The organism is Mycobacterium sp. 050272 (assembly GCF_039023525.1).
GTDB lineage: Bacteria > Actinomycetota > Actinomycetes > Mycobacteriales > Mycobacteriaceae > Mycobacterium.
This window is the reverse complement of record NZ_JBCHKV010000004.1, coordinates 1-230,165: the sequence shown is the minus strand read 5'-3', so window position 1 is coordinate 230,165 and position 230,165 is coordinate 1. Positions and strand designations below refer to the sequence as shown.

Below are 230,165 nucleotides of genomic sequence, written 5' to 3'. Positions count from 1 at the left end.
GCGGCGCCTTCGGCACGTTCAACGGTATCGACAGTTGCTGCGGCGGCTTGAGCGGTCCGTCCGGAATGTCCCAGGTCAGTGCCGCCACCGGGTCGACGACACCATAACCGAGCTGGTTGTCGACGCCGCGGGCCGGTGCACGCGCGGAGCGCTCCAGCCGGTTGATCACCTGATACGCCGACAGCTGCGGGTACTTGGCGCGCACCAGGGCGGCCACGCCGGACACGATCGCGGCCGAGAAGCTGGTGCCGCTGGGGACCAGCAGCGAGTTGTCCGGTCCGTCGATCGCGTTGATCAGGCCGTCGTCGCGCGGCGAGAGCCCGATGACGTCGCTTCCGGGCGCGGCGATTCCGACCCACGGTCCAGCTACGCTCGACGGGCCCTGCCCATTGCTGCCCTGGGTCTGCGGATGACCCTCGGAATCCACCGCACCGACGGTCAAGACGTAGTCGCTGAACCAGGATGGCGTCACGACGGTGGTGACGGCGTTCCAGTCGCGCGGGTCTTTGGGCTTCAGCGGATCGAAGATCGGATTCTGCTTGCAGTCCTTTTTGCTGGTGTCGCCGGCTGCGGCCACGATGACGGCATTGCGGTCGACCGCCGCGTAGCGAACCGCCGCTCCCAGCGCCCGCTGGTCGATGATGTTGCGCGCACTCATGCAGGTCACGTCGGAGATGTTGATCACCGAGGCGCCCATGTTGGCGGCGTGCACGATGGCCCGTGCCATTGTCTCGACCCCGGAGATCTTCGCCGAGGTCTGCGGGTCCTCGTCGCCGGTGTAGGCGTCCTTGAGGCCGAAGGCCTGGCTGGACTGGCGGATCGAGATGATGTCGACATCGGGGGCAATGCCGCTATAGGCGTCAGGCCCCCCGGACGCGGGCGGTGCCGGTGGTGGCGGAGGCGGCGGCGGGGGCGCCAGCGGGTGCGGGTTGCCGACATGGATCGTCTGCCCACCACCTGAGTAGGCGGGAATCGTCACCGTGCCGCCGACGTGGTTGGCGGCTCCGGGAGCCGCCGGCGCGGGTGGCGGCCCCGGCGGTGCCCCCTGCGGAGCCTGCGACGGCGAGGCCGGCGCAGGCGCGGCGGGCGGGGCCTCCGACGGCGGTGGTTGCGGCATCCACGGTGGTGGCGGCGGGCCGTCGGATGGCGGCGTGGCCGGGACCATGGTCACGGTCTGCGGTAACGGAGACAGGGTCACCGTCTGCGGCGGTGGCGCTTTCGGCGGCGCCTCGGTGGTCGGAATCGTCACCGGCTTGCGCGGTCCCGCCACCGGCGGCGGTGCCGCGCCGTTTGCCTGTGCCGCACCGATCATCGACGCCACGATGGTGCCGTGCGCGTCACAGTCGGAGAGCCCGTCGCCGCCCATGATGTAGTCCCCGCCGGGGATCAGGTGCGGGAACCTGGGGTGCGGTGTCACGCCCGTGTCGATGACGGCGACCTTGATCCCGGCGCCGCGGCCGAACTGCCACGCCTCCTGCATGTTCAGCATGTCCATGTACTTCGGCTGCAACTTGAAATCGGTGCCGGGCAACACCCCGACCTCGGTGCAGTACGAGTTCTGCTTCATCGGCGCCGGCGGCCCGGGCGGACCGTCCGGCGGCACCGCCGCCGGGTCGATCGTCGGCGGCGATATCGCATAGGCGGGCGGTAACCCGGCTAGTGAACCCGATGTGAGCAGGAGTGCGGCGATCGCCGCACGGGATGCGCGCCTACGCCACACCTTGCCGTTACCGGTACCGGATCGCTGCATAGACATTCATCAACCACAACGCCAGCGGGAAGATCGGCATCAGGCAGACGTATTCAATCCATTCCACAAACTTGCGGAACAGCGGGCTGTAAATGCTGTTCGGGACGACCGCCGCGGACACCAGTCCCGCCGCGGGCAGCAGCACCAGGATCCCCACGCAGACAGACACCGACAGCGGCGACTGCAGTTCCAGCGCGTACCGCACCACGACCGTCGCGACGATCATCACCGACGTGCCGGCCAGGGTGATCGCCTGCAAGCGATCCACGTAGGAGCGGCCGCGCAGCATCAGGAAGCCGGCGCTGAAACCGGCCAGCAGCAGCGGGAGCCACCGTTCCCCGGTGTGCGGGTCCGACAGCCCCGCCAGCGAGACCACCATCAGCACGCCGAAGCCAAGCAGCAGACCGGACAGGAACGACCGGGCCCGTTCGGCTTGCAGCAGCACGTCGCGCACCGACGCGGGTCCCTCGAGGACCGGCGGGCCGCCGCCGGTGCGGGTCACGGTGGTGGGCAGATCGGGCCGTGCCTCGAAGACCCAGCGGCTGGTGGCCGACGGGAACACCGGCAACCGGATGCCGGACAGCCGTCGCGCCATGGCGGGCGCGCACTGGTAGCCGATCACCGAGACCAGCACGATGGTCGTCAGCATCGTCACGGCGCTGGTCATGGCGACCATCCGAGCCAGGGCCGCGATCGTGGTCAGCGAGCTGACGGTGATGATCGCGGTGTACAACCCCAGCCTGCGTCCGGTGAACCGGAGAGCCAGTATCGCGGCAATGGTGAGGACGCCGAAGCCCAGCACCGCGTGCGGCGATCCGACACCGCCCGGTGGCGCCCCGGCCGCGGCGATCGAAAGCGGGGCCAGGCTGCTGACCAGCATGATGTCGGCGATGCGCCGATCGGCCTGCGTCTGGGCGCGCATCAGCAACATCATCGACACGCCCAGGACGACCGCGGCGATGACCGCGGCGTAGATCGTGGTCAGCCACGAGTTGTGGTGCCAGCGCCACCAGCCCAGCAGGGCCGCGGCGAGGAGAACGCCGCCGGACACCATCGCGGCGCCGACCTGCACGGCGACGACCGGGTCGATCGCGGCGAACCGCTTGCTCAGGTTCTGCGAGACGGCAGTTGAGATGTGCTCGATGACCTGCGAGCGCTTTTCGGTGTCGGGGACGAACCGGATCCACAACCGGTCGCCGTCTAGAACGTCCTGCTCGGACAGCGACTGAGTGGCGCGCAACGGCGAGCCGTCAACCAGGCACAGCGCCCACTTGCCGCGACCCGTCGCCTCCAGCGGAGTCTCGCCGAGCTCGCGCAAGCGGCTGTTGACCACCTTCAACAGTGGGTCGGTCATCACCGACACCGGGGCGTTGGCGTCCAACAGGACGCCGATCTGGACGCCCTCGCCGGCCATGATGCCGACTACGACTGCCCGTGGCTGTGAGATCCCCTCAATATCAGCCTGTGGCGCATCAGCTACCGCAGTCATCGGGCTGCACCCCCTGTCGTGGTGAACGTGTGGCTCTGGATCGCCAGTCGCGTGAAGGGCTCTGTCGACCTACTTGCCGAGGCTCCGGAAAGTAGTGGTTCGACCTTTTCCAATTCCATTTACCCCGCCTCGCGATTGGTGAATCCGCTGACTCTGACATTCTTTATTTGCTGCTTATTCATAGAGCAGTATGACGTGTTCGTGGCCTGGCCGCACCCTGAGTTCAAAAGCGTTACAAGCCTTAACATTTGATACTTCTTGTTACACCCTGCTGTGGGTCTTCCACTCGCCGTACGGAAGTGTGTCCAGCACGGTCTTGACCCCGACTTGCACCAGTTGCGGAGTCGCCGGACAGATGGCCAGCCAGGCCTCCCCCGAACCCGCGGTCCGCGCCTGTTGGTAAAGCGCGATACGGCCGCCCGAACCGTCCTTTAGTGACAACACCGAGGCGCTGGGCCCCTTGGCGTCGTCGCGGTATTGGCGCGCATACACAGCAACCTCGGCTGCCGGATCCGAAAGCGCCTGGCCCAGCGCGGCGACGGTAGCGGCGCTGATGCCCATCCGGCGCAGGTCGCCGCCGGAGAACACGTTGAAGCCGGACTCTTGCCACGACTTGGTGGCTTCCAGCATGTCGTCGAGCGGCACGTTGACCGCGTTGATCGCGGCGGGCTCGGCGTGGTGAATCGACTCCAGGCCGTCCAATACGAGGGCGGCGATCGACGCGCTGTCCGCGACGGCGACGTCGTCGACGGTGATGTCGGCGCCAACGCGAACCGCCGAGACCCAGTGCTGGCCGCGCCGGGCCAGGACCACCCGGAACTCGTTGTCCGGGATGTCGCGTGAGCCCGGGGGCTGGTTTTCGTCATCGACGACGCCGTAGAGCAGCTTGCCCCGCGACAGCAGTGCGATGACCTCAAGATCTGGCGCGGCGAGCACCCGCATCCGCGCCGCTACTTCTTCATTGACATCGTCGCCGACGACAATGCCCTGCTCCCGCATCACCTTCATACCGGGGTGATCGTTGAGCCAGTCACTGCTGTCGGTGGATACATAGGGCCGGCACCGCAGCTCCGGAGCGACGTGGCGGATGTCCAGTAACGCCTGGAGCATCCAGAAGCCGTCGACGTTGACGGTGATGTCGGTGCGAGTGCTCTGTTGGTCCATTAGTACCCCGGATAGTTGTTGTGCACGGTAACCGCAGGACGCGGCAGCACACCGAACCGATGGTGTGCTGCCGCGCCTGGAGTTTCGGGTGTCAGGCCCAGCTGGACCCGACGGCGCTGTCGGTGCTGGCCATGTTGTTGCCCGCGGTCTGCACCTTCTGCCCGTGCTGGTTGGCCTGCTCGTAGATGACCTGGAAGTTGCGACCCAACTGGGTGATGAACTCCTGGCACGCCACCGAACCGGCGCCACCCCAGAAGTCGCCGGCAGCCAGCACATCGCGAACGATGGCCTGGTGCTCGGCCTCCAACGAAGCGGCCTGCGCGCGGATGAGGGCGCCGTGGGCGTCCACATCTCCGAACTGGTAGTTAATGCTCATAGCGTTTTTCTCCTAATGTCTGAAGGTTACGCAGCCGTAGTTGTTACGACTAGTGGCCGAGGGCCTGCTGCGAGGCCTGCTCTTGCGTCTCGTAGTTGTTGGCGTCACGGATCAGTCCGTCACGCACGCCGTGCAGCATGTTGACAATGTTGTTGAACGCCTGGTTCATCTGACCCATCGTGTCGTACGACGTGGCCTGAGCCTGACCGCTCCAGCCCGCACCGGCGATGTTCATCGACGACGCCCACATCTTGCGAGCCTCATCCGACACCGTCTGCGCGTGCATCTCAAAACGGCCCGCCATCGCACGCATCGCGTGCGGGTCGGTCATAAAACGTGTTGCCATGTTGCCTTTCTCCTTAATTACTTGCGACTCGAGATTTTGTTGTGTTGGACAGTGGCTGGGTCCGGTCAGTTACAACCGTGACGTAATGGCCGGACCGAACACCTAAGGATGATCCCCCTCCTGACCAGCACCCACCGGACCGTCTACTCGTAGACGGCTTGCCCGACCGCTGGGTGGCTGGCGTGACCCACTCCGATGTGGGTGTCCTTAGCCTCAAATGAAGAAACCAGTTAGCCGGCAGCGGCTGCGTTGGCTGCTTCAGTAGCGGCGTACGAGCCCGAACTCATCGACAGCGTGTTCACGAACTGCTCGTGAATCGCCGTGGCCTGGGCGCTGACGGCCTGGTACATCTGCGCGTGCGCGGCAAACTGAGCCGCGGTGAGCGCTGAAACTTCGTCGGCAGCCGCCGGCACCACCCCGGTCGTCGGGGCCGCCGCAGCCGCGTTTTGGGCGCTAAGAGCAGATCCGATACCCTGCAGGGTCCCGGCTGCCGCGGCCAAAGCCTCCGGCTGTGTCGTCACGAACGACATGATTTTTCCTCCTCCATAATCCCCAAACTCTCTGATGAGAGTAGATGACCGTGATCCGTAAAGCCTGATCCGTGGACCGCCCGTTCGCAATTGTTCACGGAACGGTACGGCGAATTCACTTTTAGTAACGACACAGTAACAGCGTAAGGCCTAGTTTGGGGCCCCTGAGCAGCGAAATCACCATACTGACACTGTCTGACCTCCCTCGTTGTCGATAGCCTGCAGGCAGGGGCGTGGCCGGCGGGCCGCGCGGGCAACCGCAGGGATGAAATCCCGTCGCCGGTAACGCGCCCTGCCCGCATCGACTTAGCTAACTGCTTCTCGCGGTCCGAGCTGCGGCGTTTTCTCAACCAGCGAACGGTGGACGGGCCATCACGGTAGGGCGGAAACCGTAGCGGGGGCCCGACGCGCCGAGGCCTTGGCTGCCGCCCATGCCGGCCAGGGGCATGCCACCGAGCAGGTTGCCCGAGCCGGCGGCTTCGGGAACCGCGCTGATCGCGCTGACCGGCACCGCAGCGGCGTGGCTGACCGCCGGCGCGGCTCCAGACCAGACGGCCGGGACCGACAGGCGCCCGACCGAGCCCGCGTTGCCCAGACCCGCGGCGACTGCCGGCGCCGCGTGGGCGCCGCCGCCGAGCATGCCGCCCAGACCGGCCAGACCCTTGGGCGCCGCGGACGCCGCGCTGGCGACCGCCCCTCCCAGGGAGCCGGTACTTTTGGCGATCTGCACACCACTGTTACCCATACCGACCGAGAAGTACGGCAGACCCTCGGTGTTATACGCGAAACCGACGAACGGGCTCAGACCGTTCACGAACGTGGCGAAACTGCTCGGCAGAATGGTCTGCCCGGTCAGCAGGAACCACGCCTGGGTGAACGGATCCGTGGTGGTGGCGGCGGCTGCGGCCGCGGCGGGTGTTGCCGCGGCTTGCAGGGTGCTGGGCGTCTGAGTGATCGCGTTGGCCGTCGTCTGCGCGGCGTTGCCAGCCGCGGAGCTCGAGGCCGACGAGGTCGCCGCGGCCTGCTTGGCCCCGGCGTCCTGAGTGGACACCTCGGGCGCCGACTTGAACGGGGTCACTTTGGTCGCCGACGACGACTGCCCGGCGTAGTTGTACATCGTGCTGGCGTCCTGGGCCCAGAACTGACTGTATTGGGCTTCGAGTTGCGCGATCACGCCGGTGTTTTGTCCGAGCACGTTGGTCTGTAACGCCTGGGTCAGCAGCGCCCGGTTCTGCGCGATCAGCGGCGGCGGCACCACCGAGGCGAACGCCGTCTCGAACGCCGCCGAGGCTGAGGACAGCTGCTGGGCGGCCTCTTCGGCTTGGACCGCAGTGGTTTTCACCCACGTCACATAGGGCGTCAGCGCTTGGACCGCGGCGGCCGAAGCCGGCCCCAGCCACTCCTCGCTGGACAATTGGGAAATCACGCTCTCATAACCCAACGCAGCCGAATTCAGCTCGGCAGCAAGGGAATTCCATGCCGAGGCTGCCGCAACCAACGACGTCGAGCCGGCGCCCGCGTATAGACGCGCAGAGTTGACCTCTGGCGGCAACGCTCCAAAATCAATCGACATAGCTGAGCCTCCTGGATGCTGAGCGGACTGCACGGTGGTGTGAATCGCTGACGGGTGAGTGCACGAGGGTGGATCGAGTGGGCACGGGTCATCCAGCCGATGGTGGTCGGATAAGGACGTTGCGTTTGAAGCCGTATTTGTGGGTAAAGCCGGTCGCGGCGCGTCGCCCCGCGCCGGTCATCGGCATGCCTTGCAGGACACCGTTGTTGGCGGGGCCGGTCGCGCTGGTGGCGTAGTTGACGGTGGTGGCCTGAATGGCTTGCTCTTCGAGCGCGGCGGGTGCGGCGTTGCCCCACGCGTTGGGGACCGAGAGTCCGCCGACCTTGGCCGAGGAGGCCAGGTGCGCGGTGGCCGCGATGCCACCGGGATGGCCACCGCCCAGCGCGGCCAGGCCGGAAAACTGCGGCGTCGGATACCACGCGCCACTGGCGCCGGCCGTCGACCCCAAGCCGAACGTCGTCTGCTGCTGGATGGAATAACCGAAGGCGCCCAAACCCGTCCCGAAGTAGGGAAGGCCGCTGAGCTGTTTGAAGATAGTCTGCGGGACGCTGGGACCCCATCCCATCGGGTTGTCCGGAGTGGGGATGGTGAACCAATTGGACCACCACGGCGGATCGGTCGCCGCAGCCGCATTGGTCGAAAGTTGTTGCGCTGCTTGCGGAACGGCATTGGTGGCGGCCGCTTGCGTGGTGGCGTTGGCTGCGGTCTGCCCGGATTGACCGGCCGGCTCGGAGACCGCTTTTGCCACTGCTTGCGCCTGGTTCGTCGTCCCCTCCGGGTCGGTGGTTCGGGGGGAGGGCGTGAACGGGGTCAGTTCCGTCGCGAGCGCCGATGCGCCCGCATAGCCGAACATGGCGGCGGCGTCCTGGGCCCACATCTCCATGTACTGGGCCTCGGTCGCCGCGATCGCCGGGGTGTTTTGGCCGAAGAAGTTCGTCGCGATCAGGGTGGCCAACAACACGCGGTTGGCCGCGATCACCGGCGGTGGCACCGTCGCCATGAACGCCACCTCGAACGCGGCCGCGGCGGCCCGGGCCTGTGTGGCTGTCTCCTCGGCCTGGGCGCCTGCCGCACCGAGCCAACTCACGAATGGTGACACCGCTGAAATCATCGACGCCGACGCCGGCCCGATCCATGGTCCGCTGCTCAGTTCGGAAATCACCGAGCTGTAGCCGCTGGCCGCGGTTGCCAGCTCGGTTGCCAGCCCATCCCACCCGGCGGCCGCGGCCATCAGCGGCCCCGACCCCGGACCCGTGTACATCAGGGCCGAGGTGATTTCTGGCGGTACCGCACCGTAGTCCATCTACGCAGCGCCCGGTTCGAACGGCATGTGTTCCTCGCAACTGGAATTTGTCGACGACCTTGACCGAAATGGTTGGTTGCGAGGCTAAGGCGCGGGACCCGGCGGCTGCGGCCGTGTGAGTCCGCGGATCAGGCGGCGACCGCGCAGACGCGTGGCGCTATCCGACAGGAGTACAAGATCCCGCCGGTGGCGTACCGCGTCGCGAACGCGGGCTGTCACCTGGGCGAATGCGAGATGCCGTCGCGTCACAGCGGTCGCCGCGAGCGGAGGCTACGGGTGACACGGACGGGGCGAGAAGGTGACCGGCGGATAAAAATCCGCTCGCGGATAAAAGCCGTGGAGCACCGCAGTGCTGCTGCGCTCCACGGGCCGCAAACGTGCAGTTTGCAGCGGACTCCCCCGCGTCTGGGCTACCCGGACGCGCGGGTAGCTCTGAGCGCTAGCCGGCGAATGGCGGGCGGGCCATCACGGTGGGTTTGAAGCCGTAGCGGGGGCCCGCGCCGCCGACGCCATGGGCGCCGCCCATGCCGGCCAGGGGCATGCCACCGAGCAGGTTGCCCGAGCCGGCGGCTTCGGGCGCTGCGGTGATCGCGCTGACCGGCACCGCCGTGGCGTGGCTGATCGCCGGCGCCGCGCCGGTCCAGACGGCCGGGACCGACAGGCGCCCGACCGAGGCCGCGTTGCCCAGACCCGCGGCGACTGCCGGCGCCGCGTGGGCGCCGCCGCCGAGCATGCCGCCCAGACCGGCCAGGCCCTTGGGCGCCGCGGACGCCGCGCTGGCGACCGCCCCTCCCAGGGAGCCGGTACTTTTGGCGATCTGCACACCACTGTTACCCATACCGACCGAGAAGTACGGCAGACCCTCGGTGTTATACGCGAAACCGGCGAACGGGCTCAGACCGTTGACGAACGTGGCGAAGCTGGTGGGCAACGTCGTCTGCCCGGTCAGCAGGAACCACAGTTCGGTGATCGGGTCGGTGGGCGCGGCGGCCGCGGCAGCGGCCGCCGCGGGCGTCGCCGCGGACTGCAGCGTGCTGGGTGTCTGAGTGATCGCGTTGGCCGTCGAACTCGCGGCATTGCCGGCTCCGGTGGACGCCGCCGACGAGGTCGCCGCGCCCTGCTTGGCCTGGCCGGAGGGGTCGGTGACCTCTGGGGCCGAGGTGAACGGTGTCACCTTGGTCGCGGAGGCCGACGCAGCGGCGTAGCGGTACATGGTGGTGGCGTCCTGCGCCCACATCTGGGCGTATTGCGACTCGAGCTGCGCGATCAGCCCGCTGTTTTGGCCCAGCGTGTTGGTTGCCATGGCCTGGGCCAGCAGGGCACGATTTTGCGCGACAACCGGCGGCGGCACCGCCGAGGAAAACGCGGTCTCAAATGCCGCCGAGGCCGCAGACAGCTGCTGGGCCGCGTGCTCGGCCTGGGCCGCAGTGTTTTTCACCCACGTCACATACGGAGTCAGGGCCCCGACGGCCTTCGCCGAGGCCGGTCCCAGCCACTCCTGACTCGATAGCTCGGTGATTACGCTTTCGTACCCCATCGCCGCCGAATTCAGTTCGGCGGCAAGGGAATTCCACGCTGAGGATGCCGTGATCAACGACGTCGCACCAGCGCCCCCATACAGGCGCGCAGAGTTGACCTCTGGCGGCAACGCCCCAAAATCAATCGACATGACTAAGCCTCCCGGATCCTGGTCAGATTGCGCGTGTTGATTCCATCGCGAATAGCCCAGCGGGTCTACGAGTTTCGGCTTGTGACGACGCGCGTTGTCGGACGGCCAGATCCATTGCCGCCGCGCGCGATGCGCGGGCAGTCTGGGACCTGTGACTCGGAACGCGAGAGGGCTAGGGCCCGTGAAACCCGCTCGACTGCAGCGGGTTTCGGTCGATCACGCCGAGTCGGGCCAAACAAAATGCACGCATGACGGCCATGCGGCCGTCATGCGTGCATTAGCAATGAATCGAGTGGCTACCCGGCGAATGGCGGGCGGGCCATCACGGTGGGGCGGAAACCGTAGCGGGGGCCCGAGGCACCGAAGCCTTGGCCGCCGCCCATGCCGGCCAGGGGCATGCCACCGAGCAGGTTGCCCGAGCCGGCGGCTTCGGGCGCTGCGGTGATCGCGCTGACGGGGACCGCAGCGGCGTGGCTGACCGCCGGCGCGGCTCCAGACCAGACGGCCGGGACCGACAGGCGGCCGACCGAGCCCGCGTTGCCCAGACCCGCGGCGACTGCCGGCGCCGCGTGGGCGCCGCCGCCGAGCATGCCGCCCAGACCGGCCAGACCCTTGGGAGCCGCGGACGCCGCACTGGCGGCCGCGCCTCCGAGGGCGCCGGTACTTTTGGCGATCTGCACACCACTGTTACCCATACCGACCGAGAAGTACGGCAGACCCTCGGTGTTATACGCGAACCCGACGAACGGGCTCAGACCGTTCACGAAGGTGGCGAAACTGCTCGGCAGCACCGTCTGCCCGGTCAGCAGGAACCAGCCCTGAGTAAGCAGGTCCGAGCTACCGGTGGCTGCCGCCGGTGCCGCCGCGGCCTGCAGCGCTTGCGGTGTCTGGGTGATCGCCTGGGCCGTGGTGTTGGCGGCGTTGCCCGCACCGGTGCTCGCCGCCGACGAGGTCGCCGCGGCCTGCTTGGCCCCGGCGTCCTGAGTGGACACCTCGGGGGCCGCAGCAAACGGGGTTACCTTGGTCGCCGACGACGACTGCCCCGCGTAGCTGTACATCGTGGTGGCGTCCTGGGCCCACATCTGGCCGTACTGCGACTCGAGCTGGGCGATGACTCCGGTGTTCTGCCCCAGCACGTTGGTTTGCAAAGCTTGGGTCAGCAGCGCCCGGTTCTGCGCGATCAGCGGCGGCGGCACCACCGAGGCGAACGCCGTCTCGAAGGCCACGGCGGCCGAGTCGAGCTGCTGGGCAGCCTCTTCGGCCTGGGTCGCGGTGGTCTTCATCCAGGTCACGTACGGCGTCAGCGCCTGGACCGCGGCGGTCGAGGCCGGCCCCAGCCACTGCTCGCTGGACAACTGGGTGATCACGTTCTCGTAGCCCAGTGCGGCCGAATTCAGCTCGGCGGCAAGCGAACGCCATGCCGAGGCCGCCGTCGTCATCGACGTCGAACCCGCACCCGAATACATGCGCGCGGAGTTCACTTCCGGAGGTAGCGCTCCAAAATCAATCATTGTGATCTCCTTAGCCCGCCGCGGCCGCGTTGGCCGCCTCTGTCAGCGCATATGACCCCGAGCTCATGCTCAAGGTGTTGACGAACTGCTCGTGGATGGCGGTGGCCTGTGCACTGACCGCCTGGTACATCTGTGCGTGTGCAGCGAACTGTGCCGCGGTCAGCGCCGACACCTCGTCGGCCGCGGCCGGTACCACACCCGTTGTCGGAGCAGCAGCCGCGGCATTCTGGGCGGTCAGCGCCGAACCGATCCCCTGCAACGTGCTCGCCGCCGCCGCCAACGCTTCTGGCTGCGTTGTCACAAACGACATGTGATTCCCTCCTCAGTAACCGTCCGGTGCACGCACCGGCGGGTTTTCCCGATAATGACGTTAGTTCGCCCGCTGTTGGACTTGCCCTGTCCATGCGAACTGTTCAGACCCGGACAATCTCTGTTCATCTGGCCGTCACTTCTGTTCCTCGAGATTCCAATTCCTCATGGCCGTTATCCCGCGGACGGTGGCCGGACAAGCACGTTGCGCTTGAACCCGTACTTGTGGGTGAAGCCGGTGGCGGCGCGTCGTCCGGTACCGGTCATCGGCATGCCTTGCAGGATGCCGTTGTTGGCGGGTCCGGTGGCGCTGGTGGCGTAGTTGACGGTGGTGGCATGGATGGCGGGTTCCTCGATGGCGGTGGGTGCCGCACCGGCCCAGGCATTGGGGACCGAGAGTCCGCCGACCTTGACCGAGGTAGCCAGGTGCGCGGTGGCCGCGAGGCCGCCGGGGTGACCACCGCCCAGCGCGGCCAGACCGGCGAACTGCGGCGTCGGGTACCACGCACCACTACCACCGGCCGTGGCACCGAGACCGAAGGTCAACTGCTGCTGCATCTGGTAACCGAAGGCTCCAAGACCGACGCCGAAGTAGGCCTGCAGGCCTTGGCGCAGCGTGTTGAAGAAGCCCGGGGTCCAGCCATTGGGGTTGTCCGGTGTCGGGATCGTGAACCATCCCTGCCACCAGGGCGGATCCGTCGCTGCGGCGGCCTGCTGGGGCGCTGCCGCCGGGGCGTTTACCGAAGCTTGCTGCAGCATCTGCGGGACTGTGCTGTTGGAGGCCATCTGCGTGCCGGCGTTGGCCGCCGTCTGACCCGACTGGCTCGCCGGCTCGGAAGCGGCCTTCGCCACTGCTTGCGCCTGGTTGTTTGTCCCGTCGGGGGTGGTGGTCTGCGGCGACGACGTGATCGGAGGCACCTGCGCCTCGAGCGCCGATGCCGCGGCGTAGCTGTACATGGTGACGGCGTCCTGGGCCCACATCTCCATGTATTGCGCTTCGGTCACCGCGATCGCCGGGGTGTTTTGGCCGAAGAAGTTCGTCGCGATCAGGGTGGCCAACAACACGCGGTTGGCCGCGATCACCGGCGGTGGCACCGTCGCCATGAATGCCGCCTCGAACGCGGCGGCCGCCCCCCGGGCTTGCATCGCGGTCTGCTCTGTATCGGCTGCCATGGAGCTGAGCCAGGTCATGTACGGCAGCACCGCCGCGAGCATCCGCTGCGATACGGGCCCCATCCAGGGTCCGCTGGTCAGCTCGGAAATCACCGAGTTGTATCCACTGGCCGCTATGGCCAGTTCGGCCGAAAGCGCGTCCCAGCCAGCGGCAGCGGCCATCATTGGCCCCGATCCCGGGCCCGCATACATGCGACCGGAATTGATTTCGGGCGGTAAGGCTCCGAAGTCCAACACCGTGTCCTCCTCAATTGGCCGGGATTGCGGTGGCAATCTCGGCTATCGCGTAAGAACCTGTACAAACCACTAGGGGCTGCCTGCGCACCTGCTATCCCCGGACCGCCGACCCGTTGAAAGCCAGTCGAATCCATGCGTTAGCAAACCCGTTGAGCACGCAATCCGGTAGGTCCTGGTGCATCCGCCCGCCATCCCCGGCACGGTGTTCTATCACCGTGTTTCCCGGACAGTTGGTCAGCAACGTCATGCCCATCCTGCCTCGATTACCCCCCACTACCAGCAACCAAGCGACAGCTCGTTTGGGCTGAACTGCCGCTCGTGAAAGACATTAATGGCTTATACCCCGGCCACCGACTGGCGATGCCAACTATTCACACCAGGCCAACCATTGTTCACTCCCGGCCAACTGGCGTTCATTTACAGCGCCTAGCCGTTCACCCGGCGTTCGGCTACCTGTTTAGGACCGGACGCCGCCGGTGCCGTTGGTCCTCGTCAATCCTCGTCGAGGATGAGTGCCATCTCCGGGCAGGAGGCCACCCCGTCGCGAGTCAGCTCCGCTTCCTCCGGCGGCACCTCGTGTTCTTCGAGGATCGAATAGCCCGACTCGTCGATGGGGAACAGATCCGGATCGACGGCGTAGCACTGGGCGTGGCCAACGCATTTCGACTTCTCGAGACGAACCCTCACGAGGTCCCCTCCCCCGCCGCGTCCACGGATCGCGTCAGATCGGATTTGACGGATCGATAGGTAAATCGATCGCTTTCGAATTCTAGAAGATGTTGACACGCTCGCGGTCGGCCAGTTCCGCGGCCCACCAGCCGGATTGGAGCATGTGCGACACACGTGCGATATTGATGTGCCACCGAAAATCCGGCGACGGCGTCGTTCCAAACGCGGCCTGGCCGAGTCGGGCACCAGGAACGAAATAGCCGACAACAGGCGGAGATAGAGCGCATGAGCATCTCTGGCGATTACCAGCCAGGCGACTTCTACCTACCGCGGCTCGAATACGCCAAATTGCCCATGGCCGTCGACCGTGGTGTCGGATGGAAGGTGCTCCGGGACGCGGGCCCGGTCGTCTTCATGAATGGCTTCTACTACATAACGCGGCGCGACGACGTGCTGGCCGCGCTGCGAAATCCCAAGGTCTTCTCGTCGCGGCTGGCGCTGCAGCCTCCCGGCTACCCATTGCCGGTGGTGCCGTTGGCATTCGACCCGCCCGAGCACACCCGCTACCGCAAGATCCTGCAGCCCTACTTCAGCCCGCACGCCCTGAGCAAGTCGCGCCCGGTGCTCGAGCGACACGCCGCCGAGATGATCGCGGAGTTCGCCGGCCGCGGCAACTGCGAGGTGATGGCGGATTTCGCGAACCTGTATCCGTTTCAGGTGTTCCTTGACCTCTATGGTCTTCCGCTGGAAGACCGTGACCTGCTGATCGGCTGGAAAGACGCCCTGATCGCGGACAACCCCTACCTGAGCCAGGAGGACCTCAACAAAGGCCACCTGCTGCTGAACTACCTCACCGACGTGATTGCCCAACGCCGGCAGAACCCGGGCACCGACATGCTGTCCCAAGTCATGACAGGCGACGGCGACTTCAGCGATCTCGAACTGCTGGGGATGAGCCATCTGTTGATCCTGGCCGGCCTGGACACGGTAACCGCGGCGATCGGATATGCCATCTACGAACTCGCGCGCAGACCGCAGCTACGCGACATGCTTCGCGACAACCCAAGGCAGACCAGGGTTTTCATCGAAGAGATCGTCAGGCTTGAGCCGTCGGCGCCGGTCGCTCCCCGAGTCACCACGGAGTTCGTCGAAATCGGCGGCATGACGCTTCCCCCCGGCACCTCGGTGCGGTTGTGCATGGCGGCGATCAATCGCGATGGCACCGACTCGGTGTCGACCGACGACATTGTGATGGACGGAAAGGTGCACCGGCACTGGGGATTCGGCGGTGGACCACACCGCTGCCTGGGTTCTCATCTGGCGCGTATCGAGCTGACTGTGATCGTCGCCGAGTGGCTCAAACAGATCCCCGACTTCGACGTGCCGCCTGACTACACGCCCGAAATCAGGTTTCCGTCAAAGACATTCGCTCTCAAAGCATTGCCGCTGAGTTGGGACTGACCGCGGTCGACCCGCGGCAAGCCCAACTCAGCGGCTGCTGCTCTACTTGTTGACCTCGGTTGCCGCCACCTGGACGAACACACCGGTGTCCTCGGCCATCAGCAGGCCTCGACCACGGGGCAGCGGGCCACCCTTCATCTTGCCGCGAATGAAGCCTTCGTCCGGGTCGGCGTCCATCACCAGCAGCGGAGTATTGGCCTGGTGCAGGGCCCGCAGAATCGGGTCGCTGCCCGCCGACGACCAACCACCGAACGTCCGGGTGACGAAGACGTGCAGGCCGACGTCGGCGGCCCGGGTCACCCACGGAGCGATCTGGTGCAGCGGCGAATCGAAGCCCGGCGGCAGTTGCTGGACGTCGTCGACGATCAGGAAGATCTCCGGACCGCTCCACCACGACCGCGACAGCAACTCCTGGGCGGATAGTCCCGGCGGAGGCTGGCGAGCGGCCAGGACCGCGGCCAGCTCGCCCACCAGCGCCTGGACACCGTCGAGGTTGTAGGCGAACTTCTCCACATACTCGGTGCCCAGGACCGTCAGCAGCTGACGACGCGGGTCGACCAGCCAGACCTGCGCCGAGGGCTTGCCCTCCGGGGGCGTCGGCGCGGTGCTCGAGCCCGGGGCATACAGCCGGCCGATCTCGGACATGATCGTGGCCAGCGTCGTGGTACGCCCACATTCGCGTCGGCCCGTCACCATCAAGTGCGCGTTCTCGTTGAAGTTCAGGTAGACCGGCGCCAGGTCCAATTCGGAGATGGCCCAGGCGATTCCGCCGACGCCAACACCCTGGCGGTGGTCGCGGGCAGCCAGCTCCCGCACCTGCTCCACACCGAACCGTGCCGGCAGACGGCGCACCGGTGGCGCCTGCCCGCTCGCGAGCCTGCTGACGGCCGCGACCACACTGTCGGACTCGAAGATCTTGTCGGGGGTATTGGCCAGCGCGGGCCGGGCCACCAACGTGTGCAGGCCCGCCTGCGGGTCGCTGTCGAGTCGGACGTAGTTGACGGCCACCATGCCGCGCCCGGGCTTGACCGGGACATCTTTGGCGAACCGGGATCGCACCAGCTTGGCATCTTCGACGGCGGCCAGGCGCAGCTCGACGCGGGACCCGAACCCGCTACGGACCGGTGGCCGCAGCTCGGATTCGCGATCGGCGGTGACCACCACGTGCACCCCGAACGAGGGGCCCTGGTTGATGATCTGGTTCACCTGCTCGATCAGGACCTCGTTTTCCTCGGCCAGTGCCCGGTAGTTGTCGATCACCAGGTAGACGTCGCCGAAGCCGTCGTTGGGCACCGGACCGGCCTCGCCACCGAACTTGCGGCGCCGGAACACGTCCATCGACGCGATCCCGTACTCGAGGAAGCTGCGCTTGCGCTCGCGCACCAGCGCCAGCAGTTCGGCCACCGTCCGGCGCACGCCGTAAGGATCGGTCGGGCCGGCCACCTCACCCACGTGCGGCAGACGCGCGACCGTGGTCAACGCGGTACTGCTGTAGGCCAGGCAGTAGAACTGGATCTGCTCGGGGGTGTGGGTCAGCGCGGCCGAGCAGATCAGCGTCTGCAGGGCCGTGGTCTTGCCTGCACCACCGGCACCCAGGATCAGCACGTTGGCGCCCGGCCCGGAGGTGTCCACCGTCCACGGCGGCTGGTCGTGCTTGAACGGCCGGTCGATGATCCCGATCGGGAACACCAGGTCCTTTGACGAGCCGTAGTCCTGGTCCCAGGGGTGGCCAAGGAACCGGTTGACCAATTCATCGATCGCGACGGGCTGGGTCAGCGGCGGCTGCCACAACCGGTACGGCTCAAAGTCGATCTTGCGGAGCTGGTTGATGATCTCCGTGCCGACCTTCGGCGTCCTGATGCCTTCGTTGTCTTCGTCTTCGCTCTCGGCGCCGTCGACCTCGTGCACCTGGCCGTTGCCCAGGATCGGCGACGGCTCGATGTCCGGCCCGGCCTCGGTGACCTCCAGCGGGGTGAACGAGTTGGTGAACAGCTGCGGGCGAATGTAATCGATACTGTGCACCAGCACGGGCGCGTCGTCGCCGTCGATGGTGATCCCGCGGGAGTAGTAGTCACGCCACAGGAACTCCGCCTGGAAGCGGACGATGTCCTCGAGGCTGCGACGGAAGTAACCCAGACCGGCTTGCGCGGGCAGGTTTACGGCGTTGGGCACACCAGCGGCCTGCGCCGCTCCGGCGGTACGCGCTTTCAGCACCAACCGGTAACCCATGTTCTCCATGAGCTTTTCGGCGCGGCTCTCGATGGTCTGTGACGCCATCATCAGGTGGATCCAGTAAGCGCGTCCCTGCCGGCCGATCGAGTCGAGGACGTCGACCGCGGTGGGCATGATGCGGAACCACTCGTAGAACTCGTCGATAACCACCACGAGCATCGGCAGCGGCGGCATGTCCTGTCCGCGGGCGCGCATCCGCGAGCGCACCGAGTTGTATTCCTTGGCGTCGTCGACCCCGGCGTTGTCGCAAACCGCCTTGCGGCGGGCGATCTCGCCCCACAACGCGTCGAGGAAGCGCTCCATCAACGCCTGGTCTTCCTCCAGGTCGGTGATGATCCGCGAAACGTGTGGCACCCCGGCGAATGGCTTAACCGCCGATCCACCCTTGAGGTCGGCCAAGACGAACTGAAGCTCCTCGGGCGGGTGGGCGAGCATCAGCGACTCGATCACGGTGCGCACCAGCGTCGACTTACCGGAACCGGTCGTTCCGGACATGACACCGTGGGGGCCGTCGCCGCCTTCGTCCAGTGATTTCATGTCCAGGAACAGCAGCTCGCCGTTATCGGAGCGGTTACCGAACGGCACCCGCAACCGCGAGCGGCCCATCGTGTCGGTGCGGGCACCCCACAACGCGTCGAAGTCGATGTCACCGGGATCGTCAACCCCGTAGTAGGCCAAGATGTCCCGCGCGCCGATGTGCGCGACCCGTTGGCCGATCTCCTCGTAGGCCTCCGCAAGGCGCCAGTGCGCCAGCTTCTGGCTGAATTCCTCAGCCTCGGCGGAGCTGATCTGGTCGGTCAGGGCGAAGAACCACGGCTTGTCGTCGATCACCATCCAGGTGTCGCGGTCTCGAGGCAATGCCTCGATCACGCCCTTGTCGTCGAACCGCAGCGTCCGCTCCGGGACCGACGTCCACATCGAAGAACCGGTCAGGTCGAAGAAGGTGACGCCGTCGACACCTTCCGCGCTGATCACGTATTCCCATTGTGGGTCAACGACATCGGCGATAATCACCGTGTGCGGCGTCGGCGTCTGGGCCGACGAGCTGGCGTGGCGAGGCGTGAACGAGCCACGGCCGGCGAACAATTCGGCTTGCTCGGCGGCGAACTCGCGCACCGAGCTGTAGACCATCCGGGCATTACCCGCCGCGTCCTGGCGCCGCGAATCACCGAAGTGCGGCAACCACTTGACCCAATCCCATTCATCCAGGTCCGAACTGACCACGACCATCTGCACATGGTCGGGGCCATGGGAGAACGCGAGCTGACAGATGATCGCACGCATCAACCCCAATACCTGCGGGCGCTCACCGATCAGCGCGTACCACGGTTCCACGAGCAGCGAAACCATCTTGGGCAGGTTGTATACGACGCTTTGATAGCGACCGAATTCCTGAAGCGCCTTACCGGTTACGGGCTCCAGCTCGATATCGGTCGGCATGTTCTGGGGCTCACCCCAGGTCACCTCGGGACGCGTCATACCCACGCCGACGCGGACCACACCGAAGTTGAGGTCCTTACCGTCAGGCTTGCGCTCCCACATCCGCGGGGATCCCACCGCCGCGCTGAGCGTGTCGGGAGCCGGGTGGAACCAGCGGTAGTTGGCGTCCATGCTGTCGGCCGACTCGTGGGCGGTCTCCCGCAGCATGTCCAGCATCAGCATGAACTGGGCGCGCATCGAGTCGAGCTTCGGGCGGCTCATCTGCTGCTGGCCACCGAACCGGCCGCCGAACATCATCATCGCGACACCGCCGATCATGAAGATCGGGAAAATCGCGCCGGCACCGCCGAACACGCGAGAGCCGCTGCTGAACACCATGGCGACCATGCCGATCATCAGGCCGATCACCAGAACGCCGACTACGACCAACCACACCGGCTTGCCCTCTGGCGGCGGAATGCTCAGCGGTGTCGGCAGGACGATATTTTCCGGCTTGATGACCGGAGGCTTCTCCGGCGTCGGCCGGGCGAATCCACGCTTCACTTCGGTACCACCAACTCTGCAGGGGACATATCCATCGGGAGGGTGTCGTGCTCCACCAGCGCATCAGCCCGCGACAGCGTCGGGCCCTGCGGAAGGAGCCGGAGCGCGACCCACGGCGCCAGGCTCGGGTTGGTTTGCAAACCCAACGCCTCACGCACTTCGCGGGTGTCGTCGACACCGAATCGGGCGCCGGCATCCGTCACCCACCATAGCGATTCGGTGGTTTTAGCGCCGGGATCGTTGCCGGTGACGGCCACGAAGTTGGCGAAGTTAGGACCGAAGTAGACCTGGTCGGCGGTGCGGCCGGTGGTGTCCGACTTCACCAGCGAGACAATCTTTTTCGACTCGGACTGCGACACCGGGATGGTCGGTCCGGAGATGACCTGGATGCGGGCCCGATTCTCTCCGCTGGTCTTCTCCCACCACCAGCAGGTGGCCGGATTCTCGCGCAAATCCGTGACATTCAACGGGTTGTCCGGGTACGACGACAGGTCCAGCTTGTTGACCACCGGCATCTTGGCCAACGCCGCCGGCTCCACGGTCACCGGCTTGCTGTTGTTGGCACCGCCGGCATTCTGCATGATCTGCGCGACCAACGGCGGCAGCGTCTGCACACCTTCGGGCAAGACCAGCGAATACTGTTGGGGCCCACTGATTTGCGGCGTGACCAGGATCGTTCCCACCGGACCGGGCGCGTTGGGGAAGGTCGCCGCGCTGCCCGCGTTCTGTACCTCGGGAACCGTCAGCTCGGGGCCCACCGGCAACGCGTCGTACAAGGCGCGGCTCATCGGCTTTGCCATGCTGATTTGTTCCGGAGTCAAGCCGAGCGGCAACAGCACGGAGCGGTTGGCCGCGTCGATCCGCGATCGGCGTCCTTCCCGGATTACCCAGGTGTCGCCGCTGTAGCTCAACACCACGGCGTCGGAGCCGTTCAATACGTGGCGGCGGTTACTGAGGTCCGGCGTGCCGTCGATCACCGTCACGGTCACACCCGAGGGCGCGCCGACGCCGGTCGAGCCGGCGACTGTGTCGCAGATCAGCCACGACGACTGGGACGGGGTCTTGGGGCCGAAGGTCGACGGCGCGCCGGGGATGCCCACCATCGGGCCACGCGGGACGTTGGCGATCTGACTGGAGCGCACCAGGTGCGGGTTGTCGGGGCGTCCGGTGATCAATCTGGCCGAGGCCAGGTTCAGCGCCGGGTACAGCTTGTCGCCCACCCGGACGTAAAGCGCACCGGAGTCGCGGTCGGCGATGATCGGCGAATCCCCCACCTGACCGGCCGGGCTGATGAAGGAGTACAGCAGGGCGCCCAGGCAGATCACCACCGCTGCGGAGACCGACGCCACGATGGCCAAGGTCTGGCGCCGTCCCGGCTCGACCTCCATCCGGACCCGCCAGCGGGTCAGTGCCATCGAGGTTCGCCGAGCAAGGAACTGATAGCCGGTCACCTGGGTGCGCGTCGATAGCCCGAGGCCGTACCCCGAGCCGCGCTGCCCGCGACTCTCTTCCGCCACTAATTCACCATCCGGTCTGTTAGAACGCCTGGACAACGTCCAGCACGCGAATCACATCGATAACCGTAAGCCACCCGCAATGACCTCGCCATGTAGCGCAATGTGGCGTTCACTTCAAAGCCTCGTCACGTCCATCAATCCGGCCGGCGTCAAACGGCATCGCCAACTCGCCCAGCGCCGGCAAACGTCGCTGAGCTGGCAGTTTCCCTGTTCCCCACTGGATCCCCCGGCTGGACTACTCATCTCTTCACTGGGATCGTAGCCGCGCACGGCCAACCCGTCCTGTCGAGCAAGCGAGACCCCGACGCTCCGCTGACCTGCTGACTAGTCGGCGCCAGCAACATCGGCGGCGCTAGTCGCCCGGCTCGCGTCGTGCCGGGCGACGTTTGGCAGCAAGATGAGCGGCATGACTGAGCTCGCACCTTCGTTGGTCGAACTGGCCGGCCGATTCGGCATTTCCACGTGGTACGAGGACTGGGCGGGCCGCCAGGCTCAGATATCGGAGAGCACGCTGATCGCCGTGCTCGCCGCTCTCGGCGTCGAGGCAGGCACCGAGCAGGATCGCAACGAGGCCCTGGCCAAGCAGCTGCGCACCTATTGGTCGCGTCAACTGCCGGCGACAATCGTCGCCCGCACCGGCGCCCCGACGCGGTTCTGGGTGCACGTAACCCACGGCGATCCCGCCGAAGTCTTGTTGCGGCTCGAGGACGGGACCGTGCACGGCGGCGTGCAGCAGGTCGACAACTTCACGCCGCCGTTCAATCTGGACGGGCGATGGGTCGGCGAAGCGAGCTTTGTGCTGCCGACGGATCTGCCACTGGGCTACCACCGTTTGCATCTGCGATCCAGAGGTATCGAAACCAGCGCCGCGCTGATCGTGACACCCGACTGGCTCGGACTGCCCGAGCAACTCGGCGCGCGTCGGGCCTGGGGCTTGGCCACCCAGCTCTACAGCGTGCGATCTGAGCAGTCGTGGGGCATCGGCGACCTGACCGACCTGACCGACCTGGCCGTCTGGTCGGCGTCGCGGCACGGGGCCGACTACCTGTTGGTCAACCCGCTGCACGCGGCCACCCCGACGATCCCGATGGAACCTTCGCCCTATCTTCCGACGTCACGCCGCTTCTTCAACCCGCTTTACATACGCGTCGAGTCCATCCCCGAATTCGCCGACCTGGCCAAGCGTGGCCGGTTGCGGCGGCTTCGCGACGAGGTCCAACAGCACGCCGCACGGCTCGATGCCATCGACCGCGACAAGGCGTGGAAGGCCAAGCGGGAGGCGCTGAAGCTGATTTACCGGATACCGCGGTCCGCGGGCCGGGAGCTGGCCTATGCCGCCTTCTGCGAGCGTGAAGGCAGCGCGCTCGACGACTTCGCCGTCTGGTGCGCGCTGGCCGAAAAATACGGCGGCGACTGGCATTGCTGGCCGGAATTCCTACAGCATCCGACCGCGATCGGCGTCGCCCGGTTCGCCGAAAAGCACGCGGAGGCGGTCGATTTCCACCGCTGGTTGCAATGGCAGATCGACGAACAACTCGCCGCGGCACAGTCGCAGGCGGTGCGGGCCGGCATGTCGTTGGGCATCATGCACGACCTGGCGGTCGGCGTGCATCCGAACGGGGCCGACGCCTGGGCTCTGCAAGATGTGCTGGCCCTGGGGGTGACAGCGGGCGCGCCGCCCGACGAGTTCAATCAGCTCGGCCAGGATTGGTCACAGCCGCCATGGCGCCCCGACCGACTGGAGGAACAGGAGTACCGGCCGTTCCGCGCGCTGATTCAGGCGGTGTTGCGGCATGCCGGTGGGGTACGGATCGACCACATCATTGGGTTGTTCCGGCTGTGGTGGATCCCCGCGGGCGCACCGCCGGACGAAGGTACCTATGTGCGCTACGACCACGAGGCAATGGTCGGCATCGTCGCACTGGAGGCGCATCGCGCCGGTGCCCTGGTCGTCGGCGAGGACCTCGGCACCGTCGAACCGTGGGTCCGCGACTACCTCTTACTCCGGGGACTGCTGGGCACCTCGATTCTCTGGTTCGAGCTCGACCGCGACGGGACCGGCGGTCCGCTGCCCGCCGAACGCTGGCGCGAGTACTGCCTGTCGTCGGTCACCACCCACGATCTGCCACCGACCGCCGGTTACCTGGCCGGCGACCATGTCCGGCTGCGCGAGTCGCTGGGATTGCTGACCCGGCCCGTCAGCGAAGAGCTCGAGTCCGACCGGGCGGAATTGGCGGCCTGGATGGCCGAGCTGCGCCGAGTGGGGTTGCTCGGCGAGCACGACCCCGACGCTGACCCCGAACAGATCGTCCTCGCCCTCTACCGCTACCTGGGCCGCACGCCGTCCCGGTTATTGGGCGTGGCGCTGACCGACGCGGTCGGCGATCGCCGAACCCAGAATCAGCCCGGTACCACCGACGAGTATCCCAACTGGCGGGTTCCGTTGACCGGGCCCGACGGTAAGCCGGTGATGCTCGAGGACGTATTTACCAGTCGCCGGGTCGCCACGCTGGCCGACGCGGTACGCGCCGCGCTGGCACCGCCAACCATCTGACCGCGCTCGGTGTTAGCTTCAGGTGCCATGACGCTCTCCGCGAACGATCGATCCGCACTCAGCGACGTGGTGCACCGCTATGCGGCCGGGGTCGACAACCGTCAATTCGATGCCGTGGCAACACTTTTCGCGACCGATGCCGAGCTGGTCGTGCCTGAGCCGCCGGCCGCGTTGACGCCGCTTCATGTGCATCGGGGCCGGTCGGCCATCACGCAGGCGGTGGCCGCGGTGGCCGCAGTGGCCCGCACCGAACACGCGATCGTCGGCGAGGTGTACGACGACGGGCCGCGTCCTGGCACTGCGCGCGGCCGGATCGCGTGCGTCGCCCATCATTGGACTCGGCGCGACAATGAGGTATTCGACGCGGCTTGGCATTTGCGCTACGACGACGAGTACGAGTCCACGGACTCGGGGTGGTGCATCAGGCGCCGACTGCTGACCGTTAATGCCATCGAGACGCGGCCGGTGCGTCGATTGTTGTCGTGGGATTCGGAATGAACGCTCTCACCCCGGATCGACGGTCCGGGCGCCGAAGTCGTTTGGCCACTCGGCGTTTCGGGTAGCCGCGTCTGCATGGACCACAACAGCCACAGCTCGATCGACGAGGTTCGGTCTGGACTGCCGCAGCAATCCGTGCGAACGCCCGGCACACTCGTGGTCGGGGCGGCGGTGATCGCGCTGGTGGTATCCGTCACCGGATTTGCGCTGGGCGAGATCGGCATTGGGCTCTCGGCCGCAATTGTCGGACTGATGGCGTTGGGCGTCGGCCTGGATTGGCTTGCCACGGACGGCAGGCGAATCCGCCAGGCGGAACGGGAATGGCTCGCAAGCCACCCCGCGCGGTGAGGCCCGCGCCTACTGCAGAGCGGCCAGATTTTCTACCGACGTGCGCACATCGGTACGCAGCACGCGCGCCACAACCTTGCCGACCGGCCCGCTGAGCACCCCGCCACCGATGTCGGCGTTCAAATGAAAGATGGATCCCGGCGCGGTGTCGGTCACGTCCATCGCCACGGTGATCCGAATCCCACCCCGACCGCGGCCTTGCAGCTCGATCGATTTGGGTTCGTCGTAGCGAGTCACCGTCCAGTGCACGACGTTGCGGAATCCTTTGACCTTGATGCACGACGAGACTTTGGTGCCCTGCTCGATCGTCGACGGCATTTCGCCGCGCCAGCCGGCGAAGATCGTCATCCACTCCTCGAATCGACCCAGATCGGACGCCAGTTTCCAGGCGGCCCCGGGGTCCAGATCCGACGTCGTCGAAACATCTACTTGCGCCAAAGTTTGTCGCTCCTCTTGAGCCGTCCTGAGCGTTCAGTCGAGGTTCTACATACCCGCGCCCGGGGAACCGCAAAACGCGCGCTGTGTCACCGCGTCGGCCGGCCGGCACGCTTTCGGGGCCGCGGTGGGCCCCGGAAGCAATTTGCCCGTGCTGAGCTGATTCCGGTCGTTACGTCGGGCAGACGCCTTTTACCCAGTCGCTGACGAGTTTGTTGTTTTTCGTGTAGTCCGGGTCATCGAAGTGAGCACCGCCGGTGGTGACGAAATGTTCGATGGCGTCCTTGACCTTGGCCGGCGGGTTGTACTTCTCGAGGGTGTCGGCGGCTTTGCGAGCGGCAGCGTTGTCTGACGCGGTCAGCAAGTCGGCGTTCGCGCCGGTGACATCGACGCACTGGCTGGTGTCCAGCGTGGTTGATGGTGCCGCCTCGGTGGTTTCACTCGTCGAGGAGCTCGATGTGGCGGACGCTGAGGTGGAACTCTTCGTCGACGAACCGGACGGACTCGTCGTTTTGCTGCCGGACGAACAGCCCGAGATCGCCAATCCCGCGATCAGCGTTGCCGCAAGTAACCACCGATGGGCCATGTGAACCTCCTATGTAACCGGACTATCAGGCTGAAATGGGTATCGCACGGCCGTAGACTAACCCACCGCTCTTTGCGGTGTGACTAATTCGCCGGTCCGCTTTTAACGGTTCATTTCGTTTGCCCGAGTTGCGGGTCGGCCACTGGTGACAGCTGATCGGTGCGCACCGGCGCCGGTGCGTCGACTACGGCCAGGCCTCGTTCAACTTCTCTTCGACGTCGATGACCTGTGCGGCCTGCGAATGGGGCGCATCGATTTCGTCGGCGACGTATTGGGCGATGAATCGGCGAATCTCTCCGTCGACACCGGCCAGGATGCGCAGTATCTCGCCGCGGAACGACTTCGACGACACATTGACGGTGATATCGGAGGGCCGCGGTTTCGCGACGTCGACGATCAGGATCAGCGGCTCGGCCGCCCGTGCGGTCGCGCGCAACGCGATGTCACCGGAGACCTGGAAACGCTGCTTGTCGAGCCGCAGATCCAGCAGCAGATCAATCGAGAGCGGAATGTGAACGACGAATGTGATGCTGTCACCCAAGCGTCGCGTGACCCGCGGGTCTTGGATCTTGACGTTCGCACTGACCTTGGCAATCCCGCCGGGTCCCTGGGCAATCGGCTCCATCGCGAATTCGTTGCCGGCGATATCGGCGAACGCGGCGGCGACGCGCTCGGGGGTGACGGCGACCTCGAAGAATCTGCGTCCGAATTCTTCGTAGGTGACGTAGTCGTGGTTTTGCATAGGCTTATACCGTCTCACGGCATTTGCCGGAAGCTTCGCTGATCTGTCCGCGTCGCAGGAATTTGACCCTTATCCGCCGCTGCGGGATCGCTTTGTGAACAACGCCACACGTCGGCGCTTCGATTCGGTGTGTCGGCCGACGGCCTGGGACGCTTGACGACGGAGGTGTTGGAGTCTGATGGGCGCCCACGAATCGATTGAGCCGCGCTCAGCCGTCTCCCGGGTCGAGGGGGTACTCGCCTGGCTTGGTGGCGGGCACTGGCGCGAGTTGAGTGAACGTCACGAGCGGTCCACCCACGCCGTCGCGGGTGCAGTGGTGCTGTTCGGAGCCGTGCTGGCCTGGCTGGTCGCGGCGTTGGCGGTTAACGCGTCGGCACGCTGGCCACTGATCGCGATCGTCGCGCTGACCCTCGTCTTCGGCCTGCTGGTTGGGGCGGTGACGCGCGGCGTCGCCAGCGGCCCGCGCCGCGGCTGGCCCGGCATCGCGGGACGGGTGGTCGTTGCGGCGACGGTCGGCGTTGTCGTCGGCGATCTCGCCGCGCTCGTGGTGTTTTCCCGCTCGATCGATCACCATCTCGAGGACCGGGCGCTGCATAGCGCCGACTCGGCGCCGGCCGTCGCGCAGGCGTCGGCAGCCCTGCAACGCACCCGTGCGGCGCGCAGCGGGCTCGACGACGCGGTCACCCAGGCCCGCAACGGCCAGGACAACGCCCTGGTAATCGCGCGCTGCGAATACCACCCGAGCCCGGCGTGCCCACAGACCCGCATCACCGGCGATCCCGGTGCCGGGCCCGAAACCCGAACGGCCAACCAGGTTCTCGCCGACGCGCAGCGTGAGTTGGACAACGCGTTGGCGGCCCGCCAGGCCCAAGCACCCACGTTGGACGCCTCGATTTCCCGCGAGGAGCAGGCCGTCAACGATGCCCGCGAACGGGTGCTTGCCGATGCTGGCCCGGGCGGTCTCGGCGCGCGCTGGATCGCGATGAACGAGCTCACCTTCGGCAGCGCCGGGGCGATGGTGTTGCGCTTGCTGACCATCGCGTTTTTCGTGTTGGTGTATTTGCTTCCCCTGATTCTGCGGGTGTGGCGCGGTGAGACCACACACGATCGCCACGCGACCGCTCGGGCGGAACGTGAGCGCGCCGAACTCGACGCGGATACCGCAATCGCGATCAAGCGCGCCCAGGTTCGCCGCGAAGCCGAAATCCTTTGGGCCGAGCACCAACTCACTCAGGCTCGGCTGGCCATCGAGGCACAAACCGAGATCGACCGGGAGCAGCAGCGCCGTCGAGTCACCGAAGCCGTCGAGGGCCCGCGCCCCGCGCCGCCGGTGCGGGCCTTCGAACCGGTGCAGGAAGACATTTACCTGCCGATCGCCGCCGAGGCGGAAGCCGCCAGTCGGGCTACCGCTGAATTACCCTCCGGCACAACGGCTTCCCATGCCGATGTAACGCCGACGGTGAAAAATCTACCGGCGGAGGTCGAACCGGCCGGCGCGGTTGAAGTCCCGGACGAGCCCACCACTTCAGCCATCCCGTCGATCCCAGGCGCCACCAGGGCCGCGGCGCGCTGGATTCGTCCTCTGGTGCCGTCCTTCGTCGCGCGGGCCATCGACAACACCACCGCACCGCTGCGCACCGCGCGCCAGGTGTTCGAAGAGGTCGAGGAGATCACGTTCGCGCTCAGGCGCTCTCGCAAAGTCACGTTCGACGCGCAGAGCTCTGGCCCGGGCGAGCCGCGCTCGTCGACAACCGATGCGCAGCGCCCCGAACGGATCGCCTCCGCGCGCGAGCACCACGACACGCACGACCACCCAGCCCAGCGCGTGGGTCAGCACCGCGCTGCGGAACTGCGCGTCGAGGGCGCCGACGGCCGTCCGCTGGCGCCCGCGGACAGCGATCGCACACCGGAGTTGTCGCACCGGGAGGGCCCGCGCCAGCTTCGCCCACCCGAAGGGCCACGCCAACTTCCGCCCGGTAAATAGCGGCGAATCAGCCGACGGCCAGCTCCAGTCGTTCGAGACGACGCACGAGAAGACTGGGCAGCCAACGTCCGACGTCGGCCTGCGCGATCGTCGAGGTCCGATCCAACAACATTCGCAATACGATGGTGGCTTCCAGGCGCGCCAGCGCGGCCCCGACGCAGAAGTGTGCGCCTTTGCCAAAACTGATGTGCCCCTTGGTTTCGGCGCGATTCAGCAGGAACTCCCCCGGCCTGTCGAAGTGGGCCGGATCCCGGTTGGCCGCACCCCACAAGAGCAACAGATGCGAATCGGCGGGCAGCTCGGTGCCGGCCAGCACGGTGTCGTTTCGCACATGTCGGTAATGGCCCCGAAACGGCGGCTCGTAGCGCAGTGTCTCCTCGATGAATGCCGTTAGCAGCGCTGGGTTTTCGCGCACCTGTTGCTGGATGTCGGGGCGGTTCGCGAGAATCCAGGCCGCACTGCCCAACAACGACGCCGTGGACTCTCCCCCCGCGGCGAACAAGATCACCATCATGGCCTGTGCGGCGAAGGCCTCCACCTCGCCGGAGGCGCAGGCGACGGCAAGCTCGCCCAACAGATTGTCCCGGGGATCGGCGGCGGCGAGGTCGAATTGCTGGTTGATGTATTGGCTGAGTTCCATGACGCCGACTCCCGCGGCGGCCAGCTGTTCGTCGCTGACCAGCCCTTCGACCATTTGGGTCGCCGCGTACCCCCACTTCATCAGCTGCGCGGCATCGGTCGTGGGGACCCCGATCAGCTCTGCAACCACCATCATCGGCAGCCGGTTGGCCATGGCATCCATCCATTCGACGCGCCCGTCGCTCAGCGCCTCGTTCCACAACCGCTCCGCCGTGTCGGACGCGAATCGCTCGATCGCGCGGATCCGTCGGGCCGCCAACTGGCGCACCACCAGCTTGCGGTGCACGGCGTGGGCGGGATCGTCGGCGGTCGCGAGCACGTGCGTCGGGCCGCCGAGCGGATCCATCTCGAAGGCCTTGATGCCACTGTCGGTGGTGTAGGTCAGCGTGGCGGTCAGGTTGGCTGAAAAATCCTCGGGGCGGGCGAGCACGTCGTGGACGGCATCCCAATCGCACACGGCGTAGAAGTTGGAGCCGGCGATTCGATGCACCGACCCCTCGGCGCGCATGCGCTCGTACAGCGGGTAAGGATCTTGCAGAGATTCGGTGCCGAAGAACGTGTCCGCCTGGGCTATGACTGTCACAGATTCAGCCTGCGAACACCGATATCGCCACGTCAACGTCATGCCGAAAGTTGAAAGCCGCCACGCGGCGCTCCCCTATCGGACTGTCTCAACGGTGAACCCGAACCTGCGATTATGGTGAGATTAAGGCCTTCATTTGTCTCAGCGTGCGATGAAGGCATTCTCGCTTCTCGCGACGAAGGTGGTGATCGGTGGCACGAGACGACTGGCTGGTCGGGGGCGACCGCCGCAAAATCGCGACCGAGCGCATCTATGCGGCCGCCACCGAGATGATCATTCGAGAGGGGCGGGACGGCTTCGACATCGAGGAGTTGGCCAAGCGTGTCCATTGTTCGCGGGCCACCATCTACCGCTACGCCGGCGGCAAGGCCGAAATCCGCGATGCGGTCATCACCCGCGCCGCATCGCGCATCGTCGAGACCGTGCGCCAGACCGTCGAGTCCATGAGTGGTCCGGAGCGCGTCGTCACCGCCATCACCGTGGCGCTCAAGCTGATCCGCGCCGACCCGCTGTATCAGCTGATGATCAGTCCGCTGCGAGCCGGCGATATGGCCTGGCTCACGGGATCACCGCTATTGGCCGGGTTCGCCACCGAGCTGACCGGCCTCACCCACGGCGATGCGCAGGGCGCGCAATGGGTAGTCCGCGTGGTGCTGTCGTTGATGTACTGGCCCGTCGGCGACGACGAGGCCGAGCGCCAGCTGGTCGAGCGTTTCGTCGCGCCCGCCTACGCCGGCTGAACGCGAGTTACTCGTCGCCGAACGCCCCGTGGAGCTCGGGCAGGAATCCGGCCAGGTGGTTCATCTCCTGCGCGCAATGCACGAGCAGATTCCGGGCGTTGGCTTCCGGGTTGCCGAGTATACGAGATGCGATGGGGCGCAGCGCTATTGAGGCAACTCCGGGAGCGTTGCGCACCGCGATGTGCGGCCCGCCCATCCAGAACCGGGACCGCATTTCGGATCCGGCCCGCGTGGACCGGACGTGATGGATGAACCATCCGACGTCCACCGGAGCGTCACTGGCGCCCAGCCGTGCGCAGATCGCCACCGCATCCTCGCTGTCAGGCGGACAGTCCATCTCCGCGGGATCGACGAATTGGATTGCGCCATTGAGCATCGTCGAGCCGATGTACTCGCTGATCAACGACCAGCGACCGATGTAGCGCTGGGCACCTCGACGGGCGTCCGCATCTTTCGAGCCGTCCTTCCAGGCCGCGGACAGGTGTGCCCGTGGATGCCACAGCTTGTACCGGCGGGTGTCACTGCCATGCCAGCCGAACCACCAGGTCCACATCGCCGGAGTGACGCCGGGCATATCGGTGCGTACCGACACCTGATAGCTGCCGTCGTCGAGGACGCCGTAGCCGTTCTCGGTTTGCTGGTAGCCCACCTCGGCGACGCTCGCGGCGTCTTCGAACGCCGGCATTGCCATCCCGCCTTGTGGACCATGCTGTAGCGCCTCAACGACATGTGTTGGCAGCGGGGCCATTTCGGGATTGAAGAATTTGCCGAACGGTGTGTTCGCGTCGTCGTTGCGATAACCGAGGTAAAGGTCGCCGGCCATCAGAGTCGTCCCATCCACGCATGGAACAGACCATCCGGGTCGTAGGCCGCTCGTATCTTATCGAGGCGGGCCATCGCTTCGTCACTGGCGAATCGGGCCGGACGCTGGCCGAGATTCTCGTCGGCCAGCTGAATGCCAGTGGCCAGATGCGACATCGCGGCCATGTTGGAGCGCGCCCAGTCGCCGTACTTCGCGTCGTCGGATTCGTTCTTCCAGGCGCCGTACAAGGCGAGGTAAACCTCGTCTTCGATGCTGTAGGCCATGTCGGGGCGGGCCGGCGACGGCCCCCAGTTCAGCCACAGGAAGTGCGACGGGTGGTCGGGAATCGTGTCGATGATGTTGTGAATGCCGGGCAGCAGATCCTCGGCGGAGGCCGACGTCCACATGTTGTCGGCGGCGTAGCGGTGGTCGGACAGGTAGTTGCTCATCACGGCGGTGTACCAGGTGGGCATGTCGGTTGGCAGGTAAGGAATTGCGACCAGCGCCTTGTCGACAACGGGCACCGTACCGAAGATGGACAGTGCTTCCTGGGCCTGTTTCTCGGTGTCGGCGAATGCCGGCGACGCGAAGGTGATGGCCGGCGTTTCGATGTTCATGTTCGGCACGCTTCTGCTTGCCACGATCTGCATTTCGACGCGGCGGTCCACCTCGGCGCTGACGTTGCGCGCCCACGTGAAGATCTCGTCGGCGAGCTCGATCGGATAGACGTACACACTGGTGCCGCAGGCGCCGGGGCGTGGGTACAGCTTCAGGTAGAACGAGGTGACCACGCCGAAAAAGCCCGGGCCGGCGCCGCGCGCGGCCCAGTACAGGTCGGCGTGATTGTCTGCGTCGCAATGGATTTGCTCGCCCTCGGCAGTGATCACATCCAGACCGATGACGTTCTCGCACGCCAGGCCCCAGACCCGGCTGTTCCAGCCGTATCCCCCCTGGAGTAGGTAACCGCCGACGCACACACCCTTGCAGTGCCCGGCGGGAAAGAAGAGATTCTGCGCTTCCAGCTCGGCCATCAGGATGCTGCCGCCCTTGCCGGGGCCGACGACCGCGACGCCCTTTTCGGCATCGATACTCGCGTGATTGATCCGGTTGACGTCGAGCAGCACGGCGCCATCGCGCAAGTGATTGGCTGCCCAGCTATGGCCGCCCGAGCGGATGTTCACCTTGAGGCCGTTGGCCTTGGCATAGCGCAGCGCGCTGACGATGTCGTCGGTATCGACGGCCGCAACGATCAGCTCCGGGTAGCGGGCGGGGACTCGTTGATTCCATACCGTGCCGCGGCGAGCATCTTCGTATCCGTCGTCGCCGCGAAAGAAGTGCCGCCCTGCCGGTAGCGAACTCATCTGACGCTCCTTAGATCCATATTGCGGGTCTTGGTAGTCCGCATTGCGGAACACTATAGTGGAAGTGTGGCACCCACGGAACCCGCTTCGCCCACGAATCGCGACGAAGGCATCCAGGTGCTGCGCCGTGCCGCGGCCGCGTTGGACGAGATCGCCGCCGAGCCGGGACGGCTCCGGCTGGTCGACCTCGGTGAGCGGCTCGGACTGGCCAAATCGACGGCGCGGCGCCTTCTGGTCGGCCTGGTGGAAGTCGGGTTGGCCGGGGTGGATTCACAAGGCCACTTCTCGCTGGGCGAGCGCTTGCTGGGTTTCGGCAGCGCCGCGGGACCGCACGTCTCGGCGATGTTCCGGCCGACCATCGAACGGGTAGCGCGGGCGACCGACGGTGAAACCGTCGATTTGTCCTTGTTGCGCGGCCAGCGGATGTGGTTCGTCGACCAGATCGAGTCCTCACACCGGCTCCGCGCGGTCTCTGCCGTCGGTGTTCGATTCCCGCTGGAAGTGACCGCGAATGGCAAGGCGGCGCTGGCGGCGCTGGACGACACCGAGGCGGAGGCGATGATCTGTCGGTTCAGTTCCGGCGTGGCAGAGCGGCTTCGCCGCGAGATCACCGAGATCCGGCGTAGCGGGATCGCGTTCGACCGGGGCGAACACACCCCGGGTATTTCGGCGGCCGCCATCGCCCGACGGACGTTGGGCGACAACGTCGTCGCCATCTCGGTGCCGGCTCCCACCGAGCGCTTCCTGGAAAAGGAGCAGCGCATCATCGCAGCATTGCGCACGGCGGCCGACTCGCCGGCCTGGAGTCGTTGACGACGCGTGAAGGGGCGGTGAAGACTCGCCGACGGACCGCCGCTAGTGCCTGATCGTCGGCGTCAGCCCGGTGGATTCTTGACGTGGGTTGGCACGGCCGTGGTACCCCCCAGGGACCCCGGCCGCGCCAAGATCGTGGTCACGTCTCAACAGCTCAGTGCTGCTGCTCCGCTGAACAGTTGACCCCACTCGTGGCGCGCGGCCGACTGTGCCTCGATGAAGCTCGATGTTTTTTCGCCTTCGCCGGCCAGGTGCACAAGCGCCCATGCCATCGCGAATACCGGAACCTTGTGACGCAGTGCCGCAGTGTGCAATTCGTCGAACGCCGTCTCCGAACGGCACCGGCGAAGTCCGATGATGATCCCCCGCGCGGTGTCGAGAATGCGGCTGGAGTTCGGTCCGCACGAGGAAGGTGCGGGAACCCAGTTCGCCATGCTCTTCATACCTCCTGTCGCCCCCAACGAAAATTCGCTACTCGGCATAGCGAACAAGAATCCGTGCCAGAACGCATGACTCGCGATCGGGATTCTCAAAGGCGCACTGTGCCATGATTTGTCGAATGGCGCCGTTATGCCATACCGCCGCCGATACTGATATGTGCTTGTGATCGTGTCGGTATGCGCCGGTAGTTCCGCCGGTGGAGATTGCGCACCGAATTAGGTTGCGAGCGAACTTAACTCGTCAAACCCCGCGACGATGGCGTCGTAGAAGACGTCGTAGTCGGGTATTGCGACGGTATCGACGTTGATGCCGATCGCGCAGGTGTCGATGTAGGTCAGCAACGTGACATTGACCGAAGCCCCGATCGTTGGACCGAATGCGTATTGGGCGCGTACCGCCGCGCCGCCCAGGAAGACCGGCACCGGCACTCCCGGCACGTCGCTGGCCACGAAGTCGACGTGGCGCAGTACCGAACCGATGTACCAGCGCGGCATCAGGTTCAGCGCGCCGGCGATCAACTGCGTATAGGGCAACGACCTCTCATCGCGCACCGCGCCGGTGCGCTGGTGTATCGCCTTGATTCGTGCGGCCGGGTCGGCCTCGCTCACCGGCACGTCAAAGCGCATCAGCGTGATCCGGTTTCCTCCCATCTCGTCGGCGGCGGTACGCAGACTGATCGGCATGGAAAGGTGCAGATCGCCGATCTCGACCCCGTGTTTCTCGTGGTATTGCCGTAACCCACCGGCTACGCCGGCGACGAACGCGTCGTTCAGCGCGCCCCCGCATCGGTGCGCAGCTTCTCGAAGCAGCGACTTCGGCACCTCATGGACACCGAGTCGCCGGATCAGGCCACGCTCGGTAATCAGCGGTGACCCGGTCCGGGCTATCGGCCGCACCGTCCGGTAGACCGATGCCGTGGTCGCCGCCACGGATCGGGCCGTCGTAATAGGCCGCCGAACACTGTCGATCAGCAGCCGTGGGGCCGTCTTGACGACACCGATCAACGCCTTGCCCATCAGGTCGGCGTCGTAGCGCCAGGAGTCGCGGTAATCCCCCAGCAACGACGGGTCGTATCCCTGCGGCTCGGGCGGCAGGGACTCGTGCGGATAGATCTCTTCGGACAGGTTGAACAGGTTCATCGCGATCTGGACGCCCCCGACTCCATCGGTGAGCGCATGGTGGAACTTGCAGACCATCGCGGCGCCACCGTCTTTGAGGCCATCGATCAGCGTTATCTCCCAAAGCGCCCGCGCCCGGTCGAAGTCCTGCATCTCGGCCAATCGGGCCACCTCGAGTACGTCCTCGATCTCACCGGACCCGGGGCAGGCGGTTCGGCGAATGTGGTAGCCGAGGTCGAAGTCCCGCACGTACTCCCACCGGGGTGGGGCCGGCGGTGGTGACGCCACCACCCGCTGCCGAAACATCGGTAGTTTCCTGCTGATCAGGTCGAGTCGGTCACGCACCTGCGCCCAGTCCGGGGACCGGTCCAGCAACACGATGCTGACCACGGTTGACCGCAGCCGTGGATCGGCTTCCATTGCCCACGTGAAGGCATCGCTATTGCGCATGAAGGTGGCCATGATGTACCTCGGCACAAACCTACGACTCGTAGCGGCAGTCGTCATCAGTTTGTTGGCAGACAATGACTTTGGTCCCTCGGATAGGAGCCGTTTGTCAACTGCCCGCCCCTTGGCGTGGTCCGCCGGTATCAGAGGATCGAGTTGAGGTCCTTCGCCTTAGCGATGTCGTCCCACTCGACGCCGAGTTCGAGCAGAATTTCCTCGGTGTGCTGACCATGTTCTGGAGCCCGTGCCGGACGTGGTGGCGTTTCGTTGAATTGGACCGGCGCGGCAACGATTCGATATTCCTCCCCGTAATCGTCGACGTTTGTCACCACGTAACCGTTGGGTTCCACCTGCGGGTCGTTGAGTGTCTCCCTCGGTGTAGCCAGTGCGCCCCACACGCCTGGTTCGCTTTGGAGCACCTGCTGCCAGTGTGCGAGGTCCTGGCCGGCAAAAGTGTTCGCGACGATCTCGGTCGCCGCGGCCGCGTTCGCGATCAGATTGCTCGACGGCACGAAGCGCTCGTCGTTGGCCAACTCCGAAAGCCCGATGCGCTCACAGAAGCCGGCCCAGAACTTGTCGGGTTGCAGGAAGACAAGCTGAATCCATCTGCCGTCCTTGGTCTGGTACCGGTTCACCAGCGGATTGATTGCCAATCCCGGTGGGGCGCCGGGAATTCCGTCGATATCAAAGAAATCGGCGGCACAGATTGACGGCGCGATGGACCACATCGCCTGGGCCAGTAGGGAGGAGTCGACGATCGTCGGCTCGCCGGTGCGTTCGCGGTGGAACAGCGCCGCGCACACGCCACCGGCCAGGGTGGCCCCGCCTTGCAGGTCACCGAAGCCGGGGCCCTGCACGGCCGGTGTATCGGTGCCGAACGGGGTCAGGGTGTAGGCGACCCCGCCGCGCGCCAGGTAGGTGGCCGCGTCGAAGCCGCCGCGATCGCGGTCCGGCCCGCGGACCCCGAGGCCGGTGCCGCGCGCAATGATGATGTTCGGGTTGAACGCGCGAATGTCGTCGACGGTGAGCCGCGCACGCTCCATTGCGCCGGGCAGCCAGTTGGTCAGGAATACATCCGCCGTGGCCAACAGGCGGCCGAACAATTCGCGGCCCGTCTCGGATTTGATGTCGATCCCGATGCTGCGCTTGCCACGGTTACCCAACTCGAGGATGAAGTCGGCATCCGGGCGGGCCGCTTCGCGGGTGAAGCCGCCGACGACCAGGGCGCGGCCGGGATCGCCGAACGCCACGCCCTCGACCTTGATGACGTCCGCGCCCCAGTCGGCCAGCGCCGCTCCGGCCGAGGGGACGTATGTCCATGATGCCAACTCGACGACTCGCACCCCTTGCAGAACGCCTGGCATCGCCAACCCCCTCGTCCGGTCTGTTCTTGCTATTTTAGATATTCTAGTTACTCTAAGGGATATTGATAGCCCGGCCACTGCCACGTGCAGGTTTACGTGGAAGAGATGCGATGGAGCCGATCGTTGGTAACGAGCCCGCACGTGCGTCGTCGGAAGTAGCCACCGGGACAGAGGATCAGCGATGGGCAGGGTAACGGGCAAGGTCGCCGTGATCAGCGGCGCCGCGCGGGGTCAGGGACGATCGCATGCGCGGATGCTGGCCGCCGAAGGTGCCGACATCATCGCGATCGATCTGTGCGCGGACATCGACACGAACGAGTACCCGCTGGCCCGGCCGGAGGATTTGGACGAGACGGCACGGCTGGTCGAAAAGGAGGGACAGCGCGCGTTCACAGCGATCGCCGACGTCCGCGATCGGGTGGCCCTGTCCGCTGCGATCGATGAGGGTGTCGCCGAACTCGGGCACCTCGACATCGTGGTCGCCAACGCGGGGATCTGCCCGCTCACCGCGGGTCTGCCCCCGAAGGCGTTCGCCGATGCCGTCGACGTGGACCTGGTCGGCGTACTCAATCTCGTACACGCGAGTCTCAAACACCTACAGGCCGGCGCGTCGATCATCGTGATCGGTTCCAACGCGGCATTCATGTCATCGATGAATACCACCGGCATTGACGGCGGTCCCGGCGGAGCGGGCTATGCTTTCGCGAAACTGGCTGCAGCGCACTATGTTAACGACTTTGCCCGGTCGCTGGCACCGTTCTTCATCCGGATGAACGCGGTACATCCGACCAACGTCAACACCGATATGTTGCACAGCCCGCCGATGTATCGCGCCTTCCGGCCCGACTTGAAAGAGCCGACGCGCGAGGACGCCGAACCGATTTTCCCGTTCGTCCAGGCGATGCCTATCCCCTACGTCGAACCCGAGGACATCAGCGAGGCGGTGCTGTTCCTCGCCTCCGACGCCGCACGCTATATCACCGGACAGCAGCTACGCGTCGACGGCGGCGGCTTCCTCAAGGTCAAACCATGGTCAGGCGCATGACGGCGGTCGCACCAATCAGACTGCACCACAACGGAACAACGCGATGACCGGCACCGAATCCCCCGACGCAAAACGCCTCTACGCCCTGATGGTGCTGATGAAGGCGGCCGACGACCGGCTGTCCAAGGGTATCGGCACCGGCGAGTTCATGTGCGTGTACTGGCCGTCGCGTGGCCAGGAGGCGATCGCCGCCGCGATGGGTACCGCGCTACGGCCCGACGATCAGCTGGTGACCACCTACCGCGGGCTGCACGATCTGATCGGCAAAGGTGTCCCGCTCGAGGAGATCTACGGCGAGATGATGGGACGCACCGTCGGTGCTGGTCGCGGCAAGGGCGGAACCATGCACATCGCCAAACCCGAGGTGGGCGTGATGCTTTCGACCGGGATCGTCGGCGCGGGACCGCCGGTGGCCGCGGGGCTTGCGATGGCCGCCAAACGCAAGAAGCTCGATCGCGTCACCGTGGTCAGCTTTGGCGACGGCGCCACCAATACCGGGTCCTTCCACGAGGCAGCCAACATGGCCGCGCTCTGGGATCTGCCGTTGGTGTTCGTCTGCCAGAACAACCAGTACGCCGAAATGACGCCGACGCACGACACGATGAAGCTCGAGCGGGTCGCCGACCGGGCCGCCGGATACGGAATGCCGGGCGTTCGGGTCGACGGCAACGACCCGCTGGCGGTGCGGGCCGCGCTGGACGAGGCACTGCGGCGGGCGCGCGGCGGCGAGGGCCCCACCTTCATCGAGTGCGTGACATTCCGCTTCCGGGGCCACTATTTCGGCGACCGGATGCCCTACATCCCGAAGGAACAACTCGAAGCGGCGATGGCCGCCGATCCGGTGCCGCGCTTCCGGCGACATCTCGCCGACGCCGGCATCGCCGACGAGCAGGAGCTCGCCCGCATTGACAACGAAGCACTGGTTGCAGTGGAAGCCGCCCTGCAGACGGTGATGAGCGCGGAGTCCCCCACGGCCGACGAACTCGACCGCGACGTGTACGCAACTGCGATCAAGTTTCCGGTGTAAAGACATGGATGAAAAAGAGATGACGATGCGCGAGGCGCTGAACCTCGCTCTGGATCAGGCGCTGCAGGCCGACGACCGGGTGTTCCTGCTGGGTGAGGACATTGCGGATCCCGGTGCGTCCGGACCGACGGCGGGGTTGTCGACGAAATACGGTCACGACCGGGTGCTGGACACGCCGATCTCGGAGGCCGCGATCGTCGGTGCGGCGATCGGCGCCGCGATCGACGGACTGTTGCCGGTGGCCGAGATCATGATCATGGACTTCATCGGCATCGCCGCCGACCAGCTGATCAACAACGCCGCCAAGCTGCGGTTCATGACCGCCGGCCGCACTACGGCGCCGATCACGATTCGCACCCAGGTCTATGCGGGGCTGGCCACCGGCGCCACGCATTCGCAGAGCCTGGAGGCGTGGTTCATGCACATCCCGGGGATGAAGGTGATCGTGCCGTCCACCCCGCGAGACGGCAAAGGCCTGCTGGCCTCCGCGATCTTCGACCCCGACCCGTGCCTGTTCGTCGAAACGATCCGGCTGCAAGGCAAGAAGGGGCCGGTTCCCCTTGATCCCGGGTTCTCAATTCCCCTGGGCCAGGCCGACATCAAGCGGCCGGGCACCGATGTGAGTCTGATCAGCTACGGACGCAGCGTGCACGAGTGCCTCGCGGCAGCGGCCACCCTCGACAGCCACGACGTCAGCGCCGAGGTCGTCGATCTGCGCACCCTGGTGCCGCTCGACGTCGAGACCATCGTCGAGTCCGTACGGCGTACCCGCAGGGCCGTAATCGCCCACGACGCGGTGCAATTCGCCGGCCCCGGGGCAGAGATCGCCGCGATCCTGCAATCGGAGTTGTTCGGCGAGCTCGCCGCCCCCGTCGAGCGGGTAGCCGCGCGGTTCGTGCCCAACCCGGCCGCCGCCGCGCTCGAGGCGCAGGTGTACCCGTCGGCGACCGGAATCGCCGAAGCGGCCCAGCGCACGGTTGCGAAGGCGAATGCGCGTGGCTGACTTCGTTATTCGCATCCCCCGCGTATCGGTCGCGGTGTCCGAAGCCGAACTCACCGGGCTGCTGGTCGGCGCCGGCGAACACGTCGAGGCGGGCACACCGATCTATGTGATCGCCACCGAGAAGGTGGAACAGGAAATCGAAGCGGGAGCATCCGGCACCGTCGAGTGGACGGGCCAGGTCGGGACCATCTACGACATCGGCGCCGAAATCGGCGTCATCACGTCATAACGGAAGGCAAAGCATATGGACCTCAACGAGACTCGCGAGCGCATCATCTACCAGAAGGATGGACCGATCGCGAAGATCATCCTCAACTGGCCGGAGAAGGCCAATGCGCAAGACCAGAAGCTCGCCGAAGAGGTTGACGCCGCACTACTGGACGCCGACCGCGACTATGACATCAAGGTGCTGGTGCTCAAGGCCAACGGCAAGGGCTTCTGCTCCGGGCATGCGATCGGCAACAATGCCGTCGACTACCCGTCGTTCGTGGAGAACGCGATGGTGACGGGCCACCCGTGGAAGGCGCAGTCGGATCTGTTCGTCAAGCCGACGCTGAACCTGTGGGAGTTCTCCAAGCCCACCATCGCGCAGGTCCACGGCTACTGCGTGGGCGGCGGGACGCACATGGGCCTGACCACCGACATCGTCATCGCCGCCGACGACGCCTACTTCTCTTACCCACCGCTGCAGGGGTTCGGCATGCCGTCGGGTGAATGCTCGATCGAGCCATGGGTGTTCATGAACTGGCGCCGCGCGGCCTACTATCTGTTCACCGCCGAGGTGATCGACGCCAAGAAGGCGCTGGAGGTTGGCCTGGTCAACGAGGTGGTCAAGAAGGAAGACCTGGATGCCCGCGTCGACGCGATCGCCCGCCACATTGCCCAGGCACCGTTGACCACGCTGATGCTCACCAAGGCCAACCTCAAGCGGGCCTGGGAGCTGATGGGCATGCGGGTGCACTGGCAGAGCTCCAACGATCTCGTCGCTCTCGCCTCGATCAGCAAGGACGTGCAGCAGCTGATCCAGACCGTCTTCAAGGACAAGGTGCTGCCGTCGGAGCACGCGCGGCGTCAGGCCGCGGCCGCCGCCCAGACCGACGGCGCCGCAGCGACGTAGGCCCGCAGGTGAACATCGCCGATCACGCGATCGCGCTCGCAGAGTCGCCGGCTTTGATCGCCGACGGCGGCGCGATCTCGTTCGGCGAACTCTACGAACGCAGCCAACGGGTTGCCTCAGCGCTGCATGATGCGGGGTTGCGCCGCGGCGCCGGGGTGGCCCTGGTGTTGCCGAATCGACCGGAGTTCTTCGAAATCACCTGGGGGTGCCAGCTTTCCGGGCTCTACTACACCGCCGTCAACACCCATTTCACGCCCGAGGAGGTTGCCTACGTGATCGGCGACTCGGATGCCAAGGCGGTGTTCGTCGACGCGTCGATGCCCGAAATCGCAGCCCACATAGGCGATGTCAACACGGCGGTCGAGGTCCACATCGGCGTCGGCGGCGAGCTGCCCGGGTGGACCCGATACGAGGACGCGCTGGCGGCGGCGGGTGCCGCCCCACCGTTGTCGGACGGATCCGAGATGCTCTACTCGTCGGGCACCACGGGCCGGCCCAAGGCGGTCCGCCGGCCGCTGCCGGTCGACGGCAACGGCTCCTGGGCGCAGTCGGTGCTCGAGCTGGCACTGATCCACAAGTACGGCATGGACCAATCGAGTGTGTACCTGTCCCCGGCGCCGCTGTACCACGCCGCCGGTGTGAACTACACCATGGCGGCCAGCCGGGTGGGTGCGGCGTCGATCATCATGAAAAAGTTCGACCCCGAGGCCGTCTTGCGACTGATCGAGACACACCGGGTCACTCACGCCCAGTTCGTTCCGACGATGTTCGTCCGGATGCTCAAACTGCCCGAGGCGGTGCGGCGCGGCTACGACGTCTCCAGCCTGCGCTGCGTCATCCATGCGGCGGCCCCCTGCCCGGTGGACGTCAAGCACCAGATGATGGATTGGCTTGGACCGATCATTCACGAATACTACGGCGGCACTGAAGGATTCGCGGGCACCGTGATCGGTCCGCAGGAGTGGCTGGCCCACCCCGGCTCGGTCGGGATCCCGATGGCCCCGGTGCATGTGGTCGGCGACGACGGACAAGAGCTTCCCATCGGCCAGGCTGGAGAGCTTTACTTCGAAGGTGGACCCGAATTCGAGTACTTCAAGGATCCCGCCAAGACCGCGTCGGTGTACAACGACCGCGGCTGGCGTTCCTTGGGGGACATGGGATACGTCGATGAGGACGGGTACATGTACTTGACCGATCGGTCGACGTTCACGATTGTCTCCGGCGGGGTGAACATCTACCCGCAGGAGGCGGAGAACCTTCTGGTCATGCATCCCAAGCTGGTCGATGCCGCGGTCTTCGGCGTTCCCAACGACGAGTTCGGCGAAGAGGTCAAGGCCGTGGTGCAGCCCGTCACCGACGTCGACGCCGGGCCTGACCTGGAGGCAGAGCTGATCGCGTATTGCCGGGCCCACCTGGCCGGCTACAAGTGCCCGCGCACAGTCGAATTCGACCCGGAATTGCCTCGCGATCCGAACGGAAAGCTCTACAAGAGGCGCATTCGCGAGCGTTACTGGCAGGGGCGGGCATCACGAATCGTGTGACGCTGACACAAGGGATGACGAGATGGCTGTAGAAACGGATTCGAGACACGCGAACTGGACGGCGTTACCGGTGCCATGGGCGGTGGCGGCCGCCGATCGAATTCCCAAGCAGCGCTACTATGACGCGGAGTTCTACGCGCTGGAGGCCGAGATGTTGTGGCCCCGAGTGTGGCAGATGGCCTGCCGGCTCGAGGAGATACCCAAACCCGGCGACTACGTCGAGTACGAGATTCTCGACGAGTCGATCATCGTGGTCCGGGTCGACGGCGAGACGGTGCGGGCATATCACAACGCCTGTCGCCATCGCGGGGTAAAGCTGGTGCAAGGCACCGGGAATCGGCGTACCTTCGTGTGTCCGTTCCACGGCTGGTGCTGGGGCCTAGACGGCCGCAACACCAACGTGGCGCGGCCCGAGGCGTTCGCCGCGGACAACCTGCGCCCGGATGACCTCGAACTCGTGTCGGTCCGCTGTGAGCTCTGGGGTGGTTGCGCGTGGATCAACCTCGACAACGGTGCGCCGACGCTACGGGAGTGCATCGAACCGTTCGCGTCGATCTATGACGCATGGCAGGTGGAAACGCTGCGCACCGAGTGGTGGCAATCCTGTCGTCTTCCGGTGAACTGGAAATTGGCGACGGCGGCATTCATGGAGGGCTACCACGTTCCGCAGACGCACCCGCAACTGCTGCCGTCGAGCATGCCCGCCACCACCGCGAAGCCCGGCCTGGCGCAGACCAACCTGTATTTCATGCGCACGCTCGGCGAAGGCATGGCGGGCATGACGCATGAGAACGACGTCCGGGTCGCCGAGGGCTTGCAGAACATCGAGCTGCCGGCCGATCCCGCCGAGGCCATGGTTACCTGGCGCAGGACGCTCAACGACGCCATCGTCGGCTGGCATCGGGCGCGGGGCTGCGATATGCCCGATCTCAACGAGTTGGAGCGGCGCGGCATCACCGAGGCGATCAATTTCGCTTTCCCCCATTACTTTTTGCTGCCGCAATACAGCAGCGCCTCGTCGTACCGGATCCGGCCGCTGGGGCCCGAGGAGACCCTGTTCGAGATCTGGTCACTGACGCGGATCCCGCCGGACCAGGTCACCGGCAAGCCCACCCCACCGGAACCCATGGCACCCGACGATCCGCGCTGGCCGCCGATTCCCGCCCAGGACTTCTCCAACTTGCCGCGCCAGCAAAAAGGCCTGCATTCCAAAGGGTTTGAGTTCATGCGGCTGTCCGACCAGATCGAAGGGTTGATCTCGAACTTCGAGCGGGTTATCGACGGGTTCCTCGCCGGCCTGCCCTATGACGCGCTGGTTCCCGCGATCCAGAAGACCAACACCACGATCGACGTCCCAATCGCCGACCTCGGGTTCAGCTCATGACCACGCAGTGGGACCGCTCGGTGGACCTGCTGATCGCGGGCAGCGGCGGGGGCGGCATGGTGGCGGGCCTGGCGGCGCTGGACAGCGGATTGGAACCCCTGATCGTCGAAAAGCAGGCCCTGGTCGGCGGATCGACCGGGCTTTCCGGCGGGATCGTCTGGCTGCCCAACAATCCGTTGATGCGTGCCGACGGCATCGCCGATTCGCACGAAGACGGCCTGGCCTATCTGGCCGACGTGGTCGGGGATATCGGTCCGGCTTCCTCGCCGGCGCGCCGGGAGATGTTCCTGACCGCGGGCTACGAAATGATCAATTTTCTCGTCCGCAAAGGCGTTCGATTGATCCGCTGTTCCGGCTGGAGCGACTACTACCCGAATCACAAGGGCGGCAACGAGTCCGGGCGCGCCGTCGAGGGAATCCCGTTCGACGCCGCCGAGCTCGGCAGCTGGCGCGACAAGGTCCAGCCGCCGCTGGCCAAGAATTACGGGTACGTGGTACTCACCAACGAGCTTCGTTCGGTTCAGTACTTCAACCGTGCGCCCCGCGCATTCGCGGTCGCCACCAAGGTGTTCCTGCGCACCGCCGCGGCGCGTGCACGGCGCGCGCAGATCCTCACCAACGGCGCCTCGCTGATCGCGCAGATGCTCAAGGCGCTGATCGACCTGGGTGGTAATCAACTGCCACTGTGGACGAGCACCGCGATGGAAGACCTGATCGTCGAGGACGGCCGGGTTGTCGGCGCTCGCGTCGACCGGGACGGCGTCGCCCTGAATATCGAGGCGCGCAAGGGAGTTCTACTGGCAGCCGGCGGCTTCGGCCACAACAAGGAGATGCGCCGCCGATACAGCGGCGACCAACCCAATGAAGGCCAGTGGTCGATCGCCAACGCCGGTGACACCGGCGAAGTGCTGGAAACGGCAATGCGCCTGGGCGCCAAGACCGATCTGCTCGACGAAGCATGGTGGCTGCCTTCGGTTTTCATCGCAAACGGAGGAGCAGTCGCCGCATCTCTGGGCTCGGGACGGCAGCGGCCCGGCGCCATCTACGTCGATTCGACCGGCCGTCGGTTCTGCAACGAATCGAACTCCTACGTCGAAGTGGGCAAGGCGATGTACGCCAACAAGGCGGTCCCCTGCTGGATGATCTTCGACGACGGATACGTGCGCCGATACGTCACCAGCTCCAATCCGCTCAAACGCAGCCAGCACCTGCCGCCCGAGCTGATCGAGAAAGGCGCCGTCAAACGCGGCGTCACGATCGCCGACCTGGCCCGCCAGATCGACCTGCCGGCCGATGAGCTGGCGCGCACCATCGAACGGTTCAACCGTTTCTCCGCCAAGGGATTGGACCCCGACTTCGGACGTGGGCAGTCCGCCTACAACGACTGTCTCGGTGATCCGGGATATCGACCGAACGCCGCGATCGGGCCGCTCGACCGTGCGCCGTACTACGCGACCCGTGTTCTGCCGTCCGATGTCGGAACATGTGGCGGTGTGATCACCAACGAGCATGCCCAAGTGCTGGATCAGCAGGACCAGGTGATCGACGGCCTCTACGCGACGGGCAACACCACCGCGACGGTAATGGGCCGCACGTATCCGGGTGCGGGCGCGAGCATTGCCAGCTCGATGGTGTTCGGTTACGTCGCGGCACGGCATGCGGCCGGGCGTAAAATCGCCGGCGAGAAAAGCCGCTAGGAATTCTTTTCGTCGCGGTCGATGAAATCGCGTGGCTTCATGCCTGATTGCATCAGTTCGGCTCGGCGTGCCTGGACGTCGGTCGCCGCGCCGACCATGTTGGTCAGGATGTGGCTGACCTGAAGGTGCACCCGCATGCCCATCAGTTCCCATGCGCGCTTGACGTTGTTCTTCACCGCCATCAGTGTGGTCAAAGGGATTTGGGCGATTTTGCGCGCCATCTCCTCGACCGTGTCCTCGAGGTCTTCGCGCGGCACCACCCTGTTCAGCAGCCCCCACTCGAGAGCCTGCTGGGCGGACAGCGTCGGCGCCAGCAACAGCCAGTCCATGGTGCGATGCCAGTTCATCAGCAACCACGGCTCAATCATGGTGTGGCCGCCGGGTTCTCCGAGGCTTTGGGCAAGCGGCATCTGGAAATACGCGTCATCGGACGCCACGCAGAAGTCGGTCAACAGCCCGAGGTAGATTCCGCCGCCCATGCAATAGCCGTGAATCTGCGAGATCGTCGGCTTCGGGAATTCCCACAAATACAGCGTGGGCCACAGAAATAGATCGGCGGTCCCTTTGTACAGGTCCTCGAACGTGTTTCCGAAATCCGGATAAGGGTTTTCGTCCGGCCCCCAGCGGGCGACATGGCCGCCGCAGAACCCCTTGCCGTTGGCTTTGAGGATGACGACCTTGATCTCGCTGTCGCGGTCCGCCTCGTGCAGGCAATTGTCGACTTCGGTGACGAGCGCGGCATCCTTGGTATTGGCCTTGTCGACCCGATTCAGAATGATCCGCGCGATCGGCGGCTCGCGTTCGTAGATGATCGCTTCGAGGACGCGACGCTCCATCGGTTTGACATTACCGGACACTTGAAATTCCGAAACCCCAAACGCGCATTGCAATTTCCGCGTCGGCGCCAAGTCGCGAAGTCGGTGGCGCGCGGGGTTGGAACGCTGACCACACGTACAGCGACGAACATCACACCCCCTCCGGCGTCGTCTTTTTCGTCGCGTGCGCTAGGCTGTGAACAACGTTGGTCTCTTCTACCTCGAATACCGACGACGTCGTGGAACGCTTCCTCATCCTCCGGTGCCAGCCCAAAGTCTGAGCTCAACACCGCATCCAGATGACGTGCATGCGCACTAGCTTGTCTCGCGGCGATCGATTTTGCCGACCGGCAATCTCGCCACCCTAGTGCTGATGGCCGCACGATGTACTCGTCGCCGGCTCGGCACCGATGCCTGAAAGGCACCGAAAAGTGACTACCGACAAAACATTTGCCGATCTCGGCGTGCCACGACCGATCGTCGGCGCGCTCGCCAAGCGCGGCATCGAACATCCATTTCCAATTCAGGTCGAAAGCCTTCCGGACACGCTGGCCGGCAGGGACGTACTGGGCCGCGGGAAGACCGGCAGCGGCAAGACGCTTGCCTTCTCGATCCCGTTGGTCAGCCGACTCTCCGACGGAAACCGGCGCCCCTCGCGGCCATCTGGTTTGGTGCTCGCACCGACCCGTGAGCTGGCGAGCCAGATCACCGCGACGCTGGAACCGCTGGCAACCGCGTGCGGTCTGCGCGTCACGACGATCTTCGGTGGCGTTTCGCAATCTCGTCAAGTGAGCGCGCTGAGGGCCGGCGCCGACATCGTGGTGGCCTGCCCGGGCCGGCTAGAGGATCTGATGAAGCAACGGCTGATCAGCCTCGAGGCGGTCGAGATCACCGTGATCGACGAAGCCGATCACATGGCCGATCTGGGCTTCCTGCCCGGCGTCACCCGAATTCTGGCCGCGACGCCCAACGGCGGCCAGCGGATGCTGTTTTCGGCGACCCTGGACAACGGCGTGGACAAGCTCGTCAAGCGGTTCCTCCGCGATGAGGTGTCACACGCCGTCGACAGTGCCGACTCGCCGGTATCCGCGATGACCCATCACGTGTTCCACGTCGCCAACGCCGAAGCCAAGAAGGAAGTCGTGCACCGGCTCGCGTCCGGCACCGGGCGCCGGATTCTGTTCATGCGCACCAAGCATCAGGCCCGCAAGCTCGCCAAGCAGCTCACCGAATCGGGAGTTCCGTCAGTCGACTTGCACGGCAACCTGTCTCAGCCCGCCCGCGAGCGCAACCTGGCGATGTTCGCCTCCGGTGGCGCCCGGGTGCTGGTAGCAACCGATATCGCCGCCCGCGGCGTGCACGTCGACGAGGTCGAACTCGTCGTGCACATCGACCCGCCCGCCGAGCACAAGTCCTATCTGCACCGCTCCGGGCGCACGGCACGGGCCGGCAGCGCCGGTGACGTCGTCACCGTGGTGTTGCCCGAGCAGCGACATGACACGCAGACATTGATGCGCAAGGCCGGTATCAAAGTCGCCCCTCAGCAGGTGACCGCGACATCGGAGGCGGTGCAAGCGCTCGTCGGGGAGGTCGCGCCCTACCAGGCGCCGGCGCCCGCCGCTGCGCCATCGCGCCCGCCCCGGCAGCACCGACCGAACGCGGGCGGCCACCGCCGCCGTCAGGGTGGCACTCGATCCGCGAAAGCCAATACCGCGCGGACCGAATCGGGGGCGCCGCACCGCACCGCGACACCGACCCGGCGGGTCGAACATCGCCGCCGATCCAGCCGCGCGCAGGGGTGATTCGCGGGCCTCAAGCCCGGGCCAGCAGCCAGGCTAGGCCCTGGCTTTCGCCTGCGGCGATGACGTCCAGTGCGCCGAAGGCCGCCGCAAGCTCGCCGGGAGCCGCGCGAAACGGACCCGGTTCGGCCCCGACTTCGCTGAGCGCCGCCGTTGCCAGCAGGCCGCCCGGCGCCAGGCGATCGATGAGCGCCTGGTCGAGGCGCCCGTCGCGGAATCTGTGGCAGACGATAACGTCGACGGGTGGGCCGTCCGGCAGCCCGTCGTCGAGATCCACGACATCGAAACTGCAGCGGGCGTCAATTCCGTTGTGCCGGGCCAGTTCCCGGGCTTGACCAATGGCGACCGCGGAGACATCGAACCCGACGACCTGTAGGCCCCGCAACGCCAGCCAGACGCTGGCGAGCCCCCGGCCGCAGGCGACGTCGAGCGCCCGCCCGATTGTCGGGAAGATGTCCGCATAGGCGGCGAAGGCGGCAGGAGGCCCGACCGCCGCGCCGGACGCCGGTTCCTTACTCGCGTACCGCTCGTCCCAACGGCACTGGTCCTCCCGGGTCACAGCCGTCACCTTACGACTCCAACGGCACGCGAAACGCAGAGTCGAAAGTTCTGGACAGCTGTCTGCGTTTGACGCGACGGGTCGGCGCTCGCGTATCCACCGATCGAGGCGAAACAGACGCTGTCGACGCAGTACCGGCACGTTTAACCGTCGCGGGACGCGGTGGTGGTGGGCCGCGCTTGTCGTTTTCTACACTGGACGGGTGTCTAGAGAAGTGGCGCCTGCTGCCCGGTCGGTGGACGGTGCCGCAGGTGCGCGCCGCTCGGATCGTCGGCCCGGACAGACGATCCGCAAGGTCCTCGACGCCGGCCTGGCCGAACTGCGCGAATCGTCGTACGCCACCCTGACGATGCGGGCCGTCGCGGCGCGCGCCGGGGTATCGCCGGCCAGCGCCTACACCTACTTCCCCTCCAAGAGCGCTCTGGTGGCCGCCGTCTATCTGCGCTTCCTGCGCGCGCTGCCGCTGCACACCGACGTCAACACCACCACCAAGACCAGAGTGAGCGCGACGCTGCGGGACATGGCGGTGGCCGTGGCCGACGAGCCCGAGTTGAGTGCTGCCTGCGGAACGGCGTTGATGGCCGACGATCCGGCCGTTGCGCCGCTGCGCGAACAGATCGGCGAAGAAGTGTCCAAGCGGATCGCCGCCGCGCTGGGCCCGGGCTGGCCGCGCGCCGTGAAAACCACCCTGCAGATGACGTTCGCCGGCGCGCTGATGACGGCGCGATTCGTCAGCTACGAGGAGATCGCCGGGCAACTCGACGAGGCAGTCAACCTCATCTTGGGGGCCTCGGTTGCCTGATGAGCTTGCCGCACAAGTGATTCGACTGTTCATGCCCGCCGGGGAACTGCCAAAAATCATCTGTACGGCCCACCCACATCCAGCGCTCACCGGCCGGCAAGGCCGACTATCGGTGGGCCAAGCAGGTCGCCACCGAAAGCGGCTAACCGCAACAGGATCCGGCTAGACCGCCGGGGTAAGCGTCCGGGCCGGCTCGCCGGCCCGCAAGAACTGGCCGAACCGCTGCTTGCCCAGCACCGGCGAGGCCTGTCCCGCGTTGAACACGGATTGCCCGGACACGAACACGTGCGTGACTGTGTCATCGTTGCGGTTCACCATGCGCGACAGCCCGCCGTAGGACTCGACCGGGTGCTCGGCATACGCATCGAGGGATTCGTCGAGCTTGTCCGGGTCGATCACAACGATGTCCGCCCGGTCGCCTTGACGCAGGGTGCCCGCGTCGATCCCGTACCAGGCTCCGAGCTCACCGGTGAGTCGGTGCACTGCCCGCTCGATCGACAGGAACGGTGTGCCGCGATTGGCGGCGTCGTTCACGTGCCGCAACAGCCGCAGGCCGGAGTTGTAGAACGCCATGTTGCGCAGGTGCGCACCCGCGTCGGAGAAGCCCATCTGCACGCATGCGCTTTGTGCCAGCTTCTTGAGCAACTCGGGCCGGTGGTTAGAGATCGTGGTCCGCCAGCGCAGCGCCTCGCCGTGCTCGAGCACCAGATCGAGGAACGCGTCGACCGGATGCAGCCCGCCGCGATCGAGCCCGACCTGCCCAAAAGACTTGCCCACCACCGATTCGTCGGGGCACGCCACGATCTCGGCGTCGAAGAAGTCACGGTGCCACACTCGCGGCCCGTATTTCTGGTCGTAGTCCTTGCGGAACTGGCGCCGGTAGTCCTCGTCGCGGATCAGCTCGTTGCGGGCAAGCTCGTCCTGCAGATGCAGGGCGGCGGCGCCGGCGCCGAATTCTTCGAAGATCACCAGCGAAATCCCATCGGCATACACTTCGAACGGCACCGGCAGATGTTGCCAGCGAAAGTCACCGCCAAGTCGATTGACGACCCGCGCCGCGGCCTCCATCAGGTAGATGACCGGTGGCAAGGCCTTCACATCGGCGGCCGACAGCAGACTGGTTTTGAGGCGACGGCGGCCCACCCCGAGCGAGGTCGCCAGCTGGGACAAGATCGACAGTGGATTCTTGATGTCGGGACCCGACTGCAGGATTTTGTTGCGCCGCCGCAGAATAGCGTTGAGCCGACGCAGTTCGCGTGACCTGGCGTAGGTCGACGGCAGCGTGCGCGACCTGCACACCTCGCCGTCGAGCTTGTCGAAGAGCAATTGCTGCGAGGACATCCCGACGAAACCCTCGTCGAGCGCTTCGGTCAACATCGACTCCATGCGCGCCAGTTCCCCTGCGGACGGCCGGATGTCCTTGCGGGTCGCCCGGTCGAGTCCCATCGTCGCGGCCCGCATATCGGAATGGCCGATGAACGCGGCCACGTTGGGACCCAGGTTCAGCTCCTCGAGGGCGGCCACATACTCCTTCGGGCTGCGCCACGACCGGGCCTTGTCGAGCTGCTCGATGACGTAGCGCCGCGGAATCGCCTCGACACGGCCGAAGATGTCGCCCGCGTCGACGTTCTCCAGGTACACCGTGGACAGCGAGCAGGAGCCCAGCAGCACGGTCGTGACTCCGTGTCTCAGCGACTCGGAAAGCGCTGGTTCACAGAGTGTTTCGATGTCGTAGTGGGTATGGATGTCGATGATCCCGGGGATCACCCACTGTCCTGTTGCGTCGATGACATCGGCGCCGGTCGTGTCCAGCTCCTCGTCGGTGATGGTGGCGACGCGGCCGTCGCGCACCCCGATGTTGCGGACAGCCGACGGCGCGCCAGTTCCGTCGAACCAGCGTCCATTCATGATCACGGTGTCGTACTGCATGTTTCGGGCCTCCTGATTAGCAGTGAGCATACACAGCTCAGATAGTGTCTCGTCATTGATTCATCGGGCCGCGGGTCGGCTGAGCGCGTCAGCAACGATCGTCTAGCTGCGACGATATGATCTAGCGGTGATGAGCACCGACGACATGTTTGCCAACCGCTAGCTATGCGCAGTCACGGTTGGGCCGGGAACACGCCCGCCTCCGATGAGGAAGCGATCGAGCGGATCCTGGCAGCGGCGGACAAGATCATCGACGAGCGCGGCTCGGCCATGCGGATCGCCGATGTCGCCCGCACTCTGGGCGTGACCCGCCAGACCGTGTACCGGTACTTTCCCGGCACGCAGGCATTGCTGGTGGCGAGCGCGATGCGATCGGCCGACGGCTTCCTCGATCATCTGGCGGCCCACCTCAAAGGCATCACCGATCCCGTCCTGGCGGTGACAGAGAGCTTTGCGTTCTGCGTCGAGCAGCTGGCCTCCGACAATCAGCTGGAGTTGGTGCTGAATCAGCGCCACCGCGGAGGTCAGACGATCTCCATCGTGTCCGATACCGCGCTGGCCTTCGGGCGATCAATGCTGCACCGCTTCGATATCGATTGGGAGCAGCACGGTTTCGACGACGCGGGCCTGGATGAGTTGAACGAGTTCACCCTTCGGCTGCTGCACTCGTTCCTCGCAGACCCCGGCCGGCCCGCCCGCAGCGGCGCGGATCTTCGGCGCTACCTGATCCGCTGGCTCGGGCCGGCGATCGCCTATCCGCAAATCGCCCAGGCGATGGACCCGCTGCGGACTCCCGAGCCGCGAGCGCGGCGGCGGCCCTCGGCGGCGTCCTGATCTGGGATCAGCCGCTCAAGGAGGAGTGACCATGGTCGGACTTGGACAGCTCGCGTTGGACAGCGCACCCGCATTCGGCGGTGTCTTGCTGGCGCTGGCGGCCGTGCAATTCCGGGGTCCCGACTATCGGCAATTGATCCAGCAGGACATGGATCTGCTGGATCGACTGCCACCCGAGGCCAGCGAGAGACGCGATGCGCTGCGCCGCTCGATCGATGCCAGGGTCGACGACTTGGTCGACGCAGCGAACCGGAGCCGTGCACTGCGCCGGGCCGCGATGTCGTATCAGGGCAACTGGCGCGATGTGGTGGTGATGTTGTGCGCGGTGCTCTTCACGATCGTCTGGTGGGGCGTCGACCACAGCCGAGGCAACTGGTTGCCGATGTTCATCCTGCTGATCCTGCTGTGCGTGGTGGCGGCCGGCTACGCGTTTCGTGGCGTGCTGCGTGCAGGCAGCGCATTTCTGCACCGGCGGCATACCGGCGATCAGGAAGCACCAAAGTAGCTGCGCGACAACGGTTTCAGTGATATTCGAGCTGCCGCGGGTGACTCACCAGTAGGCGCGAAAATGCAGCAGGCGCGGGCGTCGAAAATGTGACAAAATCAACGCGTGAAGGCGTACGCCCTCCCTGTTTTGCTTTGTGCCGCTACAACGTCCACGTGGGCGGCGCTGCTTACTGCCCCCATTCCCGCTGTGTCCGCCGAAACGTGCCCCGATGTCGAGGTCGTGTTCGCCCGGGGAACCGACGAGGCGCCCGGACTGGGCGATGTCGGGGAGAATTTCGTCGAGGCGCTGCGGGCTCGACTTGGCTCGAAGTCGCTTGCGGTGTACCCGGTCGATTACCCCGCGAGCCTGAGCTTCCCCAGAGCCGTCGACGGAATCAGCGACGCGGGCGCACACATCGAACAGACGGCGGCGGCGTGTCCGAAAACCCAAATGGTGCTTGGCGGATACTCCCAAGGCGCGGCCGTGATGGGCTTTGTCACCGCTAACCAGGTGCCCGAAGGTGCCGGCATCGGGCGGGACCTGCAGCCGATGCCGGCCGAGGTCGCCAACCACGTTGCCGCCGTAGCGCTGTTCGGAAAGCCGGCCGGCCAATTCATGAGCATGATCAATCAGCCCCCGGTCACCATCGGCCCCCTGTATGCGTCCAAGGCGATCGAGATGTGCGTCCCGAACGATCCCATCTGCGCGGGCTCGGGCGACTTCTCGGCGCACAGGCAGTACCAGCAGATCGGGATGATCGACCAGGCAGCGGATTTCAGCGCGAACCGCATTGCGGCGGCCACTCCCCCGACTCCGCCTCCGGCGCCGGGACCGGCACCGGGGCCGGGACACTCACCGACGGCGACACCGGCACCGGTGCATTCGACTGCACCGTCGGCCTCACCGACGCCCACGCCCGCGGCATCGCATCACCCCGGCCCGCCCCCGGGGCCGGCAGCGGATTTATTCACTCAGTAGCGGGGTGCCGCCTCGAGAACCTCGACGGCCGCATCGATGTTGGGAATGATGGTCGGACCGTAGTGGCCTACCAGCTGCCCCAGCGCGCGGGCGATATGCGGGCCGACGATGCCGGCAGCCAGGACCTCCTCGGCCAACACGATGCCATTGACGACATGACCGGCGCTCAGTCGGCCATCCGCGGTGAGTTCGTAGCGCCAGTCGCCGATCTGCACTCGCTCCGGCGCGGACCGGAAAAGGCCGCGCCGCGCCGGCGTCAGAATGACGCCGGGTACGCCGCAAAACACCCTGATCACTTGTCCTACTCCGCCGGGGCCGGCCAGGGCTGCTCCGATCGCGCGGCTGGCGCGCTCCGGGTCGTAACTCGTCATCAATCACTCATCGGCAGCACGAACGAGGGCGTGATGGTCTGCGGCTCGCTGGTGCGCCGCACGGCGGTGCCGGCCACGTAGAACTCGACGGTGTGATGCCCCCAGGCGTAGTTCGAGATCGCGAAATGCACTCCCACGACGCCGTTTGCACCATCGCGCTCGGCCTCGCTCTGCATGCGCGACATGGCCAGCTCCCGGGCCTGATAGCTGCCCTGCGTCCACTGCGGCATCTCGGCGTTGCGCCCGACCTGGCTCAGCGTCCGCAGAAAGCCTTGTACGGCGATGTGAAACACACAGTTGCCCATCACGAATGCGACCGGTGCGAACCCGGAGCGCAGCAAGGTGGTCAGATCCTGGCCGGACAGGTGGCTGCTGAAGGCCTGTCCGTTGGGTCTGCGAAACGCTCCCGGCTTGGCGGCATATCGCACGGCGGTTCCGACCGCGATGAATTCGAGGTGTTCGCCTTCGCCTTGATGACGCCAATCGAGCCGGACGCCCACCACTCCATCGGCGCCCAGCGCATCGGCTTCGGCCTGCATGCGCGACATCGCATTCCAGCGCGCCCGGTAGGTCGCGTCGGTCAGCACAGGCAACTCCGACTGCTGCCGGATGCCGGTGAACTGATAGCCGACGTGATAGACGGAAACCCCCATCACGAGCTCCATCGGCTCGAATCCGGCGCCATGCAGCAGTGCGAATTCGTTGATCGAAAGATCGGAAGTCCATAACTTACCGGCATGCGACAGACGTTCGCTGGCGACGGGGTCGAGCTGATTCGGTTCCATTGTCAATGACCCTCCTGCGGTTCGCAGCCAGCGTAGCCCGGCGACGGCGAGCGCTGGCACGGCACGAGTAAGGAGCCGGGCAATCCAGCGCCGGCCGCAGTGCCTCAAGACACCCACATAACGTGCGACATTGCCGACCGAGTGGGTGTGACGACGCCCCGCCCGCCGCTAGTCGGCTACCGACGGTGCGTTCGCGGCCTCACGCATCCGGCGAGTAGCTGTCGTCGGCCTGGCACTCCAGCAGCTCTTTGAGCGCATCGGGAAACGCGTCGGCCATGCCCCACAGGTCGGGCAACAGATCGGGGCAGCCGATCAGGCCGATGCCGAGTTCCCCGTTGAGCGACATCACGGTGATGTTGAGTCCGGCGTCGCCGATGATCGGCCCGAGCGGGTACATCGTGGCGACGCGGCACCCCAGGAAATACAGCTGGTCGCGCGGGCCCGGCACATTCGACAGCACAAGATTGAACGCGCTGCGGTTGATCGGAATGCGCGGCAGCAGGCGCATCGCCGCACCGAACATTGTCGGGCCACCGAACTGCGTCCAATCGTGCAACAGGGTCGGACCCAGCGCCGCGGTGTGCTCTTTGGCGGCCTTGTTTCCGGCGGCGATCGCGCGGATACGTTCGGCGGGATCGCTGATTTGGCTCTCCACCCGGCAGAACATCCAGGTGGTCTGGTTGCGCCCGGGACGATCGGACTTGCCGTGCACCGACACCGGCACGGTGGCCACCAGCGGATTATCGGGCAGCTCACCGCGCTCGAGCAGGAAACGCCGCAACACCCCGGCACACAACGCCACAACCACGTCGTTGACGGTCACCCCGAAGCGTTCCTTGACTCGTTTGACGTCGCGCATGTCCAGCTGGGTGTAGGCGATGTTGCGGTAACGCGTGACGGAGCCGTTGAGCGGGGACGACGGGGCCGAGAACGGCGCGGCCATCGTGCGACCCTCGCGCGCCCGCAGCACGGTCTGCGCCACCGTCAGCATTGTCGCGGGCACCACGGTCGCCAACCGCAAGGGCCGGCGGGCAAAGCCCATCAGTCCACTCACCGCGATCTGCAAGGCGTTGCCGCCGCCCGCGCCGGTGACCGCCGTCGGGGCCGGCGCATCGGGCTCCGCGCTGCACAGGTGGCCCAGCAAGTTGGCGCCTGCGACCCCGTCGACGAGCGCGTGATGAACCTTCAGCATCACCACGACCGCGTCACTGTCGGCCCCGCCCTGCAACACCCACATCTCCCAGAGCGGTCGGTCCCGGTCCAGCGGCAGCCCCGCGATATACCCGCAGATCTCGGCCAGCTCTCGGCGCCCACCGGGTGCCGGCACACCGACGTGCTGCACATGGTGCTCCAGCTGGAAATTGTCGTCGTCCACCCACACCGGGTGATCGAAATTCAGCTGGTTGTCGGCGAGTTTCATCCGGAATTCCGGCACTGCCGCGATGCTCTTGGCTAGCGCGGCGCGCAGCGCGCCGTAGGTGTAACCCCCCGGCATTGTCGACGTGTCCAACTCCAACACGCAGCACACATTCAATGGCTGGGTCGGCGTCTCCATGTAGAGAAAAAACGCGTCCAGCCCGCTCAGTCGTTCCATAGCCGCCTGCTCGACTAGTGACCTCAGAAACCCCCCGAACCCCTAGGAGTTTAGGTAGCTGACCAGTGGTCGGCTACCTCTCACCCACGCGCACTCCGTTAAATCTTGAAGACATACCGCCGCGGTATTCAACGCCGCGACGGACGATATGTCCGCAGGCCTGACCGCCGGATGAACTCATCACGACCGGGTGTCGTTAACCGGGTACCAGCGCCTTGGGCGCCGTGCGGTTAGCGGCAGATGCGCGCTGATTACGTGCGGAGGCGCGGGAGGATCATGTTCAGACGAGTCGATACCTGCGATGGACCCAAGCACAAACTGCTGACCATCGAATTGCGTGATGTGGTGCGCGAATACCGGATTGGCGGACAAACGGTTCGCGCACTCGACGAGATTAGCCTGCGGTTAGAGGGCGGCCAATTCGTCTCGATGGTCGGGCCGTCCGGTGCCGGCAAGAGCACGTTGCTGCATTTGCTCGGCGCGCTGGACTCCCCCGATTCCGGGTCGATCGAATTCGACGGCGACGAGATCGGGCGCCTCAATGACCAACAGCAGTCCCAGTTTCGCCATCATCGCGTCGGATTCATCTTCCAGTTTTTCAATCTCTTGCCGACGTTGTCGGCGTGGGAGAACGTCGCCGTCCCGAAGCTGCTCGACGGCGTGCGGCTGGGCAAAGCCAAACCGGATGCGATTCGTCTGCTGGAGCGGGTGGGCCTCGGCCACCGGACCGAGCACCGGCCCGCCGAACTCTCGGGTGGCCAGATGCAGCGGGTCGCGGTGGCGCGCGCGCTGATGATGGATCCACCGTTGATCCTGGCCGACGAACCCACCGGAAATCTCGACTCCGCCACGGGCGCTTCGATACTGACACTGCTCGGCGACGTCGCGCACGAAGCCGGACGCGGCCGGATGGTCGTGATGGTGACCCACAACCCAGAAGCGGCGCAGGCGACCGACCGGGTGATCATGCTGCAAGACGGTCGGGTCGTTTCCAACGAGCGATCGGCGGTTTTGGTGTGAGACCAGCTTCGGCGATCGGTGCCACGGCGAGCCGGCTGCGTGTGTTCAGCCTGCGCGAGCTGGCCGTGCACCGGCGTCGCACCATCGCGTCGATCGCGGTAATGGCGGTTTCCGCAATGTATTTGGTAGCGGTATTCGGCATCTTCGGGTCGATCACCGGATCGGTCAATCGACTCAGCGACGGGATCGCCGGCATCGCCTCGCTGGAGGTCTCCGGGATCACCGACGCGGGCTTTCCCGACGCGCTCGCCGCCGACGTCGCCGCGGTGCCCGGCGTGGCGACCGCCGCTCCCATGATCCGCACGACGGTGTCCACTTCGTCGGGACCGGTGCTGCTGTTCGGCGCCGACGATCGCCTGGCGGCACTGGGCGGCGCACTGAAGGACGCATTGAAACGTGCTGCGCCGCAGCAACAATCTAATCCACCCGAGCCTGCGAACGGGGTCCGCATCGGTCCGGGAATCGGCCGGGCCAAAGGTGAGACATTCGAACTCGGTTCGGGTTCGGTCACGGCGACCGAGGTGCTCACCGGCAAAGAGGTCGCGGCGCTCAACGGTGGGCATTACGTCTTGGCGCCACTTGCGCTGGCGCAGAACATCACCGGGCGTCAGGGCCAGCTCGACTCGATCCTGATCACAATCAAGCCGGGAGCTGATCTGAGCCGGGTACGCGCGGGCGTCAGTGCGGCGGTGAACGGTCGGGCGATCGTCGCCGTCCCGAGTATGCGGGCCAGCCGGGCGGGCGACGGTGTCAAGCTGATGAACTACATGGCCCTGATGGGTGCGATGGTGGCGTTGATGGTCGGCGCCTTCTTGATCTACACCACGATGACCATGGCGATCACCCAGCGCCGGCCGGTCATCTCGATGTTGCGCGCGATCGGCGGCCGGCGCACGGTCATCGTGCGCGACATGCTCGCGGAAGCGGCAATACTCGGCGTGATCGGCGGTGGGATCGGGTCGGCCGTCGGAATCCTGATGGGCCGCATCGCGATTGGCCGCCTGCCACCGGCGATGACGCAGGGACTCGAAGCCCGCGTCGAATACTGGCTACCCGGGTACGCGATACCGATCGCCGTCGTGACGACCGCGCTCACCAGCGTGGTGGCCTCAGCGATGGCCGCGCGGCAGGTGTACAAGGTCGCGCCGATCGAAGCATTGGCGCCGGTCGGAGTGTCAGCGGCCGACCGCGTACCGCACTGGCTGCGGGTCGTGTGCGGTGTCGGGGCGACGGCCGTATTTGCCGTGTCAATCGCGGTCGTCATCACTGAGCGTGGCGTGTTGGCGTTCATCGCGATGTCGGCCGTGTTCTCTGCCGAAATCGCACTCGGTTTCGCACTCACCATGCCGATCGTCAACGTCGCGGCCGCCACCGCGCGAATATTCGGCACCGTGGGCGCCCTTGCCGCGGCCACCATCGAGCGCGCGCCGCGACGGGTGTGGGCGACGGTGATGACGGTGGTGATCGCGGTCATCACGACCGTCACGATCACCGGCACGAACAACGACATGATCCGATCCGCGCGGGGCATCTTCGCACCGGTGGCGCAGATCCCGGTGTGGGTGACCGCGAATCCTCCGGACAGCTACCCCACTGATCCACTGCCGCAAGGACTTTCCGAGAAGCTGGCTGCCGTGCCGGGCGTCGCGCACGTGATCGAGGGCTCGTACGGTTTCGCCGAGGTCGGGGGCACCCGGGTAATGCTTGACGGATTCTCCGCCGGGACCGCTGATCCGCTGTACCGGGCACTGGACCGGCAGGTGCGCGACGACGTGCTGACCGGTCGCGGGGTGGTGCTCTCGCAGAATCTGGGTACAACCCTGCACGTACGGGTCGGCGACCAACTCCGCATGCAAACACCGCACGGTGTCCAGCAGGCGACGGTGCTGGCCCTGGTGCCCTATTTCTCGACGGTCATCGGCACCGTGGGCTTGAGTCTGGATCGGATGCGGGCGTGGTTCGACCGTCCTATTGCGACGACGCTGCAGATCGCGGCGTCCCCGGGCGTGGATTCGCGTCGCCTGTTGACCGATGTTCGTGCCGCGGTACCGGCGCCGAACTACGTCTATGACGGCGACGCCGAGCTGGCGGGGCTGGAAGCACCGATGCACCAGAGCATGTTCATCGCCAACGCCGTCTGGATCATCGTCGTGCTGGTCGCCGCCGTCGCGCTGCTCAACACGCTGACGCTTTCCGTGCTCGAGCGCCGACGCGAAATCGGGGTACTGCGCGCTATGGGATCCAGCCGACGCTTCACGCTGCGGATGGTGCTCTCCGAGGCCGCCGGAATCGGGGTTGTGGGCGGCGTTTTGGGGCTGGTGTTCGGCTGCGCGGACCAGTGGCTGTTCAGTCTGGTCAGCGGCGACATGATGAATTTCCGCGTGCGGTTCCACCCCAGTTGGATGGCCCTTGCCTTCACCCTCGGTGCGCTGGCGATCAGCCTGCTTGGTTCGGTGCCGCCGGCCCGTCGCGCGGCGCGTCTGAACATCATCGAAGCCCTCGGCGTCGACTAAGCGCTATTCGATAAGCGTGGCGAATCCCTGCAGATGGGGTTTGCACGGAAACGGCACCGGGGTGCGCAGGCTGCGCAGGCCCGCGGTATCGAATCCGGCGGCCGCGATCGAGTCGATGGTTCGCCGGTTCGGTTGGCACCCCGCAGCCAACCAGGACCATGGCTTGGCGATCAGATCCTGGAATCGGCCCATCGCGCCCTCGCCGCGCACGTGCTCGAGGACGACCAGCCGGCCGCCCGGCACCAGGACCCGGCGGATCTCGGTCAGCGTCGCGGTGACGTCGGCGACCGAGCACAACACCAAGCCGATATGCACCGAATCGAAACTGTTGTCAGGGAAGGGTATTGACTCACCTGTACCTTCCACGATGTCGGCCGCGATGCCGTTGCGCATGGCGAGACGAAAAGCCATCTGCCGAAACGTGGCCACAGGCTCGACCGCCGAGATCGAAGTCACCGCGGCCGGGACGAACTTCAGGTCGGTTCCCGGCCCCAGCCCCACCATCAGCAGGCGGCCGGTCGCGTGCGCGATCGCGGCTCGGCGATACCGGTTGTAAAAGAGGCGATCGAAAACCGGCTGACCGAACCGATATATGTAGGGAAACAACGGATTACCGGACGTCAGCTGCTACCTAAGTCCATTCGAAAAGGCGGATACTCGTCACGCATCAACGATACATACACCGCGACCCGGTAACGCCATCGCACAATGCCCAGCAACAGATCGAACATGCCCTGCGGGATCGTCCCGGTGCACAACAACGCCACCGCGGACATCACGCACAGCACCTGAAGCAGCGGCTCCATCGCCCAGCACAGCAGTACCTGCGGGGCGCCCAACAACCACGTTTTCACCAGAACAGCCCAATTCGTCAGGCGCGGAGGGTATTCGACATCGAGTTCGCCCGGATAGTCGGGCCGCGCCGCCAGGGTGAAGGGCGGATATTTATCGGTGCTGTTCATCGGGAACCGGTAGTTCATGACTCGCCACGACCAGCGCAGCACACCGACGTTGAAGTTGAAGATCGACCGCGGATAACGCCCGGTGAACAGGATCGCGACGCCGGCAACGATCGTCAGGATCGGATATACCAGATAGAGAGAAATCAGGATGGGATAGTGCGGCACGGCCAGCACACACCACTTCACGAGCCATAGCCAGCGCGACGGGGAATCGAAATCGCCTCGCACGCAGACGGTCTCGGCCCTTGCGCCGACTGGTTCGATCTCGATGACGTCCGGCGCCCTCATCATTGGTATCGCCTAACCGGAGTTGCCGCCGCGAGATCGCGATCGATCGCGGCGGCGATACGCGGGTGGCTGGTCATTCGCACGAAATTGGTCAATGCCCAGGTGTGGAATCGATCCGAGAGCAAGGCCGCCGGTCTCAACACGGATTCGCGATGCGAGACTTGCAGCGACGCCATCTGTGACACCGCACTGACCTGGTGTCGCCGGATCTTTTCGTACGAGCGCAGCGCGCGTGATAGCTCGGCCCGGCAGCTGCCCGCGTCCAGACCCGAAATTGCCTTGCACAACACCATGGTGTCGAGCAGTGCCTGATTTGTCCCCTGCGCGAAGGTGGGTGGCATCGTGTGCGCGGCATCGCCGAGCAACGTCACCGGGCCGGCGCTCAGCGGCGCGGTCATCGGATGGCGGAAATGCGGGTAGGGCGACTGGGCCAAGTCCTCGTCGGTCAGTTTCGCCAGGACCAGATCCACCGGATCAGACCAGCCGGCGAAGGTCGATCGGATCGCCTCGATCGGGCGATGTGGCCGAATGAAGTCGTGGGACCACGGCAAGTCGAACCACCACTGCACGCAGGAGTCGCCGGCCGGCCAGACACCGGTGTTCCCGGTAGCGCCGATGACGAGATAAGCGGTCTCCCTGTCGACGATCTCGGGCACACTGGCCAGCCCCTGCCAGCTGCACCAGCCGGTGGGCTCGGCGGCCGGCGCGCCCACCACGTCCCGGATCACCGAATGCAGACCGTCGGCGCCGATCAGCAGGTCGCCTTCGGCGACGCGTCCGTCCTCGAACCCGACCGCGACGCCGTCGGGCATCGTGATAACCCGGGCGGCGCGCGAGTTAGGGCGGATGCGATCGGCCGGAAAGTCCGTCAGCAGCCGTTCCAGCAAGACCCGGCGCGGAACCATCCGAACGGCCGCACCTAATCGCTGCACCATCGCGTTCACATCCAGCGTGGCCACTCGGTGGCCCCTCGACGTCAGCAAACGCACGCTGGATAGCCGTTGACCCGCCCCGTCCATGTCGACGCCCAGCTGCCGCAATACCGTCGCACCGTTGGACCAGATGGTGATCGCACCCCCGCCTGCGCGGGTATCCGTGCGCTGATCGAAGACCGTGACGTCGTGGCCGTCCCGGAGCAATCCCCGCGCAACCGAAATACCGCTCACCCCCGCGCCGACCACCAGGACCCTCAGTGGTCGTCCGGACGGCGCTTTCGAGGACGGCAGCCAGCTGACATGGCTGCCGGGGTTTGCGCGACCACGCTGTTGTTTGCGCCCGCTGGTCCTGCGTGCCAGTGGGTGCTCAGCTATCCTGCTGTGGCTCGTCACTCTCCTGGACACGTACATGCGCGCGAATCGGTTCACGGGAATTGGGCACTGGCTAGCCGCGCGCACCGATCATCTTGTGCAGGTCCTCAATCCCCCACGGCGCGGCGTCGTGGTGGTCGCGATAGCCCAGCAGGGACGGCGTTGGGCGATCAAACCGCCCGACGAATCCGCCTGCGGCAACAAGGATCTGGCCTGTCACGTCGTGCGACAGGTCGCTGGCGAGGTACGCGTAGAGGGGTGCCACGAACGCGGGCGGGGCACTGTCCAGCGAGGCCTGCATCGTCACGTCGTCCAGCAATCCGCGGCGGTGCAAATCCGCGATGTGGTTTTCATAGTCGTCTCCGGTGGAAAGGCGTGTGCGTGCGCCGGGGCACACCACGTTGGCCCGCACACCGTTGGCTTTGAGCTCGGCGGCAATGGCCACCGTCAAGCCGTTGACCGCGCCCTTGCCCGCGGGGTAGCCGGTGCCCCCGTAGTCGCCGAGAAAGGCCACTGAGCTGGTGTTGACGATCGTCCCGTGCCCCTGCGCGACCATCGCGCGAGCCGCGACCCGGCAGGTGTGAAAGACCGTGCCGAGGTGGGCGCTCAACAAGCGATTGAAGTCGTCGGGCGAGATGTCCAGGATCGAGGAGCCGGGCGGCTCGGCAATACCGGCGCAATTGATCAGGATGTCGAACCGTCCGAACGTGTCGCGGCAGGTGTCCACCAGCGCGGTGGCGACGGCCTCGTCGTCGGCGGGTCCGATCACCGCGGTGGCTCGGCCGCCCTTCGCCGTGACCGCCGTGACGGTTTCGCTTACGGCATCGGCATCGCGGCCATTGACCACGACCGCGGCGCCCAAGTCGGCCAGCAGTTCGACGACCGCGCGGCCAATGCCGCGGCTTCCGCCGGACACCACCGCGCCGCGTCCGGCCAGCAAATCCGCGTTGCTCATGGGCACCGCCTCCAACCAGCGTGTTCCCGATAATGCCCAGAGGTGCCGCGGGTGGCGCAGGACACCGACTGTTGCCGAACAGTACGCGTCCGCTTTTGACCTCCGTCGACGGTGCCGGTTCGGGCCAGACGAGGTTGCTCAGCGCCCGGTAGCGGGTGGACAATCGCCGATTCGGGCTTAGGGGGCGTAGGATCGCAGTTGAGTCCGTTCTGGACACGTCGCCGTTTAGCTAAAAGCGGTCAGCAAGCCGCACGGCTGCTGGGCTCTGGCTCCGGCGATCAACATCTTCCGGTTCCCTTACTTCGGTGCCCCGTGCGCTGCGAACAACCGATCGTGTCCAACGGACGGTTGCGGCGGGGCGTCGGCATATGCCGGCGAATCCTCACTGCACGCGACTTCGTAAGGAAGTACCGCAATGCACATCCGGTTATGCACGGCTGTTTTCACACGTGTAGTTGCGAGGGGTCGGTTGACCAGATGACCGAAGTCCTTGCCGCACCCAGGCCGACCCGGCCGGCCAGCACTCGTAACGACGATTCCTACGACGACGTCATCGACATGTTTCTGGTGTTGCGCACCCTGCCGGCCGAGTCGCACGAGTACCACCGTCAGCGCGAGTGCATCGTGAGCAGGTGTCTTCCGCTGGCTGACCACGTCGCTCGGCACTTCGGACGACGCGGTGAGAGTCTCGACGACCTGACCCAAGTCGCGCGGCTGGGCCTGATGAACGCCATCAACCGGTTCGACCCCGACAAGGGACCCAGTTTCATCGGCTTCGCGATTCCCACCATGATGGGCGAGGTTCGGCGCCACTTCCGCGACTACAGCTGGGGAATGCGGGTGCCGCGCCGGCTGCGTGAGCTTCATGTCCAAATCAGCAGAGCGACAGCAGATTTGGTCCAGAGGCTGGGTCGAGCACCGACGGCCCGCGAGCTGTCGGAAGAGCTCGGGGTCTCGCACGACGAGATCGTCGAATGCCTCGTTGCCGGTGATGCCTACCAGCTGGAGTCCCTGGACGCACCGGTCGGCGCCGACGAATCCGGGCGGAGTCGTCTGGTCGCCGACGCGGTGGGTGCAGTTGACCCGCAGATCGACCACATCACCAACCGTGAAGCGGTCCGCTCCCTGATCGCCGCGCTCCCCGAGCGCGAACAAGACGTGCTGCACATGCGGTTCTTCGAATCGATGACGCAGAGCCAGATTGCGAAGCGAATCGGGGTTTCACAGATGCAGGTGTCGCGCATTCTGGCGAACACCTTGGCGTCCCTGCGCGACCAGCTGGAATAGCCCGCGACATCGGTGCCCAGCCGATCTGACGACACGCGCACTGTACTGTGCCGGTGGGGTGAAATCGACTCCGTTGCCAGATCGAGCCTGGAAGGAGCACGGTGCGATGAGGCTTTCACAACCGGTAGTCGCGGGGATCGTTGCGGCGACAACGCTGGCGTTGACCGTGGCCGGTTGCGGCGGCAATCAGAAGCCTTCGCCGTCAACATCGGGATCGGCTACCTCGTCGACCAGCAAGAGCAGCGCGGCGCCGACCTCCTCGGCGCCCGCGGCTCCTGCGGCCGATTACACCGGTTGGTTGATCCAGGTGTCCGATATCGACGCGCCAGTGCCCTTCACGGGCACGCCGCCGACGAACAACCCGGACGGCCAGCCCGGCGCCGCGACGACCTTCAACACTCAGGACAACAGCCACACCATCAAAGTCACCATCCAGGTGCTGGCGGACCCCGGTGCGGCAACCAGCGCACTGAACGCCGCGAAATCGGCACAGGGCGGCGCGATCAAGCATCCGACCACGGACGCGGTCAAGATCGGCACCGACGGAACCGTGGTGTCGGGCAATTCGCCCGACAACTCCAAGGGCATCGCGGTATTGCTGTTCACCGAGGGCAAGGCCTTTGTCACGCTGGAATTCGACGGTCCGCCTGACACGCTGCCGCCACCGGACTTCATCAACGACATCGGCCAAAAGCAGGATGCCGCGGTGAAGAAGGGGCTCGGCGGCTAGCCAAGGTTGCCGGCTATCCGACGGTTCCACGCGCAGCAATGCACATGCCAACGATCAGAGCGATAACGACACCGGTCGTTGCGGCATGTGCAGCACTGCTCTTCACGGTCGGGTGTGGTGGATCCAAAAGCCAGCAGGCCGAATCCAATCCGCCGGCCGTCCAGACGTCGACCGAGTCTCCGAAGCCGAAGCAACCGAGTGAGCCGACGCCTCCCGGGGCAGGGACGGTGAAGATCCGCTACGAAGACGCCACGACACCGCAGGCGCAGCGTGGCCGCCAGCTCATGCAGGATGCGAAGGTGCTGGAGGACCTCGCCCGCCACATCGAGGACACCTTGGTGCTGCCGTCCGACTTGGGTGTGGTCGGAAAGCAATGCGATGCGGACAACGATTTCTACCTTCCCGACGCCAACGAGATACAGCTCTGCTACGAGGCCAGGGAGCACGCCGAAAAACTCGCCGCGGGCAGCTCAATGCCCGACCCGGTAACCCCCGCGATCGACGAGACGATCTCTGCGGCCTACCACGAGCTCGGGCACGCCACCCTGGCCATCTATCAGCTCGCGTTCACCGGGCGCGAGGAGGACGTGGCCGATCAGCTCTCCGCGTTTATGCTTCTCAACCCCGGCGCGGACGGAAAACCCTATCCGGACGGGGTGCGGATCGCCACGAACACCGCCACCGAATGGAAACTGAGCGCGAAGGAAGCCGGCGACGCCAACGAGCTCCCGTTCTGGGATGGGCATTCCATGGACATCACCCGCATGTACAACTGGGAGTGCTGGATCTACGGCTCCGATCCACAGGCCAATGCCGGCATCGTCTCCTCCGGAGACCTGCCGGAGAGTCGAGCAGGTAACTGCGAGGAGGAGTTTCAGAACATGCAGCGCGGCTGGCAGTCGCTGCTGGGGCCGCATCTCAGGAAGCCCAGCTAGCACCCACTCCCGCACGGGATCACGACGGACAGCATGGCTTGCCGCCGGTGACACGCTCTAAATAAACTGCTTGATTTAATCCGTCACGCGGTGTTCACTGAGGCGGTGAAAGCCGAGCGGACGGCGCGTTCTGACCGGTCGATGGGTACGCGCGAGGCGATCTTGTCGGCCGCCGAATGGTTGTTCGCCGAGCGCGGAATGTATGCCGTGTCCAATCGGCAGATCAGCGAAGCGGCCGGGCAGGGCAACAATGCCGCGGCGTGCTATCACTTCGGGACCCGGACCGAACTGTTGCGCGCGATCGAAAGCAAGCACCGCGAGCCGATCGAACAACTCCGCGCCCAGATGCTGGACGACATCGGCGATTCCACCGAGCTGCGCGACTGGGTCAGCGCCCTGGTGCGGCCACTCACCGATCATTTGGCCGCACTGGGCACCCCCAGCTGGTATGCGCGGTTTGCCGCTCAGGCGATGGCCGACCCGACCTATCGCCACGTCGTCACCAAGGACGCCCTGATGTCGCCGAGGCTGGTGCAGACCATTGACGGCCTCACCCGCTGCCTGCCCGACCTGCCCAAGCGAGTCCGATCGGAACGGATCGTCATGGTCCGAAATCTGTTGATGCACACCTGCGCCGAGCACGAAGGCGCGCTGGCCGAGCACGGGCCGCGATCGCGTTCCAGCTGGACGGTCGCCGGCGAGGGACTGATCGACGCGATCGTCGGGTTGTGGCGCGCACCGGTTCATGTGAACGCGGCGGGCGAGTGACCACCGGAATACGAGGAGCACGATGACCGACATCTCGGCAGATGCAGGCACCGACATCCCGGACTTCCCGATGACGCGGGCCGCGGGCTGCCCGTTCGCCCCTCCCCCGGAGTCGTTGGCGCTCAACGCAACCAAGCAGCTCAGCCGAGTGCGAATCTGGGACGGTAGCACTCCGTGGCTGATCCACGGCTACGACGCGATCCGGTCGCTGTTCACCGATTCGCGCACCAGCGTCGACGACCGGCTGCCGGGCTATCCGCATTGGAACGAGGGAATGCTGGCGACGGTGTACAAGCGGCCGCGCTCGGTGTTCACTTCCGACGCCGAGGAGCACACGCGCTATCGCAGGATGCTGTCGAAACCCTTTACCTTCAAGCGAGTCGAGGGGTTGCGTCCCGCGGTACAGAAGATCGCCGACGAGCGCGTCGACGCGTTGCTGGCTGGCCCCAACCCCGGCGACATCGTGAGCACGCTGGCGCTGCCCGTCCCGACGCTGGTTATCAGCGAGATGTTGGGCGTGCCCTACGAGGACGCCGATTTCTTCCAGGAACAGGCTCAACGCGGCACCGGGCGCTACGCGACCGAAGAGGACACGGCCCAGGGCGCTGCGTCGTTGGCGAAATACCTCGCCAAGCTGATTCGGGTCAAGATGGAAAGCCCGTCGGAGGATCTGGTGTCCGATCTGGCGGAGCGGGTCAACGCCGACGAGATCAGCGTGCGCGAAGCCACTCAACTGGCGGTCGGCGTGCTGATCGCGGGCCACGAGACCACCGCGAACATGATCAGTCTGAGTATCGCGGCCTTGCTCGAGCATCCCGATCAGCGGCAGTTCTTGGTCGAAACCGACGATCCGAAGGCGATCGCCAATGCGGTCGAGGAGCTGATGCGGTATCTGAGCATCATCCAAACGGGTCAACGCCGCATCGCCATCGAGGACATCGACGTTGGTGGTGAGACGATCCGCGCGGGCGAAGGCATCATTCTCGATGTCGCACCGGCGAATTGGGACGACCGCCAATTTCCCGATGCCGACCGGCTGGACCTGACCCGCGACCAGGGTGCGCACGTCGGATTCGGTTATGGCCGTCATCAGTGCGTGGGACAGCAGTTGGCCCGCATGGAATTACAGATCACGCTGCCCACGCTGCTGCGCCGGGTACCGACCCTGCGGCTGGCCGTTCCGGTCGAGGAGCTGCCGTTCAAGCACGACACGTTGGCCTACGGCGTCTACGAGCTTCCCGTGACATGGTGAAGCCGGATCTCGCGCTGGCCGTGCCGGATCTGGCGGGCAAACGCGCGATCGTCACCGGGGCCAACAGCGGCCTGGGCTTCGGCCTGGCCAAGCGACTGGCGGCCGCGGACGCCGACGTTGTGATGGCCATTCGCAACAACGCCAAGGGTGAGGCCGCGATCGCGCAGATACGCCGTGACGTCCCCGCCGCGAAGCTCAGCATCAAGCAGCTGGACCTGGCATCACTGGAAAGTGTTGCGGCCCTGGGAGAAGAGCTGACGGCCGAAGGCCGGACTGACTGGGAGATGGTTTCGACACATGGAGACGTCTACCGTGAACCCATGATCGCTATCGCGCCTGGTCACCCGGGATGGGCATGCTCACCCGGTGATCCGCAACGAGAACTGATCCCAACGAAGGGACGATGATGTCCAGCCCAGCCCACACGCTCTACCCCGAAGGCATGATCGGCGCGCCCAAGCACCGGCACGGCAGGGCCGCGGAATTCAGCACCGGCCTGCCGGCCGGCACCGAGGTATTCTCCGCCGACAACCACATCTCGGTGGCCGACGACATCTTCTACGAGCAATTTCCCGACGACCTCAAGGACCAGGCGCCACGGATCTGGTACGAGGACGGCGCGTATCTGCTTGGCCAGCCGGGACAATCAATGGTGGTCGGCGATTTCAGCGCGGTGCTGATGCAATACGACGATCTGGCCGGCGCGGCCACCAACAACGTCGAGGCAAGGATTCGCGAGCTCGCCGAGGACGGCGTCGACAAGGAACTGGCCTTCCCCAACGCGGTGCTGGCGCTGTTCCACCACCCCAACCACGAGATTCGCGAACGCATCTTCCGCGTCTACAACGAACACATCGCCGCGGTTCAGGAAAGCTCTCACGGCCATTGCTACGGCGTCGGTCTGATCAACTGGTGGGATCCGCGCGGCGCCCGTCGCACGCTCACCGAGCTGAAGTCGTTGGGGCTCAAGACGTTTCTGATGCCGATCAGCCCCGGCAATGACGTAAGCGGCCAGCCCATCGATTACTCCAGCACGGCGATGAGCGCGGTATGGGACGAGATCGAAGAGGCCGGCCTGCCCATCACCCACCACATCGGCGAGAGCCAGCCGAAGTTCCCCAGCGAGGTCAACAGCGTCGCCGTGGCCATGATGGTCAACATCGACTCGTTCCGGGAGATGTTCTCCAAGTACATCTTCGGCGGGATCCTGGACCGGCACCGGCGGCTTCGGGTCGGCTGGTTCGAGGGCGGAATCGCCTGGGTGCCCACGGCTCTGCAAGACGCCGAGCATGTGCTTGCGTCCTATGAGCACATGCTGCGGCATCAGCCCGAGCATGACATCCGCTACTACTGGGACACGCACATGTGCGCCTCGTTCATGGTGGACGGTCTGGGCCTGAAGCAGATCGACGAGATAGGTATCGACAAGGTGATGTGGTCGTCCGACTATCCGCACAACGAAAGTACTTTCGGCTATTCGGAGCGGTCACTGGCCGCGGTGGTCGACGCGGTCGGTCCCGAGGACGCGGTGCGGGTCGTCGGCGGCAACATCAGAAAGTTCTTGGGGATCTGAGCATGACGAACACACTGTCCGCGCGCCGCTCTGTCCTGGATGCGCCCGACGAGCCGGACTTCGCGCGGATGCGCACTGAGGTCGGAGCCCGGTTGCGCTCCGCGATGGCCGAACATGGTGTCGACGCGCTGATCCTGCTGATGAACGGCTACGTCGGCTACGCGACGGGGGCCAGCTGGCCGCTCCTGGACGCCGGTCTGTCGCATGTGGAGCGCCCGGTCGCGGTGGTGCTGGCCGACGACGAGTATCCGCACCTGTTCATGCCGTTGCGCAGTGGATCGTCGGCGGAGTCGCCGGTGCCCGCTGACCATCTGCACGGTCCCGCCTACCTCGAATTCGAGCACGGCGTCGAGGATTTCGCGCGGCAGCTGGCTGGTCTGATCCCGCCGGGAGCGCGCATCGCCGTCGACGAGCTCACCGGGGCGATGCGACGGGCCGCACCGAAACTCTTTCCCGCGGGTCCGCCGGCGGATGCCGCGATCGTGCTGGGCACTTCGCAATTGGTGAAAACCCGCGACGAGCTGTCCTGTCTGCGCAAGGCTGCCCGCATCACCGAAGATGCCATTGTCGACGTGCAGAAGGCACTGGTGCCGGGCGTGCGGCAGATCGATCTCTCGGCCACCTTCGTGCGCCGCGCATTCGAGCTCGGGGCCACCACCAATATGCTCGAGGCCATCTGGCAGGTGATGCCGAACTCACGGGAAGCCGGTGTCTGGACCACACACGGCGATCTGGCGCTGCCGCTACTGCCGACCGACCGCGAACTGGCCGCCGGCGATGTGTTGTGGACCGATATCAGCATCACCTACCACGGCTACTGCTCCGACTTCGGCCGCACGTGGGTGGTCGGTCATGAACCAACCCGTGCGCAGCAGGATCAGTTCCGGCAATGGCGAGCCGTCCTTGACGCGGTGCTCGCGGTGACCAAAGCCGGTGCGACCTCAGGAGATTTGGCGCGCGCGGCGATCGCGGCCAACGGGGGCCGCAAACCGTGGCTGCCGCATTTCTATCTGGGCCATGGCATCGGCACCTACCCGGCCGAAGCGCCGATGATCGGAACGGATCTGGGCCAGGAATTCGACGACAACTTCGTCTTTCCGCCGGGCATGGTTCTGGTGTTGGAACCGGTCATGTGGGAGGACGGAACGGGAGGCTATCGCAGTGAGGAGATCGTGGTGATCACCGAGGACGGCTACGCGCCGATTACCGACTACCCCTACACGCCCTATGGCGATTGACGTTTTGCCCGACAGCCGGGCACTGCGCATCGGTCGCCGGGACCGGGCCCTGGCCGAGATGGACAAACACGGTCTCGACATTCTGGTGCTGGGCCGGCAGGCCAACATCCGCTATGTGACTGGCGCGCCCCAGCTTTGGATCGCCGGAACGCGGCCGTTCGGTCCGATGTGCGTATTGGTGCGCTCCACCGGAGATATCTACCTCAACAGCACCGATGATGAGGGGGTACCTGAGGAGATCGACCACGATCACCTGTACGGGCTCGCCTGGAACCCCATGACGCTCATCGACGTGCTCAAGAAGGTCGACGGGGCCGATGCCGCGCGGCGGGTCGGAACCGACGCGATCACACCGACTTTCGCCGCCTTGCTGCCCGACGCCTTCCCGAACGCGGAACTCGTCGATGCCGAGCCCGCGATGCGCGCGGCGCGGCGCATCAAGACAGCCGGTGAGATCGCGGCGATGGATAGCGCACTGCGGATCGCGGAGCACGGACTCGCTACTGCCGTAAGCCATATGGCGCCGGGTGTCTCGGAACGGACTCTGGCCGGGGTCATGATGGAGGCGATGGCCGCGGGCGGGGTCTCCACGCCGGCTACCCAGGACGCCGCATGGGTGACCTCGCCGGAACAGCCGTGGCATCGCGGCCAGGCTTCGGCGCGGCCGGGTGACCTCGTCGCGTTCTCCGCCGGTGCGCTGGCCAACGGCTATGTCGCCGAGGTAGGCCGCACCTGGCCGGTGGGCGATGCGGTTTCCAGCGAGGCCCGCAGGCTGTTCGGGCGGTCGAATACCTTGTACGACAAGATGCTTGCCGCCTGTCGGCCGGGTGTGTCCATCCGCGAGCTGCTGGCCGCTTACCAGGCGGCCGGTGAGCCGATACCGCCGATGCCGATCGCGCACGGGTTGGGTCTGGGTTTCGATCCCCCCGTGGTATCCGAGACGCTGGTGGCCGCCGGCGAAGACGACCAACTCGAGGCCGGCATGGTGCTGGCGATCACCGGCTACGTTTGGGAGCAGGGTGTCGGCGCGGTGTTCCGTCGCGACAGCGTCCACATCACCGAGGGCGGTGTCGACGTGCTGACGAACAGCCCGTCGTGGCTTGAGAGTTAGGTCTGCTTTTTCGTAATCCTCTGTGCCACTGTGGTTTCACGGGTAACAATATGCCGATTTCTGTCGGTGGTCATCCATAACATTTGAGTTGTGAGTATCGATCGGGAAGCCTTGTCGGCGGCGTTCGACACCATCAACGGCGCCTTCGACGAACTGATCGAACAGGACTACGACGCGCTGGTCGCCCGTGAGCAATTGGCACTGCTTAGGCAGTGTGAGACGATTCGCCGTCGGCTGCCGGCCGTCGAACATCCACTGATCAATGGCCTGGCCCGCCAGGCTACTGGCGAAGAGCTCGGCGGCAAGCTATCTCACGCCATAGCGGAAGCTACTCTGATCAGCCGCGCCGAGGCTTCCCGGCGCGTCCGTGAGGCCGCGGATCTGGGGCCGCGGTGCGGAATAACCGGCGAACCAGTGCCTCCGGTATTGGCGGCCACTGCGGCCAAGCAACGTGACGGCACCTTGGGCCCGGGGCAGGTGGCCGCGATCCGCAAGTTCTATCATCAGCTACCCGGCTGGATCGATGCCGGCACCCGCGAACAGGCGGAGGCCAAATTGGCCTTCGAAGGCACGCACTTTCGGCCCGAACAAGTTGCGGAACTGGCCGCGATCCTGGCCGACTGCCTCAATCCCGATGGGATCTACAGCGACGAGGACCGGTCGCGTCGCCGCGGACTGAAGCTGGGCAATCAGGGTTCTGACGGTATGTCGGAGTTGCACGGCTGGCTCACCCCGGAAGCCCGTGCATCCTTGGAGGCGGTATGGGCGAAGCTGGGCGCCCCGGGCATGTGCAACCCCGAGGACGAAACCCCTTGCCTGGACGGAAGCCCCAGCGAACAGACGATCGAGCGCGATTCCCGCAGCGCCGCACAACGCCAGCACGATGCGTTGAATGCGGCGCTCCGAGGCGTACTCGCCTCGGGGGATTTAGGCCAGCACAATGGGCTGCCGGCCTCGATCATCGTCACCACGACGCTGGCCGAGATGGAGGCAGCCGCCGGGCGCGGGCTTACCGGCGGCGGCACCATCCTGCCGATGAGCGACGTGATCCGGTTGGCGCGGCATGCGCGTCATTACTTGGCGATCTTCGACAAGGGCAAAGCCTTGGCGTTGTACAGCACCAAACGACTGGCGTCGCCGGCACAGCGAATTGTCCTGTACGCCAAGGATCGCGGATGCTCGGCGCCGGGCTGCGCCGTCCCCGGGTACTACTGCGAAGTACACCATGTCACCGATTGGTCGAAGTGCCATACCACCGATGTCGACGACTTGACCTTCGCATGCGGGGCCCAGCACCGCCTGCTGCGACCCGGCGGCTGGACCACCCGCAAAAACGCCCGGGGCGACACCGAATGGCTTCCGCCGCCGCATCTGGATCGAGGTCAGCCGCGCGTCAACACGTTCCACCATCCGGAGAAACTGCTCCTGGACCGAGACGACGATGCGCCTTAGCGCCCGTGAGCGGCAGGTGACTACCGGCTGCCGCTCAATCGCCATAAACTTCGCGCGTGAAGAAGGAACGGCCCCTCTACAGCCCACTGTTTTACACAGTGCTGGCCGTGCTCTTCCTCGCGCTGTTAGTGCTGAATGCCTGCACCCACGGCACGATGCTGGGCCTGATTAGTACCGGAGGCCTCGCCGTGCTGATGACCTACATCGCCTACCGAGCGTGGTCCCGGGAGTGCCGCGCGACCGATCCGTAGTGCCCCTCAGATCGATGCTGCGGGCCATCCATCGAGCAACTCCCCCACCCGATACCGCTCCCAGGCGCTCAGCAGGTTGCACAGCATCTGCAATGGAGCCCGCACGCTTTCATCGTCCCTGATCCGCGGATCCTTCCGGTTGTTGGGCGCGTCGGATCCGAATCGCTTGCATATCAAGGCCGGAACGTCCAGTAACCACACAATTCCCATCGACGCCGCATAGAGCAAGGTGTACCGGCGAAGCCGTTCCGGATCCAGCTCGGGACCGCCGCAACGAGCGACCTCGGTCACGAACAGCCGCAGCAGTTCGTCCAGATGGTGGTTCCACAGCTCGGTCTCCGTTGCGGACAAGGCCCCCCAGATCGCCATGCCCAGGTTCATCTGGCCGACGCATCCCCAGTCCATCAGACCGCAGCGCAGCGTGCCGTCGGTGTCACGCCAAAACCACGCATTGTCGATGTTGGCGTTCCAATGGCACAGCGCAACATAGTCGGCATCATCGGCCAACTGGCCGGAGACCGCCTGTTCGAGACGGGCGACCCGGGCCACGTCGTGGCGTAGCCGTGCCAGGAATTCCGGGGTGCGGACATTCGCGGGCAACAGCCCGGGATGAGTGGCAGCGAATTCGCCCAGCTGGTCCAGCCGCCGTTCCAGCTTGTCAATGGACAGCGGCGCTCGCTCGCCCACCGTCGCGGCCGGCACATCAAGTGGAAACTCCGCGGCGGGTAGTCGGCCGGACCGGTGGGCGCCAGCCAGCCGGGCCAGCGCGGTGAGCAGGGCCCGGTAATGCTCCACCGGGTCGGGCATTTCGTAGTCGAGGCACTTATGGTACTGGCGCTCGATTCCGTTGTCGCCGAATCGGATTCGCTCGGTGAGCAGTATGCCGGTTCCACTGTCGCGGTGATAGTCCCCGAAGAGCGCGCTGGGCACCGCGATCGGAAAACCTGGTGTTCGCGAGAGTGAGGCGAATCGCACCTCCGGCTCCATCTGCGTCTTGGCGCGATCGCGGATCGGATTGTCGAAGTCGCGCGAAAATTTCACGAAGAGATCGGTGGGCAAACCGGCTGTCTCATCCGCATATTCGACCGACAGCATCGCCTTGCGGCCCGTGCTGCCCCCGCCTATCTCGGTGAATGCCGTGACATCGGCGACCACATTGCCGTCAGTGAGCACACCGGAAGCCCGGAACGCGGCGGTGAGAAACCCGGCTCCGCCTTCGCGCAACGCCGCGGGGTCGGCGGGAAACGTTAGCCCGGACTGGTCACCGACGATCCACCGCGAATCCATTCGATTACCAGGTCTGTTCGGCGGCACGAACCAGTATCTGGTTGACCGCCACCCGGCGGTCGCGCGTCACCATGAACAGCACCGCGTCGGCGATGTCCGCTGGCCGCATCTTGACCATGCCGGCGGTTTGGCGTTCGAACGCCGCCCGCGAGTTTTCGGCCAGATGGCTGAAGATCTCGGTATCGACCGTGCCGGGACCCACCACCCCGACCCGGACGCGCTTGCCGAGTACCTCTTGGCGCAGCCCCTCGCTGAAGGCATTGACGCCGAACTTGGTCAACGAATAGACGGCGGTGTTGGGACGGGCAACCCACCCCGCGGTCGAACTGATGGTGACCAGATCGGCCACGCCGCGTGGCGAATCGGCGGCCGCCTCGATCAGGTGTGGCAAAGCCGCTTTGGTGGCGTAAAGGACGCCCTGAATGTTGACCGACACCATCTGGTCCCAGTCCTGCAACTGCGCCTCGGTTGCGGGTGCCGACTGCATCAAACCGGCATTGTTCACCAGGATGTCCAGCCGTCCCAACTCGGCGACGGTTTGCCGCACGGCGGCGGTCACTTGCTCGGCATCGGTGACGTCCGCCGGCACGACCAGCGCTCTACCGCCGCACGATTCGATCTCGGCTTTCAGGTCGGCCAGCCGGTCGGCCCGGCGTGCGAGCAGCGCCACTGCGGCGCCCTCGGCCGCCAACGCTTTAGCGGTCGCTTCGCCGATGCCGCTGCTGGCACCGGTAACCAGTGCCGCAGTGTGTGTCAAGGGTCCAGTCATAACCCGCCCAACGTCGCTGCTCCAGCGAGTATTTCGTGGAGAACGTACTCGGTGTCCTCGCCCAGGTCGGGTGCGCCTCGCTCGATGCGCGCCGGATCGCGCGCCATCCGCCATGCCGGTCCTAGGATCGGGCGCTGGCCTTCGCGGTGATCGGAAACGAAACGATACAACTCGCGATCCCAGAGTTGCTGATCGCCGATCACGTCAATTGCGTTGGCGCTCTTGGTGGCCGGCACTCCCGCGGCCCGCAGTCGATGCGCGAGGTCGTCGGCATCGAGGTCGCGGGTCAGCTCCGCAATGTCGCGATCGAGCGCGTCGACGTGTCCGCGTCGGCCATCCGATGTTGCGTAGCGGGGATCGTCGGCCAGCGCGCGGGCCTCGAGGACGTCGCACATCCGGCGCCAATCGTCGTCGCCTGTCACGGCCACGCTGACCCAGGCGCCATCCGCGCAGGGATAACACCCATGCGGACACATATCGGGGTGATAATTACCATCCGGTCCGAGGCGGCGTCCGGTGAGGCTTTGTTCGAGCAGGCAGTCCCCGATCATCGAGGAGAGGGTTTCGACCGCCGAGATGTCGACGAATTGCCCTGTGCCACTGAGCTCGCGATGCAGCAGGGCAACGACAGCGGCGTAGGCGGCTGCGGCGCCGACCGTGGAATCTCCGTACCGCATACTCGTTCCGAGCGGGGGCCCACCGGGGTAGCCGACCAGCGGTGCGAGTCCGGCCAGGGCGGCGAAGCATGGCGCGTAGCCGGTCTGGTGACCGAGGGGCCCGTCGTTGCCCCACATTTTGATCGACACCGAGATGATGTCCGGTTTGATCTCGGTGAGCTCCGGATAGCCAAGGCCCTGGCGCTCCATCGCGCCCGGGCGCAGGTTGTTGATCACGATGTCACTGCGCGCGATCAGTTCACGCAGTCGCGCCATGCCCTCGGCCGACTTGATATCGAGATCCACGCTGAGGATCTCGGGGTTGATGCTCAGGAAGAATGGTGCGTGGTTGATGTCGGTGCCGCCGTAGGCGCGCATCTCCTCGGGCATGCTCGACGTTTCCACCTTGATGACCTCGGCGCCCAACATCGCCAGCAGCTTGCCGGCGTAGGGACCCGCCCATACCTTGGTGAGCTCGACGACGCGCACCCCCTCCAATGGCCCACCCCGCGGGGTCTTCGGCGGCTTCAGCTGAGGTACTCGCACCGTGGGCGGTGTGCGCGTCCTATCCAGGTGGCTCAAGATCGCGGCCGTGTGCTGACCGAGAGTCGGTGCGGCAGCGGTGAGTTCAGCCGGTGATGCGCTCAGCACGTAGGGCACCGTGGGGTAGGCGGCGTCGCCCAGGACGGGATGGCTGACGTTGCGAAAGAAACCGCGGTGCCGGTACTGCGGCGACGCGTGCAGATCGGCGGCGTCGTTGACCGCAACGAGTGGCACACCCATGCGCTGAGCTTCGTCGGCCGCCGACTCCTTGGGCAGATCGCGGACCCACTCCGCGAAGCCGCGTTGGAATGCCTTGACCTTTTCGGTGGTGACCGCGAACTCGAGCCAGTCGTCGTCGAATTCGTTGAGCCAGTCCGGTTGCCCCATCAGCTTTTTGACACCGAGCCAGTGCGCGCCGCTGGTCATGTACAGGTAGACGAAGCCATCGGCGCAGGCAAAGAACGACGCCGGGCCCTGCTGGTCGTAGTCGTCGCGGGTGCCCACGGCGGGGACTTCGCCGGTGATCAGGCGGCCCAGAATGCAATCGGCGCGCGAGACCAGCACGGCATGTTGGGAGATGTCGATGGCCTCACCCCGGCCGTGGTGCAGCCGCCCGAACAGCGTTGCGGCCACGCAGAGTGCCGCCTCGAGTCCGGCTTCGTAGTCGACCATGAACCGGCCTGGCCCGTGCAGCGGCGGCCTGCTGGCGTCCGGATGGCTGGGCGTGTGATATCCCCACCCGCTGGCATGGAAGACGTTGATGCTCTTCGCATTTGCATACTCGGGTGCGGCGTTCCGGCCGAACGGCGTGATCGAGCAGAAAATCACATTCGGGTGCCGAGAGGCCACGGTGGTCGCGCCGTCGTCGATCACCGCGTCGGCGCCGGCGATCAATGCGTGCAGCCGCGGGTCGCGAGCATCAAGCTCGACGGAGTTCTTGTTCGTGTTGAGGTATGCGAACAGTGCACTGCCATCGGGCCCGTCGCCCAGGATGGGAGAAAACGCCCGGGTGGAGCTGCCACACCCGGGCGCCTCGACCTTGATCACCTCGGCCCCGAAGTCGGCCAGGAGTTTTCCGCAGTACTCCACTGCGACCGACCCCGCCAGCTCGACGACTCTGAAACCCGTCAGCGCCGACATGCGAGCTCTCCCAAGGCGGTCAGGGCTTCGCGCGGCCCGAGCGGCTGAGGCGCCACTCCGGGGGGAAGTTCATGTCGTTGTCCTTGACCACGTTGTTGAGGCCCTTTTCGAAGGTGCCACCGGTGAGGTCGACTTCTTCCGCGTCGTTCTTGATCATCGGCAACATGCCCTCGACCATGCCAGTCAGCAGGCTGCCGAAGTATTCGCCCTTGTGTTGCTTGTAGAGCTCGAGGAATGTCTTCTGCACCGCGACCGTGTCGGTTGGACGCGACCGCGAACATGCCATTGCGTACTTGAGGGTCTCGGCCTCCAGCTTCTCGCGCGGCACCACGCTGTTGACGAAGCCGCATTCGTACATTTCCTTCGCGCTGAAAGGCCGTCCGGTGAAAAGCATCTCGGAGAACTTACGCAGTCCCATCGTCTCGGCCCACCACCACAGCCGGGGCCCCCAGCCCACATACCGGAACGCTGGGTGGCCGAACAGGGCATCGTCGGAGGAGATCACCAGGTCGGCGTCACCGGCCTGGTAGAAGTGCCAGCCGTAGCAGTAGCCCTTGGCCTCGATGATGCTGATCTTCCGAAGCTCCTGCAGCGGGCGGTTACCGGCACGCGCCTTGGCGTAGAAGTCGGTCACAGTAGACAGGTAACGGTACGACCCACCTGGCGGGTACTTGACGTCGTCATCGTTGATCGCGAGCTCGTGGTGCAGCGGCAGGCCGGGATTCTCCAGCATCGGCCGTTGCTCGGGCAGGTCGCCACCACTACCGAAATCCTGCCCCTTACCACGGATTACGACGACCTTGACGTCGTCGTCGACATTGCACTTATGGATCAGGTCGGCGTAGTTCTGCCGCATGCCCAGGCTGGTGGCATTCTGTGCGTCCGGACGGTCAAAGGTGATGTAGGCGATCCGGTTCTTCTTGTCCTTCTCGAACTTGATGTACTGCTCGGCTTCTTTCTTCAGCTTTTCGTAGTCGAATTCCGGCATGAGATTTCTCCACTTCGTCGTGCTTAATTGAATAGTGCTTACTTGAGTAATGCGCCCGCGTCAATGGGCAGCGAAACGCCTGTGACATAACGTGATTCGTCAGAAGCGAGGAACAGGACGGCATTGCTGACGTCGCGGGCATCCACCCAGGGCACCGGCATCGTGTGCATCATCTGAGAGAACGGTGCGAAGTCGTCCGGTCCCGGATTCTCCAGGTCCGGCCGGAACAGCTTGTAGGTCACCTCGTTCATCGTCATCGGCGTGTTGACCTGGCTGGGGTGTACCGAGTTGACCCGGATGTTGTGCTGGCCCAACTCGACGGCGAAGGCCCGCATCAGACCGATGACGCCGTGCTTGGCGGCGATGTAATGGCCGGTGTGGGCCAACGCCTTGTGGGATCCGACCGAGCCGGTCAGCACGATCGAGCCGCCGCGTTCGCCGGCCAGGATATGCGGCACACCAGCTTTCACGGTGTGCCACACGCCGGACAAGTTGACATCGATCATGTCGCGCCAGATCTCTTCGCGGATCTTGTGCAACTTGTTGCCGAAGGTCCCGATACCCGCGTTGGCGACGACGATGTCGAGCCGACCGAGTTGTTCGACGCCGCTGTCCACTGCGGCCTTGAGGCCCTCGTAGTCGCGGACATCGACCCGAGTGGTCACGATGCGCCGGTCGAGGTTCTTGACCAGATCGGCGGTTTCGGCGAGATCCTCAGGAGTCGAATGCGGGTAGGCGAGGTTGTCGATCGGCCCGCATATGTCGATCGCGATGATGTCAGCGCCCTCTTCTGCCAGGCGCACCGCGTGGCTACGGCCCTGCCCGCGGGCTGCGCCGCTGATGAAGGCAACTTTGCCCTCGACGCGACCGGCCATCATGGCACCAGTGTCGGCAGGGTTTCCCAGCCCCGCACCGACGACGTCGGGCTGAGCGTGGCGTTGGCCATATCGGGCTCCCACTCCGGGAAGCGTTTGAGGATTTCTTCCAGGGCGACCCGGCCTTCCAGTCGGGCCAGTGCCGAGCCCAGGCAGAAGTGCGCACCGACGCTGAACGTGAGGTGAGGTCGGGGGGCGCGATGGATGTTGAATTCTCCTGCATCGGGGCCGAACTGGCGCTCGTCGCGGCAGGCGGCACCGATCAGCATCAGCATCACGCTGCCTTCCGGCACCGTCCGGTCGTAAAGGCTGACGTCGCGCGTCACATACCGGGCCATGTGCGGCGCCGGCGGCTCGAAGCGAAGCAGCTCCTCTATCGCCTGCGGGATCAGCGCGGGATTCTCGACTAGTTCGCGGCGCTGGTCTGGGTGCTCCGCGAGAACCTTTCCGGCCCAACCGATCAGACGAGTTGTCGTCTCGTTGCCGGCTCCAGCGACCACGTTGAGATAAACGAGAATCTCCTCGCGGCGCAGCCGCCGCGTGGTCCCGGTCTCGTCGACGAATTCGACATTGAGCAGCTCGGTCATGATGTCGTCGGACGGGTTCTCGGCACGCCAGTCGATGTAAGCCTCGAACTGCTCGCCCACCGACAAGCCATGCTCGGCGGCACTCATCGGCTTGCCTGGCTCGGTGCGCAGTTGCGCGTTTCCGCGATCGCGGATGTACTCCTGATCCTCTTCGGGAATCCCGAGCAAGGCACTGATGACCTTCATCGGCATGATCGCGCCCAGGTCGGTGACGAAATCGAATCGGCCCGAACCCACCAACGGATCCAGCGATTGCGCGCAGAAGTCACGGATCATCGGCTCCAGCGCGGCGATCTTGCGCGGGGTGAACATCCGCGACAGCAACTTGCGGTGCACGTCGTGGATCGGCGGGTCTTCGAAGATCAACATCCCCGATGGAATCTCGAGGTTGGCCTTGATCAACTCCATGATCACGCCCCGCGCAGAGCTGTACGTGCCGTGATCGATGATGCCCTTGTTGACATCGGCGAATCGGCTCAGCGCGTAAAAGTCGTATTCGGAGTTGTAGTAGAGCGGCGCCTCGTCACGCAAGCGCTTAAACATCGGATATGGGTCGGCAATCAGCTCGACATCGTACGGATCAAAGCTGACATGGCTCTCGGTGCTCGCCGTCACGAAATCCCTCCTAGCGCTTACGATTCCGGGGAGTGACACGCTGCAGCCGGCCGTGGGTCAGCGCCGGATCCGGGTCGGGCAATTTGTACACTCCGCTTAAATGCGCTTGTTTCAACAAACGCACGGGCTTGGTTGATAGCTGGATCACCGACGGCCCGTGAACGCCGGGTCACTCTATTCTCGTAGAGAACCATATAGCGGATGCTGTGGCAAGACCCAAAACGCACGGACCCGGCGCGTCGTGCTTTGGCCGGCGGTCAACCGGAGGCCGGCGGTCAGCCGGAGGCGGTCGTCAACCGGAGGCGGCGGCCCCGCGGCCGGGTCCCGGGTGCACATCGGCGGCCTCGGTGAGGGCGCCCCGGTGCGGACTCTTCAGGATTCCGGTCGCGATGGCCGTCAGGATCGCGTCGAGCTGCTCGGGGGTGTCGACAATCCGGTCACCGTGCGCGGCGCGCATCAACAGACCATTGATGAACGTCAGCGTGACGTTGCTCAGATCCTCGACCACCGCCGATTCCAGTTCGGCCCCATGGGGCATCAGCTGCACGAGGATCTCGCGGTGCAGCTTGGTGAAGGCGTCGGTGGCCCGCTGCAGGATCGCGGCCATCGCGGGATCCCGGGCGGCTTGCATTGTCAGCTCGTAGCGGGCCTTGGTCCACGACAGCTGCGGCTCGGCGCCGGCCTGAATCACCACCTGCGACAACAGCGAGGGCGTGGGATTGTCTCCCGTGCTACCGGCGCTGTCCGCGATCGACTGCAGCCGTTCCAGATCGAGCTCGGCCAGCCGCTCGGCTACCGCGCGCAGCAGTGCCGACCGGGTCCGGAAGTAGAAGGAGGTGGTGCCATCGGGAACAGCGGCCTTGCGGTCGACTTTGAGATGGCTCAGGCCCTTGGCCCCGTCGGCGGCCAACAACTCAATCGCCGCATCGCACAGGTCGCGGCGGCGCTCCGCGGGGTTGGGCTTTCGTCTTGTTGCCGCCGCAGACGGGTATCGAGCCATGAACGCAGGCTTTCGTGGCAAGGATCTAAAGTGAACTTTCGCTGACGTGCAGCACGACCATACTCTATGTTCGTAGTGTGCGTAAAGCGCACGTCGCTAGTGCAACGGTGTCATCACGATTCACCCGAATTTTGTCGTAGCGGGCGACAACGGGCGCTCGACCTACTTTGCTTGAGTTCGATGCCCGCTACGACGACCGTTCGGCTGACCAGCGCCATTCTGATCGGCGCGCTGGCGTGCGGCTGCCATTCGGCGCAGCATGCGGCCACACCCGCCACGTCGACCAGCACCGCGGCGTCGGCGCCCCCGCCGGTGCCGCCGGTGGCACGGATTGCGCCGTTGCCGGTCCGGCCGGTCGAGAAATCGCAGCCGACCTCGCCCGACAAGTGCCCCGCGACCAATCCGGCGGCCCCGGCACCGCCGGACAGCGTCCTGGTCACCTGCGACCTCGCCCGGACCACGCGCTATACGTTGGGACCGGAAACGATGCGACTCGGGCTGACTCACGTGGATGCACCCAAACCACTGACAGCGGACTTCTTTCAAGTAATTCTGACGATGGACCCGGCATCGGCGAGGACATGGGCGGCATTCACCGCGGCGCATCTGCACGCCCACATCGCCTTCATCCGCGACGATCTGGTCCTGGAGGCGCCGATGATCGAGGATCAGGTCAGCTCCGGGCAGATCGCGCTGACAACCCAAACGGCTCCGGCTGCCGCCCAGTTGGCGCAATTGGCGGGCCGTCCGGCGTGACCGAACTGGCTATCGGATTTCTCAATGGATTTGGCCTTCCGCCAATAGAGTTCGTCGATCTGGCCGCGGATCTCGGCTGCCGCTACATCTCCGCGGTGGTGCGGGGCGCACCCTTGGTGCCGCTCGGCTATCCGCCCTTTTCCCTCAAGGACGACCCGGCGCTGCGACGCGACCTGCTGGCAAGGATGCGGCAACGGGGCGTGGCCGCCTCGCTGGGCGATGGGTTCCTGGTGTTGCCGGACACCGAAACCCGATTGTTCAGTGCAGATCTCGATGTGTTGGCCGAACTGGGCGTGCCCAGAATCAACGTCGTCAGTCTGGATCCGGATCTCGACCGCACCTTCGACCAGTTCGCGGCTCTGACCGAGCTCGCCGCCGAGCGCAGCATCCAGACCCTCGTCGAGCCGGTTCCCGGGCTGACCGTGGGTGATCTGCCCACCGCGCTGGCAGCACGAGAATACGTCGGCCGACCGGACTTTCGATTGCTGATCGACACGATGCATCTAGTGCGCTCCGGGTCCGGCGCCGCCGACCTGGCGGCCGTCGACCCCGAATACATCGGTTACGCCCAACTCAACGACACGACGCTGCAGCCGCGCTTGGACAACTACATGGAGGAAGCCATGTTCGAGCGCATGGTCCCTGGCGAAGGCGAACTCCCGCTGTCCGACCTTCTGTCCGTGCTTCCTACCGATATCGTGCTCGAAATCGAAGTGCCCAGACGGTCATTGGCGTTGGCCGGGGTCAGCCCTATCGACCGGGTCCGCCCATGCGTCGAGGCAGCGCACCGGTTGCTGGCCGAAATCGGCCGCAAGCCTTGACTTTCAGCTAGGTTCGCGAAGCGGCAGACCCGCCGCACGATAGATGTTGTCGATGACGGTCATGTTCTCGATCGCGTCCTGCGCGGTGGTTTTCACGGGCTCACCGCGAAGCACCGCCGCGGCGAACGCATCGAGCTGATAGGCGTAGGAGGCGCGGCGCGGAAAGCTTTCCACCCGGTTGTCGTTCGCGGTTCGAACCGAGAGCCGATGGAACATCTGCGGCATGGCGGGATTGAGCAAATGGAGCTGGCCGCGTTCGCCGATCACTTTGGCACTGATATCGAACAGGCGCCGCGACCACATCGAGCACCGGACCCGGCCGGTGTGTCCGCCGGCGAACCGCAGCTCGGCGGTCATCGCCCGGTCGATCTGAGGATTATGCAGCTTCGCCTGTGCCGAAACGACTTCCGGAGTGCCACCACCGAACGTGCGAACCATGTGGACCGGGTAGCAGCCAGCATCCATCGTCGCACCGCCGGCCAGGCTGTAGTTGTACCGGATGTCGGAGAACTTCGGCAGCGGGAAACAGAGCGTGGCCTCCACGTGCGTGAGCTTGCCCAGTTCTCCCGAAGCGATCACCTCCTCGGCGCGCAGGGTCTGCGGATGGTAGCGATAGTGGAAGGCTTCCATCACCACTCGATCCGACTGCGCGGCCAATCCGGCGATCTCGCGGGCCTCGGCGGCGTTGGCGGTGAACGGTTTTTCACACAGCACGTGTTTACCGGCGGCCAGTGCGGCTCGGGTCCACTTGCCGTGCAACCCGTTTGGCAGCGGATTGTAGATCGCATCGAGATCCGGATCAGCGATCAGCAACGCGTAGTCATCGTGCACCCGGGCGATGCCGTGCTTGGCGGCAAACGCCCGAGCACGAGCGCCGTCGCGTGCGGCCACCGCGGCGACCACGACCTCAGGGTTGTCCTTGGCGGGATTGATCAGCGCCATCGGCGCGATCCGGGCAGCCCCCAAGATGCCGATCCGTAGGTGTTCAGCCATGGGCCCGACGCTACCGCCGGGCGAAGGCCGGGGCGCGCTCGGGCCTGACCCCGACACCGATGAAATAGGCGGGGATGAAGGACAGCCACGGCAGTCGCTGGAGCACGGCCAGGACGGCCGCCGGCGGCGTCGGGTCCGCGCCACGCAGCAGCGGCCCGAGTCCACGCTGCAGGAACCGTTGCACGCCTTGGGTGACCGCGGTGGGAAACAGCCGGCGACGGCGCACGGCCGCCAGGTCCCGATCGGTGACCCGGTGCCGGCGTAGCGGCTCGGCCAAGATGGTCGCGGCCGCCACGGCATCCTGGACCGCCAGGTTGATGCCGACACCGCCAAGCGGTGACATCGCGTGTGCGGCGTCGCCGATGCACAACAGTCCATCGGTGTGCCAGCGGAGCAGGCGATCGACGCGGACATCGAGATGCTTGATCTCGTCCATCGACTTCAGCGTCGCCACCGCGGCGGCCGATTCCGGCAACAGCGCGCCGACGTCGCCGCGAAACGCCTCGATGCCCTTCGCCCGTAGCTGCGCATCGCTGCCCTTGGCCCCGATGTACGCGATCTGGTTGTAACCCTCCCGTGGAATCACACCGAGAACCTTGCCCGGGCCCACCCGCGGCAAAAACGAGAACTCCTGATCGCCGTCGCGCGGCAACTTGAACCACCACACGTCGAAATTCACCGGGTACTCGCGGCTGGGCAGGCCGGCCGCACGGCGAGCCATCGACCACCGGCCGTCGCAGGCGATGGTCAACTCCGCCTTCAACTCACCGGGCCCGTCCGGGCCTTCGTAGCGCACGCCGGTAACCCTGGCGCCCTGGCGCAGCAGGTCGGTCGCCTCCGTATTCATCCGCAGCGTGAAGGTCGGTTCCTCCTGCGCGACGTCGGCGAGCAGGTTGAGCAGATCCCACTGCGGCACCATCGCGACAAAAGGGTGGGGTTGGCGCAGCCGGCTGAAGTCGACGTACGTCACCGATCGCCCTTCGGATTCAAACTTCGCACTGTGCACCTCGCTGTGTGGTATGGCGGCGAAGCGTTCCCACAGGCCCAGTTCGTCCAGCAGGCGCAATGTGGTCGGGTGCACCGTGTCCCCGCGAAAGTCGCGGAGAAAGTCACCGTGCTTTTCCAGCAGCGTGACCTCGACACCAGCCCGGGCCAGCAGCAGCCCGAGTACCAAACCGGCCGGCCCACCGCCGATCACCGCGCAGGTCGTCGTTTCAGTCATCGGCGCCCCCAGATCCGTTGCCGCACAACGCCGTTAGCCAAGCAATTGCGGGTCGACGTCGTACACCGAAACCGGCTCCGTGAGCACCCCGTTCTCCTCGACATAGCGATCCCACAAGGCCAGCAACTCGGTGAGCTTGTCGGGATGGGTGGCCGCGAGGTCGTGGATCTCCCCGCGGTCGCAGGAAAGGTCATAGAGCTGCCAGGCGCCCGGCCCGTATGGCGGGGGCAGATAGAGGGCTTTCCAGTCGCCTTGACGGATCGCGCGGCGGCCGAACAATTCCCAGCCGGTGCCGGTCTCGCCCGGATGGACCGTCTCGGCGTCGCACGACAGGTACGGGACCAGCGAGCGGCCGAGCATCGGCTCGACGTCGCGGCCGCGGTAGGAGGTGCCCGGATGGTCAACGCCGGCCAGTTCCAGCACGGTGGGCGTGATGTCCATGACGGTCGCGAACGCGGTACCGATCGCGTCCTGGCGCGCGAAACCCGGCCAGGTGACGAAACCCACCACCCGGATACCGCCCTCGGTGGTGAAGGCCTTGTGCAACCGCGACGGCGCCGTGGCCGCCTGTGCCCAGCGGGGTCCGTACCAGATGAACGACGTCGGCCGGCCCAGGTTCTCCAGGCTGTTGTCGCAGTTCTTTTCGATCTGCGCGACGATCTGGGGTCCGCGCAGAGGCATCGCCTCGACGATCGCGCCCTCGGCCCCGTTGTCGGACATGAACATCACGACGGTGTTGTCCAGCTCGCCGGTCTCGGCCAGGTAGTCGATCACCCGGCCGATGTTCCAGTCCATTCGGTCCACCATGCCGGCGTAGACCTCCATGGCGCGAGCCGAAATCGCGCGCTCCTCGTCGGTCATGTCGGCCCACTCCGGTGCGCCGTCGGCGACGACCGGGTGCGGCTCGACGTCGGGCGCACACAGGCCGAGGCGCTTGAGCGCCGCCAATCGCTCCTCGCGCAACGCATCCGGGCCCGCGTCGTAACGGCCGCGGTATTTGGCAACGGACTCGTCGGGCGCCTGCAGCGGCCAGTGCGGCGCCTGAAACGGCAGGTACGCGAAGAACGGCCGATCGTCATCGGGCGCGCGGTCGCGGAAGTAGCCGAGCAAGGTGTCGGTGTAGGAGTCCGACGAGTAGAAGTCTTCGCCTACCGTGACGAACTGGTCGTCTTCGGTGTAAAGCGTTGGTACCGGCGAGAATCCGCGGCCGGCCGCGCCGCCGTAGTGACTGGCACCCGCTGGTAGGAGCGCAAACGAACGCTCGAAACCCCGCGCCCACGGCGATCTTTCAATCGTGTGGCCCAGATGCCATTTGCCCGACATCAGGGTGAAATATCCGGCGTCGCGCAACAGTTCCGGCAGCGCGACGACGCGGTCGTTGAGGTAGCCCTCGTAGCCGGGCGCGCCCTGAAATCCGGGGATCGCGACTTCCAGCATCGTGCCGATACCGGCGACGTGGTGGTCCGTTCCGGTCATCAGCATCGCTCGGGTCGGCGAGCAGGCCGGCGCCGAATGGAAATCGGTGAGCCTGATGCCCGCGTGCGCGAGACGGTCGAGGTTGGGGGTTTCGATTTCGCTGCCGAACGCACCGATGTCGGAAAAGCCGAGGTCGTCTGCCAGGATCACCAAAAAGTTAGGCCGCTTCACGGTGAAGCATCCTGTCAGGTCCGGCACCCGAATGGAACGTTCGAGAACTGACTAGGCTCGATTCGGGACAACACTGACACCGGAGGGGCGCCCCATGTTGGCACAATTTGAGATGTCGATTCCTCTGGTTGCCGCCCCGATGTCGGGCGGCCCGACCACGCCGGCGATGGTGTCGGCGGCCACCGGGGCAGGTGGGCTGGGCATGCTCGCCGCGGGCTATAAGACGGTCCAGGCCGTCGAGGCCGAGCTCAAGAGCGTGCGTGCCGAGGGAATCCCGTTCGGCATCAACCTGTTTGCACCCAATCCGGTGCCGGTCGACCCGGACCGCTATCGGGCTTACGCAGCGATCATCCAGAAGGAGGCCGAGCAGTTCGGCCTGGCTCTGCCTGCCGAGCCTATCGAGGACACCGATCGGTTCGACGAGAAGATCGCGCTGCTGCTCGATGACCCGGTGCCGATGGTGTCGTTCACGTTCGGCATCCCGCCGCGCAGCGTGATCGCAGCGCTGCAGCAGGCCAAAACCGTGGTGGTCCAAACGGTGACGACGGCGCAGGAGGCGCTGCAAGCCCGGGATGCCGGCGTGGACATGCTGGCCGTACAGGCTGCCGTCGCCGGCGGGCATTCCGGCACCCTGACACCTCTGCGGCCAGTGCAGCCGGTCCCGATCGTCGACCTGGTCGAACAGGTCACCGCGACGGTGCCGCTGCCGGTGCTGGCCGCCGGTGGGCTGGCAACACCCGAAGCGGTGGCCGACGTGATCCGCGCCGGTGCCGCCGCGGCCGTCGTCGGCACTGTTCTGCTCCGTGCCACCGAAAGCGGTGCGTCGGCAACCCACCAGGCGGCCCTCACCGATCCCGCTCGAACCGAAACGGTGCTGACTCACGCCTTCACCGGACGACCCGCCCGCGGACTGCGCAACACGTTCATCGACAACCACGAGGAGCAAGCACCGTTCGGCTACCCCGCGATCCACCACCTGACGAGTCCGCTGCGCAAAGCCGCCGCGGCGGCGGGCAAGCCCGACTACGTCCACCTGTGGGCGGGGACGGGGTACCGGCACGCCACCGCCGAACCCACCGCGGACATTCTGCGGCGGCTCGCCACCGATCTGTGAGAGCCGGCGGCGGCCGGACTCAGTTGCTCAGGTACAGATACCAAAGACCGTCGGAATGCTGGACACAGGAAAAGTGTGTCCAGGTGCCGGGGTGGACGACCTCGACATGCGGGCCGTCCGCCATACACCCAGCCTCCGTCGCATAGTTGCCTTCGACGAGGATCTCATCCGCGTTGCTGACCCCCACCCCGGTGGTCATCGTTGCCGAAAACGCCAAGATACCTGCAGCGATCAATTTCTTCACAGAATGCCTCCTGCTCGCGCCCACCCCCTGGATCCCGACGCCAGAGTTTGCTGAGCACCGACGTTACCGATTGGCAATCGTCGACGCAATGCCGAGGTTGATGCGGACTTCGCGATTGTGCAGCAAAGAACTCGCATTGGCTCTGGCCGGTTGCTCGCCTCGCTCATCAGCCCTAGAAGGTGAACCGGTTCAGCGTGTCATAGGGGCCGAACGGCGAGGCATTGAAGAATCGGTATATCCACCGCACGACGGTGCTGTCGATCTTCTCGTAGCCGGCCTGTGCCGGTGTCTGTTCGACCAATCGCAACCGTGGATCCCAGGTTTCGATGTCACGGGCGTTACCGATGCCCCACTTGATGATGCCCCGGGTGAGCACTTTCGAGAGCAACGGCGCCAGCGCCGAGAGGGTGTCGAATTGCAGCTCTCCACCAGCGAATCGGTCCAACACACGTGCGAACAGCGCGCGGACGGCACTCTCGTCCACGTACATCAGCAGGCCCTCGGCGACGACGAGTGTCGGGTGGCCGGTGGGGATCTGATCAAGCCAACTCAACTCGGTGACCGACGAGCCGATCATCTTGTAACGCTCGGTTTCGTCGTAGAGCCGCCGGCGAAGCCCGATGACGCTCGGCTGGTCGAGGTCGAACCACAGCACGGCCGGCGGGACGTCGAGGCGCAAGAACCGGCCGTCGAGTCCACAGCCCAGGTGCAAGACGACCGCGTCGGGGTGGTGTGACAGGAAATCGGCACACCACACGTCGAGCTGCTTGGCGCGCAGCGCGACCAGGTACTGATTGGACGCCGGCAACGAGTTCCGGTGTATGCGTTTGAAGTCGTAGTCGATCCGGTCGACGGCCTCCGCCGCGGTGTGGTCGCCCAGAATCGGATGCCGGGAACGGCTTTCGTGAGCACGCAGATACAGCGTCACGAGGTTCGTCCACTCCACCGAGCCCCAGCGGACCGAACTGAAATCAATCTTGCCCGTCGTCACAGTCCCCTCCTGGTTAGCGGCCTACCGATAGCGAAGCGCATCCGGGCCATGATGGCCACCCCCAGAAGTACCGGCAGACAAACTGGTCACGGTCGCCTAGTGGCCTCGGAGCCACGAGTAGACCATCCGATCGCCGCTGTGCTCCGAAGAACTGTCGAGCAACGGTTGTGGCGGGCGACACCGCCAGGCCGAGAAAGGGGCCTTCGATGCGACAGGTGACGTTCAAAATGGTTGCCGCTGGCGACGGTTCACCACCGACCTCGACCGGATACTGCTACTACCTGGTGGCCCACGCGGTCGCGACGGTCCTGCTGCTGCTGACCCTGGTCGCCGCGGTCTGGCAATTCATGGACTGGGTCGTCACGCCGTCGTGCCTGGAAGCCAGTTCAGGATCGTCGTCAGCGGTGGCGGTGGCTGCGGGGACCACCGCACCGCTGACGGACAAGCCGGTACCCACCGCCGCGCCGGTCTGGATCCGCACCGCGGCACACACCGAAACCGCGGCCGCTTTCAAGGCCGACTCCGGTGACTGCCCCTGCCCGAAGAGTGGCAAGTGAGCCGTCAGAAAGCCTCGGGATCCTGCTGGACGGCTGTCGGCACCGGATGCTGGTACAAGCGCGACGCGTTCTCCCAGGTGAACTTGCGAATCGCGCCCGGGGGCAGATCACCGATCTCCTCGTGAATCGTTTGTTGCGTGTGCGGCCAAGTGGAGTCGCAGTGCGGATAGTCGGATTCGAGCATGATGTTGTCCACACCGATTCGGTCGCGCTGTACGAACGAGGACTTGTCCTCCACCGCGCAGAACCAGAAGTTGCGGGTGAAAACCTCTGCGGGAGTGAGCTTCTCCCCCAGCGCCTGCCAAGTGCCGTACATAGCGTGGTAGCTGAGCATGTGGTCGAGACGATCGAGCAGGCCTGCCACCCAGCCGATTCCGCCTTCGGACAGACAGATTTTGAGATCCGGGAACCTGCTCGGCAATCCGGAGTACAGCCAGTCCACGGCCGCCGAGATGGCGTAGGCGAAGAACAGCACACCCGCTACGTCCGGCGGAGCGTCCTGTGTGGTCGACGGGGAGGAACCCGACGATCCGATGTGCAGATTCACCACCGTTTCGGTCTCGGCGCATGCGGCCATGATCGGATCCCAGTGTCCTGAATGGATACTCGGCAACCCGAGCATGGCAGGGTTCTCACTGAACGTCACCGCGTGAAAGCCGCGCGCGGCGTTCTCGCGGATCATCTCCGCACCCAGTTGGGGGTCCAGCAGCCAGGGCAACTGGCAGGGAATGATCCGTTCGGGATACGACCCGGCCCACACCTCGAGGTGCCAATCGTTCCAGGCCCGCACCGCGGCCAGGGCCAGGTCGCGATCCTTGGTCACCTGCTGCAACCGCTGGCCGGCAAAGCCAGGCAGGAATGACGGAAAATTCAGCGACGCGTAGATGCCGTTGAGGTCCATGTCCTTGACACGCTCATGAATATCCCATGCGCCCCTGCGCATTTCGTCGAATCGGACCGGCTCGAAGCCGTACTCGGCAACAGGGCGCCCGACTACGGCGTTGAACCCGACGTTGGGCAGTTCCTGATTGTCGTAAACCCAGGTTTGCCCGCCGCTGTCGGTGTCGACGACCCGCGGCGCGCGGTCGGCGAATTTTCGGGGCAGCCGGCCGGTGAAGGTGTCCGGGGGTTCCACGATGTGGTCGTCGACCGAGATCACCGTGTAGCGGCGTGGTGAACGCGGCGGATCCGGCAGAAACGTGACCGACCGCTCGTCGCCGGTCTTGGCGGTCGTGAAACTCAGATCGGCGGCCAGCTCGTCAATTGATTTCATGGCGCAATCTCCTTCCACGTCGGCCGGCGGTGATATTTGCCGAGCTCAGCTGAGTACATCGGGATCCGCTTTGATCGCCATCCGTGCCGCGCCAGCCCAATACACGGCAGCGGCGCGCTCGATCAGGGACCGCTGCATGCCCGCCATGTCGGACCAGTTCATCGCGACCGGCTCCTTGCCGGTGAGCATGACGTCGTAGGCCAGCTTGCACACGCGTTCGATTGACGCCGCCCGGTATACCGCCTCGGGCAGGTTCCGACCCGTCGCTATGACGCCGTGGTTGGCCAGAATCGTGAGGTTGGCACGGCCGATGCGCGCCGCGAGGTCGGCTGCCCGGTCGGGGCTGTCGATCTCACCGTCGTATTCGCCGACCAGGCACAAGTCGTCCAGGAACAACGCGCCGGTCTGGTGCACCAGCTCGGGCAGCCTGCCCAACGCCGCGAGCACGCAGACGTAGTACGGGTGATTGTGAATGACCACCCGGGCGTCCTCGCGCACCCGGTGCAGCTCGGTATGAATGTGGATGGCCGGGGTGACGTCCCACCGACCGCTGACCACTCGAGCTTCGCTGTCTACCAGGCAGATATCGGATGCGGTGAGTTCCTGCCACCACAGTCCCCACGGATTGACTAACATGTCGGATTGCCCGTCGAGCTGCCAGGTGATGTGTCCGGCCATGTTCTCGGCGAACCCGATGCCGGCCAGATGCCGGAAGGCAACGGCGAGCGCCTGTTCGTTGGACAACTCGACCCCGATCGGGGGCACCACCGACGGCGCCCACACCTGCAGGCCACCTCGTCGTGGATCATGCGTGTTCATGGCCGGCCTCCATCTTTGCTCGAATATCTTGGCGGAGTACGCCTTTGGCGATCTTTCCACCGGACGACCGGGGTATTTCGTCGATGACGATGAGGCGTTCGGGCAGCAATTCCTTGGAAACCCCCAGCGCCAGCAGATGGTCGACGAGTGCGGGCAGGTCGAGGGTCGCGGAATCGGCGAGTTCGGCATAAAGACAGACCTTTTCGCCGAAGACCGGATCCGGCATCGCCACCGCCGCGGCCAGCGCGATTGCGGGGTGAGTCATCACGGCGTCCTCGACCTGTGATGCGCTGATGTTCTTGCCGGCCCGCAGGATGAAGTCGGAGGTTCGGCCGGTGACGGTCAGATAGCCGTCGGCGTCGAGCTCGCAGATATCGCCCATCAGCATCCAGCCGTCGCGAGTGAACAGCTTGTCGTGGTCGGTACCCCCGAGATAGCCGAGGCTGGTCGCCGGGCCTCGGCACGCGGGCTGACCCCGTCCCGTCGCGGTGACGTCTTGATCCCCGTCGAAGAGCCGGACCGCCATTTCGGGAACGATCCGGCCGCCGGTGCGCAGGCGACGATCCAGCGGATCGTCCACGGTTGTCGCACTGAGCAGACCGGTTTCGTTCGAGCCGTAGAACTGCAGGATCTTCGCGCCGGTGAGCTTTTCGAATTCGACCGCAGGCCGGTAGGGAATCGCCTCACCGCCGGTGAAAACGACACGCAGCGAGCTCAGGTCGTAATCCCTGGACGCGCGGTCAGCCATCAGCATCGTCAATTGCGAACTCACACAACATAGTACGGTTACTTTGTGCCGGGCTATCGCTTCACACGCCGCGCGCGCAGTGAAGCGCTGCAGAATCACCGCGGTGGCACCGAGGTAGATCGGGGTGGTGTGGCTGGTCCATATTCCGAAGCCGAAGGGCATCGGGATAACCGGCAGAAACACGTCGTCGGACGTCAATTGCCCGTTGGCGACGGCCTTCTGGTGAAAGTAATGCCACCGATTCTGCGTATGCACGACACACTTGGGTAGGCCGGTGGTCCCCGACGTCGAGTTGATCAGGAAGACGTCGTCGGGGCCGAGTCGAGATCCGGCGGGGAGCGCCTTCGGGGGCACTTCACTGTTCAGGCGCGGCGCCCCGGCTTCCTGTGCCAAGACCAGTAAGGACACCGATGACTCTGTGGTGGCCCGCGCCGCATCATCGCTGCGCTTGGGGTCGCTGATCAGGATCTTCGGTGCCGCGTTGCGCAGCAGTGCGCCGACCTCACGGGTACCGGCGCGCGCACCGATGCCGACGACGACGCCGCCACAGCGCTCGATCGCGACGAACAGCACGTGTATCGCGCTGGAGTCCCCGTGCCACACCGCAATTCGGTCACCGCGCGTAACGCCGATACCGGCCAGTTGGCCTGCCAAATTATCTGCCGCAGAGTCGAATTCGTGCCATGTCAGCGAGGTGCCGGGTTCGTCGGAATAAGCGAAGCGCTCCGGTGATCGTTCGGCGTTGCGCCGCACCGCGTCCGACAGTGTCGAATCGGACCACCATCCGGCCGCGCGGAACCGGGCCGGGTCGTCGTCGGTGAATGCCGGCGAGCCCTCGGTATTCAGCTCACCGGCGCTCATGACCAAATGATAGGAAACCTATGCGGGGTCCGGATGGCGGGCTGGCCAGCTATGGGTTCCGCGGCAATGGAAGAGGATCTCCCGGACCGTGCACAAGACGCGGCGGGCGCTTCGGGGGCGGCGGCCGGTCGGGATTGATGGGCCCACAATTCAGGCCGCTGATGCAACCGCCACCGCCACCGACGGGTTTGACCCGCAGGACGCCCCCAGTATCCCCGGCAGGCGCGGGAACCACGCTCGACGACGGAACGGCAGTGCTGTTTGGCGACTCGTCAACCGAACCAATCCCACCGACCGCCACCGCAAGTACCGCCGCGGCGCCGCACAATGCGGCCAGCGTCTTGCCCATGTGATTTCCCACAACGGCCATTCTAGGCGCGGGTGCGCCGTTACTACGGAAGACGCGGAGGATTGGTTACCGGTGGAGGCCGGTTCGGGAATGTGTAGGGCCGTAATGCGGCCCACAACGCGCCTATCATTGCCGGGGTGTGGTCGGCACTGCAAGGCAAACAACTGGGGCCGGGCCTGCTGTGCGGCGCGGCCGCCGGCGCGGCGGGCACCACCACCTTGAATGTCATCACGTACCTCGACATCGCGGTGCGCGGCCGTCCGACGAGTAGCACCCCCGAACGGACCGTCGAAGCCATGGCGAGGTTGGTCGGCCTCACCGTTCCCGGTAGCGGCGACGTGCTCGCCAACCGAATCTCGGGTCTCGCGGCGCTCACCGGATATGCCGCGGGGATTGGGATGGGCATCGTGCTCGGGCTGGCGTATGCGTTGGGCTGGCGACCCGGCCTCGTGGTCGCCACGCTCGTCGCGTCGGTCATCGCTCTGGTCGGCACGAACGGACCGATGACCGTTCTCGGGGTTACCAACCCGCTCACCTGGAGTGCGGTCGACTGGATCAGCGACCTGATTCCACATCTGGGCTATGGCGTGGTCACGGCCCTGGTGTTGCACTACCTCGCACCGCTTTGCCGGCCCGCGGGCCGCTAGCCCTGGACCGTGGGCCGGATAGTGATGTCCCCGACCTCCACTTCGTAGGGCTGCTCGACGGCGAACGCGACGGCGCGTGCGACGGCGTCCGGCGCAATACCGACCTCGCTCATCGCGCGCCGGATCTGCTCGCGCAACGCGACGTCGTCGATCGACCTGTCGAGTTCAGTGTCGACGAAGCCCGGCGAAATCGATGTCGTGCGGACCACGCCATCGGTCGACTCTTGGCGCAGACCTTCCATCACCGTGCGCACCGCGTTCTTGGTCGCCGCGTACACCGCCATGGTCGGCACGATCTTCAGCCTGGCCGTCGAGACCGTCGTCACGAAGTGCCCGCCGCCCTGCCGGCGAAACACCGGCAGTGCCGCGGCGAAGCCGTGCAGCACCCCGCGAAGGTTGACGTCGATCATTGCCGCCCAGCCGTCGACGTCCAGGTCGGAGATCGGCCCGATCTTGCTGATTCCGGCGTTGCTCACCAACACGTCGAGGCGACCGAACCGGTCGACGGCGGTACCGACGAGCCGCTCGAGATCCTCCCGACGGGCGACGTCGACCCGGCAGCTGACGGCCTGTCCCCCGTGATCGCCTATCTCGCCTGCGATCTCGTCAAGACGTTCCACGCGACGCGCACCCAGGACCACGCGTGCGCCGCGTCCGGCGAGCAGACGCGCGGTCGCCTCGCCGATCCCGCTGCTCGCCCCGGTGACGGCCACGACCTTGCCTTCGATACCCGTCATCGCTATCCCTTCCCGCCGCTGAACGCACCACTGCGCCATTGTGGCCCCGGCTGCGCGCGCCCTGCCCGAAGACGCCCGCTCGGCTACTGTCGGCCAATGCTGATCGGGTTCCTCCTCGCTCTGGGCTGCTCGGTGTGTTACGGCACCGCCTCGGTACTGCAGGCTGTCGCGGCGAGGTCGGTGGAATCCGGCGGCAAATCCGGGGTCGACGCGAAGTTGCTGCTGCGTGCTCTGCGTCAGTGGCGCTACATCGCGGGCATTGGCCTGGACGGCGTCGGCTTCCTGTTGCAGGTCGCGGCGCTTCGCCTGGTGCCCATTTACGTCGTCGCCGCAGCGCTGGCCGCCTCGATCGCGGTCACCGGCATCGTGTCGGTGTGGGTGCTCTCGGCACGTCTGTCCAGGGCTGAGTGGACCGCCGTGGGTGTGGTATGCGTGAGCCTCTTCGCGCTCGCTTGCGCTGCCGGCCCTGGCCACTTCCGGCATGGCCCGGCCGGGCTCGGCTGGGCGTTGATCGTCGTCGTCGCCGCCATCTTCCTCGTCGGCACCATCGCCGGCCGGTTGCCCGACCGCGAACGTGCACTCGTCCTGGGCCTCGGCGCCGGAAGCGGGTTCGGTGTCGTCGAAATCGGAGTGCGCCTGGTCGACGAGATCGATCCGACGAAGGCCGCGTTCTACACCAACCCAGCGCTGTACGCCGCGGCCGCAGGCGGCGCCGCGGGGTTCCTGTTGTTCACCTCCGCCCTGCAACGCGGATCGGTCACTACCACGGTGGCCGCGATGGTCGTCGGCGAAACCATCGCGCCCGCACTGGTCGGCGTGCTGTGGCTGGGTGACACCGCGCGGCCCGGTTGGGGGTGGGTGGTCGTCCTGGGATTCGTTGTGGCCGTGGGTGCCACGCTGGTCCTGGCCCGATTCGGCGAGGCGCCCAGCTCCGCGGAGTGAGCTAGGACGCCGTTCCTTCTGAAACCTGTTGTGGCGCAATGGTAAATGTCGTGCCGCGCGGTTCCCGGGTCAGCAGCACTCCACCCTCGGCGTCGGTGCCGGCGGCGATCAGTTCGCGCTTGAGGATCTTGTTGGTGGCGGTCGCCGGGAGGTCGTCGTTGATGCGCACGTAGCGTGGCCAGGCCTTCGGGGAGAGATCGCTCTGGCTGGCCAGAAATTTCTCGAGATCGGTTGGCCGCAAATCCATCCCGCGACGAAGCACCAGCGCCGCCATCACCTGGTCGCCGACCCGCTCGTCGGGTACGGCGTACACCGCGACCTGGCTGACCTGCGGCAGTCGTTCCAGGATCCGCTCAATCGGTGCCGCCGCGAGGTTCTCGCCGTCCACCCGCATCCAGTCGGCGGTCCGGCCAGCGAGGTAGATGAAGCCGTCGGCATCGCGATACGCCAAGTCGCCAGCCCAGTACATGCCGTGTCGCATCCGCTCGGCGGTGGCGTCCGGATCGTTGTAATAGCCGACGAACGGACCCGCTCCGGTGGTGTTGACAAGCTCGCCGACGGCGTCGTCGAAGTTGATCAGCGCACCGTGTTCATCGAACTGGGCGACGGCACACTCCGTCAGAGTTGTGGGGTTGTAGATGCTGACGCCGGGATAGGGCTTGCCGATCGAGCCGGGTGGGGTGCCGTCCTCGCGCACCACGATCACCGCGAACTCGCTGGACCCGAAGCTGTCCACCACGCGGCAGCCGAAACGCCTTGCGAATTCGGTGATATCGCGATCGGTTGCCTCGTTGCCGAACGCCATGCGCAGTGTCGTGTCGGCGTCGTCGGGACGCTCGGGCGTGGACAGGATCAGAGCAAGCGGCTTGCCGACGTAATTCAGGTAGGTCACGCCGTAGCGACGGACGTCCTCGATGAACCGCGACGGCGAAAACTTGGCGGGTACCATCAGCGCCCCGCTGCCGATGGCGACGGCCCAGCCGGCGGCAATGCCGTTGGAGTGGAACAGCGGCATCGCCAGATAGCAGACATCGGCGGAGGTGACGTCGTACTGAAAGACCAGGCTGGCGCCACACATGATCGCCATGCCGTGTGCGAACCGCACGGCCTTGGGATTGCCGCTGGTTCCGGAGGTGAAGATCATCATGAACGTGTCGGCGGCGGTGACCTCGCGGTGCGCGGTCAGGGGTGGCGCCGCGGCCACCGCGTCGGCGTAGCGCTCCGATCCCACATTCAGAACCTGAATTCCCTTGAGATCCAAGCCTTCCAACAAGGGTAGGTGCTCGTTGTCGATCAGAAGAATCTGGCAATCGGCGCGCTGGATATCGGAAAGCAGCGCGGCCCCGCGGCGGGTGGTGTTGAGCCCGCACAGCACGTAGCCGCCCAACGCGGCGGCGGCCATCGCGCGCAGCATCGCCGGCGAATTACCCAGTGCGGCACCGACATGCAGCGGGCGATCCGGTTCGGCGAGGGTAATGACCGCCGCCGCCTCGGCCTCTGCCTCGGCAAGGTGCTCGCGCCACGTCCAGGTCACCTCGCCGTGGGCGATCGCAGGCGTGTCGTCATGCCTGCGCAGCCGCAACAGCTGCTGAACCGTCTCCGGCACGGTCTCACTTCCCCTTTGATCTCGTCGTCAACACCAACCCGGCGTAATCGCGTTGGGCCACATCGTCGCAGTGGCGCCGATAGGTACCGAAACCGCCGATGTACGGCATGAAGGTGCGCTTCTTGCCTTCGATGTTGGCACCCAGGTACCACGACGACGCGGCCCTGGGAAACAGCGTCCGCTCGGCGGCCTCGGCCACCTGATCGGTCCACGCCCGGGCCGCGTCCAGGCGCGGCTCGATCTCGCTCACCCCCTGTTGTCGCGCGGCTCGAACCAAGTCGATGACCCAGTCGACTTGAACCTCGGCGTGCAGTACCATATTCGCCAGCACCGACGGACTCCCCGGCCCGCTGATCGTGAACAGATTCGGCAGACCAGGCACCATCAGGCCGAGGAAGGTCAGCGGTCCGTCACGCCAGATGTCCCGGAGTCGCTCGCCCCCGGGTCCGCACGGGTTGATTCGAGTCAACGCCCCCGTCATGGCGTCGAACCCGGTGGCGAAGATCAGCACATCGAGCGGATAGGTCGCCGCGCTGGTGCGTACCCCATGCGGCGTGATCTCCCGGATGGGTTCGCGGCGCAGGTTCACCAGCTGCACGTTGTCGCGGTTGAAAATGGCGTAGTACCCGTTGTCCGTGCAGATCCGTTTGGTTCCGATCGGATGGTCGACCGGGATGAGATCGGTTGCGACGGCGGGGTCGGTCACGATTTCCCGGATCCGCGCCTCGGCGAACCGCCGGGCGACGTCGTTGGCGGCCAAATCACTGGTCTGGTCGGGGAAGGTTTTGGCGAACAGAACGCCACCTTCGCGCCAGCGCTTCCACAACGCCTCTGCTTGCTCCGCGGGTTCGGTATCGACGGCGTTCTTGGGGTAGGTGCCGTGCGGTGTGCCGGCCGATGCATACGCCGAGGCCCGGCGACGCTCGGGATACTGCTCCTGGATCTCTCGTTGTTCCTCGATTGACCACGGCCGGTTGGGCATTGGGATCGTGTAGTTCGCCGATCGCTGAAACACGACGAGTTGCTGGGCTTGGTCGGCGACGATCGGCGCCACCTGGATTCCGGATGATCCGGTGCCGATTAGGCCGACCAGCTTGCCGCGCAGATCGGGATCGTCGCGCGGCCACGCGGCCGTGAAATACACCTCGCCCGAAAAGGCTTCAACGCCAGTGATATTGGGCCGATTCACCGCCGATAAGCAGCCGGTCGCGCACAACAGAAACTGTGCCGCATAGGTTTGTCCGGTCGCGGTCTGGACGTGCCAACGACCTTGATCGAAGGCGGCACCGACCACGTCGACACCGAATCGATAATGGCGACGCAGCTCGAAGCGGTCGGCGACGTGCCGCAGGTAGGCCAGGATCTCAGGCTGCGCCGCGAAGCGCTCGCTCCACTGCCAGCTCCTCTGCAACTCGTCATCGAAAGAGTAGGAATAGTCCACACTTTCGACATCGCATCGCGCTCCCGGATAGCGATTCCAATACCAGGTGCCGCCCACATCGGGAGCCGCCTCGACGCCGATCACCGACAGGCCCGACGTCGCGAGCCGGTGCACGGCATAGAGCCCGGCGAACCCGGCGCCGATCACGATGACGTCGCTTACCTCGGTCATAGCGAGCCGCCTCGGGGGGCCGGGTGCAAGAGTTGGCGCAGGTCGGCGAAGAGCAGGTCCTGCGCCGAGGTCGCGGGCCCGAAGGATGGAATGGTCATGAAGCCGTGGAACAATCCGGGAAAGTCGCGGTGCACGATCGATACTCCCGCATCGCGCAGCCGGCGAGCGTAGGCGCACCCCTCGTCGTGCAGGGGATCCAGTCCCGCGGTGACGATCACCGCGGGTGCCAGGCCCGCGTGCGAGTCCGCCCGTGCGGGGGCCACCAGGTGGGGCGGGTCCACGACCCGTTCGGCACCGACGTATTGATGCCAGTACCACTGCATCGCCGCCCGGGTGTTGAAGTATCCGGTGCGATAGCGGTGGTAACTGTCGGTGTCGAAGCTCGGATCCATCACCGGGTAGATCAGCACCTGCGCGGCAGGTTGGGTGACGCGCTGGTCTCGGCACAGGATCGCGGTGACCGCGGCGAGATTCCCGCCGGCGCTGTCACCGGCGACGGCAGTGCGCGCGGGATCGATGCCGAGTTCGGCGGCGTGCTCGATCACCCAGCAGAACCCCGCGAAGGCATCGTGCACCGCCGCGGGCGCGGGATGCTCGGGGGCCAAACGGTAGTCGACGGACACCACAACGGCCTGACTGCCGCGAACCAGGGCCCGGCAGAAGCCATCGTGGGATTCGATGTCGCAGAAGACGAATCCGCCCCCGTGGTAGAACACGATTCCGGCACGGTCCGTGGCGGGCACGCCGCGCGGGCAGTAGATGCGCACGCCGATGGGCCCCTCGGGGCCGGGTACTGCGCGGTCGGTGGTGCTCTCGACGTCATCGATGTTGCTGACCGGCGTCCGGCGGGCGGCCACCGCGGCGCGCGCCTGCGCACCGGTCATGGTCTCGACGCGCGGGAACCCCACGTTCAACTGGTCGAGCATCGCCTGCACGACATCGTCCATCTGCACCTCCGACCTCACCGTTGAGGTCACCCGGGCCGATATCGCAACAGGGTGATGCCGGCCTCGGGCAGATCGTAGAACACCGGCTGGACCCGCATGCCGATCCGGATGTCGCTGGGGTCGATGTCGACCAATTCGGTGCTGATCCGCGGTCCGGCATCCCATTGCACCACGGCGAGCAATTGCGGCACAGCATCCGCCCAGGGCGGGGCGGTGGGCCTGCGGGCAACCGTGAAGGTGTACAGCGTTCCCGCACCGTCGATTTCGCGCCATTCCAGATCATCGGCCAGAGTTCCGGGGGCGAGCGTGCGCGGATAGAACACGTAGCGGTCCAGGGAGGGCGAGTACTGCACCACGATTCGATGCTGGGCCAAGCCGTCCCAGAAGGGCTTCGACACCGGCGTGGGCTCGGGAACCGGACGGGGTTCGGTACTCAAGGCGTCAGTCCCCCCGCATGATCAGCGCGACCTGCTCGCTCATGATGCCGCCGTTGCCGGTGACGAACGCGGTGTGACAGTCCGGCACCTGGGCGTCGCCGGCTCGTCCCATGACCTGGCGCGCCCCGTCGACGACGTGATGCATGCCACCGGCCATACCGGCCTGACCGAACGACAGCTGGCCCCCGGCAGTGTTCAGCGGAAAGTCACCGCGGTAGGTCAGGTCATGCCCGGCGACCCACGACATGCCGTCGCCCTTGGCGCAGAAGCCGGCATCCTCCAGGCTCATCAGCACCGTAATCGTGTAGCAGTCATAGATGGAGGCGATATCGACATCGGACCGATCCAGCCCGGACATCGCAAATGCCTTCTCGGCGGCGCGTGCGATCGGGGTGTGCAGCAAGTCCTCGGCATAGGTGGGCGTCTTGAACGCGATGTGCTCGCCAAAACCCTTGATCCACACCGGGCGGTGACGGCTGCGGCGGGCGATGTCAGCATTGGCAAGCAGAACGCCCACTCCCCCGTGAACGCGCATCACCGTTTCGAGCATGTGGATCGGATCGGCGATCATCGGGCTGGCGAGGACGTCGTCGACGGTGATCGGGGTGCCGTGGAAAACCGCGCCGGGATGCGCACAGGCGTTGGTGCGCTGGTCGACCGCGATCTTGGCGACCGCCGCGGGGTCATAACCGAATTCCGCGGCGTAGCGCTGCGCGATCTGCGCGTATGGTGCGTTCTGGCCCAGGTTGCCGTATGGGATTTCGAACTCGGCCTGCGGCGACCCATAGTTATTCGACGATGCCCCAAACCAATTCGGCGCCGGCGCTGGGCGTTTGTCGGATTGGGGCACCGATGCGGACCCAGGTACCACGGCGAGCACGGCGTCGCAGATGCCCAGTTCGATCGCGGCGGCAGACCGCCAGATCATTCCGGCGGAGCTCGCACCGCCCAGATCGACACGTTCGCCGAAATCCAGGGGCAAGCCCAGGTACTCGCACAGCGTCGCCGGGGCGAACATCGTCGATTCCGCCACGCCATGGGTCAGCAGACCGTTGATGTGGGACGGATCGACGCCGGCATCCTCGACGGCCATCTTCGCCAGCAGCGCGTACTGGTCGAGGGTGAACAGCGGCGGACCTGCCGCACGACGCTGCGCCGGCAACTCCGCGATGCCGACGATCGCCGCCTCGCCCCGCAGTCCGGTCACGACGGCGTTGCGCGCAGCGGCAGTTCGACCGTCGCGGTTCCGGGCATCAGGACAGTGTCGCCGCGGCGGCCACTGATCTCGAGATCCACCAGGCCGGCACCGTCCGTCAAGCGTTTGCCGGTGACCATGGCACCGAACGTCAGCGATTGGCCGGGCGACGCGGTGGCCCGGTTTTGCACCGAGAAGCAGACCAGACGACCGCGCCCGCCGATCCAGTCGCCGAGCGCGCGGGCCAGCAGTGCCGCCTGAAGCGGGCCGTGCACCAACACGTCGTCGTAGCCCTCCACATCGCGGGCCCACTGTTTGTCGTAGTGGATGCGGTGACCGTTGTACGTGGCGGCGCTGAAGAAGAACAGCTGAGTCTCGTCTGTGGTGACGGTCAGCGTGGGAATACGCTCGCCGACGCCGACGTCCTCGTAAAACACCTGTCCAGTCATCACGTTCCTAGGGTCGGGCGATCATCGACGTCGAGGCCTCGGCGACCAGTTCACGGTGCTGGTTGTGGTACACGGTGTGCCAGGTGACCAGAACGAAGGTGCCGGAGCGGCCTTGCTTTTCGACGATGGACTCGATAGTGCGCACCATTTCGACCTCGTCGCGGTGATAGGCCGGCAGATGAAAGGTGAAGCTTTCGCCACCGGCCATCCGTTTGGGCGCACGCGAAAAGGCCAGACTTCCCGAAACCGCACCCGAGGAGCCGTCGGGCCGTAACGAATCAAGCCGTGCGACGCCGAGTACCGCGTACTGCAGATACAGCGGCGGGCAGACGATGTCGCGAAAGCCGTTGGCGCGGGCATAGTCCGGATCGAAGTACAGCGGATTGTGGTCACCGACCGCGGCCGCCCACCGCTGCCAATCGCGTCGATTCACTTCGCCCGTCGCGGTCGCGGCGACGGTACCCACGCGCGAGGCCGACTCAGCGTCGATCAGGGTGTCCTCACTCACCGATTTCCTCCAACGTTTCCTCCAGCCAGGCCGCGGCGACGTCTGCCCCGCCGCCGAGAGTTGAACCGAGCCTTGCCCGTTCGGTCCACAAGTGCAGATCGGTTTCGGTCACATAACCAATCCCGCCGTGCAGTTGATGCGCGTCCAGCGTGACCAGCCGGGCCGCCGTCGCGGCATGCATGCGCGCAATGGCGGTCTGGCGGGTCGCCAGCTGTCCTCGCGCGATCCAGAAGACGGCGGAATGTGCGGCCAATCGCGCGGCGGCCACGGCGATGTGCATGTTGGCGATCAGATGCTGCGCCGCCTGGAAGGAGGCGATCGGACGGCCGAACTGATGGCGCAGCTTGGTGTACTCGACGGTGCGGTCCAGCACCGCGCGACCGACCCCGACCAGGTCAAGTGATCCCAGCGACACCGCCGCATTGGCCAAGCGGCGCAACGCCGTTCGATCCGGTGGGTCGCGATTCAGCAGCTCGTCGGTGCCGACCGGCACATCGTCGAACCGGACCGCGAACGCCCGGTACCCACCCGCCATGGCCAGTGGATCCAGCTTCACCCCGGCCGCGCGGGCGTCCACGGCGAACACCAGTGTGTGTTCACCAGCCGAGGCTGACACCACGATCAGGTCGGCGACGTCGGCGTCGGCGACATAGTCGGCTATCCCGTTCAGCCGCCATCCGGATGAGTCCGAATGCGCATACAGCACCGGCGAAACATCCGCGGCGTCACGGACATTCCACAGTGCCGTAGTGGCGCGGGCGGTCCCGCCTACCAGTGGCGGCAACCACGTGGTCTTGGCGTCCGGCGAGCCGAGTTGGTCGATCGCGAGCACCGCCGCGATGTTGCTGTGCACCACCGAAGGACACAGCGCGCGTCCGGTCTCGGTATAGAACACGGCGAGGTCGTCGAGCGAGCCACCCGACCCGCCGTGCTCCTCGGCGACGGCGAGCCCGAACACACCCGCGTCCGCCAACGCCTTCCACAGCGCCGGGATACTGCTACCGGCACCGGGTTCAGCGAGCGCGCGCACCAGACTCACCGGGCACTGCGCGGCCAGCAGGGCCCGCACCGACGCGGCGAACTCGCGCTGTTCAGTGGTGGGGATCGCTTTCACGCCTCACCGCCCATAGGAAGGCATTCCATGGCCACGCTGGGCGATCACATCACGGAGCACCTCGTTGGTGCCGCCACCGAAGCGCATCAGCGGAGCGGCCCGGTAGAGCCGCTCGAATTTGCCTGCCAGCGGCGCGCTTTCGCTGCGGTGGGCCAGCAATCCGTCCGGGCCCAGCAGATCGAGCGCCAGATCGGCGATGCGCTGCCGCAGTTCACTGGTGAAGATCTTCTCGACGCTGACCTCCACCGTGGGGATCACGCCGCTGTCCAGGATCGAGGAGGCCTCGTAACCCATCAACGTCGCGACCTCCACGTCTGCCTCGGCCTGCGCCAGCCGGCGCCGCAGGACCGCATCGTCGGCGGGCACCGAGCCGTCACGTCGCGGGCTGCGGGCCAGGTCGCGTAACTCGTCCACCGCGCGACGCAGATCGCCCGCGTTGGTCAGCGCACCGCGCTCCAGATCGAGCGCGCCGGTGATGTAGGTCCAGCCACGGTTGATTTCGCCGATCAGATTCGTGACGGGAACCCGCACGTCGTCGAAGTGGATTTCGTTGGTTCGGTAACCCGACCACGCGTAGAGCGGGCGGATCGAAATCCCCGGGCTGTCGATCGGCACGATGATTACCGAAATCCCCCGATGGCGCGCGGCGGCCGGATCGGTGCGCACACAGAGCCACTCGTGGGTGGCGCGTTGCGCGCCGCTGTTCCAGATCTTGCTGCCGCTGATCACCCAATGCTGGCCATCGCGCGTCGCGCGGGTCCGCAGGCTCGCCAGGTCCGTGCCAGCCTCAGCCTCCGAATAGCCTACGGCGCAAATCATTTCGCCCTTGGCGATCAGCGGAAGCCATTCGGTCTTGTTCTGCTCGGTGCCGTGCCGCATGATCATCGGGGCCACTGAAGTGACGGTGAGGTCCGGCCCGGGCACGCCGGCGTACTCGAATTCGCTCATCAGCAAGTGTTGATACACCGCCCCGAACCCAAGGCCGCCGTACTCACGCGGCCAGTTCAGTCCGAACCAACCCTTCTCACCGATCTTGCGGCGAAAACGGGCGACCTCGCCATTGGGGAATTCGAGATCGTGCTCGCTCAGTTCGGCCCGTAATTCCGGGGTGACGTTCTCGGAAATGAATTCACGAACCTCGGTCAGCCAGGCGTATTGCCCGGCGTCGAGTTCGAAATCCATTCCGGCCCCTTTCCTGTGGCCGCGCCAGCGTAACGCCGCTACGGGATTTCGCCCGCCATTTCGCACAGACGTTACGCCCGGCCACGTCCGGGCCTGGCCGGCCCCGGCAGACCGCGTCACCTCCGCTGACGCCGGTCCTCGACGAGTCTCAGCCGTTCCGAACGAGACACCCGTCGCCGCACAACCTGTGATCGCCCGTTCACCGAGACGGCTGTTCTGTAAATACGCTGTCAAACTCCCGTTAAAACCCATCGGCCGCATCGCAGAAACAGGGCCGGGCTGCGATGATCTTGAAATTGGCGGATCGAAGACCGGGAGAAGTCATGCCGACTATTGAGACGCGCCTCCGCCAGGAGTTGCGCGACTATGCCGTTGAGTTGCGTCGGCTGGCATACACCCTGCCCCAGGGAATAGGCGAGCACGATCTGCTTCGGCTGTCGGATCGGATGCACGCCGCGTCCGAGCAGACAGTCCGCAAGGGGGCCTAGCCAGTCACCGGCATCGCCGGCCCCGCGTGGGTCACCGCCCACCCTTGAGGCGAATCTTCCAGCGCACGAAGCCCAGATAGAAAATGCTGATGGCGATCAGCATGCCGAAGTTGAACCACCACGTGCCGGCATTGTGATGCCAGAGCGCGTCCTTCGGGACCTGAGGTCCGGGTTCCAGTTTGGTCAGGTCGATGGTGGACGCCGATGCCGCAAAACCCCAACGGGCCGGGGTGGCCCACGACATCTGGTCGAGGCCGATACGGCCGGTTACCGGGATCATGCCGCCGGAGAACACCAGCTGCGACATCACCGCGACCACCAACAACGGCATGATCTGGTCGTTGGATTTTGCCAGCGACGACAACATCAGCCCGAGCATCGCCGAGGCGACGGTGGTCGCCGCGACATCGACGAAAAGCTCCAGCGGCGCCACACCCAGGGCCGCGGCGCCGCGGGTCGGTCCGCCTTTGCCCAGCAGCGTGATGATGGTGACGATGCCCGACTGCACGATCGCGAAGACGGTGTAGACGCACACTTTCGCCAATAAGTAGGCGCTGGTGGAAAGACCGACCGCCTGTTCGCGGAGGAAGATGGCGCGCTCGCCGATCAGATCTCGGATCGTCAGCGCGGTTCCCATGAATACCGCGCCGACGTTCAGCAGCACCAGGATCTGGCCCGGCTCGGTGGGCGCGTCGCCCATCGGGTTCGGGATGCCGAAGCCGACATTGCCCGGCACCGACATCGACAGCGAACCCATGATGAACGGCAACAGCGCGAGGAAGAGGAAGTAACCCCGGTCCGAGACGATCAGCCGGATCTGGCGGCGCGCGATCGTGGAGAACTGCCGCATCAGACTCGTGTGGGACGGATCGCCGATCTCGGCCGGTTTCTCCGCCGGCGGCGGTGGCGGCGGCGGCCCGGTGCGCGCCAGGTAGTTCGCCTTGGCCGCGTCGGGGTCACCGGCAACCGAACTGAAGATGTCGGCCCAGTTCGTCGTCCCCATGGCCGGACCTATCTGAGACGGCGGCCCGCAGAACGCCGTCTTGCCGCCGGGAGCCAGCAGCAGCACCTGATCGCAGACGTCCAGGTAGGTCAGCGAGTGCGTGACGACCAGCACCACGCGGCCGGCGTCGGCCAACTGCCGCAGCATCGTCATGACCTGACGGTCCAGCGCCGGGTCCAGACCGGACGTCGGCTCGTCGAGGATCAGCAGCGACGGCCCGGTTAGCAGCTCGAGGGCCACCGAGGCGCGCTTGCGCTGACCGCCGGACAGCTTGTCGACGCGGGTGTGCAGGTGCTGGGTCATCTCCAGCTCCTCGAGCACCCGGGCGACCACCTGCTCGCGGTCGGCCTTGGTGGTGTCGGGTGGCAGCCGGAGTTCGGCGGCATAGCCCAGCGCCTGTTCGACGGTCAGTTGGCCGTGCACCACATCGTCCTGCGGCACCATCCCGATCCTGCTGCGCAGGGAGGCGTATTCGGCGTGAACGTTGTGGCCCTCGAACGCGACCGTGCCGTTGGTGGGGTGGGTGTAGCCGGCCACCAGCCGGGCGAAGGTCGACTTGCCCGCGCCGGACGGACCGATCACCGCGGTGAGCGTTCCGGGACTGGCGCCCAGCGAGATGTCGTCGAGCAGTGTCTTGTTGTTTTCGATCGTCCAAGTCACCCCGCGCACGTCCAGACCGCCGAGGCGGGTCTGCGCCGCGGTGTCGGCGTCCCGGCGGGCCAGCGTGCCGCCGGCGAACACCAGGTCGATGTTGCCGATCGTGACGACGTCGCCGTCCTTGAGCACCGCCGAGTCGACACGCTGGCCGTTGACGAAGGTGCCGTTGATGCTGCGGTTGTCATGGATCTCGGTCCCGCTCGGCGTCGGGATCAACGTCGCGTGGTGGCGCGAGGCCAGGACCTCGGGAATGACGATGTCGTTGTCGTTGGCACGGCCGATCTTGATCGCGCCGGGCGCGTCCGCGCCCGCCTTGCCCGGCCGCAGAATCTTCATCATCGACGTCGCCAGATTCGAGCCGTCGCCGCCACCGGCGCGGCTCGTCAGAGCGGTCGGAGCGTCGACCGGCGCGGCCGGCGGAGACTGGGCCGGCTGTGGCCGGTAGATGTGCGGCGACGACATTTGTCCGCTGGCCGGGCCCGCCGGCTGGGTGCCGGTCGGGTGATGCTGCTGCAGAGGTCCGCTGGGGTGCGCGCCGGTCGGGTAGGTCGGAAGAGGCCCCGACGGTGGCCCGGACTGCGGCGGCGGGGTCGGATATGTCGGCATCGGCCGTGACGGGCTCGCCGGTGGCTGCGGCGGCAGACCCTGCGACATCGAGCCGGTCGGTGGACGTCCTTGGGCCAGCCGCGGATCCGCCGGCCCGGTTACCGGGTTGACGATCGGGATCGACGTCGTCAGCGGCGGCGTCCCCGCCAGACCCTGATGGCGTCCGACCTCGAAGGTCACCGTCGGCCCATCCGGGTTGCCGATGTTGACCCGCTGGCCGTCCTGAATGTCGACCGCCGGGACCCGGCGATTATTGACGTACAAACCATTGAGGCTGCCGTTGTCGATGGCGATCCACCGGCCCTGATCGAAGCGCAGCACCAGGTGTATCCGGGAAATCAACGGATGCGCAACGCGGACGTCCGCCCGCAAATCACGCCCGATGACCACATCGTTGCCGGGTGCAAAGGTCCGCTCGGATCCCTCGTACCGCACGGTCAGCACAGGTGGGGCTGCTCGGCTCACGAGCCCCACTGTATCGGCGTCGGGGCCGAATCGGGGACTGGTCGCCGATACGCGTTGCCCCTCGGTGTCCGGTTTGCGGCCCTGGCGCGGCGAGAATGCCACCGGGTTCGGGTGGTTGCGGCTCGGGTAACCTGAGGCGCATGCACGACAACGGTGAGTTCCCCGACGACGTGCCCATCGCCGACGCTGTCGAACAACAACGCACGACCGACGAGTCTTCGTCGACCGCGGCCCGGCCCGACGACGCCGACGTGCCCTTGGAGGCAACGGATTCCGACTGGCTCGAGCAGCAGCAGACAGTCCTCGACGACTCGGACTTCGACCAATCCGACGACGAAACCGACTAGCCCTGCGGCACCGCTGATTGCGGGGCGAACCGCACTATCCCGCGACGGCGCTGACGTGTCCGCTCCCGCGACGCCAAGATCCCGCAGTGACTTCCTTGACGAAGTCCCCGAGGTAGCGGATGGCCCGCCTACCCTCGGGCAGCACATCGGCCGCCAGCGGAAAATCGTGGATCTGGCCGTGCCAGACGTGCAGATCGCAGCGAATTCCGTTGGCTTCCAAGCGTTCCGCCATGAGCTCGGCGTCGGCAAGCAGCAGTTCGTCGGCGCCCGCGTGAATGGCCACCGGCGGCAGTGCCGACAAATCGGCGTCGACGGGTGAGACGACATGACCCGAAGAGCTGCCCGGGCCGTCCGGGAGCTGAACTTCGCCCAGATAGCGCGAAAAGATCGACAACGCCCCGGCGGTGAACATCGAGCATCTGCGTGCGTTGCGGTGCTTGAGTTTTCGATCCGGATTCGCATCGGTGAACGGCGACACGGTAGCGATCCCCGCCGGCCTAGCGAGCTGCGTGCGGATCGCGGCCAGTGTCGTCATGAATGCGAGATATCCACCCGCCGAGTCGCCGGCAGCGACTACTCGATCGGCTTCGTAGCCATGCCGCTGCAGCCAACGCAGACCGCAGAGTCCGTCGTCGATCGCGTCGGCGATCTGGTGCGACGGGAGTTTTCGGTATCCGACGATCAGCACGCCGGCATCGGCCGCCTCCGACAAACGTGTCACCAGCGCCCGATGGGTGTTGACCCCACAGGTGAGGAAGGCACCGCCGTGCAGGTAGAGGATCGCCCGCGTCGGGGATACGCCGGGGGCGCGCACCCACTCGGCGTTGCACTGTTCAAGGCGCACCGCCTGCACCGTCGCCGCGGAGCGGAAATGAGGCAGCAAGCCCACCAGTCCGTCGACGTACCCCAACGGCCAATGCAGACTCGGCTGCAGCGCCCACGCTCGGACGACATTCTTCACGATCAATCGACTGGCCATTGAGACGGCGATCGATTGCGGACTGCGACGATGGTGAAAGTGCCGCTTAACCGGTTTGGTAACCATTTATTGACCAACTCCTAAGGGATCGCAGGATACCCCCGATGAAGGGCGATAACCGCAGCTAGACCGTCGTGAATTGCTACGTTCGTCACCGTTTGCGGGTGTTGAATACGGGTATTAGGGCGACAAATTTGGGTGCCGGTTCTGGCCTCGATGCCGACGAATTTCGCGAGTGCTCGAAGATATGAGCATGGAACAGGCAACTGACGCCGGTGCGCTGCTGACCGACCGGGTGGCGGTGGTGACCGGCGGCGGTGGCGGCATCGGAGCGGCCACCGCGCAGCTGTTCGCCCGACACGGTGCCCAGGTCGTGATCGCCGATATCGACGCCGCGCTCGCCGAGCAGAGCGCCGATGCGATCGCGGCGTCGGGCGGAGTGGCTGTGCCGATCGTTGCCGACGTACGCGACGCCGACCAGGTTGCCGCCCTGGCTCGATCGGTGCTCGATCGGTTCGGCCGGATCGATGCGTTGGTCAACAATGTCGGGCACTGGCTGCGCCACCCCGGCAATTTCGTCGACACCGATCCGCAACTGTGGGACGAGCTCTACCGGATCAACCTGCACCATGTCTTCCTGGTCACCCACGCTTTCCTGCCGGTGATGGTGCGTCAACGCCGCGGCTCGATCGTCAACGTCTCCTCGGTCGAAGGGCTGCGCGGCTACCCCGAGGACCCGGTCTACGCCGCGTTCAAGGCGGCCGTCATTCATTTCACCCGCAGCCTTGCGGTCCAGGTGGGCCGTGACGGTGTGCGCGTCAACGCGATCGGCCCCGATGTCACCGAATCGCTCCAGGTGCCCTACTCGCAGTGGCTGTCCGCCGAAGAGCAGGCGCAGTGGCCGCAGTGGGTTCCGGCCGGACGGATGGGGCTGCCTGCGGACCAGGCCCGCGTGATCCTGTTTCTGGCCTCGGATCTATCGGACTTCGTCACGGGCCACACCATCCCCACCGACGGAGGCACCGGCGCGGCGGGCGGATGGTTCCGTTCGTCGCGACGACCCGACCGGGAGTGGACGAACCGGCCCATCGCCCCATGATCGCTCAGACGTAGGTCAATGCCGCGTTTTCCAGGCGGATTCGCACGTTGAGCAGTGCCGCGTTGGCAATGCTGAACACGATCGCCGTCAGCCAGGCCGAATGGATCAGCGGCAGCGCGAATACCTCCGCGACGACGGCAATGTAGTCGGGGTGGCGCACCCATCGATACGGACCGCGCCGAACCAGCGGTGCTCCCGGAATCACAATCAGCCGCGGATTCCAGTGCCTGCCCAGCGCGGCGGCGCAGCGCCAGCGGACAACACAGCTGAGCGCCACGACGGTGAGCATCGGCCATCCCAGCCAGGGCACAAATGGGCGTCCGAGCGCCCAGACTTCCACCACACATGACACCAGCAGCAATGCGTGCAGGCTGACCATCGCCGGGAAGTGGTCGAGGCCGAGTTCCTTGCCTCCGCGGGCGATTGACCACTGCGCGTTGCGGTGCGCGACGACCAGCCCGATCAGGCGTTCAACGCCGATCAGCACGATGAACAACAGGTAGTGATACATCGCGTCTCCCCCTTCCCCGTGTGCGTTCTGCCTATAGCAACGAGGATCCGCATTCGAGGGTTCAGCAAACAGCGCGAGCATCGACCAGCTCGGCCAGCGCAGGCTGGTCGTCAGCCGGCCGGCACGGCCTCGAAGCGCGCTTGATCCGCGAGCACGGTCACCGGTATGCCGTTGAGGGCGCCGTTACCGGATGGCTCGTCGACAAATGTCGGCAGCGAGAGCGCGTTGGTGTTGGCGCCCGGCGAGCTGTTCGCGACCGACATGCGCGTGCCCGGCTTGCCATGTCCCCAGCCGTGCGGCATCGACACGACACCGGGTTTGATCGCATCGGTGATCTCGGCGGGAACTTTGATCTCGCCCGCCTCCGATTTCACCGTGACGACGTCGTTGTCGGACACTCCGCAGCGCGCGGCGTCGTCGGGGTGGATCAGCAGCGTGCACCTGTCCCTGCCCTTCATCAGCGCGGGCACGTTGTGCAGCCAGGTGTTGTTCGAGCGCAGGTGCCTGCGACTAACCAGGACCAACGACTCGGCCGGTCGCTGCATCCGCGCTTGGAGCCGGGGCAGGTCGTCGAGCAGGTACTGCGGAGCCAGCCGGATCTTCTTGTCCGGGGTGCCCAGGATGTCGGGGAGCTGCGGCACCATCGGCCCGAAGTCGATGCCGTTCGGATTGGCCTTGAGCAGGTCCAATGTCAGCCCGCCCGGGTTCTTGCCGTATTGGTCCCCGAACGGACCGGTGCGCAGCGTGAGGTCCAGTATGCGTTCGGGCCCGCCTTTCAAGCCGGCTGCGTCGTACATCTTGCGGATCTCGGCGCCGTCGACTCCGCGCGTGAAGGCCAGGTAATCGAAGAAGCCGTCGTCGATCGCGGCGACGTCGACGTCCTCGGCCGGTGTGCCGGTGCACAGGCCGGTCAGCCGGATCAGGATCTCCCATTCGTGCGGACGATCACCGGGGTCGAACACCGGCGCCGAGTAATTAGCGATGCTGTGGATTGCGAACAACAGGATCAGGTCGTCGTGGTGGGGCTGCTCGAGCGGTGAGAGCCCGGGCAGGATCACATCGGCGTGGCGGGTCGTCTCGTTGACCCAAAGGTCGATGGAGATCATCGCTTCCAGCATCGGCAGCACTTCGTCGAGCTTGTCGCCGCCGGGAGTGGACAACACCGGGTTGCCCGCGACGGTGATCAGCGCCTTGAGTTGCCCCTCGCCCGGTGTGGCGATTTCCTCGGTCATGCAGGAGACCGGGGCCTGCCCGAGCACCTCCTTGGCGCCGCGCACCCGGGTGTGCCAGCGGCCGAATTCCGGCAGACCGCCCTCCAGGCCGGGCAGCGGCTGCGTGGTGATCGACCAGGCCGCCGGCTTGGGGAACATCGCACCACCGGGGGTGTCGAAATGGCCGGTCAAGATGTTGATCACATCGACCATCCAGCTGGCCAAACTGCCAAACTCCTGGTTACACAAGCCAATTCGGCCATACACCACGGATTTCCCGGCGCCGGCGAGTTCGCGTGCCAACCGCCGGATGGTGTCGACGTCGATGCCGGTGACATCGCTTACCCGTTCGGGCGGCCAGGCCGCGGCGACTTCACGCATCGTGTCTAACCCATCTAGGCAGCCATCGACGTGCGGGCCGGGATTCACCAGGTCCTCGGCAAAGAGCGTGTGGGCGACCGCCAGCAGCAGTGCCGCGTCGGTGCCGGGCACGATCGGCAGCCACTCGTCGGCCTGCGCGGCGGTCTGCGTGCGCACCGGGTCGATCACGATCACCTTGCCGCGTTTGCGGATTCCGTCGATCAGGCCCATCACATCGGGTGCGGCCAGCAGTGAACCCTGCGACGCGGCGGGGTTGGCGCCCATGATGACCAGCAGGTCGGTGCGCTCGATGTCCGGCACGGGAAAGTTCCACCAGAGGCCGTACATCAGGTGTGACGACAGATTCTTCGGCCATTGATCGACCGTCCCCGGTGAATACGTGACCGGCATTCCGGACATGCCCATCAGCACGCCGGCGTAGCGGGCCAGCGAAAACGAATGTGCCAGCGGGTTGCCGGTGTAGGCGGTGACCGCACCAATGCCGTACTTCTCAATCACCGGCGTCAGCAGCTCGGTGCAGCGTCGAAACGCCGCATCCCAGCTGACTTCCCGGAACTCCCCGTCGACCTTGATCATCGGGCTGCGGACGCGGTCCGGGTCGTGATGCACCGCGCCCAGCGACACGCCCTTGGGGCAGAGATGCCCGCGGCTCCACACGTCGTCACGGTTGCCGCGAATGCCCGTCACTACGCCAGATTCGACCTGAATCTCCAAGCCGCACATGGCTTCACACAGCGGACAGGTCCGAATATGTTTGCCGTCAGCTCCCGGTTTCATCCACTCACTGTATTGCGATACTCCGGGTAGCGGAAGTGGCAAAGCTCAGCTCAGGACACCCAGGGTCCCATGCCGCCGACCTTCTCGATGCGAATGCGGTTGAGATATCCCGGCGGCGCGTCGTCCGGCGGGAACTGCACATCCGGACTCCCCAGCTGCGCATCGAGTTCCCTCAGCAGTTCCGGGGCGCCGCCCTCGACAATCCGCGCCGTCCCGCCGATCGACAGGTATGGCCGGGGCCGGATGCCCTGGTCATCGATCGCCACGATCGTCACCGCTACCCGCGGGTCCTTGCGGATATTGCGCAGCTTCTTGTAGTCGGCCAGGTGGGCGCTGACGAGTTCATCGCCGTCCGGGGTGGACTGCAAGGCGACCCAGACCAGGCTGACCTGGGGGCTGCCATCGGGATTGATGGTGACCAGGGTGGCGTCGACACCCTTGCCGATGAGGTTTCGTGCGGCGTCGTTGAGTTCCATGCGTTGTTCTACGGCTTCCCGACACGATTCATTCCCGCTCACGACGTCGGAGTCTGTAACCCGCAGCGCTATTCCTTGAGAGACATTTGAATCTGACAAGTTAGCTATACATCGACGAGGCATCAGCCCTAGCGTCATGTAGGACCGAACGACCTGCCCAGGAGCTAGGAGCCGTAGGCGCGGCCATGACCGATCAGCAGCCCCCGACGAACATCGAGTACCTCCGACGTGAAGTGCTCGCCCGGATAGACGCGCACCCACTCGATGACTGGTCCCCCGCCCTATTGCGGGCGATGATAGCCGTTTTCGACTTGAACGGCGTCATGCCCAAGCCGCTGCACCGCTTCCAGCCTCGCATCGTCCAGTAGGCCGCCTGACTAAGGTGCTGTGGAGTACCGGCGGTCGGGTGAGGAGTCACGGCGATGGAGATGTGGGAGCTGGTGGCCCGCGAGCAGATCCGTGACACGCTCGCCCGATACAACTGGTCGGGTGACGCGGGCCAGCTCGACGGGCTAGCCGAGACCTTCTGCGTCGACGGCGTTCTCGAGGTTCGTGGTGCACAACCTCTACGCGGCCGATCCGAGATCGTTGAGTTCCTCGGTGGCGTCACCGGCAAGCTCGCCGTCGAGGCGGACGTCAAGCCGGTCGTTCGCCACAACGTCGCCAACATCTCATTCACCTCGTTGACGCCCGACGAGGCTCGAGTGTCCTGCTACTTCACCGTCGTCACCCAGATCGGGCTCGACCATTTCGGCCGCTATCGCGATGTCTTGGTGCCCGACGGTGGCACCTGGCTGATCAAGCACCGCAAGGTGTCGACGGATTGGGCCGCGGCCGACTCCGCGATGGCTCGGCCGTCCTGAGTGCTTGGCGGACAGTCGCTTTCAGTGTGTGTCCCGGCGTTTCAGTGTGGGCTCACGGCGACGACACGCCGATCATTCCCACCCTGAACGCACACTCGAAACCGTCAGCGCACATTCGACGTCCTAGACCGCTGAGCGGAACACCGCTGACGCACCAAGCGACGACATGGCAGGGTGGCATGCGTGGCCAATACCTCCGTTGAGCATGACCTGCGTGAAATCAGCACCCCGAAGGGCGCTTTGCGTTACTACGACTGCGGCCCGGATTCCGCTCCGGCGCTGCTGTTCTTGCACGGCTCGGGCCCCGGGGTCACCGGCTGGCGCAACTTCCGCGGGATCCTGCCCACGTTCGCTGAGCACTTTCGCTGCCTGATCCTGGAATTCCCCGGCTTCGGGGTCACCGACGACTTGGGCGGCCACCCGATGGTCACGGCCTTCGGCGTGGTATCGCCCTTCCTGGACGCGCTCGGAGTTGAGAAGGCGCATATCGTCGGCAACTCGATGGGTGGCGGCGTCGGCATCAACTTCGCCATCGGTAACCCGGACCGCGTCGACCGGCTGGTGACCATCGGCGGCATCGGCACCAACATCTTCAGTCCCAGCCCGAGCGAGGGCATCCGGCTGCTGCAGGAGTTCGTCGAGGACCCCACCCGGCAGCGGCTTGTCGACTGGTTGAAGTCGATGGTGTACGACCAGGCCCTGGTGACCGACGAACTCATCGAGGAGCGTTGGCAACTGGCCACCGATCCCGTCACGCTGGACGCCGCGCGCCGGATGTACGGCAAGGCGGCGTTCTCCGCGATGAACTCCGCGATGGCCGCCTCGGACCGGCCCTTCCCGTGGGCGACGATGCACAAGCTGGCCGCGCCCACGCTGCTGACCTGGGGCCGCGACGATCGGGTGAGTCCACCCGACATGGCGCTGATCCCGATGCGCACCATTCCCAACGCGGAGCTGCACATCTTCCCGAATTCCGGGCACTGGGCCATGATCGAAGCCAAGGCGGCTTTCGAAAGTACGGTCCTGAGCTTCCTGTCCCGTTAGCGGCGATCGCGAGGGCGGCGGCGCCCGATTAAGGCGCTCCCGCAAGGCCTTTCAGCAACAACGCGTGCGCGTCGGGGTTGCCGTCGAGCACCCGGCTGGTGCGGGTGGTGATTTGCCACTGCCCGTCGACGCGGCGCAGCACGAAATGGTGCGCGGTGGCGCGCCATACCCGGTAGGACCCGTTTTCGGAGCCGTCGCGAACCAGCACCAGGGACTCGCATACCGCCACCGCCTCGTCACCGGTGACCGTGACGACACACGGCCCCAGGAAGTGTGAACACCCCTTCTGCACTAATTTCTGGTGAGCTTCCGATCTGATCATCGCGTGCACATCGGCACGGCCTTCCATCCGCCACCCGTCGACGTCGTACACGCCGTCGGTCGCCCACAGCCGCGCGCTGGCATCCGGATCGCCGGCGTCGACCGCGGGACCGTAGGACGCGATCAACTGTCTGATGTCGCGGTCGTCCTCCAGCCGTCGCAACCGGGCCAGCAAATCCGCCACATCGGTCATCGTCGTCTCCTCATCGCTGGGTGGCGCCCGCGTCGACGGGCAGGACGATCGCGGTGATGTAGCGCGCCTCATCGGAAGCCAGAAACAGCGCGGCGTTGGCGACATCGACCGGGTCGATCCACGGCACCGCAAGCATATTCATCGCCACCGCGACCTCGGCGAATTCTGCGCGACTCGGCGGCCGGCGTTGGCGATGATGACGTCCAGCCGGCCCAGCGCGGCGACGCAGCTGTCGATCGCCGATGTCACGGCAGCCAGCTCGCTCACGTCCGCGACACCCGTGAAGCACCGACGGCCACGACGTTCGACTTCGGTTGCGGTACTCGATAATTCGTCGGCAAGCGCGGCGACGTCGAGGGCGATTACGTCGGCGCCCTCGTCAGCGAAACCGGCCGGTACCCTTGCCGGCGCCGGTGACCACGACGACCTTGTCGAGTAAGCCAGTCATCGCTGCACCCCCACCGAGAGTCCCTGCGCGCGCAGCTTGTGCAGGGCATACAGGCCGGCGAAGCCTGCGCCCACCACGGTCACGTCGACGGCATCATTCATGAGTAGGCACGGTATTGACCGGCCGGCCGCCTCGCGCCGGGCTTCCCGGTCATCGGACACGTATTTCCGTCCGCTCATCGGGATTTCCTTCGGGACGGGCGAGGACTGCGGTAGACCATTACTTAGCCCACACACGTAAGGACAAAGATATGAGCGACCGGGTACTGGACCGGGTAGTGGCCATGTCGGACCAATTGCGCGACCAGGCCGCCGAAGCTGAACAAATCGGCCGGCTTACCGACGACACCGTCAAGCTGATGAAGGGTGCGGGCCTGATCCGGCTGCTGCAGACCAAGCAGTACCAGGGCTTCGAAGCCCACCCCCGCGAATTCGCCGAGACGGCGATGGCCACGGCGGCGCTGGACCCGGCAGCCGGCTGGATTGTCGGCGTCGTGGGCGTGCACCCCTACCAGTTGGCGTACGCGGACCCTAAGGTCGCCGCCGAGATCTGGGCCGACGACGTCGACACCTGGATGGCGTCTCCGTACGCGCCGCAGGGTGTGGCGAAGCCGGTCGACGGCGGGTACATCTTCAACGGCCGCTGGCAGTTCAGCTCGGGCACCGACCACTGCGACTGGATCATCCTGGGTGCGATGCGCGGTGACGAAAAGGGCATTCCGTTGATGCCGCCGCAGATGCTGCACATGATCCTGCCGCGCAAGGACTACGAGATCGTCGATGACTCGTGGAATGTGGTGGGGCTGCGGGGAACCGGCTCCAAGGACGTGATCGTCTCCGACGCGTTCGTGCCGAGCTACCGGACCATGGACGCCACGAAGGTAATGGACGGCACCGCCCAGCGCGAGGCAGGGATGACCGAGCCGTTGTATCTGATGCCGTGGTCGACGATGTTCCCGCTGGGCATCTCGGCGGCGACGATCGGCATCGCCGAGGGCGCGCTCGCCGCCCATCTGGACTATCAGCGCGAGCGCGTCGGCGCCACCGGAACGGCGATCAAGGACGACCCGTACGTCATGCACGCGATCGGCGAGGCCGCCGCCGACATCAACGCCGCCCGCCAGGAACTACTGGCCAACGCCGACCGGATCTACGACATGGTCGCGGCGGGCAAGGAGGTCTCGTTCGCCGACCGCGCGGCCGGACGACGGACACAGGTGCGCGCCGTGTGGCGCGCGGTGGCGGCCGTCGACGAGATCTTCGCCCGCTCGGGCGGCAACGCGGCCCGAATGGACAAGCCACTGCAGCGCTACTGGCGCGACGTCCACGTCGGCCAAATGCATGCCATCCACGTACCGGGCACCACATACCACGCGGCGGCACTGAGTTCTCTGGGCGTCGAACCGCCCGAGGGCCCGCTGCGGGCGCTGATTTAAGGAGCCTTGGGTGACTGATCTGAAAAGCCTTGGCTACATTACGATTTCGACCAATAACATTGACCGCTGGCGGCACTTCGCGTTCGGCGTCCTGGGTTTCGCCGAGGGCAAGGGCCCCGACGAGTCCGCGCTGTATCTGCGGATGGATGAGCGCGCGGCGCGGTTGATCGTGGTGCCGGGTGAGACCGACCGCGTGCTCACCATCGGCTGGGAGGTCCGCGACCACCCGGCGCTGCAGCGGATCAAGGCGACGCTCGACGGGGCCGGGGTACCGTTCAAACAGTTGTCGGTCGAAGAGGCCGAAGCCCGCCGTGTCGAAGAGGTGATCACCTTCGAGGACCCGGCCGGCACCACACTCGAGGTGTGCCACGGCGCGGTGCTCGATCACAGCCCGGTCGTCACCCCCTTCGGCGCGCGATTCGTCACCGGCGATCAGGGCATGGGCCATGTCGTGGTCCCCGCGATGGACCCCAACGCTGTGTTCGACTTCTACACCGAAGTGCTGGGGTTCCGGTCACGCGGCGCGTTCCGGGTGCCGTTGCCGAAAGAGTATGGCCCGGTGCGGGTTCGCTTCCTCGGGATCAACGAACGTCACCACAGCCTGGCGATCGTGCCGGCCGCGCATATGCGTGACCCGCGTCTGGTGCACATCATGGTCGAGGTCGATACTCTCGACGCGGTGGGCCAGGCGCTGGACCGGGTCAACGCCGAGGGCTTCCAGCTCTCGTCCACACTCGGCCGCCACACCAACGACAAAATGATCTCCTTTTACGTCCGGGCTCCGGGTGATTGGGACATCGAGTTCGGCACTGCTGGCATGCGAGTCGACGAAACCTATTACACGGCAGAGGAAATCACCGCCGACAGCTACTGGGGCCACCAGTGGGTCGGCGAGATGCCGGCCGCGATGCGGTTATGACCCCCGACATGGACGTCACGCCGATAACGGCGTCGTCGATCACCGCATGGGATCACGAGGCCGACGTCGTGATCGCCGGTTACGGCGTCGCGGGTGCCGCCGCCGCGGTCGAGGCGTCGCGCTCGGGTGCCGACGTCCTGGTGCTGGAGCGCACCGGGTCCTGGGGCGGCGCCGCGGCGATGGCCGGCGGGTTCATCTATCTCGGCGGTGGCACGCCGCTGCAAAAGGCCTGCGGCTTCACCGATTCCGTCGAAAACATGGAAGCGTTCCTCAACGTGGCGATGGGCCCGGGCGCCGATGCGGACCGGATCGCCGACTACTGCGCCGGCAGTGTCGCTCATTTCGAATGGCTCGTCGGGTGCGGCGTGCCGTTCAAGGCGGAGTTCTTTTCCGAGCCCGGCTGGGAACCGATGGGCGATCAGGGGTTGATGTACAGCGGTGGTGAAAACTCCTATCCGTTCAACACCATCGCCTCCCCCGCCCCGCGCGGCCACGTCCCGCAGATGCAGAACAAGAAGCAGGGCGAAGCCAGCGCGGGCTACATGCTGATGAAGCCGCTCGTCGAAACCGCCACCGCGGCGGGTGCTCGCGCGCTCTACGACGTGCGGGTGCGGTGTTTGATCGTCGAGTCCGACGGCAGGGTCGTCGGTATCCGTGCCCGCCAGTACGGCACCGAGATGACGATCCGGGCGCGCACCGGCATCGTGCTCGCGACCGGCAGCTTCGCCTACAACGACGCGATGGTGGCCCGCTACGCGCCGCGGATCGCCAGGCGCCCGGCCGCATCGATCGAGCAGCACGACGGCCAGGCGATCCGGATGGCGCAGGCTCTCGGAGCCGATCTGGCGCACATGGATGCCACCGAGGTCGCGATCTTCATCGACCCTCAGCAGCTGGTGCGCGGGATCCTGGTCAACGGCCGCGGTCAGCGCTATGTCGCCGAGGACACCTACCCGGGCCGCGTCGGGCAGCTCACGCTCTACCACCAGGACAACATCGCCTACCTGATCATCGACAACGATGCCCAGGAAGAGGCCATGGCGTCGTGGTCACCGAAATTCATGCTGCGCCAACCGACATGGGTGGCCGACACCGTGGCGGACCTGGAGCGCGACATCGGCCTGGCACCCGGATCGCTGCAGGCGACCGTCGCCGCCTACAACGAGGGTGCCGTGCGCGGCGAGGATCCGTTGCTGCACAAGAAGCCGGAGTGGATCAGGCCGATCGGCAGCCCGGTCGGGGCGATCGACCTGCGCGAGAACACCGGCGGGTTCACCCTCGGCGGGCTGGCCACCACGCTGGACGCGGAGGTGCTACACGTCAGCGGCGAGCCGATCCCGGGACTCTTCGCCGCGGGCCGCTCGACCGCCGGGCTGGCCGCCTGGGGCTATGCCAGCGGTGTTTCTCTCGGTGATGGCAGCTTCTACGGCCGCCGCGCCGGGCGATCGGCCGCCAAGGGCTGAATTCTCTGATCTCTGCACGAGCGTAAGCACACGGCGGAAAAGCGGTCCGTCATTCGCGGTGTGCTAACGCTCGGGGTTTTCGTGTCTTATGTGACAGCGGCCACATCCCCGTGGTAAAAGTAAGTATTCCTAATAGGAATATGGCAGCCAGATAGATCCCGCCCCATGGAGGACCGATGTCAGGGACCCCGCGCACCGTTGCGACGGCAGAACCCAGCACTCCCACGGCCGTTATCGACCGCATCTCGCTGGTCCTCGACGCGTTCGACGGGCCGGGCCGGCTGACGCTGGCACAGCTCGTGCGGCGCACCGGCCTACCCCGCTCCTCGGCGCACCGGATGCTCGAACGCCTGGTACAGCTGCGCTGGCTGCGCCGCAGCGGGCGCGACTACGAGCTCGGTATGCGCCTGGTGGAACTCGGGTCGCTGGCCGTGCACCAGGACCGTCTGGTGCGAGCGGCCGGTCCGCTGCTGGGTGAATTGCATCGGGCCACCGGACTGGTCGCACACCTGGCGGTGCTGGACGGACCGGACGTGGTGTACCTCGACAAGGTCGGTGACCGCATGGCCGACGCGATCCCCACCCGGATCGGCGGCCGGCAACCCGCACATTGCACCGCCGTGGGAAAGGCGATCCTGGCCAACCGCGCCGAGGACGCCCAGGTCGACCTGCGGATCCGCAAGACCAAGTACTCGATTTCCACCGGCTCGCAGCTGGCCGCGGAATTGGCCAAGGTGCGCGCTCACGGGGTGGCGTTCGAACGCGAGGAGTCACTGCCCGGATTCGGTTGTGTCGCAGCGCCGATCGGCGGCCCGGGAGAAGCTGTTGCCGCGGTGTCGGTCTGCGGTCCGATGCACCGGATGATGTTCGATCAGCGACTGACCGCACCGGTGCGCATGACGGCGATGGGCATCTGGCGCAACGCCGAGGACGGCCCGCCACGGGTCGCCCCGACCCTGCAGCCGCTACGGCCACTGCGCCCCCAGCGTCGCGGTCCCGCGCCCGCGTTGCAATACGCGTGAGCCCGTTCGCCGACGGCGTCGCGGTCATCACTGGAGCCGGCTCGGGCATCGGCGCGGGACTGGCCCGTCACGCGGCAACACTGGGAATGACGTTGGTGCTAGCCGACATTGACACCACTGCCATTGCGGCGCTGCGCCAAGAGCTGTGCGCCGCAGGCGGATCGGCGCTCGACGTGGTGTGCGACGTGCGCGATCCGGACGCGATGCTGGAACTCGCCGAGCGCACCTACCGCGACATCGGAGCGGTGCGGTTGCTGGTCAACAACGCCGGCGTGGAACAGTTCGGCTACCTCTGGGACACGCCGGTGGCCAACTGGGAAAGGGTCGTCGACATCAACATCAGCGGGGTGTTCCACGGCGTGCGCGCCTTTCTGCCCAAGATGATGGCCACCGACGAGCCGGCGTGGGTGTGGAACCTGTCCTCGGTCGGCGGTGTGGTGGCCATTGCGTTGCAGGCGCCCTACATCGCGAGCAAGCACGCGGTGCTGGCGTTGACCGAGTGCCTGTATCTCGATGTGGAATCGGCCGGGCACGGTGACCACATTCATGTACAGGCGGTGCTGCCGGGCGCGGTGAAGTCCAACATCTTCGAGTCAGCGGGCGGTGTCGACGCGAGCGGAGACAGTGGCGTCGCCGAGGCGCAGCGGGCGGCGATGCTGGATGTCAAGGCCGCGGCGATGGATGCGAGCGCGGCAGCGGCGGCGATCTTCGAGCAGGCGGCAGAGGGGCGCTTCTACTTGCTTACCGAACCGGATTACGTCGGAGCGGCGATGGCCGAGCGGGCGAATGTGCTTGCGGCGCAGCGTCTGCCGTCTCATCGACGATAGCCAGCTCCCCGCGGCGCACCGCATCGAGGATCGACTCACGCAGCGCCGAACACACCAGGAACACCGCGCGATTGGCGTACGCCGACACCTTCTGGGCTTCGGCCCGCTGTGCGCAGCGCCGCGTCGCATCGGCGTTCCACTGCACACTGGTCTGATTCCAGCTGCTCTTGCGTACCAGCACCTGCGCGCCGCAGTCACCGCATGCCACGGGCAGCATCGGCATCTCATCGAGCCGATTGTCTTGCCGAGCAGGCGAATTCAGCGACATCACACCGAACCCCGAGCCGCGATGTTCGCCTCGACCTCTTTCATCCACGCCTCGTACGGCCGCGTGGTGTCGAGCTCGAACTCGAAACGGTCCACCATGTCCGGTTCGACATCGGCCACGTCGACGTAGAACTGCTCATACCAGCGGCGCAGCTGATAGACCGGGCCGTCCTCTTCGACCAGGAGCGGATTGTCGATGCGTGCCTTGTGCCGCCAGATTTCGACGTCCTGTTCGAAACCCAGCTTGACGTAATCGCCGAGCTGGATCGCGGTCTGCATCGGGTCGCCGGGCAGCGCTTCGGACTTCTTGACAATGATGCCGTATTGCAGCACAAAGGAATTCGAGTCGATGGGATAGTGACAATTGATCAGAATGGATTGTGCGTCACCATATTCGTAGTGGTACGTCAGGTCGTCGATCATGAAAGACGGGCCGTAGTAGGACGCCACCGACGTGTTGCCCAACATCCGTGCGCCTTCGGTGCCACCCATGTCGGGACGGCCCTTGCCGTCCATGTACTGCGTCGCGACGTGTCCCTCGAAGATGTTCTTGAAGTAGGTCGGCAGTGCGCCGTGGATGTAGTAGAAGTGCGCCATATCCACGACGTTGTCGATGATTTCGCGACAGTTGCTGGTTGCCACGACCGTGGTGTACCAGTGCCAGTCGGTCCATTCGTTGCTGGTGGCCCCCTCGATGCGCGGGATCGTCACCTCCGGCGGCGGCGGTTTGCACTCCGGGTCGTTCCAGACGAACAACATGCCGTCCTGCTCCAGCGTCGTCCAGGTCGCCGTGCGGGCCAGTCTGGGTGCGCGCCGCGCATAGGGCACCTTCTTGCATCGCCCGTCACCGCCCCAGCGCCAGTCGTGGAACGGGCAGGCGATCTCGTCGCCCTTCACTTCGCCCTGGGACAGGTCGCCGCCCATGTGCCGGCAGTAGCTGTCCAGGACGTTGATTTTGCCGTTCCCGCTTCGAAAGACGACAAGCTTCTGGCCGAACGCGTTGATCGCATGTGGCTTGCAGTCACCGAAATCTCTGATCAACCCCAGACAATGCCAGCCGCGGGCAAACCGCGTGGGTGCGGCCTGGGCCTCAATGAGCCGAATGTCGTCGGTGTCATGCATAGGCACGATCTAACTCCGCGGATCGCGTGGTTCGGGCTTGCCTGTTCCACTGACCAGGACGACTATTCCGCTGCCTGGTCGCCGCGACATACCGTTCTCGGCGTGACGGCACACAGCGCGACGATCCCCGCCGGACTTCCCGTGGCCGACACGAGCGTCGACTTGCTGGTCGTGGGCTCGGGCACCGGGATGGCCGCGGCGCTGGCCGGCCACGAGCTGGGGCTTTCGGTGCTGGTCGTGGAGAAGGCGTCGCATGTCGGCGGCTCGACTGCCCGCTCCGGTGGCGCGCTGTGGCTGCCCGCGGGGCCGGTGCTGGCCGAGGCCGGCGCGAACGATACGCAGACCCGCGCAGCCACCTATCTGGACGCGGTGGTAGCGGGTTCGGCGCCCGCGCAGCGGTCGACGGGATTCTTGACGCACGTGTCCGCGACGGTGGAGATGCTGCGGCGCACGACCGCGTTGCGATTCTTTTGGGCGCGCGACTACTCCGATTACCACCCCGAAGAGCCAGGCGGCAGCGCGGCGGGGCGCACCTGCGAGTGCCACCCGTTCGACACCGCACGGCTCGGCGCCTACCGCGCCCGGCTGGAGCCCGGCTTGATGGAGGCGAGCGTTCCGGTCCCGACGACGGGCGCCGACTACCGCTGGATGAATCTGGTGGCACGAGTGCCACGCAAGGGAATTCCGACGTTCGCCAAGCGAATTGGGCAAGGAGTGGGTGGCCTGATGCTGGGCCGGCGCTACGCCGCGGGCGGTCAGGGCCTGGCGGCGGGCCTGTTCGCGGGCATATTGCGCGCCGGCATCCCGGTATGGACCGACACCAGCCTGTTGCGGCTCGCCGTCGACGGTGATCGGGTCCGCGGCGCGGTCGTGGGGCACGGCGGCCGCGAGGTGCTGATCACCGCGCGGCGCGGGGTCGTGCTGGCCACCGGCGGTTTCGACCACAGCATGGACATGCGCTGGAAATTCCAGTCCGAGTCGCTGGGCGCCAACCTGAGTCTGGGCGCGGCGGCCAACACCGGCGACGGAATTCGCGCCGGACAAGAACTCGGCGGCGGCATCGATCTGATGGACCAGGCATGGTGGTTCCCCGCCGTCGCGCCGCTACCCGGCGAGGCGCCCGCGGTGATGCTGGCCGAACGGTCGCTGCCGGGCAGCCTGATCGTGAACCAGCACGGGCGCCGCTTCGCCAACGAGTCGTCCGATTACATGACCTTCGGCCAGCGGCTGCTGGACCTGGAACGCGCGGGCAGTCCGGTGGACTCGATGTGGATCGTTTTCGACCAGCAATACCGCAACAGCTATGTCTTTGGCGCCCAACTCTTTCCGCGGATGCACATCCCGCAGAAGTGGTACGACGCCGACATCGCGGTCCGCGCCGACGACTTCGCCGAACTCGGGACCCGGATCGGCGTGCCGGTTGCGGATTTCACGGCGACGGTCACCGCTTTCAACGAAAACGCCGCCGCCGGTGTCGATCCCGACTTCGGCCGGGGACGCAGTGCCTACGACCGCTATTACGGAGACCCGACGATCTCACCCAACCCCAACTTGCGTGCGTTGACCAAGGGCCCGTTCTACGCCGTTCGCATGGTGCTCAGTGACCTGGGCACCTGTGGCGGATTGACAGCCGACCACCGCGCGCGGGTGCTGCGTGAGGACGGCGCCGTGATCAACGGGCTCTACGCAATCGGCAATACCGCTGCCAACGCGTTCGGCACGACGTATCCGGGTGCGGGTGCGACGATCGCGCAGGGACTCGTCTACGGCTACATCGCAGCGCGGGACGCGGCCGGCGCCGACTAGTCTGCTTCGCGCTTGGCCTGGACCTGCTTTTCGACCTCGCGCCAAGAGCCTGGCGTGGTCCGCGGTTTGCCCGAACTACCCTTCGGCGCCGTCTGCAATATGCGGTCGGCCTCGTCGATGTCCTTCATCATCTCCAGGGCGAACTCGCGCTCGGCGGCGTAGTACTTGGCCGCCCAGCGCAACGCGAGCACCGAGTACGCCCACGCGGGTTCGGCTTCCGCCCCCTCGGCGTCCTCGACCGCCTTGCGGTGCCGGGCCTCGGTGTAGGCCACATACTCCTGCAGCAGTTCCTTGAGCCGGGGCGGGTTACTCAGATGTCCCAACGTCATCCGCATCAGCACGCTGTGTTTGAGCACTGGGGGGTCCACCGGTGCATCAGTGGCCCACTCGGTAACCGCGGCCATTCCGGCTTTGGTGATCTTGTAGAGTCGCCGGCTGCGGGTGCCTTCGTCGTGCTCGACGCGAGACGTCGCCAGCCCCAGGCCCTCCAGCTTCTTCAGCTCGGTGTAGATCTGGCTGTACGACGGGCTCCAATAGTAGAGGTCGACGCTCCAGTCGATCCACTTCTTCAGGTCGTAGCCGGAGACTTCCTCTTCGTAGGACAACATGCCGAGCAGCGCCCAGCTGGTCGCCGCAAGCGACCCTTTCACCGGATCTTCGCTGGTCTGCGCCACGTCGCCAGGTTAACAACTACGCACACTCGATCGCGCGACACTGACCGCTGGCCGGGACGCGCTCGGCGGATATCTCGATTACGCGCAGTGGGTGATCGACGAGATCGCACCGAACGTCCGTTAGCTGGGTTCGCTCGCCCTGGGAGTCCACGCCTCGCATGCGGTAGGACACGTGTCCTAGCGGCGACGGTGTCGCACCGACACCATGGAGGTGTCCGCACGAACAACGGGCAGTTCGCAGGTGCGGCGTCGTGGCGGTCGAATCCCCGGACGAAAGGTGCGGACAACCGTGGCTCGAAGATTCGCCGTTGCCGGCCGAACGCAACGTCTCTCCTCGTCCCGCCCAGCCGCACGCGCACTACCCACGCGGCTGCTGTGCCCGGGCCATCCTTTGCTGGCCCCAATCCAATTGGGCGCGTTGTACGCACCGAATCGGATTCTGATGGCGCCCATCAGCCGCACCCGCGCCGCCGACGACGGAGTGCCCACCCAGCTGATGGCCGATTACTATGCGCAGCGGGCGAGTTCGGGTCTGATCATCTCCGAAGGCACCTTCGTTTCGGCGCGGGGGCGGGTGTACCCCAACCAGCCCGGTCTGCACACCGACGCACAACTTGCCGGATGGGCACGCATCGCCGAAGCGGTCCACGCCGCGGGCGGCCGAATTGTGGTGCAGCTGACGCATTCTGGCCGCATCTCACATCCCGATATCCTGGACGGTCGGCGGCCCGTGGCGCCGTCGGAGATCAGACCCAACGGCACGGTGCACACCGCGGTCGGCAAAAAAACCTTCGTGGTACCGCGGGAACTCACTGCTCACGAAATAGACTGCACCGTCTCTGATTTCGTGTCCGCAGCGGGCCGCGCCCGCGCCGCCGGCGCCGACGGTGTCGAGATCGACGCCGCCAACGGATACCTGTTGAGTCAATTTCTCACCTACGACGCGAACTATCGACGGGACCCTTACGGCGGGTCCGCCCAGGATCGGGCGCGGCTTCCGAGCGAGGTCATCGGCGCGGTCGCCGAAGCCATCGGTCCCGACCGGCTAGGGCTGCGCATCTCGCCGGGCAATCCGGAGAACGACATTCACGAACCGGACCTCGAGGCACACCTGATCCTCGCCAAGCACGCCCGCGAACTGGGGTTGGCATATCTGCACGCACGAGTCCCACCCGAACGGCCGATCTACTCGTGGCTGCGCCGCCGCTGGCCAGACCGCCTGCTGCTCAATCGCAGGTTCCAGACGACGAACACCCGGGAGCGAGCCGTCGACGTCGTCACGACCGGTACGGCAGACGCCGTCACCATCGACAGTGCGTTTCTGGCGAATCCGGATCTGGTGCGTCGATGGACCTACGGCACCCAACTCAACGAGCCCCGCATGGAATTCCTCTACACCGGCGGCCCGTTGGGCTACACCGATTACCCGTCGATGTCGTGACGCGTAACCACACGCACACACATGGGGCGCAATCCCCCAATCGTCCGGATGGTGGCCGGCTTCGAAGAAGAGATAAAAGACGGAAGGCGGAGTTGACCGACAAGTACGCCGACGACTTGCGGCAGCTGTCCTTGATCGGCTGAGACCCGCCGGCAACCACCGAAGAAAGGATTGTTCTATGGAGATCAGCATCTTCAACAGCCTGGGCGACGGTGACGGATCGTCGCTGGTGGACGGGTACATCGAGGCCGTTGCACGCGTGGCCGCGGAGGGCTTCACCACCATGTGGTCGGCGCAACTTCCGTGGCAACTCGATCTGCTGACCGTGCAGGGGCTCGCACTGCGCGCGGTGCCGGATATTGAACTGGGAGTGGGCGTGTTGCCCCTCCAGGTCGCCCATCCCATGTTGACCGCCCAGCGCGCGTTGACCCTCAGTGCGCTCTCCGGTGGGCGGTTCAAACTCGGTCTGGGCGTGAATCATCCGCAGATGAGCGAGGAATTGTGGGGAATCCCCTTGGAGAAACCGGTACGGCGGATGAACGAGTATCTGGACGGTGTGCAACCGCTGCTCGCCGGTGAGGAGGCCCACGCTGTCGGCGAGACGGTGACAACGCGGGGCTCGTTACGAGTTTCCCGCATCTCGGCTCCCCCGGTCTACATTGCCGCGCTGGGCCCGCAAATGCTTCGCGTGGCGGCGCGGCGCACCGCGGGAACATTCACCTGGATGACCGGACCCAAGACGCTGGCCAATCATGTCGGACCCACCTTGCGGGAAGCTGCGGCCGCGGCTGGCCGGCCCGAGGGCACCGTCAAGGTACTGGCCGGCCTGCCGATCTGTGTCACCGATGACGCGGACGGCGCCAGGGCCCGGGCCGCCGAAGAATTCGCGATCTACGGCACGCTTCCGTCGTATCGCGCGATGCTGGAGCGCGAGGGAGTGAGCCGTCCCGAGGAGATCGCGCTCATCGGCGACGAAGCCACCGTCGCCGATCGCGTCGAGGAAATAGGTGCCGCTGGCGTCGACGAATTCGTCGCCTACCCGTTCGGCGACGACGAAACCATGGCACGAACCCGCGCCTTGTTGCGGAAGGTCACCGACCGCACCGCCTGACGGATCACCGGATCCGCAGTCCCCGCTTGCGCACCCAGAGCGTCGCCGCAATGGTTCCGGCCACCCACACCGCCACCGCAATGCCCAGGTGCACAAAGCTTTTCGTGTCGCGGCCGAACACCGGCCAGATCAGCGCGGGCACCTTTGTCCAGAGCAGCTGATGCTCTACCCCGTTCATCGGGTCGGCGAAGTAATACAGCGCGTAGGGCAGCGTCAACGCCACGATCCAGCCGCGGGTGCGGCGATGGTCGCCGCGCTGCCGCCAGCGCCGGGTCAGCGGCGCGACACCGACCGGGTGCAGCACCGAGAAGAAGTTGCCCACCCCGAGCCAGGACACGATGGGCACCGCGACGGTCGGGATCGTGATACCCAGACGCTGCGGGGTTTCCAGCCACAGGGTGAGCACCACCGCCGTCACCAACGTCGGCAGCCCGACGATCACCAGCAGGGACAGGTTCTTGATCACCAGCACCCGCCAGAACGGCACGCCGTCGGACACGGCCTGGATGACCCGATAATGGTCCGCGCCAAGCAGATTCGTAGTGGTGACATCGGCCAGGATCCACGACGAGAAGTAAGTGCCGACCAGGACCACCCAATCCTGGTGACGGCCCAGCGTCAGCGGCTGCACCGCCAACCACCCCACCGCGAAGATCAGGTTCGCCACCACACCCATCAACCAGGTCCGGGGCGGGGTGAAGGCCCAGCGGATTTCGGCCGCAACGGCCGGCCCCAACGGGCGACCCAAATCCTTGGCTGCCCGCTTGGCCGCGGCGGGACGAGGTGCGGATGCCCGCACCACCGTTCGCAAGACGGCACGCAACCGCGGGCGCATCGTCTCTTGCAATTCCGCCATGTCAACCCCCACACGAGCGACCACCCGCTGTCCCAATGCCTTTCGCTTGAGCGAACGTCACCGCGGCGTTGCCCCGATGAACCGCCGGTGCAGTTCCTCGGTGAGCAGGTGAATCTCACGAGTCAGTTCGGTGTTGGTCTTCAGCTCGAGCTCCTGGGTCTGGAAGTCGTGGTCGGCCCTGGCCTGTTGGAAAGCCGCTTGACGGTTCTGGCCGATCATCACGAACGTCGACAGGAAATCGCCTCCAGCGACACGACCAGAGTCAGCGTCGGCCACGGACTGGGTTCGACGAACACCATCCACACGCCGAATAAGGCCGCGTGCAGCCAGACGAAGTTCATCGATCCGGCAAATGCCGTGATCCGGTCCGCCAGTCGCAACTGAACGTTGTCGCTGCGCCGCTTGGCTTCCTCGAGGACAGCGGGGTGATGGATCTGCCCACCGCGCAGCAGCCGGCGCGGAATCAATTGGGGGTTGTGTCGGTGGCCGTCGGCTGGTGTCGCCATGGGAAGCCGTTCCTTTCTGCGGCGGTGATACGCGTGTTCGGTGTCCGCTGAGCCGCTACGGCGGACGGACGAGCCGCTGGCTAATGCTAGTGGCCGGCAAGCGGCGCAACGGCGAAGACGTTGACCCACAGGCGGTCTTCCGCCGTGGCGACGAGCGATTTCTCGCCCATGTCTGCAGCTGAACTCCCACCCCAGGTGGCTGGGTAGAACGTGTTACAGTTTGCCGATTCCGGCCGGTGGTGTCCGCCGGGTGTTTCAGGGGCGAGGAGGCCCGCATGGATTCCAGCGCCGGTGGCCGCGTGCGTTTCCTCTCAGGGAAACACCCTGCGGCACAGATGGATACGCCATAATGGCGGCGCGCAAGCGCGTCGTCGTGGCGGGGCTGGGCGACGTGGGCCTGTTGACCGCGATCCGGCTGGCCAACCACACCGACGTGGTCGGAATCTCAGCCAAGTCCGCGCTGGTAAGCGGCCAGGAACTCGGCGTCCGAATCTCCCGCCCCGGCGACTGGGCACGCGACTACTGGATACCGTTCGACCGGTTCCGCGGTCTGGACCGGGTCCGCACGGTGCAAGCCACCCTGACCGGAGTGGACCTGGCTTCTCGAAAGGTGTTCGGCCGCGGCGCCGACGGCGCGACGATCGCCGAGGAGTTCGACGCGCTGGTGATCTCCACAGGGGTGACGAACGGCTTCTGGCGCCAACCGACCATGGAATCGGCCGCCGAGATCGGCGCCGGGCTGCACGCCGCGCACAATCGCCTGGCCGCAGCGAGCTCGGTCATCGTCGTCGGCGGCGGGGCCGCGGCGGTCAGCAGCGCGGTCAACTTGGCAACCACCTGGCCGGACAAGCGAATTGACCTGTACTTCCCCGGCGAGGCCGCACTGGTCGGGTATCACCCGCGGACCTGGGACCGGATCCGCGGTCGGCTGGGCGCACTGGGCGTGGGCGTGCACCCCGGCCACCGCGCGGTGCTCTCGAACGGCGCCGGCCGCGACATCACCAGCGAACCCGTCAGCTGGACCACCGGACAACCGCCGGCCACCGCAGACGCCGTGCTCTGGGCCATCGGCAACGTACAACCCAACACCGACTGGCTGCCACCCGAACTGCTCGACGAACACGGCTTCGTTCGGGTGTCACCCGAATTGGAAGTGCCCGGCCATCGCGGCGTGTTCGCCGTCGGAGACGTCGCGGCCAGCGACCCTCTGCGCAGCTCGGCGCGTAACCGCGGAGATTCGTTGGTAGCGCACAACATTCGTGCCGAGTTCACCGGTCGACGGCTGCGCACCTATCGAACGCCGGGACGACGGTGGGGCTCATTGGTGGGGATCCAGGCCAACGGGCTGGAAGTCTTCCTGCCCACCGGCCACGCGTTCCGGCTGCCCGCCTGGTCGGTCCAGCGCGTGGTGATGCCGGGCCTCGTCCGCTGGGGCATGTACCGCGGGGTGCGGGCCAACGACCCGCTTCGGTAATCGCCTGCGCGCGTGAAATCCCGCCTCCGGTGATCCGCAAATTAGGCTTCGTACACAAGGTAATTCGTCAGGTGGCTCCCAACGATTACACAGGACCGCTGAATACCCTCTGAACGGCCGAATGGGCGACCGGACCGTGCTGCTGGTGACCATTGGAGTCGATGTGATTTCAAACCGCACCGAATGGGAATAGAGAGCGGGTGGGCGAGCCGGGGGTTAGTGCGTTCGAGAAGTTGGTGGCGCTGCTCAACTACCCGATGTTCGTGGTAACCACGCAGTCCAACGGGTCGACGGCCGGCTGCCTGGTGGGCTTCGCGTGCCAGGCCAGCATCCGTCCGCCTCGATTCCTGGTCGGCTTGTCCTCGCAAAACCACACGTTCCGGGTGGCCGCCGACGCCACCCATCTGGCAGTACACGTGTTCGATATCGAACACATCGACCTGGTCGAACTGTTCGGTAGCCAGACGGGCGACGAGACCAACAAATTCAACCGCTGCCGCTGGCACCGCGGCCCAGCTGAGTTACCCATCCTCGACGACGCAGCCGCCTGGTTCGTCGGCAAGATCGTTGATCGCTTTTCCCTCGGCGATCACGTCGGGCACCTGCTGGAACCGCTGGATGGCGACCCGCCGACCGAACAGGAGCAATGGGTGTCCTTTGACGATGTCCGCTCCCTGGACCCGGGCCACGAGGCATGACGGCATCCGAACAGCACCGCGAGCAGGCCGACACGGTGCACGATTCGCCCCGGGTGGGGACCGTCAGCGACATCGCGGAACTCGCGTCGTTCTATGCCGAGCCCCCGGACGGGGTGCGCGTCAACATGATCTACAGCGCCGACGGCGCCGCCGTATTCGGCGGTCGCGCCGGCCCGTTGTCGGGCCAAACCGACCAACAACTCCTCAAGATCCTGCGGGGATTCGCCGACGTAGTGCTGGTCGGGGCCGCCACCGCGCGCGCCGAGAACTACGGTCCGGTGCAGCTCAGCGACGGTCAACAAGCCGAGCGGCAGCGCGAAGGGCGCAGCAAGCCTCCCCCAATCGCCGTGATCAGCCAAACCGGCCGGCTCCCGGCCCGCCTCGTCAGCGACCCGAGCCATCCGCCGCTGTTGGTGACTTGCGCCCAGGCCGCGGCGCGACACGACCGCAGCAGCGATCAACGATGCGGCGTCTTGGTGGCCGGCGATGACACCGTGGATGTCGCACGCGCGATCGCGCTGCTGCGCGCCCACGGACTGTCCCGGGTGCTGTGCGAGGGCGGACCGACACTGCTCGACGAACTCGTGGACGCCGACGTGATCGCGGAGATCTGTGTCACCCTGGCCCCCAAGCTCGCCGCCAGCCAACCGGTGGGCCACCGACGGCAGCCGTCGCGATTGCCGGTGCCGGCCGCGTTGCGGCTCGAGCACGCACTGGCCCACGACGACTACCTGTTTTTGAAGTATCGCCGCTGACCGCGGGGCACCGAGGAGTCAGGGCCGCGGATATCCCCGTCGCACCGTGCGGTCGAGAATGCCCAGCGTCGCCCGCAGTGCACCCTCGGAGATCACCGGGAAAATCCCGGCCTCCCGCCACTTCGGGTCGATGTTCGACCAGTCGTAGAACGAGGTGACCACGGTGCCGGCCGCGTCCTCGGTCGGCTCGAGCTGGAAGCCGTAGATGTGGCCGATCTGAGGGCGGAGCTGACCGAGGACCGTCCACGAGATCAGTCGGTCCTGGTCGAACTCGGTGATCTCGACGGTGACGTCGTACTTGCCGAGTTGCGGGTAGTCGTTGAGCGCCTCGCGGTCCATATGCACGACGAAGCTCTCGCCGGCCGCCGTCACCGGATCGCCGTCGGCGTCCTGCAGCATTCCCGTGGAGTCGATCGCGACGTGACCTTGCGGGTCGCACAGCAGCCTGAAGATATCGGGCGCCGGCGCCGCAATGGTGCGCTGGATCTCAATGCGTTCGGTCATGCGTCCTCCCAGCCAACGTTGATGGGTCGGGAGGTACTTTACGACGCTCAGGCCGGTCGATGTCCGAAAGCGGATGGCCCGCAACGGCTGCCTCGCGGTCCCGCGACGCCCGTGCTGTGCTGCTGCGATGGCGCCGGCGACGGTGCTGTGTCACGGTGGATTGATGTGGCGGCGCAATTCCCGGTTGCATGTCCGGGCCTATTCTCCGTCTCGGCCTGCGACGGGCCAGTCCGGGGCATGCGCCCGGTTTCACTGCGGTGACACACGTTCAAACGATCGTCGAATTGCCTGTGCGACATCACCTTGCGCGCCCCGTCGTCCACTTTCGAGCGGTTCCCGAGGAGGACCATCGGCCAAGTGAGGAATTCAGACGACGATGACGGCTATCGCAATATCGCGGTGAACCGGCTGCGGCCCAACGAACTTCGCTGGGCGCTCAACCACGATTCAGTTCACGGCATTGCGTACGCGTTCAAGAACCCCGTCGCGGTCGCCGACTCCAGCGACGACCCCGACGACGACCGAGTGACCTACTTGGTGCGGATCAAACGCGACCATCTGGCCGCGGCGCTGGGAAACATCAACGAATGGATCGTCAAGAATCCCGGTAAGGCCGGGATTCACGCGTATGGCTTCCTCCGGGCGCTATCCAGGGAGGGCCTGAGCGAACGCCGGACCGGTGACGAGGAACGCCGTTGATGCTCGGCTGCTGAAGGCGCTTTCGGCCGCGCGACCGCGCGCTATCGAATTAGCTGGCATTCTCTCTATTCACCGTGCCTGCCGTTGGCCCAAACTATTAGCCTGATGGCTGGCACAGAGGAGTCGGCGATGGGTGAGACCGCGGGTTCGCGGGAGGGCTCGCAGTTTGGGCCATATCTGCTGCGACGTCTGGTTGGTCGCGGCGGGATGGGCGACGTCTACGAGGCCGAGGACACCGTCCGTGAGCGGGTCGTCGCGCTGAAGCTGATGTCCCAGACGCTGTCCAGCGATCCGGTCTTCCGCGCCCGGATGCAACGCGAGGCCCGCACCGCGGGACGACTGCAGGAGCCCCATGTCGTGCCGATTCACGACTTCGGCGAGATCGACGGCCAACTCTATGTGGACATGCGCCTGATCGACGGTCGCGACGTCGCCACCATCCTGAGCCGGTACGGGCCGCTGAAACCGCCGCGGGCGGTGGCGATCGTGCGCCAGATCGGCTCCGCACTCGACGCCGCCCACGCGGCCGGCATTACGCATCGCGACGTCAAACCGGAGAACATCCTGGTCAGCGGGGATGACTTCGCCTACCTGGTGGATTTCGGGATCGCCAGCGCCACCTCCGACGAGAAACTGACCCAGTTCGGCACCACGGTGGGCACCTTCAAGTACATGGCGCCGGAACGGTTCAGCGACTCCGACGTCACCTACCGGGCCGATATCTACGCCCTGACCTGCGTGCTCTATGAGTGCCTGACCGGATCGCCGCCCTACCAGGGTGATCAGGTCAGTGTGATGAGCGCGCACCTGCACCAGCCGATCCCGCGGCCCAGCGCCGCTCGGCCGGGCATCCCGGCGGCTTTCGACCAGGTGATCGCCCGCGGCATGGCCAAAGATCCGCTGGACCGATATCCCACCTGCGGCGATCTGTCTGCCGCCGCGTACGCCGCGCTGGCCACGCCTGATCAGGACCGGGCGTCCGATATCTTGCAACGCAGTCAGGTCGCCGAACTACCGGCCGCGTACGCGAGTCATGCGCCGCTGGGTTTTGCGTCCACTCCACCCGCCCTGGCGAACCAGACCCCGGGTTGGCCCCCGTCGGCGACCGGGATGCCCGCTCCGCCCAGCGGACCGATCCCACAGCCAACGGGTTGGCCCGGCGCTGTCGGCTGGGGTGATCCCTCCAGCGTCGGCACGGCGTGGGCCCAGCCGCCGGCACCCCGGCGCGCAAGCAAAGCGTGGCTGTGGGTCGGCCTGGCGGGCGTCGTCGTCATAGCGCTGGTCGGCGCCGTTCTCGTGGTCGCCCAGCCCTGGCGGTCGTCGGGACCGTCCTCGTCCAAACCGCCGACGACCCCCGACGGGGTCGAGCTCCGTGTCCTCGACGACGGTGTGCTGGTGGGCAGCACCGCGGCACCGGTCACGATCGACATCTTCAACGAACCCATGTGCCCGCCCTGCGGCAGCTTCATCCGGTCCAATGCGGGCGACATCGAAACCGCGGTGCACAACCAGAAACTCGCGGTGCGCTATCACCTGCTGAACTTCCTCGACGATAAGTCGCACAGCAAGAACTACTCCACTCGCGCGGTGGCGGCCACGTACTGCGTGGCGGCTCAGAACGACCCGAAGCTCTACATGAACTTCTACTCGGGGATCTTCGCCAGCGCCTTCCAGCCGCAAGAAGGCGCCCCCGAAGACCGAACCGACGGCGAGTTGGCGCAATTGGCCAAGACCGTCGGTGTCAACGCCGACGTGATCAACTGCATCAAGGCCGGCGACGACATGGCCACCGCCAAGGCGAAAGCCGACGCCGGAGACACGACGCTGGCCGGGTTCAATGCCTCTGGGACGCCGTTCGTTTGGGACGGCAACAAGTCGATCAACTACCAAGACGCGACCTGGCTGACCAAGCTGCTCGGGTGAGCCTCAGGAACGGACCGGGTCGGCGCCGTTGACTGCCGACAGCGCTCGGCGCACGTCAGCCGGCACCGACGTGTACACGGCGAGGAGGTCGCAAACCCCTTCTTGCCTATCGCATTCGATCACCTTCACGAACGCCTGATGGCCGGCGACCTCGAGCGCGAGGTCGTCAAACGGACAGACCGTCACTTCGGTGCGAATGCGTAGCGCTTCCTCGCCGCTGGCGATCACCTCGGCGGCATGTTGTTCGCCGATGATCTTGTCCTTGATGATCGCCATACCAATCGGTTTCGGCACCGCGAGACTGCTCAGGACCCGGTCGGTGCTGGGCAGCTGGAGGTCGTACTCACCGGCCAGGCCTCTGACATCGTGGACGGTCACCGGATCCTTGAAGCCCTTCGCACGGATCTGGAAGGAACCCAGAGTGCTTGCGATCCCGCTGATCTCGCGATATGTCCAATCGGACACCAGAACCTGGCCGCCGACGGTGTGTGCCTCGATGCGGGCGACCAGGTTGACCGTCCTGCCGACGGCGGTGTACTTCTGCCGTCGGCGCGAGCCAATGGTGCCGACCACCACCTCCCCGGTATGCACGCCGATCCCCAGCGCCAGCTCGGGCAGCCCCTGCTCGCGATGGCCCGCGTTGAGATCATGCATCGCGAGCTGCAATTCGAGTGCGGCGACGACCGCATGCTCGGCGGCGTTGTCGTCGGTGATGGGTGCTCCGAAGAAGACGAGCAGGCCATCGCCGAGGATTTCATTGATCGTGCCGTTGCGGCGGAACATGACGTCGGTCGCGCGCTCGAGGAAGCCGTTGAGCACCTGGACCACCTGCTCCGGCGGTAGCACCTCGGACAAGGCGGTGAACCCGCGAATGTCGGCCATCAGCACCGTGAGGGTGAGTCGTTCGCTGCTGAGGTTTCCTTCCGGGCGCGCCAGTAGCCGCGCCTTGACCTCTTCGGAGACATAGCGGCCGAAGATCTCCTCGACGCGGCGCTTCTGTTCGGTCAGTTCCTTCGCCTGTCGCCGCGCGTCCTCGCCAGCTTGCAGTTCGCGCACAATCGTGACGGCTTTGGAGATCGTGGTCCGCAGGTCGGCCACATCGAGCGGCTTCACTTGAAAGTCGAAGGCCCCCCGCATCATTGCCGCGCGCACATTCTCCAGGTCGTTGTAGGCGGTAAGCACGATGGTTTTGAGTGGACGGCGCAGCTTGGTCACCTCGGTGAGCAATTCCAGGCCGTTCATTTGCGGCATGTTCAAGTCGGTGATCAAGACCTCGAGGTCCGGGCTCGCATCCACCAGCTTCAGGGCGTGCACCGGATCCGTGGTGAAGATCAGGTCGTACTCGCCGCGCTGCAACTCCTTGCGGAAGCGGCCCTTGAACAGCGCCCCGACGTCTTCTTCGTCATCGACGACCAGAAGCCGCACCGGCTGTTCAGTCTCTGGCACAGCGGCCCCAATCATCTACGCATCAATTACGTTGCCAACGTATTGGGTTGGTGTTTGTTCACCAGGCAGTAATGCAGTGTGCACCTTCATCGCGTTGCCCGCGTCGGCTGAGGTTCTCGCGTATCGTAACCGACACGTACCCGCACCGAGTGCGATTCCCGACCGTCAGAATCTATCTCGCGGCTGAACGCAAGGTTACATTCCGGCTTCGTCCTCGCGAGGCATTCGGCGATTCACTGCCGCAACGGAATTCGGGCGCCCGCGTTTCTCGTCGTTGCCGCGCATCGGCGCCGACGATGTCCCTACACTGCGCATACATACGAACCGATGAGGCAGCGTGGAACAAGACAGCGATCCCCCGAACGTTCGGCGGCCTTGGCCGACAAACAGGGTCTTCTGGAACCTCGCCGTGGCGATGATCGGCTTCGGAATGCTCGTCGCCGTGGTCGGACGAATCTCCCTTCTCGGGTTGGGAATTGATCGTCACGAAGCGTTTCGACCCGAGCCGGTCTTCATCAGCATCACAGCCGGGTTGTTGATCGGCGTGCTGAACTATCTGATCGTCAGCCGGGTGGTGCGCCACCGTTTACACGTGGTCTCGACTCGCCTGATGGCGGCACAACGCGAAATCGCCGCCAGTGTGGGCACCGATGACTGGGAGCCGCTGACGATGCGGTACGGGCTGCCCGTGTACAGCGACGACGAATTCGGCCGGACGGCCGCATCATTCAACTACCTACTGAGTTCGCTTGATTCAAGTCAACTGGCCGAACGCGAGCTGCGCCACAGCCTGGTCGAACAGGCCAAGCTCGCCGCAATGGGAACGCTGACCGCCGGCGTCGCGCACGAAACGAAGAACCCGTTGAACTTCGTCAAGAATTTCGCCGAGTTGAACCTCGAGCTCTGCGACGAGCTCCGCGAAGTCGTCACCGAGGACGGCGAAGAGTTGGTCTCAGACATCGGGGCCAACACGACCAAAATCGTTCACCACGCCGACCGGGCCCTCGCGGTGATGGCGACGATGCTGCAGGTCGGCCGATCGCATGCCGGCGACGCACAACCATGTCATCTCAATACGATCGTCGAGCAGAGCGCCGGGCTCGCCGAGCATTCGTGGCGGGCCAGCCACCAGGGCGTGCGCTGCGCGATTCAGATCAGCCTGGATGACGATGACCCGATCGTGCGCGGCTTCGAGGGTGACCTCGTGCAGGTGATGATCAATCTCGTGATGAACGGGCTCGAGGCCGCGTCGACGGACGCCGACCGGGTCGGCGAGGTGCACATCACGGTGCAGCACGACGACCATTGGACGACGGTCGTCGTGACGGACAACGGGCCGGGCGTCGACCCCGAGACCTTACCCCGCATCTTCGAGCCCTTCTTCACCACCAAGTACCGCAGCGGGGGCACCGGCCTTGGTCTTTCCATCAGCAAGAACATCGTCGACAACCGGCATCACGGCGAGCTTTCCGCGAGTAACGTGCCCGGGGCAGGCGCCCGGTTCGTAGTAAAACTCCCGCTGGAGGCGGTGGCCGCCAGGGCCGCGGCACCCGCCTAGAGCGCTTGAGACCCAATCCATTTCACGCCGATAGGGGGAAGCTGATGAACGGAACCGACACCGCGGTCGCCGTCAAGGCGACGCATGTGCTCGTCGTCGACGACGAAGCCGACGTCGTGACGCTGTTTCGGCAGCGGTTTCGCCGTGAACTGCGCTCCGGGCAGGTCATCATGCAGTTCGCCGACACCGGGCGCGCAGCCCTCGAGGTGCTCGAGATGGTCGACCCCGACGTCATCCTGATCTTCAGTGACATCGAGATGCCGGAGATGAACGGCCTCGAATTACTCGAACACGTCCGGGACAAGTGGCCGCACGTCCGCATCTACCTCGCGACCGCGTACGACAGCCCGAACTACACCCAGCGTGCGGCTGCGCTCGGCGCCCACGGCTACTTCACCAAGCCGCTGGACTTCTCGGCACTGCGTCAGATCATGTTCGCGACTTGAGGGTGGGTGTTGGCGCCGACCAGGTGTGGCTGCGCCTCCAGCACGGCCCGGGTGGCGAGCCGTCCGGCCTCCACGGCGGCATCGATCTTCTTGAAGTCCAGTGGACCGATCGTTGAGATATCCGGTTCGATGATCGCCGCGATCCGGGGCAGCGCGCGCAGGTCGCCGGTGGAGGCCGCCAGATCGACGGTGCGCAGCAGCGTCTCCTGCAGCGGCGGCAGGGCGATGTCGGTCCCGGTGAGCAGGCGCCGGACAAATCCGGGCGGCTGAACGATTGCGGGCAGCAGACCAAAGCCCTTGGACGGTGAAAACTTTCGCCGCAAGTCGACACAGATGACTTCACCGTCGCAGTCGGCGCACATCACATCGGCGGGCAGGTTGTTCAGCAGACCCCCGTCGATCAGCAGGCGCTCGCCATGCTGCACCGGCGGAATAAGACCCGGAATCGAGATCGACGCGCGCACCGCTAGTGTCAGCGATCCGCGGCGATGGACGATCTGTTCGCCGGTGATCATGTCCGCCGAGACCGAGAAGAATCCCTTCGGCAGATGCTCGATCACACTGCCGCCGAAAAACTCCTCGAGCAACCGCTCGATGCGGGTCCCTCGGGTCAACGCGATCGCGGGGACCGTGTAATCGCCGAGCGGGCTGGTGTTTCCGACAAAGCGGTAGGCCGCGTCCGTCGCCTCGTCCGCGGTCATTCCCTGCGCGAAGGCCGCGGCGGCGATGGCACCGGCACTCGTGCCGCCGAAGCGGTCGATGACGATGCCGGCCCGGGTGAGTTCTTCGTAGACGCCGAAGTGTGCGAGTCCCCGAGCGCCGCCACCCGCCAGCACGAGTCCGTAGGACCGGCCGGCGATCCTGCGAGCCACCGCGGCGATTCCGTCGTCGTCGCCGCGATGGTGCGACACCGGGTCCAGCAGATCCCACCAACTGGTGTCCGGCTCGGTCAGCGCGATCAGGTGGACCGGCCCCTGGGCATTGAGCTGATCGAGCCAGTCCGGCGGCTGGGCCTGGTCGACCAGCATCACCAGCCGATCGCTTTGCGCCACAACGTATCGCTGCCACAACTCGCCCGAGTTCCCGTCGGCCACCACCAACACCCAATCGTGGCTGCGCTCGGCGCGGTCGAGGATTTCGGCGAACGCCTCGACGAGTTCGGCGTGTGCGGTGACCTCGGCGGTTTTCTCCGCGGGCGGCGCGACCACAGCGATCGATCCATACCCGCCCAGCCGGGTCGCGATCGCATCGACGAACGGTGCCGCCGCCGTATATCCGGTCGAGACGATGCCGATGACGCGCGGCGCCGAAGAGATATTCGCGGACCGGGAGTCGCGCAGCATCCCGGCCATCGCCTTGACCATCGCCAGCTGCAGTTGCGGAGTGTTGGCAAGCACCTCGCTGAAGGTCTCGCCGGCGATCCGCCAGACCACGCCGTCACGAAGCGCCTGGACGCCGGCCGAACGAACCGATCCGGAGATCACCCCGAGGTCCCCGATCGAGTCACCGGACGCCATCTCCCGGATGACCTGCCCATCCGCACCGACGGCCGCGAACCGTCCGGAGTCGATGACGTATATGGCGTCGGACGGCTCACCTAAACGGAAAAGCCATTCGTAAGCCGGGATGTGCAGCCGGTCCACGGCGCTCGCCAGGTCGTTGAGTTGTTTCGCGTCGATGTCGGCGAGTATCGGAACATTGCGCAGCGCCCTTCGCGCGTCAGCTACTCGCCACTCCCGCCTAGTACTCATCTAATGGCCGGTACGTCGATGGGGCGGGCGGCCCAGGTGGCCGCAAACGGGATTGCTGCAGGCATGCTCTTCCTCCCCGGCGCTCCAAAAGGATTGAGGTGTCGGTCAGGAGCTTATCTGCCGACCGACGCGCCTTTCGAAATTCCGCCAGCTCTCGGGCGAACCGATCCCCCGTTTGCCGTCGTCAGCGCGGCGGACGCAACGAGTATCCGGTCGCCAATACTACGGCGAGTACCCCGCGCTCGAATCCTTTTGGCGCAGAATCAAACCCGGCGTCAGAAACGAAACGGATGAAGGCTCAAATCGAGCGCGAGCAAACGTCATCCTTGATTAACCGATGATTTACCCATAATTTCGCTTCTGTAGGCCATTTCTAGATTTCCAAACTCCCGGGGATGGTTTCCGGTAATGTCCGCACCGTCACCAATCACCGGCACGAAGGACAGCCGTGAGTTGGCGAACTGGCGCCCTACCCCGGCTGATGACGGCGTGTCATGAGACCGCAGCGACGTCGTGACTGCGGAGGAGCATTGGCACTAACCGACTTTCAGGTGAGCGGACCGACACGGCGAGCAGCGAGGCAATGATGACGTCGTCTATGGGGATGCCAAGCCGAGAGCCTGGCACCCCGCTGGCCTACCTCGAATTGCGCGACGGCGGCACCGAGCACAGCGTGCCGATCATCGATCAGTTGTTCATCGGTCGGGAGTGCGCCGGAATCAGCGAGTCACGCAGGCTGGTGATCCGCGATCCCGAGATTTCCCGGACTCATCTAGAAATCCGCTTGGACGCCGTCGCCGACCAGGCTTTCGTGATCGACACCAGCACCAACGGCACCCTGCTCAACGGGATGCGGCTGGAGCGAGCCGTCCCGCGGCCGATCCAGCCCGGTGACGAGATCCGGATCGCCGATGTGGCGCTCATCTTCCGCTCCCAGCGCTTCACCGCCGTCGACGCCGGAATCGCCCCCGGCCTGACCCGGACCCGAATCAGCCAGGCCGCCATGGTGATGGTGGTCGGCGACATCATCAATTACTCGACGATCTCCGAAGTGACCGAAGAAGAGGTCATCGCGCAGAGTCTGCACACGCTGTGGCACGAGGTAGGCGGTGTGCTGCACGCCCACCACGGCACGCTGAACCACTACGCCGGCGACGCGATCTTCGCGATCTGGGAGGCGAACAGGTTCCCGGACGCCGCCGAGCGCGCGATAGATTTCTCGCTCGCCGCGAACCGGCTGGTCGGAGAGTTGGGACCACGACTGCCGTTACGCAGCCCGGACGGCTCGCCGATCCGCATGGGTTGGGGCGTGGTGGTCGGCCGGGTCGCGCTGGCGGCGATGACGAGATCGGTAGAGGCGGTGATCGGCGACTCGACCAATGTGGCGTTCCGGTTGGCCGGCCTCGCCGGACGGCAAGGACGCGCGTCGGTGATGGTGACCAGCGGAGTGCGCCGCACCGTCGAGAGTCACTTCACGTGGGGGGAAGGCGAAGAAGTCGAGCTCAAGGGCCGCAGCGGCAAAGAGACGGTATTTCCCGTCCTCGGCCGCGGGCAGGCCGGCGGGTCGACGACTCTTCCGGGGAGAAACGCCGCGGGGGATCCGGGCGGTGGTCCCGAATCCACTGCGGAAATGCCTATCCGAAAAGCCGACTGAGCCGCCCGCCGGCTTCACCCCAGGGGTCAATCATGGATCTCGGAACCTCTCATGCGCAGGGCCAATCGAAAGCCGCCGACGCGACGACAACGGGTAACGGTGCGGCCAAACGCAATACGGCCGTGACGCGTCAGGACAGCCGTCCGGTCACCGGCACGCTCAGCGTGCGCCGCCAGCCGTCGTCGACGGCGGTGCTGTTGGTCGCGGCGTTTGGGGCCTTCCTCGCGTTCCTCGACTCGACGATCGTCAACGTCGCGTTCCCGAACATCCAGCAGTCCTTCCCCACCTACCCCATCGGCAGCCTGTCTTGGGTGCTCAACGCGTACAACATCGTGTTTGCGGCGTTCCTGGTGGCGGCGGGCAAACTCGCCGACTTGCTCGGGCGCAAGCGGATGTTCATCTGGGGCGTCGTGCTGTTCACGGGGGCCTCGTGGCTGTGCGCGCTGGCCGCCACCGTCGAGCAATTGGTCGCGTACCGGATCCTGCAGGGCGTCGGGGCGGCGCTGCTGGTACCGGCGTCCCTCGCTCTGGTCGTCGAGGGCTTCGAGGTCGCGCGCCGCGCCCACGGCGTGGGGTTGTGGGGAGCCGCGGCGGCCATCGCGTCGGGCCTCGGGCCGCCGATCGGCGGGGCGATCGTGCAGGTGTCCGATTGGCGCTGGGCATTTTTGGTGAACGTGCCGCTGGGCGTCGTCGCGGTGGTGGTCGCCCGACGCGAGCTCGTGGAAAGCCGTTCGCCCGGACAACGACGGCTGCCCGACCTGCGCGGGGCGGTGCTGCTCGCGGCCGCGCTCGGCTTGCTGACCCTCGGCTTGATCAAGGGACCGGACTGGGGTTGGTCCAGCACCGGCACGATCGGGTCGTTCGTGGCCGCGGCCGTCGCCCTGGTCGGGTTCGTGATCAGCTCCCGATACCACCCGTCGCCGCTGATCGAGCCGGCCTACCTGCGCGTCCAGTCCTTCGTCGCGGGCAACGCCCTGACCATCGTCGCGGGCGCGGGGTTCTACGGATACCTTCTGACGCACGTGCTGTTCCTGAACTACGTGTGGGGCTACAACCTGCTCAAGACGGGCCTCGCGGTCGCCCCCGCGGCACTCGTCGCCGCCGTCGTCGCGGCGCGGCTGGGCAAGATCGCCGACCGGCGCGGACACCGCGCGATCATCTTCGTCGGGGCGCTGATCTGGGCCGGCAGCCTGATCTGGTACTGCCAGCGCGTCGGGACGCATCCGAACTTCCTGCGCGAGTGGCTGCCCGGCCAGCTGCTGCAGGGGCTCGGCGTCGGCGCCACGCTGCCGCTGCTCGGCAGCGCAGCCCTGGCCCGGGTACCCAAGGGCGGCAGCTACGCGACCGCGTCGGCGGTGGTCAGCAGCTGTCGCCAACTCGGCGCGGTGATCGGAATCGCGTTACTGGTCGTCCTGATCGGGACGCCGGCCCGCGGTGAAGCCGCCGACGCGTTGCGCCGAGGCTGGGTGATGGCGGCCATCTGTTTCGTGGCGGTCGCCATCGGGGCGTTGTTCCTCGGCCGCACCGGTCAGCAGGCCACCGACGCCGCCGTGGCTGCCACACCGCCACCGAGACTCGAACCACGTTCGCGCGCAACAGCCGTCGCGCGGCACGAACAGGTGCTTGCGGTCGACCGCAAAGACGACCTGCTGGAGAACCTGCCGCTGTTCGCCGGCCTGGACGCGGACGCTCTCGCCGATCTGCGGCACAGCGCCGAGGAGATCGAGCTCGCGGCGGGCTCGTATCTGTTCTACGAAGGTGATACGGCCGATTCCCTGTATGTGGTGCGCAACGGCCGCGTTCAAGCGCTGCAGCAGGGCGTCGCGATCCGGGAACTGGGGCGTGGCGACGTGATCGGCGAGCTCGGGCTGCTCACCGGCACACCGCGGTCCGCCTCCATCCGGGCCGTACGCGACTCCACCCTGGTACGGCTCACCAAGGCGCAGTTCGACAAGATCGCCGACGTCGGCATGCTCGGCGCCCTGGTGCGCTCGCTGGCCACCCGGCTGCACCAGCTGCCACCGCCGACCACGGCGAACCTGACCACATGCGACGTGGTGGTCGCGATTGTCGGTGTCGACGCCGACGCGCCGGTGACGATGGTGGCCCACGAACTAGTGCACCTGCTGTCGGGCTACGTCCGCGCGGTGCGGCCGGGCCGCGTTGATCGCGAGGGCCTGGAGCGGGCCGAACGGGCCGCGGACAAGGTCGTATTGCAGGCGCAGGTCGACGACGCGGAATGGCGAGACTTCTGCCTGCGCGTCGCCGATCGGATCGTGCTCGTCTCCGGAAATCCGGCGCCGCCGGCCGATCCGCTGCCCGAACGTGCAATCGGCGCAGACCTGCTGCTGGCCGGTCCGCCTGCCAGCCGGGAGCACCGGCGCGCCTGGGAAGAACTGATCACGCCACGGTCGGTGCAGACGTTGCACGCCTCCGGTTCGGCCGAGGACCTGCGGCCGCTGGCCGCGCGCATCGTCGGGCGTTCGATCGGTTTGGTCCTGGGCGGCGGGGGTGCGCGGGCGTTCGCCCATCTCGGTGTGCTCGAGGAGCTGGAAGCCGCCGGGGTCGTCGTCGACCGATTCGCCGGCACCAGCATGGGCGCGATCGTCGCGGCGCTGGCGGCCAGCGGCTTGGACGCGGCCGGCGTCGACGCCTACGTGTACGAGTACTTCATCCGCACCAATCCGATCCGCGACTACACCGTGCCGATCAAGGGATTGACACGCGGGCGGCGCATTCCGGCGCTGCTGCGTCGCGCCTACGGTGAGCGGCTGGTCGAGGAACTGCCCAAGGAGTTCCGGTGCGTGAGCGTTGACCTGCTGGGCCGGCGTACCGTCGTGCATCGCCGGGGCCCGGTTGCCGACGCCGTGGGGTGTTCGTTGCGCCTGCCTGGCATCTTTCCCCCCTACGTCTACGGTGGCACGCTGCACGTCGACGGAGGGGTGCTCGACAACCTTCCCGTGTCGTCGTTGTCGAGCACCGAGGGCCCGCTGGTCGCGGTCGCGGTCGGTTTCGGCGGCGACGCGACGGCGACCAGGAGCGAATTCGCCGATCCCCCACGTGTTCCCGGCATCGGCGAAACCCTCATTCGCACGATGATGATGGGCAGCGGGCTGGCCGCCGCCGCGACGCTGGCCCAAGCCGACGTGGTGATCCGACCCAGCACCCGCGGTGTCGGGCTGCTGGAGTTCCATCAGATCGACGCGGCCCGCGAGGCCGGTCGGGCCGCGGCCCGCGAGGCATTGCCCCAGATCCTTGCGCTCGCACATCGTTGAGCGCACCGAAAACGATGCGATGCAAGCGGTTTCACGTTTCCCTGCGAACCGCAACCACTGCGTTGCCTGGAGTTCACCACCCGTTCGCATCGGCCGGCCGGGATGCGCGCGAATAACGGTGGCCTGGACGAAAACCCGGGCATCGGTGCGGGTATCACGCTCGCGCATTTGCCACCGCGATGTTGTAGTTTTCGAGCGGGATATTGGTCGGGGCTTACCGTCATGGTTGCCAGACCGTGAATAGGAGTCAGCGATGAGCGGCGCGCAGGGCTCGCGGTTGGGAACGATGTTCGGCCCCTACCATCTCAAACGGCTGCTGGGCCGCGGCGGCATGGGCGAGGTCTACGAGGCCGAGCACACTGTCAAACAGTGGACGGTGGCGCTCAAGCTGATGTCGTTTGCGTACAGCCAGGATCCGGTTTTTCGCAAGCGGATGGAGCGCGAGGCCCGCATCACCGGCCGTTTGCTGGAGCCCCACGTGGTGCCCATTCACGACTACGGCGAAATCGACGGGCAACTGTATTTGGAGATGCGCCTGATCGAGGGCATCGACCTGGGCAGCCTGCTCGAGCGGGACGGGCCACTGTCTGCGCCTCGCGCGGTGGCCATCATCCATCAGGTCGCCGCTGCGTTGGATGCCGCACACGCCGCCGGTGTCACGCACCGCGACGTCAAACCGCAGAACATCCTGATCACCCGCAACGACTTCGCCTACCTCGTCGACTTCGGTATCGCCAGCGCGAAAACTGACGAGAAGCTCACCCAACTGGGTACCGCGGTGGGGACCTGGAAATACATGGCACCCGAACGCTTTTCGAGCGACGAGGTGACTCCCAGGGCTGACGTCTACGCGCTGGCCTGTGTGCTGTTCGAGTGCCTGACCGGGGCGCCGCCCTATCCCGCCGACAGCACCGGCGTGCTGGTCACCTCGCACATGATGGAGCCCATCCCCCTGGCCAGCGCGCAAGGCTTGGGCGTGGACCAGGCATTCGACGCCGTGATCGCGGGCGGCATGGCCAAGAACCCGATCGAACGCTATGCCACCGCCGGCGATCTGGCAGAGGCCGCCCACGACGCACTTTCGCGCCCGGAGCGCGACCGCGCCGCAACCATTCTGCGGCGCAGTGAAACATCGGCTAAGGCACAAGACACCCAGCCGAGCGCCGCGGCCGAGTCGTCGAGCTCCCCGCACACGCGGTACAACCCGCTGACATCCGGGCCCGAGACCCAGCCGGACAGCGCAGCGCCGCCGTTGCCACCCACCACCGGACAATCCAGCCCCGAAGTCGCCGCGGCGGGCACCGCCAACACGGATCAGCCAGTGACGGCACGCAAGCGCAGTCGCTGGCCCATCCTGGCCGCGGCCGGCGCCGTTGTCGTCGTGGCCATTGCCGCGGTCGGCACCTGGCTGTTGCTGAAACCCTCTGCCCAGCAGCATTCAAAGACAGGCGCGGCGAAAACCGCGCCGGCATCCGCCGCAGCTCCCAGCAATGACCTGGACCGACTGCTGAACCTACTTCCGTCCGGCTACCCTGCTGGCGTCTGCACACCGGCCACTCCCGAGTCGGGCAGCGTATGGGTGACGGCGGTGGCCCTGGTGTCATGCGGGCAAAACACCAACCCCGGCGGCCCGACGCACGCCACCTACGGGCTCTTCCCGAATGCCGCCAGCCTCAAGCAGGCTTTCACCGATGACGTCGCCAACGTCAGCCTGGTGAAATGTCGCGGGGAGTCGCGGTCACCCGCCAACTGGCACTACGACCAAGGTCCCACCGAGACTGCGGGCATGCTCGCGTGCGGGACTTACAACAACCACCCGAACGTGGTCTGGACTTACGACGAAAAACTGATGCTCAGCGACGTCTCGGGAGACCCGGCCACCATCGAGGATCTGCACACCTGGTGGGACAACTACAGCTGATCACTGCGCCAACGGCGGCGCCGGCACCAGCTCTGTCGGATTCGGCGACACCGTTGCGTTCAGCCGTTTCAGGCACACGGACGGGTCGATGTCGTACAGGTCGATCCCGGCGAACGTGTCCGCGTCGACCCGCGCGCTGATCAAGCAAGGGCGGACCGGTTGATCGGTGTTCGGGTCCGTCGTTTCGACGACACCGCTGAAGATCACCACCTCCAACCGGCGCTCGCCGTCGAGGGCGAAGACGGTCGCCAAAGCCAGCAGCGCCAGCTGCGCAATAGTGCTGGCGTACAACGCTTTCACCTGTCCCGCCGGCCGCGCCGTCTCGACAACCGTGTCGCGGGTCTTGACATACCGGTACGCCTTGGCCGCCGGAACGACAGCCACGGTGGGCAGTTCATACTCGACAACCAATTGGCCGGTGGCCGGGGCATACTCGACGACGGACCTGGGGGTGAACCCCCGCGGCAACGGCATTGCCGCCAGCGCCGATTCGACGTGGGCCGCCAACTCGGCCGCGTCCGGCGTCAGCGCGTCGGGCAGCTGGCGCAATCCTGTTCGCAGCAGATCGGTCAGGGCGGCGATTTGCGAGTCGATTTTCGCGTTCTGCCGATCCACCTGCGCGGCCACGCCGTCGAGTTCATAGATGTCGCTTTCCAGCACAACGCCTTTGGGCCAGAGGCTCTGCTGCCATTCGCGCCGGCGGGCCAGCTCCGCGGCCTTGGCTCTCGCTTCGGCGGACCGCACCGCCGCATAGAGCGCTTTGGTTGTTTCGAGTTCTTTCAACCGCTGCTGTTCGCGCACCGGATGCCGCCGGCGGGCTAGCTGATATTGATAGCGGGCCTGCCCCAGCAGCCGCTCGGCGTCGGGCACGCGGTCGTAGGCCGGCAGCTGCACGAAGTCCGCAAGCCGGGGCAACGGTTCAGCGATCTCCAGGTAGTGGATGCGCATTTCGCAGACTTCGGCGCTGTCTCGGGCTTTGCCTACGGTGTAGTAATTTTCGAGCATCCGGCACGCCGACTCCCAGTTCTCGATGTCGGTTCGTCGCACGGACCGCCACAGGTTCCAGAGCGCCTGATACGCCTCCAGCTCGGCGGCACGACGCCGGCCGTCGTCGAATGGCCCCATGCTCTCCCCTGACCCGGCGACTTTCGTCCCTTCAGAACTTAACGCGTCAGGTGCGGCACGTGTAGCGGGGCGTGGGTGGGATGTCGAGTCGCCGGGCGTGGGAGCCGCGGATTACCAAGCTCCGCGAGCGCGCGGTCGACTCCCACGCCCGACGACGGCTCTAGAGGATGTAGAGCATCTCCTGGTAGGTGGGCAGCGGCCACAAGTCGTCGGCGACAACGCCTTCCAGCGCGTCGGCCGCGGTACGCACCGCCTCCATCGCCGGCAGTAGCGCTTCTTGGGCATGGGTGGCCTCGGCCAGAGCCGACTCCGCCGAGTGATCGGACAGGGCTGCCTTCAACGTCGTCAGCGCCGCGCAGAGATCGGCCAGCGGAGCCGAAACCGCTTCCAGGGCCGCCGTGCTGGCCGCCACACCGGCCTTCTTCATGGTGGCGACGTTCTGCGCGAGTTCGGTCTGGTAGCGGATTGCGGCCGGCATGATGATCGTCGTCCCGATCTCCAGCGCCAACTTCGCCTCGACCCCGATCGTCAATGCGTACTGCTCCAACCGGACCTCGTAGCGGCTGTGCAGTTCGCGTTCGTTGAACACGCCGTATTTCGCGAACAGCTCGATCGCGTCCGGCTTGATCAGCTCCGGAATGGCGTCCAGGGTGGTCTTCAAGTTCGGCAGGCCACGCTCGGCCGCTTCGATCTGCCAGTTCTCCGAGTAGCCGTCTCCGTTGAAGACAACCGCCCCGTGCTCGGTAATGACCTCGGTGAGCAGCTTCTGCACCGCCTGGTCGAAGTCCTCACCGTCGGCGACGGCCTGCTCCAGAACACCAGCCATGTAGTCCAGCGAGTCCGCCATGATCGTGTTGAGCACGATCAGTGGCACCGCGACCGTCTGGCCGGAGCCGGGTGCGCGGAACTCGAACCGGTTCCCGGTGAAGGCGAACGGGCTGGTCCGGTTGCGGTCACCGGCATCGGTCGGCAGGTGTGGCAGGGTGTCGACACCAATGATCATGGTGCCCTTGCCCTTTGACGAGGTGGCCGCACCCTTGGCGATCTGGTCGAACACGTCGGCGAGCTGTTCGCCGAGGAAGATCGAGATGATCGCGGGTGGTGCCTCGTTGGCACCCAGCCGGTGGTCGTTGGTGGCCGAAGCGACCGATACCCGAAGCAGCCCGGCGAACTTGTGCACGGCGCGAATCACCGCAGCGCAGAACACCAGGAATTGGGCGTTCTCGTGCGGGGTGTCACCCGGGACCAGCAGCGACCCCAGCTCGGAATTGCCCATCGAGAAGTTGACGTGCTTACCCGACCCGTTGACGCCGGCGAACGGCTTCTCGTGGAACAGGCATTCCATGCCGTGCTTCTTGGCGATCGTCTTGAAAATCGTCATCAGCAGCTGCTGGTGGTCCGAGGCGATGTTGGCCCGCTCGAACATCGGCGCGATCTCGAACTGACCGGGCGCGACCTCGTTGTGACGGGTCTTGGCCGGGATGCCGAGCTTGAACAGCTCCCGCTCGGTGTCCATCATGAAGCCGAGCACCCGCTCGGGCACCGCACCGAAGTAGTGGTCGTCGAACTCCTGTCCCTTCGGCGGCTTGGCGCCGAACACCGTGCGACCGGCGTTGATCAGGTCCGGCCGAGCCAGGAAGAAGTGCCGGTCGACCAGGAAGTACTCCTGCTCCGGGCCACAGAAGGACACCACCTTGTTGAGTTCCTTGTGACCGAACAGGGTCAGGATTCGCTCGGCGTGGATGCCCATCGCCTGCTGGCTGCGCAGCAGTGGCGTCTTGTAGTCCAGGGCTTCGCCGGTCATCGACACGAAAACCGTTGGGATGCACAGTGTGTTGCCGTTCGGGTTCTCCAGCACATACGCGGGACTTGTCACGTCCCAGCCGGTGTAGCCGCGTGCCTCGAAGGTGCTGCGCAAACCACCCGAGGGGAAACTCGAGGCGTCGGGTTCGCCCTGGATCAGGGTCTTACCCGCGAACTCGGCCAATGTCTGTCCATCGGAGACGGGCTCGAGGAAGCTGTCGTGCTTCTCGGCCGTCAGGCCGGTCATCGGATAGAACACGTGGGCGTAGTGGGTGGCGCCTTTTTCCAGCGCCCAGTCCTTCATGGCCACCGCGACCGTGTCGGCGACAGCCTGGTCGAGCTTGGCGCCCTTCTCGATAGTCGCCACCACGGACTTGTAGACCGACTTGGGCAGCCGTGCCTGCATCTCGGCCTTGGTGAAGACGTTGGAGCCGAAAACCTCGCCGGGGGTCTCACCGGGGACGAAGCTGTTGGCCGGGGGGACGTATGCCTCGACGTTGTTGATCGCCTGCAGGCGCACTGCGTTTCCGCTCAATGGAGTTCCTATCGCTGAGGGGGGTCAACGACCTTCCCTCGCGGGAAGGTGGACCGCCCCACCCTAGGAACCTTCGATGCCGAACTTGTTACGTGCGCGTCAACGGTGCGCTTCAACGTTCGCGAAAGTGGCACGAAATCAGGCCGTGGCCCTGGCGCGTTTGCGGCGCACCAGCAGCGTCGTCTTGACGATCAGGAACAACAATGCAACGCCCATCATCAGCGTGGACAACGCGTAGGCGCCGTACTCGGCCCCGCGGGCGTAGCGGTCGTTGACCAGCAGCGTCAATGTTTGCGACTCCCCCGGCAGGTTGGACGACACCATGATGACCCCGCCGAACTCGCCGAGGGTGCGCGCGGTGGTCAGTACGGTTCCGTAGATCAGGCCCCACCGAATGGTCGGCAAAGTGATCCGCCAAAACGTCTGCCACGGCCCCGAACCCAGGGTTGCCGCCGCCTGCTCCTGCTCGCTTCCGACCTCCTGCAGCACCGGTTGGACCTCGCGCACCACGAACGGCAAGGTCACGAAGATGCTGACCAGCACCAGTCCGGGCAGGCCAAAGATGATTTTTATGCCGAGGTCGTTTTCGACGAAGCCCAACGCCCCGGCCGATCCCCACAGCAGGATCAGGGCCACCCCCACGATGATGGGCGACACCGCGAAGGGCAGGTCGACGATCGCCTGGAGCACACCGCGTCCGCGAAACCGGCTGCGGGCCAGCAGCAACGAGGTGAGTACACCGAAGACCACGTTCAGCGGCACCACGATGGCGACGACCAGCAGCGACAGGTGCAGCGCCGAGATCGCGGCCGGTGTGCTGATCCACGCGTAGAACTGATCGAGCCCCGGCCGGAAGGTCCGCCACAGGATGATCGACACCGGGACGATCAACATCACGCCGATGTAGGCCAGCGTCACGGATCGGGTGAGGTAGCGGGCCAACGACGGCGTCATGCCGCCTTTTCCTCGCGTTTAGCCGTGCGCCCGCCCACGATGCGCAGCAGCACCAGCACGGTGAACGAAATCGACAGCAGCACAATGGACATCGCGGCAGCCCCGGTGCGGTCGTCGTTTTCGATCAGCGAGCGGATCCACTGCGACGACACTTCGGTTTTGCCCGGCACGGCACCGCCGATGGTCACCACCGAGCCGAACTCGGCGATGCACCGCGAGAAGGCCAACCCGGCGCCGGTCAGCAACGAGGGCGCCAACGAGGGCAGCACGATCGTGGTGAAGACCTTCGTGCCGCTGGCCCCCAACGATGCCGCCGCCTCTTCGACGTCGCGATCGATCTCCAGCAGCACCGGCTGCACGGCGCGCACCACCAACGGCAGCGTGACGAACGCCAGCGCCATCCCCACGCCGGGCGGCGTGTGCTGCAGATGGATGTGCACCGGGCTGTTCTTGCCGTAGAGGGCTAGCATGACCAGGCTGGTCACGATGGTCGGCAGCGCGAACGGCAGATCGATGATCGCGTCGACCAATCCTTTCCCGACGAAGTCGTCCCGCACCAACACCCACGCGGTCGCCAGGCCGAACACCACATCGAGAACGGTTACCACCAACGAAATCCCGAACGTCACCTGAAACGATTGCACCGCGGCATGCGAGGTGACGGCCAGCCAGAAGGCCTGCCATCCGCCGCCGGCGGCCTGCCACGCGATGGCGGCCAACGGCAGCAGCACGATCACCGACAGCCACAGCGTCGTCACCCCGACGCGCAGTGAGGTCAGCCCCGGCGTGATCGTCGCCCGCAGCCCCTCGGGCGGCTCCGGGAGTTCGCTACCGGGCGTGGCCAGCTCGGGCCGGATCGCCTCCGGACCGAGATTTGCGCCTAAAAGGGATCCAGTCATCCGGTGGCCTGCATGTAGACCTTGGTGATGCTTCCGGTGTTCTTGTCGAACAGCTGCGCATCCGCCGTGCCCCAGCCCCCGAGGTCGTCGATCGTCCAGAGTTTGACCGGCACCGGATACTGACCGCGGAAACTTGCGGTAACCGCGGGGTCGATCGGCCGGAAGCCGGCTTGCGCCCACAGCTTCTGCGCCGCGGCGCTGTACTGGAAGTTCTTGAAGGCGGTCGCGACATCCAGGTGTGCGCTGGTGCTCACCACTGCCACCGGATTCTCGATCTTGAACGTTTGCGACGGGATGACGTGTTCGACGGGCTTGCCCTGCCGCTCGGCGGCGATGGCCTCGTTCTCGTAGCTGATCAACACATCGCCACTACCCTCAGCGAAAACCGACGTAGCAATCCGCCCCGAACCGGGCCGCAACTTGACGTGCTCGTGGACCAACGTGCTGATGAAATCGATACCCGCCTGCGGATCCGCACCGCCGCGGCTCTTGGCGGCATAGGGCGCGAGCAGATTCCATTTCGCCGAACCCGAGCTCAGTGGACTGGGCGTGATGACCTCGACGCCGGGTCGCAGCAGATCGTCCCAATCTCTGATGTTCTTCGGATTACCCTTGCGCACAACCAAAGTCACGACCGACCCGAATGGGTTGCCATGGCCGGCCCCCTTGTCCCAATCTGCGGCCACCTTGCCCGCCTTGACCAAGCGGGTGATATCGGGTTCGACCGAGAAGTTCACGATGTCGGCCGGTTTGCCTTCAACGACCCCGCGCGACTGGTCGGCTGAGGCCGCGTAAGACGTAACCACCTGGACACCCCTGCCTTCTGCCGAGGCGATGAAGGCCGGAATCACCTTGCTCCAACCAGGTTCTGGGACCGAATAAGCGACGAGAGTGATCTTGGTGTCCGCGTTGTTCGGGCCGCCGCCGCCCACGGCGTCGCTGGCGCCGCCGGCACACGCCGTCATCAAGCCGGCTGCCGACAGCATCGCGACAGCGTGGCGCCACCGGGATGGGATACCGATGTCGTCGAACATGATCCGGCCTTCCAGTGCGGGACTTGGGTGCGTCGATCCCGTTGCTGCGGAAGGGCACAAAGGCATCCGAGGAATTCGCCAACACGAGACCAGACCGCGAACGGACAGCAGCGTCAGCGACAACAGCGCACGACGGCAAAGCACTCCAGAGAACCGGCTGCCGCATGCATGGCGCGAGCGTAGCAAAGCAGAAGTACTCGTACGACGATGCTAGAGCGCGGTATTCATCGTTGCCGGCCCCGCGATGAAGCACGCACATCGACTTAGCCGGGCGTGACGTCCGTCCACGAGCAACTCCGGCGTAAAAGTCACGCTGATGAAAAGAGTCGGACACCGAACGGTAGCCGGCGGATCGGCACGGTCTCATGCCGGCAACATTTCGGCGCGTTCGCCCGCGATCTTGGCCAACTTCGGAGTTTAATGCTCCGGAAAGGGCGACCAGTTTCCCTTTTCTCAATATCGTTACGCGCCGCCACCCTCGAGAAAAGGACGCCGATGGCCCGCACCCTGACGACGAGAGTCGCCGCGGCCGCTCTGCTGTGGGCAACCGCCGCGGCGACATCGGTCGCCTGGGCCGCCGCTGCCCACGCCACCCCGGGCCCGCCCGCGCCGGACGCCGACCACGAGGCGGGCATGTACGGCGACCCGGCAGCTGCCGCTGGCCATTGGCGTCGGCAACACTCCTCGGACTGCGGCGAAGTCGCGGTCGCAGACGTAGTCGGCGAGCTCACGGGTCGCCAGCCCACCGAGTTGCAGATTACCGCGGTCGCCGAAAACACCCTGGGGACAACGGGTTCCAAACCGATATGGGATCCGCCGGGCAACACCGACATCAGGGATCTGCCGCCGCTGCTCTGGCACTACTGGGTCAGGGCCGACAACGTCCAGACAAATATCGCTGCCTTACAACAGAATCTGGCCGACAAGCGCAAGGTGATCGCTCTCGTCAACGCCGAGACAATCTGGAACCACCCGGGCAATCGCGACATCGGGAACCACTTTGTGGTTGTCACCGGCATCGACACCAAGGCCGGCGTGGTGCATCTCAATGACAGCGGCATCGATAGCGGCCGCGACGAGCAGATACCGATCGTCACCTTCGAACGGGCATGGGCGCCCAATCACAACTCGGCGGTCGTGACCCGGTTGTGACCCGTTTGTGGCGAGGGACGCTAAACCTGTTTCAGGACAGGCTTTTCATCGAGTCCGACGCGATCACCGCGGATCCGCGCCGACCGCGGGCAAGACTGCACGACTCGCCGAGCTCGGGCCCATAGGTGGCCGCACCGCACTCGCATTCCCAGCAGACATGCCGGCCGCAGGAGCACGGCACGGTTGCCACGATCATGTGTCCCGGCAACAGCCAGTGACCACGTGCACACCGTTGTGGTGGTCTGTCCATCCATTGCGTGCGCGAGCCATGCGCCAGCTCGTTGACATGAACACTCACGGGCACCACCCTCCCACCGGCGGTGACGCCATGCCAGGGCGATGTGCGAATCGTTATCGTCTCGTTGGCCGTGTCGTTGTCGGCAGGATTCGCACGGGCGTTCAGTTCTTCTCGAGCGTCACCTGGTTGACGTCGATCTGGCCGGTGCGAAACGCATTGGCCCGGCCGGTCAGGTAGTGCAGGTATCGCTCGTAGACCTCTTCGGACTGCATTTCGATGGCTTCGGCCCGATTCGCCTCGAGAGCCTCGGCCCACAGGTCGAGAGTTCTGACGTAATGCGGCTGCAGCGGCTCGCGCTGGGTCAGGGTGAACCCCGCCCCGGCCGCGTGCAGCTCGACGGGGTCGATCGACGGTAGGCCGGTGATCGTGTGCAGGAACATGACGCCGTCATCGGGCAGGACGGTGTAGGCCATCTCGAAGAAATCGTCATAGCGGTCATAGCGGCTCTGCTCGAACGCCCCGATGGACACGATCCGGTCGACGGGCTCGGTGAACTCCTCCCAGCCCTGCAGCAGCACCCACTTGCTGCGCTCGGTGTCCATCTCGTCGAACATCTTCTGGACGTGGGCGGCCTGATCGCTGGACTTTGTCAGGCCTACGACGTTGACGTCGTACTTCTCGATTGCCCGGCGCATCGTGGTGCCCCAGCCACAGGAGATGTCGAGCAGTGTCATGCCGGGCCGCAGATCGAGCTCGGCGAGCGCCAGATCGATCTTGGCCAGTTGGGCCTCTTCCAGCGTCATGTCCTCGCGCTCGAAATATGCGCAACTGTAGGTCTGAGTCCGGTCAAGGAACAGGCGGAAGAAGGCGTCCGACAAGTCGTACCGCGCCTGCACGTCGTCGATGTTCGGGATCAACCCCTGAGTCATGTTGCGTCGCCTTTCCGGACCCAGGGTCCCCCCGCGTGACATCTAAAGTTTGCACATAGATACCCCAGCGCGCGCGTTGCAAACCACATTCAAAGCGAGTTCTCAGCTGTGAGCAGCGCTTTTTGCGCTCGCCGACGCTCGCCGATGAATTCCGGGTAGACGACCGGTCAGACCTTTGAGCCGGAGAAAATCGAGAGCAGAGGTGCATCCCATGTCCCCCAACCACACCGCGTTACCGCCCATTGTCGATGTCCAGACCTGGCGCGCCGAGCTCGATGAACTGCGCAAACGCGAGAAGGCGGCTACCCGTGAACTGGATGCGATCGCCGCGCAGCGGCGCCGGTTGCCGATGGTCGAGTTGCCCGACTACACCCTGATCGGCGCCGACGGGCCGGTCCGCCTCGTCGACGTGTTCGATGGCCGTTCGCAGCTCATCACCTACCACCACATGTGGTCGGACGGCGCTGAATGGCAGTGCGGCGGCTGCACTGGTTTCACGTCGCAGTTCACTCGGCTCGAATTCCTGGACAACTACGACGCCCGGTTCGTCATTGTCACCAACGGCCCGATCGAGGAGGCGCTCGCCTACCGACAGCGGGTCGGCAATCGGATGCAGTGGTACTCGTCGTCGCAGAGCACCTTCGGCGCCGACATGGATGCGCCCCCGGGCGGGGGCTTCGGGGTCAACGTGTTCCTGCGTGACGGCGACACCGTGTATCGCACTTGGCAAACGAACGGGCGGGGCACCGAACAACTCAGCCATTCGTTCGCGCTGATCGATCTCCTGCCGTGGGGCCGCCAGGAGGAATGGCTCGATTCACCGGAGGGTTGGCCGTCGCGGCCCACCTACTCGGGCTGGCTGGACTCCCCTGACATCGCCCGCGCCTATGGTTCTGCTTAGCCGCGCCGTCCGCTGTCGATGACCTTCACCTGCTTGTGCGGATAACGGCGTTGCGCGTATTCCTTCGCCTTGGAGTTCGGCAGCACGTACAGGGTTTCCTTCTTGTCCTGCAACGGTTTGAGCACCAGGTCCATGAAGCTCTTGCGATTGTCCAGGTAGGGCTCGATCACGTCCTCGCCGGCTGGGCACACCGCCAGGCAGTAGGCGGCCTTGTAGTTGGGCTTGAATGACAGGCTCTGCCACATCGACGCGTTCTCGGAATCGGTTACCCGCGAACGAAAATCGGCCGCGTCCGTGCTGTCGGCAACGGTCTGCACCCAATCGGTGAAACCGCCCATGAACTCGCGGTAGTTGTGTGTCGAACACGCCAGCCAATCGAAACTGCCATCCTTGCCGATCGCGCCGACCGGGCATGCCGCGACACACAGCTTGCATTCCAGGCACGGGCTGTAGTCCAAAGGCTGGCCGTAGCTGCTGATCGGGGTGTCCACCAAGATCGTGCCCAGCAGGATGAAATTGCCGAACTTGGGGTGAATCACGTTGCGGTGGATACCCATTACGCCGAGTCCGGCAGCGACGGCGACGGGTTTGTGCGCCACCACCCAGATCCGCCCGGGGTAGTTGTCCATCTCCATCGGAAAGGTCGCCGACGGGTTCAGCACCCGGTGGCCGGCGTCCTGCAGCCGACGCACGATGCGGTAGGCCGCCTCGTTGAGCAACTCGCCGCTGCGGTGAAACTCCTGATTGGCGACACTACGCGCCGTCGAGCGGATGTTGTCGCGGTTCATCTTGATCACCAGCGAGATGTAGCTTCTGGTGCCCGGCAGCGCGGCCTCGACGTGCTCGACCTCCGAGGCCAGGTCGGGGTTCTCGACGCTGGCGAAAGCGACGTCGTCGACGCCGGCCTCCAGACACAGCTCGCGCAGCCAACCCGCGTCGATCACTTCGGGTTTCGGTAACCGGCGCGAACGCACTTTTCGCACGGTGGGATGCTCCGCCAGCCGAGCCGGAAGTTTCTCGCTCATGCTAGGTATAGTACACAATACTCAGCAGGAAGCGGCTCCTCTGCAGGCACAGGACGCGGTGATCGGGACGTCGGCATGCGCGCGCGCCAAGGTCAGTTGCTGCTCGATGATCGCCGCTTCTGCCCAGCGACCAAGACGTCGCAAGCACTCGTGGTACCCGTGCAGGCTCCACACATTGCCCGGATGTTGGCAACATCGGCGCACGGCGGGGTCCAGACCAAGATCGGCCGCATACACACCGGCCGCTTCTTCGACATGGCCCTGCTCCAGCAGCAACGCACCTAAGGCATGGCGGGTCGGCTGCATCCAGCCCCATGGCTCGTCGTACGGCAGGGCGTCGTCGAGTTCCACCGCGCGGCGCAGATGTGCGAATGCCGAATCGAAATGCCGATAGCGGTAAGCGATTTCACCGTCGAGCATGGCGGCGGCGACCGCGAGAATATCACGACTGGTGTTATTGAACAGATACCGCGAACCCGGGATGCGGGCGTAGGCATCGGTGAAGGCTTCCCGCGCGCAATCCGCCTGTGACAGTTGACCGGTGGCCGCATAGGCAACGCCGCGGCCGTAGTAGACCGTGGCCGCCGTGGTGCAGTACAGGTCCCGATCCGCCGGCAACGGCTCGGCTATCAAACCCTCCCAACGGCCGAACCGGATCAAGACGTGCACCCGAAGCGGCACAAAGGCTTCCAGCCAGTCGGCCATCGGCGGCGATTCGATCGACAGCAGCTCCGGGGTGAGTTGCCGGGCGAGTTCGTCGGCGGCCTCCAGCGCCACCTGCGACTGCCCGGAGAACATCGCCGCGTACACCACGAAGTGCTGGTCGTGGGCACGGTAGGCCGAGTAGAAGTTCAGCGCGCCTTGATGTTCGAGGAATTTGCGATCTGCGCGCACAGCCGCCAGGTTCGAGACTACGGCGTTGCGGTAGTCGCCGCACAGTACGTCGATATGGGTTGGCATGTGTTCGAGGTGGCCGGCGTCGGGCGCCAGCCCACGCAGCAGATCGGCGGCGGGCAGCGCCTCCTCCGGGTGCGCGGATAGCTCCATCGTGTGCAGATAGATGTGCAGGATGCCCGGGTGGGCGCGGCCCTCGGGGGTCGACAGGGCGCGCTCCAGGACCTGCTTAGCCTCCAGCACTCGCGAACCCGGGGCCGGCTCACCGGTGCGGGTGTCCCATAGAGCCCAGGCCGTGACGTTGACCAGCGCATCGGCCGTCAGAGCCGCGATGTCGGTGTCGTCCGGGAACACCGACGCCAACCTCGACATCGAGTCCGCGTACGCGGCGTTCCCGTCGGCCAGCGCCGCGGTGTCGGCGACGTCGAGGGCCGGAAAGCGAACGGCCAGGGCGTCGATCAGGCCGCGCTCGGCGGCCGTGGCACGGCCCGCGGCGGCGAGGTGGAGCTCCTCGCGAGCCCGGGCCAGCGACGCGGCCAGATCGACGGGATCGAATGCGTCCCAGGCCTTGTTGTAGTTCGGGCCGACCGAGTACGCGATACCCCATCGCGCGATCGCAAGGTCCGGGTCCAAGGCGAGCGCCCGGTCGAAGCAGCGCACCGCCTCTTCATGGTTGAACGCATAGGCCCACACCATGCCGCGGTTGAACCACAGCTGAGCCGCAGCCGAGGGCGTATCGACGGCCCGGTGGTAGGACCCCAGGTCGTAGTAGGAATCGACGTCGCCGCGTGGGACCGTCACGTCGCCGACGATAGCCCGGACCCGGCCGTACCGCCGTCGTCGCTCCTTATTGGTGCTCGGCGTCGGCCACTGTCAACGGCAACGCCAGATCTTCCAGCGCGCGTTGCTCGGCGGCGATCCCGAGCCACAGCTCGACCAAACCCGCGACCGCCATCACAATGGCCCCGATCAGGAACGACCACAGCACCTGGCCCCGATCCCCCGAGTTGATCAGCTCCCCGAACAGCACCGGGCCGGTGATGCCGCCGATCGCGGTGCCCACCGCGTAGAAGAACGCGATCGCCAGCGCCCGGGTCTCCATCGGGAAGATTTCGCTGACGGTCAGGTAAGCCGCGCTTGCGCCCGCCGAGGCCAGGAAGAACGCGGCCGCCAGCGCGGCGATGAAAGTCCAGACACCGCCGACCTGATCGACGAACAGCACTCCGAGGACGACCGCGATCACCGCGGAACCGATGTAGGTACCGGTGATCATCGGCTTGCGGCCGATGGTGTCGAACAGCCGTCCGAGAATCAACGGGCCGAGGAAATTGCTCATCGCCCACAAGATGAAGAACACCGGCACTTTTCCGGATGGAATGCCGTAGAACCCGCTCAACAGCGTGCCAAGGTTGAACGTGACGCCGTTGTACAGGAACGCTTGGCCGATGAACAGCGCCAGCCCCAGAACCGCACGCTTGGGATAGAGCTTGAACGCCACCCGGGCGATCTCCATGAACGAAATCGCTTGGCGCTGACGGATTCTCAGCGGCTCACCGTCCGGCTCGGGCAGCGGCTCTCCGGTTTCGCGCTGCACGTCTTGTTCGATCTCGCCGACGATCTGCTCGGCTTCCTCATCGCGTCCATGAATGAACAGCCAGCGCGGGCTTTCCGGAATGTTGCGCCGGACCAGCAGGACGAAGATGCCGAAGATGGCTCCGATGCCGAAGGCAAGTCGCCAACCCACGTTGGCGGGGAAGTTCGACGTGTCCAGCAGGACCAGTGCGCCGGCGGCGCCGGCGGCCGAACCCAGCCAGTAGGTGCCGTTGATGATCAGGTCGACGCGTCCGCGCACCCGGGCCGGAATCAACTCGTCGATCGCCGAGTTGATCGCCGCGTATTCGCCCCCTATCCCGGCGCCCGTGAAAAAGCGGGTGATGAAGAAGTACCACGGCGCAAATGCGAATGCGGTCGCGACGGTGGAGACAAGGTAGACCGCCAGGGTCAGGATGAACAGATTGCGGCGTCCGAACCGGTCGGTCAGATGACCGAAGAACAAGGCGCCCAAGCATGCCCCGGTGATGTAGATCGCCGCCGCGTAGCCGATCTGCGCCGGGTTGAGCTCGATGCCGCTGCCCTTTTCGGTGAGCCGGGCCGAGACGTTGCCCACCATCGTGACCTCGAGCCCATCGAGGATCCATACCCCGCCGAGCCCCACCACGACGCGCCAGTGAAACCGCGACCACGGCAGCCGGTCCAGTCGCGCCGGAACATGCGTCGTGATGGTTTTCGTTTGCGCGCCTGGGCTCATCCTGTCTCCGTTCTCGGTGGATAGAGAGATACCCGCCACCGCGCGTCGCAAGCCGCAGAAATCCAGCTCTCGGATCAGCCGCCCGCGAGGGAGAAAATGCCAAAACGGATGGGCCGCGCGCAGCCTGGCATCCTGGCGGACCCTACCAGCCGGGTCAGTTCACGCCGATCGTCGCGGTTCGGCGTATGCCACCTGCCGCGGGCAGGTCCGGCTCAGGCCGAGGGGTGAGCGTGGGCGACCACCGGAGGAAATTCGGGTCGCAGCGCGGTGTGCGGATCATCAAGCTCGATGCGTGCCCACTGGTGGGACGAGAAGTACCACGTCCACTTGCCCGTGGAAGGCCCGATCTTGAGCACCGCGCCATCGGTGTCGAAATGGAGTTCGTCACCGTACGTAATTTCGGTGCCATCTGCCCAGGTCACTGTGAAAGCCATGGGGGCACGCTACCCGGTTGACATATCCAATACCTGTACAAATGCCGACAACTTATTTCGTCCGGGCGCGATCCCGACTCAACATTCTTGGGGCTCGCGGCGCGTCAATGGGTGCGGATTCGGCCGCAGCATCGTGATGACGGCGTCGACCATTTCCGGGTCGCCGTCGGGAGTCGGTAGATCGGGTCCCGGGCATCGTCCCCAAATCAATAGGGTCCGTGCTGCAGGGTGACATTCGACGACGGGATGCAAATGGTCTGCAGAGCCGAGTCCAATTATTGTCACCGGACCACCGGTAACCGTGATATCCGAAGCACCCACCGAGCGCAGGATGACCGAGGCACATTCACCGCCGCGGGGCGGAAACACGTTTGGCTGCATGGCGGCGACCGTTGTCGCTGCATGGACGCCGATTCGTGCGTCGCTCAGCGCCCGGATACTGGTTTCGTCGCTGCCGACGATGTCCCACCGATGAAGTATCAACTCACTTTCGATGTGCAACGTCAGCGCCCGTGCGTCCAGCAAAGCACCCGTGAATGCCACACTGCGCCCCTTGCACTGCCGCAGCCGCTCCACGGCAACCGTCGCGGTAAGTGCTTCCTCAAAGAACTTGCGATGCAATTGCTTTGGAGCGAGTGCCCGGTATGGCGCCTCACGCTCTTCGAAGTCGCGGGTGGGGCGAGAAGCGGCCCCGGAGAGCTCAAGCGCAACGAGGTCGGCGATTTCAGCAGACCCAGCGGCGAGGTGCGCGGTCAGCTCGTGGACGGTCCATCCGGCACACCGCGTGGGTGCACCCGGATCGGCCGCGAGCATGGCCTGCACGAACGCGATGAACGCCCCCTGCGCGGGGGTGTTCGCAAACCGCAGCAGCCCGGGGCCGCCGGGAATGTCAGCAAGCACGCGAGCGAAACCGGCGCGAACGCGCGGCCGCCCAAGAATGGAGGTCAAGATTCTGTTCACAGGTGCCACAAGATCATGCTCAGATGCCCACATGCTGGCGCTTTTGCGACATCAAAGTGGTTGCCATCAGTGCGCGGACCAGTCCCCGAGCGCATACTATTGCCGAAATCAGCGCGGCGACACGACCGGTGAATGTTAGTGTTGGCGACCGCTAGTGGAGCCGTGTGGGTAGCTGCGGCCTGTTCGCTCGGAGGTGGGCATGGAACCATTGTTCCTGCCCGGGCCACCGCCAAACGCCGCGCGATCGCCCCGGTTCGGCGATGCCGAATATCTCGAACGCATGGAGCGCCTGCTGCAGGCCGTCCAAGACCTCTCGTTGGCGCGCAGCCAGGCCGACATCCAGCGGCTCGTCTCGTCATCGGCGCGCGAACTCACCGGCTGTGACGGCGCCACATTGGTACTGCGCGATAACGGCAAGTGCTTTTACGCCGAAGAGAACGCGATCGGCCCGCTGTGGAAGGGCCTGCGCTTTCCGATGACGTCTTGCATCAGCGGGTGGGCGATGCTCAATCGCGATGCGGCGATCATCCCGGACATCTATTCCGACTCGCGCATCCCGCACGACCTCTACCGCCCCACGTTCGTCAAGAGCCTGGTGATGGTTCCGATCCGCCGGCGCGACCCGATCGGCGCGATCGGCAATTACTGGGCCGAAGAACATCAGCCGACCGAGCAAGAGGTCCGCTTACTGCAGGCCCTGGCCGATTCGATCTCGATCGCCATGGAGAACATCCAGGTCTACTCCGAACTGGAACAGCGGGTGCGCGACCGCACCGCCGCGCTCGAGCAGGCCAACGAGGAGATTCGCCAACTCTCGGTGACCGACGAAATGACCGGGCTCACCAACCGTCGTGGTTTCTACCTGTTGGCCGAGCAAAAGCTGCGCGGGGCGCACTACCTCGGCCACAACAGCGTGCTCGCGTTCCTCGACGTCGACGGGCTCAAACGAGTCAACGACGAACACGGCCATGAGGTCGGCGACATGCTGATCAAAGATGTCGCCGACGTGCTGGGCGCAACACTGTGCGAGTCCGACATCCTGGCCCGCTTGGGCGGTGACGAGTTCTGCATCATGGTCACCGAAAGCGCAAGCGACACCTCGACGCTGCGGGACCGGGTGTCCCAGGCATTTCGGGCCTTCAATGAGACGAGCGGACGGCCCTATCTTCTTTCGGCCAGCGTCGGCCTGGTGCGCGCGTTCGCTGACGGGCCCACCACCACCGTGGACGCGTTGCTCACCCAGGCCGACGAGTTGATGTACGAGGAGAAGAAGTCCAACGCGAACTCGCGGGGGCGGGCCGAGCAGGTCTGATCCGGCGCTAACTTTGCTTGGCCCCGAACGGGATTCGGCTAAGCTACCCGGCACCCTTGCCATTGTCGACACGGTAGACGGCGCCATGAACGGCCGTCGCGGCGTCGCTGGCCAGGAACGCGATCACATTCGCGACGTCGAGGGGCGCCATCATGCCCCGTGGCGAGGCCGTGCGCATGATCAGGTCGTAGTTCGGATTTTCTGGCGCACTGAACTGTTCGATCTGCGGGGTGAGCATGCCGCCCGGGCATACCGCGTTGACGCGCAGGCGGTCCGCGGTGTACTCCACCGCCAATGCCCGGGTCAACCCGATGAGTCCATGCTTGGCCGCGCAGTAGCCGGCCGAATAGGCCTGCCCTTCGACACCGGCAATGGACGCGACGTTGACGATGTTGCCGCCCCGTTCCAGCAGCTGAGGCAGCGCGGCCCGGCACAGATAGAACGGACCGTTCAGATTGACCGCGAGGTCCTCGGCCCAGTTGTCGTCGGTCATCGACTCCGTCCGGCGCATCTGGTGCTTGCCGGCGATGTTGATCAGGACGTCGAGACCGCCGAACTCGCGGACACACTGTTCGACGGCTTCCTTGCAGGTCTGCGCCGAGCCGACGTCCACCGATGCGTAAGAACCACGCTCGATGTCTGCGAAAACCTCGGCCAAGCGTGCTTTATCCCGGGCTATGCCGAAAATCGTCGCGCCCTGACGGGAAAGCAGCTTGGCTGTTTCGGCGCCCAGGCCCGACGATGCGCCGGTGACGAACGCGACCTTGCCCTGCAGTGTTGTCATGACGACTAGCAAATCAACTCTCGCGGTGGCGCATCCCAGCAGGGGTTCCAAGCCCCGTCACACCAGCCGTGCGCGCCTCAACACCAGGGCAACACCCCAGCGCAGAAGTTCAACCGGCTCAACCGATTTCAGATCTACGGGACGCAATGGACGGTGGGTCCGGGCGGTCTGCCGGATGCGCCGGGCAGCCACCAGCACCACGAAACTCAGCGCGAGCCTGCCTATCGCGACCCGACTGGTGCGCTGTCTCCAGCTCGGTCGCGACGGGCTGGCGCGACGCCCCATGTAATAGCCGACGCATGTCGCGGCCGCAAGCGCACACACCAGCACCAGAACCGCCATGGTGACGAGCGTCCACTGTCGCCGTCGCGATCAGGTCACGCGCGAGATACACCTAGGCCAACAAGGATCAGCCTCCCAGCGCGGGCAGTGGCTCGGTAGCATCCAAGACGATGAATTGGGCGGGCTGCATCGAGGAGAGCACGCAATGCCGGTGAGCGTCGCCGAGACGGGCCGGCCGCTTTCCGTCGCGATGAAGGAAGGCTCGGCCGAAGAGCACGCCCGGGCGGAGCAGTCGCCGTTCGTGACCGAGTTGCTGGCGGGACGGGTCAACAATCACGGCTACGCCGATTATCTGCTCCGCCTGCGCGTGGTTTATGCCGCTTTGGAGGAAGCCGTCCGCAGCCGTCGCGACGATCCGATGGTGGCCGCGGTATACGATCCGATGTTGGAACGCCTGCCGGCCATCGAGGCAGACCTCGAACACTGGAACCCCAACGGCGGCAACGAGATCCAATCGCCTGCCGCCCAGGCCTACCGCGACCGAATTCAGGGAGCCTCGTGGGGCGGGGCGCTGGTAGCCCACCACTACACCCGCTATCTCGGGGACCTCTCCGGCGGCCAGGCGATCGGTAAGATTCTTGACCGCACGTTTTCACTCGGGGGTGCCGGGCTGGCGATGTATCGATTCCCGATGCGGCCCAAGCCTTTCAAAGATCGCTATCGGGCTCGCATTGACGCGCTGCGCCTCGGTCCCGACGCGGTTCGTCGTGCAGTCGAGGAAGTCAAGGTCGCGTTCGGCCTCAATCAGGCGGTGTTCGACGAACTGTCGGACAACCTGCCGGCGTATCAGCAGTAGTCACCGCGAAAGTTCAGGGGCGCCGGAGGGCGACGACCGTGACGTCGTCGTCGATATTGCCCGAGTCCATCGCGGTCCAGATCCTGGATGCCGGGGCATCGGCCGCGCGGCTCAAGGTCTGGGCCAGGCGGTCCAGACCTTCGTCGATCACCTCGCCTCGCCGTTCCACCAGGCCGTCGGAGTACATGACCAACCCGTTGCCGGGCTCGACGGTGAATTCGCTCGGTACATATGTCACGCCCCGGATGCCGATCGGCGGCGAAAGTTCGATCGGCGCAAGGACTGTCGACGGGTGGGTCAGGTACGGGATCAGGTGGCCCGCACACGCAGCCTGCACCAAGCCCGAGCCGAGGTCGACCCGCACGGCGATGACGGTGGCGAAGGCGCCGGGCAGCATGTGCACACAAAATTCGTTGAGCTGGGTGAGCGCCTCGGCCGGTGTCGCCCCGGCGAACAATTGCGCCCGCAACGCGTTGCGCAACTGCGCCATCGTGCCGGCCGCGGTGATGCCGTGCCCGGCAACGTCACCGATCAGCAGGATCAAGCGGCCGTCGCGCAGCTCGAATGCGTCGTACCAGTCCCCGCCCACGTTACCGCCCGCAGCTGGCTCGTAATACGCTGACAGCCGCCAACTTTCGAGCTCGGGTATCGACTCGGGCAGCAGGCTGCGCTGCACCATCTCGGCCATGCGCAGCGCGCCCCGGGTGCGACGGTACAGCGACTCCACCAGGTGGCGTCGCAACGACTCAGCGGACTCGCACTCACTGGGCGTCCACGGTTCGCTGCGTTGATGGACGATCTCGCGCCACCGGTCGAACGACTTGCGCGGGCTGAGCCGCACGCCGTCGCCCTCGCCGACCGCGATGGTCTTGTTGTGCGGGTCGCCGCCCCAGTCGACCGAGCGCAGCACCTCGCGGCGGAACCAGACGGCGTACTGGCCGTCGGGCAGGTTGATCACGAGCGCGCCGGCAGCCGACTGCGGGTCGAGGTCGAGGTCGGGCAGCTCGCCCGACAGGCATTCGCTGCTGGCGATCTCGTCGTCGGCACCGCGTGCCCAGTTGATGACCGCGGCCACCACCCGCGGCGGCGGAACCGACCCTCGGGTCTGGTGATCGCCCTGGATGTTGACCACGACGCCTTCGGCCGGCACCAGGTCGAGCAGGTCAGGCGCCCCGAGCAACGCCGCCGTCAGCGATTCGCGGTCGTCGAGCGTGGCGGCGGTCAGCTTGCCCAGCACCGCTTGGGCGGCCAGTCGCTGATGCAGCTGTTCGTCCTCGAACCGGTCGACAAGTCGCAACGACAGGGTCGAGCCGAGGAACTCCGCAGCCGCCCGAGTGCCGAACGGCGGCAGATGAGGACCGGCGTAGTGATGGCAGGCGATGAGCCCCCACAGCCGCCCCCGGCGCAACAGCGAGATCGACATCGACGCGTGCACGCCCATGTTCTGCAGGTACTCGACGTGGATGGGCGAGACGCTGCGCAGCGTCGCATAGGTGAGGTCCAGCGGCGTGCCGCTCTCCGGGTCGACACCGGGCAGCAGCGGCGTCGGCGCGTAGTCGACGTCGGAGATGAGCCGGATCCAGTTCTTCTCGTAGAGCGCGCGTGCCTGCGCCGGGATGTCAGTCGACGGATAGTGCAGTCCCAGAAAGGAATTGAGTTCGTCGCGTTTCGATTCCGCGACGACCTCGCCGTTGTACTCCTCGTCGTAGCGGTACACCATCACCCGGTCGAAGCCGGTCAGATCGCGGACGGCCCGCGCGGCGGTGGCGTACAGCTCGGTCAGGGTGGAAGCCCGGTTCAGCTCCTCCACCGCACCGCGTACCGCCTGATAGGTGTTCGGGAAGGAGAACGGCCGCTCGCCATAGGCGATCTCGAGCTCCACCAACAGCACCCCGCCCGGCTCGCGATGCAGGATGGCGTCGAATGCTCGCCGCTGCCCGGCCACGTCGATCACGCACTCGAGCGGGTTGTGCTGGCGCAGGCTGCCGTAGCTGGAAGCCACCTGCTCGATGCGGCCGGCCTGTTGGTGGCCGACCAGGGCCGACAGATGCCGGCCGAGCACAGCCTCGGCGGGACGACCGAGCAGCTCGCTGACATTGGCGCTGACCTGACGCACCTCGAAGGCCGGCTCGCGGACCACCGCGAGCACCCCGCGCGGCTGGATGCTGCCCGGGATATGGATCGGCTCGCGAGCACAGTTTTCGAGGTCGATGGGTGTACCCACGGGGACGAGATCGTCGATCTGCCGGCCCTCCCCTGGCAGTCGCGGAATCCGCACCTCGTTCGTCACGAGGGCGAGATGCTCAGCGTCTCGTTGAGCACGCAATCTCCCGCAAAAGCATCTTTTTGTACTTCGGCAAAGAGGGCGACGGCCCGACCGTCTTCAACCAGGTTAGCGAAACTAACGTCGTGGTCAGCCAGCTGCTGCCGAGTGTCGGGCGCCCGGCGATGAACCTTGGCAGCCATCGGTTCCTCAGCCAGGTACGGCCGGAGCAAACGCGCAAACAACGACGGCAGGCCTCCGTACAGCTCCATGCCTGTCAGTACGCACCCCGGCAAACGTGTAGGCGGCTGTAAGTCGAGATCGCCAGCCAAGTCAGACTTGGTTGAATCCGCCGTCCGCGGTCAGCGTCGACCCGGTGGTAAAGCTCGACAGATCGCTGGCGAGAAACACCGCGGCATGGGCGATTTCGACGGGGTCGGCGAAGCGCCCCAACGGGATCGTGGCGACACGGCCGGCGCGAAACTCTTCGATCGACGCGTTCGGGCTGGTTTGAGCCGCCAGTGCGTCGCTGCCCGGGGTGGCGGTGGAGCCGGCGACCAGGACATTGACCCGAATTTTGCGATCAGCGAGTTCGCTGGCCCAGGTGCGGGCAAACGACCGTACGGCTGCCTTGGTGGCGGCGTAAACGCTGAGCCCCGGGCGGCCGCGGTCGGCGGTGGTGGACCCGGTCAAAATGATCGAAGCGTTGTCGTTGAGTAGCGGCAGCGCTTTTTGGACCGTGTAGACCACGCCTTTGACGTTCGTCGTCAACAGCGTGTCGAGATCGTCATCGGTGATCTCACCCAGGCGGGAGACCTTGGTGGACCCGGCGTTGGCCATCAGGATGTCCAGACCCCTGCCGGCCTCGCCGACCTTGGCGTACAGCCGGTCGAGGTCCTCGGGCTTTCCGACATCGCCGCACACGGCGATTGCGCGGGAACCCAGTTGCAGTGCCGCGGAATCCAATTCGGCTTGCCGTCGACCTGTAATGAACACTCGGTCGGCACCTTCGGCGATGAAGCGCTCGGCGGTGGCCAGACCGATACCCGAATTGGCACCGGTAACGACGGCGGTCTTGTGGTCGAGCAGTCCCATCGAGGTCTCCTAAGGCAGCGCAGCATTGTGCGTTTCAACGCGCACGCTGCCGCCGGCCTTCCCGCGCCAGCGCTATCGCTATTCGGCCTCGCTGATGGCATCCAAGCGCTGGCCCACCCGAGCCAGTGCCTCGTCGAAGATCTCCACCTTTTCGCCGCGCTTTTCGTTGGCCGGCTGCGCGGCGCCGCGAGCGCCTTCGGCCTCCACCCGAGCCGCACCCTGACGCCGCAACAAGCTGAAGTTCTTCTCGCGTGCCTGCCTGAGCCGGCTCTGCAATTCCTTCAGCGCCTGCTCGTCCATCCGCTTGAGCGACTCGGGATGACTCTCGCCGATCAACGAGCTTTCCTGCTGGGTCAGGTTCACATGGTGGGTGCTCACCGTAGATTCATAACCTGCACCGCACACCCCGGCGCGTCGAATCGCCCGACGTCATGCCGAACCGTCACCGCGGGGACACTTCACGTTCACGTCGTCGGGCGCCGCTATAACAGAGCGCTCGCTCTGTTATCGTGTCGACATGCCTCGCCCGAGGGTGCTCGATCTGTCCCAATTGATGGATATGGCCGAGCGGCTGGCCGCCGAATCCGGACCTCGTGCCGTCACCATCCGCGCTCTTTCGGACGCGACGTCGATATCGAACGGGGCGATCTACCACGCGTTTGGATCCCGCGCAGGGTTGCTGGGGCACGTCTGGCTGCGCGCCGCGAAGAGATATCTCTGCGTCCAACGTGCCGCGGTTGCGCAAGCATTATCGTCCGGTACCGCGCGGAAACCGGTGGTGGACGCGGTAGTCGCCGCTGCCCGGTGTCCCGCGACCTTCTTCAGCCAAGATCCCGTCTCAGCCCGTTTCCTGCTCGCGGTGCGGCGGGACGACCTCTTCGAATCCGGCGACTTACCCGGCGAATTGGCCGACGATTTGCGTCGGCTCGATCACGAGCTGGGCGGTTTGCTCATCGAGCTCAGCGAACGCATGTGGAACAGGCGCGACCGCTGCGCGGTAGCCGCCATACGCGCCTGCGTTGTCGAATTGCCTACTGCCCTGGTGATTCGAGGCCAGCAGCCGCCCGATAGCGCGGCCTTGCAACGGCTCGACGTCGCCGTGCGTGCCGTGTTGACGCTGACCCCCCCGATCAAGGCATCCACCAAGAAAAAACAAGGAGCACACCATGACCGTGACGGTTGAACGCGATGGGTCCATCGCGGTTTTGACGTTGGGCGACGACGAAAACCGCTTCTCACCCGAATGGCTGGACACCGTCAACTCTCACCTGACGGACATCGAGAACAACGCCGACGCTCTGGTCACGGTGGGCACCGGCAAGTTCTACTCCAACGGCCTCGACCTCGACTGGCTGTCCGCGAACAGCAGCCGCGGCGATTGGTATATCGAAGCCGTGCAAGGCCTGCTTGCTCGCCTGCTCACCTTTGCGCGGCCCACGGTCGCTGCAGTCAACGGCCACGCCTTCGGCGCGGGGGCCATGTTGGCCATCGCACACGACTACCGGGTGATGCGATCGGACCGCGGCTATTACTGCTTTCCCGAAGTCGACATCAAGATCCCCTTTACCAAGGGCATGGCGGCACTGGTGCAAGCCAAACTGTCGCCGCAGACGGCGGTGACGGCCATGACGACCGGCCACCGTTTCACCGGACCCGATGCACATGCCGCCGGCCTCGTCGACGACACCGCCCCGGGCGAAGAGTTGGTGAGTGCCGCCGTCAGCCGGCTGCAGCCACTACTCGGCAAAGACCGCGGCACCGTTGGAGCGATCAAGGCCACGATGTACGGCTCGGTCACCGCGGCGCTGCGGCCGGTAGGCGACTAACGCAAGCCACAGCAATGGAGTAGTGAACTACTCGTGCGGCCGCGCACGATACGGCCCGACAATTCTCACACCGAAGGTACCTGCCAAGAGCAAGAGCGTTATGTCGCACAGGCCGGGGCGCGTACCCGATGTCGTTGCGCACGAGGAGCTCTCGTTTGGAGGTAGAGCGATGTTAGGAATCGGCAGACACAATGGAAACGGCGCCGGCGACTCCGTGGCGAGGGCGGCCAAGATAACGGGACTCTTCGCGCTGTGCGCGGCCGTTGTCTCGGCGATCCCGCCGTCGATCAATTTGCTCAGCAGCGACAAACAACCGCCGTCGTTGACAAACCCCGCAACCGCGCCGACGACCACCACTTTGGCGAAAGTGCCCGATAGCGGTCTCACGTTCGGTCCGCTGAAGAACGGGAAACTCACCGTGTCCGGGTCTGCTCAAAGAGACGTCGTCGGCATGTACGTGATGATCGGCCCGAAACCGCCGGGTGGGTACGACACCGGCTGCGGGGTGGTAACCGACGGGCACTGGCAAGTCGAGGTCCCCACCGATCCATCGTGGCCGAAATACCCACTGATGACCGTTCCCGCCTACGGCTCCTGCGCCGGTGCCGGAAGCGCGACCGGCCTGAATTTCGCTTTTCAGCGCACCGCAACGACGACGACGCCGACGCCACCTCCGGGGCAGATCTTGGATTGCACCAAACAAAACGGCCCCAGCTGCCTTACCGGCCCGGGCTTCGGACCGCCGACGGTCTACCAGCCGAATCAATGACGCATCGACTGCTACTCGGTTGTTATTCCTGCCAATTCCTTTGCCACCGCGTCGAATGCGTGCAGCGTGTCCCACAGCATCTGCGGATCCCCCGCGTCCGGCTGGGTGGATAACTTGGCGGCGACCAGCTCGGCGTCCCGGTTGACGTAGATCATCTGGCCACACATCCCCTGGCACAACACAATGTTGTTGCCCGGGTAGGGAAACCACACTTGATTGCGGTACATGCCGCCGGGCATTTGGGTGTCGTCGGGGCTAGCGGCAAAGGCCTCACGCGAGTCCGGACCGCCAGCGACAGTGTCGGCGATCCACGCGGCCGGCACCACTTGCTGTCCGGTCAACGAGACGCCGTCGTGCAAGAACAGCGACCCGAACCGGATCATGTCGGTCAGACAGGCGTTGATGCCGCCGTCGAAGAATCCGGTTCCGGCCGCGTCGACCGCGATGGTGGCATCGCGTTGGGCGCCGACGCGGCTCCACACCAGCTCCGACATCAGCGCGGGCATTCGCCGGGCGCCGGCCACCTCGCAGATCCAGCCGAGTACGTCGGTTTCGCACGAGCGATATTCGAACGGGCCACCGTGCGCCGACTTCTGCTGCAGGGTCAACAGGAAGTCGCGCAACGTGGATGGGACGTCGGAGTTGCTCGTCGGCGCCCATCCCATCGCCTGATCGAGAACGTGGATCTCCGCGGTCGGATGAAGGTAGTTGTCCGAGAACTCGATACCCGACCTCATGTCCAGCAGGTGGCGCACCGTCGCACCAGAATATCCGCAATTCTCAAGGGCGGGAACGTATTTCGTGACCTGAGCGTCAAGATCGATCGCACCGGCGCCGTGCAATGCGCCTACCACCGCACCCACCAGCGACTTGCTCACCGAGAACAGCAGGTGCCGGGTCTCGGCGCCCATGCCGTCGAGGTACTCCTCGGCCACCATCGACCCGCGGTGGGCCACGGCCCACCCGTCGGTCGCAGTGTCGGTCATCACCGCGCCCACGGTGGTGGCCGTGCCTGCGGTGCTGATCACCGGGATCTCGGCGACCGGGGCGCCGGCTGCGGGCAACGCCGCGACCGGACCGTCCCCGCGCGGGATTAGCGCTGTCGGCACGAAGTCCTCGATGTGCTGGAACGACCAATGCGCATAGGGCGGCGACAACCAGTTGTCCAGCGAGATACCGGCCGGGCGGCTCACGCTCGTGCGACGAGCCGCGAGACGATCGGCGCGGCCGGCGTCAAAGGCGTCGAGACGAACTTCGCCTTCATCCCCTTGACCCAGCGCTGGCAGCGCTCGCTGAGCTGATAGTCGTCGGTCTGCAGGTGTGAGCGAGTGACGAGCACGCCGAGTTGGGCGCCCTCGGACCGCAAGTCGCCAGGTGCCGCGACCCGCATGTAAAAGGCCTCGGAGCCGTCGAGCAGCGTTGCCCAGTCGTTGGCGGTACGCGAAAAGGAGACCCGGCCGTCGTCGTCGATGCGCCACACCCCGGTGCGTGGCGTCGCGGTGAAGATCTCGATATCCGGGGACGTCTCCGTGATGATCACCTGGCCCCAGACCTCGTCTTCGCCATAGCCCCGCTCCCAGCGCGCGTTGATCTCGTCGATGTCGAGCTCGTACTCCACGTCCATGTACTCGAGCAGGTGGAAGAGAAACAGCGGCATGTCGGCGTAGGCCTCGGTGGTCAAGTTCGTCATCGGGCTGGCGCCGGACAGCCGCGGATTCACCTCGCCGAGGTACAACTCGTCGGAGTCGAGGTCGTGCAGAAGATCCACCTCGAAATAGCCGAGGTAGCCCTCGCGGCGCATGACGTCGCCCAGCTTTGCCACCATTTCTCGCGCGGCGCGGGTCTGGGCGGGCGGCAGCACCTCGCGCCAGATGTCATTGCCGCACCAGCTGCCCCGGCTCGGAGTGAGCTCCGAATACCCGACAAGACTCGTCATCGCGGGGCCGACCACCGTGCCATGGCGGGTCACCGCACCCTCGAGGCAAACCTCCACATTGCGGATGCGCTTCATGACCTTGAGTTCTTGCTGCGAGGTCAGGTCACCCGCATGCTCGTCCCAGTCGCGCTGACCGCGCACGAAGAACGTCCCGCTGCCGGCGTTGCCATACGCGATCGAGATGACGAGGTCGTCTCCCAATCCGGCGCTGTGTGCCAGTGCCTGCAATTCGTCGTAGGAGCCGGCGCGCCCGATCACGTTCGGGACGCTGGGGATACCCGCGTCGTTGGCCAGCCGCGTCATGACGATCTTCGAGCCCAGTCGCTGGCGCAGCTCGATCGGCGGATGCATCACCTCGAGACCGGCGGACCGCGCGAGGGCCTGGATTTCCTCGTTCAGCATCACAAAGCAGCATTTGCCCCCGGGACCTTTGCCCGCGACGAACTCGAGTGTCTCGGGATCGGACAACAGGTGGCTGCACACCTCGTCCATCGAGTCGAAATCACGGCGATCGCGTCGCCGGGGCACAAAAACGCGCGAGTGGGTGCCCTCGAAAGAGTCAAAGTAGGTGAGGTAGAAGAAGTTTCGTATCCAACGGTCAACGCCGAGCAAATTGAACGGGGTAGGCGAGATGAAGTACAGCGGCACCTTGTTCGTGTGAAAGAACGCGCGTATGTCCGACAGACCGTTGAGCACCCGACGCTCGGGCTCCGGCGCCACGATCACGCCTGCCGCGGTGACATCGCGGCTCGGGTGGCGTCGGTCAACACGGTGAGCTCAAGTATCTGCATGCCCACCAGTGTGCCCGTGCCGCTGGCCCTGCGCAGCGTCTCGGGAGCATCCGGTTCGAGGCGTCGTCTGCCTCAGGGTGAGAGCTGGACATGGCCGCCCGGCGGGCGCGGCGACGGCGGAGGTTGCGGCGGCGGAGGCGGTGGAGGCGGCGGCGGAGGCGCTTCCGGCGCCGGTGCGGGTCCTTGCTCCTGGGGTGCCGGTGCCTGTGGTTGCGGCTTAGGGGCTTGCGGCTGTTGTGCCCGGGGTGGCGGCGCCGCCACGGGCGGCTCGAGCGGCTTTGCCGTTGGCGCCGGGATGCCCGGCGGCGGATCCGGTGTGATGTCCCCCAGCGGAGTCGGGCTGATCTGTCCGATCAGCAGCACGCCGCGCGCGCCAGTTGCGGAAATGTTTGCCGAGCGGGTCCCGTTCGGCATGCCGACGCCAGCTCGGTGCATCGGCCCACCCGTCACATTCGAGCTGATCAGGGCCACGATAACGACAACCAGAGCAGGCAGTGGCCGCCTGCGGGTAGCCGTCGTGCCAGACGGCGACATCTCGCTTCGGTTCGATTCGGTCATACCCCTGCGCGTCCGTCGCGCCCTTCCCCTCGTCTGCGAGTGCGCGCGAAAGCCGAGTGGTGATTCACGGTTGCAGCCAGTTACGATTTCCATCATTGCAGGCGCTGGTTGCCTCCATTGTTACCGGTTGGTGTCGATCTAATGAGACGCCGAGCAGGTGACACCGACGAAGCGGGAAACGTGCCGTGCGCATCCACATCACCAGGGTGGCGGGCGCTCTGGTGAGCGCCTCGACGGTGCTTTCCGTCGCGATCACCTGTGCCGGCGCAACGCGCGCCGATACGCAGGAAGATCAGTTCGTGGCGACACTCGCGCAGCTACAGATTCCCGTCATCGACAACGTGCCCGGGCTGGTCTATCGAGCTCGCGAAATCTGTGGCGAACTCGATAGCGGCTCCTCGTTCCAATCCGTCGTCGACGAGGAGACGAATACGACGTACGCGGGCAGTCCGTCTTTACGTCTGGTTCCCGATCGGGTTACCCGCACCGCGGTCAAATTCGTCACGGCATCAGTGACGGTCTACTGTCCCAGCCATCAAGGCCAGATTCCTAGCTAGTGTTGCAGCACAACCATTTTCACACTTGTTTTCTTGTTGCGGTCATGAATCAAGGCGTGGCAGTACCCGAAATGCCCAGTGCCGCATCCTAGTTCGTGGCAACGGCCGCATCTTCGAGCTGCATTCGGCCGGATAAGCTGGCGATTCGGTCACTTCCGGGGACTATCGCTCGACCTCGTCATCAACTGGCCAGCCGACCGCGGCCAGTCGCCGCTTGACCCGCTCGGTGTCTTCGGGCGACGGCATCTCATCGGTCAGCTTGGTGATTGCGACTCGCACGTCCGTGACGTCCGCCGACTCGTTGTTGTGGGAGATCACCGCCGCGGCGACAGCGATGACATCGTCGTCGGAAAGGCGGCGACGAAGCAGGGCGAGTAGCGGCACATAGTCGCGCGTCGGAATACCTTCGGGATAGCCGGCACGCAGGAAACCAACCGCCCGCATCACTACATCCGATAGCGACATCGACTCCCCCGCTCCTCGACTCCCTGGTTAACAACCCTTGCTGGTCCCACCACAACGGGGGAACCCCTTTCACCCATCAGAAACGGCCTGTTAACAGTTTGTCCAACGGGGCCACCGTCTGTACCGGTCCGCTTAAGGTTGCCGGATGCATCGCCCGAACTGCCGTTCGCCGACTCGATGTCCGGACGCGCCCGGTTTTCTGGTCCTTCAGGGTTTCGTCGATGTCAGAATAAAATCCGGCTGCACGGTTTCCGGCCGCCGATCGTTGTTCAGTAAAGGGGAGCTCGAGCGGATGGATCGCCCGAACAGCGGGATCAGCCGACGAGGATTGCTTATCGCGGTCGCCGGCGCCATCGCGCTGACCGCGGTGAACCAGCCGACACAAGCGTCGGCGATCATGCAGAAGTCGTCCACCGGCCCGGTGGGGCCCGCGGAGCGCGCAGACCTGGCGGAGCGGGCGGTGATGGAACGACACGTGCACACGCTCTGGTGGCAGTCGGAGCTGCAACTGGGCACGCTGCACTGGCCGTCCTCCCTGTTCGACCAATTGTTGTTGTTCCGTTGGTGTTACTGGTGGCAGGCGCACCTGCTGGACTGCGCCGTGGACGCCGCATACCGCGCACGCACCCCCGAACGCATCGACCGGATCGGCGCCATCGCGCGCGGCATTTACACCCGCAATCTCGCCAGCTGGACCAACTCGTACTGCGACGACATGTCGTGGCTGGCGCTCGCACTCGAACGCGCCGACAGGCTGCTCGGCGTCCGGTTCGGCGACGCCGTTCCGAAGCTGCGGACCGCCCTGCTCAATGGCTGGAACCCGGCCGTCGGCGCGGTGCCGTGGAAGATCGGCCACGATTACTACAGCACTTCCGGGGTTGGTCCGACCGGCATCGCGATGGCGCGCCTGGGCAACCTGTCCCGCGCCGAACGACTCGCCGACTATCTGCACACCCGGCTGCGCGACAGCGAAAGCGGCCTGATCTTCGACGGCGTGCACGAACCCAGCGGGCGGATGGACCGCTCGCTGCTGACCTACTGTCAGGGCGTGGCCATCGGGCTGGAGACCGAATTGGCGCTGCGCACAAACGATTCGAGCCATCGCGACCGCGCGGCGGCGCTCGTTGCCGGTACCGCCAACAGGCTCGCCGACGGGGGTGTGATCGCCGGGTGCGCCGGCAACGACTCCGGGCTGTTCATGGGCATTCTCGCCCGGTATCTCGCTCAGACCGCGCTGGCTCTGGGTGACACCACCGCCGCGCAGCTCGTGCACGCTTCCGCGCGGGCCGCCTGGGACAACCGCGCCGAAGTGGACGGGCTGCCGTTGTTCGGTGCGCACTGGAACCGCCCGGTCACCGCGCCGGCGGGTCTGGAGAGCTTTACCCAGTTCGCGGACTCGTCGCATGCTTCCCCGCCGAACCCCAGCCGCGATCTCTCGATACAGCTGAGCGCCTGGATGCTGCTCGAGGCGGATCACCAGCTCACCGCCGCCGGCCACTGAGCCGCGCCGGCCCAGGTCCGCCGCGCCGGTTCGCCGCCAAGCCGCCAACATGCAACGGGCTTGCTGCTGTTTTGGCTCGAAGCCAATAGGCGTTTCGCGGTCAGACACGAATGCGGCCCGAGCGGGTCGATGTGCGAAACGGTTGAGTATCGGTCGCAAACTTACGCGCCAATGTCCTGCAAATCACTTGCAACTAATTCATCGTCGGCACTACCTTTGCATGGGGTCGCAAGCCGCGCCAGAGGAGCCGCGTCGTGGTAGATGGTGTCGGTGAACGGAAACGCTCACTGCGCTTTGGATGGCAGAGCGCATTAACGCCCCAGGAGTGGCGGCGCGTTTCAGTCATGGTCACCGTGATCGTGGCGCTGCATCTCATCGGCTGGTCCACCCTACTGCTGGTCGTTGAGCCGGCACGACTAAGTGTGGGCGGCAAGGCCTTTGGCATCGGCGTCGGGCTGACCGCTTACGCGCTGGGTCTGCGGCACGCCTTCGACGCCGACCACATCGCCGCCATCGACAACACCACCCGCAAGCTGATGAGCGACGGCCGGCGCCCCCTGGCCGTCGGGTTCTTCTTCTCACTGGGCCACTCCACCGTGGTGTTCACGCTGGCGATGCTGCTGGCCGTCGGGGCCAAGGCGATCGTCGGACCGGTCCAGGACGACTCCTCGGCGCTGCATCACTACGCCGGCCTGATCGGCACCAGCGTCTCGGGGTTGTTCCTCTACCTGATCGCCATCCTCAACGCCATTGTGCTGGTCGGAATCCTGCGGGTGTTCCTGCGATTGCGCCGCGGCCAATACGACCCGGACACCGATGCCGCCGAACTGGAACGGCAATTGGAGCACCGCGGATTTTTCAACCGTTTCCTGGGCAGACTGACTCGTTCGATCACCAAGTCCTGGCACATGTACCCGATCGGCCTGCTATTCGGCCTCGGTTTCGACACCGCCACCGAGGTCGCCCTGCTCGTGCTGGCCGGCACCAGTGCCGCGGCCGGGCTGCCCTGGTACGCGATCCTGTGTTTGCCGGTGTTGTTCGCCGCCGGAATGTGCCTGCTGGACACCATCGACGGCTCGTTCATGAACTTCGCCTACGGCTGGGCGTTTTCCAACCCGGTGCGCAAGATTTACTACAACATCACGATCACTGGTCTGTCCGTCGTCGTGGCGTGGGTGATCGGCAGCATCGAACTGCTGAACCTGTTCACCGAACAACTGGGATGGCGGGGTCCCTTCTGGGATTGGCTCACCGGCCTTGACCTCAACACCGTCGGCTTCGTCGTGGTCGCCCTCTTCGTCGCCACCTGGGTGCTGGCGCTGCTCGTCTGGCGTTATGGCCGCATCGAAGAGAAATGGACCGCCCCCTGCGACAGCGCGCCCTAGATTCGCCGGGTATCTGCGTTCGCAATCCGTTCCAGCAGTTACTCTTTGGCCTCCCCCATTCAGGGGTGATGACCAGGCAAAGCCGGCCCTAGGGTATCGCCAACGCCCGGCTGTGTCTGGCGGCGCCGCCCAATCTGCAGCGAGAGAGACAAGTGACGGAGGTCCCGATCGTGGCCACTGACATCGTCACCGACCCGCACAGCTCGATCTTCGACTCGGGCTTGACCAGCGTGATCGACAACGAGTGCGGATACTCCACCCGACTCGTTGACCTGGTCACACTGGTCGGCATGTCGCCACACCACCGGTGACGTACGTGGTCTCGCTTGCCACGTTGCACGACTGCTTGTTACTCGACCTCGACGGCACGCTGTTGCGCGGAACACGTGCGATCGACGGCGTCGCTGATGCGCTTTCGCGGACCACAACCCGCAACCTTTTCCTGACGAACAACGCGTCACGCAGCGCTGCCGAGGTCGCACAATACCTGTGCGAGTTGGGCTTTGACGCGAGCCCGCACGACATCGTCACCAGCGGCCGATGCGCGGCACTCCTGCTGGGCGCCGAATTGACCCCAGGCTCGCGGGTGCTGGTCATCGGCTCGGACGCACTGGCAACCGAGGTCAACGAGGTTGGCCTGCAGCCAATCCGGCGGTGGGCCGACGGCCCGGATGCGGTGGTCCAGGGATTCGCCCCGGACATCGGTTGGCGTGATCTCGCCGAGGCGGCCCTGGCGATTGGCGCCGGGACACCGTGGGTTGCCACCAACCCCGATCTCACCCTGCCGACCGAGCGTGGCCTGGTGCCCGGAAACGGTTCTCTGGTGGCGGCGCTGCGCGCGGCGACCGGCGCCGAACCGTAAGTAGTCGGCAAGCCACACGGCTTCATCTTCCGGGAAGCGCTGTCTCGCGGCGACTTTCAGCGGCCGTTGATGGTCGGAGATCGGCTCGACACCGACATAGCCGGTGCGAACTCCGCCGGGCTGCCCAGCTTGTTGGTGCTCAGCGGGGTGAGTAGCGCAGCCGACGCGCTGCGTGCGCAGCCGGCACAGCAGCCGACCTACATCGCTGCGGACCTGCGCGGGATCCATCACGACGACCCGGCAAGTCTCAGGTATCACTGCCGGTAGGTCCGGCCATCGTGACGGGTCGGCGTCCGCGTGCCCCCGCCCGACCACCCGACCGGGGGATGAACCAACGTCCTGCCGGTCCGACGATGGGTAGGTATCTTGCTGCCCGCCGGAGGTTCCCGCGCATGCTTACCCGTCACACCACGCTGGTCAAGTTCCTGATCGAAGAACGCCGAAGCCACCCCGAAGCCAGCGGCGAACTGAACTCGCTGATTCTCGACGTCGCCCTTGCCTGCAAAGCCATCTCGACCCGGGTGGCGCAGGGCGAGCTCGGCGGCGTCTTGGGTGCCGCCAATGTGGTGAACGTCCAAGGCGAGGAGCAGCAAAAGCTCGACCTACTGGCCAACGACTACTTCCTGCGCGCCAACGAGTGGGGTGGTCAGGTGGCGGGAATGGCCTCCGAGGAGCTGGCCGATCCGTATCTACTGCCCGCGCAATATCCGCGGGGCAAGTACTTGCTGGTTTTTGATCCGCTCGACGGCTCGTCGAATATCGACGTCAATGTGTCAGTGGGAAGCATCTTTTCGATTCTGCGTGCGGCCAGTCCGGGTGCTGACCCGTCGCTCGAGGACTTCCTACAGCCCGGCTCGCAGCAAGTGTGCGCCGGCTACGCGATCTACGGCCCGTCGACCATGCTGGTGCTGACAGTGGGTACCGGCGTACACGCCTTCACGTTGGATCCCACGCTCGGGGAATTCGTCCTGACCCGACCGTCGATCCAAATCCCGAATTCCACGCGCGAGTTCGCCATCAATGCCTCGAACAGGCGGTTCTGGGAGCCCGCGGTCCAGCGATACATCGACGAGTGCTTGGCCGGCCGGACCGGTCCACGAGGCAAGGATTTCAACATGCGGTGGGTTGCGTCGCTCGTCGCGGAGACACACCGAATCCTGAGCCGCGGCGGCGTATTCCTGTACCCGCGTGACACCAAGGATCCGGAGAAGCCGGGACGCCTTCGGCTGCTGTACGAAGCCAGCCCGATCGCATTCCTGGTCGAGCAGGCGGGTGGGGCCGCCAGCACCGGCCGTCGACGCCTCCTCGACGTGGTCCCGACGAGCCTCCATCAGCGGGTGCCTCTGATATTCGGGGCGTGCGATGAGGTCAAGCTGATCGAGGACTACCACCGCCAGGACTACGTACGGCCCTCCACGTCACCGCTATACGGCGTCCGCGGCCTGTACCGCAGCGTAGTCGGCTAATCAATCGTTCAATCATCCTTGGAGGCAACATATGTCGCGTCTGCACCCGATCATCTCGGTTACCGGTTCCTCCGGGGCGGGGACAACCTCCGTCATGCGGACCTTCGATCAGATCTTCCGCCGCGAAGGCATCAATGTCGCGTTCGTCGAGGGTGACAGCTTTCACCGATACGACCGAGTCGCGATGAAGGCCGCGATCGCCGACGCACACGCGCGCGGCGATCACTCCTTCAGCCATTTCGGTCCGGAGGCCAACCTGTTCGACGATCTGCAAAGCCTATTTGAGACCTACGGCGAGACGGGTACCGGCAAGGTGCGGCGCTACCTGCATGACGAACAAGAGGCCGAACCGTATGGACAGGAGCCGGGTACCTTCACGCCGTGGGAGGAGATTCCCGAGGACACGGACATGCTCTTCTACGAAGGGCTACACGGCGCGATCGTCACCGACGAGGTGGACGTCGCTGCGCATGCCGACCTGCGGATCGGCGTGGTGCCGGTGATCAACCTCGAATGGATCCAGAAGTTGCACCGCGACAAAGTGACCCGCGGGTACACCTCGGAAGCGGTGACCGACACCATTCTGCGACGCATGCCTGACTATCTGAACTACATGTGCACCCAGTTCTCGCACACCGACGTCAATTTCCAGCGGGTGCCGGTCGTCGACACGTCCAACCCCTTTATCGCCCGGTCGATACCGACCGCCGACGAATCGATGCTGATCATCCGATTCCGCGACCCGCACGGCATCGACTTTCCGTATCTGCTTGCCATGCTGCATGATTCGTTCATGTCGCGCCCGAACACCATCGTGTGCCCCGGTGGCAAGATGGATCTGGCCATGCAGCTGATCTTCACACCGATGGTGCTGCGTCTGCTGGAACTACGCAAAGCGCAGCTGTCGGCGGCGCACTAACCTCGCCTCGGCGGTGGCGCGGCCGCATCGGTCCCGGTGTGGGCGACCGCCGGATTGATGACATCCAGAGCGGGTTTCGGATACACACCCAGGACGACAAGCAGCACCAGCAACGGGACGACCACGGCCAGTTCACGTGGCCGCAAATCACGCAGCGCAGCGTCTTCTTGCCGCTTGGGGCCCGTCATCACCCGTTGGTATAGCCACAGGACGTAAATCGCGGAAAGCACCAGCGCAGTCGCGGCCACCACCGCAAACGCGGGGTACCGGGTAAACGTGCCGACCAACACCAAAAACTCGCTGACGAAGGGTGCCAGCCCGGGCAAGGCCAGCGAAGCCAGGCCGGCGATCAAGAAAGTTCCGGCTAGCACTGGAGCGACCTGCTGGATTCCGCCGTACTCCGCGATAAGGCGGGTGCCCTTACGCGACACCAGAAATCCGGCAGTCAGAAACAATGCAGCGGTCGCCACACCGTGGTTGACCATGTACAGCGTCGCGCCGGATTGACCCTGTTCCGTCATGACGAAAAGACCCAGGACGATAAAGCCGAAATGGCTGATCGACGTATAGGCGATCACGCTCATGATGTCGCGCTGCCCGATGGCGACCAAGGCGCCATAGATGATCGCGACAACCGCGAGCGTCGCAACCAACGGCCGAAACTGAATTGCGCTGTCGGGAAATAGTGTTAGGCAATAACGGAGCATCCCGAAGGTACCGATCTTGTCGACGACGGCCATCATCAACACCGCGGTCACCGGCGACGCTTCGGTGGCTACGCCCGGCAACCAGGTGTGCAATGGCCACAGCGGCGCCTTGACGGCGAAGGCGAACATGAAGCCGAGAAAGACAAGGTTCATGACCGCAGGACTGGATGAGATGCCACCGGAGGTTACCGTGGCCACCATGGCACGGAAATCGAAAGTTCCACCCATCGCCCGGTTCAATCCGATCAGCGCGGCCAGCATCAGCAATCCACCAAACAGGCTGTACAGCAGGAACTTCAGCGCGGCACGAGGGGCGCCCGGGCCCCCGTAACGGCCGATCAAGAAAAACATGGGGACCAGCATCGCTTCGAAGAAGACGAAGAAGAGCAGGACGTCCAGCGCAAGCAGCGAGACGAGCATCATCGACTCGACCACCAGCATCAGCGCCAGATAGCCGCGCGGTTGTTCGGCGTCATTCCACCCGGCGATCAGTAGGAGCGGCATCAGCACCGTCGTCAAGATCACCAGGACCAAGGCGACGCCATCGACACCGACGACGTATCCGGCCCCGAACGACCTTATCCATGAATGGCTTTCGACGAACTGGTAGCGGGGTTCCGCCGGATCGAAGAGAACGGTCAACGTGCCGGCGATCACCAGCACGCCGGTGCAGACGCCGACAGCGGCGTACTTGACCACCGTCGGCCGGTTGGCCGGCATCGACAGGACCAGAAATGCTCCCGCCAGAGGCGTCAGCCACAGGGCACTCAATAAGGGGAATTGACTCATGCCAGCTTCCCCACCACCATGCTCAACAGCAGCATGGTGGCTCCGAGGAAGATCGCCAGCGCATACGAGCGCGCGAATCCAGTCTGGGCCCTGCGGATCTGTGTCGAGCCACCACCGACGAGGTGCGCAATGCCTTCGACCGCGGCGTCGATTCGCAGACGTTCCACGTCGACCAGGTGCCGCGAAAGGCGTTGTCCGGGCCGCATGAACGCGGCCTCGTTCACGCTGTCGCCAAACAGATCGCGGCGAGCCGCGACGACCAAGATCGACACCCACTCCGAGGCGGCGGTCCGCACCGGGCGAGTCCCATAGCTGCGATAGCCGATCACGGCGCCGAGAGCGACGATGGTCAATGTAATACCCGTGAGCGCCCAGCCGGGCGCGGGCGGCGACAACTCGGCCGAGTGGTTCGCGTCGGTTACCGGTTGCAGCCAGCGTTGCAGGGTTCCGCCGACGGCAAGCGACGCCCCGGCACCGAGTGAGCCCAGGGCCAGCACCATCATGGGTACCGTCATGACGACAGGTGATTCATGGGGGTGGGCGTCCGCGCGCCAGCGAGGTTGGCCGAAAAACGTCATTACCATGACACGGGTCATGTAGAACGCCGTCAGCCCGGCGCCGAGCAACGCCGCGGTGCCCAGCAGCGCACCGCGGAAACCGCCTGCCGCGAAGGCAGTTTCGATGATCGCGTCCTTGGAGAAGAACCCGGCCAGGGGCGGGGCGCCGATAATCGCCAGATAACCGAGCCCGAAGGTGGCGAAGGTGATCGGCATCGCCCTGCGCAGTCCGCCGTAGCGGCGCATATCGGTCTCGTCATTCATACCGTGCATCACTGATCCGGCGCCCAAGAAAAGCCCGGCTTTGAAGAAGCCATGCGTGAGCAGATGCATGATCGCCACGGCGTAACCCGCCGGTCCCAGACCGGCCGCCAGCACCATGTACCCGATCTGCGACATGGTCGAAGCCGCAAGGGCTTTCTTGATGTCGTCCTTGGCGCAGCCGACGATCGCACCGAATAGCAGTGTGACCGCTCCGACGATCACCACCGCAGTACGGGCGACGGGGGCCGCATCGAACACGGGACCCGAGCGCACGATCAAATACACGCCAGCGGTAACCATGGTCGCCGCGTGAATCAACGCACTGACCGGAGTCGGCCCCTCCATCGCGTCGCCAAGCCACGACTGCAACGGAACCTGCGCGGACTTGCCACAGGCCGCCAGCAGCAAGGCCAAGCCGATCAGGGTCAGGGTATGCTGCGAAGCCGACGACACTTGGCCGAATACCCCTGCATAGGAAAGGTTCCCGAGGTTGGCGAACATCATCACCATCGCCAGCGCCAGCCCCACGTCCCCAACCCGGTTGACGATGAAGGCCTTCTTGGCCGCTGTCGCCGCGGCCGGTCTATCCGACCAGAATCCGATGAGTAGGTACGACGCCAAACCGACACCCTCCCAGCCCAAGTAGAGTCCGAGATAGTTGTCGGCAATAACCAACAACAGCATCGCCGCTACAAACAGGTTCAGGTAGCCGAAAAATCGGCGTCGCGCCGGGTCGTCGCGCATGTAGCCGATCGAATACAGGTGGATCAACGCACCGACACTGGTGATCAACAGGACGAAACACACGCTCAGCGCATCTAGTTGTAGACCGAACTCGACATTGAGCGTGACCATCGGCACCCAGGTGAACAATGTCTCGTGCAGCACGCGATCCGGCGCGGCGCGCTGCAGCATGCCGGCGAAAAACCATAGGCCCCAGCCGAAAGACATCAGCACGGTGGCGCATCCAAGCAGATGACCCCAGGCATCGGTGCGCTTGCCGCCAAGCAGCATGATCGCCGCACCGGCCAATGGCAACACAATCACCAACCAGATGAGCGGCGCCATGTGTCAATGCCTGCGTATTGTGACGTCGTCCACGCCGACGCCCGAGTTGGCGCCGTGATCGTCACGACCCGAAACCATGGTGGCGATCAGCGAGACCGCCACCTCGCACACGACCGCTACCGCGACCACCACGAGAACCATGATGAGAAGATGGGGATCCACACCTGGTAGCTTGCGCACTCCCGCCGGCCCGCTGATCACCGAATCGGGGGATACACCAGGTGGTTTCGCAGGACCTATCAGCCTCGGAGCGCGTCCAGGCCCGCCAGCCCCGGGTCGAAGGTCGCCCGCGCCGCCACCGAGGTGGCGGCGGCCGCCACCACGACACCCGCGTCACCTTCGTACCCTTTGGGAAAGACGATCTCGGCACTGTCGGGTCCGTCGCGGTGGGCCATCAGCCAGTCGTAGAGCAGCCAGTCGACGGCACAGGTGACGGCCAGTGGATCGGCCCCGGCGGCCCGTGACGCCGCGATCACCGATCTGAGCGCATCCAGGTGCTCCCGTCGTGCGCCCTCCTTGTTCACTCCTGAGCTGTCGAACATCAACATCGACAACGTGAGCGGAAATCTTTGTCCTGTTTCGGTTCTCACCACCCACCGGCCACCCAGCCACGGCCGGTTCGGATCCACTTGCTGCATTTGTCCAAAGCCGCCCACCACCCCGAGGGTGGGTTCGTCAAGCTGCCCGTCCAGCGGTGCCGGTCCGAGCAGGCCGAGCGACTGCCGGGTGCGGATGGAGAACAGTGCGGTGGTTCCGATGATCTTTCCGGCGCGCAGGTCGGGCTTGACCCCGGCGAGATCGCTGGCCGCCGCGTACTCGAGACACAACCGGTCCAATGCCCGGTGCAGCTCCACCAGGCGGTCGCGTTCGGCGGCATCGGCGGGACCTCTTCCGCCACCGAGGATTTCGCCGAACGACTCGGCCGCGAAGATCAATGCGTCGTCAAGTGCTTCCAGGTGCGTGGCCACCAGCCGATCGGCCTCGTCGTCGTCGGCCACCAGCCGCGGAAGCGAGGTGCGCACGCCCGCGGATGTGACCCAGTAGAACCCGATCTGCCCGTCAGTCTGGACGATGCGCGGTCTCATCGCCGTCGCCAGATTACGACCCGATTGTTTCCCGAGTCCGCAACCGCCAATCGGTCCCCACTCAGCGACAGCCCGTAAGGCCAACACAGGGTGTCACGCTGAACCGACGTCCAGCGGTTCTCGCCGTTGGCGCCGAAGTGCGGTTGGGCCAACACGTAATCAGCCGGGCGGCCGTCGACGGGAAAGCCGTCCCACAACAGGATTCGGTTGTTGGCGGTATCGGCCACCGCCAGCCGGTCCCCCGCTAAACCGATCGCATAGGGAAACCGGAACCTGTCACCCGTGTGCGGACCGTATGGCCATTCCTGCGAACTGCTGAAGTCCGGCTGGCCAACCAAGACGCCGGCGGGACCGTCGAGGTCGGGCGGAGGCGACCAGCCGAGAATGCGGTGATTGCCGGCATCGGCGACAAGCAGGAGATCGCCGTGTCCGGCGATGTCGTGGGGCCAGCGGAAGCTCGCGGGCCCCGCATCTTCGCCACGGTTCTCCTCCCGGTGTGCGGCGCTGGGCTGGCCGAGCACCACATCGGCGGGTTGACCGGGGTCGGGAATTCCGTTGCGCCAACCGAGCACACGACGATTACCGGTATCGGCGACCCAGAACGCGTCACCGATCACCGCGATGCCGAACGGCCAATAAAAGGACCCCGCCCAGCAGTCGGCGCCGGCGTTGGGGTCGACCGAAGACGCGTCGGGCTGTCCCAGCACGATGTCGGGTGCGACGTCACTGCGCCGCGGTACTTCGTCCCAGATCAGAATGCGGTGATGCCACGCGTCGGCGACGATGAGTCGTCCGTCATGCACCAGGACCCCGGTGGGCAGGTTCATTCCGCGTTCGGGTCCGCGTCCGCCCGCCGCGCGTCCTTCCGTCGAGCCGTCCGGCTGACCCAGTACCACATCGGCCGGCTGCTCGTCGCTTGTCGGTATCCCGTGCCACAGCAGAACGCGATGGTTTCCGGAGTCGGCGACCACCAGATGTTCATCCCCCAGACACACGCCGCGTGGCGAATACATCCACGCCATGGTGGGTTTCGCCGGTGGCAGCGCCAGGCCGCCGGGGGCCGGTGCGCCCAGCCAGACGTCGGGCGACCAGCCGTCGGTGAGGTCGAGTTCGGCCACCGGGTCGACCCGCGGGGGTAGCGCGGTGATGTTGCGCCGGACCGTGTAGCGGCTCATCCGCGCACTCGGACCCAGACGTCTCCGTTGTCCACGCGCAGTGGCAGCTGTTCGAGTTGCGCGCCGGGTGCACTCAGGCATTCGCCCGAGGACGCGTCGTAGCAGAAGCCGTGCCACGGGCAGGTCAGGGTGCCGTTGTCCGCGTCGAGGATCGCGTTGTCCAATGGCATTGCCTCGTGGGCACATTCGTTGCGGTATGCGGATAACCGGTGCTCGACGCTGACGACGATCACCTCGGCCCGCTCTCCGGAATCGGCTGTCAGGCTGCACGCGGTCAACGCACCGTCGAGCAGTCCCGCGGCGGGACCAACCATGGCCCACCCCTCGCGGCTGGAGGTTGGGCCGATACGCAGCGCTTCGATCGGGATCAGGGTGGGCGAAGGCTCGTTGGGCAGCACCTCGACGGCCGAGATCGCGGGCACCTGCTGCACTAACGCGTCTTGGACCAGGTTGCGCAGGGTGACCGACGACATCGAGCAGCCGTTGCAGGCACCGTCCAGGCGCACATAGGCGGTGCCGTCTTGGACCCGGACCAGGGTGACGTCGCCTCCGTGACTTTGCAGCTGGGGCCGCACCGATTCCAGCACTCGGCCCGCGTGGGTGAGCGGGTCAGGCCGAACGATCTCGTGCAGCGACAGCAGCAGATGCACCACGGGATCGTCGACCAGTTCGAAGAGCACCGCACGGGCGGCATCGTCCGCACGCATGCGGCGCACCATGGTGACCAGTCCCTCCCGGTGCACCGCCTCCAGGGCGGACTTCAGTTCTTCGGCCACAGCGCGCGCCTTCGGGTCGAGATCGGCCAACGCCGCGACCGCGTCGTCGACCCGCTTGGCCAGTTCTTCGACCCCGGACCCCAACACCTTCGCGACCATCGTCATGTGACATCCTCGGAACGTAAAAGCGCACTCTGCCTGGCGATCTCGTCGAGGACGCCGCGAACCGCCCGCACCGAATCGTGGTCCTGCTGTTCCTCGAAGAGGAACCGCGCCTCGTAGAGCTTGGCCTTGGCCTGGTCGAACATCCCGAGGTGGGCCAGAGCGTTACCCTGGTTGGCCAGTACCCGGGCCCTGCCCAGCGGGTCGGTGTCGCGGCCGCGGGCCGCGAGCACGGCTTCGTACAGTTCCACCGCTTCGACGAGGTTGTCGGCCTGGTGTTTGGATGGCGTATACACCAGCGAATTAGCAAGATTCAGCTGGACGCTCGCCCACTGGTCTGGGTACCGCTCGGGTGTATAGACCTTCAGCGCCGAACGCAGCGATTGCGCTGCCACCCCGAGACGCAGCTGGCCGGACGCTTCTACCATCGGCATCGTCAGGTATGCGGTCGCCAAATTGGCGTGCGCCGACGCCCATAGCAGCGGCGCCTCCTCGCGCAACACCAGCTGCAGCGCAGCGTGGTAATGCGGTATCGCTTGGGTTAACAGGCCCGGATTGTCCTGGGCGCGTTCGTGTATCAGCGCCGCGACGCCCAGATGCAATTCCGCCCGCGCAACGCGCAGTCCATCGGCGCCGTCGAGCAGACTCAACGCCCGTTCGAGACGCGGCTGAGCCTCCAATGCCGAAGCCTCATCCATATCGCGGCAGATCGATCCCGCCGCCCCGACCAGCACACCTTCAAGGCACGACGACACGTCGGCGGCGGCCTGGGCGGCGCGCTCCAGCAGAGCGACGGCTACCGCTGGATCACCTTGTGCCACAGCGTGACTGGCGTGCGCGGCCAACGCCACGGCGGCAAGTTCGCCGGTGGCGCCGTCGACTTCGGGCACGGTGTCTCGCTCGCCGATCGTGAACAGCACCAGGTCGACCAGGACGCCGAATTCGCCTAGGTCGGCGCGCAGCTTGTCGGTGTCGACACCGTCGGGTGCCAGCACGAACCGGTTGTACCGGGTCACGGGATCATCGGTGGTCAGCCGGCCCAGCGCCGCCTCGACATCACCGGAATGGGCGAGCTGCAGTGCCCGCAACCCGTCGGGCCAGGTGGCCGGTTCGTTTCCTTCCAACAGCGCCGTGCGCACCGCGTCGTGCTCGGATCCCGCGGGGATCAGCAGATACCCCAGCGGCAGCGGGAACGCGCCGAGCGGCTGCGGTCTGGCCGCCAAGGCGGTGGCGGGGGCGGCTTCAGCGGTAGTGGTCATGGCGTTCACCCATTGAGCGGTCCTCGGATATTGCGTTCGGCGGCACGTTTGATCAGGTTGGCCGATAACTCGGCGCGGCGCTTGGTGGAGTGGCCGTCGATTCGCTTTCGCACCACACCGTCGGCGAACACCACGATGATCTCGACGAACCAGCGGCCGCATTCCTCGACGACGACGGTCTGCACGTCCAGGGCTTCGTCGGCCGAGCTGTCAGCGCGAACCACCGTCGGTGGGCGTTCCGGCCCTCCCCCGTCCGTCGGCCGCTCAGCCATCAGAATCACCCCGGCGGCTCCCGCCGGCCCTGCAACGGGATGCGCAGCGACTTGGTTGCATCGTCCCAGAATGCACCAGCGATGCCCGAAATTGCGCGGTCAGCGAGCACTTCGCGGATGAGCAGCGATCGATCACCCGCCGGGTTACGTTGCTTCAACAGCAGTCCCCCGCTGCGCGGACCACGCAACGGGATCAGCCACAGGTCGCCGTCGCGGATCACGGCGGCGACCGCGTCGGAGGGAAATCGACTGGCCGCCAAAGCCGCATCCAGTCGCAGATAGCCATCGGCGGTGAATTCGACGGCGCTCTCCGGCGCGACGGCCGGCCGGAGGGCGGCCAGATGGTCGGCCTCGATCCGGTCGATGACCAGCTCCATCGCCGCCTGCACCGGCGCGGACAGGTCCGCGCCGAGCTCCACGGCTTCCACCTCGACGAGATAGACGGTGATGTCGGTCGGGCAGTCCTCGCCGAGCGCCCAGCGGGCGAACGCGATGGCATGGTCCCATCGGAACGAATGGGTATGTAGGCCCTGCAGTGGCGGTAGGTCCGCCAACTCCGCTCCAGGCACTTTGAAAATGGTGCCCGGCGCCGAACCCGTCGCCGCTGCGTCGACGATGACCACCCGCTCGGCGCCGCGCATCTGGAACGCCACATCCATTCCCGCGGTACCCCCGTCGACCAGACGTGCACCCTCGGGCATGCCGCGTTCCCAAAGATGGCGGATCAGAACGGGTCCGACACCATCATCACCGCGCAACAGATTGCCGCAACCGACCACCAACACCGCACACCCCGGGGGCGCGAGGTCGTCCGTGTCGTCGGCAGGTCCCAAGCCGCAGTCGTGCGCAGTCAGCGTCACACCATCCCGTTGATCACGAACCGGGACAACTCTTTACCCGTCTTGCCGTCATAGGCGTGCACGGTGCACACCAGACAGGAGTCGAAGCTGCGCGCGACGTGGCCGAGTTCCACCGGGTCCTCGGGGTCCACGATCGGCGAACCGACCAGCGCGCTCTCGATCGGACCGAGCACCTGTCCACTGTCTCGCGGACCGATGTTCCACGCAGTGGGGGTCACGACTTGATAGTTCTTAATCTTGTTGTCCTCGAGCACAATCCAGTCTGAAAGCGCACCGCGTGCGGCTTCGGTGGAGCCGAACCCCATGCCCTCGGCGTGCTCAATGGGCTTGGAGTAGAAGCTTTCCTTGAGGTCGAGCTGGTCGAGCCACTCGCGGGTCCACTTGTAGTACTTCGGGCCCTCATGCATGCGTGCGAGCTGGCGGACCATGACGCTGGGCCCGATCTTGTTGTACATGTCCACGAACAGCGGGTCGTTGTCCTGGTGCGCGGCGGCATTGGGACCACCGGCCGCCATCCGACGGGCCAACGGGCCGGCTTCCAGCGGGATATTGCCCAGGTTGCCTACGGCATACCGAGGTGACTTGGCCCAGCTGTACTTGCCGTCTTTGCGCCCCTGCTCGGGGTCGATCGGAATGGTCTCCCCCTCGAATGGATGCAGCGCGCGGCTGCCCTCGTAAAACGAGTGCGTGACGTCCTCGCGAACGTTGGCCTGGTCGAACTCATACCACTGGCCCTTCGCGTACACACCGGAGCGGCCGATCAGAGCGGCATTGCGCCCCTCGATGGTCGGATGCTCATACAGCGACGGGTCGAAGTAGGTGCCAGTAGCGATGTAGTTGCCGACGCCGGCGCCGTACTTGTCCAGGCCGACGTCCAGGCAGTAGCGGATGAAAAAGCCGCAGTCGCTGTTGTATTGGGATTCGTTCTCGTCCACCCAGGCCAGCACGTCTTCCCAGGTCTTGTTCTCCAACCAGCGGTCGATGGTGCACCCGAGCCAGCGTGCTTCCAGCCAATTGTCCTTCCAGTGCTCGAGGATCGCGATCGAGCGGGTGACGTCGGACAGCGTCGGCGCGCACATCACCCCGCCGGGCACCATGAAGCTCGAGTGCGGCCACTGGCCACCGAAGATCGCGTACACCTCGACCGGTTTTGCCGAAAGCACTACGCCCGGTTGGTAACTCGTACCGACGTAGGGGGCGAACCGACGCACCGCTTCGTCGTAGAGCTTGGACTTCCCGTAGTTCTTGTTGGTCAGGTCGATCGCGAACAGCGCGTAGAAGTAGCGCGGGATGGACTGCAGTGTTTCACAGGCCTGGCAGATATTGCGCACCAAGGTGGCGTTGGGCGGCATGTGCGTTCGCCACGCGGTGTCCAACGCGTACGCCGATTTGTAGAGGTGGCTGCCGCCGCAGATGCCGCAGATGCGAGGACACACGATGAGGCCGGCCTGCGGGTCCTTGCCGCGCAAGATGATTTCGAAGCCACGGAACATCGCGGCCTCGGTCCAGGCCGACGTGACGACGCCGTCCTCGACGGTGACGCGAACGTCGAGGTCTCCCTCGACGCGGCCCAATGGGCTGACATAGAGGTCGAGCGCAGTCATAAATGATCCTCTCTAGGGCTTACCGGGATTTGGAGCACTGCCAGGGCTGTGGGTGTGGCGGTCGTCAGACCACGAACATGTCTTCTTTGGACCATTGCGGCGCGGCGATGCGGGCGGCCGCGGCGTGCGCCATATAGGTCAGGTGATCGGATCCCTCCGGCACTTCCCTCGGGATCATGCCGCTGACCTTCTGCGTCTTGAACACAGTCCCTGGCGCGAGATCGAAGTGCGGGAATTCCGGTTCGGTGCAACCCAGGCACGGCATACCGGCTCGTGTCTTCGACGACTGGCGGTTCCACAGGATCCGGTTGCACGGTGAGTGGGTCATCGGACCGCGGCAGCCGAACTCGTAGAACAGGCAGCCGGTGCGGGTGCCCTCTCCGAACGACGTCGTCGATTGCTTGTACTCAAAGAATTGCACTCGCGTGCAACCGGTCTGGGTGAACGTCTTGAAGAACGTCTCGGGCCGGTGCAGTTCGTCGAGGGTGATGTCGCCGGCTCGACCGGTGGCCAACGCGACGAGGATCTGCGTGATCCAGTCGGGATGGGCCGGGCACCCGGGAATGTTGATCACGGGCAAGCCCATCTTGGATCGAAAGTCCGGACCCAGAAATCCGCCCTTGTCGCGCTTGTGGAATTGCAAACCCGTCGATGCCGACGGGTTGGGCTCCATGGCCGGGATGCCGCCGAAACATGCACAGTCACCGATCGCCACGACGATCTGTGCGGCCGCGGCCAGGTCGGTGACCCAGTCCTTCATCGCGCGATCCGCGAACATGTCCATGCGGCCGGTGCCGTTTGGCGCCTCGATGACCGTGCCCTCGAACACGAATATGTCCAGCGGTCGCTCGCCATTGGCGCAATCCCAGAAGACCTTCTGCGCATTCTTTCCGAGTTCGAGCCCCAATGACGGATGCCATAAAAGATCCAGGCCGAAATCGACAATCAAGTCGACAACATTTGGCTCTTCGGCATTAAGAAACGACATCGTGTTCCCACTACATGCGCCGCCTTGAAACCATAAAACAGAAGCCATTGGAAACTCCTTCCGAAATGGCGGCCGAGGTCGCGGCCGCATTGCCGAATCGTGGGCTGACGTCGGTTTTACTGCGGGAGACGCCTGCCGAATGCTCGCGCTACCTGTACCAGGAAACCCAAGCCTCGGTTGACGTCTTTGTCCTTGCTGACCCGCCACAGCCCGAACAACCCTTTCGGGCCCCCGGGGTCCGCCGTGGCGGCCGCTTTCCCCACGACGAGGGCCTGGCCTACCTCCGCCAGCACGTCGACGGCCTGCGGATCGACGAGCGGAGACCGCAGGATCTTGGTGAGCGCCGGCGCGGCAGTGACCAGCGACGAGGCCAGTTCCGACATGCTCGCGGCAAGCGCCGGCAGATCGACCGACCCTGCGTCGGATGCCACGCCGTCGAAACCAGGCAGGCCGGCCATCGAGGCGCTGCGCGCTCCCGCGCGCAGCTCGCCGACGGTCGAGGCTAACGTCTCACTGATCTCGTCGCCGCGACGCACAAAGCCGTCGAGGCCGGTCAGCAGGATCGCCAACAGATCGGCGTGGTCGAGCAGGCTGTTGAGCGCCGCGGCGACGGTCGGGTCGTCGAGCCGGTCGCGCAACTGGTCGTACGGCGAAAGTGTGACGACCTGACCGTTTGCCGGCATGGCACCTCCTGGACGGATCGGGTGGGCTGTTCCCCGACTTCGCGTGGGTCGCAGCGAGCTGTGGCCCCGATCACAAGCTAGCGGGCGGTTCGCGTTCTGCCTATCGCTTTCGCGCAGCAGCTGTCAGGATTACGAAGAGTTAAGCGCGTTGATGCGCGCTCAGGCGCTGGGAGACTTGCATGATTGTCACCGATTGTTTAGTGAGCACTTCACAATTCGATGATGTGTCAATGCAGCTACAACCAGGGGCTACATGGTGTCGCGGCTGACCCGTCTGGGCTATATCGACGTCCGCCGCACGGCGAACCCCGTGCGGCGCAAGGTCCGTTCGCGAGGCGTTCCGCCGGCCCTCGCGGACAACGAGATCTTCTACACCGAAAACCCGGCCGAAGCCACCCGATTGATGGGCAAAGCGTTGGCGCCGTTGTCATTGCACGTGGGGCCGGATGACGCCGCCGGGTTTGCTGCGACCATGCACGGCGTGCGGCTGCGCAACGTCAGCATGCTGTACCTCGACGTGCATGTCGCGGCCACGGTCGACATCCCCGTGCTCGGCCAGTACTTCGGTGTGCACATGCCCATGAACGGACGTGCGATGGTCGATCACCGCGGCCGCAACTTCGAAGCCAACACGATCCGCGCGGTAGTGACCAGCCCGGGCGAGGCACTGCGGATTCAGTTCGACCACGACTCTCCGCAGTTGCTGATCCGGATCGAGCAGCGCGCCATGGCCGCCCACCTCACCCGGCTACTGGGCCGAACGCTGACACGGCCGTTGGAATTCGAACCCGAATTCGACCTTGCCAGCGAGGCCGCCATGCGTTGGCATACCGCGGTTCAGCTCATCCACAGCGAAGTGTTCCACCCCGGATCGCTGATCCAGCGAGGCCAGGGCATCGGTGCGATCGAGGAACTGGTGATGAGCACCCTGTTGCAGCTGCAGCCGTCCAACTACCACGAAGAGTTTTTGCAGCCGGCTCAGCCAGATTCACGGCGGGCCGTCGTCCATGACGCCATGAACTTCATCGACGACCATCTCGCTGAGCGCATCACCATGGACGATCTCGCCAGAGTGGTCCATATGAGTGTCCGCTCGATCCAGCAAGGCTTCCGCGACGAACTGAACATGACGCCGATGACCTACGTTCGCGAGCGCCGGCTGGAGCGAGTCCACGAGGAGCTGATGGACGCGATGCCATCCGACGGGATCACCGTCACGGCCGTCGCCGAACGATGGGGCTTCAACCATCTCGGGAGTTTTGCGGTGGAATACCGCAAGCGGTGGGGCGAGGCGCCCTCCGACACCCTGCGGCGTTAATCTCCCGCCCGGTCGTTGCTAGGACGCACGAGGAACCGCGCTCACCTGGCGCCAGCCGAGCTCGGGACGGGAGACCAGGTGCTCGATGAGTAACTCGGTGGCCATGGGTGGCGTGGGTTGGCTGACGACATGCCAGGGCCGCTTGATCGGAGTGCCCGGCACGGCCAGCTCCACGAGTGTGCCTGCGTCGAGCTCGCGCTGCACCGCCTGCCGCGACACCAGCGCGACGCCCAGCCCCGCAACGGCCGCCGCCACCACCGCACCGTGCGAGCCGAGCACCAGCTGTGGAGGCGCGACGTCGAGTTCCTCGAGCAGCGTCATCAGCGTCGAGCGGGTGCCGGAACCCTGCTCACGCAGCAGCCAGGTGGCGGTGCCCGGCGCAAAGCCGTCGGCCAACTCCGGGCACCCGACCACGATCAGCGTGTTCGGGCTGATCGCGCGGACCCGGACTTTCTTGCGCAAATCCTCGGGCGGCCGACCCGCGAACACCAGGTCGACTTCGTGGCGCGCCAGCATCGGCCACAGCGCGCTGCGCGCGGCCACCTCGACATGCAGGACCACCCCCGGATGTTGCGCGCGAAACGACGCGAGAGCCGCCGGGATCAGCAACTCCCCCGCCGATGTCACCGCGGCCAGCCGAATCGAGCCGTTCTCCGGATCCGCCTCGCCGCGCGCAGCCAGAATCGCCTCGTCGTGTAGGCCCAGAATGCGGCGCGCGTACTCCACATAGCGCAGACCTGCCGGCGTCAATCGCACTCCCCGGCCGTGCCGATCGACCAGCGTGATGCCGATGTCACTGCTCAGAGCGCGCAACGCCGAGGAGATCGACGACTCGGTGACCACCAGACGTTCGGCGGCCCCGCGCACCGACCCGGTATCTGCCACCTCAACCAGCGCCCGCAGGCGCGCGTTCGTTGTCATGCCGTCTCCCGCGTCTCGAACACCCGGCTGGCCAATAGATCTACCGCCTCGATCGTGGTCAGCTCGGCCAGGCCGACCGGCGTGTCGGCGTCGGCAAGGAGCCGGCGCGCGTGCCGCAGCCGGGCCCGCTCCAACGCGTTGCGTACGCTGCGCGCGTTGGCGAACCACGGCTGGTCGCGACGAAGGTGCAGGTAGCTGCGCAGCACGCCGCGGGCCTCCTCGGAGAACCGGTAGCCCAGGCCGGCGATCATCAGACCCGCGATGTCCTCGAGTTCGCCGACGGTGTAGTCCGGGAACGTGATGTGGTGGGCGATGCGACTCTGCATTCCAGGGTTGGCCGAGAAAAATTGGTCCATTTTGTCCGCGTAGCCGGCCAGGATCACTACCAGGTCGTCCCTGTTGTTCTCCATCACCTGTAGCAGGATCTCGATGGCTTCGCCGCCGTAGTCCCGCTCGTTCTCGACCTTGTAGAGGTAGTAGGCCTCGTCGATGAACAAAACACCGCCCATCGCGCGCTTGATGACGTCCTTGGTCTTGGGTGCCGTGTGCCCGACGTACTCCCCGACCAGGTCGTCGCGGGTGACGCTGACCAGATGGCCGCGGCGCAGGTAGCCAAGCCGATGCAGCAGGTCGGCCATCCGCGTTGCCACCGTAGTCTTGCCGGTGCCGGGGTTGCCCGTGAAGCACATGTGCAGGGTCGGCTGGGCCGCCCGCACGCCGAAACGTTCCCGCATGCGGTCGACCAACAGCAGCGCCGCGATCTCCGCGATGCGGGTCTTCACCGGCTCCAGGCCGACCAGCTCGCGGTCCAGCCCCGCCAGCACGTCATCGATACCCGAGGTGGCCCGGGCCGCCGCCAGGTCGACGACGGCGTCCGAGTCCAGCGGCTGCGTCTCCGGTTCCGGTTCGGCGAGAGCCGGCCGGTAGCCGAACGCGGTCATGACGACTCATACCTCTGCCCGCTTGGCCGCTCGGTGGCGTAGGCGAACGTGCCGTAGCCGATCTGTCGGTTGGCCCGCTCGGCGCGGTCCAGCCGGAAGCCGGGCTCCTCGGCGGGCCGGTTGACGATGAACGACAGCGCCGTCGTCTGCCGACCCAAACTCGCGTCGTACGCGTTGAGGCGGATGTAGCTGTTTGGGTTTGCCGCCCGGCACGCGTTGACCTCGAGCAGCACGCCCGCCGCGTCCTTGAGGTCGAACATCGGGAGCCCCCACATCTCCCAGTAGATGTTGCGCGGATGCGGGTCGTCGGTGAACTCCACCGACAGCGGCCAGCCGTGGTCGAGGGCGTAGTTGATCTGGGCGGTGATCTCCTCGTCGGTGAAATCGGGCAGGTACGAGAAGGTGCCCTGGGTGATTCGCATGATCGGCTCCTCTGGCTCGCTCAGACCCGGGTCGGCGTCGCGACGACGTCCGGGGTGTCCGTGGATTCGTAGTTGAAGGTGATGTCGCCCCAGGTCGCCAGCGCGGTGTCGAGCGCGCGGTTGCGTGCGGCGGCTTTCTTCAGGATGTCGGGGCCTTCCTGGTAGTAGTCGCGGCCTTCGTTGCGGGCCTTGATCATGGCCTCCAATGCGACCCGGTTGGCCTCGGCACCGGCGGCGATTCCCATCGGGTGTCCGATCGTGCCCCCGCCGAACTGCAGCACCACGTCCTCGCCCAGGTAGTGGATGAGCTGGTGCATCTGACCGGCGTGGATACCGCCGGAAGCGACCGGCATGACGCCGGGCATGGATGCCCATTCCTGGTCGAAGAACAGGCCCTTGACCGGGTCGGCTTCGACGCGGTCAAGGCGCAGTGTGTCGTAGAACCCGGCCGTGGTGTTGGGGTCACCCTCGAGTTTGCCGACCACCGTTCCGGCGTGGATGTGGTCGACCCCGGCCAGCCGCATCCACTTCGAGATCACCCGGAAGCTGACGCCGTGCGACTTCTGCCGCGTATAGGTGCCGTGCCCGGCGCGGTGCAGGTGCAGGATGACGCTGTTGTCGCGGGCCCATTTGGCCATGGATTGGATCGCGGTGTAACCGATCGTCAGATCGATCATCACGATCACCGACCCGAGCTCGGCGGCGAAGTTCGCCCGCTCGTACATCTCCTCCATCGTCCCGGCGGTGACGTTGAGGTAGTGCCCCTTGATTTCGCCGGTGGCGGCCTGCGCCCGGTTAACGGCTTCCATGCAGAACAGGAAGCGGTCTCGCCACCGCATGAATGGCTGAGAGTTGATGTTCTCGTCGTCCTTGGTGAAGTCCAGTCCGCCGCGCAGCGCCTCGTAGACGACGCGGCCGTAGTTGCGCGCGGAGAGGCCGAGCTTGGGTTTGGTGGTGGCGCCCAGCAACGGTCGGCCGAACTTGCCGAGGTGCTCGCGTTCCATCACGATGCCGTGTGCGGGCCCCTGGAAGGTTTTGACGTAATGGGTTGGGATCCGCATGTCTTCCAGGCGCAGCGCCTTGAGCGGTTTGAAACCGAACACATTGCCGATGATCGAACTGGTCAGGTTGGCAATGGAGCCCTCCTCGAACAGGTCGAGGTCGTAGGCGATCCACGCAATCCACTGCCCGGGCACGCCGGGCACCGCGTCGACCCGATAGCACTTGGCCTGGTAGTGCTCGAACGTGGTGAGGCGGTCCGTCCACACCACCGTCCACGTCGCGGTGCTCGATTCACCGGCGACGGCGGCGCCCGCCTCCTCCGGAGGGACCCCCTCCTGCGGGGTGATCCGGAAGGCACAGAGGACGTCGGTGTCCTTCGGCTGGTAATCCGGCTGCCAGTAGCCCATCTCTGCGTACGGGATCACTCCCGCGTTCCATCTGTCGGTCATGGCTCGAATCGTGTCAGCGAATAATCAACCTGTCTATCGATAATAGGCGGCTGATACTTAGGGGATTAGTTAAGTATCCAGCGAACCCCCATTCTTTCCACCGTTCGGGTGACGCCGCACTATCGGCGCTGCTCTTACGGTGTGCGCACCCCGAGAGACAGGAAGCATTGATGAGCACGTGCAGGAAGATCGCCCAGGCCATGACGGCGCCCGGCAAGGGCATCCTCGCCGCCGACGAGAGCATCACGACGATGTCGGCCCGTCTCGAGCAGGCAGGCGTCACCGCGACCTCGGACAGCCGGCGGAACTACCGCGAAATCCTGGCCAGCACGCCCGGGCTCGCGGATGGCGTCTCGGGGATCATCTTCTGCGACGAAACCCTGGGCCAGGTCTTCAGCGATGGGCGGCCGTTTCCGCAACGGGTCCGCGAACTGGGCATGCTGCCCGGCATCAAAGTCGACACCGGCGCGAAGCCCTGCCCGGGTTTGCCGGGTGAAACGGTGACCGAGGGGTTGGACGGGCTCCCCGGCCGACTGGCCCGGTATGCGGAAATGGGCGCGGCGTTCGCCAAGTGGCGGGCCGTGTTCAGCATCACCGATAGCACCCCCAGCTGGGGCGCCATCGCGTGCAACGCCAACGCGCTGGCCCGCTACGCGGCGGCGTGCCAGGAAGCGGGCATAGTGCCGATCGTCGAACCCGAGGTGCTGATGACCGGCGACCACAGCATCGCCCGGTGCGCCGAAGTCACCGCCGAGGTGCACGCGGCGGTGCGCCAACAGCTGGGCCTGCTACGCGTCGACCTGGCCGGCATCGTGCTCAAACCCAACATGGTGATCGAAGGCGAAGACCACCCCACCCGGGCCACGGCCGAAGAGGTCGCCGCGGCGACGGTTTCGGTGCTGCGCGCATGGCCGGCCGACCTCGCCGGTGTGGCGTTTCTGTCCGGCGGACAGTCGCCGACGCGTGCCACCAGCAACCTAACGGCGCTGCAGGCGCATCGCACACCCTGGCCGTTGACCTTTTCCTTCGGCAGGGCCTTGGTGTCACCGGCACTGGAGGCGTGGCGCGGTGATGAAACACGGGTCAGCACGGCGCAGCAGGCGCTATTGGGCCATGTGTCGGCCAACGCCTCCGCGGTGCGCCTGCGCGACGAGCTTCAGCCGGCCTGACCTGCGATACCCGCGCCATCCAGCGGGACCGTCACCGTGACTGTGGTACCCGATCCGGGCGTCGAGCGCACGGCCAGCCGCCCGCCCACCAGCTCGGAACGTTCTGTCATCGACAGCATGCCGTAGCTGGTCGGCGGCCGGGCGGACGGATCGAATCCGGCGATGCCGATCCCGTCGTCGGCAACCTCCAGTCGGGCTACGCCTGCCTCGACGGCAAAGCGCACCGTGGCGGTCATCGCGCGGGAGTGCTTCACGACGTTCTGCAGACACTCCTGCGCGATCCGGTATAGGGCCACCTCGACATGTTCGGGCAACCGTTCGTCGGCCAACTCCAGGTCGAGGTCTACCTCGGGGATCGTCGATACCAGGCTGGCCAGCCCGCCGGCCAGACCAAGGTCGTCCAGCACGGGTGGGCGGAGCCCGCCGATCGCCGAACGGGCTTCCGCCAGCGTGAGATCGACGAGATCGCGGGCCTTTTCGAGCTGTTCCGTGGCCTCGGCGCGGTCGTCGGTCTCGACGGCGTGGGCGGCCGCATCGAGCCGGTAGCTCAGGCTCACCAGCCGCTGAGAGATCCCGTCGTGAATATCACCGGCCAACCGTCTGCGTTCGGACTCCTGCGCGGCGATCACCTGTTCGGCGAAACTGCCGTGCACCCGTTCCCTCGCGGCCAACTGCCGGTGCACCCGCGCTTGGTCGAACGCGCCGGCGGTCAACCGCCCGATCGCCAGCAGCAGCTGGATGTCGCGGTCGGTGAACTCCCGGCGGGCCACCGTGTGCACATTGAGGACGCCGACAAGCCGGCCCGGTCCCGTCTCCATCGGCACCGAAGCCATCGAGGTGAAGTCTGAGCCGCGTAGCGCCGCGATCGGCACATAGCGAGGGTCTTCGTCTTTGCGGCTGGTGATGACAACGGGTTCCCGGTGTTGCGCTACCCACCCCGAGACTCCTTCGCCAAGCCGCAACTGAACCTGGCCGACGCATTCGTCGAACGGTGGCGTGGCGCCGGCCAGGGTCAGCGACCCGCCGGAATCATCGAGGACGTGCACGAAGCACACGTCGGATGCCGTGGCCGCAGTGATGAGTCGCGCAACCGCTGCCGCTACCGGCTCTATCGCCGGACCGCTGCCGGTGGCGGCCACGATGTCGAGCAGCAATGCGACCTCGCGGTCGGCGTCCACCAGGCCCCGCACCGATCCCGTCACTGGTAGATCCCTTCGCGCAGCGCGACCGCCACCGCCGCGGTGCGGTCATTGACGCCCAGCTTGCGATAAATGGAGCGCAGGTGACTCTTGACCGTCTCATCGCCGATAACGAGTTTGCTGGCTATGCCGCGATTCGACAGGCCGGCCACGACGAACGACAGGATTTCGCTCTCCCGCTGACTCAGGCCCTGTCGCGCGCCCGGCCAGAATTCGTCACGTTGCAGCCGAGCCGCAGTGTCGGCGGCCCGGGCGGCCAGGCCCGCGTCGATGGCGGTCGAACCGCTCTGGACGTACTCCAGCTGCCGCACCAGCTCGTCGCTGTTGATGCCCTTCAGCAGATAGCCGGACGCCCCGACCCGCAGGGCCTGGAACAAGTACTGCTCGTCCTCGTACACCGAAAGCAGGATCACCTTGCTCGCGGGATTGCGTTCGCGGATGGCACGGCACAGGTCGAGACCGCTGGCGCCCTGCATTCTGACATCGCAGAGCACAATGTCAGGTTGCAGGCTCTCGATGACCTTGAGTGCATTTTCGGCGCCGACCGCCTCGCCGACGACCCGCACGCGGTTCCGGAAAGAGGCGAGCATCGCTTTAAGGCCTTCGATAACCATTTCATGGTCGTCAACTAATACGACCCGAACGGGCCCGGTAATAGGCACTGCAGTAACCGCCGTCATGCGAACACGATAATTGCCGAATGCCGATGCCGTCATCTCCTTTTGCCGGATTTCACCGGTGAGAATGTCACCCCGGATTCCCCCGCGTTGGGGGATTCAGCGTTCCTGCATTGCCCCTAACGTGCTGACAACGAGTTTCAGGGAGGAATCGCTTTGGTGACACCAACTTTGGTCGCGTCCGTGCTGCCGGCGGACTTCGCCGCACTGGGCCGCGACGTCGCAGAGATCGAACGCGCCGGTGTCGACCGGATCCAGTGGGATGTCATGGACGGACGGTTCGTCCCGAATCTGACCTTCGGTCCCGACGTGATCGCGGCCTGCCGCGACCGAGTCGCAACGGGTTTCGAGGCGCACCTCATGGTCGAGGATCCTGACCCGATGCTGCCGCGCTGGGTGATCGAAGCGGGTTGCGAAATCGTGATCGTGCATGCCGAGGCGTGTCGGCACCTGCACCGCACCCTGTCGAGTATCCGCGGTCTTGGCGCCCGCGCCGGCGTCGCCCTTAACCCGGCTACCCCACTGGGCGCGGTCCTCGAGGTGCTCGACGTCACCGACCTGCTGCTGATCATGACGGTCAACCCCGGGTTCGGCGGGCAACGCTATTTAGCCAGCATGGAACCCAAGATCGCGGCCGCCAGAGCTGAAATCGACCGGCGCGGACTGGATATCGAGCTCGAGGTGGACGGCGGTATCGGGCCGGGCACCATCGCCGCTGCCGCAGCGGCCGGAGCTGACGTGTTCTGCGCCGGTTCGGCGCTGTTCGCCGGACCGAACATGACCGAGGCGGCGCACGCACTTCGCGCAGCCGCCCGCGAGACCAACGGAAGGCTGGTGGCACCGTGACCATCACACCCAGAACGACCAGCACACCGGCAACCACACTGCCCCGCAACGTGACCGAATCATACCCGGGCACAGACGAATTGGACCGGCTAGCCATCAACACGTTGCGGTTCCTGGCCGCTGACGGGGTGCAGGCCGCCGGCAGCGGACATCCGGGCCTACCGCTGGGTGCCAGCGCGATCGCCTGGACGTTGTGGTCGCGCCACCTGCACCACGACCCCGCCGACCCGCACTGGCCCGACCGCGACCGCTTCGTGCTGTCCGCCGGCCACGGCTCGATGCTGCTCTACTCCCTGCTGCACGTGTTCGGCTACGACATGCCGGTCGAGCAACTGCGCAGGTTCCGGCAGCTGGGCTCGCTGACTCCCGGACACCCCGAGTACGGTCATACCGCCGGCGTCGAAACCACCACGGGCCCACTGGGACAAGGGCTTGCCAACGCGGTCGGGATGGCGTTGGCCGAACGGATGCTGGCCGCGCGATGCAATACCGATGGACACACCGTCGTCGACCACCGCACCTGGGTGCTCGCCGGCGACGGCGACTTGATGGAAGGCATCAGCCACGAGGCCGCGTCACTGGCCGGGCACCTGCGGCTCGGCAAGCTGGTCGTGATCTTCGACGACAACGACGTCACCATCGACGGATCGGCCTCCCAAAGTTGCACCGACGACGTCGAGGGCCGGTTCAGCGCCTACGGCTGGCAAGTGCTCCGCGTCCCCGACGGGAACGACGTGGCCGCCCTCGACCACGCGTTCACCGAGGCGGTTCGGACAGACGATCGGCCCACCTTCATCCGGGTGGGCACGATCATCGGCTTTGGGGCACCCGGCGTCGAAGGCACCTCCAAAGCACATGGGAGCCCGTTGGGATCGGAAGTGCTGCATGCCATGCGCTCCCGCTTGGACTGGCCCGACGAGCATTTCCACGTGCCGCTCGCGGTCAGCGCGACCGCCGCCGTGGTGGCGGCGCGGGGCGGCGCGGCGCATGCGCGGTGGGCTCAGATGCATGCGTCGTGGCAGGTTGATCATCCGCAGCTTTCAGCGGACTTCCCGCTCGACACGGTTCCCGCCGCCGAGGACCTGTCGGTGCTCACGTCGCTGGCCGACGGCCTGGCCTCGGGGGGAAAGTCCGCCACTCGCAAGGCATCCGGCGCGGCACTGACAGCATTGGCCGCCGTCTACCCGGGGTTGGTCGGCGGATCCGCCGACCTGGCCGCCTCGACCAACACCGCGATCCCCGGTGGTGACATCACACCCGAGGACTACAGCGGCCGCACAATTCATTTCGGTATTCGCGAGCACGCGATGGCGGCAGTGATGAACGGCATCGCCCTGCACGGCGGGCTGCGCCCCTTCGGCAGCACCTTTCTGGTGTTCGCCGACTACCTGCGCCCGGCCTTGCGGCTCTCAGCATTGATGAAATTGCCTGTGGTGTACGTGTTTACGCACGACTCCGTGCATGTCGGTGAGGACGGCCCCACCCATCAGCCGGTTGAACAGCTGGAGTCGCTTCGACTGATTCCGGGGCTGACCGTGCTACGCCCGGCCGACGCTGCCGAGACCGCGTTGGCGTGGCAACTGGCGGCCGACAACACCGACGGCCCGACGGCTTTGGTGCTGAGCCGACAGGATCTGCCGGTACTCGGCGGTGCTGGGCTGGACGACATCCGCCACTACGGCATGCGGGTGGTGCGGCCGACCGCCGACACCGCTCATGTGATCCTGGCGGCCAGCGGCTCCGAGGTCGCCTTGGCACTCGAAGCCGCCGAATTGCTCAGCGAGCGCGGGATATCGGCGATCGTCATCTCGGTGATGTGGCGCGAACGCATCGCCGCCGCGCTGGAGGCCGACGGCACCACACTGCCCGATCTGCCGGTCGTGTGGATCGAAGCCGGCGTGACCAATGGCTGGCGCGCACTGGCGCGGCCGGCGGACACGGTGATCGGCATCGACCGCTTCGGCGAGAGCGGGCCGGGTCCCGAGGTGGCTGCGCATCTGGGCCTGACCCCGGCGGCGGTCTTCGACGCCGCGCTGCGCAGCATCGCCGCGGCGTCCGGATGACTCGCGGGTGATCTTCGACGTCGAGATCCCCCGGGTGGCCCAGGCCTAGCAGATGCGCGGAAGTTGCTCGCCCAGTTGACGTTCGATGACCTGTGTGGTGCCAAATGGCGTCCGGCCCACCACCAGGCCGGGATGTTCGGCGACAACCCGGCCGATGATCGCGGCGTTGACCCCCTCGGGACGCGACCGCATGGCGTCCAGCACTGCCTCACTGTGCGCAGGGTCGACGAATGCCACCATCTTTCCCTCGTTGGCCACCTGTAACGGGTCCAGCCCAAGGAACGAGCATGCCGACGAAACCGTATCGGGGACAGGGATTGCCGCCTGATCGAGTTCGATACCGACCGAGGCGGCGCGGGCGATCTCGACGACCGCGGCAACGAGACCACCACGGGTAGGGTCGCGTAGCGCGTGCACGCCGGCACCGGCGGTGGCGAGCATGGCCGCAACCAGTCGGTGCAGTGGTGCGCTGTCGGTCGTGACGACGGTGCCGAAGTCGATGCCCTCGCGCACGCTCATGATGGCTACGCCGTGTTCGCCCAGGTTGCCTGACACGATGATGTGGTCGCCGACGCGGGCCCTCTCCGGCCCGACGTGCACACCCGCCGGCACGACTCCTACCCCGGCGGTGTTGACGAAAAGCTGGTCCGCACCGCCCCTGGCAACCACTTTGGTGTCACCGGTGACGATGCCGACCCCGGCGTCGGCGGCCGCCCTGCCCATGGTTTCTGCGACCGCGCCGAGCACGTCCAGCTCGAGCCCCTCCTCGAGGATGAACCCGGCCGTAAGCGCGAGCGGTTGGGCTCCGCTGCACGCCAAGTCGTTGACGGTGCCGTTGACCGCCAGGTCGCCGATGTTGCCACCCGGGAAGAAAAGCGGTTGCACCACATATGAATCGGTGGTCAGCGCGATCCGTCCGCCAGCGATGTCGACTAGTGCGGAATCACGGGCCGCACCGGCCGTGCCGCCGAACGCGGGCAGAAATAGATTCTCGATCAGTTCCTCGGAGAGCACACCTCCACCGCCGTGGCCCAGCACAATCCGTTTCATCTCGCGCAGCGGCAGCGGACACACCCAGTCGGCCGGATCGGTGGCGACACGCGACTCAGGCATGGGCTGCGGCTTCCAACCGCCGGAATTGGTAGTAGGCGGCGCAGGCGCCTTCGCTGGACACCATGGTCGCGCCCAGCGGGGTGCGCGGTGTGCATGACTTTCCAAACGCCGGACACTCGTTGGGCTTCAACAGGCCCTGCAACACTTCCCCGCTGCGACATTCCGCTGATTCGGACACTCGCAGATGCCCGACCCCGAACTTCAATTCGGCGTCGAACTCCGCGTAGCGTGGCGACAGCGTCCACCCGGACTTCGGGATCAGGCCAATGCCGCGCCATTGTCTATCCGTCACCACGAACACATCCGCGAGGGTCTGTTGCGCGACCGCGTTCCCGGCGGCGGTCACCGCGCGGGGATAGGCGTTGCGCAGCTGTGGGGTGCCCGCCTCGAGAAGGTCGATAGCTTGCCGTACGCCTTCGAGCAAGTCCAGCGGCTCGAAACCGGTCACCACGATGGGAACCTGAAACTCCTCGACCAGCGGACCGTATTCGGCGGTGCCCATCACTGTGCAGACGTGTCCGGCCGCCAGAAACGCCTCGACCCGGTTGGTCGGCGAGCTCAAGATCGCCGTCATGGCCGGGGGCACCAGCACATGCGAGACCAGCATGGAGAAGTTGGTGAGGCCGAGTCGCTGCGCGTGCACAACTGCCATCGCGTTGGCCGGCGCGGTGGTCTCGAAGCCGACACCGAAGAACACCACCTGCTTGTCGGGATTGTCAGCCGCCACCCGAGTGGCGTCCAAGGGCGAGTACACGATTCGGACGTCACCGCCCCGAGCACGCACACCGAACAGATCCTGAGTGCTGCCCGGCACCCGCAGCATGTCGCCGAACGAGCAGAAGATCACGTCATCGCGGGCCGCGATCTCCAGCGCACGGTCGATCATCTCCAGCGGCGTGACACAGACCGGGCATCCCGGTCCGTGAATGAATTCCACCGCACCGTCCAACAATTGGTCAATGCCGTTGCGAATGATCGAATGTGTTTGCCCACCACAGACTTCCATGATGGTCCAGGTCTTGGTGGCGCGCCGCTTGATGTTGGCGACCAAGGTGCGCGCGGCCGCTGGATCACGAAATTCATCGAGGTATTTCATGCCGGCTCCCTTCTGCCCTGGCCTTCGTCCCCGGCCAGTTCCTCGTCCAGCACGCCGAGGTCGTGGAACATTCGCAGCGTCTCATTCGCCGACGCCTCGTCGAGTCGGGTGATGGCGAATCCGGCATGAACGATGGTGTACTCCCCGATCTGCATGTCCGGAAGGTAGGCGAGGCACACGGTTTTGGTGGTGCCGCCGAAGTCGACGGTGCACATCCGCGTCCCCGCTTCGTCCCATGTGTCGATGACCTTTCCGGGAATTCCGAGACACATACCTATGCCCCCCTTTCTTGCTGCCGTGCCGCGATCACGGCCTGACCTAACGCGAGTCCGCCGTCGTTGCACGGCAACACCGCATGCGTCAGCACCTCGAAACCATTGCCGGCCAGTTCGTTACGCAACCCGTCGCGCAGCAGACGGTTGACGAACACACCGCCGGTCAGCCCGACGGTACCGACGCCGGCGGCCGCCTGACCGACTGCCTCCGCCGTGGCTCGGATGACGGCGGCGTGGAACCCGGCGGCGAGATCGGCCGGCGTCGTGCCGGCTCGCAAACCCCGCACCAACGCGGTGATCAACGGCGTCGGGTCCAACACACCCTCGGTCACCTCGAAGTCCAACGGTGCCGGTCGGCCCCGGCGCGCGACGTGCTCGAGTTCGACGGCCGCCTGCCCCTCGTAGCTCACCTCCTGGCACACGCCGAGCAGGCTGGCGACCGCGTCGAACAAGCGGCCCATGCTGCTGGTCTGGACACATCCGGCGCCAAGTGGAAGCTGTTGGGCAAGGACGTAACGCGCCTGCGCACTGAGACTCTCGACCGCCGGGAGGTCCGGCGCCCACTCGATCCCGGCTCGGTACAGAAGGTCCAGGGCGATGCGGGCCGGCTGGCGTACGGCCCCGTCGCCGCCGGGCAGTGTGAACGTTTTGAGGTGTCCGACCCGGGTGCAGGCGGCCGGGTCGCTGACCATCAGGAGTTCACCGCCCCAGATGGTGCCGTCGGTGCCGTAGCCCGTGCCGTCGAATGCGACCGCGAGCATCGGGGAGGCGAGCCGGCCGTGCTCGGCCAGCAGAGACACCGCGTGGGCGTGGTGATGTTGCACCCGCACGACCGGCCGGTCCTGCCGCTGTGCCCAGCTGGTGGTGGCATACGACGGATGCAGATCACACGCGATGACCGTGGCATGCCGGTCGGTCATGAACGCCAGGTGGTCGAACGCGGACTCAAAACATGTCTGGGTCCGCGGGTCGGCCATGTCGCCCAGGTGCGACGACAGGTGCGCGTTGCCGTCGCAGGACAACAGACAAAACGTCGTCTTGAGGTCCCCACCGGTTGCCAGCACGACGGGGGCATCGGCCGCGGCGGGAATCGAGACGGGAAGCGGCGCGTAACCGCGGGATCGTCGGATCGGCACCACGGCGCCGTCGTCGTCAACCGTGAGGACCGAGTCCTCGCACGGCACGTGGATGGGCCGGTCGTGCGTGAGCACGGCATCCGCCAGCCCGTCGATCCAGGTCAGGTCGCAATCGCGGAAGACAATCGGGGATCCCCCGTTGTTGGCCGACGTCATCACCAGCGGCACCGGCCCCAACCGATCGAAGAGCAGATGGTGAACCGGCGAGTAGGCCAGCATCACACCGATTTCGGACAGGCCAGGTGCCACCCCGGGGAGCATCGAGTCGTCGCGGGCGGCCAGCAAGACTATCGGCGCCGCAGGCGACTGCAGCAACTCAGCCGACGCGGCCTCGATATAACAAAGACGTTGTGCCGCAGTGATATTCGCTACCATCACCGCAAACGGTTTGGCAGGCCTGTTTTTTCGGCGCCGCAGATCTGCGACCGTCGCGGCATTGTCGGCTCGGCAGGCAAGATGGAACCCGCCGATGCCCTTGATGGCGACGATCAGGCCGTTCTCGAGCGCCTGCGCAGCGGCGGCAAGCGGTTCGAGGCCCTCACCGGGACCACGCCAGGACAGGGTCGGTCCGCAGTCCGGGCAGGCGATGGTTTGCGCGTGGAACCGTCGGTCGGCGGGATCTCGGTACTCGACCGAACAGGTGGCGCACATCGGAAACTGCGCCATGGTGGTCGCGGGCCGGTCGTAGGGCAGGTCGGTGATCACCGTGTAGCGCGGGCCGCAGTTGGTGCACGTGATGAACGGGTGACCGTAACGACGGTCGGCGGGGTCGCGGAGTTCGCGCAGGCAGTCGGCGCAAACGGCGATGTCGGGGGGCACCAGTGTGCGCCGGTCAGCGACGGCCCGGCTGCCGATGATGCGGAACTCGGATTCGCCATTAGGAGGCAGTGCAATGGCCTCGATGGAATCGATGCGGGCCATCGGCGGGCGGTCGACGCTGATCGCCGAGACCGCAGCCTGGACCGCATCGGGTGCGCCCTCGAACTCGCAGTGCACCGACCCGGAATCGTTGTACACACACCCGGCCAGGCCGTGACGTGCGGCGATGCGCGCGACTGCGGGGCGGAATCCAACGCCTTGAACGACGCCGGCAATATGGAGGCGCAATCGCACGCTCGCTAGTGCGCCACGCTGACTGCCCACCACCAACCTCCTGAGCAGCAAGCACTCCCGTGTCTATGGGCTGGCGACACGGGCGGTTACGCTCAGGTTAGACCGGGCCCTGATGTGTCGACAATCACAATTTCGCACACAAAGTCTGCGTTTTTCCGCACTTAATTCTCGCGACAGCGTTGTCCCCTTCGAGGCAGCATGGTGTAGTGCACGAACTGTCGCTGTGTAGGGCTATCGCTGGTGTCGTGAAGCCCCATGCGGCGGGTCGTCACGTCGATATAGTCCGTGTCCAAGTCGGCGCGCTACGACAGGTGGTGCCCGATTCTCTGGAGTTCTGTTGGTCGTTGGTGTGTCAGCACCTCGACGACAACATGGTCGATGCCGAGCTGGAACTCGACCTGGTGCTCGCCGAGGTCCGGTGCCACACCTGCCAGCAACAGTCGCGGATTGAGTCTCGATACTCGGTCTGCTGTCCGAGTTGCGCGAGCACCGACGTTGACGTGTTGTGCGGCAACGAGTTTCTGGTCACGTCGGTCGAAGTGTCATGAAAGGGCAAGTGCGTGGGTAGATTTCATCGTCACGACGACGGCACGGTACACAGCCATGACCACGACCCCGAGGGCCACCAGCACGAGCACGGCGACCACAGCGGATACGCGTCCGGGTCGCAGCGCATCGAGGTGCTCGAGTCCATCTTCGCCGAAAACGACAGTCGCGCCGCCATCAACCGCCACGCCTTCGAGACCAACGGCATCCGCGCCTTGAACCTGATGAGCTCGCCGGGATCGGGAAAGACCACGGTGCTGGCCGCCACCCTGGACGCACTCGCCGCCGAGTTGTCCCTCGGGGTGATCGAAGGCGACATCGCCACAGACCTCGACGCCGCGAAGCTCGACGGCCGGGGCGCGCAAATATCACTGCTCAACACCAGCAATGGCTTTGGCGGTGAGTGCCACCTGGACGCCCCCATGGTCAACCGGGCACTGCAGGGGCTCGAGCTGGCGGCACTGGACCTGGTCATCATCGAAAACGTCGGCAACCTCGTCTGCCCTGCCGAATTCGACGTCGGCGAGCACGCCAAGGCAATGGTCTACTCGATCACCGAGGGTGAAGACAAGCCGCTGAAATATCCGGTTATGTTTCGGTCGGTGGATGTCGTGCTGCTCAACAAGATCGACCTGGCCCCCCACCTCGACGTCGACATAGCGACCTACGTCGACCACATTCGACAAGTAAATCCGACCGCAGAGATACTTCCGATAAGTGCGCGCACCGGTGACGGCATGACGACGTGGTTCAACTGGTTGCGGCAGTTCTGCTCCGCGAATGACGCCCGCCTTATCCGTGAGACGGCGGATCAGTAGCTCGGGCGTCGCACGGAATACACAGAACGCCAACGGCTTTCAATCTTCAACACCCGACGATGCTCCAGCGCAAGCCAAACCAGGCCGGCTACGATCGCTGGTACCCCGACCGTAGCCATCGTCAGCGTCCAGTCCTGGTGCCCATACGCTGCCGCGGCGACGCCGCCAGCCAGCGACGCGACACCCAGCACGATCGCCATCAGCCCCGGCCAACACAGTCGGTCGATGAAGAATTCGCCGGCATGCGGACACGTCGTGCGGAAATGATCGGTCGGATCTGCGGTGTCACCCATGGCTTCTCCTCGGTAGAGCTGAGACGAAGCTAGTGGTGACGATTCGATCGGCCCTCCCCCATCCGGGTGGTCGGCGACGTGATTCTGCCTATGGCGTCAGCGATCCTCAGTGCCCGCTGAGCGTCAGCGTTCCCTTCGTTTGAAGCACTTTGCTGGCGGTGATTTTCTCGGTCTTACGCGCCTCGCGCTCCAGGTAGCGCTGCTTGGATTCGTCGAATTTGTCGGAGGCTTCTTCGAGTTCCTTGACCAGCGCGGCGAGGTCGTCGCGCATCCTTGCGGCCTCACCGGTGAAGTCTTCCCGTTCGAAGATGCGCCACTTCTTGAGCACGGGCATAACCACTTCGTTGAGATGGATGCGCGGGTCGTACACACCGCCGACGGCGATAATTACCGCCTTGCGCCGAAACTCCGGGACCGTGAAGCCGGGCATCTTGAAGTTGCGCAGGATTCGGTGCACCGATTTCATCGCTTGATTGGGCGCGATGTCCAGACCTGCGGCGCTGACATCCCGGTAGAAGATCATGTGCAGGTTCTCGTCATGCGACACCCTGGCCATCAGCTGTTCTGCGATCGGCTCATTGCTGACTTTGCCCGTATTGCGGTGCGAGACGCGGGTGGCCAATTCTTGAAATGAGACATACATGACGGAATCGAACAGACTCTCAGCAAACATATCGCCCTGCCGATTCTGGCCGGGGCTGAAACCCCGCGTCATTTGCTCGAGGCGGAGCTTCTCCAGCTCTACCGGGTCGACCGCGCGGGTGACCACCAGGTAATCGCGCAGCGCCGTGCTGTGCCTGGCCTCTTCCGCGGTCCACCGATTCACCCATTGCCCCCAGGGGCCGTCCATGCTGAAGTTCATCGCGATTTCACGGTGATAGGACGGTAAATTGTCCTCGGTCAGCAGGTTTTGAACAATCGCCACCTGGGCTACGTCGGGGAGCCGGGTCTGCCCAGGCTCCCAATCTTGGCCGTCCAGCGCATAGAAATTTCTGCCATCCGACCAGGGCACGTAGTCGTGCGGATTCCATTCCTTGAACATCGACAGGTGGCGGTTGAGTAGCTGTTCGACCACCGGTTCGAGTTCGCGGAGTAGCTGCACGTTAGTCAGGTCCTTGGACACGGAATCCCCTCAGTTATCTCTCTACATGATGTATATGTGTCGTGCGGTTACATTAAGATGGCACACCCGGGGTGAAGGGAAATAGGGTCCAAAGTCCTTTTACGACCCAAGCGGGCGTAGCGAGCGATCAGACGGCCACTGCCGCAGCCACTTTCGGCGCCGGGTTCAGACTCATGGCCGCGCCGGGGCATGATGGTCGCAGAGCGGTGCGATGAGCAAAGGTGAGGTCATGACCGGTCCGGAGAGCGGCACTGCAGCGCCGACCGTCAAGGCCAAAGGCCTCAGGGGCGGTGCACTTGGGCTGCTCTCCAGCGTGGTGGTCGGATTGGCGTCCATGGCGCCGGCCTACAGCCTGGCCGCGACACTGGGTCTCATCGTGGCCACCGGCGGCGCGCAGCTCTGTGGCGTCAAAGCCCCAGCCGTCGTTCTCATTTCGTTCATCCCGATGTACTTGATCGCCACCGCATACCAGGAACTCAACAAAGCCGAACCGGACTGCGGCACCACGTTCACCTGGGCGTCGCGGGCATTCGGGCCCATCGTGGGATGGCTGGGCGGCTGGGGCATCATCGCCGCAGAAGTGATTGTGATGGCCAACCTGGCCGAGATCTCCGCGGCTTACTCATTCAGATTCGCCGGGGACCTGGGCTGGCTTTCGCTCGCGGACATGACCAACAGCAGGTTCTGGCCGACGGTCGTGGGCGTCTTCTGGATCGTGACCATGACCTATATCTGCTACCGCGGAATCCAGGTCTCGGCCAGACTCCTGCACGCGCTGTTGGCCTTTCAAATCGTGGTGCTGGTCGCCTTCTCGGCGGTCGCCCTGGTCAAGGCGTATACCCTTGATGGCCAAGGGGTTTCGCTGCACCCGTCGCTGTCCTGGTTTTGGCCCGGCGGTCTGGATTTCGGGACCACCATCGCCCCAGCAGCCCTGATGGCCATCTTCATGTACTGGGGCTGGGACACCGCGGTGGCATGCAACGAGGAATCCGACGACCCCAGCCGCACACCTGGTCGGGCCGCTATCATCTCGGCTGTCTTGCTGCTGGCGACCTACACCCTGGTCACCGTGTCGGCCATCGCGTTCGCAGGTGTCGGGACCCAGGGCATCGGGCTGGGTAATCCCCACAACTCGAAAGACACTTTCGCGTCCATCGGTCCGGCACTGTTCGGCAACGGCGTCCTCGGAAGGATCGCACTGCTGGCGTTGGGGACGTCGATCCTGACCTCCGCACTGGCGTCGACGCAGACGACGATCTTGAAGACCGCACGCACCACCTTGTCGATGGGGGTGTTCAAGGCACTGCCGGCGTCGTTCGCCAAGACCCACCATCGCTATCTCACCCCGACCACCTCCACCGTCGCGGTCGGCGTGGTGTCCGTCGTCTTCTACGTCCTTTTCACGCTGATCAGCACGAATCTGCTTGCCGCGCTGATCGGATCGGTCGGGTTGATGATCGCGTTTTACTACGGCCTCACCGGGTTTGCGTGCGCGTGGTACTACCGCCACACCCTCACCAATTCGGTGCGAAATCTCATGATGCGCGGCGTCGTCCCGTTGCTGGGCGGTGTCACCCTGCTGATCGTGCTGATCTATGGGCTAAACCAGTACGCCAGGCCCGAATGGCTGACCGACGACAACGGCCACAACATCACAATCCTGGGAGTCGGCGCCGTCGCAGCGGTCGGCATCGGCGCGCTGCTGCTCGGATCGATCCTGATGGTGATCTGGTGGGCAATCGCCCCGGACTTCTTCCGCGGCCGCACCATGAGCCGCGGCAGCGCCGCAACGGATTCCGGCGCGGACGTCGCCGAATCGGCAGGCCCGTGATCGCATGCTGGTCGGGCTGAGGTATGCCGCGAACCCGACAAAAATCTTCTGCATTGCTGTGGCGACTCCTCGGACTCGACATCGCAAGTTCCTCAAGCGATTTGTTGTCTAACTGTGGTGTCAACCGGTCTAATTCGGTCCTCGCCCGGTGACCTGCGTTCCACCCGGTGTGCGCGCCAGCTCAAGGGACCAAGGGCCCTAGCCCCAGAGTGCACTGACGCGCACGCTCACTTCGTGCGGTGAAGTTGAGACGGACGTCTCGAAGCTGCAGCTGCGGCGCATAGTTCGACCACCCGACCGGAGGAGATCATGGGGCAATTACAGCAACTGGACCTGGTGTCCACATACATGCAAGCGCCCGTGCTGGGCGCCCACACCATCTCACTTCGGCTCGGCGAGTCAGAAGCAGGGCATTTGAACGGCCAGCTCACTCTTGACCCGAATACCTGCACTCTCGACGCCTGGGGTGACCACACCGGATGCACCAAGATGGCCGTTTTGCGTCGAGATGCGACAGCGACGGCGATGAAAGCTCTTGACCCCCAAGGCCATAACCGAGTCCTATGGGTTCTGGATACTCACGGAGCATCCACAGACGACGTCAAGCTGATCGAGTACCCGCAAGCAAACCTGTGGTATTTGACGGTGGGCGAGGCGGCGGTGGTGCCACTTTTTGATGCCCGGCTCTTCGCTGCCGATCCGGCGGGCACCATCCAGATGCGGTATGGCATGCCGCTTCGGGATCTCACCCAGCGTGGCGACGTCAATGAAATGCGATCCGAGGCTGAAGTCGTTCGAAATGCGTTGGGCGCGCTGGATGCACACCCCGAGCTCGGTCAAGCCTGTGGGCTCGACGCCAGCCACGTCGCCGATGTGCGTGCCGCCCTGGCAGACCTCGACGACACCCTGGCGAATCTAAAGGATTGACGCATGACGCAACCGACGCGGTTGCCAAGCGCACAGGACTGGACGGCTGCACGGCCCGTATATGTGGTGTGGGAGCTGACGCTGGCCTGCAACCAGCGATGTGGCCACTGCGGTTCCCGCGCGGGAAGCAAGCGCAGCGGTGAACTCACGTTGGACGAATGCCGCGACGTAGTCGAGCAGCTCGCGACACTGGGCACCCGGGAGATCACGCTCATCGGCGGAGAGGCATACCTACGACGAGACTGGGTCGAGGTGGTTCGCGCTATCTCTGAGCACGGGATTCTCGCCACCATGCAGACGGGTGGCCGCGGGCTTCACCCGCACCTTCTCGACGCCGCAATCGCCGCGGGTCTGCGCTCGGTCGGGGTATCAATCGACGGACCCGATGATGTGCACGACGCGCTGCGCGGCGTCCCGCGCTCCGCCGCATCGGCCTGGCGCCTGCTGACGCTGTGCCGCGATCGCGGTTTGCCGACGACTGTGAACACAACCGTGACGCCCCCGGCGTTGACGCGCCTCGATGAGATGTTCGAGCGGCTTATCCAAGTCGGCGTATCCAGCTGGCAGGTCGGCATCAACGTGGCCATGGGTCGGGCAGCCGACGACCCGACTCTGCTGCTGCAACCATATGACTTGCTCGAGCTGGTGCCGCGGCTTGCCGCGCTGGCCCGTGCCGGTCAGCCCCGCGGCCTGGTCGTCATGCCGGGAAACACCATGGGCTACTTCGGCCCCGAAGAGGCGCTGCTCCGGCAGGGCGGCGATACCCTCATGCACTGGACCGGATGCAACGCCGGTCGTAACGGCATGGGTCTGGAATCCGACGGCACGCTCAAAGCCTGTCCGTCGCTGCCTCGCGAAGACTACACCGCCGGTAATGTGCGCGAATTACCGATCGAACAGCTCTGGCAACGCTCCGACGGGGCACGATACCTCCGCACCCGGACCGTAGACGATCTGTGGGGCTTCTGTCGCACGTGCGTGTATGCCGCCGACTGCCTGGCCGGGTGTACTTGGGTCAGTCATTCCTTCCTGGGCCGTCCGGGCAACAATCCGTACTGCCACCACCGGGCACTAGCGCTTCAGCAGCAGGGTTTTCGCGAGCGGGTGCAACGGGTCAACGCACCGCGGGGTGAGCCGTTCGACATCGGCGAATTCAGCTTGATCCTTGAACGCGAGGATGGTCGCGGTCCTCGTGAGGTTCAGGCCCCGCCGCCCTGGTCGCGGCCGAACACGCGTGATCGCACCGAACGACCTGTGCCGCGAAGACTCGCGCTATGTCCCGATTGCAGGCGATATTCGGATCCGGTTCATGGGCAATGCGTCTACTGCGGCTGCGATTTGGCTCAAGCCAACATCGAGCGCGCGCGGCATTTGGCTCAGGCCCGTCAAGCGCTGGCCCACCTTCGCAAAACGCTCGCTGAATCGTACTGGTGGCCTGAAGGGCTAGCAGATGACCTCAGGGAACGCGGAATTGCCGCCGGCGGTACGACGAGTTATTTGTCGCCGTCAGGCCAACCGCCTTCGCGGTCGGACGGTTCTTCTGCTTGATGGAGAGTGCGGATTAGGATCCGGTCCTACGAGACCGAACACCGATCAATCGATGAGGAAGCTTTGAGAGCGGTGGCGTGCCGATGCAGATCCATCACCATGGCACGTGTCAGGAATACGCGACCGAGTTGAATTCAGGTCCGCGTGGAACTACTGGTAAACGGTAACGATAGCCTCAAAAGTGCACGCTTCTTCTCCACGAGCCCACGGCTGTTTGTAGTCAGCCGTAATGGTAGTTGTGCCTGCCTTCAAAGCCTTGAACGTCCAGACATCTTGACCCGGTTCCCCCAGAACCAGCGGCGGGCCGATCGGTCCTTCCCACTCGTGACTGGTTTGCTGCACGACCGTGGGATCGCCGATCTCTGTGTCCGTTGTCCAACTGTATCCGGTGGTTGGATTCGAGCCTAGGCGGATTTTCAGTATGTTATCGACAGCCACATCAACATTGGAGATGATGGATCGCTCCATCACGTTCATCACCTCGCCGTAGTAAACATCGATAGCCGCAGCAGGATCGCCACCCGGCCCGCCCAGGTCCCGGCCCCGTATAGGCGGCAGGGCGTCCACCCTAATAAGGTTGGGCTTCTCGAGCTCCCCCTCTAACTCCACGACGTGGCGGTTATAGAATTCCAGCTCGAAATCCGGTTTGAAGAGTTCTCGCTCATGGAAATGGAGCAGGTACTCGCCATCGCGCGTCTGCAGCCAGTAGTCCGGGCCCTCGCTTTTCGTCCCTACCCGACCAAGCTTCACGTAGAGAAAACCCTCGAACTTCATGCTTCGCTGCCCTCTTGGCGATGTTGCGCATTTATTAAGGTGACCTGTTTAACGGCATCTGCCCCGAAGTAGCCGCCAACAACGATGCCGGTTAGTACCGTAAAGTTTGGAATCAAATTTTCAGCCAGTGCAGATAACGTTCGGTCCTTCGACGTGATCAAAAACGCCGCCCAACCGGCAATGACAAGATAGGTGACAACGAACGCGGCAGCAATTCCATCGCGCATCGAGTTCTTATCATGACGGCCAGCCCCCGCGTGCCGCTGCAAAAGCCAAACACCCAGAAAGGTGGTGACCGCAATCACCGCAGCGCCTACCTGCAGTGCCGTGTCAGATTGCGTGAAGTATTGATCCCACAGCGGAGCGCCCGCCGCCACTACCACATCTGCTACCACCAGAATCGCCGTACCAAATCTCACGGAACGACGCCGCGCATCGTTCTGTAAGACGCCTTCGACGTCGGAGGCGGCGTGGGCCAATGCGTCAGTCATAACTTACCCTCCCTGTCACTATTCAGGTGGATGCCACCCAGCCTCCACAGCTGGTGCGCGCCGACATAGGGCCAAAAGCCCATCGACGCTAGAGACGAACGGCCCCAGTCCTGGAGGCCGCGAAGAGTATCGTCAGCAGATCCCCTGCGAATCAGTACATTAAGCGGCTTGATTTATACATCCTGGATTCGTCGGATCGTTCGACGAGTTCTGCAGTCCTTGAATTCGATTCGGATGCGATCGAGGGCTCCAAATGAGGGCATCGGTTGACGCGCTCGTGACAAAACCGAGAATGATTTTATGAGCATATCACGTTCATTTCAGTTATCCAGAAAATGTATATCGACAGAACCAGTATGCCTATTGCCGTGTCGTCTGACGAGCTCAAACAATAAAGAAATTTCCGAAAGGTGCCTCATAAGAACGAAACTAACTTACGACAAAAAATGTTTGTTCTTGAGCGCCGCCTAGCTGATCGAGCCGCGCCGCTATGGCAGCCGGACACGGTAAGCACAACGCTTAGGCCGGTCAGCCCACGCCGGTCGAGGCGCCAAGGGTGGGCCCCAAGGGGGGGCGCCAACTCAGGTGTCGTTCGCCGAGACACTTAGGGCCTTAAGCCCCTTGGTCGAGGGTGGCGCCCGGCCAAGACTCGAAGGCAACACGTTCAGGCTCGTACGTGTTAGCGGGAAGTAATTCATTCGTACTTGCGGAAATTTCCAGCAGTACAACAGAGCGAGCGCAGAGCAGAACGGCGTCGCGAAAACTGTGTTGATCACGCAAATTGTTTGCCCTCGGCAAGGGGAAAGTTGTGAAGCTCATCGATTTTTCTGCCCAGGAGATCCCACCAGCCGCCATCAAAGCTGCCGGGTATGGCGGCGTGATCGCCTATGTGTCGGAATCGCGGCCGGGCACCACCTTCGGCGCAAAACCTGTAACCCGCGAGTACGCCGACGCGCTACGCGCTCAGGGCCTGCAAATTGTGAGCAACTTTCAATATGGCAAGCCGGACGGATCCGCGCCGTCAGATTTCACCCGCGGTTTCGCCGGCGGGGTTGCTGATGCGCAGACCGCGATGCGGCTGCACAAAGCTGCCGGCGGGCCGGACTCGGCGCCAATCTTCTTCACGATCGATGAGGACATCGATCTCGCTCGCTGGAACAGCGTGGCCGCCGAGTGGTTCCGCGGGATCAACTCTGTTCTGGGAGTGGACCGTACCGGTATCTACGGCCACTCCCGCGTATGCGCCTGGGCGATCGACGACGGCGTCGTTGGTTACTCGACGACGCCTGGTCGTCGCTGGGTCTGGCAAACGAAAGCCTGGTCGTGTGGTAACCAGGAACCCTCAGCGGTGCTCTACCAGGACGTCGTCGACACCGCGTCACACCCCGGTCCCCGTATAACCGACATCGCTGTCGACGAAGACGAAGTTCTCGCAGACGATTTCGGTCAGTGGAGTCTTGACCGGCCAGACCACGCCACAGTGTCGAAGCCTGACTTCGAAGAGCACACTGACATGGAAAGCCCCTATTTCGACTCCCGCAAATCCGAGGTCTTGTGGTTCGTGCTCCACACCGAGGATGGCTACAGCAAGTCTGCGCGAAATCTCGCCAACTATATGTGCAACAACGACGCTGAGGTTTCGTACCATTACACCGTCGACAACGATGGACAGGTATACAACGTCGTTGACACCGACAATCTCGCCAACGCGGTGTTTGAGCCCGGCAACTCCAAATCCATCAATCTGGCTTTCGCTGGGTCGTTCGCGCGGTGGTCCCGCCAGGACTGGTTAGACAGGATGCGGCATGGCATCGACGTAGCCGCCTACATCGCAGTTCGGGATGCGCGGCGGTACGGGCTGCAGCCAAGGGTGATCAGTCCCGCCGACGCGGCCAGGGGTGAATCGGGCCTCACGGACCATAACGGCGTGCGGATTGCCACCGGAAAGGGTGACCATACTGACGTGGGTCCGGGCTTTCCCTGGGATTACTTCGGGCAAAAGGTGAGCGAATACGTCGGCGAAGTAACAGCCTCGGCGCCAAATATGGGGACTTATTCAGACCGGGTCGAGCCTATCGGCAGCGGGTCTGTCAGCCTCCATGTCGCCCATATTCAGGATCGGTTGAACACGGTCTTCCATGCGGGCCTGCTACCCGACGGAGAATTCGGTGAGAAGACGCATGCTGCTGTAGCACAGTTTCAGACGAGCCGTGGCCTAATCCCCGACGGCCGAGTCGGGCCTCATACGTGGTTGCAGTTGTTCTCCGATCGCGATCGTCTGGCAAAAGCTATGTACAGCGGATGGCGCCCACCACTTCCCGGAGCACTAGTTCTGCCGAAGCCCATTGACCCTGGACCACCGGTGTCCTTATCAAACAAGCTCAAAGATGTCACCGGACCTGGCGGCCTCACCGATCAGTTCAGCATGGCTGCAACGGATCTGGGCGTCATGGCCCGCACTCCGTCGGGCCGCATCTTGGCTGTATTCGGCGACACGTTCCGCGAGCCGCGGGTGGCCGGCAGCGACTGGCGTGCACCTGTCGCCCTGTTCTCCGATACCAAAAATTTGGACCAGGGCATTGTTTGGAGCGAGGCGGCCGGCGGAGACCCGAACTACGCTCGACAACTCTGGCCGTACCCCCACCACCTCCCCTCGGGTGACACCACCGTGTTGCCCTCGGACGTGATGACGATCGGCAACGCAATGTACCTCCACGCGAGCGCGCACTTCCCGTTCGGAAACGTCGGGTTCACCGAAATCTGGAAATCCACCGACGACGGCCACACCTGGTTCCGCCCGGGCCCCCGCTTCGACGGCGGGACCCACAACGGGCTGGCGCAGCTGTGGACCTGGGACCTCGGTGATGACGGGTTCGTCTACGTGATGTCCACGGCCTTCCGCGTCGCACGCGACGCGCCGATAATTTTGCGTCGCGTTCCCGCCGACAGGCTTACCGACCCGGGCGCTTATGAGGGCTGGGGTTTTGGTGCAAACGGATGGGCTTGGGGCAACGAACCGACGCCGGTTCTTGAAGGCGGCTACGGCGAGATGTGCCTTCGGCGCATTCAGGGTCAATGGGTGTTCGTGGTTTTCAACAACTTCGCATACCGCCTTGAGCTGCGGGTGTTCCCCGACATCACCTCCAACCTCTACAACGTGCCCATGAACATCCCGATACACGGCGCCGACTGGGGCGCCGAGGCCGGCGACGCCGTGGCCCAATTGTACGGGCCTTCCATCGTTCCGGGTTCGCGCCTAGACGCCGGCTTCCATATCCTCGTCAGCCAGTGGAAAGCACCCGGTCCCTGGCCTTACCACGTAATGCAGTTCAAGGTCCCGCTACCCCCGGATATGGCGTCAGTTCAGACTTTGGAGCGCGCCGTTGGCTCAAATAATGGTCGTAAGCGACCCTCAGTCAGCCCAAACGGGCAGGCCAAAAAAGCTGCGACGAAGGCTCAGTCCCGTCGGCGGAACGCACCCGACACTGGGCCTAGCCAGCCCGCAAGAAGCGGCAGCGGCATGTGAAGTGAATACCCTGATGGCCGGGAACTGGAAGCGCTCCTGTTGTCGAAAGGTTCTGCTTAACCAAGCTTGCTCTGCATATCTGCTTATGTGAGCCGTTTACTTAGGGAGGTTTCCGCATGGACACCGATTATGGCTGGCCTGATCTCAGCGATGCGTATGCCGATCTTGAGAGTCAAATCCAGCACGTCCACTCCGACTATCCGGAAACACAAGATGAGGACCCAACTTCTGATCAGGACAGCCAGACCCCGACCTATACGGAAGACCCGGGACCGGTTCAACCGCCCGTTGAAAGCCAAGTTCACAAAGACATCAGGCAGCAGCTGAAACATCTCAGCGCTACCCGGGCCGATCTTGCGCACCGCGGAGGACTGCTCCTTAACGCGCTGGAACAACTGGAAAGCAAACGCGACTGGCAAGGAGAACTCGACTACTGGGTGCAGGAAAGCCAAGAAGCGCAAACAGCTGCCGTGATGAGCTGCTTAGATCTGCTCGTCGGGGTTGCCGGCCCTGTTGCCGAAGCGCTACAGACCCACCACTTCAATAGCGGACTCCTCTGGTCCAGGTACCTCGAAAAGAAAGGCCGATTAGAGTCCCTTCGGCTGGCGTTGAATTCGCATAACCTATCAAGTGCCGAAGCGCGCCAGGCCGCTCAAGAACTCACGGTGGAAATCAGCGATATTTCGAAGGCAATCTCAAAAGAGTCCACCCTCATCAGTGTGTATAATTTTCTTGATAGGTGGTCTTTCCGGATCGAGAAAGCGGTCGAAGTAATCGAAGCAGTCAACTCTAGCGCCGAGAAACACAATCTTCTCTTGGCCGCACATCGCGTTGGAGAGTTTTTTGCGAGTCAAATCGCTGACATGGGCATGGTCAGAATCGAAAAAGACTTGATAAAAGAGGGACTGCTTCCGTGGGAACGAGGTCTGCTGCTGGCAAACTTCTTTGTCGGATATGGTTATAACAGCTTTAGATTTTATACGGCGTTCAATAATGTCCATAGCATTCTGGCAGACATCGACAACTCTTCGGCCACGGCAGCAAGGTTAAGGAAACTCCACAGCGAAACGGTTAGCCAGATAAGAAACATCGACAAGCAATTGAATCGACTGAAACAGGTTCAGGACAATGACGCACAGGCGACGGAACTCCTCCGGCAGCTAAAAGCCGATCGAAGAAGATCAGCATTCAACGCGGGCATCGGGACCGCTTACGCTCTCACAACTGTCCCAGAATCCCGGTGCCCCGCATGACAATTATTCTGCACAGCCTGGGGCGATTGTCGTCCCAGCGGGTAGTAAGCACAATATGGCCCGCGGGCCGTACCGGCCACCGGTCGCACCCGACGAGTAACTGATGGAGGTCCAATGCAATGACTACGGAAAATGCTGAACCTCAGGGCAATCCCGTCGAATCCGCGGCCCAAGGCGACCTCGCCGACTCCGCCGCCGGCGGAACACCCGCCGAGACGCCGAAGACAGTGCACGTCGCCTGTCGTCACCTCGAGATTTATTCGCAACCACCCGGGGCTGATGTATACGTGAGTCTTCGCATTCTGGGCTGGGTCCACATCGGTAAGACCGGAGTGGATACGCCCGCCCAGTGGGATTACACAGAGATTGTCGAATGGGATGCCGAGAAGAGCACTTGGGCGATACCGGAATTTTTTCTCTCTGACGGAAATGTCAACATCACTTTGGCTGCAGGAATACCCAATTACGGCGATGCGACTGTCCAATTAGTACGAGGCCCGGAGGATTTCCAGTGTTTTTCCGATCCGCCAGACGTTCTCGCCGCTCAAGGAAAAATCGGAAACTGCCCAGAAGCAAATCCGGCGTACACTAGCTCCGTTACCATAGTTATTCCTCCAACAATGAATTACGCAATCGCGTGGTACTATCTTAAAGTCTATTCTGATCCGCCGGGCGCTCATATCTATAATGCCCAGGATAATAGCTACTGGGGCAAGACCGGGTTGGACAAACCCATATTCATACATCTGGCATTGCCCGTGGTATGGAACGAACAGGGCAAAAAGTGGACTTGGAAGGAGCCACATTTCGTTGGCGGCTGCTATGAAGCGACTGTCATTGCGAGGAGGGTGGGCTACAGCGATGCGACGCAGACATTACGGATTCCCTCAACCCACTTCATTTGCTTTCCAGATTCGCCGGACGAGCTTACCGCTCAAGGCAAAATCGGCAGGTCTGACCAGCCAAACCCGAGTAATACCAGTGAAATGATGATCGTCTTACAATCGGGCGCCGGTGACGCCCTCGCGGGGTAGGACAACCGGTCATCGCACGGGTTTACCTTCACCAATCGTCACCTTGGTTGGTCATCGACGAGTTCGTTCAACTTTCCCACTAGCTCATCGGTCCGGGGCTGCATCCACATAGGACCTCCGCCGGACTTGACACTGTACGGCGAGTTTTCGCCAGGTTTGACGCCATTAGCATTTCTCACCGCGTCGTAGTTGATGGGGACCAGTCGAATGTCACGTTGGTCGAAGAGGTCCCATCCCTCTGGCCCGGGTCCCCACAAAAACACCGCACCATGTTTGCGGGAATATGCCGCCTTCGTCGCCATCCCTTCTTTCGGCATAAGCAACGGCCAGCCGTTTTCATATTCACCGGTTATGTTCGGGAGCACTTTGCCATGACGGCTTGCTTCTTTGGCGAGTTGCCCCGCCTTCTGGAGTAAAAATTTGGCGCCGAAGCCGTCTTCTTTGTCGAAACCGGGATACAGATTCATCCCGTACATCGCTTGCCGATTGTCCCATCTATCCTGCAATTTCTGCTCGCCATCGCCAGGCCAGGCAACGAATTTAGGAAATTCATTCTCAGCCCAGGCGAGGGCATCGGAACCCTCTTTGCTCTGCTGGATCAGCATAGGCAAGGTTGTCTCATCGAAATCGCCAACGGTGTTGGCGGGCTTGTACGACGGATGTTCCCATGGCGACGGGTAAAAAGACAGTAGGCCACTGAACCTAAGGACCGCGTCGTCATGATCGCCAGTGAGTCGGGACGGCTCCCCTACCCAAATAAAGTAGGGGTCTCCGTTGATGTCTGTGGAGATAATTGGGTACAGGCGATAGGCGTTGCGCCGCACTAACTCTCCGGCCAACGGGAAGGCGTCCAGCGTTTTGGTGGTTTTGTTTTGATCACGCCTAGCCCGCAATGGACAGTCCGGATAAGGATTTTCCTGATAAATGTATTTTCCTTCGTGTTCGATGATAGCTACTACGCCGAAGGGAATCTCTTTGAGCCATGCGTAGTTTTCGACCCAGTACTGATAGTGTTTGTACATCGGGAACTGGTTCGGGTCGTGGGGATCGATATGAAGTTCTTCCTTGAGTTTCACTTCCAAGCGCTGAACGAAGCTGAGATCCTTTTTGGTCGTATCGGTTTTGAGCTTGTCAGTCAGAAAGTCGCCGACATTCTTCAACGCGTACCGGAATTGGTTGGCTGAAATTGCGATAGCTGGTCCAAGCATATCTTCGTACTGGGCGCAGTAGTCGAGGTATTGGGCAAAAACAGCCCGGATCGAGAACCACACCAAGGCTTGGCCGAACACGACTTGGGCGGGCGTACACATCTTGCTAATGTCGCCCAGCTCGGGGAACCGATACGACCAGGGCTGGTAGACGTAGCTTCGCGGGGTATATCCGGAAGATGGGTCCCCCGCACCCTCGACGGCCGCGCCGGCGGAATAGACCGCATCGACGTTGAGCAGGGATCGCGCCTTGAGGCTGGGCGACAGCGGCGCCGGGTTTGACTGGAGCGGTCGGGCTGCTAGGTCGTTGATCTCTTCCGCGGTGCGCGCCTGGCTCTGCAACGTGGCGAACTCGGCGCGCAACGCCTGCTTGCGCTCCGAGTACTCGTTCTGGATTTCAGGGTCTAGCCGCTCGTATTGGATGATTTCGATCGCAGTGCTGATCGCGGACCTGATCGCAGCTGTCTTCACAACTTCTTTCACATCTTCTGTCGCACCGACCGGCTCCGCCGCCCGGGCTGAGAGGAACCTGTTGGGTAAGACCGCCCCCGAAGGAAGATCCTTCGGGGCGTGTTCCGGCACCTCCGACACCGCAGGCTTCTCGAACACCGCCTCCCACACCTCGGGATTGACGCACTTCTCAATGCCGCCCTTCTCAAAGAGGTCGGCTTGGGTCTGCGCCCAATCCAGGGGGGTGCACCCGAGGGGGCGGCCGGCAACCCGCACCGTGAATTCGTTCGCAGCGGTGGCGTTCCTTAGCTTCTTCAAGTAGTCCGCCGCAATCCCCGCACTGACCAAAGGTAGGGACACCGAGACACCGCCCCCGATGCCGAAGGTGTCCTCGGTGAGGACACTGTTGCCTTTCAACGTGCCTTCGAAGATCCCTACGCCCGACTCCTCGATCTCGTCGACGTAGCCTGTGCCGAAGGTGTCGTAGAAGTCGGCCAGTGCAGCGACTAGGGCTGAGACGCTGGCGAGATCACTCTCATCGAAAGCTTTGGCGGCTTTCAATACGTTGTCCATCTTCTCGGCGAACAGTTTCGTTCTGCAGTCCAATAATTGTTGCTGAGTGCCCATCTTAAATGTGGTGGTTGTCGAATTGATCCTTCTCCCGAACACCTTCATTTGCGTTGAGCGACGGCAAGCATTGAGCGATTGTTGGACGTAAAACTTTGCCGAAGCATCGATGATCCCGGTTTTCAGCGTCAGGGACCCAGATACACTCCACGCCCATGCGTCTTGCGATTCGGAGCTAGAACCGTCGCCATACACATCGGTTACCGACTTACCCCGGCCACGATCAAGCAGTCCCGCTTGTTCCAAAAGTTGCGTATCAAACGCCTCGGCACCGGCGAGGAGCTGATTGGTATCTGCATTGATCGCCGTGCCGATGTGAAGGAATTCAAACTCTTCTGGATACGGATCGTTCAGAGGATCGAAGGCGTTATCATCTTCGCGGTCAGACATTGATTTCCCCGTCTGCTCTTTTGGTCCCCGTTGTAAAGCATGAATCGATTTCAACGCTATCCAGCCAAATGACAACCCACTAGTGTCAAAAGTCCCTCAGTCGAGCCCTTTGGCTAGCGCCAGTCTTGCCACCGGCCCCAGGTGAGGGCGGATCACGGATGCAACTTGCGGGGTGGGGACGTCATCCAACGCGTGCGCCCGATTGGCGCTGCGTGGTTAAGAAACGGGCGATGTCAGCGTAGCCTTGCGAGGCTTCAACATTGATGACTATGTCGATGCGAGGAGGTGGCTGAGGACATAATTTGTAGCCGCAGCGTTCGCTGAACATCAAAGCGGAAAGGTAACGCCGGTCAACTCCTCTGAAACTGTCCAGAGTCGCTTTTGCAGTGCCTGGTAGTGCGATTGCTTGCTGGATCTAACGATCTTCGGATAACCGTGGTTCTCGAAGATTCGGTCACCGTGGCGATGCATCGACGACGTCGAGCTAGCAACCGCCGAACGGGTGGCCTGGTACAACCAGGAACACCTGCACGAAGCCCTGGGCTACCAGAGCCCAGCCGAGTACGAGGCCGCCCTCACCGGCACCTCACAACCAGCGAGCCAGCCAACCCCGGCCCTCGCAACCGACCAGGAACAAAACCTGGGGCAGTTCAGATCCAGGACCTCACCATCAGATGAAACGCCCTGGAAATCCCGGAGGCTCCTGACCTTGGAAACGAGGATGCAGGTATGCCGAAGGAACAGTTGCCGGGGAAGCCCACGGCGCGTCG

The 230,165-nt window shown here is 65.2% G+C and carries 208 protein-coding genes and 10 pseudogenes (1 of these 218 running past the window's edge); 92 read left to right on the top strand and 126 right to left on the bottom strand.

Annotation, left to right across the window (positions count from 1 at the left end; genetic code table 11):
• The 13 genes from AAHS21_RS11030 to AAHS21_RS10970 all read right to left on the bottom strand — a co-directional run.
• On the bottom strand, positions 1-1,750 hold the 5' portion of the coding sequence (locus tag AAHS21_RS11030) for a type VII secretion-associated serine protease mycosin (RefSeq protein ID WP_342927904.1). The gene continues 119 nt to the left of window position 1, outside the view; the window shows 1,750 of its 1,869 coding nt (coding positions 1-1,750); the start codon lies at positions 1,748-1,750; its stop codon lies beyond the left edge, outside the window.
• Positions 1,728-3,239 (bottom strand): type VII secretion integral membrane protein EccD, encoded by a 1,512-nt coding sequence (gene eccD / locus AAHS21_RS11025; protein ID WP_342927696.1) that lies wholly within the window; start codon positions 3,237-3,239, stop codon positions 1,728-1,730. Before eccD ends, AAHS21_RS11030 begins: the two co-directional genes overlap by 23 nt.
• Positions 3,240-3,500: 261 nt before the next feature.
• Positions 3,501-4,403: an ESX secretion-associated protein EspG gene (locus AAHS21_RS11020; protein WP_090602183.1), complete on the bottom strand. Its 903-nt coding sequence runs from the start codon at positions 4,401-4,403 to the stop codon at positions 3,501-3,503.
• Positions 4,404-4,494: 91 nt separating this feature from the next.
• Complete coding sequence (locus AAHS21_RS11015; RefSeq protein ID WP_036469090.1) at positions 4,495-4,779, bottom strand: WXG100 family type VII secretion target; 285 nt, start codon at positions 4,777-4,779, stop codon at positions 4,495-4,497.
• Positions 4,780-4,828: 49 nt separating this feature from the next.
• Positions 4,829-5,125, bottom strand: a complete 297-nt coding sequence (locus tag AAHS21_RS11010; protein WP_090602180.1) for a WXG100 family type VII secretion target — start codon at positions 5,123-5,125, stop codon at positions 4,829-4,831.
• Between the two features lie 230 nt (positions 5,126-5,355).
• Positions 5,356-5,655, bottom strand: a complete 300-nt coding sequence (locus tag AAHS21_RS11005) for a PE family protein (protein ID WP_090602177.1) — start codon at positions 5,653-5,655, stop codon at positions 5,356-5,358.
• A gap of 346 nt (positions 5,656-6,001) precedes the next feature.
• Positions 6,002-7,228, bottom strand: a complete 1,227-nt coding sequence (locus tag AAHS21_RS11000; protein WP_342927695.1) for a PPE family protein — start codon at positions 7,226-7,228, stop codon at positions 6,002-6,004.
• Between the two features lie 88 nt (positions 7,229-7,316).
• Positions 7,317-8,531: a PPE family protein gene (locus tag AAHS21_RS10995; RefSeq protein ID WP_342927694.1), complete on the bottom strand. Its 1,215-nt coding sequence runs from the start codon at positions 8,529-8,531 to the stop codon at positions 7,317-7,319.
• Between the two features lie 439 nt (positions 8,532-8,970).
• Positions 8,971-10,200 (bottom strand): PPE family protein, encoded by a 1,230-nt coding sequence (locus tag AAHS21_RS10990; RefSeq protein ID WP_342927693.1) that lies wholly within the window; start codon positions 10,198-10,200, stop codon positions 8,971-8,973.
• A gap of 296 nt (positions 10,201-10,496) precedes the next feature.
• Positions 10,497-11,711, bottom strand: a complete 1,215-nt coding sequence (locus tag AAHS21_RS10985; RefSeq protein ID WP_342927692.1) for a PPE family protein — start codon at positions 11,709-11,711, stop codon at positions 10,497-10,499.
• A gap of 10 nt (positions 11,712-11,721) precedes the next feature.
• Positions 11,722-12,021: a PE family protein gene (locus tag AAHS21_RS10980; RefSeq protein WP_036469081.1), complete on the bottom strand. Its 300-nt coding sequence runs from the start codon at positions 12,019-12,021 to the stop codon at positions 11,722-11,724.
• 173 nt (positions 12,022-12,194) lie between these two features.
• The gene (locus AAHS21_RS10975) at positions 12,195-13,430 is read right to left on the bottom strand and encodes a PPE family protein (RefSeq protein WP_342927691.1); all 1,236 of its coding nucleotides are present in this window, start codon (positions 13,428-13,430) and stop codon (positions 12,195-12,197) included.
• Between the two features lie 492 nt (positions 13,431-13,922).
• Positions 13,923-14,117 carry a ferredoxin gene (locus AAHS21_RS10970; protein ID WP_342927690.1) on the bottom strand — a complete coding sequence of 65 codons (195 nt, stop codon included), beginning with the start codon at positions 14,115-14,117 and terminating at the stop codon, positions 13,923-13,925.
• Positions 14,118-14,384: 267 nt separating this feature from the next.
• Here AAHS21_RS10970 and AAHS21_RS10965 point away from each other — a divergent pair, with 267 nt between their 5' ends.
• Positions 14,385-15,560 carry a cytochrome P450 gene (locus AAHS21_RS10965; protein WP_342927689.1) on the top strand — a complete coding sequence of 392 codons (1,176 nt, stop codon included), beginning with the start codon at positions 14,385-14,387 and terminating at the stop codon, positions 15,558-15,560.
• Between the two features lie 42 nt (positions 15,561-15,602).
• On the opposite strand, the gene eccCa is transcribed toward AAHS21_RS10965, so the two are convergent.
• Both eccCa and eccB read right to left on the bottom strand, forming a co-directional pair.
• On the bottom strand, positions 15,603-19,775 hold the full coding sequence (gene eccCa / locus AAHS21_RS10960; protein WP_342927688.1) for a type VII secretion protein EccCa: 4,173 nt from the start codon (positions 19,773-19,775) through the stop codon (positions 15,603-15,605).
• On the bottom strand, positions 19,772-21,292 hold the full coding sequence (eccB, locus tag AAHS21_RS10955; RefSeq protein ID WP_342927687.1) for a type VII secretion protein EccB: 1,521 nt from the start codon (positions 21,290-21,292) through the stop codon (positions 19,772-19,774). Before eccB ends, eccCa begins: the two co-directional genes overlap by 4 nt.
• 406 nt (positions 21,293-21,698) lie before the next feature.
• Between eccB and malQ the strand changes: the two genes are divergently transcribed.
• From malQ to AAHS21_RS10940, 3 genes are all read left to right on the top strand, one after another.
• On the top strand, positions 21,699-23,846 hold the full coding sequence (gene malQ, locus AAHS21_RS10950; RefSeq protein ID WP_342927686.1) for a 4-alpha-glucanotransferase: 2,148 nt from the start codon (positions 21,699-21,701) through the stop codon (positions 23,844-23,846).
• A 27-nt stretch (positions 23,847-23,873) separates the two neighbouring features.
• On the top strand, positions 23,874-24,344 hold the full coding sequence (locus AAHS21_RS10945) for a nuclear transport factor 2 family protein (RefSeq protein WP_342927685.1): 471 nt from the start codon (positions 23,874-23,876) through the stop codon (positions 24,342-24,344).
• 75 nt (positions 24,345-24,419) lie between these two features.
• The gene (locus tag AAHS21_RS10940; protein WP_342927684.1) at positions 24,420-24,692 is read left to right on the top strand and encodes a LapA family protein; all 273 of its coding nucleotides are present in this window, start codon (positions 24,420-24,422) and stop codon (positions 24,690-24,692) included.
• A 9-nt stretch (positions 24,693-24,701) separates the two neighbouring features.
• On the opposite strand, the gene AAHS21_RS10935 is transcribed toward AAHS21_RS10940, so the two are convergent.
• Together AAHS21_RS10935 and AAHS21_RS10930 are read right to left on the bottom strand one after the other, a co-directional pair.
• Entirely contained in the window at positions 24,702-25,130 is a 429-nt protein-coding gene (locus tag AAHS21_RS10935; protein WP_342927683.1) for an SRPBCC family protein, read from the bottom strand.
• Between the two features lie 169 nt (positions 25,131-25,299).
• Positions 25,300-25,491, bottom strand: a complete 192-nt coding sequence (locus AAHS21_RS10930; protein WP_342927682.1) for a hypothetical protein — start codon at positions 25,489-25,491, stop codon at positions 25,300-25,302.
• Between AAHS21_RS10930 and AAHS21_RS10925 the strand changes: the two genes are divergently transcribed.
• Positions 25,472-25,717: a hypothetical protein gene (locus tag AAHS21_RS10925; RefSeq protein ID WP_342927681.1), complete on the top strand. Its 246-nt coding sequence runs from the start codon at positions 25,472-25,474 to the stop codon at positions 25,715-25,717. The genes AAHS21_RS10930 and AAHS21_RS10925 overlap by 20 nt on opposite strands.
• A 180-nt stretch (positions 25,718-25,897) precedes the next feature.
• Here AAHS21_RS10925 and AAHS21_RS10920 read toward each other — a convergent pair whose 3' ends face one another.
• A complete protein-coding gene (locus AAHS21_RS10920) occupies positions 25,898-26,455 on the bottom strand; it encodes a hypothetical protein (protein ID WP_090602139.1) in 558 nt (185 codons plus the stop codon).
• Positions 26,456-26,633: 178 nt separating this feature from the next.
• Between AAHS21_RS10920 and AAHS21_RS10915 the strand changes: the two genes are divergently transcribed.
• Positions 26,634-28,439, top strand: a complete 1,806-nt coding sequence (locus tag AAHS21_RS10915) for a DUF4407 domain-containing protein (RefSeq protein ID WP_342927680.1) — start codon at positions 26,634-26,636, stop codon at positions 28,437-28,439.
• Positions 28,440-28,446: 7 nt separating this feature from the next.
• Here the strand turns inward: AAHS21_RS10915 and AAHS21_RS10910 are convergent, their stop codons facing one another.
• Positions 28,447-29,661 (bottom strand): cytochrome P450, encoded by a 1,215-nt coding sequence (locus tag AAHS21_RS10910; protein WP_342927679.1) that lies wholly within the window; start codon positions 29,659-29,661, stop codon positions 28,447-28,449.
• 191 nt (positions 29,662-29,852) lie between these two features.
• Here AAHS21_RS10910 and AAHS21_RS10905 point away from each other — a divergent pair, with 191 nt between their 5' ends.
• Complete coding sequence (locus AAHS21_RS10905; RefSeq protein ID WP_342927678.1) at positions 29,853-30,401, top strand: TetR/AcrR family transcriptional regulator; 549 nt, start codon at positions 29,853-29,855, stop codon at positions 30,399-30,401.
• A gap of 7 nt (positions 30,402-30,408) precedes the next feature.
• Here AAHS21_RS10905 and AAHS21_RS10900 read toward each other — a convergent pair whose 3' ends face one another.
• Entirely contained in the window at positions 30,409-31,224 is an 816-nt protein-coding gene (locus AAHS21_RS10900; protein WP_342927677.1) for a hypothetical protein, read from the bottom strand.
• On the bottom strand, positions 31,224-32,564 hold the full coding sequence (locus AAHS21_RS10895; protein ID WP_342927676.1) for an FAD-binding oxidoreductase: 1,341 nt from the start codon (positions 32,562-32,564) through the stop codon (positions 31,224-31,226). The genes AAHS21_RS10900 and AAHS21_RS10895 overlap by 1 nt, the downstream gene beginning before the upstream one ends.
• A gap of 66 nt (positions 32,565-32,630) precedes the next feature.
• Between AAHS21_RS10895 and AAHS21_RS10890 the strand changes: the two genes are divergently transcribed.
• Positions 32,631-33,377, top strand: a complete 747-nt coding sequence (locus tag AAHS21_RS10890) for an IclR family transcriptional regulator (RefSeq protein WP_342927675.1) — start codon at positions 32,631-32,633, stop codon at positions 33,375-33,377.
• Positions 33,378-33,523: 146 nt separating this feature from the next.
• Here the strand turns inward: AAHS21_RS10890 and AAHS21_RS10885 are convergent, their stop codons facing one another.
• The 3 genes from AAHS21_RS10885 to AAHS21_RS10875 form a co-directional block, all read right to left on the bottom strand.
• The gene (locus AAHS21_RS10885) at positions 33,524-33,820 is read right to left on the bottom strand and encodes an ANTAR domain-containing protein (RefSeq protein WP_342927674.1); all 297 of its coding nucleotides are present in this window, start codon (positions 33,818-33,820) and stop codon (positions 33,524-33,526) included.
• Between the two features lie 213 nt (positions 33,821-34,033).
• Entirely contained in the window at positions 34,034-35,398 is a 1,365-nt protein-coding gene (locus tag AAHS21_RS10880; protein WP_342927673.1) for a wax ester/triacylglycerol synthase domain-containing protein, read from the bottom strand.
• Between the two features lie 128 nt (positions 35,399-35,526).
• On the bottom strand, positions 35,527-36,747 hold the full coding sequence (locus AAHS21_RS10875; protein ID WP_342927672.1) for a CaiB/BaiF CoA-transferase family protein: 1,221 nt from the start codon (positions 36,745-36,747) through the stop codon (positions 35,527-35,529).
• Between the two features lie 181 nt (positions 36,748-36,928).
• Here AAHS21_RS10875 and AAHS21_RS10870 point away from each other — a divergent pair, with 181 nt between their 5' ends.
• Genes AAHS21_RS10870 through AAHS21_RS10835 form a run of 8 tightly spaced genes read left to right on the top strand, consistent with a single transcriptional unit; the run spans position 36,929 to position 45,561 of the window.
• A complete protein-coding gene (locus AAHS21_RS10870; protein ID WP_342927671.1) occupies positions 36,929-37,792 on the top strand; it encodes a mycofactocin-coupled SDR family oxidoreductase in 864 nt (287 codons plus the stop codon).
• Between the two features lie 43 nt (positions 37,793-37,835).
• Positions 37,836-38,819 (top strand): thiamine pyrophosphate-dependent dehydrogenase E1 component subunit alpha, encoded by a 984-nt coding sequence (locus tag AAHS21_RS10865; RefSeq protein ID WP_342927670.1) that lies wholly within the window; start codon positions 37,836-37,838, stop codon positions 38,817-38,819.
• Between the two features lie 4 nt (positions 38,820-38,823).
• Positions 38,824-39,822, top strand: a complete 999-nt coding sequence (locus tag AAHS21_RS10860) for a transketolase C-terminal domain-containing protein (protein ID WP_342927669.1) — start codon at positions 38,824-38,826, stop codon at positions 39,820-39,822.
• The gene (locus AAHS21_RS10855) at positions 39,815-40,051 is read left to right on the top strand and encodes a biotin/lipoyl-containing protein (RefSeq protein WP_342927668.1); all 237 of its coding nucleotides are present in this window, start codon (positions 39,815-39,817) and stop codon (positions 40,049-40,051) included. Before AAHS21_RS10860 ends, AAHS21_RS10855 begins: the two co-directional genes overlap by 8 nt.
• Before the next feature lie 15 nt (positions 40,052-40,066).
• Positions 40,067-40,939, top strand: coding sequence for an enoyl-CoA hydratase-related protein (locus AAHS21_RS10850; protein ID WP_342927667.1), 873 nt, complete (start codon positions 40,067-40,069; stop codon positions 40,937-40,939).
• A gap of 8 nt (positions 40,940-40,947) precedes the next feature.
• On the top strand, positions 40,948-42,480 hold the full coding sequence (locus AAHS21_RS10845) for an acyl-CoA synthetase (protein WP_342927666.1): 1,533 nt from the start codon (positions 40,948-40,950) through the stop codon (positions 42,478-42,480).
• A gap of 22 nt (positions 42,481-42,502) precedes the next feature.
• Positions 42,503-43,864 (top strand): aromatic ring-hydroxylating dioxygenase subunit alpha, encoded by a 1,362-nt coding sequence (locus tag AAHS21_RS10840; protein WP_342927665.1) that lies wholly within the window; start codon positions 42,503-42,505, stop codon positions 43,862-43,864.
• Positions 43,861-45,561 carry an FAD-binding protein gene (locus AAHS21_RS10835; RefSeq protein WP_342927664.1) on the top strand — a complete coding sequence of 567 codons (1,701 nt, stop codon included), beginning with the start codon at positions 43,861-43,863 and terminating at the stop codon, positions 45,559-45,561. The genes AAHS21_RS10840 and AAHS21_RS10835 overlap by 4 nt, the downstream gene beginning before the upstream one ends.
• Here AAHS21_RS10835 and AAHS21_RS10830 read toward each other — a convergent pair.
• Complete coding sequence (locus AAHS21_RS10830; protein WP_342927663.1) at positions 45,558-46,397, bottom strand: enoyl-CoA hydratase-related protein; 840 nt, start codon at positions 46,395-46,397, stop codon at positions 45,558-45,560. The two genes, AAHS21_RS10835 and AAHS21_RS10830, sit on opposite strands and share 4 nt — an antisense overlap.
• A 410-nt stretch (positions 46,398-46,807) precedes the next feature.
• On the opposite strand from AAHS21_RS10830, the gene AAHS21_RS10825 reads away from it, so the two are divergent.
• Positions 46,808-48,178: a DEAD/DEAH box helicase gene (locus AAHS21_RS10825; protein WP_342927662.1), complete on the top strand. Its 1,371-nt coding sequence runs from the start codon at positions 46,808-46,810 to the stop codon at positions 48,176-48,178.
• 10 nt (positions 48,179-48,188) lie between these two features.
• Here the strand turns inward: AAHS21_RS10825 and AAHS21_RS10820 are convergent, their stop codons facing one another.
• Positions 48,189-48,734, bottom strand: coding sequence for a class I SAM-dependent methyltransferase (locus AAHS21_RS10820; protein WP_342927661.1), 546 nt, complete (start codon positions 48,732-48,734; stop codon positions 48,189-48,191).
• Positions 48,735-48,936: 202 nt separating this feature from the next.
• On the opposite strand from AAHS21_RS10820, the gene AAHS21_RS10815 reads away from it, so the two are divergent.
• Entirely contained in the window at positions 48,937-49,536 is a 600-nt protein-coding gene (locus tag AAHS21_RS10815) for a helix-turn-helix domain-containing protein (RefSeq protein WP_342927660.1), read from the top strand.
• A 162-nt stretch (positions 49,537-49,698) separates the two neighbouring features.
• Here AAHS21_RS10815 and AAHS21_RS10810 read toward each other — a convergent pair whose 3' ends face one another.
• Positions 49,699-51,465: an amidohydrolase family protein gene (locus tag AAHS21_RS10810; RefSeq protein ID WP_342927659.1), complete on the bottom strand. Its 1,767-nt coding sequence runs from the start codon at positions 51,463-51,465 to the stop codon at positions 49,699-49,701.
• A 165-nt stretch (positions 51,466-51,630) separates the two neighbouring features.
• Here AAHS21_RS10810 and AAHS21_RS10805 point away from each other — a divergent pair, with 165 nt between their 5' ends.
• The 3 genes and pseudogenes from AAHS21_RS10805 to AAHS21_RS10795 form a co-directional block, all read left to right on the top strand.
• The gene (locus tag AAHS21_RS10805; protein ID WP_342927658.1) at positions 51,631-52,299 is read left to right on the top strand and encodes a TetR/AcrR family transcriptional regulator; all 669 of its coding nucleotides are present in this window, start codon (positions 51,631-51,633) and stop codon (positions 52,297-52,299) included.
• 31 nt (positions 52,300-52,330) lie between these two features.
• Positions 52,331-52,804, top strand: a complete 474-nt coding sequence (locus tag AAHS21_RS10800; RefSeq protein WP_342927657.1) for a hypothetical protein — start codon at positions 52,331-52,333, stop codon at positions 52,802-52,804.
• A gap of 165 nt (positions 52,805-52,969) precedes the next feature.
• Positions 52,970-53,578, top strand: a pseudogene (locus tag AAHS21_RS10795) (cutinase family protein); the annotation flags it as partial.
• Positions 53,579-53,757: 179 nt separating this feature from the next.
• Here the strand turns inward: AAHS21_RS10795 and AAHS21_RS10790 are convergent.
• From AAHS21_RS10790 to AAHS21_RS10780, 3 genes are all read right to left on the bottom strand, one after another.
• Positions 53,758-54,135, bottom strand: a complete 378-nt coding sequence (locus AAHS21_RS10790) for a DUF5073 family protein (RefSeq protein ID WP_342927656.1) — start codon at positions 54,133-54,135, stop codon at positions 53,758-53,760.
• Positions 54,135-54,920, bottom strand: coding sequence for a heavy metal-binding domain-containing protein (locus tag AAHS21_RS10785; protein WP_096287649.1), 786 nt, complete (start codon positions 54,918-54,920; stop codon positions 54,135-54,137). Before AAHS21_RS10785 ends, AAHS21_RS10790 begins: the two co-directional genes overlap by 1 nt.
• 199 nt (positions 54,921-55,119) lie before the next feature.
• A complete protein-coding gene (locus tag AAHS21_RS10780) occupies positions 55,120-56,514 on the bottom strand; it encodes a wax ester/triacylglycerol synthase family O-acyltransferase (protein WP_342927655.1) in 1,395 nt (464 codons plus the stop codon).
• A 321-nt stretch (positions 56,515-56,835) separates the two neighbouring features.
• On the opposite strand from AAHS21_RS10780, the gene AAHS21_RS10775 reads away from it, so the two are divergent.
• Together AAHS21_RS10775 and AAHS21_RS10770 are read left to right on the top strand one after the other, a co-directional pair.
• Positions 56,836-57,534, top strand: coding sequence for an ABC transporter ATP-binding protein (locus AAHS21_RS10775; protein WP_342927903.1), 699 nt, complete (start codon positions 56,836-56,838; stop codon positions 57,532-57,534).
• Positions 57,531-60,047: an FtsX-like permease family protein gene (locus AAHS21_RS10770; RefSeq protein ID WP_342927654.1), complete on the top strand. Its 2,517-nt coding sequence runs from the start codon at positions 57,531-57,533 to the stop codon at positions 60,045-60,047. Before AAHS21_RS10775 ends, AAHS21_RS10770 begins: the two co-directional genes overlap by 4 nt.
• A 3-nt stretch (positions 60,048-60,050) precedes the next feature.
• Here AAHS21_RS10770 and AAHS21_RS10765 read toward each other — a convergent pair whose 3' ends face one another.
• The 4 genes from AAHS21_RS10765 to AAHS21_RS10750 all read right to left on the bottom strand — a co-directional run bounded on the left by AAHS21_RS10765 (position 60,051) and on the right by AAHS21_RS10750 (position 63,559).
• Positions 60,051-60,653: a class I SAM-dependent methyltransferase gene (locus AAHS21_RS10765; protein WP_342927653.1), complete on the bottom strand. Its 603-nt coding sequence runs from the start codon at positions 60,651-60,653 to the stop codon at positions 60,051-60,053.
• Between the two features lie 14 nt (positions 60,654-60,667).
• Complete coding sequence (locus AAHS21_RS10760) at positions 60,668-61,237, bottom strand: DUF4389 domain-containing protein (RefSeq protein ID WP_342927902.1); 570 nt, start codon at positions 61,235-61,237, stop codon at positions 60,668-60,670.
• A gap of 59 nt (positions 61,238-61,296) precedes the next feature.
• The gene (locus AAHS21_RS10755) at positions 61,297-62,523 is read right to left on the bottom strand and encodes an FAD-dependent monooxygenase (RefSeq protein ID WP_342927901.1); all 1,227 of its coding nucleotides are present in this window, start codon (positions 62,521-62,523) and stop codon (positions 61,297-61,299) included.
• Positions 62,524-62,677: 154 nt separating this feature from the next.
• A complete protein-coding gene (locus AAHS21_RS10750; RefSeq protein ID WP_342927652.1) occupies positions 62,678-63,559 on the bottom strand; it encodes an SDR family oxidoreductase in 882 nt (293 codons plus the stop codon).
• A gap of 477 nt (positions 63,560-64,036) precedes the next feature.
• Here AAHS21_RS10750 and AAHS21_RS10745 point away from each other — a divergent pair, with 477 nt between their 5' ends.
• The 11 genes and pseudogenes from AAHS21_RS10745 to AAHS21_RS10695 all read left to right on the top strand — a co-directional run bounded on the left by AAHS21_RS10745 (position 64,037) and on the right by AAHS21_RS10695 (position 74,156).
• On the top strand, positions 64,037-64,846 hold the full coding sequence (locus AAHS21_RS10745; RefSeq protein ID WP_342927651.1) for a SigB/SigF/SigG family RNA polymerase sigma factor: 810 nt from the start codon (positions 64,037-64,039) through the stop codon (positions 64,844-64,846).
• A gap of 106 nt (positions 64,847-64,952) precedes the next feature.
• On the top strand, positions 64,953-65,576 hold the full coding sequence (locus tag AAHS21_RS10740; protein WP_342927650.1) for a hypothetical protein: 624 nt from the start codon (positions 64,953-64,955) through the stop codon (positions 65,574-65,576).
• A gap of 62 nt (positions 65,577-65,638) precedes the next feature.
• Positions 65,639-66,511, top strand: a complete 873-nt coding sequence (locus AAHS21_RS10735) for a DUF4344 domain-containing metallopeptidase (protein WP_342927900.1) — start codon at positions 65,639-65,641, stop codon at positions 66,509-66,511.
• Between the two features lie 90 nt (positions 66,512-66,601).
• On the top strand, positions 66,602-67,279 hold the full coding sequence (locus tag AAHS21_RS10730) for a TetR family transcriptional regulator (protein WP_342927649.1): 678 nt from the start codon (positions 66,602-66,604) through the stop codon (positions 67,277-67,279).
• A 22-nt stretch (positions 67,280-67,301) separates the two neighbouring features.
• Complete coding sequence (locus AAHS21_RS10725; protein WP_342927648.1) at positions 67,302-68,531, top strand: cytochrome P450; 1,230 nt, start codon at positions 67,302-67,304, stop codon at positions 68,529-68,531.
• A pseudogene (locus AAHS21_RS10720) lies at positions 68,525-68,803 on the top strand (SDR family NAD(P)-dependent oxidoreductase); the annotation flags it as partial. The gene AAHS21_RS10725 and the pseudogene AAHS21_RS10720, both read left to right, overlap by 7 nt.
• 134 nt (positions 68,804-68,937) lie before the next feature.
• Positions 68,938-70,104, top strand: coding sequence for an amidohydrolase family protein (locus AAHS21_RS10715; RefSeq protein ID WP_342927899.1), 1,167 nt, complete (start codon positions 68,938-68,940; stop codon positions 70,102-70,104).
• 2 nt (positions 70,105-70,106) lie between these two features.
• Entirely contained in the window at positions 70,107-71,342 is a 1,236-nt protein-coding gene (locus AAHS21_RS10710; protein ID WP_342927647.1) for a Xaa-Pro peptidase family protein, read from the top strand.
• Complete coding sequence (locus tag AAHS21_RS10705) at positions 71,332-72,453, top strand: M24 family metallopeptidase (protein ID WP_342927646.1); 1,122 nt, start codon at positions 71,332-71,334, stop codon at positions 72,451-72,453. Before AAHS21_RS10710 ends, AAHS21_RS10705 begins: the two co-directional genes overlap by 11 nt.
• Positions 72,454-72,543: 90 nt before the next feature.
• Entirely contained in the window at positions 72,544-73,905 is a 1,362-nt protein-coding gene (locus AAHS21_RS10700; RefSeq protein ID WP_342927645.1) for an HNH endonuclease signature motif containing protein, read from the top strand.
• Between the two features lie 56 nt (positions 73,906-73,961).
• Entirely contained in the window at positions 73,962-74,156 is a 195-nt protein-coding gene (locus AAHS21_RS10695; protein ID WP_342927644.1) for a hypothetical protein, read from the top strand.
• 6 nt (positions 74,157-74,162) lie between these two features.
• On the opposite strand, the gene AAHS21_RS10690 is transcribed toward AAHS21_RS10695, so the two are convergent.
• From AAHS21_RS10690 to AAHS21_RS10660, 7 genes are all read right to left on the bottom strand, one after another.
• The gene (locus AAHS21_RS10690) at positions 74,163-75,443 is read right to left on the bottom strand and encodes a hypothetical protein (RefSeq protein WP_342927643.1); all 1,281 of its coding nucleotides are present in this window, start codon (positions 75,441-75,443) and stop codon (positions 74,163-74,165) included.
• Between the two features lie 4 nt (positions 75,444-75,447).
• Positions 75,448-76,212 (bottom strand): SDR family NAD(P)-dependent oxidoreductase, encoded by a 765-nt coding sequence (locus tag AAHS21_RS10685; RefSeq protein ID WP_342927642.1) that lies wholly within the window; start codon positions 76,210-76,212, stop codon positions 75,448-75,450.
• Positions 76,209-78,551, bottom strand: a complete 2,343-nt coding sequence (locus AAHS21_RS10680; RefSeq protein WP_342927641.1) for a CoA transferase — start codon at positions 78,549-78,551, stop codon at positions 76,209-76,211. Before AAHS21_RS10680 ends, AAHS21_RS10685 begins: the two co-directional genes overlap by 4 nt.
• A gap of 19 nt (positions 78,552-78,570) precedes the next feature.
• Positions 78,571-79,539 carry an enoyl-CoA hydratase/isomerase family protein gene (locus AAHS21_RS10675; RefSeq protein ID WP_342927640.1) on the bottom strand — a complete coding sequence of 323 codons (969 nt, stop codon included), beginning with the start codon at positions 79,537-79,539 and terminating at the stop codon, positions 78,571-78,573.
• 38 nt (positions 79,540-79,577) lie between these two features.
• Positions 79,578-80,414, bottom strand: a complete 837-nt coding sequence (locus tag AAHS21_RS10670; protein ID WP_342927898.1) for a mycofactocin-coupled SDR family oxidoreductase — start codon at positions 80,412-80,414, stop codon at positions 79,578-79,580.
• A complete protein-coding gene (locus AAHS21_RS10665; RefSeq protein WP_342927639.1) occupies positions 80,414-81,616 on the bottom strand; it encodes a cytochrome P450 in 1,203 nt (400 codons plus the stop codon). Before AAHS21_RS10665 ends, AAHS21_RS10670 begins: the two co-directional genes overlap by 1 nt.
• A gap of 292 nt (positions 81,617-81,908) precedes the next feature.
• The gene (locus AAHS21_RS10660) at positions 81,909-82,616 is read right to left on the bottom strand and encodes a TetR family transcriptional regulator C-terminal domain-containing protein (RefSeq protein WP_342927638.1); all 708 of its coding nucleotides are present in this window, start codon (positions 82,614-82,616) and stop codon (positions 81,909-81,911) included.
• A gap of 180 nt (positions 82,617-82,796) precedes the next feature.
• Between AAHS21_RS10660 and AAHS21_RS10655 the strand changes: the two genes are divergently transcribed.
• Both AAHS21_RS10655 and AAHS21_RS10650 read left to right on the top strand, forming a co-directional pair.
• Positions 82,797-83,372 carry a preprotein translocase subunit SecD gene (locus tag AAHS21_RS10655; RefSeq protein WP_342927637.1) on the top strand — a complete coding sequence of 192 codons (576 nt, stop codon included), beginning with the start codon at positions 82,797-82,799 and terminating at the stop codon, positions 83,370-83,372.
• Positions 83,369-84,193 (top strand): TIM barrel protein, encoded by an 825-nt coding sequence (locus AAHS21_RS10650; protein WP_342927636.1) that lies wholly within the window; start codon positions 83,369-83,371, stop codon positions 84,191-84,193. Before AAHS21_RS10655 ends, AAHS21_RS10650 begins: the two co-directional genes overlap by 4 nt.
• A 3-nt stretch (positions 84,194-84,196) precedes the next feature.
• On the opposite strand, the gene AAHS21_RS10645 is transcribed toward AAHS21_RS10650, so the two are convergent.
• Genes AAHS21_RS10645 through AAHS21_RS10635 form a run of 3 tightly spaced genes read right to left on the bottom strand, consistent with a single transcriptional unit; the run spans position 84,197 to position 88,055 of the window.
• Positions 84,197-85,186: a Gfo/Idh/MocA family oxidoreductase gene (locus AAHS21_RS10645; RefSeq protein WP_342927635.1), complete on the bottom strand. Its 990-nt coding sequence runs from the start codon at positions 85,184-85,186 to the stop codon at positions 84,197-84,199.
• 10 nt (positions 85,187-85,196) lie between these two features.
• A complete protein-coding gene (locus AAHS21_RS10640; protein ID WP_342927634.1) occupies positions 85,197-86,408 on the bottom strand; it encodes an FAD-dependent oxidoreductase in 1,212 nt (403 codons plus the stop codon).
• 33 nt (positions 86,409-86,441) lie between these two features.
• Entirely contained in the window at positions 86,442-88,055 is a 1,614-nt protein-coding gene (locus tag AAHS21_RS10635; RefSeq protein WP_342927633.1) for an arylsulfatase, read from the bottom strand.
• A gap of 94 nt (positions 88,056-88,149) precedes the next feature.
• Between AAHS21_RS10635 and AAHS21_RS10630 the strand changes: the two genes are divergently transcribed.
• Positions 88,150-89,169: a nitronate monooxygenase gene (locus tag AAHS21_RS10630; RefSeq protein WP_342927632.1), complete on the top strand. Its 1,020-nt coding sequence runs from the start codon at positions 88,150-88,152 to the stop codon at positions 89,167-89,169.
• A gap of 19 nt (positions 89,170-89,188) precedes the next feature.
• On the opposite strand, the gene AAHS21_RS10625 is transcribed toward AAHS21_RS10630, so the two are convergent.
• Entirely contained in the window at positions 89,189-89,413 is a 225-nt protein-coding gene (locus AAHS21_RS10625; protein WP_330979245.1) for a hypothetical protein, read from the bottom strand.
• A gap of 172 nt (positions 89,414-89,585) precedes the next feature.
• Positions 89,586-90,404: a class I SAM-dependent methyltransferase gene (locus tag AAHS21_RS10620; protein WP_342927631.1), complete on the bottom strand. Its 819-nt coding sequence runs from the start codon at positions 90,402-90,404 to the stop codon at positions 89,586-89,588.
• 206 nt (positions 90,405-90,610) lie between these two features.
• Here AAHS21_RS10620 and AAHS21_RS10615 point away from each other — a divergent pair, with 206 nt between their 5' ends.
• On the top strand, positions 90,611-90,961 hold the full coding sequence (locus AAHS21_RS10615) for a hypothetical protein (protein WP_342927630.1): 351 nt from the start codon (positions 90,611-90,613) through the stop codon (positions 90,959-90,961).
• 4 nt (positions 90,962-90,965) lie between these two features.
• On the opposite strand, the gene AAHS21_RS10610 is transcribed toward AAHS21_RS10615, so the two are convergent.
• The 3 genes from AAHS21_RS10610 to AAHS21_RS10600 are packed head-to-tail and all read right to left on the bottom strand — an operon-like array spanning position 90,966 to position 94,662.
• Positions 90,966-92,234: an amidohydrolase family protein gene (locus AAHS21_RS10610; protein WP_342927629.1), complete on the bottom strand. Its 1,269-nt coding sequence runs from the start codon at positions 92,232-92,234 to the stop codon at positions 90,966-90,968.
• Between the two features lie 45 nt (positions 92,235-92,279).
• Positions 92,280-93,053 carry a class II aldolase/adducin family protein gene (locus tag AAHS21_RS10605; RefSeq protein ID WP_342927628.1) on the bottom strand — a complete coding sequence of 258 codons (774 nt, stop codon included), beginning with the start codon at positions 93,051-93,053 and terminating at the stop codon, positions 92,280-92,282.
• The gene (locus tag AAHS21_RS10600; RefSeq protein WP_342927627.1) at positions 93,040-94,662 is read right to left on the bottom strand and encodes a class I adenylate-forming enzyme family protein; all 1,623 of its coding nucleotides are present in this window, start codon (positions 94,660-94,662) and stop codon (positions 93,040-93,042) included. The genes AAHS21_RS10605 and AAHS21_RS10600 overlap by 14 nt, the downstream gene beginning before the upstream one ends.
• Positions 94,663-95,148: 486 nt before the next feature.
• Between AAHS21_RS10600 and AAHS21_RS10595 the strand changes: the two genes are divergently transcribed.
• On the top strand, positions 95,149-95,658 hold the full coding sequence (locus AAHS21_RS10595; protein WP_342927626.1) for a hypothetical protein: 510 nt from the start codon (positions 95,149-95,151) through the stop codon (positions 95,656-95,658).
• On the opposite strand, the gene AAHS21_RS10590 is transcribed toward AAHS21_RS10595, so the two are convergent.
• Positions 95,655-96,395 (bottom strand): SDR family oxidoreductase, encoded by a 741-nt coding sequence (locus tag AAHS21_RS10590; RefSeq protein WP_342927625.1) that lies wholly within the window; start codon positions 96,393-96,395, stop codon positions 95,655-95,657. The two genes, AAHS21_RS10595 and AAHS21_RS10590, sit on opposite strands and share 4 nt — an antisense overlap.
• A gap of 96 nt (positions 96,396-96,491) precedes the next feature.
• Here AAHS21_RS10590 and AAHS21_RS10585 point away from each other — a divergent pair, with 96 nt between their 5' ends.
• Complete coding sequence (locus AAHS21_RS10585) at positions 96,492-97,337, top strand: DMT family transporter (RefSeq protein WP_342927624.1); 846 nt, start codon at positions 96,492-96,494, stop codon at positions 97,335-97,337.
• 1 nt (position 97,338) lies between these two features.
• Here AAHS21_RS10585 and fadD1 read toward each other — a convergent pair whose 3' ends face one another.
• Genes fadD1 through AAHS21_RS10540 form a run of 9 tightly spaced genes read right to left on the bottom strand, consistent with a single transcriptional unit; the run spans position 97,339 to position 106,387 of the window.
• A complete protein-coding gene (gene fadD1 / locus AAHS21_RS10580; protein ID WP_342927623.1) occupies positions 97,339-98,943 on the bottom strand; it encodes a fatty-acid--CoA ligase FadD1 in 1,605 nt (534 codons plus the stop codon).
• A gap of 4 nt (positions 98,944-98,947) precedes the next feature.
• Complete coding sequence (locus AAHS21_RS10575) at positions 98,948-100,555, bottom strand: NAD(P)/FAD-dependent oxidoreductase (protein WP_342927622.1); 1,608 nt, start codon at positions 100,553-100,555, stop codon at positions 98,948-98,950.
• Positions 100,552-101,502, bottom strand: a complete 951-nt coding sequence (locus AAHS21_RS10570; protein ID WP_342927621.1) for an alpha/beta hydrolase — start codon at positions 101,500-101,502, stop codon at positions 100,552-100,554. Before AAHS21_RS10570 ends, AAHS21_RS10575 begins: the two co-directional genes overlap by 4 nt.
• A gap of 26 nt (positions 101,503-101,528) precedes the next feature.
• Positions 101,529-101,939: an OB-fold domain-containing protein gene (locus tag AAHS21_RS10565; RefSeq protein ID WP_342927620.1), complete on the bottom strand. Its 411-nt coding sequence runs from the start codon at positions 101,937-101,939 to the stop codon at positions 101,529-101,531.
• Between the two features lie 4 nt (positions 101,940-101,943).
• Positions 101,944-103,146 (bottom strand): thiolase family protein, encoded by a 1,203-nt coding sequence (locus AAHS21_RS10560; RefSeq protein WP_342927619.1) that lies wholly within the window; start codon positions 103,144-103,146, stop codon positions 101,944-101,946.
• Positions 103,143-103,583 (bottom strand): acyl dehydratase, encoded by a 441-nt coding sequence (locus AAHS21_RS10555; RefSeq protein WP_342927618.1) that lies wholly within the window; start codon positions 103,581-103,583, stop codon positions 103,143-103,145. Before AAHS21_RS10555 ends, AAHS21_RS10560 begins: the two co-directional genes overlap by 4 nt.
• Positions 103,584-103,590: 7 nt before the next feature.
• Complete coding sequence (locus AAHS21_RS10550; protein WP_342927617.1) at positions 103,591-104,091, bottom strand: MaoC family dehydratase N-terminal domain-containing protein; 501 nt, start codon at positions 104,089-104,091, stop codon at positions 103,591-103,593.
• Positions 104,084-105,205 carry an acyl-CoA dehydrogenase family protein gene (locus AAHS21_RS10545; protein WP_342927616.1) on the bottom strand — a complete coding sequence of 374 codons (1,122 nt, stop codon included), beginning with the start codon at positions 105,203-105,205 and terminating at the stop codon, positions 104,084-104,086. Before AAHS21_RS10545 ends, AAHS21_RS10550 begins: the two co-directional genes overlap by 8 nt.
• 3 nt (positions 105,206-105,208) lie before the next feature.
• Entirely contained in the window at positions 105,209-106,387 is a 1,179-nt protein-coding gene (locus tag AAHS21_RS10540) for an acyl-CoA dehydrogenase family protein (protein WP_342927615.1), read from the bottom strand.
• Between the two features lie 323 nt (positions 106,388-106,710).
• On the opposite strand from AAHS21_RS10540, the gene AAHS21_RS10535 reads away from it, so the two are divergent.
• Complete coding sequence (locus AAHS21_RS10535) at positions 106,711-106,875, top strand: hypothetical protein (protein WP_342927614.1); 165 nt, start codon at positions 106,711-106,713, stop codon at positions 106,873-106,875.
• Positions 106,876-106,906: 31 nt separating this feature from the next.
• Here the strand turns inward: AAHS21_RS10535 and AAHS21_RS10530 are convergent, their stop codons facing one another.
• A complete protein-coding gene (locus tag AAHS21_RS10530; RefSeq protein WP_342927897.1) occupies positions 106,907-109,615 on the bottom strand; it encodes an FHA domain-containing protein in 2,709 nt (902 codons plus the stop codon).
• A 131-nt stretch (positions 109,616-109,746) separates the two neighbouring features.
• Between AAHS21_RS10530 and AAHS21_RS10525 the strand changes: the two genes are divergently transcribed.
• Positions 109,747-109,953 carry a hypothetical protein gene (locus AAHS21_RS10525; RefSeq protein ID WP_342927613.1) on the top strand — a complete coding sequence of 69 codons (207 nt, stop codon included), beginning with the start codon at positions 109,747-109,749 and terminating at the stop codon, positions 109,951-109,953.
• Positions 109,954-109,987: 34 nt separating this feature from the next.
• Here AAHS21_RS10525 and AAHS21_RS10520 read toward each other — a convergent pair whose 3' ends face one another.
• On the bottom strand, positions 109,988-110,998 hold the full coding sequence (locus AAHS21_RS10520; RefSeq protein WP_342927612.1) for an alpha/beta hydrolase fold domain-containing protein: 1,011 nt from the start codon (positions 110,996-110,998) through the stop codon (positions 109,988-109,990).
• Positions 110,999-111,185: 187 nt separating this feature from the next.
• Between AAHS21_RS10520 and AAHS21_RS10515 the strand changes: the two genes are divergently transcribed.
• Positions 111,186-112,031: an SDR family oxidoreductase gene (locus AAHS21_RS10515; RefSeq protein WP_342927611.1), complete on the top strand. Its 846-nt coding sequence runs from the start codon at positions 111,186-111,188 to the stop codon at positions 112,029-112,031.
• A 4-nt stretch (positions 112,032-112,035) separates the two neighbouring features.
• Here AAHS21_RS10515 and AAHS21_RS10510 read toward each other — a convergent pair whose 3' ends face one another.
• From AAHS21_RS10510 to AAHS21_RS10500, 3 genes are all read right to left on the bottom strand, one after another.
• Entirely contained in the window at positions 112,036-112,542 is a 507-nt protein-coding gene (locus AAHS21_RS10510; RefSeq protein WP_342927610.1) for an isoprenylcysteine carboxylmethyltransferase family protein, read from the bottom strand.
• Between the two features lie 110 nt (positions 112,543-112,652).
• The gene (locus tag AAHS21_RS10505) at positions 112,653-114,911 is read right to left on the bottom strand and encodes a molybdopterin-dependent oxidoreductase (protein WP_342927609.1); all 2,259 of its coding nucleotides are present in this window, start codon (positions 114,909-114,911) and stop codon (positions 112,653-112,655) included.
• A gap of 50 nt (positions 114,912-114,961) precedes the next feature.
• Positions 114,962-115,387 carry a PPOX class F420-dependent oxidoreductase gene (locus AAHS21_RS10500; protein WP_342927896.1) on the bottom strand — a complete coding sequence of 142 codons (426 nt, stop codon included), beginning with the start codon at positions 115,385-115,387 and terminating at the stop codon, positions 114,962-114,964.
• A gap of 185 nt (positions 115,388-115,572) precedes the next feature.
• On the opposite strand from AAHS21_RS10500, the gene AAHS21_RS10495 reads away from it, so the two are divergent.
• The 3 genes from AAHS21_RS10495 (at position 115,573) to AAHS21_RS10485 (ending at position 117,294) form a co-directional block, all read left to right on the top strand.
• On the top strand, positions 115,573-115,755 hold the full coding sequence (locus tag AAHS21_RS10495; protein WP_342927608.1) for a hypothetical protein: 183 nt from the start codon (positions 115,573-115,575) through the stop codon (positions 115,753-115,755).
• A gap of 54 nt (positions 115,756-115,809) precedes the next feature.
• Positions 115,810-116,250, top strand: coding sequence for a nuclear transport factor 2 family protein (locus AAHS21_RS10490; protein ID WP_342927607.1), 441 nt, complete (start codon positions 115,810-115,812; stop codon positions 116,248-116,250).
• A gap of 183 nt (positions 116,251-116,433) precedes the next feature.
• Positions 116,434-117,294 carry an alpha/beta fold hydrolase gene (locus AAHS21_RS10485; protein WP_342927606.1) on the top strand — a complete coding sequence of 287 codons (861 nt, stop codon included), beginning with the start codon at positions 116,434-116,436 and terminating at the stop codon, positions 117,292-117,294.
• A 28-nt stretch (positions 117,295-117,322) separates the two neighbouring features.
• On the opposite strand, the gene AAHS21_RS10480 is transcribed toward AAHS21_RS10485, so the two are convergent.
• The 3 genes and pseudogenes from AAHS21_RS10480 to AAHS21_RS10470 form a co-directional block, all read right to left on the bottom strand.
• Positions 117,323-117,808 carry a nuclear transport factor 2 family protein gene (locus AAHS21_RS10480; protein ID WP_342927605.1) on the bottom strand — a complete coding sequence of 162 codons (486 nt, stop codon included), beginning with the start codon at positions 117,806-117,808 and terminating at the stop codon, positions 117,323-117,325.
• 10 nt (positions 117,809-117,818) lie between these two features.
• Positions 117,819-118,256, bottom strand: a pseudogene (locus AAHS21_RS10475) (SDR family oxidoreductase).
• Complete coding sequence (locus tag AAHS21_RS10470) at positions 118,253-118,435, bottom strand: hypothetical protein (RefSeq protein WP_342927917.1); 183 nt, start codon at positions 118,433-118,435, stop codon at positions 118,253-118,255. The pseudogene AAHS21_RS10475 and the gene AAHS21_RS10470 overlap by 4 nt, the downstream one beginning before the upstream one ends.
• A gap of 71 nt (positions 118,436-118,506) precedes the next feature.
• On the opposite strand from AAHS21_RS10470, the gene AAHS21_RS10465 reads away from it, so the two are divergent.
• The 5 genes from AAHS21_RS10465 (at position 118,507) to AAHS21_RS10445 (ending at position 123,922) form a co-directional block, all read left to right on the top strand.
• Positions 118,507-119,691, top strand: a complete 1,185-nt coding sequence (locus AAHS21_RS10465; protein ID WP_342927604.1) for an acyl-CoA dehydrogenase family protein — start codon at positions 118,507-118,509, stop codon at positions 119,689-119,691.
• 10 nt (positions 119,692-119,701) lie between these two features.
• Positions 119,702-120,610: a biphenyl-2,3-diol 1,2-dioxygenase gene (gene bphC / locus AAHS21_RS10460; RefSeq protein ID WP_342927603.1), complete on the top strand. Its 909-nt coding sequence runs from the start codon at positions 119,702-119,704 to the stop codon at positions 120,608-120,610.
• Complete coding sequence (locus tag AAHS21_RS10455; RefSeq protein ID WP_342927602.1) at positions 120,607-122,073, top strand: FAD-dependent oxidoreductase; 1,467 nt, start codon at positions 120,607-120,609, stop codon at positions 122,071-122,073. The genes bphC and AAHS21_RS10455 overlap by 4 nt, the downstream gene beginning before the upstream one ends.
• A 176-nt stretch (positions 122,074-122,249) precedes the next feature.
• Entirely contained in the window at positions 122,250-123,095 is an 846-nt protein-coding gene (locus AAHS21_RS10450) for an IclR family transcriptional regulator (RefSeq protein ID WP_342927601.1), read from the top strand.
• Positions 123,092-123,922: an SDR family NAD(P)-dependent oxidoreductase gene (locus AAHS21_RS10445; protein ID WP_342927600.1), complete on the top strand. Its 831-nt coding sequence runs from the start codon at positions 123,092-123,094 to the stop codon at positions 123,920-123,922. The genes AAHS21_RS10450 and AAHS21_RS10445 overlap by 4 nt, the downstream gene beginning before the upstream one ends.
• Here AAHS21_RS10445 and AAHS21_RS10440 read toward each other — a convergent pair.
• Entirely contained in the window at positions 123,837-124,190 is a 354-nt protein-coding gene (locus AAHS21_RS10440; protein WP_342927599.1) for a ferredoxin, read from the bottom strand. The two genes, AAHS21_RS10445 and AAHS21_RS10440, sit on opposite strands and share 86 nt — an antisense overlap.
• Positions 124,190-125,311 (bottom strand): Rieske 2Fe-2S domain-containing protein, encoded by a 1,122-nt coding sequence (locus tag AAHS21_RS10435; RefSeq protein ID WP_342927895.1) that lies wholly within the window; start codon positions 125,309-125,311, stop codon positions 124,190-124,192. Before AAHS21_RS10435 ends, AAHS21_RS10440 begins: the two co-directional genes overlap by 1 nt.
• A gap of 102 nt (positions 125,312-125,413) precedes the next feature.
• Between AAHS21_RS10435 and AAHS21_RS10430 the strand changes: the two genes are divergently transcribed.
• Positions 125,414-127,117 carry a 3-ketosteroid-delta-1-dehydrogenase gene (locus AAHS21_RS10430; RefSeq protein ID WP_342927598.1) on the top strand — a complete coding sequence of 568 codons (1,704 nt, stop codon included), beginning with the start codon at positions 125,414-125,416 and terminating at the stop codon, positions 127,115-127,117.
• Here AAHS21_RS10430 and AAHS21_RS10425 read toward each other — a convergent pair.
• Positions 127,114-127,725: a PadR family transcriptional regulator gene (locus AAHS21_RS10425; RefSeq protein ID WP_342927894.1), complete on the bottom strand. Its 612-nt coding sequence runs from the start codon at positions 127,723-127,725 to the stop codon at positions 127,114-127,116. The two genes, AAHS21_RS10430 and AAHS21_RS10425, sit on opposite strands and share 4 nt — an antisense overlap.
• 271 nt (positions 127,726-127,996) lie before the next feature.
• On the opposite strand from AAHS21_RS10425, the gene AAHS21_RS10420 reads away from it, so the two are divergent.
• Positions 127,997-129,232 (top strand): alkene reductase, encoded by a 1,236-nt coding sequence (locus AAHS21_RS10420; protein WP_342927597.1) that lies wholly within the window; start codon positions 127,997-127,999, stop codon positions 129,230-129,232.
• A 178-nt stretch (positions 129,233-129,410) separates the two neighbouring features.
• Positions 129,411-130,343 (top strand): TIGR03564 family F420-dependent LLM class oxidoreductase, encoded by a 933-nt coding sequence (locus AAHS21_RS10415; protein ID WP_342927596.1) that lies wholly within the window; start codon positions 129,411-129,413, stop codon positions 130,341-130,343.
• Positions 130,344-130,347: 4 nt separating this feature from the next.
• Here the strand turns inward: AAHS21_RS10415 and AAHS21_RS10410 are convergent, their stop codons facing one another.
• The 3 genes from AAHS21_RS10410 to AAHS21_RS10400 are packed head-to-tail and all read right to left on the bottom strand — an operon-like array spanning position 130,348 to position 131,705.
• The gene (locus tag AAHS21_RS10410) at positions 130,348-131,199 is read right to left on the bottom strand and encodes a hypothetical protein (protein ID WP_342927595.1); all 852 of its coding nucleotides are present in this window, start codon (positions 131,197-131,199) and stop codon (positions 130,348-130,350) included.
• A gap of 57 nt (positions 131,200-131,256) precedes the next feature.
• Positions 131,257-131,418, bottom strand: coding sequence for a hypothetical protein (locus AAHS21_RS10405; protein ID WP_342927893.1), 162 nt, complete (start codon positions 131,416-131,418; stop codon positions 131,257-131,259).
• Complete coding sequence (locus AAHS21_RS10400) at positions 131,418-131,705, bottom strand: hypothetical protein (RefSeq protein WP_342927594.1); 288 nt, start codon at positions 131,703-131,705, stop codon at positions 131,418-131,420. Before AAHS21_RS10400 ends, AAHS21_RS10405 begins: the two co-directional genes overlap by 1 nt.
• Positions 131,706-132,054: 349 nt before the next feature.
• Between AAHS21_RS10400 and AAHS21_RS10395 the strand changes: the two genes are divergently transcribed.
• The 3 genes from AAHS21_RS10395 to AAHS21_RS10385 all read left to right on the top strand — a co-directional run bounded on the left by AAHS21_RS10395 (position 132,055) and on the right by AAHS21_RS10385 (position 134,632).
• Entirely contained in the window at positions 132,055-133,179 is a 1,125-nt protein-coding gene (locus AAHS21_RS10395; RefSeq protein ID WP_342927593.1) for an FAD-dependent oxidoreductase, read from the top strand.
• Between the two features lie 257 nt (positions 133,180-133,436).
• Entirely contained in the window at positions 133,437-133,877 is a 441-nt protein-coding gene (locus tag AAHS21_RS10390) for a flavin reductase family protein (RefSeq protein ID WP_342927892.1), read from the top strand.
• Between the two features lie 35 nt (positions 133,878-133,912).
• Complete coding sequence (locus AAHS21_RS10385; protein ID WP_342927891.1) at positions 133,913-134,632, top strand: pyrimidine reductase family protein; 720 nt, start codon at positions 133,913-133,915, stop codon at positions 134,630-134,632.
• 18 nt (positions 134,633-134,650) lie between these two features.
• On the opposite strand, the gene AAHS21_RS10380 is transcribed toward AAHS21_RS10385, so the two are convergent.
• Positions 134,651-135,136, bottom strand: coding sequence for a polyketide cyclase (locus AAHS21_RS10380; RefSeq protein WP_342927592.1), 486 nt, complete (start codon positions 135,134-135,136; stop codon positions 134,651-134,653).
• A gap of 357 nt (positions 135,137-135,493) precedes the next feature.
• On the opposite strand from AAHS21_RS10380, the gene AAHS21_RS10375 reads away from it, so the two are divergent.
• A complete protein-coding gene (locus AAHS21_RS10375) occupies positions 135,494-135,835 on the top strand; it encodes a hypothetical protein (protein WP_342927591.1) in 342 nt (113 codons plus the stop codon).
• A 129-nt stretch (positions 135,836-135,964) separates the two neighbouring features.
• The gene (locus AAHS21_RS10370) at positions 135,965-137,758 is read left to right on the top strand and encodes a protein kinase (protein ID WP_342927890.1); all 1,794 of its coding nucleotides are present in this window, start codon (positions 135,965-135,967) and stop codon (positions 137,756-137,758) included.
• A gap of 3 nt (positions 137,759-137,761) precedes the next feature.
• On the opposite strand, the gene AAHS21_RS10365 is transcribed toward AAHS21_RS10370, so the two are convergent.
• The gene (locus AAHS21_RS10365; protein WP_342927590.1) at positions 137,762-139,204 is read right to left on the bottom strand and encodes an adenylate/guanylate cyclase domain-containing protein; all 1,443 of its coding nucleotides are present in this window, start codon (positions 139,202-139,204) and stop codon (positions 137,762-137,764) included.
• A 337-nt stretch (positions 139,205-139,541) separates the two neighbouring features.
• On the opposite strand from AAHS21_RS10365, the gene AAHS21_RS10360 reads away from it, so the two are divergent.
• Positions 139,542-140,762 carry an ATP-binding protein gene (locus AAHS21_RS10360; protein ID WP_342927589.1) on the top strand — a complete coding sequence of 407 codons (1,221 nt, stop codon included), beginning with the start codon at positions 139,542-139,544 and terminating at the stop codon, positions 140,760-140,762.
• Positions 140,763-140,806: 44 nt separating this feature from the next.
• Positions 140,807-141,208 (top strand): response regulator, encoded by a 402-nt coding sequence (locus AAHS21_RS10355; RefSeq protein WP_342927588.1) that lies wholly within the window; start codon positions 140,807-140,809, stop codon positions 141,206-141,208.
• Here the strand turns inward: AAHS21_RS10355 and AAHS21_RS10350 are convergent.
• Positions 141,187-142,959: a cyclic nucleotide-binding and patatin-like phospholipase domain-containing protein gene (locus tag AAHS21_RS10350; protein WP_342927587.1), complete on the bottom strand. Its 1,773-nt coding sequence runs from the start codon at positions 142,957-142,959 to the stop codon at positions 141,187-141,189. The genes AAHS21_RS10355 and AAHS21_RS10350 overlap by 22 nt on opposite strands.
• Positions 142,960-143,542: 583 nt before the next feature.
• Between AAHS21_RS10350 and AAHS21_RS10345 the strand changes: the two genes are divergently transcribed.
• From AAHS21_RS10345 to AAHS21_RS10335, 3 genes are all read left to right on the top strand, one after another.
• Positions 143,543-144,613: an adenylate/guanylate cyclase domain-containing protein gene (locus AAHS21_RS10345; RefSeq protein ID WP_342927586.1), complete on the top strand. Its 1,071-nt coding sequence runs from the start codon at positions 143,543-143,545 to the stop codon at positions 144,611-144,613.
• 32 nt (positions 144,614-144,645) lie between these two features.
• Positions 144,646-147,888, top strand: coding sequence for an MFS transporter (locus AAHS21_RS10340; RefSeq protein WP_342927585.1), 3,243 nt, complete (start codon positions 144,646-144,648; stop codon positions 147,886-147,888).
• 253 nt (positions 147,889-148,141) lie between these two features.
• On the top strand, positions 148,142-149,809 hold the full coding sequence (locus tag AAHS21_RS10335) for a serine/threonine-protein kinase (RefSeq protein ID WP_342927584.1): 1,668 nt from the start codon (positions 148,142-148,144) through the stop codon (positions 149,807-149,809).
• Here the strand turns inward: AAHS21_RS10335 and AAHS21_RS10330 are convergent, their stop codons facing one another.
• The 5 genes and pseudogenes from AAHS21_RS10330 to AAHS21_RS10310 all read right to left on the bottom strand — a co-directional run bounded on the left by AAHS21_RS10330 (position 149,810) and on the right by AAHS21_RS10310 (position 156,159).
• Complete coding sequence (locus tag AAHS21_RS10330; protein ID WP_342927583.1) at positions 149,810-150,934, bottom strand: hypothetical protein; 1,125 nt, start codon at positions 150,932-150,934, stop codon at positions 149,810-149,812. It abuts the gene before it with no gap.
• 160 nt (positions 150,935-151,094) lie between these two features.
• Positions 151,095-153,272, bottom strand: coding sequence for a glutamine synthetase III (locus AAHS21_RS10325; RefSeq protein ID WP_342927582.1), 2,178 nt, complete (start codon positions 153,270-153,272; stop codon positions 151,095-151,097).
• Positions 153,273-153,410: 138 nt separating this feature from the next.
• Positions 153,411-154,226: a sulfate ABC transporter permease subunit CysW gene (gene cysW / locus AAHS21_RS10320; protein ID WP_342927581.1), complete on the bottom strand. Its 816-nt coding sequence runs from the start codon at positions 154,224-154,226 to the stop codon at positions 153,411-153,413.
• Positions 154,223-154,999: pseudogene (gene cysT / locus AAHS21_RS10315) on the bottom strand (sulfate ABC transporter permease subunit CysT); the annotation flags it as partial. The pseudogene cysT and the gene cysW, both read right to left, overlap by 4 nt.
• 122 nt (positions 155,000-155,121) lie before the next feature.
• Entirely contained in the window at positions 155,122-156,159 is a 1,038-nt protein-coding gene (locus AAHS21_RS10310) for a sulfate ABC transporter substrate-binding protein (RefSeq protein WP_342927580.1), read from the bottom strand.
• 495 nt (positions 156,160-156,654) lie between these two features.
• On the opposite strand from AAHS21_RS10310, the gene AAHS21_RS10305 reads away from it, so the two are divergent.
• Positions 156,655-157,311: a hypothetical protein gene (locus AAHS21_RS10305; protein ID WP_342927579.1), complete on the top strand. Its 657-nt coding sequence runs from the start codon at positions 156,655-156,657 to the stop codon at positions 157,309-157,311.
• Between the two features lie 31 nt (positions 157,312-157,342).
• Here AAHS21_RS10305 and AAHS21_RS10300 read toward each other — a convergent pair whose 3' ends face one another.
• Complete coding sequence (locus AAHS21_RS10300) at positions 157,343-157,609, bottom strand: hypothetical protein (RefSeq protein WP_342927578.1); 267 nt, start codon at positions 157,607-157,609, stop codon at positions 157,343-157,345.
• A gap of 101 nt (positions 157,610-157,710) precedes the next feature.
• Positions 157,711-158,478 carry a class I SAM-dependent methyltransferase gene (locus AAHS21_RS10295; protein WP_342927577.1) on the bottom strand — a complete coding sequence of 256 codons (768 nt, stop codon included), beginning with the start codon at positions 158,476-158,478 and terminating at the stop codon, positions 157,711-157,713.
• Between the two features lie 211 nt (positions 158,479-158,689).
• On the opposite strand from AAHS21_RS10295, the gene AAHS21_RS10290 reads away from it, so the two are divergent.
• Positions 158,690-159,379 (top strand): DUF899 family protein, encoded by a 690-nt coding sequence (locus AAHS21_RS10290; protein WP_342927576.1) that lies wholly within the window; start codon positions 158,690-158,692, stop codon positions 159,377-159,379.
• Here AAHS21_RS10290 and AAHS21_RS10285 read toward each other — a convergent pair.
• From AAHS21_RS10285 to AAHS21_RS10265, 5 genes are all read right to left on the bottom strand, one after another.
• Positions 159,376-160,404 (bottom strand): 4Fe-4S binding protein, encoded by a 1,029-nt coding sequence (locus tag AAHS21_RS10285; protein WP_342927575.1) that lies wholly within the window; start codon positions 160,402-160,404, stop codon positions 159,376-159,378. The two genes, AAHS21_RS10290 and AAHS21_RS10285, sit on opposite strands and share 4 nt — an antisense overlap.
• A 21-nt stretch (positions 160,405-160,425) precedes the next feature.
• Positions 160,426-162,099, bottom strand: a complete 1,674-nt coding sequence (locus AAHS21_RS10280; protein WP_342927574.1) for a tetratricopeptide repeat protein — start codon at positions 162,097-162,099, stop codon at positions 160,426-160,428.
• A gap of 46 nt (positions 162,100-162,145) precedes the next feature.
• A complete protein-coding gene (locus AAHS21_RS10275; protein ID WP_342927573.1) occupies positions 162,146-163,606 on the bottom strand; it encodes an MFS transporter in 1,461 nt (486 codons plus the stop codon).
• A gap of 212 nt (positions 163,607-163,818) precedes the next feature.
• On the bottom strand, positions 163,819-164,040 hold the full coding sequence (locus tag AAHS21_RS10270; RefSeq protein ID WP_096287497.1) for a hypothetical protein: 222 nt from the start codon (positions 164,038-164,040) through the stop codon (positions 163,819-163,821).
• A 78-nt stretch (positions 164,041-164,118) separates the two neighbouring features.
• Positions 164,119-164,940: a maleylpyruvate isomerase N-terminal domain-containing protein gene (locus tag AAHS21_RS10265; protein WP_342927572.1), complete on the bottom strand. Its 822-nt coding sequence runs from the start codon at positions 164,938-164,940 to the stop codon at positions 164,119-164,121.
• Positions 164,941-165,199: 259 nt separating this feature from the next.
• On the opposite strand from AAHS21_RS10265, the gene AAHS21_RS10260 reads away from it, so the two are divergent.
• Positions 165,200-166,312, top strand: coding sequence for a sensor domain-containing diguanylate cyclase (locus tag AAHS21_RS10260; RefSeq protein WP_342927571.1), 1,113 nt, complete (start codon positions 165,200-165,202; stop codon positions 166,310-166,312).
• A 43-nt stretch (positions 166,313-166,355) separates the two neighbouring features.
• On the opposite strand, the gene AAHS21_RS10255 is transcribed toward AAHS21_RS10260, so the two are convergent.
• Positions 166,356-167,096, bottom strand: coding sequence for an SDR family oxidoreductase (locus AAHS21_RS10255; protein WP_342927570.1), 741 nt, complete (start codon positions 167,094-167,096; stop codon positions 166,356-166,358).
• A gap of 57 nt (positions 167,097-167,153) precedes the next feature.
• Positions 167,154-167,438 carry a hypothetical protein gene (locus AAHS21_RS10250; protein ID WP_342927569.1) on the bottom strand — a complete coding sequence of 95 codons (285 nt, stop codon included), beginning with the start codon at positions 167,436-167,438 and terminating at the stop codon, positions 167,154-167,156.
• Positions 167,439-167,583: 145 nt separating this feature from the next.
• Here AAHS21_RS10250 and AAHS21_RS10245 point away from each other — a divergent pair, with 145 nt between their 5' ends.
• On the top strand, positions 167,584-168,234 hold the full coding sequence (locus tag AAHS21_RS10245; RefSeq protein WP_342927568.1) for a biliverdin-producing heme oxygenase: 651 nt from the start codon (positions 167,584-167,586) through the stop codon (positions 168,232-168,234).
• A gap of 13 nt (positions 168,235-168,247) precedes the next feature.
• On the opposite strand, the gene AAHS21_RS10240 is transcribed toward AAHS21_RS10245, so the two are convergent.
• From AAHS21_RS10240 to AAHS21_RS10225, 4 genes are all read right to left on the bottom strand, one after another.
• Positions 168,248-170,524: a SpoIIE family protein phosphatase gene (locus AAHS21_RS10240; protein WP_342927567.1), complete on the bottom strand. Its 2,277-nt coding sequence runs from the start codon at positions 170,522-170,524 to the stop codon at positions 168,248-168,250.
• A complete protein-coding gene (locus AAHS21_RS10235) occupies positions 170,521-170,769 on the bottom strand; it encodes a hypothetical protein (protein ID WP_342927566.1) in 249 nt (82 codons plus the stop codon). Before AAHS21_RS10235 ends, AAHS21_RS10240 begins: the two co-directional genes overlap by 4 nt.
• 61 nt (positions 170,770-170,830) lie before the next feature.
• Positions 170,831-171,592: an SDR family oxidoreductase gene (locus AAHS21_RS10230; RefSeq protein WP_342927565.1), complete on the bottom strand. Its 762-nt coding sequence runs from the start codon at positions 171,590-171,592 to the stop codon at positions 170,831-170,833.
• A 78-nt stretch (positions 171,593-171,670) separates the two neighbouring features.
• On the bottom strand, positions 171,671-171,970 hold the full coding sequence (locus tag AAHS21_RS10225) for a hypothetical protein (protein ID WP_342927564.1): 300 nt from the start codon (positions 171,968-171,970) through the stop codon (positions 171,671-171,673).
• A gap of 154 nt (positions 171,971-172,124) precedes the next feature.
• On the opposite strand from AAHS21_RS10225, the gene AAHS21_RS10220 reads away from it, so the two are divergent.
• From AAHS21_RS10220 to AAHS21_RS10210, 3 genes are all read left to right on the top strand, one after another.
• The gene (locus AAHS21_RS10220; RefSeq protein ID WP_342927889.1) at positions 172,125-172,775 is read left to right on the top strand and encodes a helix-turn-helix domain-containing protein; all 651 of its coding nucleotides are present in this window, start codon (positions 172,125-172,127) and stop codon (positions 172,773-172,775) included.
• Positions 172,759-173,418, top strand: a complete 660-nt coding sequence (locus AAHS21_RS10215; RefSeq protein WP_342927563.1) for an enoyl-CoA hydratase-related protein — start codon at positions 172,759-172,761, stop codon at positions 173,416-173,418. Before AAHS21_RS10220 ends, AAHS21_RS10215 begins: the two co-directional genes overlap by 17 nt.
• A 169-nt stretch (positions 173,419-173,587) precedes the next feature.
• Complete coding sequence (locus AAHS21_RS10210) at positions 173,588-174,187, top strand: hypothetical protein (RefSeq protein WP_342927562.1); 600 nt, start codon at positions 173,588-173,590, stop codon at positions 174,185-174,187.
• Positions 174,188-174,198: 11 nt separating this feature from the next.
• Here the strand turns inward: AAHS21_RS10210 and AAHS21_RS10205 are convergent, their stop codons facing one another.
• The 3 genes from AAHS21_RS10205 to AAHS21_RS10195 all read right to left on the bottom strand — a co-directional run bounded on the left by AAHS21_RS10205 (position 174,199) and on the right by AAHS21_RS10195 (position 177,328).
• Positions 174,199-175,380, bottom strand: a complete 1,182-nt coding sequence (locus AAHS21_RS10205) for a serine hydrolase (RefSeq protein ID WP_342927561.1) — start codon at positions 175,378-175,380, stop codon at positions 174,199-174,201.
• Positions 175,377-176,849: a biotin carboxylase gene (locus AAHS21_RS10200; protein ID WP_342927560.1), complete on the bottom strand. Its 1,473-nt coding sequence runs from the start codon at positions 176,847-176,849 to the stop codon at positions 175,377-175,379. Before AAHS21_RS10200 ends, AAHS21_RS10205 begins: the two co-directional genes overlap by 4 nt.
• 137 nt (positions 176,850-176,986) lie before the next feature.
• Positions 176,987-177,328 (bottom strand): hypothetical protein, encoded by a 342-nt coding sequence (locus AAHS21_RS10195; protein ID WP_342927559.1) that lies wholly within the window; start codon positions 177,326-177,328, stop codon positions 176,987-176,989.
• Positions 177,329-177,657: 329 nt separating this feature from the next.
• Here AAHS21_RS10195 and AAHS21_RS10190 point away from each other — a divergent pair, with 329 nt between their 5' ends.
• A complete protein-coding gene (locus tag AAHS21_RS10190; RefSeq protein WP_342927558.1) occupies positions 177,658-178,029 on the top strand; it encodes a DUF732 domain-containing protein in 372 nt (123 codons plus the stop codon).
• Between the two features lie 162 nt (positions 178,030-178,191).
• On the opposite strand, the gene AAHS21_RS10185 is transcribed toward AAHS21_RS10190, so the two are convergent.
• Positions 178,192-178,494, bottom strand: a complete 303-nt coding sequence (locus tag AAHS21_RS10185; protein WP_342927557.1) for a DUF3349 domain-containing protein — start codon at positions 178,492-178,494, stop codon at positions 178,192-178,194.
• Between the two features lie 292 nt (positions 178,495-178,786).
• On the opposite strand from AAHS21_RS10185, the gene AAHS21_RS10180 reads away from it, so the two are divergent.
• The 6 genes and pseudogenes from AAHS21_RS10180 (at position 178,787) to AAHS21_RS10155 (ending at position 184,627) form a co-directional block, all read left to right on the top strand.
• Entirely contained in the window at positions 178,787-179,995 is a 1,209-nt protein-coding gene (locus tag AAHS21_RS10180; protein WP_342927556.1) for a glycoside hydrolase family 76 protein, read from the top strand.
• Positions 179,996-180,249: 254 nt separating this feature from the next.
• Positions 180,250-181,380 carry a HoxN/HupN/NixA family nickel/cobalt transporter gene (locus AAHS21_RS10175; RefSeq protein WP_342927555.1) on the top strand — a complete coding sequence of 377 codons (1,131 nt, stop codon included), beginning with the start codon at positions 180,250-180,252 and terminating at the stop codon, positions 181,378-181,380.
• A gap of 158 nt (positions 181,381-181,538) precedes the next feature.
• Positions 181,539-181,691: pseudogene (locus AAHS21_RS10170) on the top strand (type I glyceraldehyde-3-phosphate dehydrogenase); the annotation flags it as partial.
• A gap of 5 nt (positions 181,692-181,696) precedes the next feature.
• Positions 181,697-182,476, top strand: a pseudogene (locus tag AAHS21_RS10165) (HAD-IIA family hydrolase); the annotation flags it as partial.
• A 158-nt stretch (positions 182,477-182,634) separates the two neighbouring features.
• Positions 182,635-183,708, top strand: a complete 1,074-nt coding sequence (locus tag AAHS21_RS10160; protein WP_342927554.1) for a class 1 fructose-bisphosphatase — start codon at positions 182,635-182,637, stop codon at positions 183,706-183,708.
• Between the two features lie 31 nt (positions 183,709-183,739).
• Positions 183,740-184,627 (top strand): phosphoribulokinase, encoded by an 888-nt coding sequence (locus AAHS21_RS10155; RefSeq protein WP_342927553.1) that lies wholly within the window; start codon positions 183,740-183,742, stop codon positions 184,625-184,627.
• Here AAHS21_RS10155 and AAHS21_RS10150 read toward each other — a convergent pair.
• The 12 genes from AAHS21_RS10150 to AAHS21_RS10095 form a co-directional block, all read right to left on the bottom strand.
• On the bottom strand, positions 184,624-186,123 hold the full coding sequence (locus AAHS21_RS10150) for an NADH-quinone oxidoreductase subunit M (RefSeq protein ID WP_342927552.1): 1,500 nt from the start codon (positions 186,121-186,123) through the stop codon (positions 184,624-184,626). The genes AAHS21_RS10155 and AAHS21_RS10150 overlap by 4 nt on opposite strands.
• Positions 186,120-188,012 carry an NADH-quinone oxidoreductase subunit L gene (nuoL, locus tag AAHS21_RS10145; protein WP_342927551.1) on the bottom strand — a complete coding sequence of 631 codons (1,893 nt, stop codon included), beginning with the start codon at positions 188,010-188,012 and terminating at the stop codon, positions 186,120-186,122. The genes AAHS21_RS10150 and nuoL overlap by 4 nt, the downstream gene beginning before the upstream one ends.
• A 3-nt stretch (positions 188,013-188,015) precedes the next feature.
• Positions 188,016-188,174, bottom strand: a complete 159-nt coding sequence (locus AAHS21_RS10140; protein WP_342927550.1) for a hypothetical protein — start codon at positions 188,172-188,174, stop codon at positions 188,016-188,018.
• A gap of 77 nt (positions 188,175-188,251) precedes the next feature.
• Positions 188,252-189,097 (bottom strand): hypothetical protein, encoded by an 846-nt coding sequence (locus AAHS21_RS10135; RefSeq protein WP_342927549.1) that lies wholly within the window; start codon positions 189,095-189,097, stop codon positions 188,252-188,254.
• Positions 189,094-190,272: an NHL repeat-containing protein gene (locus AAHS21_RS10130; RefSeq protein ID WP_342927548.1), complete on the bottom strand. Its 1,179-nt coding sequence runs from the start codon at positions 190,270-190,272 to the stop codon at positions 189,094-189,096. The genes AAHS21_RS10135 and AAHS21_RS10130 overlap by 4 nt, the downstream gene beginning before the upstream one ends.
• Positions 190,269-191,153, bottom strand: a complete 885-nt coding sequence (locus AAHS21_RS10125) for a NifU family protein (RefSeq protein WP_342927547.1) — start codon at positions 191,151-191,153, stop codon at positions 190,269-190,271. Before AAHS21_RS10125 ends, AAHS21_RS10130 begins: the two co-directional genes overlap by 4 nt.
• A complete protein-coding gene (locus tag AAHS21_RS10120) occupies positions 191,150-192,409 on the bottom strand; it encodes a hypothetical protein (protein WP_342927546.1) in 1,260 nt (419 codons plus the stop codon). Before AAHS21_RS10120 ends, AAHS21_RS10125 begins: the two co-directional genes overlap by 4 nt.
• A 5-nt stretch (positions 192,410-192,414) precedes the next feature.
• Positions 192,415-192,681: a hypothetical protein gene (locus tag AAHS21_RS10115; RefSeq protein WP_342927545.1), complete on the bottom strand. Its 267-nt coding sequence runs from the start codon at positions 192,679-192,681 to the stop codon at positions 192,415-192,417.
• Positions 192,682-192,686: 5 nt separating this feature from the next.
• Complete coding sequence (locus tag AAHS21_RS10110; protein ID WP_342927544.1) at positions 192,687-193,541, bottom strand: hydrogenase maturation protease; 855 nt, start codon at positions 193,539-193,541, stop codon at positions 192,687-192,689.
• On the bottom strand, positions 193,538-195,145 hold the full coding sequence (locus tag AAHS21_RS10105) for a nickel-dependent hydrogenase large subunit (protein ID WP_342927543.1): 1,608 nt from the start codon (positions 195,143-195,145) through the stop codon (positions 193,538-193,540). The genes AAHS21_RS10110 and AAHS21_RS10105 overlap by 4 nt, the downstream gene beginning before the upstream one ends.
• A 64-nt stretch (positions 195,146-195,209) precedes the next feature.
• Positions 195,210-196,181 carry a hydrogenase gene (locus AAHS21_RS10100; protein ID WP_342927542.1) on the bottom strand — a complete coding sequence of 324 codons (972 nt, stop codon included), beginning with the start codon at positions 196,179-196,181 and terminating at the stop codon, positions 195,210-195,212.
• A gap of 68 nt (positions 196,182-196,249) precedes the next feature.
• Positions 196,250-196,816: a DUF1641 domain-containing protein gene (locus tag AAHS21_RS10095; RefSeq protein WP_342927541.1), complete on the bottom strand. Its 567-nt coding sequence runs from the start codon at positions 196,814-196,816 to the stop codon at positions 196,250-196,252.
• A gap of 253 nt (positions 196,817-197,069) precedes the next feature.
• Here AAHS21_RS10095 and AAHS21_RS10090 point away from each other — a divergent pair, with 253 nt between their 5' ends.
• Positions 197,070-198,134: an AraC family transcriptional regulator gene (locus AAHS21_RS10090; protein ID WP_342927540.1), complete on the top strand. Its 1,065-nt coding sequence runs from the start codon at positions 197,070-197,072 to the stop codon at positions 198,132-198,134.
• Between the two features lie 18 nt (positions 198,135-198,152).
• Here AAHS21_RS10090 and AAHS21_RS10085 read toward each other — a convergent pair whose 3' ends face one another.
• The 4 genes from AAHS21_RS10085 to AAHS21_RS10070 are packed head-to-tail and all read right to left on the bottom strand — an operon-like array spanning position 198,153 to position 201,869.
• Entirely contained in the window at positions 198,153-199,055 is a 903-nt protein-coding gene (locus AAHS21_RS10085) for a LysR family transcriptional regulator (protein ID WP_342927539.1), read from the bottom strand.
• Positions 199,052-199,996 (bottom strand): CbbX protein, encoded by a 945-nt coding sequence (gene cbbX / locus AAHS21_RS10080; protein ID WP_342927538.1) that lies wholly within the window; start codon positions 199,994-199,996, stop codon positions 199,052-199,054. Before cbbX ends, AAHS21_RS10085 begins: the two co-directional genes overlap by 4 nt.
• Positions 199,993-200,418 (bottom strand): ribulose bisphosphate carboxylase small subunit, encoded by a 426-nt coding sequence (locus AAHS21_RS10075; RefSeq protein WP_342927537.1) that lies wholly within the window; start codon positions 200,416-200,418, stop codon positions 199,993-199,995. Before AAHS21_RS10075 ends, cbbX begins: the two co-directional genes overlap by 4 nt.
• 20 nt (positions 200,419-200,438) lie before the next feature.
• Positions 200,439-201,869, bottom strand: coding sequence for a form I ribulose bisphosphate carboxylase large subunit (locus AAHS21_RS10070; protein WP_342927536.1), 1,431 nt, complete (start codon positions 201,867-201,869; stop codon positions 200,439-200,441).
• Between the two features lie 170 nt (positions 201,870-202,039).
• On the opposite strand from AAHS21_RS10070, the gene AAHS21_RS10065 reads away from it, so the two are divergent.
• Positions 202,040-203,038 (top strand): class I fructose-bisphosphate aldolase, encoded by a 999-nt coding sequence (locus AAHS21_RS10065; RefSeq protein WP_342927535.1) that lies wholly within the window; start codon positions 202,040-202,042, stop codon positions 203,036-203,038.
• Here the strand turns inward: AAHS21_RS10065 and AAHS21_RS10060 are convergent.
• Positions 203,026-204,240 carry a GAF domain-containing sensor histidine kinase gene (locus AAHS21_RS10060; protein ID WP_342927534.1) on the bottom strand — a complete coding sequence of 405 codons (1,215 nt, stop codon included), beginning with the start codon at positions 204,238-204,240 and terminating at the stop codon, positions 203,026-203,028. The genes AAHS21_RS10065 and AAHS21_RS10060 overlap by 13 nt on opposite strands.
• The gene (locus tag AAHS21_RS10055; RefSeq protein WP_342927888.1) at positions 204,237-204,917 is read right to left on the bottom strand and encodes a response regulator transcription factor; all 681 of its coding nucleotides are present in this window, start codon (positions 204,915-204,917) and stop codon (positions 204,237-204,239) included. Before AAHS21_RS10055 ends, AAHS21_RS10060 begins: the two co-directional genes overlap by 4 nt.
• A gap of 156 nt (positions 204,918-205,073) precedes the next feature.
• On the opposite strand from AAHS21_RS10055, the gene rpe reads away from it, so the two are divergent.
• Both rpe and tkt read left to right on the top strand, forming a co-directional pair.
• Positions 205,074-205,760: a ribulose-phosphate 3-epimerase gene (rpe, locus tag AAHS21_RS10050; RefSeq protein WP_342927533.1), complete on the top strand. Its 687-nt coding sequence runs from the start codon at positions 205,074-205,076 to the stop codon at positions 205,758-205,760.
• A gap of 50 nt (positions 205,761-205,810) precedes the next feature.
• Positions 205,811-207,823 carry a transketolase gene (gene tkt / locus AAHS21_RS10045; protein ID WP_342927532.1) on the top strand — a complete coding sequence of 671 codons (2,013 nt, stop codon included), beginning with the start codon at positions 205,811-205,813 and terminating at the stop codon, positions 207,821-207,823.
• 45 nt (positions 207,824-207,868) lie between these two features.
• On the opposite strand, the gene hypE is transcribed toward tkt, so the two are convergent.
• From hypE to hypF, 4 genes are read right to left on the bottom strand one after another with little or no spacing between them, the layout of a single operon-like run.
• Positions 207,869-208,936: a hydrogenase expression/formation protein HypE gene (gene hypE / locus AAHS21_RS10040; RefSeq protein WP_342927531.1), complete on the bottom strand. Its 1,068-nt coding sequence runs from the start codon at positions 208,934-208,936 to the stop codon at positions 207,869-207,871.
• Positions 208,929-210,032 (bottom strand): hydrogenase formation protein HypD, encoded by a 1,104-nt coding sequence (gene hypD, locus AAHS21_RS10035; protein ID WP_342927530.1) that lies wholly within the window; start codon positions 210,030-210,032, stop codon positions 208,929-208,931. Before hypD ends, hypE begins: the two co-directional genes overlap by 8 nt.
• Positions 210,029-210,304, bottom strand: a complete 276-nt coding sequence (locus AAHS21_RS10030) for a HypC/HybG/HupF family hydrogenase formation chaperone (protein ID WP_342927529.1) — start codon at positions 210,302-210,304, stop codon at positions 210,029-210,031. Before AAHS21_RS10030 ends, hypD begins: the two co-directional genes overlap by 4 nt.
• Before the next feature lie 2 nt (positions 210,305-210,306).
• Positions 210,307-212,556, bottom strand: a complete 2,250-nt coding sequence (gene hypF / locus AAHS21_RS10025) for a carbamoyltransferase HypF (protein WP_342927528.1) — start codon at positions 212,554-212,556, stop codon at positions 210,307-210,309.
• Positions 212,557-212,762: 206 nt separating this feature from the next.
• Here hypF and AAHS21_RS10020 point away from each other — a divergent pair, with 206 nt between their 5' ends.
• The gene (locus AAHS21_RS10020) at positions 212,763-213,104 is read left to right on the top strand and encodes a hydrogenase maturation nickel metallochaperone HypA (protein WP_342927527.1); all 342 of its coding nucleotides are present in this window, start codon (positions 212,763-212,765) and stop codon (positions 213,102-213,104) included.
• A 12-nt stretch (positions 213,105-213,116) separates the two neighbouring features.
• Positions 213,117-213,920, top strand: a complete 804-nt coding sequence (hypB, locus tag AAHS21_RS10015) for a hydrogenase nickel incorporation protein HypB (RefSeq protein WP_342927526.1) — start codon at positions 213,117-213,119, stop codon at positions 213,918-213,920.
• Here the strand turns inward: hypB and usfY are convergent.
• Both usfY and AAHS21_RS10005 read right to left on the bottom strand, forming a co-directional pair.
• Positions 213,914-214,213, bottom strand: coding sequence for a protein UsfY (gene usfY / locus AAHS21_RS10010; RefSeq protein WP_342927525.1), 300 nt, complete (start codon positions 214,211-214,213; stop codon positions 213,914-213,916). The two genes, hypB and usfY, sit on opposite strands and share 7 nt — an antisense overlap.
• A gap of 106 nt (positions 214,214-214,319) precedes the next feature.
• Entirely contained in the window at positions 214,320-215,336 is a 1,017-nt protein-coding gene (locus tag AAHS21_RS10005) for an acyl-ACP desaturase (RefSeq protein ID WP_342927524.1), read from the bottom strand.
• Positions 215,337-215,565: 229 nt separating this feature from the next.
• Between AAHS21_RS10005 and AAHS21_RS10000 the strand changes: the two are divergent.
• The 3 genes and pseudogenes from AAHS21_RS10000 to AAHS21_RS09990 form a co-directional block, all read left to right on the top strand.
• Positions 215,566-217,122: pseudogene (locus tag AAHS21_RS10000) on the top strand (APC family permease); the annotation flags it as partial.
• Positions 217,123-217,476: 354 nt separating this feature from the next.
• Positions 217,477-218,094, top strand: a complete 618-nt coding sequence (locus tag AAHS21_RS09995; protein WP_342927523.1) for a hypothetical protein — start codon at positions 217,477-217,479, stop codon at positions 218,092-218,094.
• 3 nt (positions 218,095-218,097) lie between these two features.
• Positions 218,098-219,642 carry a radical SAM protein gene (locus tag AAHS21_RS09990; RefSeq protein WP_342927522.1) on the top strand — a complete coding sequence of 515 codons (1,545 nt, stop codon included), beginning with the start codon at positions 218,098-218,100 and terminating at the stop codon, positions 219,640-219,642.
• Between the two features lie 150 nt (positions 219,643-219,792).
• Here the strand turns inward: AAHS21_RS09990 and AAHS21_RS09985 are convergent, their stop codons facing one another.
• Both AAHS21_RS09985 and AAHS21_RS09980 read right to left on the bottom strand, forming a co-directional pair.
• Positions 219,793-220,416: a protease inhibitor I42 family protein gene (locus AAHS21_RS09985; protein ID WP_342927521.1), complete on the bottom strand. Its 624-nt coding sequence runs from the start codon at positions 220,414-220,416 to the stop codon at positions 219,793-219,795.
• Positions 220,413-220,907 carry a hypothetical protein gene (locus AAHS21_RS09980; RefSeq protein WP_342927520.1) on the bottom strand — a complete coding sequence of 165 codons (495 nt, stop codon included), beginning with the start codon at positions 220,905-220,907 and terminating at the stop codon, positions 220,413-220,415. The genes AAHS21_RS09985 and AAHS21_RS09980 overlap by 4 nt, the downstream gene beginning before the upstream one ends.
• 781 nt (positions 220,908-221,688) lie before the next feature.
• Between AAHS21_RS09980 and AAHS21_RS09975 the strand changes: the two are divergent.
• The 4 genes and pseudogenes from AAHS21_RS09975 to AAHS21_RS09960 form a co-directional block, all read left to right on the top strand.
• A pseudogene (locus AAHS21_RS09975) lies at positions 221,689-222,372 on the top strand (DUF1906 domain-containing protein); the annotation flags it as partial.
• 48 nt (positions 222,373-222,420) lie between these two features.
• Complete coding sequence (locus tag AAHS21_RS09970; RefSeq protein WP_342927887.1) at positions 222,421-224,433, top strand: DUF4185 domain-containing protein; 2,013 nt, start codon at positions 222,421-222,423, stop codon at positions 224,431-224,433.
• A 116-nt stretch (positions 224,434-224,549) separates the two neighbouring features.
• Entirely contained in the window at positions 224,550-225,686 is a 1,137-nt protein-coding gene (locus AAHS21_RS09965) for a hypothetical protein (protein ID WP_342927519.1), read from the top strand.
• Between the two features lie 119 nt (positions 225,687-225,805).
• Complete coding sequence (locus AAHS21_RS09960; protein ID WP_342927518.1) at positions 225,806-226,720, top strand: hypothetical protein; 915 nt, start codon at positions 225,806-225,808, stop codon at positions 226,718-226,720.
• Positions 226,721-226,758: 38 nt separating this feature from the next.
• Here AAHS21_RS09960 and AAHS21_RS09955 read toward each other — a convergent pair whose 3' ends face one another.
• Positions 226,759-229,395, bottom strand: coding sequence for a hypothetical protein (locus tag AAHS21_RS09955; protein ID WP_342927517.1), 2,637 nt, complete (start codon positions 229,393-229,395; stop codon positions 226,759-226,761).
• A gap of 327 nt (positions 229,396-229,722) precedes the next feature.
• Positions 229,723-229,830: pseudogene (locus tag AAHS21_RS09950) on the bottom strand (short-chain dehydrogenase); the annotation flags it as partial.
• Positions 229,831-229,846: 16 nt separating this feature from the next.
• Here AAHS21_RS09950 and AAHS21_RS09945 point away from each other — a divergent pair.
• Positions 229,847-229,966: pseudogene (locus AAHS21_RS09945) on the top strand (integrase core domain-containing protein); the annotation flags it as partial.
• Between the last annotated feature and the right edge of the window lie 199 nt (positions 229,967-230,165).

Excerpts from the sequence above, each read along its gene's own strand:
- eccD (WP_342927696.1), bottom strand. The coding sequence starts at position 3,239 with ATGACTGCGGTAGCTGATGCGCCACAGGCTGATATTGAGGGGATCTCA.
- AAHS21_RS11020 (WP_090602183.1), bottom strand. The coding sequence starts at position 4,403 with ATGGACCAACAGAGCACTCGCACCGACATCACCGTCAACGTCGACGGC.
- AAHS21_RS11015 (WP_036469090.1), bottom strand. The coding sequence starts at position 4,779 with ATGAGCATTAACTACCAGTTCGGAGATGTGGACGCCCACGGCGCCCTC.
- AAHS21_RS11010 (WP_090602180.1), bottom strand. The coding sequence starts at position 5,125 with ATGGCAACACGTTTTATGACCGACCCGCACGCGATGCGTGCGATGGCG.
- AAHS21_RS11005 (WP_090602177.1), bottom strand. The coding sequence starts at position 5,655 with ATGTCGTTCGTGACGACACAGCCGGAGGCTTTGGCCGCGGCAGCCGGG.
- AAHS21_RS11000 (WP_342927695.1), bottom strand. The coding sequence starts at position 7,228 with ATGTCGATTGATTTTGGAGCGTTGCCGCCAGAGGTCAACTCTGCGCGT.
- AAHS21_RS10995 (WP_342927694.1), bottom strand. The coding sequence starts at position 8,531 with ATGGACTACGGTGCGGTACCGCCAGAAATCACCTCGGCCCTGATGTAC.
- AAHS21_RS10990 (WP_342927693.1), bottom strand. The coding sequence starts at position 10,200 with ATGTCGATTGATTTTGGGGCGTTGCCGCCAGAGGTCAACTCTGCGCGC.
- AAHS21_RS10985 (WP_342927692.1), bottom strand. The coding sequence starts at position 11,711 with ATGATTGATTTTGGAGCGCTACCTCCGGAAGTGAACTCCGCGCGCATG.
- AAHS21_RS10980 (WP_036469081.1), bottom strand. The coding sequence starts at position 12,021 with ATGTCGTTTGTGACAACGCAGCCAGAAGCGTTGGCGGCGGCGGCGAGC.
- AAHS21_RS10965 (WP_342927689.1), top strand. The coding sequence starts at position 14,385 with ATGAGCATCTCTGGCGATTACCAGCCAGGCGACTTCTACCTACCGCGG.
- malQ (WP_342927686.1), top strand. The coding sequence starts at position 21,699 with ATGACTGAGCTCGCACCTTCGTTGGTCGAACTGGCCGGCCGATTCGGC.
- AAHS21_RS10945 (WP_342927685.1), top strand. The coding sequence starts at position 23,874 with ATGACGCTCTCCGCGAACGATCGATCCGCACTCAGCGACGTGGTGCAC.
- AAHS21_RS10940 (WP_342927684.1), top strand. The coding sequence starts at position 24,420 with ATGGACCACAACAGCCACAGCTCGATCGACGAGGTTCGGTCTGGACTG.
- AAHS21_RS10920 (WP_090602139.1), bottom strand. The coding sequence starts at position 26,455 with ATGCAAAACCACGACTACGTCACCTACGAAGAATTCGGACGCAGATTC.
- AAHS21_RS10915 (WP_342927680.1), top strand. The coding sequence starts at position 26,634 with ATGGGCGCCCACGAATCGATTGAGCCGCGCTCAGCCGTCTCCCGGGTC.
- AAHS21_RS10900 (WP_342927677.1), bottom strand. The coding sequence starts at position 31,224 with ATGGCCGGCGACCTTTACCTCGGTTATCGCAACGACGACGCGAACACA.
- AAHS21_RS10895 (WP_342927676.1), bottom strand. The coding sequence starts at position 32,564 with ATGAGTTCGCTACCGGCAGGGCGGCACTTCTTTCGCGGCGACGACGGA.
- AAHS21_RS10885 (WP_342927674.1), bottom strand. The coding sequence starts at position 33,820 with ATGAAGAGCATGGCGAACTGGGTTCCCGCACCTTCCTCGTGCGGACCG.
- AAHS21_RS10880 (WP_342927673.1), bottom strand. The coding sequence starts at position 35,398 with ATGGCCACCTTCATGCGCAATAGCGATGCCTTCACGTGGGCAATGGAA.
- AAHS21_RS10875 (WP_342927672.1), bottom strand. The coding sequence starts at position 36,747 with ATGCCAGGCGTTCTGCAAGGGGTGCGAGTCGTCGAGTTGGCATCATGG.
- AAHS21_RS10870 (WP_342927671.1), top strand. The coding sequence starts at position 36,929 with ATGGGCAGGGTAACGGGCAAGGTCGCCGTGATCAGCGGCGCCGCGCGG.
- AAHS21_RS10865 (WP_342927670.1), top strand. The coding sequence starts at position 37,836 with ATGACCGGCACCGAATCCCCCGACGCAAAACGCCTCTACGCCCTGATG.
- AAHS21_RS10860 (WP_342927669.1), top strand. The coding sequence starts at position 38,824 with ATGGATGAAAAAGAGATGACGATGCGCGAGGCGCTGAACCTCGCTCTG.
- AAHS21_RS10850 (WP_342927667.1), top strand. The coding sequence starts at position 40,067 with ATGGACCTCAACGAGACTCGCGAGCGCATCATCTACCAGAAGGATGGA.
- AAHS21_RS10840 (WP_342927665.1), top strand. The coding sequence starts at position 42,503 with ATGGCTGTAGAAACGGATTCGAGACACGCGAACTGGACGGCGTTACCG.
- AAHS21_RS10835 (WP_342927664.1), top strand. The coding sequence starts at position 43,861 with ATGACCACGCAGTGGGACCGCTCGGTGGACCTGCTGATCGCGGGCAGC.
- AAHS21_RS10830 (WP_342927663.1), bottom strand. The coding sequence starts at position 46,397 with ATGGAGCGTCGCGTCCTCGAAGCGATCATCTACGAACGCGAGCCGCCG.
- AAHS21_RS10810 (WP_342927659.1), bottom strand. The coding sequence starts at position 51,465 with ATGCAGTACGACACCGTGATCATGAATGGACGCTGGTTCGACGGAACT.
- AAHS21_RS10805 (WP_342927658.1), top strand. The coding sequence starts at position 51,631 with ATGCGCAGTCACGGTTGGGCCGGGAACACGCCCGCCTCCGATGAGGAA.
- AAHS21_RS10800 (WP_342927657.1), top strand. The coding sequence starts at position 52,331 with ATGGTCGGACTTGGACAGCTCGCGTTGGACAGCGCACCCGCATTCGGC.
- AAHS21_RS10790 (WP_342927656.1), bottom strand. The coding sequence starts at position 54,135 with ATGACGAGTTACGACCCGGAGCGCGCCAGCCGCGCGATCGGAGCAGCC.
- AAHS21_RS10785 (WP_096287649.1), bottom strand. The coding sequence starts at position 54,920 with ATGGAACCGAATCAGCTCGACCCCGTCGCCAGCGAACGTCTGTCGCAT.
- AAHS21_RS10780 (WP_342927655.1), bottom strand. The coding sequence starts at position 56,514 with ATGGAACGACTGAGCGGGCTGGACGCGTTTTTTCTCTACATGGAGACG.
- AAHS21_RS10750 (WP_342927652.1), bottom strand. The coding sequence starts at position 63,559 with ATGAGCAACGCGGATTTGCTGGCCGGACGCGGCGCGGTGGTGTCCGGC.
- AAHS21_RS10745 (WP_342927651.1), top strand. The coding sequence starts at position 64,037 with ATGACCGAAGTCCTTGCCGCACCCAGGCCGACCCGGCCGGCCAGCACT.
- AAHS21_RS10740 (WP_342927650.1), top strand. The coding sequence starts at position 64,953 with ATGAGGCTTTCACAACCGGTAGTCGCGGGGATCGTTGCGGCGACAACG.
- AAHS21_RS10725 (WP_342927648.1), top strand. The coding sequence starts at position 67,302 with ATGACCGACATCTCGGCAGATGCAGGCACCGACATCCCGGACTTCCCG.
- AAHS21_RS10715 (WP_342927899.1), top strand. The coding sequence starts at position 68,938 with ATGTCCAGCCCAGCCCACACGCTCTACCCCGAAGGCATGATCGGCGCG.
- AAHS21_RS10710 (WP_342927647.1), top strand. The coding sequence starts at position 70,107 with ATGACGAACACACTGTCCGCGCGCCGCTCTGTCCTGGATGCGCCCGAC.
- AAHS21_RS10705 (WP_342927646.1), top strand. The coding sequence starts at position 71,332 with ATGGCGATTGACGTTTTGCCCGACAGCCGGGCACTGCGCATCGGTCGC.
- AAHS21_RS10690 (WP_342927643.1), bottom strand. The coding sequence starts at position 75,443 with ATGGATTCGCGGTGGATCGTCGGTGACCAGTCCGGGCTAACGTTTCCC.
- AAHS21_RS10685 (WP_342927642.1), bottom strand. The coding sequence starts at position 76,212 with ATGACTGGACCCTTGACACACACTGCGGCACTGGTTACCGGTGCCAGC.
- AAHS21_RS10680 (WP_342927641.1), bottom strand. The coding sequence starts at position 78,551 with ATGTCGGCGCTGACGGGTTTCAGAGTCGTCGAGCTGGCGGGGTCGGTC.
- AAHS21_RS10675 (WP_342927640.1), bottom strand. The coding sequence starts at position 79,539 with ATGCCGGAATTCGACTACGAAAAGCTGAAGAAAGAAGCCGAGCAGTAC.
- AAHS21_RS10670 (WP_342927898.1), bottom strand. The coding sequence starts at position 80,414 with ATGGCCGGTCGCGTCGAGGGCAAAGTTGCCTTCATCAGCGGCGCAGCC.
- AAHS21_RS10660 (WP_342927638.1), bottom strand. The coding sequence starts at position 82,616 with ATGGCTCGATACCCGTCTGCGGCGGCAACAAGACGAAAGCCCAACCCC.
- AAHS21_RS10655 (WP_342927637.1), top strand. The coding sequence starts at position 82,797 with ATGCCCGCTACGACGACCGTTCGGCTGACCAGCGCCATTCTGATCGGC.
- AAHS21_RS10645 (WP_342927635.1), bottom strand. The coding sequence starts at position 85,186 with ATGGCTGAACACCTACGGATCGGCATCTTGGGGGCTGCCCGGATCGCG.
- AAHS21_RS10640 (WP_342927634.1), bottom strand. The coding sequence starts at position 86,408 with ATGACTGAAACGACGACCTGCGCGGTGATCGGCGGTGGGCCGGCCGGT.
- AAHS21_RS10630 (WP_342927632.1), top strand. The coding sequence starts at position 88,150 with ATGTTGGCACAATTTGAGATGTCGATTCCTCTGGTTGCCGCCCCGATG.
- AAHS21_RS10615 (WP_342927630.1), top strand. The coding sequence starts at position 90,611 with ATGCGACAGGTGACGTTCAAAATGGTTGCCGCTGGCGACGGTTCACCA.
- AAHS21_RS10610 (WP_342927629.1), bottom strand. The coding sequence starts at position 92,234 with ATGAAATCAATTGACGAGCTGGCCGCCGATCTGAGTTTCACGACCGCC.
- AAHS21_RS10605 (WP_342927628.1), bottom strand. The coding sequence starts at position 93,053 with ATGAACACGCATGATCCACGACGAGGTGGCCTGCAGGTGTGGGCGCCG.
- AAHS21_RS10600 (WP_342927627.1), bottom strand. The coding sequence starts at position 94,662 with ATGAGCGCCGGTGAGCTGAATACCGAGGGCTCGCCGGCATTCACCGAC.
- AAHS21_RS10590 (WP_342927625.1), bottom strand. The coding sequence starts at position 96,395 with ATGACGGGTATCGAAGGCAAGGTCGTGGCCGTCACCGGGGCGAGCAGC.
- AAHS21_RS10585 (WP_342927624.1), top strand. The coding sequence starts at position 96,492 with ATGCTGATCGGGTTCCTCCTCGCTCTGGGCTGCTCGGTGTGTTACGGC.
- AAHS21_RS10575 (WP_342927622.1), bottom strand. The coding sequence starts at position 100,555 with ATGACCGAGGTAAGCGACGTCATCGTGATCGGCGCCGGGTTCGCCGGG.
- AAHS21_RS10570 (WP_342927621.1), bottom strand. The coding sequence starts at position 101,502 with ATGGACGATGTCGTGCAGGCGATGCTCGACCAGTTGAACGTGGGGTTC.
- AAHS21_RS10555 (WP_342927618.1), bottom strand. The coding sequence starts at position 103,583 with ATGACTGGACAGGTGTTTTACGAGGACGTCGGCGTCGGCGAGCGTATT.
- AAHS21_RS10540 (WP_342927615.1), bottom strand. The coding sequence starts at position 106,387 with ATGGATTTCGAACTCGACGCCGGGCAATACGCCTGGCTGACCGAGGTT.
- AAHS21_RS10535 (WP_342927614.1), top strand. The coding sequence starts at position 106,711 with ATGCCGACTATTGAGACGCGCCTCCGCCAGGAGTTGCGCGACTATGCC.
- AAHS21_RS10525 (WP_342927613.1), top strand. The coding sequence starts at position 109,747 with ATGCACGACAACGGTGAGTTCCCCGACGACGTGCCCATCGCCGACGCT.
- AAHS21_RS10520 (WP_342927612.1), bottom strand. The coding sequence starts at position 110,998 with ATGGTTACCAAACCGGTTAAGCGGCACTTTCACCATCGTCGCAGTCCG.
- AAHS21_RS10515 (WP_342927611.1), top strand. The coding sequence starts at position 111,186 with ATGGAACAGGCAACTGACGCCGGTGCGCTGCTGACCGACCGGGTGGCG.
- AAHS21_RS10510 (WP_342927610.1), bottom strand. The coding sequence starts at position 112,542 with ATGTATCACTACCTGTTGTTCATCGTGCTGATCGGCGTTGAACGCCTG.
- AAHS21_RS10505 (WP_342927609.1), bottom strand. The coding sequence starts at position 114,911 with ATGAAACCGGGAGCTGACGGCAAACATATTCGGACCTGTCCGCTGTGT.
- AAHS21_RS10500 (WP_342927896.1), bottom strand. The coding sequence starts at position 115,387 with ATGGAACTCAACGACGCCGCACGAAACCTCATCGGCAAGGGTGTCGAC.
- AAHS21_RS10495 (WP_342927608.1), top strand. The coding sequence starts at position 115,573 with ATGACCGATCAGCAGCCCCCGACGAACATCGAGTACCTCCGACGTGAA.
- AAHS21_RS10490 (WP_342927607.1), top strand. The coding sequence starts at position 115,810 with ATGGAGATGTGGGAGCTGGTGGCCCGCGAGCAGATCCGTGACACGCTC.
- AAHS21_RS10480 (WP_342927605.1), bottom strand. The coding sequence starts at position 117,808 with ATGACCGATGTGGCGGATTTGCTGGCCCGGTTGCGACGGCTGGAGGAC.
- AAHS21_RS10470 (WP_342927917.1), bottom strand. The coding sequence starts at position 118,435 with ATGAGCGGACGGAAATACGTGTCCGATGACCGGGAAGCCCGGCGCGAG.
- AAHS21_RS10465 (WP_342927604.1), top strand. The coding sequence starts at position 118,507 with ATGAGCGACCGGGTACTGGACCGGGTAGTGGCCATGTCGGACCAATTG.
- AAHS21_RS10455 (WP_342927602.1), top strand. The coding sequence starts at position 120,607 with ATGACCCCCGACATGGACGTCACGCCGATAACGGCGTCGTCGATCACC.
- AAHS21_RS10450 (WP_342927601.1), top strand. The coding sequence starts at position 122,250 with ATGTCAGGGACCCCGCGCACCGTTGCGACGGCAGAACCCAGCACTCCC.
- AAHS21_RS10440 (WP_342927599.1), bottom strand. The coding sequence starts at position 124,190 with ATGTCGCTGAATTCGCCTGCTCGGCAAGACAATCGGCTCGATGAGATG.
- AAHS21_RS10435 (WP_342927895.1), bottom strand. The coding sequence starts at position 125,311 with ATGCATGACACCGACGACATTCGGCTCATTGAGGCCCAGGCCGCACCC.
- AAHS21_RS10425 (WP_342927894.1), bottom strand. The coding sequence starts at position 127,725 with ATGTTGTCCTACGAAGAGGAAGTCTCCGGCTACGACCTGAAGAAGTGG.
- AAHS21_RS10420 (WP_342927597.1), top strand. The coding sequence starts at position 127,997 with ATGGAGGTGTCCGCACGAACAACGGGCAGTTCGCAGGTGCGGCGTCGT.
- AAHS21_RS10415 (WP_342927596.1), top strand. The coding sequence starts at position 129,411 with ATGGAGATCAGCATCTTCAACAGCCTGGGCGACGGTGACGGATCGTCG.
- AAHS21_RS10410 (WP_342927595.1), bottom strand. The coding sequence starts at position 131,199 with ATGGCGGAATTGCAAGAGACGATGCGCCCGCGGTTGCGTGCCGTCTTG.
- AAHS21_RS10405 (WP_342927893.1), bottom strand. The coding sequence starts at position 131,418 with ATGATCGGCCAGAACCGTCAAGCGGCTTTCCAACAGGCCAGGGCCGAC.
- AAHS21_RS10400 (WP_342927594.1), bottom strand. The coding sequence starts at position 131,705 with ATGGCGACACCAGCCGACGGCCACCGACACAACCCCCAATTGATTCCG.
- AAHS21_RS10395 (WP_342927593.1), top strand. The coding sequence starts at position 132,055 with ATGGCGGCGCGCAAGCGCGTCGTCGTGGCGGGGCTGGGCGACGTGGGC.
- AAHS21_RS10390 (WP_342927892.1), top strand. The coding sequence starts at position 133,437 with ATGTTCGTGGTAACCACGCAGTCCAACGGGTCGACGGCCGGCTGCCTG.
- AAHS21_RS10380 (WP_342927592.1), bottom strand. The coding sequence starts at position 135,136 with ATGACCGAACGCATTGAGATCCAGCGCACCATTGCGGCGCCGGCGCCC.
- AAHS21_RS10370 (WP_342927890.1), top strand. The coding sequence starts at position 135,965 with ATGGGTGAGACCGCGGGTTCGCGGGAGGGCTCGCAGTTTGGGCCATAT.
- AAHS21_RS10355 (WP_342927588.1), top strand. The coding sequence starts at position 140,807 with ATGAACGGAACCGACACCGCGGTCGCCGTCAAGGCGACGCATGTGCTC.
- AAHS21_RS10350 (WP_342927587.1), bottom strand. The coding sequence starts at position 142,959 with ATGAGTACTAGGCGGGAGTGGCGAGTAGCTGACGCGCGAAGGGCGCTG.
- AAHS21_RS10345 (WP_342927586.1), top strand. The coding sequence starts at position 143,543 with ATGATGACGTCGTCTATGGGGATGCCAAGCCGAGAGCCTGGCACCCCG.
- AAHS21_RS10340 (WP_342927585.1), top strand. The coding sequence starts at position 144,646 with ATGGATCTCGGAACCTCTCATGCGCAGGGCCAATCGAAAGCCGCCGAC.
- AAHS21_RS10335 (WP_342927584.1), top strand. The coding sequence starts at position 148,142 with ATGAGCGGCGCGCAGGGCTCGCGGTTGGGAACGATGTTCGGCCCCTAC.
- AAHS21_RS10330 (WP_342927583.1), bottom strand. The coding sequence starts at position 150,934 with ATGGGGCCATTCGACGACGGCCGGCGTCGTGCCGCCGAGCTGGAGGCG.
- cysW (WP_342927581.1), bottom strand. The coding sequence starts at position 154,226 with ATGACGCCGTCGTTGGCCCGCTACCTCACCCGATCCGTGACGCTGGCC.
- AAHS21_RS10310 (WP_342927580.1), bottom strand. The coding sequence starts at position 156,159 with ATGTTCGACGACATCGGTATCCCATCCCGGTGGCGCCACGCTGTCGCG.
- AAHS21_RS10305 (WP_342927579.1), top strand. The coding sequence starts at position 156,655 with ATGGCCCGCACCCTGACGACGAGAGTCGCCGCGGCCGCTCTGCTGTGG.
- AAHS21_RS10295 (WP_342927577.1), bottom strand. The coding sequence starts at position 158,478 with ATGACTCAGGGGTTGATCCCGAACATCGACGACGTGCAGGCGCGGTAC.
- AAHS21_RS10290 (WP_342927576.1), top strand. The coding sequence starts at position 158,690 with ATGTCCCCCAACCACACCGCGTTACCGCCCATTGTCGATGTCCAGACC.
- AAHS21_RS10285 (WP_342927575.1), bottom strand. The coding sequence starts at position 160,404 with ATGAGCGAGAAACTTCCGGCTCGGCTGGCGGAGCATCCCACCGTGCGA.
- AAHS21_RS10275 (WP_342927573.1), bottom strand. The coding sequence starts at position 163,606 with ATGAGCCCAGGCGCGCAAACGAAAACCATCACGACGCATGTTCCGGCG.
- AAHS21_RS10270 (WP_096287497.1), bottom strand. The coding sequence starts at position 164,040 with ATGGCTTTCACAGTGACCTGGGCAGATGGCACCGAAATTACGTACGGT.
- AAHS21_RS10260 (WP_342927571.1), top strand. The coding sequence starts at position 165,200 with ATGGAACCATTGTTCCTGCCCGGGCCACCGCCAAACGCCGCGCGATCG.
- AAHS21_RS10255 (WP_342927570.1), bottom strand. The coding sequence starts at position 167,096 with ATGACAACACTGCAGGGCAAGGTCGCGTTCGTCACCGGCGCATCGTCG.
- AAHS21_RS10250 (WP_342927569.1), bottom strand. The coding sequence starts at position 167,438 with ATGGCGGTTCTGGTGCTGGTGTGTGCGCTTGCGGCCGCGACATGCGTC.
- AAHS21_RS10245 (WP_342927568.1), top strand. The coding sequence starts at position 167,584 with ATGCCGGTGAGCGTCGCCGAGACGGGCCGGCCGCTTTCCGTCGCGATG.
- AAHS21_RS10235 (WP_342927566.1), bottom strand. The coding sequence starts at position 170,769 with ATGGAGCTGTACGGAGGCCTGCCGTCGTTGTTTGCGCGTTTGCTCCGG.
- AAHS21_RS10230 (WP_342927565.1), bottom strand. The coding sequence starts at position 171,592 with ATGGGACTGCTCGACCACAAGACCGCCGTCGTTACCGGTGCCAATTCG.
- AAHS21_RS10215 (WP_342927563.1), top strand. The coding sequence starts at position 172,759 with ATGACCGTGACGGTTGAACGCGATGGGTCCATCGCGGTTTTGACGTTG.
- AAHS21_RS10210 (WP_342927562.1), top strand. The coding sequence starts at position 173,588 with ATGTTAGGAATCGGCAGACACAATGGAAACGGCGCCGGCGACTCCGTG.
- AAHS21_RS10195 (WP_342927559.1), bottom strand. The coding sequence starts at position 177,328 with ATGCCGAACGGGACCCGCTCGGCAAACATTTCCGCAACTGGCGCGCGC.
- AAHS21_RS10185 (WP_342927557.1), bottom strand. The coding sequence starts at position 178,494 with ATGTCGCTATCGGATGTAGTGATGCGGGCGGTTGGTTTCCTGCGTGCC.
- AAHS21_RS10180 (WP_342927556.1), top strand. The coding sequence starts at position 178,787 with ATGGATCGCCCGAACAGCGGGATCAGCCGACGAGGATTGCTTATCGCG.
- AAHS21_RS10160 (WP_342927554.1), top strand. The coding sequence starts at position 182,635 with ATGCTTACCCGTCACACCACGCTGGTCAAGTTCCTGATCGAAGAACGC.
- AAHS21_RS10155 (WP_342927553.1), top strand. The coding sequence starts at position 183,740 with ATGTCGCGTCTGCACCCGATCATCTCGGTTACCGGTTCCTCCGGGGCG.
- AAHS21_RS10150 (WP_342927552.1), bottom strand. The coding sequence starts at position 186,123 with ATGAGTCAATTCCCCTTATTGAGTGCCCTGTGGCTGACGCCTCTGGCG.
- nuoL (WP_342927551.1), bottom strand. The coding sequence starts at position 188,012 with ATGGCGCCGCTCATCTGGTTGGTGATTGTGTTGCCATTGGCCGGTGCG.
- AAHS21_RS10135 (WP_342927549.1), bottom strand. The coding sequence starts at position 189,097 with ATGAGACCGCGCATCGTCCAGACTGACGGGCAGATCGGGTTCTACTGG.
- AAHS21_RS10130 (WP_342927548.1), bottom strand. The coding sequence starts at position 190,272 with ATGAGCCGCTACACGGTCCGGCGCAACATCACCGCGCTACCCCCGCGG.
- AAHS21_RS10125 (WP_342927547.1), bottom strand. The coding sequence starts at position 191,153 with ATGACGATGGTCGCGAAGGTGTTGGGGTCCGGGGTCGAAGAACTGGCC.
- AAHS21_RS10120 (WP_342927546.1), bottom strand. The coding sequence starts at position 192,409 with ATGACCACTACCGCTGAAGCCGCCCCCGCCACCGCCTTGGCGGCCAGA.
- AAHS21_RS10115 (WP_342927545.1), bottom strand. The coding sequence starts at position 192,681 with ATGGCTGAGCGGCCGACGGACGGGGGAGGGCCGGAACGCCCACCGACG.
- AAHS21_RS10105 (WP_342927543.1), bottom strand. The coding sequence starts at position 195,145 with ATGACTGCGCTCGACCTCTATGTCAGCCCATTGGGCCGCGTCGAGGGA.
- AAHS21_RS10100 (WP_342927542.1), bottom strand. The coding sequence starts at position 196,181 with ATGGCTTCTGTTTTATGGTTTCAAGGCGGCGCATGTAGTGGGAACACG.
- AAHS21_RS10095 (WP_342927541.1), bottom strand. The coding sequence starts at position 196,816 with ATGCCGGCAAACGGTCAGGTCGTCACACTTTCGCCGTACGACCAGTTG.
- AAHS21_RS10090 (WP_342927540.1), top strand. The coding sequence starts at position 197,070 with ATGGTGTCGCGGCTGACCCGTCTGGGCTATATCGACGTCCGCCGCACG.
- AAHS21_RS10085 (WP_342927539.1), bottom strand. The coding sequence starts at position 199,055 with ATGACAACGAACGCGCGCCTGCGGGCGCTGGTTGAGGTGGCAGATACC.
- cbbX (WP_342927538.1), bottom strand. The coding sequence starts at position 199,996 with ATGACCGCGTTCGGCTACCGGCCGGCTCTCGCCGAACCGGAACCGGAG.
- AAHS21_RS10075 (WP_342927537.1), bottom strand. The coding sequence starts at position 200,418 with ATGCGAATCACCCAGGGCACCTTCTCGTACCTGCCCGATTTCACCGAC.
- AAHS21_RS10070 (WP_342927536.1), bottom strand. The coding sequence starts at position 201,869 with ATGACCGACAGATGGAACGCGGGAGTGATCCCGTACGCAGAGATGGGC.
- AAHS21_RS10065 (WP_342927535.1), top strand. The coding sequence starts at position 202,040 with ATGAGCACGTGCAGGAAGATCGCCCAGGCCATGACGGCGCCCGGCAAG.
- AAHS21_RS10055 (WP_342927888.1), bottom strand. The coding sequence starts at position 204,917 with ATGACGGCGGTTACTGCAGTGCCTATTACCGGGCCCGTTCGGGTCGTA.
- hypE (WP_342927531.1), bottom strand. The coding sequence starts at position 208,936 with ATGCCTGAGTCGCGTGTCGCCACCGATCCGGCCGACTGGGTGTGTCCG.
- hypD (WP_342927530.1), bottom strand. The coding sequence starts at position 210,032 with ATGAAATACCTCGATGAATTTCGTGATCCAGCGGCCGCGCGCACCTTG.
- AAHS21_RS10030 (WP_342927529.1), bottom strand. The coding sequence starts at position 210,304 with ATGTGTCTCGGAATTCCCGGAAAGGTCATCGACACATGGGACGAAGCG.
- usfY (WP_342927525.1), bottom strand. The coding sequence starts at position 214,213 with ATGGGTGACACCGCAGATCCGACCGATCATTTCCGCACGACGTGTCCG.
- AAHS21_RS09995 (WP_342927523.1), top strand. The coding sequence starts at position 217,477 with ATGGGGCAATTACAGCAACTGGACCTGGTGTCCACATACATGCAAGCG.
- AAHS21_RS09990 (WP_342927522.1), top strand. The coding sequence starts at position 218,098 with ATGACGCAACCGACGCGGTTGCCAAGCGCACAGGACTGGACGGCTGCA.
- AAHS21_RS09985 (WP_342927521.1), bottom strand. The coding sequence starts at position 220,416 with ATGAAGTTCGAGGGTTTTCTCTACGTGAAGCTTGGTCGGGTAGGGACG.
- AAHS21_RS09980 (WP_342927520.1), bottom strand. The coding sequence starts at position 220,907 with ATGACTGACGCATTGGCCCACGCCGCCTCCGACGTCGAAGGCGTCTTA.
- AAHS21_RS09970 (WP_342927887.1), top strand. The coding sequence starts at position 222,421 with ATGGAAAGCCCCTATTTCGACTCCCGCAAATCCGAGGTCTTGTGGTTC.
- AAHS21_RS09965 (WP_342927519.1), top strand. The coding sequence starts at position 224,550 with ATGGACACCGATTATGGCTGGCCTGATCTCAGCGATGCGTATGCCGAT.
- AAHS21_RS09960 (WP_342927518.1), top strand. The coding sequence starts at position 225,806 with ATGACTACGGAAAATGCTGAACCTCAGGGCAATCCCGTCGAATCCGCG.
- AAHS21_RS09955 (WP_342927517.1), bottom strand. The coding sequence starts at position 229,395 with ATGTCTGACCGCGAAGATGATAACGCCTTCGATCCTCTGAACGATCCG.